Annotated in this window: 181 protein-coding genes, 1 tRNA gene, 1 other RNA gene and 5 pseudogenes (2 of these 188 cut by a window edge); 99 read left to right on the forward strand and 89 right to left on the reverse strand. The window is 48.8% G+C overall.

Going from position 1 to position 219,550, the window contains the following annotated elements; translation table 11 throughout:
* The 3 genes in view from FIU95_RS04890 to FIU95_RS04900 are tightly spaced (at most 47 nt apart) and all read left to right on the forward strand, a layout consistent with a single transcriptional unit that may run on beyond the window.
* Positions 1 to 9,094, forward strand: the 3' portion of a protein-coding gene (locus FIU95_RS04890; RefSeq protein WP_152452051.1) for a non-ribosomal peptide synthase/polyketide synthase. It extends 17,513 nt beyond the left edge of the window; the window shows 9,094 of its 26,607 coding nt (coding positions 17,514–26,607); the start codon falls outside the window, past its left edge; the stop codon is at positions 9,092 to 9,094.
* Positions 9,094 to 21,270, forward strand: a complete 12,177-nt coding sequence (locus tag FIU95_RS04895) for a non-ribosomal peptide synthetase (protein WP_152452053.1) — start codon at positions 9,094 to 9,096, stop codon at positions 21,268 to 21,270. Before FIU95_RS04890 ends, FIU95_RS04895 begins: the two co-directional genes overlap by 1 nt.
* Positions 21,271 to 21,317: 47 nt before the next feature.
* Positions 21,318 to 22,907: an MBL fold metallo-hydrolase gene (locus FIU95_RS04900; RefSeq protein ID WP_152452055.1), complete on the forward strand. Its 1,590-nt coding sequence runs from the start codon at positions 21,318 to 21,320 to the stop codon at positions 22,905 to 22,907.
* A gap of 539 nt (positions 22,908 to 23,446) precedes the next feature.
* Here the strand turns inward: FIU95_RS04900 and FIU95_RS04905 are convergent.
* From FIU95_RS04905 to FIU95_RS04940, 7 genes and pseudogenes are all read right to left on the reverse strand, one after another.
* Positions 23,447 to 23,557: pseudogene (locus FIU95_RS04905) on the reverse strand (UV protection and mutation protein); the annotation flags it as partial.
* Positions 23,558 to 23,902: 345 nt separating this feature from the next.
* Positions 23,903 to 24,283, reverse strand: a pseudogene (locus FIU95_RS21665) (transposase); the annotation flags it as partial.
* Positions 24,211 to 24,660: a transposase gene (locus tag FIU95_RS04920; protein WP_371416953.1), complete on the reverse strand. Its 450-nt coding sequence runs from the start codon at positions 24,658 to 24,660 to the stop codon at positions 24,211 to 24,213. The gene FIU95_RS04920 and the pseudogene FIU95_RS21665, both read right to left, overlap by 73 nt.
* Before the next feature lie 170 nt (positions 24,661 to 24,830).
* Positions 24,831 to 27,605, reverse strand: a complete 2,775-nt coding sequence (locus FIU95_RS04925; protein ID WP_152452061.1) for a valine--tRNA ligase — start codon at positions 27,603 to 27,605, stop codon at positions 24,831 to 24,833.
* Positions 27,606 to 27,752: 147 nt separating this feature from the next.
* Positions 27,753 to 28,634, reverse strand: coding sequence for a hypothetical protein (locus FIU95_RS04930; RefSeq protein ID WP_152452063.1), 882 nt, complete (start codon positions 28,632 to 28,634; stop codon positions 27,753 to 27,755).
* 15 nt (positions 28,635 to 28,649) lie between these two features.
* Positions 28,650 to 29,234: a DNA polymerase III subunit chi gene (locus tag FIU95_RS04935; protein ID WP_253868855.1), complete on the reverse strand. Its 585-nt coding sequence runs from the start codon at positions 29,232 to 29,234 to the stop codon at positions 28,650 to 28,652.
* Complete coding sequence (locus tag FIU95_RS04940; RefSeq protein WP_152452065.1) at positions 29,170 to 30,636, reverse strand: leucyl aminopeptidase; 1,467 nt, start codon at positions 30,634 to 30,636, stop codon at positions 29,170 to 29,172. Before FIU95_RS04940 ends, FIU95_RS04935 begins: the two co-directional genes overlap by 65 nt.
* Before the next feature lie 188 nt (positions 30,637 to 30,824).
* On the opposite strand from FIU95_RS04940, the gene lptF reads away from it, so the two are divergent.
* Together lptF and lptG are read left to right on the forward strand one after the other, a co-directional pair.
* Positions 30,825 to 31,955 carry an LPS export ABC transporter permease LptF gene (gene lptF, locus FIU95_RS04945; RefSeq protein ID WP_152452067.1) on the forward strand — a complete coding sequence of 377 codons (1,131 nt, stop codon included), beginning with the start codon at positions 30,825 to 30,827 and terminating at the stop codon, positions 31,953 to 31,955.
* Positions 31,948 to 33,009 (forward strand): LPS export ABC transporter permease LptG, encoded by a 1,062-nt coding sequence (lptG, locus tag FIU95_RS04950; RefSeq protein WP_152452069.1) that lies wholly within the window; start codon positions 31,948 to 31,950, stop codon positions 33,007 to 33,009. The genes lptF and lptG overlap by 8 nt, the downstream gene beginning before the upstream one ends.
* A gap of 5 nt (positions 33,010 to 33,014) precedes the next feature.
* Here lptG and FIU95_RS04955 read toward each other — a convergent pair whose 3' ends face one another.
* The 3 genes from FIU95_RS04955 to FIU95_RS04965 form a co-directional block, all read right to left on the reverse strand.
* Positions 33,015 to 33,512, reverse strand: coding sequence for an RDD family protein (locus FIU95_RS04955; RefSeq protein ID WP_152452071.1), 498 nt, complete (start codon positions 33,510 to 33,512; stop codon positions 33,015 to 33,017).
* A gap of 76 nt (positions 33,513 to 33,588) precedes the next feature.
* Positions 33,589 to 34,011 (reverse strand): hypothetical protein, encoded by a 423-nt coding sequence (locus FIU95_RS04960; RefSeq protein WP_253868858.1) that lies wholly within the window; start codon positions 34,009 to 34,011, stop codon positions 33,589 to 33,591.
* A 508-nt stretch (positions 34,012 to 34,519) separates the two neighbouring features.
* Positions 34,520 to 35,215: a bifunctional 2-polyprenyl-6-hydroxyphenol methylase/3-demethylubiquinol 3-O-methyltransferase UbiG gene (locus FIU95_RS04965; protein WP_152452075.1), complete on the reverse strand. Its 696-nt coding sequence runs from the start codon at positions 35,213 to 35,215 to the stop codon at positions 34,520 to 34,522.
* 83 nt (positions 35,216 to 35,298) lie between these two features.
* Here FIU95_RS04965 and FIU95_RS04970 point away from each other — a divergent pair, with 83 nt between their 5' ends.
* The 4 genes from FIU95_RS04970 (at position 35,299) to FIU95_RS04985 (ending at position 38,686) form a co-directional block, all read left to right on the forward strand.
* On the forward strand, positions 35,299 to 36,933 hold the full coding sequence (locus FIU95_RS04970; protein ID WP_152452077.1) for a GMC family oxidoreductase: 1,635 nt from the start codon (positions 35,299 to 35,301) through the stop codon (positions 36,931 to 36,933).
* Positions 36,930 to 37,733, forward strand: a complete 804-nt coding sequence (locus FIU95_RS04975) for a putative RNA methyltransferase (protein ID WP_152452079.1) — start codon at positions 36,930 to 36,932, stop codon at positions 37,731 to 37,733. Before FIU95_RS04970 ends, FIU95_RS04975 begins: the two co-directional genes overlap by 4 nt.
* A gap of 73 nt (positions 37,734 to 37,806) precedes the next feature.
* Positions 37,807 to 38,262: a tRNA adenosine(34) deaminase TadA gene (gene tadA / locus FIU95_RS04980; RefSeq protein ID WP_152452081.1), complete on the forward strand. Its 456-nt coding sequence runs from the start codon at positions 37,807 to 37,809 to the stop codon at positions 38,260 to 38,262.
* A complete protein-coding gene (locus FIU95_RS04985; protein WP_152452083.1) occupies positions 38,249 to 38,686 on the forward strand; it encodes a potassium channel family protein in 438 nt (145 codons plus the stop codon). Before tadA ends, FIU95_RS04985 begins: the two co-directional genes overlap by 14 nt.
* Positions 38,687 to 38,698: 12 nt before the next feature.
* Here the strand turns inward: FIU95_RS04985 and FIU95_RS04990 are convergent, their stop codons facing one another.
* On the reverse strand, positions 38,699 to 39,475 hold the full coding sequence (locus FIU95_RS04990; RefSeq protein WP_152452085.1) for a glycosyltransferase family 25 protein: 777 nt from the start codon (positions 39,473 to 39,475) through the stop codon (positions 38,699 to 38,701).
* Positions 39,476 to 40,151: 676 nt separating this feature from the next.
* Between FIU95_RS04990 and FIU95_RS04995 the strand changes: the two genes are divergently transcribed.
* A complete protein-coding gene (locus FIU95_RS04995; protein WP_152452087.1) occupies positions 40,152 to 41,351 on the forward strand; it encodes a multidrug effflux MFS transporter in 1,200 nt (399 codons plus the stop codon).
* A gap of 113 nt (positions 41,352 to 41,464) precedes the next feature.
* Positions 41,465 to 42,115 (forward strand): SGNH/GDSL hydrolase family protein, encoded by a 651-nt coding sequence (locus FIU95_RS05000; protein WP_152452089.1) that lies wholly within the window; start codon positions 41,465 to 41,467, stop codon positions 42,113 to 42,115.
* A gap of 77 nt (positions 42,116 to 42,192) precedes the next feature.
* Here the strand turns inward: FIU95_RS05000 and FIU95_RS05005 are convergent, their stop codons facing one another.
* The gene (locus FIU95_RS05005; protein ID WP_152452091.1) at positions 42,193 to 42,696 is read right to left on the reverse strand and encodes a lactoylglutathione lyase family protein; all 504 of its coding nucleotides are present in this window, start codon (positions 42,694 to 42,696) and stop codon (positions 42,193 to 42,195) included.
* 94 nt (positions 42,697 to 42,790) lie between these two features.
* Between FIU95_RS05005 and FIU95_RS05010 the strand changes: the two genes are divergently transcribed.
* The 4 genes from FIU95_RS05010 to FIU95_RS05025 all read left to right on the forward strand — a co-directional run bounded on the left by FIU95_RS05010 (position 42,791) and on the right by FIU95_RS05025 (position 46,552).
* The gene (locus FIU95_RS05010) at positions 42,791 to 43,660 is read left to right on the forward strand and encodes a LysR family transcriptional regulator (RefSeq protein WP_152452093.1); all 870 of its coding nucleotides are present in this window, start codon (positions 42,791 to 42,793) and stop codon (positions 43,658 to 43,660) included.
* A gap of 25 nt (positions 43,661 to 43,685) precedes the next feature.
* Positions 43,686 to 44,525, forward strand: a complete 840-nt coding sequence (locus FIU95_RS05015) for a nucleoside deaminase (RefSeq protein ID WP_152452095.1) — start codon at positions 43,686 to 43,688, stop codon at positions 44,523 to 44,525.
* A gap of 303 nt (positions 44,526 to 44,828) precedes the next feature.
* Positions 44,829 to 45,635 (forward strand): hypothetical protein, encoded by an 807-nt coding sequence (locus FIU95_RS05020; protein ID WP_152452097.1) that lies wholly within the window; start codon positions 44,829 to 44,831, stop codon positions 45,633 to 45,635.
* Between the two features lie 20 nt (positions 45,636 to 45,655).
* Complete coding sequence (locus FIU95_RS05025) at positions 45,656 to 46,552, forward strand: fatty acid desaturase family protein (RefSeq protein ID WP_152452099.1); 897 nt, start codon at positions 45,656 to 45,658, stop codon at positions 46,550 to 46,552.
* 40 nt (positions 46,553 to 46,592) lie between these two features.
* Here FIU95_RS05025 and FIU95_RS05030 read toward each other — a convergent pair whose 3' ends face one another.
* A complete protein-coding gene (locus FIU95_RS05030) occupies positions 46,593 to 47,495 on the reverse strand; it encodes a LysR family transcriptional regulator ArgP (RefSeq protein ID WP_152452101.1) in 903 nt (300 codons plus the stop codon).
* Between the two features lie 102 nt (positions 47,496 to 47,597).
* Between FIU95_RS05030 and FIU95_RS05035 the strand changes: the two genes are divergently transcribed.
* The gene (locus tag FIU95_RS05035) at positions 47,598 to 48,236 is read left to right on the forward strand and encodes a LysE/ArgO family amino acid transporter (protein WP_253868862.1); all 639 of its coding nucleotides are present in this window, start codon (positions 47,598 to 47,600) and stop codon (positions 48,234 to 48,236) included.
* Positions 48,237 to 48,363: 127 nt separating this feature from the next.
* Here the strand turns inward: FIU95_RS05035 and FIU95_RS05040 are convergent, their stop codons facing one another.
* Both FIU95_RS05040 and FIU95_RS05045 read right to left on the reverse strand, forming a co-directional pair.
* Positions 48,364 to 49,455, reverse strand: a complete 1,092-nt coding sequence (locus FIU95_RS05040; RefSeq protein ID WP_152452103.1) for an acyltransferase — start codon at positions 49,453 to 49,455, stop codon at positions 48,364 to 48,366.
* Positions 49,456 to 49,772: 317 nt separating this feature from the next.
* Entirely contained in the window at positions 49,773 to 50,657 is an 885-nt protein-coding gene (locus tag FIU95_RS05045; RefSeq protein ID WP_152452105.1) for a DUF4396 domain-containing protein, read from the reverse strand.
* A gap of 647 nt (positions 50,658 to 51,304) precedes the next feature.
* Between FIU95_RS05045 and FIU95_RS05050 the strand changes: the two genes are divergently transcribed.
* Positions 51,305 to 51,955 (forward strand): class I SAM-dependent methyltransferase, encoded by a 651-nt coding sequence (locus FIU95_RS05050; RefSeq protein ID WP_152452107.1) that lies wholly within the window; start codon positions 51,305 to 51,307, stop codon positions 51,953 to 51,955.
* A gap of 224 nt (positions 51,956 to 52,179) precedes the next feature.
* On the opposite strand, the gene FIU95_RS05055 is transcribed toward FIU95_RS05050, so the two are convergent.
* Complete coding sequence (locus FIU95_RS05055) at positions 52,180 to 53,202, reverse strand: patatin-like phospholipase family protein (protein WP_152452109.1); 1,023 nt, start codon at positions 53,200 to 53,202, stop codon at positions 52,180 to 52,182.
* Positions 53,203 to 53,829: 627 nt separating this feature from the next.
* On the opposite strand from FIU95_RS05055, the gene FIU95_RS05060 reads away from it, so the two are divergent.
* On the forward strand, positions 53,830 to 55,776 hold the full coding sequence (locus FIU95_RS05060; RefSeq protein WP_152452111.1) for an aconitate hydratase: 1,947 nt from the start codon (positions 53,830 to 53,832) through the stop codon (positions 55,774 to 55,776).
* 71 nt (positions 55,777 to 55,847) lie between these two features.
* Here the strand turns inward: FIU95_RS05060 and FIU95_RS05065 are convergent, their stop codons facing one another.
* Positions 55,848 to 56,792 (reverse strand): alpha/beta fold hydrolase, encoded by a 945-nt coding sequence (locus FIU95_RS05065; RefSeq protein WP_152452113.1) that lies wholly within the window; start codon positions 56,790 to 56,792, stop codon positions 55,848 to 55,850.
* Positions 56,793 to 56,969: 177 nt separating this feature from the next.
* On the opposite strand from FIU95_RS05065, the gene FIU95_RS05070 reads away from it, so the two are divergent.
* Positions 56,970 to 57,689, forward strand: coding sequence for a YafY family protein (locus FIU95_RS05070; RefSeq protein WP_152452115.1), 720 nt, complete (start codon positions 56,970 to 56,972; stop codon positions 57,687 to 57,689).
* 303 nt (positions 57,690 to 57,992) lie between these two features.
* Here FIU95_RS05070 and FIU95_RS05075 read toward each other — a convergent pair whose 3' ends face one another.
* Entirely contained in the window at positions 57,993 to 58,352 is a 360-nt protein-coding gene (locus FIU95_RS05075; protein ID WP_152452117.1) for a hypothetical protein, read from the reverse strand.
* Between the two features lie 207 nt (positions 58,353 to 58,559).
* Complete coding sequence (locus FIU95_RS05080; RefSeq protein ID WP_152452119.1) at positions 58,560 to 59,033, reverse strand: NYN domain-containing protein; 474 nt, start codon at positions 59,031 to 59,033, stop codon at positions 58,560 to 58,562.
* A 627-nt stretch (positions 59,034 to 59,660) separates the two neighbouring features.
* Here FIU95_RS05080 and FIU95_RS05085 point away from each other — a divergent pair.
* Positions 59,661 to 59,888, forward strand: a complete 228-nt coding sequence (locus tag FIU95_RS05085; RefSeq protein WP_152452121.1) for a hypothetical protein — start codon at positions 59,661 to 59,663, stop codon at positions 59,886 to 59,888.
* Positions 59,889 to 59,931: 43 nt separating this feature from the next.
* On the forward strand, positions 59,932 to 60,189 hold the full coding sequence (locus FIU95_RS05090) for a hypothetical protein (RefSeq protein ID WP_152452123.1): 258 nt from the start codon (positions 59,932 to 59,934) through the stop codon (positions 60,187 to 60,189).
* A 346-nt stretch (positions 60,190 to 60,535) separates the two neighbouring features.
* On the opposite strand, the gene FIU95_RS05095 is transcribed toward FIU95_RS05090, so the two are convergent.
* Complete coding sequence (locus FIU95_RS05095) at positions 60,536 to 60,967, reverse strand: GFA family protein (protein WP_152452125.1); 432 nt, start codon at positions 60,965 to 60,967, stop codon at positions 60,536 to 60,538.
* Between the two features lie 413 nt (positions 60,968 to 61,380).
* Between FIU95_RS05095 and FIU95_RS21410 the strand changes: the two genes are divergently transcribed.
* Complete coding sequence (locus FIU95_RS21410) at positions 61,381 to 62,172, forward strand: hypothetical protein (protein WP_152452127.1); 792 nt, start codon at positions 61,381 to 61,383, stop codon at positions 62,170 to 62,172.
* Between the two features lie 198 nt (positions 62,173 to 62,370).
* On the opposite strand, the gene FIU95_RS21085 is transcribed toward FIU95_RS21410, so the two are convergent.
* From FIU95_RS21085 to FIU95_RS05115, 4 genes are all read right to left on the reverse strand, one after another.
* Positions 62,371 to 62,547 carry a hypothetical protein gene (locus FIU95_RS21085; RefSeq protein WP_172975319.1) on the reverse strand — a complete coding sequence of 59 codons (177 nt, stop codon included), beginning with the start codon at positions 62,545 to 62,547 and terminating at the stop codon, positions 62,371 to 62,373.
* Entirely contained in the window at positions 62,544 to 63,119 is a 576-nt protein-coding gene (locus FIU95_RS05105; RefSeq protein ID WP_152452129.1) for a hypothetical protein, read from the reverse strand. Before FIU95_RS05105 ends, FIU95_RS21085 begins: the two co-directional genes overlap by 4 nt.
* 83 nt (positions 63,120 to 63,202) lie before the next feature.
* Positions 63,203 to 64,060, reverse strand: coding sequence for an HNH endonuclease (locus FIU95_RS05110; RefSeq protein WP_152452131.1), 858 nt, complete (start codon positions 64,058 to 64,060; stop codon positions 63,203 to 63,205).
* Positions 64,057 to 65,613 carry an AAA family ATPase gene (locus FIU95_RS05115; RefSeq protein ID WP_253868865.1) on the reverse strand — a complete coding sequence of 519 codons (1,557 nt, stop codon included), beginning with the start codon at positions 65,611 to 65,613 and terminating at the stop codon, positions 64,057 to 64,059. Before FIU95_RS05115 ends, FIU95_RS05110 begins: the two co-directional genes overlap by 4 nt.
* 358 nt (positions 65,614 to 65,971) lie before the next feature.
* On the opposite strand from FIU95_RS05115, the gene FIU95_RS21090 reads away from it, so the two are divergent.
* Positions 65,972 to 66,127, forward strand: coding sequence for a hypothetical protein (locus FIU95_RS21090; RefSeq protein WP_172975320.1), 156 nt, complete (start codon positions 65,972 to 65,974; stop codon positions 66,125 to 66,127).
* Positions 66,128 to 67,695: 1,568 nt separating this feature from the next.
* Here FIU95_RS21090 and FIU95_RS05120 read toward each other — a convergent pair.
* Both FIU95_RS05120 and FIU95_RS05125 read right to left on the reverse strand, forming a co-directional pair.
* On the reverse strand, positions 67,696 to 68,268 hold the full coding sequence (locus FIU95_RS05120; protein WP_152452133.1) for a hypothetical protein: 573 nt from the start codon (positions 68,266 to 68,268) through the stop codon (positions 67,696 to 67,698).
* The gene (locus FIU95_RS05125) at positions 68,240 to 68,854 is read right to left on the reverse strand and encodes an AHH domain-containing protein (protein ID WP_172975321.1); all 615 of its coding nucleotides are present in this window, start codon (positions 68,852 to 68,854) and stop codon (positions 68,240 to 68,242) included. The genes FIU95_RS05120 and FIU95_RS05125 overlap by 29 nt, the downstream gene beginning before the upstream one ends.
* A gap of 595 nt (positions 68,855 to 69,449) precedes the next feature.
* Here FIU95_RS05125 and FIU95_RS05130 point away from each other — a divergent pair.
* The gene (locus tag FIU95_RS05130; RefSeq protein ID WP_152452137.1) at positions 69,450 to 69,908 is read left to right on the forward strand and encodes a hypothetical protein; all 459 of its coding nucleotides are present in this window, start codon (positions 69,450 to 69,452) and stop codon (positions 69,906 to 69,908) included.
* A gap of 120 nt (positions 69,909 to 70,028) precedes the next feature.
* Here the strand turns inward: FIU95_RS05130 and FIU95_RS05135 are convergent, their stop codons facing one another.
* The 6 genes from FIU95_RS05135 to FIU95_RS05160 form a co-directional block, all read right to left on the reverse strand.
* Positions 70,029 to 70,280 carry a hypothetical protein gene (locus FIU95_RS05135; protein WP_152452139.1) on the reverse strand — a complete coding sequence of 84 codons (252 nt, stop codon included), beginning with the start codon at positions 70,278 to 70,280 and terminating at the stop codon, positions 70,029 to 70,031.
* A gap of 485 nt (positions 70,281 to 70,765) precedes the next feature.
* Positions 70,766 to 71,575, reverse strand: a complete 810-nt coding sequence (locus FIU95_RS05140; RefSeq protein WP_152452141.1) for a hypothetical protein — start codon at positions 71,573 to 71,575, stop codon at positions 70,766 to 70,768.
* A gap of 45 nt (positions 71,576 to 71,620) precedes the next feature.
* Positions 71,621 to 71,926 (reverse strand): hypothetical protein, encoded by a 306-nt coding sequence (locus tag FIU95_RS05145; protein WP_152452143.1) that lies wholly within the window; start codon positions 71,924 to 71,926, stop codon positions 71,621 to 71,623.
* A 2-nt stretch (positions 71,927 to 71,928) separates the two neighbouring features.
* A complete protein-coding gene (locus tag FIU95_RS05150; protein ID WP_152452155.1) occupies positions 71,929 to 72,516 on the reverse strand; it encodes a hypothetical protein in 588 nt (195 codons plus the stop codon).
* Positions 72,517 to 72,915: 399 nt separating this feature from the next.
* On the reverse strand, positions 72,916 to 74,214 hold the full coding sequence (locus FIU95_RS05155) for a site-specific integrase (RefSeq protein ID WP_172975322.1): 1,299 nt from the start codon (positions 74,212 to 74,214) through the stop codon (positions 72,916 to 72,918).
* Between the two features lie 149 nt (positions 74,215 to 74,363).
* A tRNA-Leu gene (locus FIU95_RS05160) sits at positions 74,364 to 74,450 on the reverse strand.
* Between the two features lie 178 nt (positions 74,451 to 74,628).
* On the opposite strand from FIU95_RS05160, the gene queA reads away from it, so the two are divergent.
* The 4 genes from queA to secF all read left to right on the forward strand — a co-directional run bounded on the left by queA (position 74,629) and on the right by secF (position 79,925).
* Positions 74,629 to 75,702, forward strand: a complete 1,074-nt coding sequence (gene queA / locus FIU95_RS05165; RefSeq protein WP_152452159.1) for a tRNA preQ1(34) S-adenosylmethionine ribosyltransferase-isomerase QueA — start codon at positions 74,629 to 74,631, stop codon at positions 75,700 to 75,702.
* Complete coding sequence (tgt, locus tag FIU95_RS05170; protein ID WP_216646303.1) at positions 75,699 to 76,835, forward strand: tRNA guanosine(34) transglycosylase Tgt; 1,137 nt, start codon at positions 75,699 to 75,701, stop codon at positions 76,833 to 76,835. The genes queA and tgt overlap by 4 nt, the downstream gene beginning before the upstream one ends.
* Positions 76,836 to 77,040: 205 nt before the next feature.
* Positions 77,041 to 78,909 carry a protein translocase subunit SecD gene (secD, locus tag FIU95_RS05175; protein ID WP_152452161.1) on the forward strand — a complete coding sequence of 623 codons (1,869 nt, stop codon included), beginning with the start codon at positions 77,041 to 77,043 and terminating at the stop codon, positions 78,907 to 78,909.
* Between the two features lie 11 nt (positions 78,910 to 78,920).
* A complete protein-coding gene (secF, locus tag FIU95_RS05180; RefSeq protein ID WP_152452163.1) occupies positions 78,921 to 79,925 on the forward strand; it encodes a protein translocase subunit SecF in 1,005 nt (334 codons plus the stop codon).
* Between the two features lie 137 nt (positions 79,926 to 80,062).
* On the opposite strand, the gene FIU95_RS05185 is transcribed toward secF, so the two are convergent.
* The 3 genes from FIU95_RS05185 to pyrC all read right to left on the reverse strand — a co-directional run bounded on the left by FIU95_RS05185 (position 80,063) and on the right by pyrC (position 82,247).
* Positions 80,063 to 80,260, reverse strand: a complete 198-nt coding sequence (locus tag FIU95_RS05185; RefSeq protein WP_152452165.1) for a hypothetical protein — start codon at positions 80,258 to 80,260, stop codon at positions 80,063 to 80,065.
* 185 nt (positions 80,261 to 80,445) lie between these two features.
* Entirely contained in the window at positions 80,446 to 81,120 is a 675-nt protein-coding gene (gene rnt / locus FIU95_RS05190) for a ribonuclease T (RefSeq protein ID WP_152452167.1), read from the reverse strand.
* 95 nt (positions 81,121 to 81,215) lie between these two features.
* Positions 81,216 to 82,247 carry a dihydroorotase gene (pyrC, locus tag FIU95_RS05195; RefSeq protein ID WP_152456131.1) on the reverse strand — a complete coding sequence of 344 codons (1,032 nt, stop codon included), beginning with the start codon at positions 82,245 to 82,247 and terminating at the stop codon, positions 81,216 to 81,218.
* Positions 82,248 to 82,566: 319 nt separating this feature from the next.
* Between pyrC and FIU95_RS05200 the strand changes: the two genes are divergently transcribed.
* The 10 genes from FIU95_RS05200 to FIU95_RS05245 all read left to right on the forward strand — a co-directional run bounded on the left by FIU95_RS05200 (position 82,567) and on the right by FIU95_RS05245 (position 92,766).
* Positions 82,567 to 83,787 carry an argininosuccinate synthase gene (locus tag FIU95_RS05200; protein ID WP_152452169.1) on the forward strand — a complete coding sequence of 407 codons (1,221 nt, stop codon included), beginning with the start codon at positions 82,567 to 82,569 and terminating at the stop codon, positions 83,785 to 83,787.
* Positions 83,788 to 83,974: 187 nt separating this feature from the next.
* A complete protein-coding gene (ccoN, locus tag FIU95_RS05205; protein WP_152452171.1) occupies positions 83,975 to 85,429 on the forward strand; it encodes a cytochrome-c oxidase, cbb3-type subunit I in 1,455 nt (484 codons plus the stop codon).
* A gap of 11 nt (positions 85,430 to 85,440) precedes the next feature.
* Positions 85,441 to 86,058: a cytochrome-c oxidase, cbb3-type subunit II gene (gene ccoO, locus FIU95_RS05210; RefSeq protein ID WP_152452172.1), complete on the forward strand. Its 618-nt coding sequence runs from the start codon at positions 85,441 to 85,443 to the stop codon at positions 86,056 to 86,058.
* A gap of 18 nt (positions 86,059 to 86,076) precedes the next feature.
* Positions 86,077 to 86,310: a cbb3-type cytochrome c oxidase subunit 3 gene (locus tag FIU95_RS05215; RefSeq protein ID WP_152452173.1), complete on the forward strand. Its 234-nt coding sequence runs from the start codon at positions 86,077 to 86,079 to the stop codon at positions 86,308 to 86,310.
* Positions 86,310 to 87,218 (forward strand): cytochrome-c oxidase, cbb3-type subunit III, encoded by a 909-nt coding sequence (gene ccoP, locus FIU95_RS05220; protein WP_172975323.1) that lies wholly within the window; start codon positions 86,310 to 86,312, stop codon positions 87,216 to 87,218. The genes FIU95_RS05215 and ccoP overlap by 1 nt, the downstream gene beginning before the upstream one ends.
* A gap of 139 nt (positions 87,219 to 87,357) precedes the next feature.
* Positions 87,358 to 88,776: a cytochrome c oxidase accessory protein CcoG gene (ccoG, locus tag FIU95_RS05225; RefSeq protein ID WP_172975324.1), complete on the forward strand. Its 1,419-nt coding sequence runs from the start codon at positions 87,358 to 87,360 to the stop codon at positions 88,774 to 88,776.
* 83 nt (positions 88,777 to 88,859) lie between these two features.
* Positions 88,860 to 89,384 (forward strand): FixH family protein, encoded by a 525-nt coding sequence (locus FIU95_RS05230; protein WP_152452174.1) that lies wholly within the window; start codon positions 88,860 to 88,862, stop codon positions 89,382 to 89,384.
* Positions 89,381 to 91,822 carry a heavy metal translocating P-type ATPase gene (locus FIU95_RS05235; protein WP_152452175.1) on the forward strand — a complete coding sequence of 814 codons (2,442 nt, stop codon included), beginning with the start codon at positions 89,381 to 89,383 and terminating at the stop codon, positions 91,820 to 91,822. Before FIU95_RS05230 ends, FIU95_RS05235 begins: the two co-directional genes overlap by 4 nt.
* Before the next feature lie 14 nt (positions 91,823 to 91,836).
* The gene (ccoS, locus tag FIU95_RS05240) at positions 91,837 to 92,016 is read left to right on the forward strand and encodes a cbb3-type cytochrome oxidase assembly protein CcoS (protein ID WP_152452176.1); all 180 of its coding nucleotides are present in this window, start codon (positions 91,837 to 91,839) and stop codon (positions 92,014 to 92,016) included.
* Positions 92,017 to 92,019: 3 nt separating this feature from the next.
* Positions 92,020 to 92,766 carry a sulfite exporter TauE/SafE family protein gene (locus FIU95_RS05245; protein ID WP_152452177.1) on the forward strand — a complete coding sequence of 249 codons (747 nt, stop codon included), beginning with the start codon at positions 92,020 to 92,022 and terminating at the stop codon, positions 92,764 to 92,766.
* Positions 92,767 to 92,842: 76 nt separating this feature from the next.
* Here FIU95_RS05245 and nadC read toward each other — a convergent pair whose 3' ends face one another.
* Positions 92,843 to 93,697, reverse strand: coding sequence for a carboxylating nicotinate-nucleotide diphosphorylase (gene nadC / locus FIU95_RS05250; RefSeq protein WP_253868869.1), 855 nt, complete (start codon positions 93,695 to 93,697; stop codon positions 92,843 to 92,845).
* A 481-nt stretch (positions 93,698 to 94,178) separates the two neighbouring features.
* Between nadC and FIU95_RS05255 the strand changes: the two genes are divergently transcribed.
* The 8 genes from FIU95_RS05255 (at position 94,179) to FIU95_RS05290 (ending at position 104,534) form a co-directional block, all read left to right on the forward strand.
* Positions 94,179 to 96,536, forward strand: coding sequence for a DUF1631 domain-containing protein (locus tag FIU95_RS05255; RefSeq protein WP_152452178.1), 2,358 nt, complete (start codon positions 94,179 to 94,181; stop codon positions 96,534 to 96,536).
* Positions 96,537 to 96,704: 168 nt separating this feature from the next.
* The gene (gene ampD / locus FIU95_RS05260; RefSeq protein WP_152452180.1) at positions 96,705 to 97,265 is read left to right on the forward strand and encodes a 1,6-anhydro-N-acetylmuramyl-L-alanine amidase AmpD; all 561 of its coding nucleotides are present in this window, start codon (positions 96,705 to 96,707) and stop codon (positions 97,263 to 97,265) included.
* A gap of 90 nt (positions 97,266 to 97,355) precedes the next feature.
* Complete coding sequence (gene ampE, locus FIU95_RS05265) at positions 97,356 to 98,231, forward strand: regulatory signaling modulator protein AmpE (RefSeq protein WP_152452182.1); 876 nt, start codon at positions 97,356 to 97,358, stop codon at positions 98,229 to 98,231.
* Between the two features lie 172 nt (positions 98,232 to 98,403).
* A complete protein-coding gene (locus tag FIU95_RS05270; RefSeq protein ID WP_216646304.1) occupies positions 98,404 to 99,831 on the forward strand; it encodes an aldehyde dehydrogenase family protein in 1,428 nt (475 codons plus the stop codon).
* A gap of 95 nt (positions 99,832 to 99,926) precedes the next feature.
* A complete protein-coding gene (locus tag FIU95_RS05275) occupies positions 99,927 to 100,913 on the forward strand; it encodes a threonine/serine dehydratase (protein ID WP_152452184.1) in 987 nt (328 codons plus the stop codon).
* A 33-nt stretch (positions 100,914 to 100,946) separates the two neighbouring features.
* On the forward strand, positions 100,947 to 101,522 hold the full coding sequence (locus FIU95_RS05280) for a YbhB/YbcL family Raf kinase inhibitor-like protein (protein WP_305848665.1): 576 nt from the start codon (positions 100,947 to 100,949) through the stop codon (positions 101,520 to 101,522).
* Between the two features lie 77 nt (positions 101,523 to 101,599).
* Complete coding sequence (locus FIU95_RS05285) at positions 101,600 to 102,952, forward strand: AmpG family muropeptide MFS transporter (protein WP_152452188.1); 1,353 nt, start codon at positions 101,600 to 101,602, stop codon at positions 102,950 to 102,952.
* Positions 102,953 to 103,259: 307 nt separating this feature from the next.
* A complete protein-coding gene (locus FIU95_RS05290; RefSeq protein WP_152452190.1) occupies positions 103,260 to 104,534 on the forward strand; it encodes an AmpG family muropeptide MFS transporter in 1,275 nt (424 codons plus the stop codon).
* A gap of 47 nt (positions 104,535 to 104,581) precedes the next feature.
* On the opposite strand, the gene FIU95_RS05295 is transcribed toward FIU95_RS05290, so the two are convergent.
* Positions 104,582 to 104,896: an MGMT family protein gene (locus FIU95_RS05295; protein WP_152452192.1), complete on the reverse strand. Its 315-nt coding sequence runs from the start codon at positions 104,894 to 104,896 to the stop codon at positions 104,582 to 104,584.
* Positions 104,897 to 105,143: 247 nt separating this feature from the next.
* On the opposite strand from FIU95_RS05295, the gene FIU95_RS05300 reads away from it, so the two are divergent.
* Positions 105,144 to 106,157 (forward strand): DUF481 domain-containing protein, encoded by a 1,014-nt coding sequence (locus tag FIU95_RS05300; protein WP_253868871.1) that lies wholly within the window; start codon positions 105,144 to 105,146, stop codon positions 106,155 to 106,157.
* A gap of 77 nt (positions 106,158 to 106,234) precedes the next feature.
* Complete coding sequence (locus tag FIU95_RS05305) at positions 106,235 to 106,996, forward strand: SDR family oxidoreductase (RefSeq protein ID WP_152452196.1); 762 nt, start codon at positions 106,235 to 106,237, stop codon at positions 106,994 to 106,996.
* A gap of 123 nt (positions 106,997 to 107,119) precedes the next feature.
* On the opposite strand, the gene FIU95_RS05310 is transcribed toward FIU95_RS05305, so the two are convergent.
* Both FIU95_RS05310 and cfa read right to left on the reverse strand, forming a co-directional pair.
* A complete protein-coding gene (locus FIU95_RS05310) occupies positions 107,120 to 107,911 on the reverse strand; it encodes a hypothetical protein (RefSeq protein WP_152452198.1) in 792 nt (263 codons plus the stop codon).
* A gap of 149 nt (positions 107,912 to 108,060) precedes the next feature.
* Positions 108,061 to 109,206: a cyclopropane fatty acyl phospholipid synthase gene (cfa, locus tag FIU95_RS05315; protein WP_152452200.1), complete on the reverse strand. Its 1,146-nt coding sequence runs from the start codon at positions 109,204 to 109,206 to the stop codon at positions 108,061 to 108,063.
* A gap of 154 nt (positions 109,207 to 109,360) precedes the next feature.
* On the opposite strand from cfa, the gene FIU95_RS05320 reads away from it, so the two are divergent.
* From FIU95_RS05320 to FIU95_RS05335, 4 genes are all read left to right on the forward strand, one after another.
* A complete protein-coding gene (locus tag FIU95_RS05320) occupies positions 109,361 to 109,837 on the forward strand; it encodes an FxsA family protein (RefSeq protein ID WP_152452202.1) in 477 nt (158 codons plus the stop codon).
* A gap of 218 nt (positions 109,838 to 110,055) precedes the next feature.
* On the forward strand, positions 110,056 to 110,349 hold the full coding sequence (groES, locus tag FIU95_RS05325) for a co-chaperone GroES (RefSeq protein ID WP_152452204.1): 294 nt from the start codon (positions 110,056 to 110,058) through the stop codon (positions 110,347 to 110,349).
* A 48-nt stretch (positions 110,350 to 110,397) separates the two neighbouring features.
* Positions 110,398 to 112,038, forward strand: coding sequence for a chaperonin GroEL (gene groL, locus FIU95_RS05330; RefSeq protein WP_152452206.1), 1,641 nt, complete (start codon positions 110,398 to 110,400; stop codon positions 112,036 to 112,038).
* Positions 112,039 to 112,747: 709 nt separating this feature from the next.
* Positions 112,748 to 115,459, forward strand: a complete 2,712-nt coding sequence (locus FIU95_RS05335) for a LamG domain-containing protein (RefSeq protein WP_152452208.1) — start codon at positions 112,748 to 112,750, stop codon at positions 115,457 to 115,459.
* A 141-nt stretch (positions 115,460 to 115,600) separates the two neighbouring features.
* Here the strand turns inward: FIU95_RS05335 and FIU95_RS05340 are convergent, their stop codons facing one another.
* The 7 genes from FIU95_RS05340 to FIU95_RS05370 form a co-directional block, all read right to left on the reverse strand.
* Entirely contained in the window at positions 115,601 to 117,388 is a 1,788-nt protein-coding gene (locus FIU95_RS05340; protein ID WP_152452210.1) for a HAMP domain-containing sensor histidine kinase, read from the reverse strand.
* Positions 117,366 to 118,043 carry a response regulator transcription factor gene (locus FIU95_RS05345; protein WP_152452212.1) on the reverse strand — a complete coding sequence of 226 codons (678 nt, stop codon included), beginning with the start codon at positions 118,041 to 118,043 and terminating at the stop codon, positions 117,366 to 117,368. The genes FIU95_RS05340 and FIU95_RS05345 overlap by 23 nt, the downstream gene beginning before the upstream one ends.
* Before the next feature lie 824 nt (positions 118,044 to 118,867).
* Positions 118,868 to 119,773, reverse strand: coding sequence for a ketopantoate reductase family protein (locus FIU95_RS05350; protein ID WP_152452214.1), 906 nt, complete (start codon positions 119,771 to 119,773; stop codon positions 118,868 to 118,870).
* 5 nt (positions 119,774 to 119,778) lie between these two features.
* A complete protein-coding gene (locus FIU95_RS05355; protein ID WP_152452216.1) occupies positions 119,779 to 120,084 on the reverse strand; it encodes a hypothetical protein in 306 nt (101 codons plus the stop codon).
* 177 nt (positions 120,085 to 120,261) lie between these two features.
* Positions 120,262 to 121,707 carry a coniferyl aldehyde dehydrogenase gene (locus FIU95_RS05360; RefSeq protein WP_152452218.1) on the reverse strand — a complete coding sequence of 482 codons (1,446 nt, stop codon included), beginning with the start codon at positions 121,705 to 121,707 and terminating at the stop codon, positions 120,262 to 120,264.
* Positions 121,708 to 121,914: 207 nt separating this feature from the next.
* Positions 121,915 to 122,181, reverse strand: a complete 267-nt coding sequence (locus FIU95_RS05365; RefSeq protein WP_152452220.1) for a PepSY domain-containing protein — start codon at positions 122,179 to 122,181, stop codon at positions 121,915 to 121,917.
* A gap of 101 nt (positions 122,182 to 122,282) precedes the next feature.
* Positions 122,283 to 122,726, reverse strand: a complete 444-nt coding sequence (locus FIU95_RS05370) for a hypothetical protein (RefSeq protein WP_152452222.1) — start codon at positions 122,724 to 122,726, stop codon at positions 122,283 to 122,285.
* A gap of 141 nt (positions 122,727 to 122,867) precedes the next feature.
* On the opposite strand from FIU95_RS05370, the gene FIU95_RS05375 reads away from it, so the two are divergent.
* Both FIU95_RS05375 and FIU95_RS05380 read left to right on the forward strand, forming a co-directional pair.
* Positions 122,868 to 123,899 carry a Fe(3+) ABC transporter substrate-binding protein gene (locus tag FIU95_RS05375; RefSeq protein WP_152452224.1) on the forward strand — a complete coding sequence of 344 codons (1,032 nt, stop codon included), beginning with the start codon at positions 122,868 to 122,870 and terminating at the stop codon, positions 123,897 to 123,899.
* A 200-nt stretch (positions 123,900 to 124,099) separates the two neighbouring features.
* Positions 124,100 to 125,707, forward strand: a complete 1,608-nt coding sequence (locus FIU95_RS05380; RefSeq protein ID WP_253868875.1) for an iron ABC transporter permease — start codon at positions 124,100 to 124,102, stop codon at positions 125,705 to 125,707.
* Between the two features lie 6 nt (positions 125,708 to 125,713).
* Here FIU95_RS05380 and FIU95_RS05385 read toward each other — a convergent pair whose 3' ends face one another.
* The 3 genes from FIU95_RS05385 to FIU95_RS05395 all read right to left on the reverse strand — a co-directional run bounded on the left by FIU95_RS05385 (position 125,714) and on the right by FIU95_RS05395 (position 128,320).
* Positions 125,714 to 126,820: an ABC transporter ATP-binding protein gene (locus tag FIU95_RS05385; protein WP_152452228.1), complete on the reverse strand. Its 1,107-nt coding sequence runs from the start codon at positions 126,818 to 126,820 to the stop codon at positions 125,714 to 125,716.
* Positions 126,821 to 127,141: 321 nt separating this feature from the next.
* Positions 127,142 to 127,348, reverse strand: a complete 207-nt coding sequence (locus FIU95_RS05390; protein WP_152452230.1) for a hypothetical protein — start codon at positions 127,346 to 127,348, stop codon at positions 127,142 to 127,144.
* A 291-nt stretch (positions 127,349 to 127,639) separates the two neighbouring features.
* Positions 127,640 to 128,320, reverse strand: coding sequence for a DUF6629 family protein (locus FIU95_RS05395; protein WP_152452232.1), 681 nt, complete (start codon positions 128,318 to 128,320; stop codon positions 127,640 to 127,642).
* A gap of 519 nt (positions 128,321 to 128,839) precedes the next feature.
* Here FIU95_RS05395 and FIU95_RS05400 point away from each other — a divergent pair.
* Complete coding sequence (locus FIU95_RS05400) at positions 128,840 to 129,037, forward strand: hypothetical protein (protein ID WP_152452234.1); 198 nt, start codon at positions 128,840 to 128,842, stop codon at positions 129,035 to 129,037.
* Positions 129,038 to 129,636: 599 nt separating this feature from the next.
* Positions 129,637 to 130,575: a transcription termination factor Rho gene (rho, locus tag FIU95_RS05405; RefSeq protein ID WP_152452236.1), complete on the forward strand. Its 939-nt coding sequence runs from the start codon at positions 129,637 to 129,639 to the stop codon at positions 130,573 to 130,575.
* A gap of 755 nt (positions 130,576 to 131,330) precedes the next feature.
* Here rho and FIU95_RS05410 read toward each other — a convergent pair.
* Positions 131,331 to 132,188, reverse strand: a complete 858-nt coding sequence (locus tag FIU95_RS05410; RefSeq protein ID WP_152452238.1) for a PA4780 family RIO1-like protein kinase — start codon at positions 132,186 to 132,188, stop codon at positions 131,331 to 131,333.
* A gap of 1,577 nt (positions 132,189 to 133,765) precedes the next feature.
* On the opposite strand from FIU95_RS05410, the gene ltrA reads away from it, so the two are divergent.
* Positions 133,766 to 135,037, forward strand: coding sequence for a group II intron reverse transcriptase/maturase (gene ltrA, locus FIU95_RS05415; protein WP_152452240.1), 1,272 nt, complete (start codon positions 133,766 to 133,768; stop codon positions 135,035 to 135,037).
* A 56-nt stretch (positions 135,038 to 135,093) separates the two neighbouring features.
* Here ltrA and FIU95_RS05420 read toward each other — a convergent pair whose 3' ends face one another.
* A complete protein-coding gene (locus tag FIU95_RS05420) occupies positions 135,094 to 135,795 on the reverse strand; it encodes a hypothetical protein (protein WP_152452242.1) in 702 nt (233 codons plus the stop codon).
* A 1,307-nt stretch (positions 135,796 to 137,102) separates the two neighbouring features.
* Here FIU95_RS05420 and csrA (FIU95_RS05425) point away from each other — a divergent pair.
* Positions 137,103 to 137,291, forward strand: a complete 189-nt coding sequence (gene csrA, locus FIU95_RS05425; RefSeq protein ID WP_152452244.1) for a carbon storage regulator CsrA — start codon at positions 137,103 to 137,105, stop codon at positions 137,289 to 137,291.
* Between the two features lie 152 nt (positions 137,292 to 137,443).
* Here csrA (FIU95_RS05425) and FIU95_RS05430 read toward each other — a convergent pair whose 3' ends face one another.
* The 4 genes from FIU95_RS05430 to FIU95_RS05445 form a co-directional block, all read right to left on the reverse strand.
* Positions 137,444 to 137,854 (reverse strand): DUF6746 family protein, encoded by a 411-nt coding sequence (locus FIU95_RS05430; protein ID WP_152452246.1) that lies wholly within the window; start codon positions 137,852 to 137,854, stop codon positions 137,444 to 137,446.
* A 406-nt stretch (positions 137,855 to 138,260) separates the two neighbouring features.
* Positions 138,261 to 139,532 carry an adenosylmethionine--8-amino-7-oxononanoate transaminase gene (gene bioA / locus FIU95_RS05435; protein WP_152452249.1) on the reverse strand — a complete coding sequence of 424 codons (1,272 nt, stop codon included), beginning with the start codon at positions 139,530 to 139,532 and terminating at the stop codon, positions 138,261 to 138,263.
* Positions 139,533 to 139,587: 55 nt separating this feature from the next.
* Positions 139,588 to 142,038 carry an ABC transporter permease gene (locus FIU95_RS05440; RefSeq protein ID WP_152452251.1) on the reverse strand — a complete coding sequence of 817 codons (2,451 nt, stop codon included), beginning with the start codon at positions 142,036 to 142,038 and terminating at the stop codon, positions 139,588 to 139,590.
* Positions 142,038 to 142,760: an ABC transporter ATP-binding protein gene (locus FIU95_RS05445; RefSeq protein ID WP_152452253.1), complete on the reverse strand. Its 723-nt coding sequence runs from the start codon at positions 142,758 to 142,760 to the stop codon at positions 142,038 to 142,040. The genes FIU95_RS05440 and FIU95_RS05445 overlap by 1 nt, the downstream gene beginning before the upstream one ends.
* 44 nt (positions 142,761 to 142,804) lie before the next feature.
* Here FIU95_RS05445 and FIU95_RS05450 point away from each other — a divergent pair, with 44 nt between their 5' ends.
* Positions 142,805 to 143,473 carry an arylesterase gene (locus tag FIU95_RS05450; protein ID WP_172975325.1) on the forward strand — a complete coding sequence of 223 codons (669 nt, stop codon included), beginning with the start codon at positions 142,805 to 142,807 and terminating at the stop codon, positions 143,471 to 143,473.
* 115 nt (positions 143,474 to 143,588) lie between these two features.
* Positions 143,589 to 144,506: a tRNA 2-thiocytidine(32) synthetase TtcA gene (gene ttcA, locus FIU95_RS05455; RefSeq protein WP_152452255.1), complete on the forward strand. Its 918-nt coding sequence runs from the start codon at positions 143,589 to 143,591 to the stop codon at positions 144,504 to 144,506.
* On the opposite strand, the gene FIU95_RS05460 is transcribed toward ttcA, so the two are convergent.
* A complete protein-coding gene (locus tag FIU95_RS05460) occupies positions 144,391 to 144,996 on the reverse strand; it encodes a hypothetical protein (protein ID WP_216646306.1) in 606 nt (201 codons plus the stop codon). The genes ttcA and FIU95_RS05460 overlap by 116 nt on opposite strands.
* Before the next feature lie 205 nt (positions 144,997 to 145,201).
* On the opposite strand from FIU95_RS05460, the gene putP reads away from it, so the two are divergent.
* The 3 genes from putP (at position 145,202) to FIU95_RS05475 (ending at position 147,895) form a co-directional block, all read left to right on the forward strand.
* On the forward strand, positions 145,202 to 146,668 hold the full coding sequence (gene putP, locus FIU95_RS05465; protein WP_152452257.1) for a sodium/proline symporter PutP: 1,467 nt from the start codon (positions 145,202 to 145,204) through the stop codon (positions 146,666 to 146,668).
* Between the two features lie 145 nt (positions 146,669 to 146,813).
* Positions 146,814 to 147,326 carry an O-acetyl-ADP-ribose deacetylase gene (locus FIU95_RS05470; protein ID WP_152452259.1) on the forward strand — a complete coding sequence of 171 codons (513 nt, stop codon included), beginning with the start codon at positions 146,814 to 146,816 and terminating at the stop codon, positions 147,324 to 147,326.
* 104 nt (positions 147,327 to 147,430) lie between these two features.
* Entirely contained in the window at positions 147,431 to 147,895 is a 465-nt protein-coding gene (locus FIU95_RS05475; protein ID WP_152452261.1) for a DUF962 domain-containing protein, read from the forward strand.
* Positions 147,896 to 147,967: 72 nt separating this feature from the next.
* On the opposite strand, the gene FIU95_RS05480 is transcribed toward FIU95_RS05475, so the two are convergent.
* On the reverse strand, positions 147,968 to 148,453 hold the full coding sequence (locus FIU95_RS05480) for an Lrp/AsnC ligand binding domain-containing protein (RefSeq protein WP_152452263.1): 486 nt from the start codon (positions 148,451 to 148,453) through the stop codon (positions 147,968 to 147,970).
* 197 nt (positions 148,454 to 148,650) lie between these two features.
* On the opposite strand from FIU95_RS05480, the gene ald reads away from it, so the two are divergent.
* The gene (gene ald / locus FIU95_RS05485; RefSeq protein ID WP_152452266.1) at positions 148,651 to 149,796 is read left to right on the forward strand and encodes an alanine dehydrogenase; all 1,146 of its coding nucleotides are present in this window, start codon (positions 148,651 to 148,653) and stop codon (positions 149,794 to 149,796) included.
* A 357-nt stretch (positions 149,797 to 150,153) separates the two neighbouring features.
* On the opposite strand, the gene FIU95_RS05490 is transcribed toward ald, so the two are convergent.
* From FIU95_RS05490 to FIU95_RS05500, 3 genes are all read right to left on the reverse strand, one after another.
* Positions 150,154 to 151,506, reverse strand: coding sequence for a substrate-binding domain-containing protein (locus FIU95_RS05490; RefSeq protein WP_152452268.1), 1,353 nt, complete (start codon positions 151,504 to 151,506; stop codon positions 150,154 to 150,156).
* A 306-nt stretch (positions 151,507 to 151,812) separates the two neighbouring features.
* Complete coding sequence (locus FIU95_RS05495) at positions 151,813 to 152,529, reverse strand: 16S rRNA (uracil(1498)-N(3))-methyltransferase (protein ID WP_152452270.1); 717 nt, start codon at positions 152,527 to 152,529, stop codon at positions 151,813 to 151,815.
* Between the two features lie 89 nt (positions 152,530 to 152,618).
* On the reverse strand, positions 152,619 to 153,473 hold the full coding sequence (locus FIU95_RS05500) for a 6-carboxytetrahydropterin synthase (protein ID WP_152452272.1): 855 nt from the start codon (positions 153,471 to 153,473) through the stop codon (positions 152,619 to 152,621).
* Between the two features lie 129 nt (positions 153,474 to 153,602).
* On the opposite strand from FIU95_RS05500, the gene ffs reads away from it, so the two are divergent.
* An RNA gene (ffs, locus tag FIU95_RS05505) (signal recognition particle sRNA small type) lies at positions 153,603 to 153,700 on the forward strand.
* Positions 153,701 to 153,953: 253 nt separating this feature from the next.
* Positions 153,954 to 155,816, forward strand: coding sequence for a M2 family metallopeptidase (locus FIU95_RS05510; RefSeq protein ID WP_152452274.1), 1,863 nt, complete (start codon positions 153,954 to 153,956; stop codon positions 155,814 to 155,816).
* 74 nt (positions 155,817 to 155,890) lie between these two features.
* Here FIU95_RS05510 and FIU95_RS05515 read toward each other — a convergent pair whose 3' ends face one another.
* The 5 genes from FIU95_RS05515 to purM form a co-directional block, all read right to left on the reverse strand.
* Positions 155,891 to 156,724 carry a type IV pili methyl-accepting chemotaxis transducer N-terminal domain-containing protein gene (locus FIU95_RS05515; RefSeq protein WP_253868877.1) on the reverse strand — a complete coding sequence of 278 codons (834 nt, stop codon included), beginning with the start codon at positions 156,722 to 156,724 and terminating at the stop codon, positions 155,891 to 155,893.
* 415 nt (positions 156,725 to 157,139) lie between these two features.
* Entirely contained in the window at positions 157,140 to 158,534 is a 1,395-nt protein-coding gene (locus tag FIU95_RS05520) for an OmpP1/FadL family transporter (RefSeq protein WP_152452276.1), read from the reverse strand.
* 247 nt (positions 158,535 to 158,781) lie between these two features.
* Positions 158,782 to 159,501: a DUF3108 domain-containing protein gene (locus FIU95_RS05525; protein WP_253868880.1), complete on the reverse strand. Its 720-nt coding sequence runs from the start codon at positions 159,499 to 159,501 to the stop codon at positions 158,782 to 158,784.
* 78 nt (positions 159,502 to 159,579) lie between these two features.
* Entirely contained in the window at positions 159,580 to 160,233 is a 654-nt protein-coding gene (purN, locus tag FIU95_RS05530) for a phosphoribosylglycinamide formyltransferase (protein WP_152452278.1), read from the reverse strand.
* A complete protein-coding gene (gene purM, locus FIU95_RS05535; protein WP_152452280.1) occupies positions 160,233 to 161,294 on the reverse strand; it encodes a phosphoribosylformylglycinamidine cyclo-ligase in 1,062 nt (353 codons plus the stop codon). The genes purN and purM overlap by 1 nt, the downstream gene beginning before the upstream one ends.
* Positions 161,295 to 161,570: 276 nt before the next feature.
* Here purM and FIU95_RS05540 point away from each other — a divergent pair, with 276 nt between their 5' ends.
* The 4 genes from FIU95_RS05540 (at position 161,571) to FIU95_RS05555 (ending at position 166,533) form a co-directional block, all read left to right on the forward strand.
* Positions 161,571 to 162,668 carry a DUF2066 domain-containing protein gene (locus FIU95_RS05540; RefSeq protein ID WP_152452282.1) on the forward strand — a complete coding sequence of 366 codons (1,098 nt, stop codon included), beginning with the start codon at positions 161,571 to 161,573 and terminating at the stop codon, positions 162,666 to 162,668.
* Position 162,669: 1 nt separating this feature from the next.
* On the forward strand, positions 162,670 to 163,383 hold the full coding sequence (hda, locus tag FIU95_RS05545) for a DnaA regulatory inactivator Hda (protein ID WP_152452284.1): 714 nt from the start codon (positions 162,670 to 162,672) through the stop codon (positions 163,381 to 163,383).
* A 270-nt stretch (positions 163,384 to 163,653) separates the two neighbouring features.
* The gene (locus FIU95_RS05550) at positions 163,654 to 164,589 is read left to right on the forward strand and encodes a universal stress protein (protein WP_172975326.1); all 936 of its coding nucleotides are present in this window, start codon (positions 163,654 to 163,656) and stop codon (positions 164,587 to 164,589) included.
* A gap of 126 nt (positions 164,590 to 164,715) precedes the next feature.
* The gene (locus FIU95_RS05555) at positions 164,716 to 166,533 is read left to right on the forward strand and encodes a DUF885 family protein (RefSeq protein ID WP_152452288.1); all 1,818 of its coding nucleotides are present in this window, start codon (positions 164,716 to 164,718) and stop codon (positions 166,531 to 166,533) included.
* Between the two features lie 85 nt (positions 166,534 to 166,618).
* Here the strand turns inward: FIU95_RS05555 and FIU95_RS05560 are convergent, their stop codons facing one another.
* Together FIU95_RS05560 and FIU95_RS05565 are read right to left on the reverse strand one after the other, a co-directional pair.
* A complete protein-coding gene (locus FIU95_RS05560) occupies positions 166,619 to 168,496 on the reverse strand; it encodes a DUF885 family protein (protein ID WP_152452290.1) in 1,878 nt (625 codons plus the stop codon).
* Positions 168,497 to 168,739: 243 nt separating this feature from the next.
* The gene (locus FIU95_RS05565) at positions 168,740 to 169,321 is read right to left on the reverse strand and encodes a superoxide dismutase (RefSeq protein WP_152452292.1); all 582 of its coding nucleotides are present in this window, start codon (positions 169,319 to 169,321) and stop codon (positions 168,740 to 168,742) included.
* Between the two features lie 329 nt (positions 169,322 to 169,650).
* Here FIU95_RS05565 and FIU95_RS05570 point away from each other — a divergent pair, with 329 nt between their 5' ends.
* Both FIU95_RS05570 and FIU95_RS05575 read left to right on the forward strand, forming a co-directional pair.
* Positions 169,651 to 170,406 (forward strand): hypothetical protein, encoded by a 756-nt coding sequence (locus tag FIU95_RS05570; protein WP_152452294.1) that lies wholly within the window; start codon positions 169,651 to 169,653, stop codon positions 170,404 to 170,406.
* A gap of 165 nt (positions 170,407 to 170,571) precedes the next feature.
* Entirely contained in the window at positions 170,572 to 172,080 is a 1,509-nt protein-coding gene (locus FIU95_RS05575; RefSeq protein WP_152452296.1) for a fumarate hydratase, read from the forward strand.
* 130 nt (positions 172,081 to 172,210) lie between these two features.
* Here FIU95_RS05575 and FIU95_RS05580 read toward each other — a convergent pair whose 3' ends face one another.
* Positions 172,211 to 174,034 carry a DUF885 domain-containing protein gene (locus tag FIU95_RS05580; protein ID WP_152452298.1) on the reverse strand — a complete coding sequence of 608 codons (1,824 nt, stop codon included), beginning with the start codon at positions 174,032 to 174,034 and terminating at the stop codon, positions 172,211 to 172,213.
* 263 nt (positions 174,035 to 174,297) lie between these two features.
* Here FIU95_RS05580 and FIU95_RS05585 point away from each other — a divergent pair, with 263 nt between their 5' ends.
* From FIU95_RS05585 to FIU95_RS05595, 3 genes are all read left to right on the forward strand, one after another.
* Positions 174,298 to 174,642, forward strand: coding sequence for a 4a-hydroxytetrahydrobiopterin dehydratase (locus tag FIU95_RS05585; RefSeq protein ID WP_152452300.1), 345 nt, complete (start codon positions 174,298 to 174,300; stop codon positions 174,640 to 174,642).
* 192 nt (positions 174,643 to 174,834) lie between these two features.
* On the forward strand, positions 174,835 to 175,302 hold the full coding sequence (locus FIU95_RS05590; RefSeq protein ID WP_152452302.1) for an OsmC family protein: 468 nt from the start codon (positions 174,835 to 174,837) through the stop codon (positions 175,300 to 175,302).
* Positions 175,303 to 175,351: 49 nt separating this feature from the next.
* On the forward strand, positions 175,352 to 175,624 hold the full coding sequence (locus tag FIU95_RS05595; protein ID WP_216646307.1) for a GNAT family N-acetyltransferase: 273 nt from the start codon (positions 175,352 to 175,354) through the stop codon (positions 175,622 to 175,624).
* Here the strand turns inward: FIU95_RS05595 and FIU95_RS05600 are convergent.
* The 3 genes and pseudogenes from FIU95_RS05600 to FIU95_RS05610 all read right to left on the reverse strand — a co-directional run bounded on the left by FIU95_RS05600 (position 175,621) and on the right by FIU95_RS05610 (position 178,041).
* Positions 175,621 to 176,331 (reverse strand): IS630 family transposase, encoded by a 711-nt coding sequence (locus FIU95_RS05600; protein WP_152452304.1) that lies wholly within the window; start codon positions 176,329 to 176,331, stop codon positions 175,621 to 175,623. The genes FIU95_RS05595 and FIU95_RS05600 overlap by 4 nt on opposite strands.
* Positions 176,332 to 176,352: 21 nt before the next feature.
* Complete coding sequence (locus FIU95_RS05605) at positions 176,353 to 176,676, reverse strand: helix-turn-helix domain-containing protein (RefSeq protein WP_152452306.1); 324 nt, start codon at positions 176,674 to 176,676, stop codon at positions 176,353 to 176,355.
* A 226-nt stretch (positions 176,677 to 176,902) separates the two neighbouring features.
* A pseudogene (locus FIU95_RS05610) lies at positions 176,903 to 178,041 on the reverse strand (IS3 family transposase).
* Between the two features lie 601 nt (positions 178,042 to 178,642).
* Between FIU95_RS05610 and FIU95_RS05615 the strand changes: the two are divergent.
* The gene (locus FIU95_RS05615) at positions 178,643 to 180,334 is read left to right on the forward strand and encodes a DUF885 family protein (RefSeq protein WP_172975327.1); all 1,692 of its coding nucleotides are present in this window, start codon (positions 178,643 to 178,645) and stop codon (positions 180,332 to 180,334) included.
* A 519-nt stretch (positions 180,335 to 180,853) separates the two neighbouring features.
* Here FIU95_RS05615 and FIU95_RS05620 read toward each other — a convergent pair.
* Positions 180,854 to 181,216 carry a transposase gene (locus tag FIU95_RS05620; RefSeq protein ID WP_256366418.1) on the reverse strand — a complete coding sequence of 121 codons (363 nt, stop codon included), beginning with the start codon at positions 181,214 to 181,216 and terminating at the stop codon, positions 180,854 to 180,856.
* A gap of 178 nt (positions 181,217 to 181,394) precedes the next feature.
* The gene (locus tag FIU95_RS21670; protein WP_172975328.1) at positions 181,395 to 181,550 is read right to left on the reverse strand and encodes a transposase; all 156 of its coding nucleotides are present in this window, start codon (positions 181,548 to 181,550) and stop codon (positions 181,395 to 181,397) included.
* A 382-nt stretch (positions 181,551 to 181,932) separates the two neighbouring features.
* Between FIU95_RS21670 and FIU95_RS05630 the strand changes: the two are divergent.
* The 3 genes and pseudogenes from FIU95_RS05630 to FIU95_RS05640 all read left to right on the forward strand — a co-directional run.
* Positions 181,933 to 182,301, forward strand: a pseudogene (locus FIU95_RS05630) (DoxX family protein); the annotation flags it as partial.
* Positions 182,302 to 182,399: 98 nt separating this feature from the next.
* Positions 182,400 to 183,275: an SMP-30/gluconolactonase/LRE family protein gene (locus tag FIU95_RS05635; protein WP_152452312.1), complete on the forward strand. Its 876-nt coding sequence runs from the start codon at positions 182,400 to 182,402 to the stop codon at positions 183,273 to 183,275.
* Between the two features lie 8 nt (positions 183,276 to 183,283).
* Positions 183,284 to 183,736, forward strand: coding sequence for a hypothetical protein (locus FIU95_RS05640; RefSeq protein ID WP_152452314.1), 453 nt, complete (start codon positions 183,284 to 183,286; stop codon positions 183,734 to 183,736).
* Between the two features lie 97 nt (positions 183,737 to 183,833).
* Here FIU95_RS05640 and rimK read toward each other — a convergent pair whose 3' ends face one another.
* On the reverse strand, positions 183,834 to 184,751 hold the full coding sequence (gene rimK, locus FIU95_RS05645) for a 30S ribosomal protein S6--L-glutamate ligase (RefSeq protein WP_152456149.1): 918 nt from the start codon (positions 184,749 to 184,751) through the stop codon (positions 183,834 to 183,836).
* Between the two features lie 733 nt (positions 184,752 to 185,484).
* Here rimK and FIU95_RS05650 point away from each other — a divergent pair.
* On the forward strand, positions 185,485 to 185,988 hold the full coding sequence (locus FIU95_RS05650; RefSeq protein ID WP_152452316.1) for a nuclear transport factor 2 family protein: 504 nt from the start codon (positions 185,485 to 185,487) through the stop codon (positions 185,986 to 185,988).
* Between the two features lie 14 nt (positions 185,989 to 186,002).
* Here the strand turns inward: FIU95_RS05650 and FIU95_RS05655 are convergent, their stop codons facing one another.
* The gene (locus FIU95_RS05655) at positions 186,003 to 187,043 is read right to left on the reverse strand and encodes an AraC family transcriptional regulator (protein ID WP_152452318.1); all 1,041 of its coding nucleotides are present in this window, start codon (positions 187,041 to 187,043) and stop codon (positions 186,003 to 186,005) included.
* A 554-nt stretch (positions 187,044 to 187,597) separates the two neighbouring features.
* On the opposite strand from FIU95_RS05655, the gene FIU95_RS05660 reads away from it, so the two are divergent.
* Entirely contained in the window at positions 187,598 to 188,101 is a 504-nt protein-coding gene (locus FIU95_RS05660; RefSeq protein WP_152452320.1) for a nuclear transport factor 2 family protein, read from the forward strand.
* Between the two features lie 61 nt (positions 188,102 to 188,162).
* Here FIU95_RS05660 and FIU95_RS05665 read toward each other — a convergent pair whose 3' ends face one another.
* From FIU95_RS05665 to FIU95_RS05675, 3 genes are all read right to left on the reverse strand, one after another.
* Positions 188,163 to 188,774 carry a CoA pyrophosphatase gene (locus FIU95_RS05665; RefSeq protein WP_152452322.1) on the reverse strand — a complete coding sequence of 204 codons (612 nt, stop codon included), beginning with the start codon at positions 188,772 to 188,774 and terminating at the stop codon, positions 188,163 to 188,165.
* Positions 188,775 to 188,885: 111 nt separating this feature from the next.
* A complete protein-coding gene (locus FIU95_RS05670; RefSeq protein ID WP_152452324.1) occupies positions 188,886 to 192,050 on the reverse strand; it encodes an efflux RND transporter permease subunit in 3,165 nt (1,054 codons plus the stop codon).
* A 32-nt stretch (positions 192,051 to 192,082) separates the two neighbouring features.
* The gene (locus FIU95_RS05675; RefSeq protein ID WP_253868882.1) at positions 192,083 to 193,375 is read right to left on the reverse strand and encodes an efflux RND transporter periplasmic adaptor subunit; all 1,293 of its coding nucleotides are present in this window, start codon (positions 193,373 to 193,375) and stop codon (positions 192,083 to 192,085) included.
* A 141-nt stretch (positions 193,376 to 193,516) separates the two neighbouring features.
* Between FIU95_RS05675 and FIU95_RS05680 the strand changes: the two genes are divergently transcribed.
* Positions 193,517 to 194,056 carry an NUDIX hydrolase gene (locus FIU95_RS05680; protein WP_152452328.1) on the forward strand — a complete coding sequence of 180 codons (540 nt, stop codon included), beginning with the start codon at positions 193,517 to 193,519 and terminating at the stop codon, positions 194,054 to 194,056.
* A 95-nt stretch (positions 194,057 to 194,151) separates the two neighbouring features.
* Positions 194,152 to 194,682: a hypothetical protein gene (locus FIU95_RS05685; protein ID WP_152452330.1), complete on the forward strand. Its 531-nt coding sequence runs from the start codon at positions 194,152 to 194,154 to the stop codon at positions 194,680 to 194,682.
* 43 nt (positions 194,683 to 194,725) lie between these two features.
* Here the strand turns inward: FIU95_RS05685 and FIU95_RS05690 are convergent, their stop codons facing one another.
* The 5 genes from FIU95_RS05690 to nhaA all read right to left on the reverse strand — a co-directional run bounded on the left by FIU95_RS05690 (position 194,726) and on the right by nhaA (position 199,397).
* Positions 194,726 to 195,055, reverse strand: a complete 330-nt coding sequence (locus tag FIU95_RS05690; RefSeq protein WP_152452332.1) for a YqfO family protein — start codon at positions 195,053 to 195,055, stop codon at positions 194,726 to 194,728.
* A gap of 80 nt (positions 195,056 to 195,135) precedes the next feature.
* Entirely contained in the window at positions 195,136 to 195,990 is an 855-nt protein-coding gene (trxA, locus tag FIU95_RS05695) for a thioredoxin (protein WP_152452334.1), read from the reverse strand.
* A gap of 39 nt (positions 195,991 to 196,029) precedes the next feature.
* Positions 196,030 to 196,410: an MmcQ/YjbR family DNA-binding protein gene (locus FIU95_RS05700; RefSeq protein ID WP_172975482.1), complete on the reverse strand. Its 381-nt coding sequence runs from the start codon at positions 196,408 to 196,410 to the stop codon at positions 196,030 to 196,032.
* Between the two features lie 9 nt (positions 196,411 to 196,419).
* Entirely contained in the window at positions 196,420 to 197,799 is a 1,380-nt protein-coding gene (locus FIU95_RS05705) for a hypothetical protein (RefSeq protein WP_152452336.1), read from the reverse strand.
* A gap of 104 nt (positions 197,800 to 197,903) precedes the next feature.
* The gene (gene nhaA / locus FIU95_RS05710; RefSeq protein ID WP_253868884.1) at positions 197,904 to 199,397 is read right to left on the reverse strand and encodes a Na+/H+ antiporter NhaA; all 1,494 of its coding nucleotides are present in this window, start codon (positions 199,395 to 199,397) and stop codon (positions 197,904 to 197,906) included.
* Between the two features lie 126 nt (positions 199,398 to 199,523).
* On the opposite strand from nhaA, the gene FIU95_RS05715 reads away from it, so the two are divergent.
* The 3 genes from FIU95_RS05715 (at position 199,524) to FIU95_RS05725 (ending at position 202,014) form a co-directional block, all read left to right on the forward strand.
* Positions 199,524 to 200,288 carry a TlyA family RNA methyltransferase gene (locus tag FIU95_RS05715; protein WP_152452338.1) on the forward strand — a complete coding sequence of 255 codons (765 nt, stop codon included), beginning with the start codon at positions 199,524 to 199,526 and terminating at the stop codon, positions 200,286 to 200,288.
* A 297-nt stretch (positions 200,289 to 200,585) separates the two neighbouring features.
* The gene (locus tag FIU95_RS05720; protein WP_152452340.1) at positions 200,586 to 201,089 is read left to right on the forward strand and encodes a thermonuclease family protein; all 504 of its coding nucleotides are present in this window, start codon (positions 200,586 to 200,588) and stop codon (positions 201,087 to 201,089) included.
* Between the two features lie 307 nt (positions 201,090 to 201,396).
* Positions 201,397 to 202,014, forward strand: a complete 618-nt coding sequence (locus tag FIU95_RS05725) for a LysE family translocator (RefSeq protein WP_152452342.1) — start codon at positions 201,397 to 201,399, stop codon at positions 202,012 to 202,014.
* Between the two features lie 330 nt (positions 202,015 to 202,344).
* Here FIU95_RS05725 and FIU95_RS05730 read toward each other — a convergent pair whose 3' ends face one another.
* Complete coding sequence (locus FIU95_RS05730) at positions 202,345 to 202,539, reverse strand: GNAT family N-acetyltransferase (protein WP_256366408.1); 195 nt, start codon at positions 202,537 to 202,539, stop codon at positions 202,345 to 202,347.
* Positions 202,536 to 202,966 (reverse strand): annotated as a pseudogene (locus FIU95_RS21415) (integrase core domain-containing protein); the annotation flags it as partial. The pseudogene FIU95_RS21415 and the gene FIU95_RS05730, both read right to left, overlap by 4 nt.
* A 474-nt stretch (positions 202,967 to 203,440) precedes the next feature.
* Here FIU95_RS21415 and FIU95_RS05735 point away from each other — a divergent pair.
* On the forward strand, positions 203,441 to 203,776 hold the full coding sequence (locus FIU95_RS05735; protein ID WP_152452344.1) for a multidrug efflux SMR transporter: 336 nt from the start codon (positions 203,441 to 203,443) through the stop codon (positions 203,774 to 203,776).
* Positions 203,777 to 203,911: 135 nt separating this feature from the next.
* On the opposite strand, the gene FIU95_RS05740 is transcribed toward FIU95_RS05735, so the two are convergent.
* Positions 203,912 to 204,520 (reverse strand): tRNA-uridine aminocarboxypropyltransferase, encoded by a 609-nt coding sequence (locus tag FIU95_RS05740; RefSeq protein WP_152452346.1) that lies wholly within the window; start codon positions 204,518 to 204,520, stop codon positions 203,912 to 203,914.
* A 27-nt stretch (positions 204,521 to 204,547) separates the two neighbouring features.
* On the opposite strand from FIU95_RS05740, the gene FIU95_RS05745 reads away from it, so the two are divergent.
* On the forward strand, positions 204,548 to 204,982 hold the full coding sequence (locus FIU95_RS05745) for a GNAT family N-acetyltransferase (protein ID WP_152452348.1): 435 nt from the start codon (positions 204,548 to 204,550) through the stop codon (positions 204,980 to 204,982).
* 319 nt (positions 204,983 to 205,301) lie between these two features.
* Here FIU95_RS05745 and FIU95_RS21675 read toward each other — a convergent pair whose 3' ends face one another.
* The 3 genes from FIU95_RS21675 to FIU95_RS05750 all read right to left on the reverse strand — a co-directional run bounded on the left by FIU95_RS21675 (position 205,302) and on the right by FIU95_RS05750 (position 208,219).
* A complete protein-coding gene (locus FIU95_RS21675; RefSeq protein WP_371416963.1) occupies positions 205,302 to 205,478 on the reverse strand; it encodes a hypothetical protein in 177 nt (58 codons plus the stop codon).
* 11 nt (positions 205,479 to 205,489) lie between these two features.
* Positions 205,490 to 205,654, reverse strand: coding sequence for a hypothetical protein (locus FIU95_RS21095; protein WP_172975329.1), 165 nt, complete (start codon positions 205,652 to 205,654; stop codon positions 205,490 to 205,492).
* 549 nt (positions 205,655 to 206,203) lie between these two features.
* Positions 206,204 to 208,219 (reverse strand): family 16 glycosylhydrolase, encoded by a 2,016-nt coding sequence (locus FIU95_RS05750; protein WP_152452350.1) that lies wholly within the window; start codon positions 208,217 to 208,219, stop codon positions 206,204 to 206,206.
* Positions 208,220 to 208,832: 613 nt separating this feature from the next.
* Between FIU95_RS05750 and FIU95_RS05755 the strand changes: the two genes are divergently transcribed.
* The 11 genes from FIU95_RS05755 to csrA (FIU95_RS05805) form a co-directional block, all read left to right on the forward strand.
* Positions 208,833 to 209,348: a CinA family protein gene (locus FIU95_RS05755; RefSeq protein ID WP_152452352.1), complete on the forward strand. Its 516-nt coding sequence runs from the start codon at positions 208,833 to 208,835 to the stop codon at positions 209,346 to 209,348.
* Between the two features lie 199 nt (positions 209,349 to 209,547).
* Positions 209,548 to 210,582 carry a recombinase RecA gene (gene recA / locus FIU95_RS05760; protein ID WP_152452354.1) on the forward strand — a complete coding sequence of 345 codons (1,035 nt, stop codon included), beginning with the start codon at positions 209,548 to 209,550 and terminating at the stop codon, positions 210,580 to 210,582.
* The gene (locus tag FIU95_RS05765; RefSeq protein ID WP_152452356.1) at positions 210,583 to 211,071 is read left to right on the forward strand and encodes a regulatory protein RecX; all 489 of its coding nucleotides are present in this window, start codon (positions 210,583 to 210,585) and stop codon (positions 211,069 to 211,071) included.
* A 99-nt stretch (positions 211,072 to 211,170) separates the two neighbouring features.
* Positions 211,171 to 212,649, forward strand: a complete 1,479-nt coding sequence (glpK, locus tag FIU95_RS05770; protein WP_152452358.1) for a glycerol kinase GlpK — start codon at positions 211,171 to 211,173, stop codon at positions 212,647 to 212,649.
* A gap of 46 nt (positions 212,650 to 212,695) precedes the next feature.
* A complete protein-coding gene (locus FIU95_RS05775) occupies positions 212,696 to 213,715 on the forward strand; it encodes a class I fructose-bisphosphate aldolase (protein ID WP_152452360.1) in 1,020 nt (339 codons plus the stop codon).
* Positions 213,716 to 213,759: 44 nt separating this feature from the next.
* The gene (locus tag FIU95_RS05780) at positions 213,760 to 214,599 is read left to right on the forward strand and encodes an alpha/beta hydrolase (protein WP_152452362.1); all 840 of its coding nucleotides are present in this window, start codon (positions 213,760 to 213,762) and stop codon (positions 214,597 to 214,599) included.
* A gap of 132 nt (positions 214,600 to 214,731) precedes the next feature.
* A complete protein-coding gene (locus tag FIU95_RS05785; RefSeq protein ID WP_152452364.1) occupies positions 214,732 to 214,917 on the forward strand; it encodes a Trm112 family protein in 186 nt (61 codons plus the stop codon).
* 4 nt (positions 214,918 to 214,921) lie between these two features.
* Positions 214,922 to 215,269 (forward strand): histidine triad nucleotide-binding protein, encoded by a 348-nt coding sequence (locus tag FIU95_RS05790; RefSeq protein WP_152452366.1) that lies wholly within the window; start codon positions 214,922 to 214,924, stop codon positions 215,267 to 215,269.
* A 71-nt stretch (positions 215,270 to 215,340) separates the two neighbouring features.
* Positions 215,341 to 217,953 carry an alanine--tRNA ligase gene (gene alaS, locus FIU95_RS05795; protein WP_152452368.1) on the forward strand — a complete coding sequence of 871 codons (2,613 nt, stop codon included), beginning with the start codon at positions 215,341 to 215,343 and terminating at the stop codon, positions 217,951 to 217,953.
* Positions 217,954 to 218,082: 129 nt separating this feature from the next.
* Complete coding sequence (locus FIU95_RS05800) at positions 218,083 to 219,306, forward strand: aspartate kinase (protein ID WP_152452370.1); 1,224 nt, start codon at positions 218,083 to 218,085, stop codon at positions 219,304 to 219,306.
* Between the two features lie 239 nt (positions 219,307 to 219,545).
* Positions 219,546 to 219,550 carry the 5' end (the start) of a carbon storage regulator CsrA gene (gene csrA / locus FIU95_RS05805; RefSeq protein WP_091391203.1) on the forward strand. It continues 190 nt past the right edge of the window, so the window shows 5 of its 195 coding nt (coding positions 1–5); it begins with the start codon at positions 219,546 to 219,548; the stop codon falls past the right edge of the window.

The following is a 219,550-nucleotide window of genomic DNA, read 5'->3' on the forward strand; positions in this document are numbered from 1 at the left end:
CTCTGTCAGCATGGAACATGTGGTCGCTAACAATGAAGAGCAATTTTTACAGGCATTGGCTGAAAAAGGTGAAGGCATACAAGCAAGTTTGTCGATAGAAGACGGGCCGTTAATGCGAGCAATGCTGTTTTCATCAGAACATTTTGGCTCACGTTTGTTATTAGTACTACATCATTTAGTGGTCGATGGTATTTCATGGCGGAGTCTATTAACTGACTTAAACCAAGGCTACTCGCAATTAATTAGCGGGGAGCATGTCTCTTTGTCTGAAAAAACCTCTTCGTTACAACAATGGGGTGAGTTCCTATCACAATATGCTCAAACAGAAGAAATCAAACAAGAATGTGAATACTGGCTCGAGCAATTATCGATTCCGGTTGCACCACTAGCACCAGGCAATCAAGAGGTAATTGACAACACAGTTGCAACAACCTCTCATGTTTCTTTTACACTTGATACAGACCAGACAACGGCGCTACTAACAGACAGCAATAAGGCATACCGCACGGAAATTAATGATTTGTTACTTGCAGCATTATTGTTTGGGATAGGTCAGTGGACCGGCGAATCGGCGATAAGAATCGATATGGAGGGGCATGGTCGTGAAGCAATGGACGCGACTATTGATCACAGTGATACCTTAGGCTGGTTCACGAGTATTTATCCATTAACACTACATTGTGAAAGTACAGCTGATATTGCTCAACTGATTATTGCAGTAAAGGAGCAGATTCGTCAGGTGCCGAAAAAAGGCATTGGTTATGGACTACTGAAGTATTTGGCTCGCGATGAGGCAATTATTAAGCAGTTTCGAGGAAATGAGTCTGCTGTCATTTTTAACTATCTCGGACAAGTTGATCAGTCTGCCGGAAGCGACAATTTATTTAGTATTGCTGACGAAGAAGCCGGGAACATTATCAGCCCAAGACGTCAACGTGAACATCAATTGAGCATTATTGGCAGTGTGTTAAATGGCCAACTAACTTTTACTGTCGCGTACAACGGTAAGCAATACAGCAGTAGCGACGTTATGGCATTCATTGACGGCGTTAAATCAGGCTTAGTCAATATCATTGGGCATTGTTCAAGCAGTGACGGTTGTTATACGCCTAGTGATTTCCCAATGGCTAATGTTGAGGTGTCAGCACTGCAATCATTGCAACTGGATTATCCCAACTTACAGGATCTTTACCAGTCAACGCCAATGCAACAAGGTTTGCTGTTTCACAGTTTGATGGATAAATCAGCCTATGTCACCCAGTTGTACTTGAACGTTTCAGGAACACTTGACGTAGAAGCCTTTAAACAAGCATGGCATCAAGTTGTTCAACACTATGATGTATTTCGTACTGTTTTTGTTGGTGAAGAAATGCACCAGTTAGTGCTTGCGGATGGCCTGCTGGACTTTACCGTTGAAGATCTACGAGGTTTGGATACTGACACGCAAATCGAAAGGTTCGAAAAATACCGTTTAGCGGATAAGCAAAGAAGTTTTGATATTCAAGCTTTACCATTATTGAGGTTATCGTTATTTAAGTTAGACGATGAGACCTCGAGAATGTTGCTTTCATACCATCACGCGGTGATGGATGCGTGGTCACAAGCGATTGTACTCAAGCACGTCATGCAATGTTATGAAGCAAATATTTCAGGTGGTAAAGCGACGTTACCTGCATTAATCCCTTATCGTAATTATATTCAATGGTTAGAGGAGCAAGATAAACCTGCGGCGCAACAATACTGGCATCAGGTTTTGGGTGACTTCGAATCTCCTAATGAAATTGGCATTAATCAACTCATTGTCAACAATAATGAGGAAGGACCTGGCTATAAAGAGGTATTCCTTTCGGAAGAAAAAACGGCAGCACTTCAAGCATTAGCTCAATCTACACATACAACCTTGAACACGGTTATTCAAGCAGCGTGGGGCTATCTAATCCATCGATATAGCGGCGATGATAAAGTCGTTTTTGGCGAGACCACTGCCGGCAGACCTGCAACATTATTGGATGTAGGTCAGATTGCCGGTTTGTTTATTAACACATTACCTGTAAGGCTCGATTTTGATCGAAATATCGAGGTAGCAGAGTGGTTGCAATTGGTTCATAAACAAGGCGTAGAGCGAGAGTCTTATAGCTATTTACCATTACTTGAAATTCAAGATTTAAGCGGGATAGAGAAAAATACTTCATTGTTTAATACATTGTTTGCGTTTAACCATTTCCCAATTGAAGAAGCCGTTGAAGACGACGATAGTGCCCACGGTTTGCGTTTTACGGACTTTGGCGACGATGAACAAACAAACTATCAATTGTCATTCAGCGTGGCGGTGAGTGAGCGATTAGAATTCTCTATCGATTACAAAAAAGAGGATTTTTCTGAAGCAACAATAGACAAGCTGTTTGAGCATATGGAAACCATATTGGATGGCATGTTGTTTGGCGGGCATCAAAAGGTCGCGAACTTACCAATGCTGACAAACGGCGAAATACAGCAGTTTGAAGCGTGGAATAATACCGTCAGAGGATATGATAGTAGTACTTGTATTCATCAACTATTTGAACAATTAGTTGAGCAAAATCCGGAAGATATCGCAGCCGAATATTGTAATGAAAAAATAAGTTATAAAGCACTAAATTCTCAGGCAAATCAGGTCGCGCACTTCTTAATGGAGAACGGAGTAGTAACCGATTCTTTAGTGGCTATTTGCTTAGATAGATCACTCGATATGCTTGTTGGTATGTTAGGTATCCTCAAAGCTGGTGGCGCTTATTTGCCAATGGATCCGAACCTTCCAGAAGAACGCATTGACTATATGCTCGATGATGCAGGAGTTGAACTTGTCTTAACAAACAGTGATTTAATGAGTCAGTTGGACTTTAGCGACTACAGAATTCTACCGCTAGATAGAGGTATTAGATCTAAGTTGCTTGCGAAGTATGAATCGATAAATCCAACCATTACATATTCTTCGTCACAGCTTGCATATGTTATTTATACCTCGGGTTCAACCGGCCAACCTAAAGGTGTTATGGCGACACATAAAAATGTTGTCCGCCTTACACATGGTAGTCAAGATTATATTGATACTAGCGTTAAACCACGTGTTCTGGTTGCCGCGCCAATATCCTTTGACGCTGCAACATTTGAAATTTGGGTGCCATTGCTACTGGGTGGTACAGCGGTTTGTTATTCACATGAAAAAATTGATATCGTCCTGATCAATCAAACGATCGTTGAGCACAATGTTAATACAGCGTGGTTAACATCTCGATTATTTGATTTGTGGGTAGATAGCCCACAATGTGCAAACACACCACTAACAACGATTATTACCGGTGGTGATGTAGTTTTAAGTAAGTCAGTCAAGCAACTTTACGACGTCAACTCAAATATTCAGGTGGTGAACGGCTATGGACCTACTGAGTGTGTGACGTTTGCATGTTGCCTTCCTATCGCACGAGACTTTGATGCAAACCAATCACTGCCAATAGGTCGAGCTATTGGAGATACCCTAGTATATGTCTTGTCAGAAGATCTGAAGAGACTGCCGGTTGGGGCTGTTGGTCAATTGTATATTGGTGGTGATGCGGTAGCACGTGGCTATTTGAATCAGCAACAACTTACAAATGATAAGTTTATTGATGATCCTTTCTCATCAAGAACTGATACACGAATGTACAAAACGGGTGATTTGGTTCGCTGGTTACCACAAGGGCACATTGAGTATATCGGTCGTGTTGATCACCAAGTGAAATTAAGAGGCTTCCGTATAGAGCTGGGTGAAATCGAGCATCAGTTGTCAACGTGTCCTGGTGTCAAAGACACAGTTGTTCAATTGCTTCAAGGTAAAGGTGATGATACTAAGCGTTTAGTAGCATATGTGAATCCCGAACCAACGATTGATGCCAGTGATGAACGTAAACTAATAGATACCTATCGTGATTATCTAAAAGATAGGTTACCGGACTATATGATGCCTGCAGTGTTTGTTGTTATGTCGGTAATGCCGCTAACAGTGAATGGCAAGATCGATCGTAAAGCGCTTCCGGCACCGTCAGAAGAAGCTATTCAAAAAGTCGCATATGTGGCGCCAACGAACGAATTAGAGTCGGCTATTTGTGAGGCGTTTGAACAAATTCTTGGTGTGAATCAAATCGGCATCGAAGATAATTTCTTTACGCTAGGTGGTGATTCCATCATGTCAATTCGTGTGGTGGCTAAAGTTAATCAATCACTTGCACACACTGAATACGCTGAACTGGGGGTAAAAGAAATATTTGCTCTACAAACAGCAAAAGCGTTAGCGGAGTTTATGACCGAAAACGCGTGTAATTCTAAGACGAGATTAGAATTAGAGCCATTTTCTTTGCTAACTGACGAAGAACGTGCAGCAATTAGCGACGATGACTTAGTTTTATATGATGACATTTATCCGATGTCCGAGTTGCAGCAGGGCATGGTATTCCATACTCAACTGCAGGATAAAGGAGAAGTTTATCACGATATCTTTAGTTACCACATCAAGATGCCTTGGGATCAGGCGCTATTCGAATCTGCTGTTGATTTAATGTTGCAGCAACATCCTGTTCTGCGCACAGGATATTATTTGGACGGTAAACGACCATTACAAAAGGTATACAAGTTAACTGAATTGCCATTAAGTTGTGGTGACATTCGACATCTTTCTGAAGAGGAACAAGATAAATTTGTTTCTGATTGGATGCTGCAAGAAAGAGTCTCTGAGTTTGATTGGCATGGCTCACTATTTAAGTTGTTTGTCTACCGTAGAACCGATGATAGTTTCGAATTTTGCATAAGCTTCCATCACGCTGTTTACGATGGGTGGAGTAATGCTAAGTTTATCAGCCAACTGTTTGTGCATTATCAAAATGCATTAGCAGGTAAGCAACTACCTTCTCCCGAAATTGAATATGTTTTCCGTGATTTTGTTGCCCTAGAGCTTGCTGCACTGGCAAATAGTGATTCAAAAAATTATTGGCTAACAAACTTAGAAGAAGCACCAACCAAACAAATTCCCACCTTAAGCAAAGGAAGCTTGCACCAAGATAGAGTTGATAAATTCTACAATGTAGATGGGTTTACAGAATATTCTCAGCGACTTTATCAATTGGCAAAAGACTTGGGTGTACCGTTGCAGTCAGTGTTATTGAGCGCTCATTTCAAAGTGCTGAGTAGTGTGAGTGGTCATTCTAAAGCGTTATCGTCGGTTGTTGTCAATGGACGTCCTGAATATGAGGGTGGAGACAGTGGCCTAGGTTTATTCTTGAATTCAATGCCTGTTTGTTTTGACTTGGTTTCTGATTGTAGTTGGGAAAAACTCATTGGAGATATTGCGACACATATGAGTGATTGCATGGCCCATCGTCACTATCCATCATCCGCCATACAGCGGGATACCGGACGCACATTTTCTGAGGTTATTTTTAACTATACGCATTTTCATGCCTTTAATGATATTCAAGGAAATACTAATGAGCAGGTGCTAGATTCACAGGGTTTTGAGCAAACCAACTATGACTTTGTTGTGAATTTCTCCCGGTCATCGATGGACTCTGATCGTTTGTCTTTGTATATCAATTTTGATATGAACCGTTACGATGAAGCCTTAATAGAGCGGTTGGGTAAATATTATGTTCAAGTCTTTAAGGATTTACTCGAAAATGTCGCTCGCGAACATCATTTGTGCTGTGTAGTTGACACAGAAGAACGCCATCAACTCGTTAACGAGTGGAACAATACTGCAATTGATTATCCCCATTTAAACAGTGTACAAAGCCTGTTTGAAAAGTGGGCGATTAAAGAACCTGAAGCTATCGCATTGTCTTTTAATGGTGAAATTACTCGTTATGGACAATTAAATACCAAAGCTAATCAACTCGCTTACTATTTACAACAGCTAGGCGTTGAAGAGGGTACATTGGTTGGCGTGAGTCTGGAGCGCTCTACTGATGCCGTAATTACGATGCTCGCGGTCCTGAAAGCCGGAGGCGCTTACGTGCCAATTGATCCGCAATTACCAACTGAACGAGTTGCGTATATTATCGAAGATGCGTCGATTGGTTTGATGTTGGCAGATTGTACTGCTGTAAAAAAGGCGTCGGATTATTGTGCTTCGGTGATAAGCATCGATGAAGCATTATGGGAATCTGTAAATCAGTTACCTGTTAACAATCTGACAAATAGCTGGTTCAGTGCACAACAATTGGCTTATGTAATGTACACATCTGGGTCAACCGGGCAGCCTAAAGGTGTCATGGTTAATCACCAGAATATTGTTGGCCTTGTAAGCGACCAAAATTACGTGAGTATTGGGTTGGGTGATGTCGTCGCACAGGCTGCCAGTACAGCCTTTGATGCTGCAACATTTGAAATATGGGGTGCACTGTGTAACGGTGCCAAAGTAGCCTATATAGATAAGGAATCATTACTACACCTGGATACGTTAGCATCAGTTTTACAGCGAGAAGCGGTCACGATCATGTTTGTGACAACGGCTCTGGTAAACCAAGTTGCTTTCCAACGACCTTCCTTGTTTGGCCAATTGCGTTGTTTATTGTTTGGTGGAGAGCAAGTTAATTATGCTGCCGTTGAAAAGATCATAGAACATGGTAAACCAAGCAAGTTGTTACATGTTTATGGCCCTACTGAAGCGACTACTTTTTCTACGTTTGCTGAACTAAGTGGTTATTATAATGAGCAAACTCGACCAATAACAATTGGACGACCATTAGCTAACGTTCAAACATATGTGATGAGTCAATTTGGCACGCTTTTACCTACCGGTGCTGTTGGCGAGTTATATATTGGTGGTAGAGGTATTGCTCGTGGCTACTTAAACCGCAGCGCCCTTACAGATGAGAAGTTTGTAAACAATCCATTCGAGAGTGATTCGTCATCAACCTTGTATCGAACCGGGGACTTGGTTCGTTTACTTTCTGACGGTTCGATTCATTTTGTTGGTCGTACGGATCACCAAGTGAAAATACGTGGCTTCCGTATCGAACTTGGCGAGATAGAGCACCAACTTACGACACTTGAATCTGTGAAGGAAGCCCTAGTGGTTGCTATGACAGACCCTGAAGATGTCGAATCTCTGAACAAAAGACTAATCGCGTACGTTGTTCCGGAAACGAAGGTACCGGATCAAGAACGATCAGCGTTGTCCGTTGAATATCGCACATGTTTGCAATCTTGTTTACCGGAACACATGGTTCCTTCAGCTTTTGTCGTGCTTGATGAAATGCCGTTGACACCGAATGGTAAAGTTGATCGCAAAACACTTCCAATACCAGCGTTAGTAGATTTCATGTCTACAGACTATGTGGCACCAATCACAGAAACTGAACAAAGGCTCTGTGAGATATTGGCTGACCTGCTGTCGCTAGAAAAAGTGAGCACAGACATTTCTTTCTTTGAACTTGGTGCTCACTCTCTGATGATGGGCAAGCTCAATGCAATCATAGAAGAGCATTTTTTTGCGAACTTGGAATTGCGAGTGCTTTTTGAAAATCAAACTGTTAGCTCATTAGCCAAATTGATAGATCAATCACAAAAAGTAGAACAAGTGAATATTGAACGTGTGTCTAGAGAGCTCACCTTGCCGCTATCGTATGCTCAGCAGCGTATGTGGTTTGTTGACCAAATGGAAGGAAGTACACATTACAACTTACAAAATGTGATGGTGCTGGGTGGGCATTTTGATCATGTTTGTTTTGAAAAAGCGTTAACAGCCTTGATAGAGCGTCACGAAGTATTGCGTACTCGTTATGAAGAACATCATGGTCAAGCGTGCCAAGTGATTCATCCTGCATCAGCATTCAAACTCGAAGTTCAAATGATAGAGGGCGAAAGTATTCACCAATGTCGTGAACAAGTAACAGCTCTTTCAGCCATTGAAGCCAGAAGAGCTTTTGATTTGAGCACTGATTTAATACTTAGAGCACGTGTACTTACGCTTGTCGATACTGACAGCAAAGAAACGTTTGAACGAATTTTGCTACTGACAACCCATCATATTGCTTTTGATGGTGTCTCGACAGCAATCTTCACACAAGAACTTGGGGCATTATACGCAGCTTATTTGACTGGCCAGGAAAGCCCGCTGTCACCGCTACCCATTCAATATGCTGATTACGCCCAATGGCAAAGAGAGTGGCTGTCGGGTGACAGGTTGACGCAACACTTAGATTATTGGCGTGAGCAGTTGAGCAACATTCCGTCTGTTCATAGGTTGCCTCTGGATAAACCCAGACCTCAAAAACAACAATTTGAAGGGGTTGAGCTACGTTGTTTATTGGACAAGGACGTTAACAACGAAATCAAAGACTTCTGCCAACAACATGATGTCACTTTGTTCATGTTTTTGCAGACAGCATTTTCGGTGCTCTTATGTCGCTACTCAAATGAAACGGATATTGTAATGGGGACGCCAATTGCAGGTCGAACACAGAGGGAAACAACTCAGCTAATTGGCTTCTTTGTTAATACTCTCGTTTTGCGCACTGATTTATCAGGTAACCCCGCGTTTGACCAACTGTTGGGGGCCAACAAACAGAACTTGCTGGATGCGTTTACTCATCAACATATTCCTTTTGATATGTTGGTTGATGAGCTTAAACCTCAACGTAGTGCTAGTCACAATGAGTTGTATCAAGTTGTTCTTGCAGTGCAAAGCTTTGAACAAGCACCGCTTGAATTATCAGGGTTATCCATCAAACCGTTTCAGCATGAGGATAACCAATTAACACCAGACTATGAATTGGGTCTGCATGTTACTGAATTTGAAGACGCTTTGGAGCTAGTTTGGTCTTGCAGCACCGCGGTATTTGAGCTGCAAACCTTAGAGCGTTTTTCAGAGAGTCTACAAGTGCTGATCAAAGCGATCTTAACTAATCCTGACACCAGTATACGAGCCTTGCCACTTACTCTAGATGAAGAGCAAGCAGGCAAAGATAATCAAGAGCATGGTTTTGAAAATGAAGAGCAGCTGGCCATGGAAGAACTACTTGCACAACTAGAGGGGATGCTTGAATCAGATATCGACTCTGTTCTAGCAAATGAGGAAGATTAATGATGAGTAACAACATCAACAAAAATAGCAATAAAAAAGCGCAACTAAAACAACAACTAGCAAACCTTAGCTCAGAGCAAAGGTTGTTATTGCAAAAAAAACTCGCTGCTCGTAATGCTGAGAAAAACAAACTTTCGTGTTTGCATCAACGATTCGAAATCACTGTTCAACAATATGCCGATAAGCAGGCATTGGTGTTTAATGATGAAGCGCTTACGTACAGTGAAGTAAACGCGCAGGCTAATGAAGTTGCACATTATCTTATCGACCAGGGTGTCAAACAAAATAGTGTGGTAGGTATTTGTTTAGAAGACAACGAACAGGCATTTCTACAATTTGTTATCGCTATGCTTGGTATATCCAAGGCCGGAGGGTCTTGGCTGGTAATGGATCCTGAATGGGACGAAGACCGCATTGACAGAATAATAGCTGACAGTGGTTTGTCTTTGTTGCTGACGCAAAGTGAATTGCTCTCGGAAGAAGCATTTGAAACGCTCAAATTGATTCCGATGGATACGGACATTAGACGACGAATTTTAAATCGTTACTCTCAAGAAAACGTCGATAGTGTCTCGTTGAAACATCATATAGAGCAACAGCTATATCTAGATTACAGTGACGTTAATAAAGAAGGCGTAATGATTAGCCATGGCAATTTGCTATCTATTATTGACGATAAGCAACTGTTTGATATTAATCATCAAAGCGTAGTTGCTCAACTTAACCACCCATGCTTAGCAGCGAATGTCGTTGAAACATTCGCTGCCTTAATCAATGGCGCAAAATTAATCAAGTGTAATTCAAATATCGGTCAAATACCGGCGCAGATAAAAGAGTTCGGAATAGACTGTTTGCTAATTAAAGCATGGGTGTTTGAGCAATTGATAAATGTCGAACCTGATGCTTTTTCTGACGTTCGCAGTGTAATCGTCAGTGGCCACCTTAGTACATTAACAACAGAGAAACTCAGTGAAAAAAATAAACCAACATCTCTAATCGTGGTCAATGGTCCAATTGAATCTTGTGGTATTTCAATGCTGGCAACATTGGCTGATAACAATATACCCACAATGGGTGTTGGAATTCAGAGTATTCAAACTTTCATATTAGATGAATATGGTTATGCAACACCTAAAGGTGCTGTAGGTGAGCTTCACATTAGTGGATCTAGTGTTTCAAGCGGCTACTGGCAAAATCAGGTTAAAACAACAGCTCATTTTATTAAAAATACGATTGTAGCTCATGACAATCAAACATTATTTAAAACGGGCACGTTAGTGCGTCAATCAGTTGATGGAACTCTAGAGTTTATCGGCAATTGCGCTGATCAAGTAACGATAGGTGGTTTGACTTTTAACTTAAATGAGGTTGATGAAGTATTACGACAGCACGCCGATATCGCTGTCGCTAAAGCTGTTATGTGGCAAGGGGAAAAACTAGCGGCATTTCTGGTCACCAAGCAAGATATTGATAATGAGCAGGCATTTACTAATGACCTTAATCGTTGGCTCAAAGGAAGGCTAGAAAAAGCGATGATGCCGGTTGGCTACAACCTTATGGCTGATTTACCGCTAGATATAAACAACGAAGTATCGCTAGATAAGTTGCCTGAGCCTAACTGGTTTAATGAATTTGAATATGTAGCACCAGAAACAGAGCTGGAAATTAAAGTTGCCTCGATGTGGGAAAGGCTGCTTGACGTAGAACAAGTAGGTTTGAAAGATAACTTTTTTAATCTAGGTGGTAACTCACTTACTGCGGTTAGATTAGAAGTAGAAATCATGGAGCAGTTCAACGTTAAGGTTACCATACTCGAACTGTTTGAAGCGGCGGATGTTGCATCACAAGTGAAGCTGATAGAAGCAGGCCAAAAGCAAAACATTGTGCCCAAAATTTTACCTGTTTCAAGAGAAGGTGCGCAATTGCCCTTGTCGTTTGCACAGCAAAGACTTTGGTTTATCAATGAACTTGAGGGAGCCGGTGACCAATACAATATGCCGTTAGGGTTGAAGCTGTCAGGACAACTAAATATAACGGCTTTGAAGAAATCACTCAGCGATATCGTGATGCGTCATGAGGTGCTTCGCACTGTTTATTTAACAAACGAATCGGGTATAGCTTACCAACAGTTGTTAGATAATGTGACAGGACTGGAGCTCGTTGAAGTTGATTTTAGTGCATATGCTGAAGATCAAATTCCTTTATTGGTAAAAGACTATTGTGCAGTTGAAGCAAGTAAACCATTCGATTTACAAAATGATCTAATGATCAGAGCGTGTTTATTAAAAGTAGGGCACAACGAACACACACTGTTAATTACCATGCATCATATAGCCACAGATGGCTGGTCGCTTGGTGTCTTTATTCATGAGCTAGGCGCCATGTACAATGCAAATGTAGATGGTCGCCCAAACCTACTGAACCCACTAGCTATTCAATACGCTGACTTTGCAAGTTGGCAGCGTGAATGGGAAGGCTCAGAAATGCTATCCCGGCAAATGTCGTTTTGGAATAAACGACTAGAAAACCTGCCTCAATTACACAGTTTGCCTTTAGATAAAGTACGACCGGAGGTGCAAACTTTTGAAGGCGCTGTGCATTGTCGGCAAATAAATAAAAGACTCAATGAGCAATTAAACCAGTTGAGTCTTGCAAATGATTGTACGTTGTTCATGACATTACAAACCGCATTTGCGTTGTTGGTTTCAAGGTATTCGAATGAACAAGATGTTGTGATGGGCACGCCTGTGGCCAATAGAACGCAGGCAGAGTTGTCTTCTTTAATAGGCTTTTTTGTTAATACGCTTGTTTTACGAACAGATTTCTCAGATGACTTGTCGTTTGTCGACGTTCTAAAGCAGTCCAAACAATCAATCCTCGAGGCATTTGACAACCAGCATGTACCATTTGAGATGCTGGTGGAACAGCATCAACCAGTTCGTAATTTTAGTCATAGCCCATTGTTTCAAATAGCTTTCATCTTACAAAACAATGAGATGGAAGAATTACAACTACCTGGCCTCAATATTACGCCAATTGATCAAGAGCACAGTGTCGCTAAATACGATCTCAGCCTGAGCATGCAAGAAACCGAGCTAGGATTAACCGCTAGTTGGGAATACAACACAGATTTATTTGAGAAAAGCACGATAGAAAGGATGGCAGAAAGTTTTGAAATTTTGATTAGTGCAATAGTAACTTCTCCAGGTGCGCAAACAAAAAACCTTCCTCTGCTGTCAGCGATTGATCTTGAGAGTGCAGCATTACAACGACGAGGTAAAGAATTAGATTACGATAAGTCGTTATGTTTACATCAAGTATTTGAAAATCAGGTAAAGAAATCACCAGAACACATTGCCGTTGTTTTTGATGAGCAGTCTCTGACATATGGCGAACTAAACGAGAAAGCTAACCAATTAGCTCGATATTTATTAGATCAAGGTATTACAGCTGAGAAACCGGTGGGCATTTGCTTGGAAAGGTCAGTGGGTACTATGGTTGCCATTTTAGCCACGTTAAAAGCGGGTGGGGCATATTTACCTCTAGACCCTAACTATCCTGATTCACGTATTCAACACATGCTCAATGACAGTAATACGGCTTTTGTCATTACAACCACAGAACAAGCTAAACGTGCTGTATTTGAGTCACAGAAAATAGTGAATGTAGATGAAGTAGCCTTGTATCATGATTACTGTGTTACGGATTTAGCTAACGTAAAAGTAACGCCTTCAAATTTAGCATACATTATTTATACGTCAGGCTCGACCGGCGTGCCAAAAGGCGTCATGTTAGAGCACGAAGGTGCTGTTAACCTTTCAAAAGACCAACAGGTTAGATTCGGTGTCGGCAATGAAAGCCGAGTACTTCAATTTGCTTCATTGAGTTTTGATGCAGCAACTTGGGAGTGGGTAATGGCTTTGCTTAATGGTGCGCAATTGCATATTTGTAGCGACCTGCAAAAACAGACTCCTGTGTTATTACAAGACTTTATGGTTGAGTCTAAAATTACTCATGCGACTTTGCCACCTGCGCTTTTGCCACATATGCAAGCCCATGCACCATTTAGCCTAAAAAGCTTAATTGTTGCTGGTGAAGCTTGTGATGAGCAACTCGCTTATTTATGGGCGTTACAGTACTCGATGTTCAACGCCTACGGACCAACAGAGTCAACTGTTTGTGCAAGTGTGGCACCAATTACACTTGATAAGCCAATAAATATTGGCTGTGCAATTAGTAATACCAATCTTTATATTCTAGACAGCGAACAGCGACCGGTACCACAAGGGGTTATCGGCGAGCTCTACGTTGCTGGCGTGAATGTGGCTAGAGGCTATATCAATCGACCGGAGCTCAGTGACGTTAAATTTATAGCTGATCCTTTCGAACATGATAAACGCTGTTACCGAACAGGGGATTTAGTACGTGTAAATTCACATGGCGATATTGTGTTTATTGGACGTGCAGATGATCAGATAAAACTTAGAGGCTTTAGAATTGAGCCAAGTGAAATCATGAGTGTTATCAATACTCATTCATTCATATGTGAATCTTTTGTAACGGTTAAAGACATTGGTAATGAAAGCCAGCTAGTCGCATATTTGGTCGCTGGTAACCATACTGAAAGCGAGCAGTCTATTGTTCAGGCGGTTCGTAAATGGTTATCAGAACGAATGCCGGAACACATGCATCCAAGTAACTTTATTGTCCTGGATACAATGCCGTTAACCATTAACGGAAAGGTAAATTTAAAAGCGTTACCAAGCCCGGAGCACAAGTCTTTTGATGACTATGTCGCACCAGCTAATGATATCGAGCATAAGCTGTCAAGCATATGGTCAGCATTGCTTTCTATCGACAACGTTTCAACCAATAAATCATTTTTTGAATTAGGTGGTCATTCTCTCTTAGTGACTCGTTTAGTCAGTGCAATTAGAGAGGCATTTTCTGTCAATATTGAAGTGAGGCAAATATTTGATAATCAAACAATCTCAATGCAAGCAGCGCTCATATCTAGCTCTGATGATGTTTGTCACAATGCTATAACCGCAGTGACACGCGATCAGCAGCTTAGTTTGTCATTTGCACAGCAGCGATTGTGGTTTGTAGATAAGTTAGCTTCTAGTACGCATTACAATATGCCGATTGTGCTCGCGTTTGAAGGAGACTTAGATCAGGCTAGTTTTGAAAAAGCATTGTCAACGATCATTGCACGACATGAAGTGCTGCGAACTAATTTTGTTGAAAAAGCAGGTGTTGCATACCAAGTCATAAGAGATGCGAAAGATTTTACTCTCGAGCAAGAATCGCTGACAGAATTATCGAGCAGTGAGCAACAACGATTCGTAACTAATTTAGTTGCAGAAGAATACGAACACGCTTTTGATTTAACACAAGATCTGATGTTGCGCGCAAGGCTGTTAACCTTGTCGGAACAGGAATATTTATTATTGGTAACTACTCATCACATTGCTTTTGACGGATGGTCGATGGGTATCTTTACTCATGAACTCAATACTTTGTATAAAGCATATGCTGAAGGTGAAAATAACCCATTAACGATACCTGATATCCAGTATGCTGATTTTTCACAGTGGCAAAGAAATTATTTACAAGGTGACACCTTAGAAAGGCAACTATCCTATTGGAAGCAGCAACTTGATGGCATCAATCCAGTTCACAGCTTTCCTTTAGATAAAGCGAGACCTGAAGCTCAGTCTTTTGAGGGTGCTACCTACGTAAACCACTTTAACGCAGATTTGACTAATAAAATCAGGTCATTGTGTCACGACAATGATGTCACTCTGTTTATGTTCTTACAAACAGCGTTTTCAGTATTAATCGCCCGCTACAGCGGAGATTACGATGTTGTGATGGGAACACCAATATCCGGGCGCGCTCATCATGAAGTCGAGTCGTTAATCGGTATTTTTCTCAATAATCTAGTTTTACGAACTCACTTTGAGAGAAACGCTAGTTTCGAAGAGGCTCTCACACTTAATAAACTTAACATTTTGGATGCATTCAGCCATCAGGATGTGCCATTTGAGTTGCTAGTTGACGAACTTAAGCCTGGACGGGCTTTTAATCACAATGCTTTATATCAAATCGTATTTGCACTGCAAAATTTTGAGCAAGGTGAATTAGAGTTAACAGGGTTAACCTTTAAGCCTTATCAATTAAAAGAAAGTGTAGTGAATGTTGATTATGAATTGGGTCTTCATGTAACAGAGCTTGAAGATCAATTGATGTTGGAGTGGACTTGTAATACATCGGTATTCTTGCCTCAAACGATGTCACTTTTAGCCAGCAGTTTGCATCACCTCGTAGATGCTATTGTTGAGGATCCACAGCAAAATATTCACGCATTACCTGTGCTAACCCCTAATCAGCTCAAAACATTGTTAGTAGATTGGAATGATGTACAGCGTGAGTACCCGGTTCAAAAAGGAATTCATCAGCTATTCGAGCAACAAGCTGAACAGAATTGTCACAAAACAGCATTGCATTTTGATGGGCAATCATTGACCTATCAATCCTTGAATCAGCAAGCTAATCAAATCGCCAACTATTTGGTAGAACAGGGTGTAGAAAAGGGAGATTTAGTTGGGCTTTGCTTAGAACCGTCAATTGATTTAGTCGTTGGTATGTTGGCTATATTGAAAGCCGGCGCCGCCTATGTTCCGCTGGATCCAAGCTTGCCGGAAGATCGTGTTGCGTACATCTTGGCTGATAGCCAGCTCAAATGGATCATCAGTCAACAAGAACAAATAGAGGACATGCCATTTGAAGAGCTAAGTGTCTTACCGATAGATGCACCCATTTGGCAAAGGCTCAGATCTAGATATAGCGACCAAAATCCAACAGTATTTCTTAGTGATTCGTGTAAAAATGCATTGGCTTATGTCATTTATACCTCAGGATCTACCGGACAGCCAAAAGGTGTAATGGTTGAACATCACAATGTTGTAGGTTTAGCGCGAGACCAACATTATGTAGAGATTGTTAAAGAAGATGTTATTGCTCACGCAGCGCCTCCTGCTTTTGATGCTGCAACTTTTGAAATTTGGGCAGCATTATGTAATGGCGCCAGTGTCGCTTACATAGACAAACACACCTTGCTGAATCCCGATGCGCTTGAACAAAAAATTATCAATGAATCGGTATCCGTTATGTTCCTGACGACCGCGGTCGTTAATCAGGTGGCATACGAACGTCCAAGTTTGTTTGGTAACTTAAGATGCTTACTCTTTGGTGGTGAACAGGTTAATTACGAAGCGGTACAACAAATCATAGATAACGGAAAACCTGACCATCTATTGCACGTATACGGCCCAACAGAAACGACGACTTTTGCAACGTATGCAGAATTAACCGGTAACTATAAAGAAGATGAACTTCTGATTTCGATCGGTGGCCCTCTTTCAAATGTAGAAATTCATGTCTTTGATGAACATGGACAATTGGCAGCAATGGGCGCTGTTGGTGAGTTATACATAGGTGGTCGCGGCGTTGCTCGAGGTTACTTGAACCAAAAAGCATTAACTGAAGAGCGATTTGTATCGATGCCTTTGCCGGGCCGTGCTAAACAGCGTTTATACCGAACAGGTGATTTAGTGCGTTGGCTTCCTTCAGGAGAGTTGGAATTTATTGGGCGAGTTGATCATCAAGTTAAGATTCGTGGGTTTCGTATTGAACTTGGCGAAATCGAACATCAATTGACGTGTTTCCCTAACGTAAAGGAATCTGTTGTAGTTGTTCGACACAATAATATTGAAGGTACTTCTGATACTAAACAGCTCGTGGCTTATGTTGCAGGTCAGGGGCTAACTGACTCTGATGAAAAGCAAACCCAAGTGGTTGCCGATTTGCGTCAATTTTTACAAGGAAAATTGCCTGAACATATGGTACCGGCTATTTACGTTATTCTTGATGCGATGCCATTAACGAATAATGGCAAGATTGATCGAAACGCACTGCCAGAGCCGACACTGACAACAATCGATAAAGCCAACTATATTGCACCAACTTCTGAAACAGAAAAAAACATGTGCGCTATTTGGCAGGAGTCTTTGGGCATTGACAAAATTGGTGTTAAAGACAACTTCTTTAATTTAGGTGGCGACTCTATTTTATCAATCAGAGTTGTTTCTAAAATGAACGAATTACTCGGTCAAGACAACGCCATCAGTATCAAAGATATCTTTAAGTATCAGACGGTAGAAGAGTTATCAATGAGGATTGATGACGGAGGCAATGAACAGTCGTTTAGCTTGCAAGTAGCGCCATTTTCACAACTGACAGACAGTGAAACCAGTTTGTTGGCAGAAGATATTGCGCTCTATGATGACGTCTACCCTATGTCTGAATTGCAAATAGGAATGGTATTTCATTCTCTATTGCAAAGTAGTGGTGAAGATTATCACAATATCTTTAGCATCCAAGTAACAACGCAATGGGATGAATCATGCTTCTTTGCCGCGATGTCTTACATGTTCGCTTGTCATCCTGTATTGCGTACCGGGTTTGAATTAGAAGGTGAAAGACCACTACAAAAAATCTACAAATCTGTCGTGTTACCTTTTACATTCAAAGATATTAGTCATTTAGATGAGAGTGCACAAAACAAGTGTATTGTTGACTGGATTGAAGAAGAGAAAAACAATCCATTCAACTGGTCTGGTCCACTGTTTAAAGTCTTTGTTCACAAACGTTCTAATCAAAGTATAGAGTTCGGTCTTAAATTTCATCATGCCGTTATTGATGGTTGGAGTGACTCAATGTTTGTTAGTCAATTGTTCATTCACTATCAAACATTATTGGCAGGAGGCTCGTTACCGGAAGCCAAACAGGAATTTGTATTCAGAGATTTTGTCGCGCAAGAGACGGCTATTTTAAAGGACGCTAACGCTCAACAGTATTGGCAACTCATGCTTGATGACGCGCCTATGCAACAAATTTCTTGTAGGCCAAAAAACAAGCACAATCAGGAATCTAGAAGCAAAGTTGAATACTCCGTAGACGCTGTTTTTGATTTGTCAGGCAATCTGTTGCAGCTTGCCAAAGATCAAGGTGTACCAACACAATCGGTGTTATTGGCTGCGCATAGTAAAGTATTATCGTTGTTAAGTGGACAGTCAAAAGCGCTTACTTCTATGGTCATCAATGGGCGACCAGAATATGAAGGTGGTGATAAAGGTATTGGGTTGTTCTTAAACTCGATACCAATGAGTTTTGAGCTAAACGAATGTAGTTGGGCTGATTTAATTCACTCCGTTACCAAGCGTATTACCGATAGTATGAATTATCGTCATTACCCGTCATCTGCAATACAGCGTGAAACGGGACGATCTTTCTCTGAAGTAGTATTTAATTATACGCATTTCCACGCTTACGAACACCTTGCCGAACAATCTGAACTTGCTTTTAGTAATGCACAAGGGTTTGGTCAAACCAATTTTGATTTTACAGTGAATTTTTCGCGGGCTATTGGCGAGGATAAGATAAAACTCACGATTACATATGATCAAGATATGTATGATGCCAAGTTAATTGAGCAAATTGGTGCATACTTTGTAAACGTGTTTAATGCGATGTTAGTTGATATTGAGCAATCTCACTTTACGGCTGATTTATTGACTCACCGTCAGCAAGAAATATTATTGACACAATATAATGCGACTACTGAATCGTATATAAATGATTGTGGTATTCATCAGTTATTTGAAGAAAAGGTATTGTCTCAGCCAGAAGCCATTGCGCTTGTTTTTGAACAACAACAATTAACATATGAAGAGTTAAATCACAAAGCCAACCAATTTGCCCACTACTTGTTTTCACAGGGAGTAAAAGAGAACTCGCTGGTTGCATTATGCATGACACGTTCAGTTGAAATGTTTGTTAGCATTTTGGCGATTCTTAAAGCGGGCTCTGCATATTTACCAATCAATATGGACTCACCTCAAGAGCACATCAATTATGTGCTCGAGGACAGTAATGCTCATTGGATTATTACTGAGTCTGCGCTTACAAGCGGGTTTAATACTCAAGCTAATTTATTATCGATTGACGATGAGGATATTAAACAGGCGATAAATGCATGCCCTAAAACGAATGTGGACACTGCTGACATAGCGAATCATCTGGCCTATGTAGTTTACACCTCCGGTTCAACGGGGTTACCAAAAGGCGTCATGATTGAACATCACAGTTTGTGCAATTTAGCGAGTTATTTGGTTAAAGAACTGGACATTAATGCACAAAGTAGAGTGTTACAGTTTGCTTCAATCGCTTTTGACGCATCAATTTTTGAATGGTCTATGGCGCTTTGTGGTGGTGCAGCACTTCACGTTGCTCAAAGTGCTACAACAAAGTCATTGTTGCAATTTGAACAAATGGTTTCGGATCGTGAGTTGACACATATGATTCTGACACCTGCGCTCCTGCCGCAGTTAAATGTTGAGCGATTTAATTCTGTCAGCCACATGATTGTTGGTGGAGAGGCATGTTCTCGCGAAACTGCTCAGATTTGGTCTAGAAATCGTAAATTCTATAACGCTTACGGTCCAACCGAGAGCACGGTGATGGCAAGTATAGGTAGTTTCGAATTTGACCAAACTAAGCTACACATAGGTAAGCCAATTGACAATACTCAACTTTATGTAGTGAACCAGGGTATGCAGTTGCTTCCTCCCGGGACTGTAGGTGAATTGGTTATTGGAGGAGTTGGCTTAGCAAGGGGCTACTTGAACCGTGAGTCACTTACTAACGATAAGTTTGTCACTCGTTCATTTTTGGATGATACACATACAAGGCTATATAAAACGGGCGATATGGTGAAGTGGTTACCTGATGGCAACCTTGAATATATAGGCCGCTCTGACAATCAAATTAAATTGCGAGGGTTTAGGGTTGAGTTAGGTGAAATTGAGCACGTATTGAGGGAGTGCCATGAGCTAAAAGACGCCGTGGTTGTTGCATCGGGAGAGAGCATTGATAAACAACTCATTGCATATCTCGTCCATAATGAAGATTGTAGCGTCGAACACAAACAACAATTAGTCACACAGTATCGTCAATACCTGCAAAGTAAGCTACCGGCATTTATGGTCCCTGCGGCATTTGTTTGGTTAGACGCTTTGCCGTTAACAATCAGTGGTAAAACTGATTTTAATGCGCTACCGGATGCAGATATGTCTTCGTTGACCATTGGTCGTTATGTGGCACCAGAAAATGATATTGAACGGCAATTAGCTGAAATATGGCAGTCGTTGCTTGGACAAGAACAAATAAGTGTCGACGCCAGGTTCTTCTTAATTGGTGGTCATTCTTTATTGGCCATGAAACTTGCCTCTAAAATAAAGGCAAATTTTGGTGTCGAGTTACCTCTATTTCAATTAATGCAAGCACAAACCATCCGTGCACAAGCACACCTTATTTCACTAGGTGATGAAGGCGAAGCGTCTGACACATTAGTAGAAATTCAACGAGGTGATGACAATAGTGCTAAACCTGTCATGTATATGGTGCCTGGTTTTGCAGGATACAGCCATATATTTACTGAGCTTGCTGCTCAATTAGGCGAAGAACAACGGGTCTTTGCATTCAATCCTTCTGGTTTAGATGGAAAAAGCGTTATACACGAAAGTGTTGAAAGTGCGGCACAAAGCAATGTTCAGCGCCTTTTGGCAAATCAACAAGAAGGACCTTATGTTCTTTTGGGCTATTCAATGGGAGCAGCAGTTGCTTTCGAAATGGTTAAACAACTACAAACTATCCATAAACTATCAGCCCATTTGATTGTTTTAGACGGTTATGCGCAGTATGACGGTGTTGAACAACACATTTTTTCAAAACTAGATAAATCAATAGAACAAAATGTAGAAGATACTGGCTGGACAGCAGGTATGGCGGCAGTAGTTAAAGCACAGGCAAAATGGTCTTATAAGAGTTCGCCATACACGCTAGAAAACCTGTTGGTTATTCAATCAGAAGATTGTGATATTAACTTAAGTGAGCAATGGCAACCGTTTGTCAATCAGTGTGTTGATTATCACGTCGTAGGCGGTGGTCATCAGACTATATTGCAAATGCCTTTTGTCGAGGACATTTCAAGAAAAATCATATCACATCAGGAACGAGCTATGTTGGTTGAAAAATCAGCAGAGCTCGTATAATTTTAAATACCTAAACAAATAACTTAATCAAAAAAGGTAAGGGAGTTATGTATTACTTAAAAGAGCAGGCCTATTTCGAACCGCTATTTAACAATTGGTATGCGTGGCCATATTTATTACCACCAGTACAAGGTGCTAGACACACTGTTCATACGCATACAAGGATAATGAAGTCGTTTGTAAATAATGCGCATCTACACATTATGGCAAGCCAAGAACCCGGAATGTCAGGCTCAGACTTTTTAGCTTGTAGTGAAGACCAAATTGAAGACATTAAATCTCTGATAGAATTCACGGAGAAAGAATGTCCGGATTTGATTGCTTTGTCAGCGGCAGTCGCTGAATTAGATGAATTAATTCGTACTCACACGAATGGTGAGTCAATAGAATATATCTACGAAAAAATTCCGGCACCTCTAAAAGGCTATGTAGAACTTTTCTTTGATATGGAACACAACCCCTCTTATCGCCTGATTGAAGGGTTGTTATACAAGAGTGATTATTACAAACCACAATTACAAACGGTTGCGTTTGGCCTAGTCTCTGAAACGAATCAGCGCCCATTTGTATTTAGCACGCCTCGTTTAGTTGATGATGCCCATATGCACATTGATTTGGATTTTAATTCACCTATCCTTGACCGTATCTTAAAAGCGAGACAACATCCTTTAACTGCGGAAGAATTGGAAGCCTTATTTGCGCAATGTAATTGTCGTGGTGGCCTCACCAAAGAAGATTTATTTACGACTGAACCACCAAAAAATCCTCACACACCGGTTACCCAGGGCATTAGGTTGGAATACACCGGGCATGCAGGATTTTTAATAGAAACTAAAGATATCAGTATACTCATTGATCCTGTTATCGCGTCAGTACATGAATCCCACATCGGTGATGTTTTCAGCTTTAATCAGCTACCTGAAAAGCTTGATTATATTTGTTTAACTCACTCACACCAGGATCATGTAAATATAGAAACACTACTACAGCTACGTCATAAAACGGATACCTTAGTGGTGCCCAAAAACAACGGTGGTTCGATTGCCGATCCGTCTTTAAAGTTGATGCTGCAGCAGTTGAATTTTAAGGTTCTAGAAGTGGAAGACATGGAAGAAATTCCATTGCCGGGTGGTAAGATAATTGCCTTACCATTCTTGGGTGAACACGGTGATCTAAATATTCGCTCCAAATCAGCATGGCTTATCGAAATGTACGGTAAGAAGCTATTTATGGGAGCCGATTCGTCAAACTTAGATCCTAATATGTATCACCATATTCATAAACAAGTCGGCGATCTTGATTTACTTGCTATTGGGATGGAATGCGTAGGTGCTCCTTACACATGGATGTACGGTGCATTGCACACTAAGAAAGTGAGTAAACAAATTAAAAACTCTCGTCGCTTAAATGGTTGTGACTCAAAAATTGGTTACGGTATGGTTGAGATATTTAAGCCAAAAGAAGTATATATCTATGCTCTCGGACTTGAGCCTTGGTTTAATTACTTTATGGGGCTTGATTATAGTGATGACTCTGAGCAAATCATCGAATCAAATAAAATGCTTCAGTTGTGTTACGATAGCAATATAAAATGTGAAAAAATGTTTGGTAGTAAGACTCTGGTATTTAATCAATAAACGATGCAGTAAAATAGAATTAGCAATCTATGGATTAAAGTTCAGGTTGCTTTAACACTCATTTTACTTAATGTTTTTCGGCCAACTGTTGTTGGTCGAAAGCCCTATAAGAAAGGATTGTCGAATCCTAGAAGGGGTAGAAAAAAGTGGGGATAAATAAAAGATAGATTTTTGGCACAATATTAAAAGTAAAAAAGGAAAAAAGTAAAGATTTTGCTCGTATCTTTTTTCTTTGCACTATTTGAGGTTGAAATATTATTAACTGTTTTAACATTCGATTTTTTACATAACTATTCAGTTATACATAAATTTAAAGTATCTATTTTCTTTATTGGGTTATATTTATCATTCTTAATGATCATGTCGGTATATATAAACTTTAATAGAGTTGTCAGTAGTTAGATTCGGCACCAACTTATTTATCCAATGAATTTCTGTTGGAAATATTGCCAATACCGACTTTTTTTAATTTGTTATATATTGAACCATAGGAAACTAGCTGTTGGGTGCTCTAAGTGCCAGCGTATTTATTCTCTCGCAGCTGGTGAGAGGGAGCCAGCAGAAACACCTTTCGTGAACAATGGAATACGAAGGCGCTTTGCTTTGATGAAGGCAAGTGCGCCGCTACGGCCTATCAGCGAGACACTTATGACGAACTTCGAAAAATCACAATTAATATTGTTTGTCTGTACAGTACCTAATGCTGTGCTGATTTCTATAAATTACACTGTAGTTGTTCGAGCAAGAAGTTGTGTTGTTAGCGTTTTCTTTTTTGTGGTGAAGAGGTTGATGTGGGGCTTGCTCGCCACAGTCGAAGCCTTCAAGGCTTGGACAATACTCCCTCTGCCTCTGCCTCTGCCTCTGCCTACTACTCTTGTTTCTGTTACTGATCCTGGTTAACGCATGGATCAAGTAACCGTCAGATAAGGCTTGTTGAACCCTTCGCAAAGGGTTTCGAAAGTGTTAGAAGCTATTTCATAACTTCTTTAACGTAATTAACATGCATGCAATATAGAAAAAACACGATAAGGGGATAAATATCGCTCCCATCTAACAACCAAGCGGCGGTAATTTCCCAACCACGCAAAAGTCCGCTCAACTTTCCAGCTGCGAGTATACCTTCTGAGCTTTCTACCATCCTGCCTTGAGGCTCTTTTCCTATTTCTCCTGTGTGGACGGATAAGGTCGATTCCACGACTCAACAGACTATCTCGAAGAGGATCAGAGTCCGCTGCTTTATCATAAACTAAGCGATGAATCTTTGTATTTTTATAGGCAACATCAAGTAATGGATGTAATAACTTTACTTCTGCTGGTGAGGCCGAAGTAATGGTGCCTCCCAGTGGAATACCTTCGCCATCGACCACCACCATCCACTTTGAACCCTTGCCCCGCTTGGTTTTCCCGACTTCGAAGCCCCCTTTTTTGCTGGTGCAAAGCTGCCATCAGAAAAGATCTCTTCCCGGTTAAGCAAAGACTGTTGATCCAACAGCTCCAGAAACCTTCTCCATACCTGTAACAAAGCTCCTTGCTCTTCCCAAAACTGAAGCCTTCTCCAGCATGTACTCGGTGATGGATAGTGTGAAAGAAGATTTTTCCATTGCGCTCCAGAACGCAAAACCCACAGGATGTCTTCAAAACAAGCTCGATTATCAATAGGTTTTGGGCCTCCCTTTCCTCGTTTTAACTCAGCTAGACAAGGTTCGATCAATTTCCATTGATCATTGGTCAACTCTGACTTGAATCGGCTCACTATTGCTGGACTTTTTTCTATGTAATTGTGTGAGAATAACCGATTTCAAGTTATGAGGCAGCCTCCAGTTCAAGAAAGGGTAGTTTGATTTATATCAAAAAAAGAAAAGGGGGCAGAGCCCCCTTTTTTAAATCAGAACCACTCTTTAATGGAGCGGATTATCAGAACCATTAAAGGTTGCTGATTTCCTCAAGCTGCTGTTGCAGACGCTCGTGAGCACCTTTCATTTCTGCGAGCTTGTCCTTTTCCTTGGCAACAACGGCTTCGGGGGCTTTGTCTACAAACTTGGGATTGTTGAGCTTGCCTTCAACTCGTGCGAGTTCTTTGGAAAGTTTATCAATCTCTTTTTGTAGACGGGCGCTTTCGGCTTTAACGTCGATCAGGCCGGCCATGGGTACCAGCAATTCCATATCGCCTACCAGGGCAGTGGCGGAGGCTGGGGCAGCTTCTCCACTTTCCAGCCAGGTGATTTCTTCGAGGCTCGCCAGTTTGGTCAGTAGGCTGCGGGCTTGCTCCAGCAGTTCTTGGTCACGGCTGGAACCGCCGCGCAGGATCAGTGGGATTTTTTTCGCCGGGGAAATATTCATTTCACCGCGAATATTGCGCACGCCTTCAATAACCTGCTTCAACCAGGCAACGGCCGCTTCCGCTTCTTCGTCGATCTTGCTGCTGTCGGCTTCCGGGTATTGCTGAAGCATAATGGTGTCACCGTTGGAGCCGGCGAGGGTTTTTACACGCTGCCAGATTTCTTCGGTGATAAATGGCATCAGTGGGTGAGCCAGACGCAAGATGGTTTCCAGTACGCGGATCAGGGTGCGGCGGGTGCCTTTCTTTACTGCGTCGGAGGCGTTGTCGTCCCACAGTACCGGCTTGGACAGTTCCAGGTACCAGCTGCAGTAATCGCTCCAGATAAAGTCATACAGGGCCTGGGAGGCGAGGTCGAAGCGGTAAGTGTCCATGGCTTCGCGCACGGTGATTTCGGTGCGCTGTAGCTGGGAAATAATCCAGCGGTCGGCGACAGTCAGCTCGAAATCGCTACTGTTGTCCTGGCCACAGTCCTGTCCTTCACAGTTTTGCAGCACGTAGCGGGAGGCATTCCAGATCTTGTTACAGAAATTGCGGAAGCCTTCGATACGGCCGACATCAAACTTGATGTCGCGGCCGGTGGATGCCAGTGAGTAGTAGGTGTAGCGCAGGGCATCGGTACCAAAAGCAGAGAAACCTTCGGGGAAGTCCTTGCGCGTTTGCTTTTCAATCTTCTCGCGCAGGTGCGGCACCATCATGCCAGAGGTGCGCTTGGCTACCAGGCTCTCCAGGTCGATACCGTCGATCAAATCGATGGGATCGATCACGTTGCCCTTGGACTTGGACATCTTCTGGCCGTGGTTATCGCGCACCAGGCCGTGCACGTACACGGTGTTAAACGGTACTTCCTTCTTGAAGTAGAGGGTCAGCATCATCATGCGTGCGACCCAGAAGAAAATAATATCGAAGCCGGTGACCAGTACGGAGCTGGGGTGGAAGGCTTTCAGTTCTTCGGTATCTTCTGGCCAGCCCAGGGTGCCGAAGGTCCACAGACCGGAGGAGAACCAGGTGTCGAGTACGTCGTCGTCCTGGCGCAGGCTGATGTCGGCGCCCAGGTTGTGCTTCTCGCGCACTTCCTCTTCGCTGCGGCCAACGTAGACTTTGCCTTCGTTGTCGTACCAGGCGGGGATGCGGTGGCCCCACCACAGCTGGCGGGAGATACACCAGTCCTGGATATCGCGCATCCAGGAGAAGTACATGTTTTCGTAGTTTTTCGGTACGAACTCAACGCGACCATCTTCAACGGCGGCGATGGCTTCATCGGCCAGGGGCTGGGTTTTTACGTACCATTGATCGGTGAGCCAGGGCTCGATGACGGCGCCGGAGCGGTCGCCGTGGGGCACCTTGAGGGTGTGGGGCTCCACTTTTTCCAGTAGGCCGAGGGCGTCCAGGTCATCGACAATCTGGGTGCGCGCGGCAAAGCGCTCCATGCCCCGGTATTTTTCCGGCACTGCGTCGTTCAGGTGGGCGTCGGCATCGAGGATGTTGATCATCTCGAGGTTGTGGCGCTGGCCCATTTCGTAGTCGTTGAAGTCGTGGGCTGGGGTGATTTTTACACAGCCGGTGCCGAATTCACGATCGACGTATTCGTCGGCAATAATCGGGATTTCGCGATCCGCGAGGGGCAACTTGATGGTCTTGCCGATCAGGTGCTGGTAGCGCTCGTCTTCCGGGTGTACGGCTACGGCGGTATCGCCGAGCATGGTTTCCGGGCGGGTAGTGGCAACTACCAAGTGGCCGGAGCCGTCGGAGAGCGGGTAGCGGAAGTGCCACAGGTGGCCCTGCTTCTCTTCGTTTAATACTTCCAGGTCGGAGATCGCGGTGTGGAATTTCGGGTCCCAGTTCACCAGGCGCTTGCCGCGATAAATCAGGCCGTCTTCATACAGTTTGATAAAGACTTCCTGCACCGCTTTGTAGAAGCCGTCGTCCATGGTGAAGCGTTCGCGGGACCAGTCGGGGCTGGCGCCGAGGCGGCGCAGCTGGCGGGTAATGGTGCCGCCGGACTCTTCCTTCCACTCCCAGACTTTCTCAATAAACTTGTCGCGGCCCAGGTCGTGGCGGGATACGCCTTCGGCGGCTAACAGACGCTCTACCACCATCTGGGTGGCGATACCGGCATGGTCGGTGCCCACTTGCCACAGGGTGTTGTCTCCCTGCATGCGGTGGTAGCGAATCAGGGCATCCATGATGGACTCCTGGAAACCGTGGCCCATATGCAGGCTGCCGGTGACGTTCGGCGGCGGGATCATAATGCTGTAGGGCTTGGCCTCAGTATCCCCGGAAGGCTTGAAGTAGCCGTTCTCCTCCCAGGTTTTGTACCACTGCTGTTCGATGGCGTTGGGCTGGTATGTTTTGTCCATGCGGGCGGGAAACCTTGTGTTAACTGACTGCGGGCGCAGCATTTTGGCTCAGGATAGTCTGGCGATTGCTCTGTCTGCGCGGAAAAGGCGGCAATTATACCGCCGGGGGTAGGGTGGGCAAAAGGCAGCTTTGGGGCTAAATCGCACTCAGTCCCAGATCTCTAGCTCGTCGACCACCTTTTCTATCTGGGCACGCAGCTGTTTTTCCAGTTGAGGAAGCTGCTGGGCTACCAGTTCTTCAATGAGGTCGCTGCGCTGGCGCTCTTTCTCTGAGGGCTCCAATTTTTCTGAGGGGCCTTCCCGCTCAGCGATCGCCTGGGCCATCACCAGTGCCTGGGTGCGGGTACCCGCACTGGCGGTTTCGATGGCTTTGGGCTTGGGTTGGGCCGGCTCCGCAATTGCGGGGATGCGTCCACCGGTCAACCGCGAGCGGATATGGGCGGGCAGGAAGGGGTTCTCGGGTGCTGGGGCAAGGCGCTCCTCTGAGGTTTCAGTTGCAGCAGTGGTATCTGGCTCAGTGTGTCCACTGTCCAGCTGGGTGTCATTGCCTGGCTGATCATCGCTCTCATCTAGGTGCTCTTCCATTAGGTGCTCTGCCATCGGGGCTTTTGCCTCGGGCTCGGCGGTCTTACCTGGCAGGTTCTGTAGGGGGCGCAACAGGGCAAGATCTGATTCCGCCAGTTGCACTTTATGCTCTTCGGTAAGAGTTTCATCGACCGGGGAAAATAATATCGGCAGGTCTTCCTGCTCTAGGAGTTCCTCTTGCTCCAGAAGCTCCTCCTCTTTGGCGTCCACCACACTGGGGGGAGCCGGGAATTCCGGTTCGGCGGATAACAATGGAATATCTGCGGGGGGAGTGGCTTTTTGTATTTGCGGCTTGGCCGAGCCCGCTACCTGATTGAGCAGGGGAATTTCATCGAGATCGTCACTGTTAAGGAGGTCGTGCAGTGAGTTCAGCTCGTCGAGCAGCTCGCTGGACTGTTTGCGTGGTTGTCCGCGCTGCTTGTGCTTGTTCTTTCGACCGGACATGGTGGTTGCCAGTGATTACATGCTCTGGTTGATCTTGTGGGATTGTAACGGATATCCGCGGTCGCGGAAGTGACCAAATCGCGATCGTGAGCGCTGCAGGGCTGTAGTTTCCTGAACAACGATTTCGGCGAGTCGTTCGAAGCGACTGAACCAGTTGGGGACTTTACTGCACAGGTTGATCAGTAAGCCGTGGTGCGCCTGTGGATCTTCGCCGCAGTTGATTTCAATAGCCGCCTGCTCGCCATTCGCCTGGTTGGCATGGGGCAGGAAACTGTCCTCACGAAAGGTCCACAGCAATTGATCGAGATGTTCGGCACGCGCTTGGTTGTCGACCGCAAGCAGAACCCGCAGGCCGTTGCGATAGGCCTTTTCCGCCAGGCGACAGGCGAAAATATCCGCTTGCTGGGGCTGGTCGGAGGAGAGGATGTAAAAGTCGATTCGGGTCATGCTGGCTTTTATTTGTACAGAGACGACAACGGCCCGCGAGGGGCCGTTTCGACAGCCGCTCGGGGCGGCTATTGTGCGCTTTTGGCAGTTATTTTCCCAGCAGGTATTCCACCAGGAGCGGTACTGGGCGGCCGGTGGCACCTTTGCACGCACCGGATTTCCATGCGCTACCGGCGATATCCATGTGCGCCCAGGTGTACTCCTCGGCAAAGCGGGACAGGAAGCATGCGGCGGTAACAGAACCGGCATCGCGGCCGCCGATGTTCTGCATATCGGCAAAGTTGGAGTCCAGGGCGGGCTGGTACTCATCCCAGAGCGGCATCTGCCAGGCGCGGTCGCCACTGGTTTCGCCGGCCTTGAGCAAGTCCTGGGCGAGTTCTTCGTTATTGGCGTAGAGGCCGCTGGCGTGATGACCGAGGGCGATAACGCAGGCACCGGTGAGGGTGGCGATATCGATTACTGCGCGGGGCTTGTACTTGCCGGCATAGGTCAGTGCGTCGCACAGTACCAGTCGGCCCTCGGCATCGGTGTTTAGAATTTCGATAGTCTTGCCAGACATAGAGGTGACGATATCACCGGGCTTGCTGGCGCGGCCGCTGGGCATATTTTCTGCGGCGGCAACCAGGCCGATCACGTTGATGGATGGCTGCAGTTCGACCAGGGCATTCATCACACCGAATACGCTAGCGGCGCCGCCCATGTCGTACTTCATCTCATCCATGGCCTGGCCGGGCTTGATGCTGATACCGCCGCTGTCGAAGGTGATACCTTTGCCCACCAGTACAATGGGCTTCTCGCTGGTTTTACCGCCCTTATAGTTCATGGCGATCAGGGCCGGGGGCTGGTCACTGCCCTTAGCTACGCTGAGTAGGGCGCCCATGCCAAGCGCCTGCATTTTTTTCTCGTCGAGTACAGTCGTGGTGAGTTTTGCATGTTTTTTGGCCAGTGCGCGAGCCTCTGACGCCAGATAGCTGGGGGTACAGATATTGCCGGGCAGGTCGCCCAATTTCCGCGCTACATTGCTACCCAGTGCTTGGCCGGCACCAATGTCCATCCCTTTTTGGATGGCTTTCAGCTGTTTGCGATCAATGGCATGCAGGGTGAATTTGGCCAGGGGATAGGGTTTGGCGTCGGTGAGGAACTCGGTGAAACGGTAGCAGGCCAGTCCAGTGGCTAAGGCAATTTGCTGGGCCTGCCAGGTTTTGTCCGCACCTTTTACCTCTATTTCGCATAGGTAGCTGGTGGCGTCCTTGAACTTTTTCGCTACCGCGGCACTGGCGCTGGCCAGTTTGCGGAATTCCGCCTGGCTGATATCTCCCTTGCCGGTGCGCACCACCAGCACTCGCTCACTGGGGCCGTCCAGCAGATCGATTAACTGAGTGCTGCCAAGCTTTGCGCCCAGGTCACCGCGCTTGAGAATTTTGCCAATGACTCCCCCTGTGAGTTGATCGAGGGTTTTTCCACTGGGGCTTAAGCCATTTTTGGCATCTACCGAAATAATGGAACAGGCTGCGCGCTGCTTGGAGATATCCGAGACCTTTGCGGAGAACTGCATTTTTCGCTTTCCTTAAAATCTGACAATAGATTGCATGGCTCTGAACCGAGACATAGCAAGAATTTTTAGTGATAATGCGTCGCACAAGTGTAACCTGCCCGTCTATGGATTGCTGTACCCGGTAGGAAACTTGTTCGATTGGAGTCCAATTTCATCACACCGCAGTCACCAAGGAATTCGTTCGCCCTGTGATTATTTTCCGCTATCTCTGCCGCGAGCTGCTGTTTGCCACGCTGGCAGTCAGCGCTGTTTTGCTATTAATGGTGATGAGTGGCCGATTTGTGAAATACCTTGCGGAAGCCGCCGCAGGGGACCTTTCGGCTAATATTCTTTTTTCCCTGATGGCCTACCGCCTGCCGGGATTCCTTGAATTGATATTGCCGTTGGGGTTGTTTGTCGGGATTCTTTTGGCCTATGGGCGTCTCTATGTAGAGAGTGAAATGACAGTGCTGCACGCCTGTGGTTTCAGCGAATGGCGCCTGCTGTTTTACACCCTGGCACCGGCTATGGCAGTGGCCCTGTTTGTGGCTTCAATGAGTTTGTACCTGACTCCCGCCGGTGCAGAGCGTTCCAACCTGATGCTCAATGCGGAAAAGTCCCGCAATGAATTTGATCACCTGATTCCGAAGAAATTTATTTCCACCAGCGGTGGCCAGGCGGTGTATTACGCCGAGGCCCTGAGCGAGGATAAGTCGACCATGCTGGGGGTGTTCCTCGCCGAATTGAGGGCCACAGAAGAAGAAACAGAAGCGAACCATCAGGTGGTTATTCGTGCCAAAGAGGGGGTCCAACAAATCGATCCCGAAACGGGGCTGCGCTACCTGGTACTGCGCGATGGCTATCGTTACGAGGGCGTGCCGGGACAGCGGGAATACCGGCAGATGTCGTTTTCCAGCTACGAGGTACTGATGGAACCACCACGGTTGCGCAGCCGTTGGCGCGACCAAATTGAGTCGGCCCCCACTACGCAGCTGATTGGCAGTGACAACCCCAGGGAGACGGCCTACCTCTACTGGCGCTTGAGTTTGCCGGTGTTGGTGTTGGTGGTTGCGGTGCTGGCGGTACCGCTATCGCGTACTAATCCGCGCCAGGGACGCTTTATCAAGATGTTCCCTGCGATACTCCTATACCTCATTTACCTGGTGGTTCTGCAGGGGGTTCGCGGGGCTGTAGAGGATGGCAAGTTTGCCAACCCCGCGGTGATCTGGTTGGTACACCCCCCCTTCCTACTGATTGGGTTATTGCTTCTGGCGGCGAGGAATTGGCGCCCTAAACCCAAACCATTGCCGGAAGGTGTCAAGGAGTCGGCCGATGTATAAGTTGGATATGTATATTGGCCGCACCATTGCCCTAGCGGTTTTCGTGGTGCTGCTGATCATTCTCGGCCTGGATATTATTTCCGCCATCATCGACCAGCTGGGAGACCTCAAGCACGATTACGGCTTTAGCCAGGCAATACAATATGTCCTGTGGAGATTGCCAGGGCGCATTTATGAGCAGTTGGGTTTCTCCGCGCTCGTTGGCTGTATGGTGGGGCTGGGGACTCTGGCAGGCACCAGTGAACTGACCGTTATGCGCGCAGCCGGCGTCTCTATAGGTCGTATCGCTTGGGCAGTGATGAAACCGATCATTCTGCTGATTTTTATCGGCTTAGCGCTGGCGGAATTTGTGATTCCCAAGACCAATGTGATCGCAGAGAACAACAAGGCACGCGCTCTGGGTGAGCTTGAAGCGAGCGGTCTTGAAAGCGGTTTGTGGCTAAAAGATAGCGGCGAGTTTGTGCATTTTAATGCTGCCCTGTCGGATGGCGAACTCTATGGGGTAACCCGCTACCAGTTTGCGGATAACCGGGAATTGAAGTGGGTGGAGTTCTCTGAGCGAGGGCAGTTCCAGGATGAGCAGTGGCTGCTTAAGAACAGCCGCAGCACACAGTTCCTGCAAGAGGACACGCAGAGTAAGGACCTGCCAACCAGTGTATGGAAAGCGGAAGTCTCGCCGGAGTTGTTTGCCCTCATAGTGCCGCTGCCCTCGGATCTTTCCCCACGCAATCTCTGGGATTACGGCACTTACTTGGATCGCAAAGGCGAAGATTCCGGCCGCTACTGGTTGGAGTTCTGGAAGAAAATTCTGCAACCGCTGACCATCGCCAGCTTGGTAATGGTGGCAATTTCCTTCATCTTTGGCCCCCTGCGCGAGGTGACCACCGGGTTGAGAGTTTTTACCGGGATTATGGTGGGGATTATCTTCCAAACCGTGCAGGGAATTCTCGGCCCCTCTTCATTGGTATTTGGCTTCCCGCCGCTGTTAGCCGTACTGGTGCCCGTCCTTCTGTGCTTTGGTGCGGGCTGGCTATTACTCAAGCGGGCCCGCTAGGTAGATTACTTTTTCTTTTCCCGCTTGGGCAGCAGGCGCACCTGAGACTCTGAAATCAGGTCATGCCAGCTGGCCTTGTCAGAGCGGGCCCAGGCGGAAAAGAAACCGAGACCCAGGCAGGCGATAGAGAGGGGTGCCACAATGGCGCGCAGGATACATTGGCGCCAGGTGAGCTGCACTCCGTCCGGGTTGGCTACGATCAGACGCCACGCACGCATGCCCACAGTTTGACCGGCGACCCGCCAGGACCAGAAAAAGTATCCGGCAATAACCGCTAGGGCGCCCAACTGATAAATCGGGCCGCCGACACAGGGGCTGTAGTCCATAGCCTGAGGTTGGCAGTTCAACCCACCGAATACTGAAGCTACTGGAAGCGCAATAAAGCCGTACACCATCATCAATCCCATCAGGATCAGCAAGTCGTACATCAGGGCTGCCAGGCGTCGGCCGACGCTGGCGATTGGAAGTTCGGGAAATGAGGAAGGGGTACTTGAGCTGCTCACGGCTATCTCCGCCAAAATCGATTGGCGGAGATTCTAACAAAACGAGAGGAGGGGAAGGGCAAGTCGTCTGCCAGGTTTAAAATTCGTACTCGAAAGAGATCTTGAATTTGTCGTCAGAAAGGTTGATGCCATAATCTACCGAGTTGCCTATCTTTCCCCGGTTGGTGGTGTAACGCAGAATACTTTTCTGCACCGTGCGCTTGTTGCGCTGCTTGTAGGTATCCAGTCCGATTTTAAAAATTTTGAATAGTGCCTTACCGCCAGTGGTTGGTCGGAATTCACTGGGATTGGTATGCATTTGCAGCCATTGGTAGTTGAGGCGTCGCTGCGTGCTATTCATGGTGTTGTTGCGGAGATAATCCGCAGCCTGGAGTAGCGCGGCATTGTCCATGGCGAAGGCGCTGTCAGAGAAAAACAAATTTTCCGATTGAATATTTAGGGTTTGTTGAGAATCGGGGATAAAAAGTTCGTCGGCAGAGCAGATACAACAGGTGGGCAATAGAAATATTCCAACTGCCTTGGGTAAGGATTTGCCCGGTCTGATTCTGAAACTGCAGAGTGCCATTTTTTCTACCCCAGAGTGTTGCATCTCATTTCGGAAGGCCGCAAACGGTCGTTGAATTTATTATGGGATATTCACCTCAAAGCGTTTTCCCATGGAAATTAGGCGGCTTCTGCTACTTCACTTACTGGACAGTCTCAAATTGACGGAAACTTCCCTGAAAGCCGCATGGATTGGACTCTTTTCCATTTTTGTCCAAGCAGTCGTGGGTGTGAGTAGGAGAGCGCCAATGTTTTTTTATTATTGTTTTGATATTGATACGCCACAGCTGATGAAAAATTGATCTTGCCTGGAGGGCTGTATTTTACCGGACTAAATAAGGGGCTTGATGACACGCGTGAAATGTTGTCGCTGAAAGCGTCTATGCTGATAATCTGGCACTGAAAAGCGGGTGCCCCTATCCCTCTCTGCGGATGCCTCTACCCCTCTCTTAGGGATGACGAAACTAGGGTTGGAGGCGAAACTGCCCAGCTAGGATTAGCGAGGCCGGCTTGCCGCTGGTGGGATTAATCGGTTCACGCAGGGTGGTGAGCTCTAACCCATGTTCAATGAACAGGTGAACCCAGCTGGACACCGTGCGGAAATACCAGGGGGCCGCCTCCTGAAAATCACCCTCTATGCCCTCCCAGGAGCCCGGGCGCCAGCCATCCTGGTAATTTTCATCCCCACAAGAGAGTAGGGGATGCAGAGTTTGCACCAGCAGATATCCCTGTGGATTGAGTAGGGAGCAAGCGTTTCTGAAAACGGCGTTGGTTGATCCTTCTCCAATCAGCGAAAAGTTGCACACTATTAAATCGAATTTACTCTCGAACGCCTGCGGCTCCAGCTCTTCATAGCTGAGAGTGCAGAAGTGTTGCCGTTCTTGCCCCCGACGCTGGGCCTCACAAATTAAGTCGGCTGTGCCGTCGATACCCCAGACATCTATGCCCTCTGCTGACAGGCGGCGGGCGAGCCATCCCTCTCCACAGCCAATATCCAGTACGCTGGTGGGATTATGCGCCAGGATAGCCTCAACAATTGCCCGGTCGGTAATCAGCTTGCGACTGGGTATTGCTGCTCGATCTATCGCCCTGATCCACTCATCGGCATTGTTGTGCCAGCTGCGTAGGACTTTATTGTCGCTGAATTCGCAATCCCTCATCTTTGCACTCCCTCATCCCTGTAATTTTGTTGGGGTTGAGTGTACCGTCGAGGGAAATCCAGCTGCAAAGGTGCTGAGGTCCCATGTCCACTCATATGGTGTTTGATTATGTGATCGTAGGTGCCGGCTCTGCCGGCTGTGTATTGGCCAACCGGCTGAGTGCTGATGAGCAGCATCGGGTTTGCCTGCTCGAGGCAGGGCCCCCGGATCGCAGTCCGTTGATATCCATGCCCCTGGGTATCGGGATGTTGCTGTCAGGCACTGACTATAACCTCCACCATTACACTGAACCACAGCAAGGCCTGAACAAGCGCCGACTGTTTTGGCCGAGAGGTCGTACCCTTGGTGGCAGCAGCGCGATTAATGCGATGGTTTATATCCGTGGTCAAGGTGAAGATTATGATGCCTGGGAAAACGCGGGTAATGCAGGCTGGGGATGGCGGGATATTTTGCCTTACTTTCTTCTTTCGGAGGGCAATGAGCGTGGCAGTGATGCCCAGCATAGTGGTTATGGTCCTCTCACTGTAAGTGATCTGAAGTGGAAAACTGAGTCTGGGCACGCTTTCCTGCGCGCAGCTCAGTCTGCTGGGCACAGGGCAAATAATGATTTTAATGGCAGCCAACAGAGTGGAGTGGGCTTTTACCAAGTAACACAGCGCAGAGGTCGGCGCTGCTCTGCTGCTGCAGCCTATTTGCACCCGATAAAAAAGCGCCCCAATTTACGTGTGCTCACGCGTAGCCCAGTCGCTCGGTTGATATTGAGAGGTGACAGGGCTGTGGGGGTGGAACTGCTCAGTGGGAAAAAAATATTGGCCAATAAGGAGGTATTACTCTGCGCAGGCGCAATACAGACCCCGCACTTACTATTGCTCTCAGGCATTGGCCCACATGAGGAACTGCGTAAGTTTGATATTCTTACGCAGAACCACCTGCCTGGGGTGGGTAAAAACCTTCAGGACCACCTCGATATCTCTCAGGTGGTGGAGACCTCAGACCCAGTCACTTTTTCGAATGACCTGTGGGCGAGAGTGAAGCATGCCGTGCGTACGCCAGAATGGTTCTTCCTGAATCGGGGCCCACTGACCAGTAATGTCGCCGAAGCGGGTGGATTTGCGAGTTCAACCTTGGCCAACGGCCGCCCAGACATACAATTCCACTTCACGGCAGTGCCATCCTTTGATCACGGTTTCAATAAACAGCCGGGGTATGGTTACACCTTGCATGCCTGTGCATTGCGCCCCAAAAGCCGTGGTGAAATAACCCTCAATACAGAGGATCCCAAAGCTTTGCCGAGTATCCAGCCCAATTATCTCAGTGAGCCTGAAGATATGCAGGTGATGCTGGAGTCATTCGAAATGGCTCAGGACATCATCCACCAGGAAGATTTGCAACGCTACCAGAAGCGCCTCTGGCTGCCGGAACAGAAGCTCAGTAGCAAGGCTTCTATCAAACACTATATTCGACAGCATGCTGAGACAATCTATCACCCGGTGGGCACTTGTAAGATGGGCAATGATGATCTTGCTGTAGTCGATGCGGAGTTAAAAGTACATGGAGTGGATGGACTGAGGGTTGTGGACGCCTCCATAATGCCGGCCCTGATCAGCGGCAATACCAATGCGCCGGTGATTGCTATTGCGGAGAAGGCGGCGGATCTGATTTTGCAGCGCACTTCTCCATCGATGATGAAGAATACTCAAGCTCAGGAAGTTGAATGATCTGGCAATGTCCTCTCTGCGCAAAGCCATTGACGTTAGGTAAAGATACCTGGCGCTGCAGTAACCGGCACACATTTGATCGCGCGCGGGAGGGTTACGTTAATTTGTTACCCGTCTATCGCAAGCGGCGCAAAGATCCGGGCGATTCCACAGAGATGCTGCATGCGCGGCGTCGTTTTCTCAAGGCGGGCTATTACCGCCCATTGGTGGATGCGATTACCGCGTTGTTACCCTACCAATCTGGGCGCCGGCTTTTGGATATTGGCTGCGGGGAGGGCTACTATTTACGCCAATTGGAGTCTGCCGGGTGGCACGGCCATGCGTTGGCTGGGGTGGATATCTCAAAGTCCGGTGTGCGCATGGCGGCAAAAGCGGATAGTGGTGCTCAGTTTGTTGTATCCAGTAATGCCAACCTGCCGGTAGCCTCGAATAGCGTGGATCACCTTTTACGCATTTTCGCGCCGGCACCAGATGCTGAGATGCTGCGGGTAATAAAAGAGGGGGGGCACTTGCTGGATGTCTCACCCGGCCCGGATCACCTCTGGACTTTAAAAGGACACCTCTACCGGGAGCCGCGTAAACATCCAGCGCCAAAACTGGTTGAGGGTTTGTACCCCGAGGTCGATATGCGCTGCTGCTTTCCTTTTGAGTTGCGTGGGCATGAAGCGATTGCGGATTTCCTTGCGATGACGCCCTTTGCTTGGAAGGGGAATAGAGAGGCACGTGCGGAGTTAGAGCGGCAGGAGAGCCTGGTGCTTGAAGCGGATTTCATCCTGCGCCGCTTTATCAAGAGAAAGTAATCCGGTAAAGATGATAAAACTGTATTTTGTGTGTGAGCTGGCACTCGGTGTAGTAGAGGTCTAAGAAAGAATTATGGCGACACCCAAAGACTATGCATTTATGCGTAGAGCCCTGGAATTAGCAGAACTCGCCGCAGAACGTGGAGAAGTGCCGGTTGGGGCCGTACTGGTGCGGGAAGGCAAGATCATTGGCGAAGGGAGTAACCGCCCTATTGGCAACTGCGATCCCAGTGCTCACGCAGAAATTGTCGCATTGCGTCGCGCGGCGGAGGCAGAGCAAAACTACCGCCTGCCCAATACGACGCTCTACGTCACAATCGAGCCCTGCACCATGTGTTTTGGAACCTTGATGCATGCCCGTATCAGTCGTCTGGTTTTTGGTGCCCAAGAGCCTCGTGCGGGTGTGGTTGAAAGTCAGCTGAAGTTGGCAGAGGCCGGCTTTTTTAATCATAAAATTTCTGTGGAGTCTGGGGTGATGGCTGAAGAGGCGGGGAGACTGGTTCGCGAGTTTTTCCATGATCGACGCTGAAATGGCTTTCGCATTTGCGGTGAACTCCATAATCGTTGCGATTGTGGTGTTGATTCATCACGAAGTGCTCAATGCTCTGGTGCACCTCGGGCGCTGGCTACCGGTGCGGCACAACTTTGCCATAGTGCTGGGGGTGTTTGGTGCCCTTTTGGCTCACGTAGCGGAAATCTGGCTCTTCGCCTATGGCTATTACTTTATGGTGAACTCGCCTTATTTCGGCACCCTGGAAGGGAATTTCAATGGTAGTTTGCTCGACTGCGCCTACTTCTCATTTACCACCTACACCTCACTGGGCTTTGGTGATATTGAGCCCTTGGGGCATTTACGCTTCACCGCCGGCCTTGAGGCCCTGACGGGGCTGGTAATGATTACCTGGACTGCCTCGTTTATGTTCCTGAAAATGCAGCGCTATTGGGATATTTAGCGACTAGTATATTTAAAGCTTTATTCGGGCTGTGCGCCCAAGGCGCTGCTTTGGTTTCTCTGCGGGATAAAACTGTTTTTTATAGCGGTATAAGTAGATATGGCGCTCAATACTGCGCCACAGTTTGCCAAAGGGGTGCAGCCAGTAAAGCCATTGGGAAACTCTGGCTTTGTGAACGTTGGATTTTTCGATGCTGGAAGTGTGCTCGGTTTCCCACAGTAGATGGGGTTCGACACCATAAAGTTTCAGGTCAAATTGCCAGAAATGGTCAAAGACTTTATCGATAGGCTCGAAAATCCGATTGGCATAACCGAGCAATTTTTCCATCCCTCTGCGATTGATCAGATAACCCTGGGCTCCGCACCAGCCCCGCTCCGGTCGAACCAGCTTGTGCACACCGTCATTTAGGCACCGGATGATCTTGCGCTTTCTCACTTTTAAGCCCATTAAACGGACCATCTCTACTTCTGGGGGCAAGCGCTCCAGCTCGGCCAATACTCTGCCAAAGTCGTCTTCCAACAGCACGTCGTCTTCCAGTATGCAAACCCGCTGTAAGCCGGCCTGATAGGCCTGGCGAACAGCACGGAGGTGGGCCAGGTAGCAGCCGATTTCAGAATTCTTTAATTCACACAAATGGCGCCAGCGCGTGATGCTATTACAAATGACTTCATCGGCTTCAAGCTTGGGTACACCGCTGCGACCATCGACACCAGCGATTTGACTGGCACGCAGACGTTGGGACTTGAGTGCGCTTAATAGTTGATTTACAGGCTCCCCCTCTGGATACATTGTGATCACCCAGCAGGGGGTGTGGGCAATAAAAAGGGGGATCTTTTGTGGCCGGCGGTTGAGCGTAGGTCGGCTGCGTAGCGGGAGTCGGGGGGCTAATCGGCGGCGGGAGCGAAGCGGCAAGCGTTCTACGTTTGCTGCGGCCAATGTCCAGCTAGGTCCCAAATAACTCCTTCGGCGTTTTTCTAGTGCCACTGCTTGTAGTTGGCCTGTAACTGGTTTGAGCTCTTGTTGCGAGCTAGTGGTTTGGAAGCTGAGATACAGTGCCTACACATGTTTCTATCTCATTAAGCCAATCATGGTTGAACGCAAATAGGCTGATCGAGTGGGCCTATCAATAGAACGCCCCAAGGTATTGGTCACAGAGCTGCCATCGAAATATGCCCGGTTTTCCACTAATTAAGCACTATCTTCCTCTAGCATTGCCACAGGAAGCGTTACACCACTGAATCTTAATGTCCGACGTCATGGTCAACACGGCCAATGGGTACCTGAGTGGTTTTTGAGTGTATAAAGCTGTGTTCGCATCTAACACGTAGAGAGAGGTATTCTTTACGCTTAGTGGATCAGTTTTGAAAGGGTCAGCGGAAATTATTCCTGTCAAAGTAAAAATATTTACTCATCGCTCTTTCCCCGATGTTCCTAAATTTCCTGAGCCTGATATTTGGAAGCTTTTATGAAGTTGGATTTTATTAAGATGGCGCTCATTCTGGGTTTATTGAGCTGTGTGGGGCCCATTGCCATCGATATGTATCTACCGGCGCTGCCGGACATTGCTCAGGATTTGGGCGCCCCTGTGGAGGCTGCACAGTACACGCTGATGTCCTATTTTATCGCTTTCGGGGTGTGTCAGCTATTTTATGGCCCAGCGTCGGATATGTTTGGCCGAAAGCCCCCGCTGTATTTTGGTTTGGCTCTTTTCACTCTGGCTTCTGTTGGCTGTGCCTTGGCCCCCACAATAGAGGCACTGATTGTCCTGCGGTTCTTACAAGGGGTAGGCGCCGCTTCTGTGATGTCGATTCCCAGGGCAGTGATTCGGGATTATTACACTGGTACTCAGGCCACGCGACTAATGACCACAGTGATGTTGGTGATCTCCATATCGCCGATGCTCGCCCCGTTGATCGGAAGCACTTTGATAGTCCCCTTTGGTTGGCGCAGTGTGTTTTTACTGATTGCCTTGCTGACCCTTGCCAGCTTATTGCTGGCGGTAACCAGCTTGCCGGAGACACTGCATAGTCAGCACCGTGTGCCATTTCGATTTAATGCCATGCTCGGGGCTTTTTCCACGCTGTTGCGCGATCCAGTGTATGTAGGCCTGACTTGTATTGGCGGTTTGGGCATCGCCAGCTTTTTCTCTTTCCTGGCCACGGCCTCTTTTCTATACACTGATTTTTACGGATTGACGCCAACAGAATTCAGCCTGGCCTTCGCCTTAAATGCGCTGGGTTTCTTTACCTCTAGCCAGTTCGCAGCAAACCTCGGCGCGCGTTTTGGTTCTGTAGCTGTGGTGAAGTGGGCTACCGCAGGTTTTGCTATCGGCTCCTTGACGATGTGCATGGTGGTTTTTTCAGGTTTCGATCAATTTTGGTTGCTGGTAGCTATGTTGTTGACCTGCAATATATTTCTGGGGTTGGTAATTCCCACCTCTATGGTTTTATCTCTGGAAGAGCATGGGCCCATTGCTGGTACGGCTGCTGCTCTGGGAGGTGCCATGCAAATGTTACTTGGGGCATTGGCTATTGTTGTAACCAGCCTGGTTTTCGATGGTACCCCTCTGCCGCTGACGGCAGCTATTGCCGCTTGTGGTGTCGGCGCCTTGATCATCTCCCGCTTGACCTTAAGGGGAATAGCCCACTTGGCGGTGCCATACTAAAGCTTGGATTTGGTGAGGACTGGAATTTAGCCTGGGGTTAATGCGTTCGCCCATAATGTCCAGGGCTCACTGTGGAGGCTGGTTCCCGTAAAATAAAGAAGGAAGTCGGCAAGATGGATAATATTCTGGTTTATTCCGATAGTGTCTCTTGGGGCATCATTCCAGATACTCGCCAGCGGATGACTTTTGCCCAGCGTTGGCCTGGTGTTTTGGAGTTTCACCTGAATGAAAACCACCATAATGTGCGGGTGATAGAAAATTGTTTGAATGGGCGCAAAACGGTTTGGGATGACCCATTTAGAGAGGGCAGGCGGGGTGTCGATGGATTGGCTCAGGTCATTGAAATGCACTCTCCATTACAGTGTGTCATCTTGATGTTGGGTACTAATGATTTTCAGGAGACTCACGATAATAAGGCCTCTATGTCTGCCCAGGGCGTGGCCAAACTGGTCTCAGTAATCCGGAATGCGCCAATTGAGGCTGATATGCCAGTGCCTAAGATTCTTATCATTGCCCCTGTAACGATTATTAATCCCTGCGGGATTATTGGTTATAAATTTACGGGCGCTGAAAAACGTTGCGCCGGTTACGCCAAGGAATTAGAAAAAGTTTCCCATGATTTGGAAACTCTATTCTTAGATGCAAATAAATGGGTGAAAGTCAGTGAGCGGGATGGTATTCACCTGGATGAGGATCAGCATTTGTTACTGGGCAAGGTAGTTGCCGATTTTCTATCGGAAAACAAAGTCTTGCATTCGCCTTAATAACTGTTTGGGTAAGTAACTGATCCAATAGCTGATACTAGTGGCACCGGAAGTACCGGTGCCTGCCCTCGTCAGGATCAGCTGTAGGCGCCGCTGCTGTAAACCAGCTCGTAGCTGTGGCTGTAAAGTTCCAGGATATTACCAAACGGATCTTCCATATAGATCATGCGATAGGGCTTTTCCCCAGGGTAGTAATAGCGGGGTTTGGGCATACGCTTCCTACCGCCCGCGGCAACAATACGCTCGGCCAGCTCCTCCAGATTGGGGTCCTGTACACAGAAATGGAATACTCCGGTTTTCCAGTATTCAAAATTATTCTCTGGGTTTTCCTGCTTGGGAAATTGGAATAATTCAATGCCTATACGATCGCCGGTAGATATATGGGCGATACGGAAGCTGCCCCATCCCTCGCCAAAAACGTCAGTACACATATCACCAATGGCGCTGTGATCTTCACTTATTTCCGTTGGTGGCATAATCAGGTACCAGCCCATAACCTCTGTGTAGAACTTAACAGCAGCTTCCAGGTCTGGCACTGAAATACCGATATGAGAAAAGTTTCTCGGGTAAACATTCTTCATTAGTCGCTCTCCAAAAATTACTTTCGGTATAAGTTACTGTGCCAGGATCATTACGTATAATTATGAATTGTGATTTTTTTGAGTAATTTTTGTAATGATTAATCCTATGTGGCTGCGTAGTTTCTGCACTTTGGTGGAGCTGGGTAGCTTTACCAAAACGGCGCAGCACCTGCATATGACCCAATCTGGCGTTAGTCAACACTTACGCCGCCTAGAAGACTTTCTTGGCTTGGCGCTGATCCACCGGCAGGGGAAACAATTCACCCTGACCGAGGCAGGCGAAAAGCTATACCTAGAGGCTCAAGATATCGTCGAATCCCTCACCACGCTTGGCCAACGACTTGGCGAAGATCCAGCTTATGAGGGACAAGTGAGTGTTCAATCCCCAGGTAGTGTGGGCCTAAAGCTCTATCCAAAATTACTGGACCTACAAAGAGAACACCCGAAACTGACCATAGATTATCGTTTTGCTCCTAATCATGCAGTGGAAGAATCCATACTTGGTTATAAGGCAGACATTGGGTTTGTGACTAGTCCATCAACAATGTCGGAAATAGCGAGTCACCCACTAGGTAGTGAAGAATTACTGCTTGTGACCCCAGCGTCAGTCAAGAAGTTGAGTTGGAGGGTATTGCTAGAGTTGGGATATATCGGTCACCCAGATGGTGCTCATCAAGCGGGCTTGTTACTGGGGGCAAATTTCTCAGAATTCCAGCATGTAGATATGTTTAAACTCAAGGGGTTTTGCAACCAAATTGGCCTGATCTTGGAACCGGTCAGTATGGGCTTGGGTTTTACGGTATTACCCGCTCATGCAGTCAATGCCTTTCATAATTTTACGCAAATTAAGCCCCATCGCTTGGCGAACTCTATCACTGAGACTTTATTTCTAATTACACGTCGCCACAAGGCGTTACCGGCGCGGGTAAAAACTGTGGTTGCTCTAGCTAGGGAGTGGCTATAAACCGTTAGAATACTTCGGACATTTTATGTTGCGTTTTATTTGCTGGTTATATTTCGGGATTATTGCCATGGGTGCTCAGGCTGAGTTGCAGCCCAGTTCATCTGTTCAGCAGGAAAAAGACGAGATACTCATGCTGCTTGCTTACTCGGTTGCTTACCTTGATTGGGTGGACCCAAAAGAAAAGAAGAAACGCGGTTACAATATTGCGGCAGTCCTGTATGACAATGCGCAGGAAAAAATTATAGGTGTACAGCGCAATGCGGTTGGTTTATGTCGAGATAAAACCCAACATGCTGAAGTGCGATTAATGCAGCAATGTATTGGCAGTAAGTGTAGAGGGAAAGAGACTAATTCCCTGGATGATACAACGATTTACAGTACTCTGGAGCCCTGTATGATGTGTGGAGGCATGATGATCTTTCTCGAGGTCTCTAGGGTTGTTTATGGTCAGTCAGACCCGGATTTTGGAAAGAATATAGAGAGATTGAAGCAGAATTTTAAGTCTGATTGCAGATATGAATTTGAGTCGAAGCGGCATGTAGAAAATATCTGCAAAATAGATGCTCCTGCAAATTATCGAGCCAGAAATATTTATTCAGGGCCATCTGATTTGCTTCATAGGGCCCAGCTTGAAGGGGCATTTTACAATCATCGCTTATTGTTTAGCAGCACGATTACAGATTTTTTGATGAGTGCTGAAGCGAAGGGCATTTATCAGGCTGCCTACCAGCAATTAATGGATTTTAAACCTAAATACCAGGCGAATAATATTCTGCTATTGGAAAGCCAAAAGCAATTGAAGCAATTGGAAGGTGCTCAGGGAGATATAGATCGGTGTTTAGTGGGGGAGCTGCACCACCACTAATGTTGTAAAAAGTAAGTGACCTCCATGAATCAATAAGTTCTATAAAGGAGGCCATATGCGAAATTGGCAGTGCCAAGCTCTCGTGAATCACTATCGCAGGTACCACGTGGCATGGTGATTCGCAATGCTATTGGATGGCAATAAGTGGGAATAAGAGCTGAGCGCCTGTAATCATCTCTAGATAATGCTTATGTTGATTTAAGTGACTTTTTCTAAGGTTGAAATTACAAAGTGTTGCGCGTTAGGTCTGGCTCTGTAATATTACATAAATGGTATCTCTAGACTAATGATGTAATATTCACTATGTATCAGTTTACCTATGAGCCTACCCCAAAAAATATTCTGTTGGATTTGATGGGAGTTAATAAACGACATGAGCTGGCAACCAGTCAGCTGGGTTTTATATCTGATGCATTTGATGTTTCCACAAATAATTTGCGAGTGACACTAAATAGATTGGTGGGCACCGGCCTGATCACTCAAAATCGGCGAGGCATCTACAGTTTGACAGAAAAAGCACTGTCCAAACGCGCTTTTATAAACCGTTGGAAAAACAATACCTTTCAATACGATAACTGGGATTTCAGGTGGATAGCCTGCCACCTACCTAAAAGAACATCACGTGCAGTTCGTAAAAAATCATTAATGGTACTTGAATGGTATGGATTTACCGAAGGTTTGGATCACCTGCTGATACGACCCAATAATCTCACACTGAGTCATGCGGAATTAACCGATGTGCTGATTACACTAGGTCTTGAAGCCAATGCGCACTGCTTTGTCTTGCAGGAGGTATCGGACACACTGGTTGATCAATGGGGACACCATTTGTGGGATATTGAGCGTTTAGATCGTGAGTATGATGCCTTGGTAGATACTCTTGAGAGCAGTCTTGCAAACCTGGCATCAAAGCCTGTCAAAGTCTCTTTATCTGAAACATGCCGCTTGGGAGGCGAGGCTATCCATCGTTTAGCGACCGATCCTTTACTACCAAAAGTAATCAGGCCACAAAATAAATACCAGGAACTTAAAAATATTGTACGCAAGTATGACCGTACAGGTCGCAATATTTGGTTGGAACAATTGCAGAAGTTAGGCGTTGACACATAATCACAAAATGGTGACTTGCAATGAATATCCCCCTCAGTAAAGAAGAGGTTAAGCCGTTCCTACAGCGTAGTGATGCCAAGGCCTGGTGGATAGTGGTCAGCACTTGGCTCGGTATAATGGGAATTTTTACCATAGCCGCGTTATTGCCACACTGGGCAACTTATATTGTTGCAGTATTTTTACTTGCTGGGCGGCAGCAGGCCCTGGCAGCCATTATGCACGAAACTGGTCATAAAACACTTTTCGCTACTCGAGCCTATAACAATTTTGTTTGTAAGTGGTTGTCTTCACCGTTTTTGTTAATGGATGGAGAAACCTATATAAAAAGTCATATGATGCATCACCGCAAAGCGGGTACAGATCAAGATCCAGATCTGCAAAACTATAAGGATTATCCTGTCAGCATAAAGAGTTTGGTTAGGAAGTTCTCTAGAGATTTTTTAGGGTTAACTGGTTTAAAAGCGAATTTATATTTATTTTTGAGTGGGCGAGATTTATTAAGCCGTAAAAAGCGAGTGAATTTTCAGTTAACTCGAGGTTTATTCGTTAATAGTATCATGTTTGCCATACTGTGGGCTTTTGGTGTCCCGCAGTTATATCTATTATGGATTGTGGCTTATCTTACCGTGTATATGGCTATTATTCGGATGCGGCAGATCGCCGAACACGCTGGAGTCAAAGATCTTTACCACTTGGAACCAAAATACAATACGCGTTCGGTTCCCAGAGGTATTTTAGGGCTCCTGTTTGTCAGTCCCACTGAAGGTCTGAGTTACCACTGTGAACATCATGCCTTTATGGCGGTGCCCACATATAACCTCAGGGCGTTGCATAAGTTGCTAAAAGATCGTGGTTATTATGATGATGTTGAGCTGACCAGTAACTACTTCGGTGTTTTGAAACAGGTAGTGAAATGAGGCGTAGCTAAGGTCAAGTATTTATTTGCACCAGTGCCGCTTACTGGTGCAATGCTTTATGGGCATACTCAGCCAAAGTATGTGTGATTTCTTTAATTAATTTGGATTTCAAATTCCAAACATGCCAGTACAAGGGGATTTTCAGATGCTGATCTGGAGTCAGCTTGATCAGTTTCTCTTGTCTTAACAAATCCTCCACTTGTATATCTGGTGCCATTCCCCAGCCTAAGCCCAATGTCAGAAAATTGAGGAATCCCTTAGAGGAGGGGATTTCATGAGACGGGTATTGGCCGGCCTCTATGCCCCAAAACTGCTTTAAGTAGCGGCTTTGCAGCTGGTCCTTATAGTTGAATTCAACTGCGGGAGCATAGCGAAATTCATCCACATCGACTGGGTCCGAGAAGTAGTGTGCTTTAAAAGCCGGAGTGCATACGGGGTAGTAGGCCATGTGTCCCAATGGAATGGACTGACAGCCCTGCAGGTTACTGGTTACCGAACTAATACAGCCAATGACTTCTCCGTTCTTGAGCAGCTCCAAGGTGGCTTCCTGGTCATCGACCTTCAAGTCAACAAGCAGGTGGTGGGAACGAATGATGGGGGTTACGGCTTTAAGGAACCAAGTATCCAGGCTGTCCGAGTTAAGGGCGATACGCACCTTATTTTGGTTGCTATAGCGGGTTTTGCTGCCCTCCGGGTCTATGTCTGCTAGCAGCTCGTGTTGCAGGAGGTGCATCTGTTGGAAATAACCCAGCACCTTGAGACCGGCCTCGGTGGGTCGCAGTGGTGTTGAACGTATCAGCAGGGCCTGACCGACTTGTCCCTCAAGCGCTTTGATTCGCTGGGATACTGCAGATTGACTGACGTGAAGCAAAGCGGCGGCCTTATCAAAACTCTGCTCCTCTACCACGAAAGCAAAGGCCTGAAGCTGTTTAAGATCTAACATAAGATATTCTTATGAGGTATCAATATAATTAAATTTACTTATTCTAGCTCGCCTCTTAATCTCCCGCCACTTTTCCGACCCGCACACCGCGGGCAGACCCCAATGACCACAGGAGGCAACGTGATTTCGGGTTTGCTACTAGCCCCTCTGACAAAGGGCTTTATCACTACTATCAGCTTGATCATGGCAATTGGCGCGCAGAATGCTTATCTATTGACGCAGAGTATTCGCCGCCAGTATCACTACAGTATCGCTGCGCTGTGTGTTCTAATGGATATTGTCCTGATCACCAGTGGTGTCTACCTGGTATCACACTTGGCCCAGGCAGAAGGGAACTGGATGCTCTGGTTGACCTGGTTGGGCGTGGCTTTCCTGGTCGGCTACGGTGCTATGGCGTTTCGCTCCGCCTTTACCAATAAGGGGCTGGAGGACAAGAAGGAGTGGGTTAAATCCAGGCGTTCTGCCCTAATCACCGCCGTGGCACTTACCTTGCTAAACCCCCATGCCTATGTAGATACCGTTGTTTTGATCGGCTCGGTCGGTGCTCAGTACGCAGGGGAAGGTACTTTATTCTTTGTAATTGGCGCCTGCAGTGCTTCGGTGCTTTGGTTTGCGCTGTTATCCGTTGGTGGCAGTATGATGCAGCCGCTGTTTAAGAACCCAAAAACCTGGCGAGTACTGGATGTATTGGTGGGTATTATGATGTGGTCGATTGCAGCAAGCTTGCTGTGGGCACAGTAACCAATCAGATTAACTGAGCGGTCATTGGGGGTTTTTTAAGTTATCCGCTCCGATTCATGCATGCCCGGATAAATCAGGCATGCATGAATAATTATTAGCTTCCCATTGTGGATAAGTGGAAAACCCTTTAGGCAATCGCCATCTCTTTATGTTCAGTCTTTCTGCTTAAGTGGCGACCCATATTGATAGCGGGTTTCTCAATCAGCTTGTACACCAGACTTCCCAGGGCAATACTCACTAGGGTCGTGGCCAACATATAGACCTCTACAGAATAAGCAGAAAATGACTGTGCCCACGACTGCTGTATGCTCCAATTCAGCCCACGCATCACAATGGGGTGGAACAGATAAACCGAATAACTGATGGTTCCCAACGCTACCAGACTGCGCCATGGCCTAAAGGGTACTAGCAGAACCACAAAGAAAATAGCCAAAGCAATTAAGTGAGGCAGAGCAAAGCGCAAGGGGTCTTCGGTTACGGGTTTACCTACAAAGTAAAGAAATAAAACCATTAGAGGGATTGAGAAGGTGCCTGCCACTGCGAGAATGGCATACCAGTAGTTAGTCTTACGCACATAACAATGCCGAATTAAGGTTCCGCAGAACATAACAGCGATACAGAAAGGAATATAAGTAACGCTTGGGGCCATCTCTGGCAGTTTTATGGGTAACTTTTCCAATAATTGCCAACCTACAAATAGAGATAACCCACCCCAACAGAAGAGTAGTAGGACCAGAGGGTTAGCCAGTTGCCGTTTGGCAAAAATCAACGCACATAAGCAGTAGAAAATTAATTCAACTGTCAAGGTCCAGTAAAGCCCTTGTACATTATCAAACCCCATTAACCCCTGTAGCATGGTTGTATTTGCGGCAATAGTGGCTGCAGGATACATCCAGTCGCTGATAAGCCAAGTTAGCCCTAGTGCCATAAATAGCGATGTCCAGTAGGCTGGATAAAGACGGAAGAAACGGCGAATGGCAAAGTTCTTTAAAGAGCTTTGAGTACTAGAGAGGCTGAAAGGAATAACAAAACCTGAGATTAAAAAGAAACAGATTACACCTATTCGGCCAAAATCTAGCTGGTTCACAAACTCAGCCAGCACGGTGCCATGTTGGGCGATACTGGAATTACGGATAAAAACTTCACTGCTGTGTTGCCAAACAACGAGAATTGCTGCAAGCCCCCGCAGTGCATCAAGATTCAGTAAACGGCTATTCATAGATTTGCTGTATTCCTTTCATCAGCAGTGTGAAACCCGTGGGTTCATATTTTTCTATATCACTATGGATCAGAGTGAAAAATCATGGCTGTCACTAATGGTGAAGCACAATTTTTTGTAAATAAAAGGTACGCTTTTGCAAGGCGAGTCGCGCTTGAAATCAGGTCGAAAAAAAGTGCTTCACAAGCATAAATGTAAGACTTTCAGAAGCTTCAACCAACACTGATCCATTAGCGGATTTTACCATAAATCTACGAATTAAAGGATGACCTGGTTACTGTTTGCCGATTCAATCGACCCGTTTATGTGCCTTACCATCAAAACTTCAAGGGTACAAAGTGATTCGTCACCAGTATCGCAAGTAAAAGAAACAAGAAGGTTCCCACTATCCAAATACAAGAGAGAACGATCGGCAGCGAGCGCATGATCATCCCATGTCCCTCATGGCCCGGCTGAGTAGAAGGAGTGGACATGGGCACGGTTGGCTTTATGTTGGCATCATGATTCGCTTCCGCTGAACAGAAGCCCAGGCAGGGCGCAGGCCCATCCTTCCCGGGTAAAGTCATACATCCATGCTTCAGATGGTTTTTAACAAGCCAATAGTTGATTGGATAAGCAATCACACCACCAACGATGCTTGCAAGGCTCATTCGAAACCAAAATGTGGCATTGGTGGGATCTTCCGATTCTGGCCACACTGAAGCCAGAATCACCATGGTTGGAATCATTCCTCCCATCACCATATTCATAGAAACGGTTTCGGCGAAGAATGTTTTGCGCACTGCCCTTAGATACTTTCCCTGGTACATACCCAGCATCATCAGTGCCTGAAAGATGAATAATCCACAAATAAAGCCGGCAATATACTCAATGGTGGCATCCCAGCCATTGGTGAGACCAAAGAAAGGGACGATGGACGCAGCAATAACAATGCCAGTAGCATCCCCAGCTAGGCAGTGCATCTCACTGTTAACGCTTTGTTTCCAGGTGGCACGTGTAAAGGCATCGTGACCACCGGGAAAGGGGCGTCGGCAAGTCAGTAGATACAGAATCAACCCAACAACACCTGTATATACAACAACCAATATCCACGCCATACGCTGTACCCAGCTGGTCGGCGCGTTGGTGATGGAATCCCAAACAACAAAGACCACGCTTATAGCCGCGAAAATAAACCAGACAAGCATTGCGCCATTTAGCATGTCAGATGCTCTTTAAGGAATAGGTCGGTATCTAGCAGTTTAATTGATAGGTACCAGTTTTGGAGAGTCTGAATGGGTATTAGCCCTATCTATTCGCAGCTACATGCAGGTACATATTGATATATCTTACTGACTTTTTCTGGGCTATGGTGCAGGATTAAAATCTTAGAAGGTATTAGGGCAATCCCTGAAGTACTCAATTTGAGACTGAGTTATATTTATCCGATTGATCCACCAAATGGCTTGGCTTAAGCTTGATTTGTTGAAGATATCTTAGATTAGCTTTTTTTTCATATTGATTTGACCTAGGCTCATATATTATTCATTTGATCCTGCTTGGTAAAATTTGATGGTGAGTTTTAGTAACTGCAACGATAGTGCCTAAATTTTTTTAGGCACTAAACGATGATGTAAAAATCAACCGAAAAAACGCTGCTAATTTCTACATTAATTGCAGCTTGTAAGTACATAAGGACTATTTATGTACTCAAAAATAGGTCTTACTACTGGGTCAGAAGGAAAGAATACACTGCGCTCAAGACGCGCTGTGAATACATCCCTGTAAGCTCGTAATCGGCATCCATGCCTCATACGGTCCCGAGCGCAGTGTATTCTTTCCTTCCCCCTTTTTAGTAAATGGAGAAGAAATGTCTAAAGATCCTCAACTAGTGGCCGAACAGCTAAGGAAGCCCTCCGGTGCTCTAGCCTCCGATACTGCATTGCAGATGAATAAAGCCAATAAAGCAACGAACATGGCCGCACTAGAATTGCTTAATGTGGTGGATCATGATCGTATTCTCGAGATTGGGCCCGGTAATGGTAAGTTTGCAGTCGATGTACTTCGTCAAGGTTCCAGCATTCGCTATACGGGGGTCGATTGGTCTAGTGATATGGTCGCGAGTGCGAAATCTCTTAATTCTAAATATATTGAGTCGGGACGGATGGACTTTAAGGTGGGGACCTCAGAGAAGTTACCGTTTGCCGACAGTCAATTCGAGAAGGCGATTACTGTCCACACCATCTACTTTTGGGAGTCTCTCAAAACGCACTTGTCTGAAATACGCAGAGTACTGGTACCTGGAGGAAAATTTTGTATAGCTTTTGGTGATAAGTCTTTTATGCAGAATTTATCATTTACACCGTTTGGATTTCAGCTTTTTGATGAAAGCGATATTAGAACTCAATTAGTTGAAGCTGGCTTTAGGGTTCTATGTTGTGAAAGACATGTTGAGTATGGAGAGAGTAATACCGGTGATCTGGTGGAGAAGTTAATAAATATTGTTTTATGTGAAGCTTAAACACAGACTTAAATATGGCTACAACAAACTTGCCCTTGCTGCTGAGTATATCTGGTAGGATTTGAATAAAAACTTGCTTTTTAAGGCTCAAGTACAGAATTGGCATTTTTTAGTATGGAAAATCAAAGAGAAGATTCTCAAGGTGTGGCCTCTGTTTGCTAGGGTGTTTGAATGATTAGTTGGATTAGTTATTGGTTTCGTTAATTTTGTATTGATAGGTATTATTATCTTTGCTTATATTGATGGCTACCTTGTGTATTTACCAATGTTCGAGCAATTTCATCTAATAATTGATCATGGTGCTTTGCATTTTTTTCACCAGATTTCTTTAGTTTTTTCAAGTTTTTAGGGGACGCATCATCTAATGTAGGGTTGGCATCATACAGATTTGGCTGAATCCGGTAGTACTTGGTGTTTTCTACAGTAGTTGAAATTTGTTTCAGATAATAATGAGTCATTTGAGCACCGCCACTCAGAGCGATATCGATAGAAGGTCTCGCCCAATTAAAAATTCCCCAGTCTTTCACTTCTTTGTACTTATAACTTCTTAGTTGTTTGCCTGTACCTAGAGATACAATAATCATATCCTTGATTCCCCCCACACCGCTGAACTTAATGGCCTCTGAATAGGCGCATAGGGCTGGATCGCTGGCTACCATTCCGCCATCTACCAGGATATATTTTTTATTAAGCGGTGGTAAAGAATAAATACGTGCGGGCTCAAAGTAAGTTGGCGCAGCGGTGCTGCCTCGTAATAAATCTCTTACCAAGAAGTCTTCATTCCTTACTGTGGCACAATGTTGTCTAAAAATGATTTGCTCTCGCTTTCTGATGTCGTAGGAGATGAAGCAAGAAGGTTTTAATAGTTTGCTTAACTTTGTATTTCCAAAATACTTTTTTAGCACCTTTTCTAATTCATATGTGGAGTATTTTTCCCCCCTGAGATATCTCCACTTATCCAGGTAGGGCCAGATTCCAGTATCAAATACCTTACCTCCTTCTTGTAGGTAAATATCGACAGCTTCCTGTGCAGTGAATTTTGGCCTTCCCTCTTTGTTGGGGCAAATATAGGCTGCACCTAATATTGCGCCGGTGCTTGTTCCTGCAATCAGATCAAAGAAGTCTCCTATTCTGGCGTCGGAGTTGCCCGATTCCACCTTTAGTTTATTCTCAAGAGCGACCAAGATTTCACCGGGTAATATTCCCCTTATCCCCCCTCCATCAATAGATAGGATTCTGATCGTCACTTTTATTTCTCCTTAGATCTATTGATTATATGTGATTCTAGAAAGATAGCACCAGCATGAACAATTAATACTTTAAATATTTCGTTTGATCAATATACCTCAGGAGAGATTGCTACTTTCAATAAATTACCTACTTAGAAGTATTGTTGATGATAATTTCCATAAAAGACTTAGAGAGAGTTTGCGTTAGTGACGGAAGTTATGCGTGCATAGATAAGGATAAATGAGGCTGCCGAACATTGAAAATACGATCATTCTCAATCCCCTCAAGAAAATGATATCTAAAAATAAAAAACACTGAGGAAATACTAATTTACAGATATACGCGTGTAATTTAGTGGTTTATATATAAATTTTTTTCGGTTCATGTGATCACTCGGAAAGCTTGGTCTACTTTCTTGCCTACAAAACTTGATGATATTGAATGAGGTTAGCCCTAGACTACCGTATTTCCCTATTACTATAAGGCTCAATGGTCTCGGCCAGACGCTCAATTTATCCTGCCAATATATAAGATCAGTTAGGCGCACATAGTAACTATCTTGACCCGGACTACAATGAATCAGGTTCAAGAGGCGCCGAAAGTGGAGCTTCTCAGATTAAGAAACTTGCTCAAGGGTACCCATTATGGCTATGAACCTCGCACAGAAACTGATCAAGAGTCATCTCGTGAGTGGTTCATTGGAACCCGGTAGCCCAATAGAGATCAAGATTGACCAGACGCTGGCACAGGATGGTACCGGCACTCTGGTGATGTTAGAGCTAGAGGCGCTTGGTTTATCACAAATCAAAACTGAGCTTTCCGCCCAGTATGTAGATCACAACCTTCTACAGACGGACTTCAAAAATGCGGATGATCACCTGTTCCTGCAAAGCGCTTGTCGCAAGTTTGGACTTTGGTTTTCACGTCCCGGTAATGGTGTAAGTCACCCGGTACATATGGCTTGCTTTGATATACCCGGAAAGACGTTACTTGGCGCCGATAGCCATACCTGTGCAGCCGGCTCTATGGGCATGCTGGCCATAGGTGCTGGTGGCCTACAGGTGGCCATGGCCATAGCTGGCGTACCCTTCGCGCTGAAAATGCCGAAAGTGCTCGGCGTAAAGCTTGAGGGTGAATTGCCGCCCTGGGTCAGTGCCAAAGATATCATCCTGGAAATGTTGCGCCGGCAAACGGTCAAGGGCTGTGTGAATAAGATTGTCGAGTATCACGGCCCAGGCCTCGCCAATCTGACCGCGATGGATCGCCATGTAATCGCCAATATGGGGCAGGAGATGGGTACTACGGCCAGTGTCTTTCCTGCCGATGAAGCTGTGAAAGCCTTTCTCAAACAGCAGCATCGGGAAAGCGATTATGTAGAAATGAAAGCCGATGAGGGTGCGAGCTATGACGAAGAGGACACCATTAATTTATCTGATCTTGAGCCGCTGATCGCCTGCCCATCCAGTCCAGACAAAGTGGTAACCGTACGTGAAGTGGCGGGTCGCCCTATTTACCAGAGCTATATTGGCTCTTCTGCTAACCCTGGGCTGAGGGATTTCGCCATACCAGCGCGTATCGTCGCAGGTCGTCGATTAGCCGACGATGTCTCTTTTGATATCAACCCAACCTCGCGCCAATTGCTTGAGGAGCTTAGCCGGAGTGGCGATCTCACAAAACTACTTGAAGTGGGCGCGCGCTTGCACCAAACAGGTTGTGGCGGTTGTATTGGTATGGGGCAGGCTCCGGCTACTGGCCGTATCAGTCTACGTACTGTGCCACGTAATTTTCCTGGCCGATCCGGCACAGCAGATGACCAAGTCTATTTATGCAGCCCTGAAACCGCCACTGCCAGTGCTTTGAAAGGTGTGATCACCGATCCTCGTGAACTGGACATGGACTATCCCAGCTTTAGTGAGCCGGAATATCTACCAGATATAAGACCTTTACTCCAGCCACCCCAAGAAATCCCTGTAGCCGTTGAGCTGATTAAAGGTCCGAATATCAAACCGTTGCCAAACTTTGAAAAGCTTCCAAACAGTTTAACGGGCCCGCTATTACTGAAAGCGGGTGACAACGTTTCGACAGATGAAATACTGCCTGCCGGAGCTGAAATTTTACCTTTGCGCTCAAACATCCCCGCCATTAGTCGCTATACATTTTTCCGTATTGATGAAAAATTTTACCAGCGGGCGATAAAATTGAATGGTGACTGTTTTGTTGTTGGTGGTGAAAATTATGGGCAAGGCTCCAGCCGTGAACATGCAGCGGTATCATCACGATTTCTTGGGGTAAGGTGCATAATTGCAAAAAGCATGGCTCGTATCCACCGCCGTAATCTCATTAACTTTGGTGTTCTGCCACTACTTTTTGAGAGCTTTGATGATTACGATCGACTTGAGCAGGATTCAATTCTTGAGATTGAAAAGCCAATAGCGCAACTGAAATCAAACAAATCTATAAAGCTTTTGATTAAGTCATCCGGCGAGAGTATTAATCTGCGCAGTGACTTGTCAGCAGATGAAATCGAAGTGCTAGAGGCTGGCGGTATGATTAATCAAGTGCGAGAAAAGTATCTGAGTAACGAGAAATAGTGGGTTTTACTACATCTGTAAATTACTCAGATGCTTTCATAGATACTTTTAATATCGAATAGCCTTTTACGCTAAGTGGCATCTTGTTTTTCTAACCACTTTAGAATGATCTGATTTGTTTCTTCCGGTTTTTCCTGTTGAATCCAGTGGCCGCAGTTGAGACTGGCTATATCAACATTGGGAACGAACTCTTTTAAGTTTGGAGCCTTAGGGATCAAGTCTCGATCGACGTAAATCATAAGTGCTGGCTTTTGGATGGTTGGCTCTACATCTGCCAAGATCTGCCAATTTCGGTCAAGGTTTCTATACCAATTAATACTGCTCATGAAACCTGTTTTCTCAAATGCGGAAACAAAAACAGCCAGTTCGCTATCACTCATTAAGGGCTCGCCAAGTGGCACTTTTGCTTTGGCGAGATCGATCATCATCATTCCAGGCTCAGGTGGTGCTGGAGGTATGTTCTTGCGGAATATATTGCGAAGGAATTGTGAAGTATTTGCATCTAACACAGTGTCCGCGATGCCTGGCTGTCGGTTAAAGTGAACGATGTAATAGTCGCTCCCTAGGAATTCTTCCATAAATTCGACCCACGGCTTTTCTGTGCGAGCCTGGTAGGGTAGGGCCATATTTATAATTTTATTGACCCGGTTTGGATGTAATAGCGCAAGCCCCCAAACCACCATTGCACCCCAATCATGGCCGACAAACGTGGCATCTTTGTATCCGTAGTGATCAAGAAGCGCGACGAGATCACCCGACAAGTTTTCAATGTCATAGTCAGTTACATCGGCAGGACGGGATGAATTGCCATAACCACGCTGGTTTGGAACGATAACGTGGTAGCCGGCTGCGGCAAGTACAGACAGCTGGTGGCGCCAAGAATAGGCATGTTCTGGCCAGCCGTGACAAAGTACAATAGGTTTTCCCGTATTCTGTTGGCCTGCTTCAAAGACTTCTAACTCAACACCGTTGACTGGAATAAGAGTGGGGTTGGGGAATTCGGTTAGATTAAACAATGTATCTCTCCTTTTTTTGAGGCTCAACAATGCCTTATGTGCCGGACAGCCCCTTTTCTTCGACTTGGGGCTACGGATGTGCGTTGCAATTTCAGAACTCCTTTGCTGAAAAGAACAAACATAGGCTAAAATCAAATGGTGCCAAATAATGTCACCATTTAATAATATCCTTACGAAATGAGTGTTCGCCTTCGACAAGACGCCATCGTGCGCAGCCTTCGCCGAAATGGTACTTCTACGATTGCTGACTTAGCTGAAGAGGTCGGTGTATCCAGGCGTACGGTGTTGCGTGATATTAGCGCACTGCGCGATGAGGGCTTTGTTATTCACTCTGACCCTGGTCCTGGGGGCGGCCTGCAATTAGACCCGCAATCGGTCCAAACCACAGCGCGCCTCTCGGTTGCCGAGGTCTTTGCACTCCTTATCAGCGTTGCATCAATGCGTGCGGCCGGGAATTTACCTTTTTCGGGGCTTGCAGATACTGGGCTTGCCAAAATAGAGAAGGCTTTACCACCGGACAAAGTACGTGATTTACGCCGGTTTTTAGACTGCTTATATATCGGTAAGCTTTCACCGCAGGTAGACGTATCAAATATTCAGGAAATGGAGCCCGCGCTGCTCCCCACTTTCGAGACAGCTTTTCTCCAGCGGTTACAACTAAGCTTCCAATACCGTGATGCAAAGGGATCTGTAACCAGTAGGGTTGTTGAGCCACAGGCGATGCTGATTTTACCACCTCTATGGTATCTGGTAGCTTGGGATCCCGCACGCAAAGATTTCCGTCATTTTCGAATGGACAGGATCAGCAAACCGGAGTATCTCAAGGGCAAAAAATTTCGGCGGCGACATGTCTTGTTCGAAGATAGTGTCTCTCCAATTCGGGATTTATCTCGTTAATCTTTACGAGCTTACAAAAGCTAATCTTTCGGTTTTTTTCGTTCTTAGAGTAAAATACTGTATTTATTCAGGCTTTTTTATAAGAGTTATGAGGGAGTCATTACGAAATAAGTCAACAATCCATACTAAGATTTTAAATATTTCTGACTGTTTTCACTTAAGCTTAAATCTTTCTTATTGATATAGTCTGAATATATCTTTACCAAGGTTCGTGACATCATAATTCTATTGATAGTTCAAGTAATCGTATAGATATGATTATGTCAGTACGGAGATATATTCCTGTTCTATTTCTGTAACTCGTTATTGACGGCACACTCCTTTAGTCTCTATTACATATTTGGCAACTTTTAAGCTGTTTTTAAAAGTTATACTTGCGACACAAACAGTATCACCTATGCTTAGGTTCAAATCACTAACTACCTGAATCACTCTCCTATTATTCAACTCTACACTATATGAATACTCTAGCGTCCCCCTGCTACCTGCACCTGAAAAACCATGGTGATATTTTGATGTAATTCTGCCAGTCTGTTCTATTACCTTTTCAGTATTACTCGCTAGGTTGATTACGTGGAGCAGAGTTAATAAAAAAAAGAGAGCTATTAAAGCAAATCCTTTCCATTCATCATAATAAAACTTCAAAATTTTGATTCTTCGCATTAGCTAGCCGTATAATATTCGAAGCTTTTATTTGTTTAATTAAACTGTAGTCACAGAGAGTCATGTGTATAGAGAATCATACTTCCTTTGTAAAACATTCAAGTTAGAATCAGGCTCTTTTTTTGATGTTTGGTTTTGGAATTTATGCTGGGGTCTTGTAGATGCATTTTAGCCTATAAAAGAGCCGTATACTTAGATAGATAGTTGTTAAAGTAAAAGCTTGTTATCAATTGGAATAAATTCACTCGCCGCGTTGAATAATGTGGCAGCTGTCAACTCTGGTACGCCATATACTTCAACCTTTTTATCTCTATCTAATCTGAGCTTATGCACAAGAATATCAAAGTCACCATCGCCTGAAACTAAAACTATAGTGTCTACTAAGCTTGAATATTCCATCGCATCTATCGTTATCCCCACATCCCAATCACCTTTGGCGGAACCATCGGACCGTTGAGTGAAGGGTTTTAGTTTCACCTCAAAACCGATAGATCTTAAGATATTTTGAAATTGATACTGTTTTCTATCGCCACGGTCGATGGCGTAGGCCACGGCTTTTACGACTTTCCTTCCATGAGTTACTTCAGACCAAAACTTATTATAATCAAAGTTTTGTTTATGGATTTGCCTGCATGTGTAATAAACATTCTGCACGTCAACAAGAATGGCAACCTTTTCCATTTGATAATCCAATAATGTTAAAAGCCTAATACCAAAAATAGCGATATTGACTGTTATTTATAATGTTGACACTTTATGTTGCTCGCCTTTCAATTTCAAGCGACAATTGCTAGTCAATACTAAATTTTGAATATTCTGGATTATAAAAACAGGATATTAAAAATGACAGCATGTATTGGCAAAGTGATGGTATATAAATTCAATGCTGTGCAAACTGAACGCTTGGAATCCCATCTACCATTAGCGAATAATTGTGCTGACCGACCAAGTTAGTGCTTAAATCGGTTATTCAGGCCATATTTCAGAAAATTTGTTTGTCTTAATAAGTAGAGTAGCGTTGAATGGAGTTCAGTCTCCCTTGACCACTTGTAATTGGTGCAGGGCTACCTTTCTGAACCACCCATCTTTAGTGATGTTCTTTAGCGGTTTTTCGTCGTTTTGACAGATCCCAGTATATTCCGCGACTCATTCAGACCTCAAAAATCTTCAAGACACCACTTTGTGATAACAGATTGATTTTTAGCCTATTCAGGGATCATTAAGGGTGTTGGGTCCATTGTGGGTTGACAAAGCAGGATCACCATATCTTATACTGTATGCATGTACAGTAGTTTGGTAAGGGTAGTCATGGGAACCAGAAGCATCATTTTCGACGGAGAGCCTGTCCGGATTTGCCGGTATCGTTCGGATTATGACAACCGAGCAATGTATGCTATCTGTATGCTGAATTATACGAAGTATGTGCGCAGCTTTTCAGTTTCTGTAGGTGTAAATCTGCGCAAGGAGTTGGACCTGACATTGACACAGATGCGGGAGGTTGAGCGCAGTATGGATTGGCTGGCAGCCCCTGCATAAGGATGTAAGGGCTTAAGCAGTTTTATCGATAAGGAGATAGATCATGGGAAGAAAGATCAATCGATTCGTAATTTTTGCAGAACGAATTCATTTGATGAATGGCGGTGCAAAAAGTTTTAGGGATTCTGCACCCACCGAGAAAGCCGCCATGGAGCTGGCAGAAGAAATTGCTAAGTCTGAGAAAGCGGTGTTTTACTCTTGGCTGCAAATTCTCGATATTATGACTGGCAACTATACCGAGTATTCAATCAAGACCGGTGGGGTGTTGGAAGAAAGGGAGTGTCCGGACAGTAAAAACTGAATAGCTAGTTAATGGTGCCCTCTGGTTTTAGTCAGGTTCGATAAAAGTGAAGAAGGCATCATAGAAGAAGGCACCATAGAAGGGAGCCTTAACCGTTGCGAGAGTGGCCAGGAAAATCCCTTTTCCGAGAGGTTGTTTTACTGCGAAAAGGCTATTAGCTATGTTGTTTTGCACTGTTTTAATTTGAGCTGTCACTAAGGTCGATATTGTCACTTAAGTGTCAGCTCACTTACTATTGCTATCTAAATTGATTGTTTTTGATCAGGTAGAGATTGAGCCTACGATCAAGGGGTTAATTGCCTTTCGTCTTTTAGATCTGGGATTATCTCTCGGTCAAAAAAATGATTTATTTGTAGTCATTGACAAGCTGCCCATTTGATGACCCCTTGAATTGTGGGTGTTCATCATCAATTTCGTAAAAATCAGATTTTTCGCTGGTGAAAATATGCCCCATTGTTTTCAACCCGGTTGGGCCATCTAGTGATCCTGCAATAATTCCAGTGGCATCGAGATTAAATGGCTCCCAGAAGAGGCTTGAGCCACATTGCTGGCAGAAGCCTCTGCGGGCTACTTCTGACGTTTTATACCACGCTAGCCCGTCATCTTTTGTTATCTTAATATTTATTTTGCGAGCCTTTGTGTGAGGGCCGAAACTTCCATGCAACTTTTGACACATACTACAATGACAGTTAACTACGTCGCGCAGTGGCCCTTTAACCTCGTACCGTACAGCTCCACACAAGCAACCACCGGAAGTAATTGTATTCTTGCTATTCATACAATGAGCCCGTAGTTGTAATAGTTGATTTAAAATAAGAAACTAAATTAAGCATTCTTTTTTATCATCGATAAGATGATTTGTTTGAATTGTAAATTCTGATCACACCAAGTGATGTAAACATAAATGTTGGTAGCTTGGCTAGTTATTTATCTGTCCTATGTCGATATAAATTACGAAATGGTAGAGGTTTTTTCATTTGATTGCTTGCCTGTTTTTTGTACCGCTATCGCTGCACTATGCAGGCAATGGCTGATGAGCCATTTGTTCGTACGGTGTTATCGCATGGGGTAGGGCACCTAGCACTCGACCGTGAGGATTTACTTTAGCAGCAAAGCGACTCAGTGCGGCAAAAGGTGGATACCAGAGCAGACTGGAGCCGGGAAACCCATGGGGATATTCGCGAGAATTCATTGCGCCGTATTATTGAAGCTGCCGAAATACAGACATGCTGTGACAGCGAACACCGCCAAGCCAGTGAGCATTCTGTGGAAGAAGTAGCCGGCGTAAAAATATTTGAAGCCCTTGGAGCTTTACGTTTCTTATCAGGTGGCGGCTTGAACTTGTCAGCCCTAGATAATCTAAATATTAAAACCGCCAGCGATATTAATATTTCAGTGGGCCGTGATGTAAAAGAACAGATCGGTAACATTCGCGAATCAGTAGCCAAGGTCCGCCAAACCATCAAAGTAAAGGACGGCGGCAAGGTTTGGTTGGGCAGTGAATCTTTAAACGTGCTGAAGGTATTAGAGGATTTGATCGGCGTAGTGTCGGCCCTTGCCGGCACACTCGCCACACATACCCACCCCGGTAATGGACAAAAGCGATTCAAGATACGGCAATCAATGGCCATAAGAGCAGTGCGGATAGTTTGCAGTCTCAACTTAAACCAATTACGGCCTAAGTTTTTATATAAAAGGAAAATGATTATGGAGCATAATATAAATAGATACGCAGTTTTTGCTGAGAGAATCCATCTGATGAATGGTGGAGCAAAGAGTTATAGAGGTTCCGCACCTACTGAAGAAGCGGCAATGGAGCTGGCAGAAGAGATTGCGAAATCTAAGAAAGCCGAGTTTTATTCCTGGCTGCAAATTCTGGATATTGTGACCGGGACCTATACCGAGTATTCGATAAAATGGGGAGGGGTATTGGAGGAAAGGGGGTGCCCTGACTTAAAGGGGCAGTGTTATCTACTGCCTTGATCCTTACACCCAATGGGCAGGAGGTGAGGCAGTAGAGTGTGGATATTTTGAAATGATAATAGAAGCTACAATTAGTCTCTTACTTTATGTGTTGGTTGAGATCCTTTGTGAATCCCTTTTCGTAATGGAGTAGCATTTGATTTGACCTTGTTTATTGCAAGTGCCCTTTTAGCTCTCTCCTTTGCTTCTTTTTCTGTACTATTCATCACGATCTAAATCCTGTTTTAAGTTGTCACTATTGGTTGATCCAGCACTTATTCCACCCTCATCATCGGAGCTGTATGGGGGCGTTTTATTTTTTTTAAGCAGTTGCCGAGCTTTTTCCCGAAGAAGTTTTTCCTCTTCACTCAGTGGCTTTTTATTGTCATCACTCATACTGGTTGCCTCAAGACTTTGTATAGATAATCAGGAAAATGCTCAGCACCTGTAGATGGAACATATTCAAAGTCTAGACTTTCGTAATATGAAATAAGGGGCTTTGCAGGCCGCATAATTCTAAGTTCTTTTGCACCAAGAATACCAGCGTAAGCAGTGGCGTTCATTATTGTTATAGGTACAACCCTTCTCGGGCCGAGTGGGTTTCCGGATCTTGGTGCTCCCTCAATTAGCTCTATTCGCATTCTGGTTTTACCTGCGGAGGGACGTCCATAAGAAAGGCCGCAAAGAGTTCCGCCATACCAAATTGACAGTTCAAAGCGCTTAGGAAAACTTTTTCGATACACCTTTGCGACTTCTTGCCAACTCCACTCTGCTTTAGGTCGTGAGCACTCCATATCATGCCATACAGCTGATGCTTTTAGTGCCTCATTGTCAATACCCAGTAGCTTTATGTGGGCATGATCTTGATAGGACCCTGACAGGCTTTCAGCGGTAACATCTCTGGCTATTGATCGTAGTTGTTCATACTTTTGATGTGCTTTATGTAATCCATATAGTGGAAGTTTCATCCATGTTTCTCGGAGTTTATTTATTGACACCATAGAAATATGCAAAAATTATCTGACGGTAGCACATTTCTAATGTGAATTTTTCAGTTGGAAAAATCTTTCATCAGTGCTAAACACATGATTCTTTCCCAATGGTTGATAAACGGGGCGTTCTGAATTGCAGGCCGGAAAATAATATCTTTTGCTTCCTCTAGAGGGATGAATGATAAAGCATTAATTTGATCTAAATATATAATCAGCCTTGAGCTTGCCTCCTTTGAGAATCTTAAATCCAAGTTGAAGTCTGTGAAGTGCTTATTCACCCGCTGTTTTTGAGTTTCCGGCCAGTGTTCTGGTGGCTTAACGAAGTACTCTATAACCCCAGGTTCATCATTAATATCTGCTTTGTAGTTTGCAAAAATCCACTGCTCATTAAAATAGCAATCTTCATCCAAGTATGGTTGGAGAACCTGCTCTGATTCATTGGTGGCAAACTCCTGCCCTTTGCCATCCATATTACAATCTCTACATGAGGGGACCAAGTTAAACGGCAGGACAGAAAATTGAGGAAAATGCGTTTTTGGTAGGTAATGGTCTAAATTTCTTGGGCGACCTATACCACCACAAAATGGACATTTTTCATTGGCCGCATTCATTAATGTGTTGTAAATATCACGTCCAGGTTTTTCCCCTTTAACTAAATAATTTTTATATAGATTTAAAAGGTCTGACTTCCTTAGCTGCCCTGTTACAAAAGGGTCATACCCGTTTTGGTTAGGGATCGAAGGTATAGTGTACAGTTCGCCAGTCGATGCTGAAGCGCTATATATCAAAGCGTTATCTTGAAAAAGGTGTGTCGCATTAATTACTTTTTGTCGTAATTCGTTATTGCCGGTGATTCCTTCGAGGCACTTTGCAAGTGCTTGATCTGCAGTGAGTGCAGGTTGTTCGAGCTTTATCACTGATGAGCACTCCGATCACGATGAGTTACAAGTGCCTTTAGTAACGCTCGCGCTTCCATGCCAAGTTGGTCTCCATAATCATGTATTATTTTTTTATATGAGTCGCCACTTTCAACGGATTTTACCAATAAATCATGAAAACCTGACTTCACCACTTCAAGACCAAAAACCTCTCTGGTTAAAACGCCAACATTCTCGCCAAATGTCTCGATATCAGGTCTGCGTGAATCAGTACATAAGCCAGTGCGATTGATTTTCCATACGCTAGATTTTGGTATTTCTTGGAGTACAACAGGAGAATGAGTAGCTATGATTGATACACCGTTTCGATCATGAAGTAGTTCTGATAAGGCGCGGATGAAAGCTGATAATAACGGTGGGTGAAGGTGGCTTTCTGGTTCATCAATAAGAACCAAGGTTTTTTCCTCAACCGTGGCAACTAACCTAGTTATTGTAAGTAATACCACAGCATGACCGGAACTCATCTTCTTGATTTTTTTTTGAGCTTCATCTTCAAGCTCCCCACTAGGAATTTCAGCTAGCTCCCTTAGGCTCATATGTGCAAAATTTTCATCTGATTCTAAGGTATTTATAGCTCTCAACCATCTATCCCGCTTTAATGTCTGACTAAAGCAAGATTTAAGAGCTTGAATGAAATCTTTGTGTATATCTGTGAGCTCTTTGAGTACATTTCCTGTTTTTTTGAGCCCTATATAAAAATAGCATGTGCCAAGAGATGGGTTAGGTTGTTCAGTGGGGGGGATAAAAGGATCAAAAGCACTGAATGAAACAGAGACTAAACTACTAAAATAATCGCTAGCAATAGGTTTTTTTCCCATGCTCTCAATATTATAAAACTTAGCCTCTGAGTACTGATTATTAGTGATTGTATTGATCATTCCATTTAGGAGAGTTGTCTTGCCTACACCGTTGCGCCCGATGATTGCATGAATATTTGTGCTTGGCTTGTAACCTGCCTCCACCATGAAATCCATTTCGATGCCTGAAACTTTAGCTGTTTTGGGTCTAATAAATTTAAAATGAAAATCCGTTAATTGTGGGTTGCCAGATAACACCCTAGCAAATTGCCCTTTAATGACTGATAAGCTAACATCCCTAAGCAATGAGGTTCGAAAAACATCTTCTTCTTTGGCTAGTTCAATTAACTGCGGCTTATAAACGATGTCTTTTAAGGCTAGAAGCAATAGGCTTTTTTCTATCTCTGGCAGGTTATAAATACTTTTGTAATAGTCTACATCTTGCCCGACAGAGAAATATCCATCAGGCAATTGTTGAAACCCACTGCCAATGAGATTATAGGTTGGGTCGCGTGCGCTTTGCCCTTGCCTGCCAATTTTTACATTGCCCAGCTCATGAAGAACCCCGTTCATGTCATGAATTTTCAAATAAAACATAGTTACAAAATGGAAGTCGTCCCAGTGGTCGATATGCAGATACGCTGTATTAACTCCTGTTTGCGGAGTTTGGGTTCCTTTTGGTAATACAATAAAATTCATTTGTTTATACTGATAAATATCGGTGTAGTCAGACATTAGTTAACTTGCTAGAAACTCCTTTATATCACCCTGCCTTATAGCCGGTAAACACTCACCTCTCTATTGTGGCAAAATCTCGAATTAATCAAGCAGTTACCTTCGATTAAAACAAAGATGCATCAGCGGATATAAAGCTATTTCTCTTATCTCAGTATTTCGCTGTTTTATTTCATTTTGAAAAGTCCTGAGGGTCAATGGCTTGATGGTTATCACAGGTGGACAGATGTAATCGCTTGTGAACTCTTATGTTCAGAGTAAGCGAAGTACTTGGGTAATGTTGTAGTGGTCCGCAACATTTTCATTTCTGTTCAATGATTAACTCATTGTGCACTTACGTACCAATTAAATATATGCAGTGGAAAAGCTTTTAAATATTGCTGTTATTTTTTCAGAAAATACCTCTTTGATTGTTATTTGCACGGTGAAAGGGGTTGTCGGTCACTCCACCCCACGCCTGCCGATTTTGGGCGCTCTTTTAGTTGGTGAAATGAGATCGTCGGCCCAGGCCTGAGTTAGTGCGGGGTTTGGGAATACTTTGGATTTCACACTTTGAAGAGATGGGAAGAGAAATGAAGAGGAGTTTCATTGGGGGAGAGCAATAGATTGATGGTGTCCACATGTGGGCGGGGGAGAGACAAAAAAATCCTGTGTGGACACAATGTGGACACTACGGAGCTTTTAAGCGCCATTCTTCAAAATTGAGGGAAGGTAAGCCAGAAATAAAAAACCCGCGAAAGCTAGGGCTGACGCGGGTTTGAGAGATGGTACCAGAGGCCGGACTCGAATATATTCCAACCTATTGATATTTATAAGAATTTTTGTAGGGTTTTTAACCGCAGGAAAAACATACAGACAAACATACAGCCCCTGTTATTTTTGATTGCTCTGCCAAAGGGCGGGAACACTTAATTGTTCTTTAAAACCTAAAAATAATACGATTTTTTTACACCCTGTTTAAAACACAATTTATTCACCCAGGCAGAATTTACAAACGTGTTGGCTTTACTAGGCTTTCCAGGTTGGTGCTCACTAACAAACAAATATAATCAACAGTCTGCTCACAAAATATTCCCAAGTTATACAGATTGAATTGGTTTGATAACTGGAATACCTTGCTGATTCGAAGACAGGAACCCACTAGATGTAGTGGGTTGGAATGGTTTGTAAGACTAGTGCTTTACAGGCTTTGGGGACAGTCTTCGTTTAGAAAGCAAATAGCCTAGTGCTCCAACACTAGGCCTTGCTTTCAATCTTAAACCGGTTTGCATTCACTTCTATAGGCAATGCATCTAGGTCCAAGGTTGTAATACCTGATAGTAACCAGGTAATACTCGACAATACAGTTGTAGTTGTCAACCTCAAGTCGAATCTAGCTCATTGTCCTATTTAGAGGTATGGGGTGGGTGTGCGCCGCCTTTTCACCTACGTATGGATGAGTGTGTATGAAAAAACGCTGTTGGTCTCGCCACTTCGCAGTCATGTTAAGTGTTTGTCTTTCTACTGCCGTCTTTGCCCCTGTTGGGGGTGATAAAGATGTTCTTAGTGATTCAGAGCTGCACGCTAAAAAGATGAGCTTTACACTTGAGGTTGACCTGAAGTTGTCTAAGGAAAAAAGTCGGGATAACTGATTCTTGTAAACTGCATGGAGGGCACCGCCCTCTGTGCCTTTTAGGCGCTTCAATCGTACCTTTCTCTTAATTTGTGTTTAACAAGATATCGCTTCCTTTGTCAGGTTTTATTGCTAGCAAATCTGCTTCACTGGGTGTATTGATGCGAAAAAAACCTTTATCGGTGTCAACATTTCTCAACAGGTGAGGGGCTCCCTTGATTGTGGAAAAGCCTTCCTTTTGAGGGTACCTAGCAGGCGAGTGTCAGCAAGTGTCAATCCGGCATGGAGCTGTTGAGGGCTGCCCTTGAGTGTGGGGTGCCTCTGTGGGGGCTAATTATTTTAGTCCATAAAAAGGGCTGAGATTTCTGGCTCGGTCAGTGGTGGGCCTCAGGTATTCTCAGGCTAAGGCCCATATCTGGTAGCTGTTGCAGCCTTCACCGATTGGGCCCGCTTCGAGGTTGTCAGGCTGATTAGTAGTGAGTCAGGTTGGTGCTGAATAGTAGGCCGTCGAGCTTCTCAGCCTCAACCACGTCTTTGAATGCGTCGGTGCAGTAGATGGTTATATAGGATTCCTTACTCCTAAATACCGGAACACCCTTCATCTTGTCTTTATCGAACTCAATACCCGAAAGCAGATTCCCATTCTTGCTGACTGAGCCGGGCACTACTGCGCTAAGGTCTTCAGCAATTGTCAGGGGGTTGAATAGGTAGAACTTGGTCCCTTGGTGAGTGCAGGGGAGAAACTCCCCAAAGGGGCCTAGAACGCGCTCTAAGGCCTGATAAGCCGATTCATGCAATACAAGGTAATTCCGCCACTTTGACAGTGTAGGAATAGCAGGAACAGCGTCATCAATGCTGAATTGAATCTCCAGGGGCACCCAGTCGTCAGCGTACTTGATAGGTCTAGTATCGATTACAAAATCATCATCCCCACGTTTATCTTCGACTTCATCGATATCGAAGTTCGGACTCATGTAATCGCTGTAGTCAGGGGATAGCTGGTAAAATTCCACATTAAACTCCGGCTTGTTTGCGGACTTCATCGGCTGGCAACATAACATAGTGAGGGAAGCTGGAGAATTTCAGGTCGTACTCAATGGCTTTGAGAACCTTCTCGACCTCGGCCTCGTTCAAGTTTTCAATATCTATTGCAGCGAATTCCAGCTCCAACCACTTGTAATAGCCAACTCTATGGATACGAGAGTGGGGAACAGCGGCAGGCATTTTGGGATGCGGGGTGTCAGCAGTTCTTCTGGGAAGCCATGTGCCATTTCTTATGTCATCTATCCTGATTTTCACACGAGCCAAGATAGCCCTGAGCGGTGTGGCCATTGAGTGGCCCCCTGAAACAATGGCGTGTGCATCGCAGTTACCGCCAGGGTGCGGTTTACCGTTCTTCTCCATGAACTGGCCAAGCCGGGTGGAATCATGCTCCTCATTTCTTATCTCTTTTCTCGACATTGTGACAGATTCTTGCCGGTACTTATCGAGAGTTGCCTCAACTTGGTCAACAACCTTTAACGCCATGTAATCGGCTTTGGTGAGATTCTCCTTAGAAACAAACCTGTCAATAGCCACTTCACGGCGGTCTTTCAGGTAAAACGGCTTCGGCTGCTCGTAGTGTCCCACTGCTTCTTCCCTCTTTGTTAGTACGTAAGAGGGGAGAATACAAAACCTTATAGAGGTTATATACATACACGGGATTACGTTTTTAAGGCCCACTTCTGGCCAAATTTTTTCGGCTTAAGTTGGTGGTTTGTCTAGCCTCTTGATGCACATGGTTTCACGTCGTGATTTGGTAGAGATATCAATGAGATGCCAAACATGACCCCAAACCAGGAAGAATCATTTAGGCGGCCAAATCCGGCCATCGACCTACAGAAAATCTTCATTTTCGCCAAAGCGTAGGCATTTTGGCCTACGTATCTCGAGATGTCTTGATTGTCCATTTCCAGTAGCTCACGCGCGCGTACTGGTCGCAAAACTCTGAGAAGGTGGCAATGGGGCGCACTCTCTGCTGCAAGGGCCTCTGTGGCTCTCTGAGCCCTGGGGGTTAGATGTTTTGGTCCGCCTCAGCGACGCTTAGGGAGCGCCTCAATGTTTCTCAGTAATTCTGTGGGCTAGCTAGGCTCTTATCTTTTTTCAACAATTCTGTATCCTCCCTGCATTATTCAGTTACGTAAAAGACCGCACTTTACTAAGCCGTAAAATACAAGGAAGTAAAATGAACTCAAAAAGTCTAACCAATAAACCAAGAGCGCCTCTCCAACCTGTAATGAGAATGATGCATTCAATTAGCCCATTGAGCATCCTCTTTCTCTTTGTAGTTCTTTTAGATGTGCATCTACTCAGATACTTGTACACAGGAGATTTAAACTGGGTAATAGCATTTGGTGCGAACTCTATAGTTCTTGGAATACTGCTTGTTTTTTCCTATTCATACCCTCTGGAGGAGACAGAGAAACTGCTGAGCAAATGGGATAAAGATTCTATAGATGTAACTATTGGCTTTCATGCGGAGGTGATACAAGGTAGAAATCAAGTCCGCTCAACCATTCAAAGCCGAATTACGGAAATCAGTGTAAAGTACGAGCGTATTCTGGCTTCCATGCTTCTTACAGTCTTTGGAACCTTGCTTGCCGGCTATGCTGCTATTTTCCTGGGTAACTTTTTTGCTCATTAGCCCACCACAAACACTATGATATTGCTAGGGAACCTCAACTGTTCTAGCCCTGTTGAGTCTGCATGTTCCCGATACCACTTTGATATTTCTTAATGCTTTGGACTTAAGCATTCCTCGCGCTTATTGCTTGCCCTCCAGGCGCTCCAGGTCCTCACGCTCACAGTCGATTAGGTTTGCCCATTCATCGGCAAGGTGGGCGCCGATAACTGCTAGCTCTCGGCTTGTCGTGTTGCTCTCGGATATTTGGCTGATGCTTTGGAAGAGGGTGCGCAGCTTGTTTAGTGATTCCAGGCTGAGGTTTGCGAGGTCGAGTGAGCGAACAATGAGGCTATTGGCTTGGGAGATAGATACAGCTGGGGCTTGGTTTGCCATGGTCTGGGCTCCTTGTATAAGTGAGCCGCTGCCCATGAGGTTCCAATCTCAATTGGGCGGCGGGCTAGTTTGGGTTGGAACTACCGCTACAAGGGAACGGCGGGCACAAGGCCCCCCAAACAGCCCACCATAAAAGGGTGAGAATAGGTGAGGTCTCGGGGCACAAAAAAACCGCATACGGGGGTAGGCGGCTTCGGGTCGCCTTGTAGTTTCGGGGTTCCAATCCCGGTTACGGATTTTGCCGCAACGCCTCCAGTATGCTCGCCCAGTGTAAAGCCTTTCAATGCTGGGCGTCGAATGTGCTGCCAATATTTTTGGGGGGTGCTTGGCTGCCCAAAACGCTCACGTGTGAATCAGGCTTGATGGCGTCACGAAACGTTACCCCACTTCGGGCACTGTTTCGAATAACTCCGCTTGGCTAAATCGCAGCTGTTTGCTAGCTGACGCTCCCGATTAAATCAGCTGACAAAGAGGTGGGCTCAGATTTAAGCCGACCTACTCTCATAACAGGCTAACCATTCCTCATTGGTCTGTTCTTGGGGGGGGATAGGTGTTCCCTTATACCCGCGTTCCCTTATTACCGTATTACCGCAGTTTGCATCACCCGTGGTTTGATTTGGCGGTAGGCCCCGTGGTTGTTGGGGTTGCGCCAATTCCTTACCCGGAACATTTACCCGGACCTTACCCGGAATTAACCCGGAAGTTACCCGAACTTTACCCGGAATATTTTGGTGGATGCGAGCCGCCAGTTCCCCCTGTTCAATGCGGAGCAGCGCAAGTGTCGCGGCCTCCAAGCGCTCACCGTTTGCTGGGTGCCCGGTAAATATTTGCCCCCGTAATTTGCCCATGCAATCGCTGAAGGCATCGAGGCTCTTTGGCATCTTCAACCCGGTGCGATTCCAGAACTTTAAGAAATTAGAGCGCTTGCCCATGCGGAAGCGCCCTTTGGGTAGGGGGCTCCCGGCCTTGCCATGCTTGGTGGTGCGCGCTCGTGTTGTGTAAGTGTTGAATATTGCATACCAGTCGCGTCCATCGATAAGGCTACGAAATTGGAGGGTGACACCCCCATTTTTTCTGGGTCCATAATTGCCTACTGAGTGGCCAATATATTCCAGGGCCTGTAAACCTGTGAGGCGGGCAGCTTCAGAAATAAGGGCGTGTTCGTTTTCAGAAAGCCATTTGGCGGGCACAGGCTGGCAACTGGCGGGTGAAAGAAATAGGCGGCCACTATGGACCGCCACACCGTCACCACGCGCTAGAAGCCGCTCTAGGAGCCCTCTAGCATCCTCTGTCATTAGCCCTCCGGTGTTTTGGGGAGCTCCTGTAGTTGGTAGCGACAGTTAGGTTTCATTGCTCTTTGCCTCCCCGTGGACTGCATCATTAGCTGCTTCCCTCAAGGAATAGAAGGCATCCAGAGCTTCAGGCATTGCTTCATAGTCGCCATGAACACCTTTTTTTCCATAGGCATCGATATGAGGGACGGGGTAAGTTTTGATTGGGTAGCCTTTTTTCCTGAGCTGGAAAATAATGTCTGGGCTATTACTGCTTCGAGTGGCGCGGTCCAGCTGTTCGCGGCTAACTCTCCCATATTTTTCGAAGCTCTCCATAGCCTTCATTTCACGCGGTGACAGTTTCTTGAGTCCCATAATTAAAACTCCCCCGCAATCATTTTGGTTTTAAGTTCGCGGATATAACCCACCTCATAAACGGCCTTAGTGGCTGATAAGTAAATGGGCGATTTTATCCGCCCCTGACGTCGCCAGCGCTGGAGGGTTTGCTTTGATACATCAAGTTCTGCTGCTGAGCGCCCAATACTTATGAAAGCTTTGTTGTCTGCCGGGAGCGGGGGAAGTTGATAATAGGGGTCGTTTGCTGCAGAAGAGGTGCGAAACTTTTTTTCCTTTGCGCCTTTGAGATTCTCAACAAGTACAGCATTAAGCGAGTTGATTAACTCTTTCACTTGAGGGTTAGTTACTTCAGGGCTTCTTAAATACTTGAGGAGAGACAAAGCTAACGACTTGGATTTCTCTGTACCAGTACTACCTTGAGATGCATCAAAAGTGCTTTTATTTGCATTTTGGAGGCCATGGGAAACGCTGGGGGCTGTTGACTGATTGTGAGAGTTTATGAGAGAGTCTTTATCCATTGAAAAAGACAACTTCAAAGACTCCCTATTTTCCATATCATCCGGAGTCAGTAGTCGTCCACTAATTTTATCTGGATATCTACGGTTCATTTATTTAGTACCTTCCTGAAAGATTGAGGTTCTGAATATTGAAGAAGGCCGTTAAACGGCCGAAAAGATGATTGCCCGCCTCGCTCCGCCAAGATTGATGGTGGGTTGGTCATCTTTTATTAGATTACTGTTTATTCAAACAGCTGTAAACCTATACACTTTCCCTCGGTTTGTCGTCCTTTCATTTCTGATTGCAGATTTTCAAAGACTCTCTAGAGACTCCCTTTTTTATTCAAACACTTAGAAGTCTTTGGGTGCTCACACTCGCCTGAGTTGTAGCCTGAATCTCCCTTTTGAAATTTTTTTGGGAGTTCTATTTTGGCGCATTTATCAACGTTATTTTTTGCGCCTATCCGACTTTTTAATCCGCCATAAGTTGAGCTGACAAACTGTTTTCGCTCACGAATGAATAAATGTTACGCCTGCCGGCTGCTTAAGACTGTCCAAATAATGAGACCATGCCAGCATGAATTCAGTGCGCTCCTTAAGATATTCGAAGCGGTCATAGGCTTTTCCATATTTGTCTCCGTTTGAGTGGTGAAGTTGTAGGTCAACAATACGCTCAAGCTCCACTGCGTCACGATTCAAACCAAGCTGAGTTCTTAGAGTTTTTGCGGATGCTCTGAATGATGCCGGGCTAGCCCCTTCAATGCCGCTTCTTCGCATCGCCATACGGACCGTGTTGTTTGTCATGTGGCGGCTTGTATCTCGGCCATTGGGAAACACCCAATCACTTTGGAATCGAAATGGTTCGAGTGTACGAATTAATTTAATGACGGTTTTTGAAAGAGGGACTATGTGATTGCCATTTTTCTTTACCTTCATAAAATCACTGGGTATCTCCCATAATCCTTTGGCAAGGTCGAGGTCCTGCCAGCGCATTTTACAAATCTCACTGGTTCGAAGGAAAAGATAAGGGGTTATCCGCATAGCCACAGAAACTGTGGGACTGCAGCGCGCTGACTCCATGGCCAATAAGGTTGCTTGAAGTTCTGAGGTGTTCTCAGGGGCTGGACGGTGACATTGGGTTTCTGTGGCGGGAGCAACCACGCCAAGCCTGAGTGCCGGGTTGTCCTCTCTAAATTCGTTATCAACCGAGTATTCGAATATTTGGCTTAAATAGTTGGCTATTTTGCGGCCATTCTCAAAGCCGCCGCCCGCATTGAAGTAGGTTAAGTAATCCTTGAGTTCCTTGCGTCGGATTTCTGCAATAGGCCGGTCGCCAATAAGGGGGTATAGGTGCTTTCGAATAATGAGGCGCGCTTTGTTTGCCGTGCTAGGGTTCCAGCGCTTAAGGCTTCTATCTGCGGACTTTCCCTCTTTAGCAGCCAGCCATAGTTCGCAGATATTTCTAAGAGTATTTCGCTCACGCTCTTTTAGCCTATTCCTTTCTGCCTTCTCTTTTTGCTTGGCCTGCCTTGCTTCTGCCTTTAACGCTCTGCGGCGTTCGGCTGGGTTGATGCCTTGTACTAGGGCGGCCTTGGCCTTAATGACTTCTTGGCGTGCCATCGTGACAGTTGTTTGGGGGAAGGTCCCCAGGTAGAGACGTTCGGATTTTCCGGCATATTTGAAGGGGTACTCAAAGCTTTTAGTGCCGTTGGGTTTCACGCGGACTAAAAGGCTATCACCTAGTCCTTTTGTGTAGGCGTTTTCTCTTGCAGGTAGTGCACGCACATCCTTGTCGTTCTTGACGCTCATTTTCCTTTTCTCAAAAGCATACAAAGAAACATACAGACCCCGGTGAATCATCCTGAAGGGGTATGAACGCAGGCTAGCAGTGAAAACCTAGTTTTTACAAGGGGTTAAGGCGATTTGGAATGGGGGTGTAGGAGTCTGAAAGAAAGATATGGTACCAGAGGCCGGACTCGAACCGGCACGCTTTTAAGGGCGGGGGATTTTGAATCCCCTGTGTCTACCAATTTCACCACTCTGGCACTTTCGCTGCTCGACCTTGGGGTCGGTGCGAAGAGGGCGTGATTATAGCAATGCTTTGGTCTGGGTCAACCAGTGATTTCAATAACTTAGCGCATTTTCTGTCGTCCCAGTTAACAGCTCCTAAAATTTCCTATAACCTTCGCGACCTCTCCATAGTTTCTAGATTTCCAGGATTCCATGCAGCGTCAGGACTTTGACTTTCATCTGCCCGATGAGCTGATCGCCCGCGCGCCTACTGAAGAGCGCCGCGGCAGCCGTCTTTTGTGTCTGGATGGGCCCAGTGGGGCCATTGCACATCGGCAGTTCCCAGATATTCTCGATCAGGTCCAAGCAGGTGACCTGATAGTCTTTAACGATACCCGGGTGATCCCGGCGCGTTTGTTCGCGCACAAGGAGACCGGCGGTAAGTTGGAAATCCTGGTGGAGCGGGTGCTTAACGAGACGGATATCTGGGCCCATGTGCGCTCCAGTAAGTCGCCCAAGCCCGGTTCTACCATTGTCCTTGAAGACGGTACCCGTATAGAGGTGACCGGCCGCAAGGATGCGCTGTTTGAATTGTCCTTCCCCAAAGAAGAGGGTGTGCTGGCGATTCTGGATCGCCTCGGCCATATGCCGCTGCCTCCTTATATTGATCGCGAAGACGATGCCAGCGATCGGGAGCGCTACCAAACCGTATACGGCCGCAACGCCGGTGCTGTGGCGGCGCCGACGGCGGGGCTGCACTTTGATGATGAAATGATCGGTGCGCTGCGGGCTAAAGGTGTCGAGGTTGTCTTCGTGACCCTGCATGTGGGTGCGGGTACCTTCCAGCCGGTGCGCGTGGACAATATTTACGAGCACCAGATGCACAGCGAAGTGCTGGACGTCTCCCAGGATGTGGTGGATGCGGTAGCCGCTTGCCGCGCGCGCAATGGCAGCGTGATTGCAGTGGGTACCACCAGTGTGCGCGCGCTGGAGAGTGCGGCACGCAGTGGCCAGTTACAGGCCACGGTGGGGGAGACAGATATCTTTATTTATCCCGGTTATGAATTCCAGGTTGTGGATAAGTTGGTCACCAACTTCCATCTGCCGGAGTCCACCTTATTGATGCTGGTGAGTGCCTTCGCGGGGTACCAGCATACGATGGCCGCTTATAAGGCCGCAGTTGAGGAGCGCTATCGCTTCTTTAGTTACGGCGATGCCATGTTTATTACCCGCGATCCCAATGCCAAAAAAGAAGAAGTCGCACCAGCGAAAGGAGATACCCAGTGAGCCGCGAATGTTTTATGCAGTTTGAAGTGGATAACACTGATGGCAAGGCCCGTCGCGGCCGCTTGCGTTTCCCTCGCGGTGTGGTGGAAACCCCAGCGTTTATGCCGGTGGGCACTTACGGTACTGTGAAAGGCATGTTGCCGAGGGATATCGAAGGGATCGGTGCACAAATTATTCTGGGCAATACTTTCCACCTGATGCTGCGCCCGGGTACCGAAGTGGTTAAAGCCCACGGCGACCTGCACGATTTTACCCAATGGTCCGGACCGATCCTTACCGACTCCGGCGGTTTCCAGGTATTTAGCCTGGGCGAGCTGCGCAAGATTACCGAAGAGGGGGTTTCCTTCCGCTCGCCGATCGATGGCAGCCCGGTATTCCTGGACCCGGAAGAATCCATGCGCGTTCAGCGGGACCTGGGTTCCGATATCGTGATGATCTTCGATGAGTGCACGCCTTATCCGGCCACCACTGACGAAGCGCGCAAATCTATGGAGCTGTCCCTGCGTTGGGCGGAGCGCTCTAAGAAGGCCCACGGCGATAGTCTGTCGGCGCTGTTCGGTATTGTGCAGGGCGGTATGTACCCGGAACTGCGCGATGTGTCCCTGCGCGGCCTGACCGAAATCGGCTTTGATGGCTATGCCATTGGCGGCCTGTCTGTGGGTGAGCCGAAAGAGGAGATGATCAAGGTCTTGGATCACCTGGCACACAAGATGCCAGAAGATAAGCCGCGCTACCTGATGGGCGTGGGCAAGCCGGAGGATATTGTCGAGGCGGTGCGCCGTGGTGTGGATATGTTCGACTGTGTCATGCCCACACGTAATGCGCGCAACGGCCACCTGTTTACCTTCGAGGGTGTGGTGAAAATCCGCAATGCCAAACACCGTCACGATACGGGCCCCTTGGAGAAAGAGTGCGATTGCTACACCTGCGAGAATTTCTCCCGCGCTTACCTGCATCACCTGGATCGCTGCGGTGAAATTCTCGGTGCGCAGCTGAATACCATTCACAATCTGCGTCACTACCAGCGCCTGATGCAAAAGCTGCGCGATGCTATTGCCGCCAACGAGCTGGAGGCCTATGTCGCGGAGTTCTACCGCGGCCTGGGTCGTGAGGTTCCACCACTTCAGGCCTAATCCTGTCGCACATTTATCCTATCTGGGGCACAGTCGATCGCACGATTGTGCCCCTGTCATTTGTCCGTTCATTCGATCCCCGTATAATCGCTTCCACTTTTGTCGGCGGCTGTGCACCTTGCAATCTGTGTACTGCGCCCACATATCGTGGCAGATTGCCAAGATTTACCGGCCCTAGGGGTCACACTAGAACAATGAGAACAGCATGAATCGCTACCCGATCTGGAAGTACTTTCTGATTCTCGCGGTTGTGGCCTTCGGCCTGATCTACGCCGCGCCCAACCTCTACAAGCCGGACCCTGCGGTGCAGATTTCCGGGCAGTCCAGTGCCATGGAGATGGATGAAAATGTCCTCACCAAGGCGCGCAAAGCCCTGGATGACGCGGGTATCGCCCACTTTGGTGGCGAGGTGGGTGATAAGGCGATTTTGATCCGCCTCGAATCCATCGATCAGCAGCTACCTGCCAAGCGCGCGATTCAAGAGGCACTGGGGCACAGCGATTACGTGGTTGCTCTAAACCTGGCGTCTACTACCCCCCAGTGGCTCAGTGATATCGGCGCCAGCCCCATGAAGCTGGGTCTCGACCTGGCCGGTGGTGTGCACTTCCTGATGGAGGTGGATACCAACACCATCGTAAAAACCAATATGGAAGGCTATGTGCAGGATGTGAAAACCAAACTGCGCGCGGCCAAGGCCCGTTACCGTAGCGTTAACCTGATCGACGATCGCGAGATTGTGGCGCGTTTCCGCAACGAGGAGCTGCGTAGTCTGGCCCTTTCCACCATGCGCAAGGAATTCCCGCAGTTGCAACTGCGCGAGACCGGCAGTGGCGAGAACCTGGAAATCCGGGCCACCTTGTCCGAGCAGGAGATCAAACAGCTTGAGGACTACGCGGTTTCCCAGAACCTCACCACCCTGCGTAACCGGGTGAACGAGCTGGGTGTGGCTGAGCCGATCGTACAGCGCCAGGGGCGCAACCGTATTGTGGTGGAGCTGCCCGGTGTTCAAGACACCGCCGAAGCCAAGCGGATTATCGGTAAGACCGCCAACCTGGAATACCGTATGGAGGCCCGCCCCGATGAGCTGGTCACCAACAAGGAGTACTTCGAGTACCGCAGCGAGCGCCAACAGCAGATGTACGGCGGCGCCTGGCTGGAGCGCAAGATCATCATCAAGGGTGACAGCGTGACCAATGCGCGTGTCGGCTACGATGAGAGCGGCCTTCCTCAGGTGAATATCACCCTGGATTCCCGTGGTGGTGAGCTGATGCACCGCGCCACCTGGAAGAACGTCGGCCGCCGTATGGGCACCCTGTTTATCGAGACGCGCTTTACCCCGCAGACCAAAATGGATGCCGAGGGTAATCAGATTGTCGAGCAGGTTAGAACCGAAGATAAAAAGATTATCAGCCTGGCCACCGTGCAGAGCGCTCTGGGCAAACAGTTCCGTGTAACCGGACTGGACAGCCCGGCAGAAGCCCAGGAACTGGCCCTGCTGCTGCGCGCCGGTGCGCTGGCCGCTCCCATGTACTTTGTGGAAGAGCGTGTGATCGGCCCGTCCTTGGGTGCGGATAACATCAAGGTGGGTGTGCAATCGGTACAGATCGGCCTGCTCGCGGTGATTATCTGTATGCTGATTTCTTACCGGGTATTCGGTCTCGCCGCCAATATTGCTCTGGCGGTCAATATGATTCTGCTGGTGGCGGTGATGTCGATTCTCGGCGCCACCCTGACGCTACCGGGTATCGCCGGTATCGTATTGACCGTGGGTATGGCGGTGGATGCCAACGTGCTGATCTTCTCGCGAATACGGGAGGAGCTCAGGAATGGGATGCCGCCCCAGTCGGCGATTAGTGCGGGCTTCGACAACGCCTACAGCACCATTGTGGATGCGAATATCACTACCCTGATCGTGGCGGTGATCCTCTACGCGATTGGCTCTGGTCCGGTGCAGGGCTTCGCGGTGACCCTGTCTATCGGTATTCTCACCTCCATGTTTAGTGCCATCATGGGTACGCGCGCAATCATTAACTTGTTCTACGGCGGTCGCCGTGTACAGAAACTCTGGATTTAAGGAGGCTGGCCATGAGTGAGACCAAAGTGGAAAGCGGAAAGATTACCGAGTACATGGGCAAGCGCGTGTACGACTTTATGCGCTGGCGCAAGTTTGCCACCGTACTATCTGTTGTGCTGGTGCTGGCTTCGATCGGGATACTGGCGGCCAAGGGCCTGAAATTCGGTCTGGATTTTACCGGTGGTACCCAGGTAGAAGTGGGTTACGAAGTTACTCCGTTTATTAATGACGTTCGCACTCAGCTGCAAGATGCTGGCTTTGAGGGCGCGACGGTTGTTAATTATGGTTCCGATAACGAGCTGATGATCAAGCTGCCCCCAGAGGTCGCCGAAGCAGAGACCCGTATCAGTGCCACCGATCAGGAGACCACCACGCCTATTGGTGACAAGGTGGTTGAGGTTCTGCGTGCTGGCAGTGAGGGCACCGTTACCCTGCGCCGTGTCGAACTGGTCGGCCCGCAAGTGGGTGCCGAGCTGCGCGACGACGGTGGCCTGGGTATGCTGGTAGCACTGGCTCTGGTGATGATGTACGTTGCTTTGCGCTTCCAGTACAAGTTCTCGATTGGCGCTGTAGCAGCACTAGGGCACGACGTCATTATTGTGCTGGGCTTCTTTGCTCTGATGGGGTTGGACTTCGATCTGACCGTGTTGGCGGCGGTGCTGGCGGTGATCGGTTACTCGTTGAACGATACCATCGTGGTATCCGACCGTATCCGCGAGAATTTCCGTAAAGTGCGAAAGGCTGAACCGGAGGAGATTATCAATATCTCCATCAGCCAGACGCTTGGCCGTACCTTTATGACCTCGTTCACTACTTTGTTAGTGTTGTGGGCGCTGCAGTTCTTTGGTGGCGAGCTGATTCATAACTTCTCCCTGGCTCTTATTGTCGGCGTGGTTGTGGGTACTTACTCCTCTGTATATGTTGCCGCGAACGTTCTGATGGCATTGAAGATCAGCAAAGAGGATCTGATGCCGCCAGTGAAAGAGGGTGCGGAGCTGGAAGAAGAGGTGCCCTAATTTGGGATAGTCTCTAAATTGAAAAGGCCGCTGATTAGCGGCCTTTTTTATGCCCCCGGTTTTTTCAGTCGCTGACAAGCAAATACTGAAATCGGGGCTTGTGACTGTGAGGTAATTACCGGGCTGGTTGCGAACAGTTAGCTGCGAGGCTTTTTGCCCAAGGTAATATGTTTGGGGCCGGAGGTGTTGGTCTGGCCGCTGACACCCTTGGGGACCTGCTCGATCTCGCCACCCTTCGCCAAAAAGGCCTGCACTTGCGCCTCAATACTCTCACTGGTCTCTAGAGGTGTGTTCTGCTTGCGACTGCTGGAAGAGGAGGATGCTTTTTTGGCCACGTTGACTGTCCGGTATTTTGGGTTAGCGAGTCATCATACAGCAAACTGCATAAAAAAGCACCCAATTGTCTAAGCGGCATCCATAGTGCGCAGTTTGCCGCCACGAGTGTGGCTAAAGGGAAAGGGCGCAGAGGGGTGGCGGAACAGGCTGTTCCGGCCACTGACAGGGGAGTGCTCGCAGGAGGCTAGTTGGCCTCCTGTTCCTCGAATTCCGTGCTGGCCACCGGCCAGCCGCCCAGTTCCCGCCACTTATTGACGATTCCGCAAAACAGGGTTGCCGTTTTCTCGGCATCGTATTCGGCGGAGTGGGCGCAGCTGTTGTCGAACTCGATACCGGCGACCTGGCAGGCTTTAGCCAACACGGTTTGACCGTAGGCGAGCCCGGCGAGGGTAGCGGTATCAAAGCAGGAGAACGGGTGGAAGGGATTGCGCTTGATCCCGGTCCGCTCCACCGCTGCATTGACAAAGCCCAGATCGAAGTGGGCATTGTGGGCGACCATAATGGCGCGGGTGCAGCTGTGTTTCTTCACAGCACTGCGGATCTTGCGGAACATTTCCGGTAGGGCGATTTCCTCGGGCCAGGCTTCGCGCTCGGGAGACTCCAGGTCGATGCCGATAAAGTCCAGGGCCGATTGCTCTACATTGGCGCCCTCGAACGGTTCCAGGTGAAAGCTGTGGGTCTCCAGCGGGAACAGTTTCCCCTCTTCATCCATATCCAGGATTACCGCCGAAATTTCCAGCAGGGCATCGGTACGCGCGTTAAAGCCGCCGGTTTCCAGGTCGATCACAACTGGCAGGAAGCCGCGAAATCTCTGGGCGAGGGAGCTCTTGGGTCCTGTGGGTTCTTCCGCGGGGGTCACTTTGAGTCCTTGTAAATCTCAGTTGTGCCGGGATGTTTTTACCCGGCGGGGTAGGGCATTCGCGGACCCGGGGCCCGCGAAGTTTTGGGCTGGAATTATACGAGTTTCCAGTTCAGAGTTTCACCGGCGGCCAGGGGGATCAGCTTTTCGCCGCCCATATCCAATTCTTCCGGCAGTGCCCAGGACTGCTTCGCCAGAGTAATGGTGCCCTGGTTGCGCGGCAGGCCGTAAAAATCCGGGCCGAAATTACTGGCGAAGCCCTCAAGCTTATCCAGCTTGCCGGCGCGCTCAAAGGCTTCGGCGTACAGCTCGATGGCGGAGTAGGCGGTATAGCAACCGGCACAGCCGCACTCTTGTTCTTTCTTGTGGTGCGCGTGGGGGGCCGAGTCGGTGCCGAGGAAAAACTTCGGGCTGCCGCTGGTAGCCGCTTCAATCAGTGCGGATTGGTGGTCGCCACGTTTCAGAATTGGCAGGCAATAGAAGTGCGGGCGAATGCCGCCCACCAGCATATGGTTGCGGTTGTACAGCAGGTGGTGCGCGGTAATGGTTGCGGCAACCCCTTCGCGGGCGCCCTGCACAAACTCGACGGCCTGGGCAGTGGTGATGTGTTCGAATACCACTTTCAACGTGGGAAAATCATCAACCAGGCGAGACAGGGTCTTCTCGATAAAAGCGTGTTCGCGATCGAAGATATCGATATCGCTGGTGGTGACCTCACCGTGTACCAGCAGCTTCATGCCGCAGGACTGCATCTCTTCCAAAGCCGGGTAAATATTGGCGATGTCAGTTACGCCGGAGTCGGAGTTGGTGGTGGCACCGGCGGGGTAGAGCTTCGCCGCGATCACGCCGGCGGTATGGGCCTGGCGGATGACTTCGGCATCGGTCTTATCGGTCAGATAGATGACCATCAGCGGCTCAAATGTAAGGCCGGCCGGAACATGCGCGAGTATGCGTTCGCGGTATGCGGCCGCGCCCTCACCGGTGGTGACGGGCGGCACCAGGTTTGGCATCACAATTGCGCGGCGAAATTGTCGGGCGGCATCGCCAACGGTGCGTTCCAGGGCGGTGCCATCACGCAGGTGAATATGCCAGTCGTCGGGGGCGCGAAGAGTGATTTGCTCCGTCATGGTACTCCAGGATATCAATTGCTGTTGAAGAGTCTCTGTGCGGCGCGCATGCTACCCGATGCGGGGTAAAAATGCGATGTGCGAGCCGGTTAAAAGTTAATCAATTGCGTAGACTCACACCTTGGCGCTAGTCGATTGCGAGCAGAGGCGCTACAATCGCGCCCCGATAAAGTATGTGGGTATTTATTGTGCCCATAAATACCGATGCTGGGCATACCTCCAAAAATAACCTCCCCCAGAACAACACAAATTTCACAGAAGGTGATCCAGGTCGCCGCACTTTAGTCGTGGTGGCGAAATCCGGCAGCAGAGGACAGCAATGAGCAAAATCGAGAAGGTGGTACTGGCATATTCCGGCGGACTGGATACTTCAGTGATCGTGCGCTGGTTGCAGGATACCTACGACTGTGAAGTGGTGACCTTCACCGCGGATATTGGCCAGGGCGAAGAAGTTGAGCCGGCGCGAGCCAAGGCTGAGGCCCTCGGGGTTAAAGAGATTTATATCGATGACCTGCGTGAGGAATATGTGCGGGACTTCGTTTTCCCGATGTTCCGTGCCAACGCCATCTACGAGGGCGAGTACCTGCTGGGCACTTCTATCGCGCGCCCGCTGATCGCCAAGCGTCTGATTGAGATCGCCAACGAGACCGGTGCCGATGCCATCTCCCATGGCGCCACCGGTAAAGGCAACGACCAGGTACGCTTCGAGCTGGGTGCCTATGCACTGAAGCCTGGGATTCAGGTTATTGCGCCCTGGCGTGAGTGGGATCTAAATTCCCGCGAAAAGCTGATGCAGTACTGCGAGCAGCACAAAATTCCCGTGGACTTCTCTTCCAAGAAGAAAAAGTCCCCTTACTCGATGGATGCCAACCTGCTGCATATCTCTTACGAGGGCGGCATTCTCGAAGATCCCTGGGCGGAAGCCGAGGAAGATATGTGGCGCTGGAGTGTGAGCCCTGAGGCTGCGCCGGAAGAGCCAACTTATATCACTATCGGTTTTGAGAATGGTGATCCGGTCTCTATCGACGGCGAGCGTCTGAGCCCGGCTACCCTGCTGGAAAAACTGAATAAGCTGGGCGGAGCCAACGGCATTGGTCGCCTCGATATCGTGGAAAACCGCTATGTGGGAATGAAGTCCCGCGGTTGTTACGAAACTCCCGGCGGCACCATTTTAATGAAAGCGCACCGCGCTATTGAGTCCATCACCCTGGACCGCGAAGTGGCGCATATGAAAGATTCCTTGATGCCGCGCTATGCCGATTTGATTTACAACGGCTACTGGTGGTCTCCGGAGCGCCGTATGTTGCAGGCCGCAATCGATGAATCTCAGGCAGTGGTCAATGGTGAAGTACGTCTGAAACTCTACAAGGGTAGTGTGAGCGCTGTTGGGCGCCGCTCTGCGGACAGTCTCTTCGATGAGCGCATCGCCACCTTCGAGGACGATGCCGGGGCTTACAACCAGAAAGATGCGGAGGGCTTTATCAAGCTCAACGCCCTGCGCCTGCGCATTGCCGCCGGTAAAGGAAGAAAGTTGATTTAGTCGACTTAGTTGATTTAGATCAGCCAAGGCCGGTGACGGATGCGCTTAAATCCTTATCCGGCCAACAGTGACAGTTATGTGTATGCCTTCGACGTTATAAGCGGGTTCATACATAACTGCCGCAGACCCAGTGGTGGGCCAGGCCCGCTCAGTGGATCCGAATTTTAAAAGCAACGGAAGTAAAAACATGACGACAACGGTGGCAAAGACCGGCCATGTGCCGGACTATGACTACAAAATCGTGCGCCAGTTCACCATCATGTCCGTGGTCTGGGGCATCTTTGGTATGGGCATGGGCGTATTGATCGCGGCTCAGCTGGCCTGGCCCGAGCTCAATGATTTCTGGCAGCCCTTCTCCCACTTCGGGCGATTGCGGCCACTGCACACCAATGCGGTTATCTTCGCATTCGGTGGTAGTGTTCTGTTTGCCACCTCCTACTATGTGGTGCAGCGCACCTGTCAGGTACGTCTTTGGGGTGGCTGGCTAATTCCATTCACCTTCTGGGGATGGCAGGTGGTGATCGTGGCCGCGGCAATTACCCTGCCGATGGGCTTCACCTCTACCAAGGAATACGCTGAGCTGGAGTGGCCGATCGATATCCTGATCGCCATCGTTTGGGTTGCTTACGCGCTGGTGTTCTTCGGCACCATCATGAAGCGTAAGACCTCCCATATCTACGTTGCCAACTGGTTCTTCGGTGCTTACATCATCACCATTGCCGTACTCCATATTATTAATAATTTGGAAATTCCGGTTGCTCCGTTCAAGTCTTACTCCATTTACTCCGGTACCAAGGATGCGATGATCCAGTGGTGGTACGGCCACAACGCGGTAGGCTTCTTCCTGACTGCGGCCTTCCTCGGCATCATGTACTACTTCGTACCCAAGCAGGCTGGTCGTCCGGTTTACTCCTACCAGCTGTCTATCGTGCACTTCTGGGCCCTGATCTCCCTGTACGTATGGGCCGGTGGTCACCACCTGCACTACTCAGCGCTGCCCGACTGGGCGCAGAGCCTGGCGATGGTAATGTCCCTGATTCTGCTGGCACCTTCCTGGGGCGGTATGATCAACGGCATCATGACCCTTTCTGGCGCCTGGCATAAGCTGCGCACCGATCCGACCCTGCGCTTCCTGGTGGTATCCCTGTCCTTCTACGGCATGTCCACCTTCGAAGGTCCGATGATGTCCATCAAAACTGTGAACGCTCTGTCTCACAACACCGACTGGACTGTGGGCCACGTACACTCCGGCGCATTGGGCTGGGTTGCAATGATCTCTATCGGCGCCCTGTATCACCTGGTTCCGGTTCTGTGGAAGCGTCGCGAAATGTACAGCACCAAGCTGATCAACGCGCACTTCTGGCTGGCTACTGTAGGCACCGTTCTGTACATCGCTGCCATGTGGGTTAACGGTATTACCCAGGGTCTGATGTGGCGCGCTTTCAACGCCGACGGCACCCTGACTTACAGCTTCGTAGAAAGTGTTGTTGCGAGCCACCCTGGCTATGTGGTGCGCTGGTTGGGCGGTGCCATGTTCCTGGTCGGTATGCTGCTGATGGCTTACAACGTCTACCGCACGATTACTGAGAAAGTAAACGATGCCGAAGCCGATAACACCGTTCGTGCAGTGCCAGCGGCATAGGAGTTTAGATCGTGAAGAATCATGACATCGTAGAAAAAAATATCGGCTGGATGATCTTTTTCACCATTATCGCCATCAGCTTTGGTGCCCTGGTGGAGATCGTTCCGCAGTTCTTTACCAAGGCGAACTACACTCCGCTGCCGGGTCAGAAGCCACTGACCGCACTGCAGCTGGAAGGCCGCGATATCTATATTCGCGAAGGCTGCCACGTTTGCCACACCCAGATGGTGCGCCCGCTGCGCGCCGAGGTGGAGCGTTACGGCCATTACTCCATGGCGCAGGAATCCGTGTACGAGCATCCCTTCCTGTGGGGCTCCAAGCGTACCGGTCCCGACCTGGCCCGCGTGGGCGGCCGCTACTCCGATGAGTGGCAGCGCGCTCACCTGTACAACCCGCGCAGCGTAGTACCTGAATCCATCATGCCGGCCTACCCCTGGTTGTTCGACAACGTGGTTACCGGTAACTACACCGCGCGCAAGATGGAGGCACTGCGTCTGGTGGGCGTCCCTTACACCGATGAAGATATCGCCAATGCGGCTGAGCCTTTCAAAGGTGGCAAGGTGAAAGAAATTGACGCTCTGGTCGCTTACTTGCAACAGCTGGGTACTCTGGTCACCCAAAAACGCTAATAGCGAGGAAGGAAACTCGTGACTATCGAAACATTGCGGGAAATCGGACTGGTTCTGGGATCACTGGCCTTCCTGGCTATTTGCTGGTGGGCTTTCTCTCCGAAGCGCAAGAAGCGCTTCGAAGAAGATGCCAATTTGCCATTTGCCGATGATGAGCAACAAGCCGACAAGGATGCGTCAGCCGCTCAGAAGGACGAATCCAAATCCGGGGAAAAGCCCGGGACTGAACGAAAACAGGGGCAGGATAAGTAATGAGTACATTCTGGAGTGTGTGGGTTATTGTACTCACCCTCGCCAATCTGGCGTTGATTACCTGGGTGCTGTTCGCCAACCGAAAAGTGGCAGTGGACGACCAGGCTGAACCGGAAAACAAAACCACCGGCCACGTTTACGATGGCATCGAGGAGTATGACAACCCGCTGCCCAAGTGGTGGTTCATGCTGTTTATCGCCACGCTGGTGTTCTCCGTTGGATACTTGGTGATTTACCCGGGTATGGGTAACTTCAAGGGCCTGAGTGGCTGGTCTTCTGTCGGCGCACTGGAGGCTTCCCAGGCCAAGGCCCAGGAGAAGTTCGATGAGCAGTTTGGTATTTATCTCGATATGCCTATTGAGGAAATTGCCCAGAGCCCAGAAGCCCTGAAAATGGGTGGACGGATCTTCGCCAACAACTGCGCTGTGTGTCACGGTGCGGATGCCGGTGGTAACTTTGGCTTCCCCAATCTGACAGATAACGCCTGGCTCTACGGTGGTACCCCGGAGAAAATCCTGGAGACCCTGAACAACGGTCGTCAGGGCATGATGCCTCCGCAGGGGCCGGTTATCGGTGAAGAAGGTGTGCGCAACACCGCCGAGTACGTGCTCTCTCTCAATGGCTTGGAGCACGACAAGGCGATGGCCGCCGAGGGTCAGAAGGTGTTCAACACCGTATGTATGGCCTGTCACGGAATGGATGCCAAGGGTAATCAAGCCCTGGGAGCTCCCAACCTGACCGATGATCTGTGGCTTTACGGCAGCAGCCGCGAGCAGATTCAGCACACCATTCGTGGTGGGCGCTCCAATATGATGCCCGCGCAGAAGGACAAACTGCGTGAAGACAAGATCCGCCTGGTGGCGGCCTATGTCTACAGCCTGTCCAAGCAGGACGAAGAACAGCAGTAATCGAATAAGGCCCGCCTAATTAGTCGGGCCTTTTTTATACAAGGAACTCCGGGTGCTGCAGGGACGGAGATAAAAGCCTCAACATAAGTGGCTACCTGTGCCCGCGTGCAGATTTTGCCCGTGTGAGAGTGAGGTTTTTGTGAGTGACTTGATCCCCACCCGCGAAGAGCAGGAAGGTAATGGCGAAGTTCGCTACCGCATGCTCTATGAGTCGGACGACAAGATTTATATTCGCCATATTCGCGGTATCTATACCCGAATTCGCAAGTACACAGGCCTGCCGCTGTTACTGGCTTTCTTTTTTATCCCCTGGATCAATATCGACGGGCGCCAGTCGGTCTTTTTTGATCTCCCCACCCGCCAATTCCATATCTTTTGGACGACCTTTGGCCCCCAAGACGGCTTCCTGCTCGCTTGGTTGCTGATTATTGCCGCCTTCGCCCTGTTTGCCGTCACCACTTGGATGGGACGGGTCTGGTGTGGCTTTACCTGCCCCCAGACCGTGTGGACCATGATGTTTATGTGGGCTGAGCGGGTTTGCGAGGGCGACCGCAATAAGCGTATGAAGCTGGACAAAGCGCCCTGGGGCGTAGAAAAGGTTCTGCGTAAGGGCGGTACCCATGCTATCTGGCTGCTGATCTCACTGGCCACGGCCCTGGCCTTTGTCGGTTATTTCTACGGTATTCGCGATCTGGTAGTGGACCTGGCCACCTTCCAAGCGCATCCACAGGGTGTCTTCTGGGTTGCCTTCTTTACTTTCGCCACTTACATGAACGCAGGCTTCCTGCGCGAGCAAGTGTGCAAGTACATGTGCCCCTACGCGCGCTTCCAGTCGGTGATGTACGACGAGGATACTCTCGCGGTTTACTACGACGCCAAGCGTGGTGAGACTCGCGGGCCGCGCAAAAAGAATGTGGATTACAAAGCCGAGGGTATGGGTGACTGTATCGACTGCTACTGGTGTGTACAGGTCTGTCCGGTAGATATCGATATTCGCGATGGTCTGCAGTTTGAATGTATCAACTGTGGCCTCTGTGTCGATGCCTGCAACAGCGTGATGGACAAGATGGGTTATGAGCGCGGTCTGATTCGCTTTACCTCTGAGGACGAGCTGCAGACTGGCAAGACCAACTTTTTGCGTCCGCGGTTGTTTGGCTACGCAGTCGTTTTGCTAGCCATGGTAGGATTGTTTTCGCATCAGGTGGCAACTCGCAGCCCCATCGAGGCGGAGATCACCCGTGACCGTGGTGCCCGCATGTTCCGGGTATCCCGCGGGGTGGTGCAGAATGTCTACACCGTGAAGATCAACAATATGGATCAGGCGGCCCATGAGTTCACGATTCGTGTTGAGGGCAACCCGAATTATGATTATTCGGTGCGCAAGCCGCGCAGCATTTACCTGAAGGCCGGTGAAATCTATCCGGTACCGATTCGGGTGAGTGTGCCCAAAACTCAGCTGAAGGATACCAAGCACGATATCGATATCGTGGTTCAGGCTGTCGACGACCAGGAGTTGGTCACTAAGCATCGAACGGTATTTATTGGTCCTAAGCAGTAGACGGGACACCGTTCCCGTTGCAAAGTACGGGCCCGTCCTGGCGGGCTCTACTTTTCTGCACAAAACGGTAATTTGGTAACGCGATGAATGAACCAACGTCGAAACCCTGGTATCGGGAATTCTGGGCCTGGATGGTCCTGGCACCGCTGATTGCGGTGGTTGTAGTCTCCTCTATTACGGTCTCCATAGCCGTGCGCTTCGCCGACGATCAGGTCAGCGATACCTATTACAAAGACAGTCGCATGTATCACTTCTCTGCCGAGCAGGACCAGCGTGCCAAAGCGTTGGGCCTGGCTGCTCTGGTGCAATTCCAGCCTGCTGAAGGCGGTGTTACCGTCGAGTTGAATGGCAATACCGACTACCCGGAAAAATTGCTGCTCACCCTGAGCCATCCAGTGGAGGAGGATCTGGATCAGCATGTCGTATTGTCGCAGCTCTCTGTGGGGCGCTATTCCGGTGAAGTGCCGGGCGCCTTAAAAAGTCGCTGGTACCTGCGCTTGATGCCGGAACTCGACCCGAGTGCGCACCAGGATGCGGAATGGCGCCTCAAAGGCGAGATCAACTTTGAGCTGGGCAATGCCGCCCCCATGAATCCCGGCAGTCAATGACCTCTTCTTGTTATCACTGCGGGCTACCGGTGCCCGCGGGCAGTAATCACTCGGTTGTGATCGAAGGTGCCCCGCGCAGTATGTGTTGCCCGGGCTGTGAGGCTGTGGCGAGTGCGATTGTTTCCGGGGGCTTGGACGGTTTTTACCGCTTCCGGGAAAAACAGAGCGATCGCCCGGAGCAGAACCAGCCGCAAGAGCGCTGGAAAGCCTACGACCTTCCCGAGGTGCAGCAGCAGTTTGTGCACGATTGGGATGACGGCCGCCAAATGGCGGCCCTGCTGATCGGCGGCATTACCTGCGCCGCCTGCGTGTGGTTGATCGAGAAGCATCTGGGGCAACTGGCGGGTATCGAGAAGGTCTCGGTCAACGCCAGTACCCAGCGCGCGCAAATTGTCTTTAACCCCGATCAGATTCAACCCAGCGCCCTGTTCGAGGCCCTGGAGCGCATCGGCTACCGCCCGGCACCGGCCACTGCCGCCAATCGGGAAAGTGTGATTCAGAGCGAGCATCGCGCCGCCCTGCGTCGTCTCGGGGTTGCCGGTCTCGGCACCATGCAGGTGATGATGTTCGCCATCGCCCTCTATTTTGGGGCCGGCAGCGGTGATGTGGGCGAGTTCGAACGCTACTTCCGCTGGGTCTCCCTGTTGGTGGCCACCCCTGTGGTGTTCTATGCCGCGCGACCATTCTTCAGCGCCGCCCTGCGCAGTCTGCGCGCACGCCATCTGAGTATGGATGTACCGGTTTCCCTGGCCATTGGCCTGGCCTACGGTGCCAGTTTTTATGCCACCGTATTCGGCACCGGTGAGGTGTATTTTGAATCCATCTCCATGTTCACCTTCTTTTTGCTGCTGGGGCGCACGGTGGAAATGCGTGCGCGCCATCGCGCCGGACTCGCTAGCGGTGGACTCGCGCAGCTGTTGCCGATGACCGCAGCCCGCTATGACGGTAATGAGTTAGTACATGTACCGGTAGCGGCCCTGGCGGCCGGTGACAGAATCTTACTGCGGCCCGGCGATACGATTCCCGCCGATGGTGAGGTACTCGAAGGTGAGAGCGGTGTTGATGAATCGCTGCTCAGTGGTGAATCCGCGCTACAGCAAAAGACCCTGGGCAGCCAGGTGTATGCGGGTAGCGTCAACGGCGATTCCAGTCTTACCGTGCGTGTCACTGCCGCGGGGAAATCTACACGATTGTCGGCGATCGAGCGCCTTGTGGAGCGGGCCCAGCTGGATAAACCCGCGCAGGTAGCGCTGGCGGATCGGGTTGCCGGTATTTTTGTCGGGGTGGTTTTGATTGCGGCTGTGAGCGCTTTCGCGGTCTGGTGGCAGTTGGACCCAAGCCGCGCTTTTTGGGTGGCTCTGTCGGTATTGGTGGTGACCTGTCCCTGCGCTTTATCTTTGGCGACACCTGCAGCACTGGCCTCGGCGACTCTGCGTCTGCAGGAGTTGGGGTTATTGGTGGCCGGTGGCAGTCTTTTAGAGACTCTTCCCCGTATCAGCCGGGTGGTGTTTGATAAAACCGGCACTTTAACGCGCGGCGAACCACGCATTCTGCGTATTGAATCGCTCCGTGATGGCTGGAGTGAGCAGCGGGTTAAGGATGTGGCGGCGGCCCTCGAGTCGCAAACCCATCACCCTTTAGCGCGCGCATTTCGTGCTTGGCGCGGCAATCTAAGTGCCAGTCAGCTCAAAGTACATACTGGCCGTGGCCTGGAAGGGCAGGTCGAAGGAAATGGCTATCGCCTGGGGCGTGCGGATTTTGCCAACACGCAATTTGTCGAGGCTCCACAGGGGGAGGGGCAGTGGCTGTTGCTGGCGGATGATCGCGGCGCCATCGCCTGGATTGCGCTTGGCGATAAATTGCGGGACTCCGCCGAAGAGGCGGTCGGACAGCTAGGCCGCATGGGGCTATCGGTTGAATTGTTGAGCGGCGACCAGTCTGCTGAAGTCAAGCGGCTGGCTGCCCAGGCTGGGATTGATCGTTTCCAAGCGGGGGCCTCGCCGGAGGACAAACTCTCCCATATGAAGCAGTTGCAGGAAGCGGGCGAGAAAGTCCTGATGGTGGGCGATGGCCTCAATGATGTGCCGGTACTGTCAGGTGCGGACGCCTCGGTAGCGATGATGTCTGCCGCCGATCTGGCCCAATCCCGTGCCGATGCGATCCTGCTGAATGGCGACCTGAGGGTGTTGGCGCAGTCTGTCGCCCTGGCGCGTAAATGTCGCCGGGTGGTGCGCCAAAACCTGGCCTGGGCGCTGGGTTATAACGTCATAGCGCTGCCCTTGGCGGTATGCGGTCTGGTGCCCCCCTGGGCGGCCGCGATCGGTATGTCGTTGAGTTCGCTGGTGGTGGTAATTAACGCACTGCGTTTATCGCGAGCCAAGCCCGCTGGGGTCGTTTCCGAACGGGAAATGGCCCAACAGCCCGGTTTAGCTCATTAACAGAGGAGTGAAGTGTGGAAAGCCTCTACTTTCTGATTCCCATTGCGGTGGTGTTTGTCGCTCTCGCTATCAAAGTGTTCTTCTGGGCGGTCAACAACGGTCAGTACGACGACCTTGAAACAGAGGGGCGACGTATTTTGTTTGAGGATGATCTGCAGGAATCATCCTCAGAAAACGGGGAAAAGGAGCGGTAACTCGTGGGGGATTGGGGGTTCTTGGCGGCGGCGCTCGCCATCGGTTTTCTCGGCAGTAGTCACTGTATCGGTATGTGTGGAGGTATCTCGGGCGCGCTAGGCATGGCCGTACCCGGCAGGCAGACCGCCTGGGTGCAGTTGGGTTCCTATCAGTTGGGGCGCATTGCCAGTTACACATTGATGGGGGGCCTGGCCGGTGCCTTGGGGGCGGCTGTCATTCCGGCACTGACACCCCTGCGCTTTGCCGCGGGGATTATGTTAATCGTGATGGCACTCTATGTAGCCGGTATCTGGCGCGGCCTGGTTTGGTTGGAGAAAGGAGGCAGTTACCTCTGGCGTTATGTCCAGCCGCTTTCAGCTAAATTGCTACCGGTGCGCTCCGCCGGTCAGGCGGTTGCCTTGGGATCTCTGTGGGGCTGGTTGCCCTGCGGTTTAGTCTACAGCGCCCTGACTTTCGCATTGGCCCAAGGCAGTGCGGAGCGCTCGGCGCTGGCAATGCTCGCCTTTGGTCTGGGCACCTTGCCGGCCATGTTGGCCACTGGCGCCGCCGCCGTGCAGGTGCGCAATATCGTGCAGAAGCCAGGGGTTCGCCTGGGGTTTGCCGCGGCAATTATGCTGTTTGGCTTTTGGACACTGTGGGGCGCTCTCGGCCATGGTGGTCACGGAGATCACAGCAACCACGGCGCTATGAATACTGTGGAGTCTGTCGAAGAGAAATCCGAGGAAGAAAGTCACCACCATCATCACTGATGGCCCTGGCAATTTGCGGGGTACCGCGCAATATAGCGCCGTCCCCCGTTTTAAACGTGCCCCTTTCAGAGCATGCTTAAAAGTCGATACGCAGGGATAGGTCGATAGCACGCAGGTGCTTGGTCAAGCTGCCAGAGGAGATGTAATCGACTTCCAGCTCTGCCAGTTGCGCGATTCGCTCCCGATCGACACTGCCGGAAATTTCAATTTTCGCGCGCCCTTTGGCCAATACCAGAGCGCTGCGGGTATCTGCATCGTTGAATTCGTCGAGCATAATCACGTCGGCACCGCTATCGAGCGCCTGCTGCAGTTCCTCGAGGGTTTCCACCTCAACCTCTACCAGCGCATCCGGTTTGATGGTTCTCGCTTGGGCTACAGCCTTGTCGATACCGCCGGCCGCGGCGATGTGGTTTTCCTTGATAAGAAAAGCGTCGTAGAGGCCGATGCGGTGATTGTGGCAGCCACCACATAAAACGGCATATTTTTGCGCGCTGCGCAGGCCGGGAATGGTTTTGCGGGTGTCGAGGATTTTTACCTCGGTACCGGCAGCGCGGGCGGCAAATTCCGCGGCGGTAGTGGCGGTGCCCGATAGGGTTTGCAGAAAGTTAAGTGCGGTGCGCTCGCCGGTGAGGATTGTGCGGGCATTGCCCTCGAGTTCAAAAATCACACTATTGGCGGCGACTTTGTCGCCATCGGCAAAATGCCAGGTGAGTTGTAGCTCGGGATCTAGCTGGCGAAAGATCTCCTCAACCCAGGCACATCCGCTCAGAGTGCAGTCTTCGCGGGTGATCACGCGGGCGCGGGCACTGCGATCGGCTGGGATCAGCTGGGCTGTGATATCACCACTGCCAATATCCTCCTCCAGTGCCGTTCGCACAGCCCTTTGCAGGTCGGTCATGATGTTCGGGATGGTGGAGTCTTTAGGGTGCATTGGCAAACCTCGAAATAAACGCGCGGGCAGTTTACCAAAACCCACAGGATTTGGATTGCCTGGAGCCGAATGCCGCCGCACTTCACACAATTGTCTCGTTAGCAGCTGCCCCAACATTTCGCTGTGACAAGTGTCTCAAATGTGTCGCCAAACTGTGTCAATAGGGCGGTTATCATGGGTAAAATTCTCGCTGAATCGGTGTCGATGCAAGCGCGTGCTAACCTCCTCCTCACTATTCAACTCGCTTGCATTAAAAAGCTCGAAATCTGAGCAAAATCAAGAAGTTATTGGTTTTATTCGAGCAGAATGCCGACAAAATTTAATTAGAGTGGCAAGGTGTTGCTCTGCCCGTAGTCATCCTTTGATAGAAGTGGTGCGGGTAAAAAGTAAGGCTTGGTTATTTACCGCGACTCCCACGGCCAACAAGATTTAAGCCAGCGAATATTGAAAAGCCGGATGGTATTTGAAGGACCTCTTGGAAATGAGTGAATCCAGCAAGGTAGTTTCTCTCTCAGAAAAAAGTGCAGAGCGCTCGGCAGGGCTTACAGGCAAGCCCGCAGTACTGCCGTCGGCTGTTTCAATGTTGAAAGAGAAGGCTTGCGCTGAGCTGTTTGAGCGGGTTAAGTCACTATTTGGCAAAGTAGATGACTCACTTTTCGCTATGGCTGAGCGGGCCCATGGCCAAGAAGAGCAGGATGGCTTGTTCCAGGCTTTGCGCCTGTTGCGGGTTGAGCGGCGCAATATCGCCGAGCGCTTTATCGGTAGTGTGCAACAGGCTTTTCAGATTCGCCAGGAAGCTCAGGCCGAGGCCAGCTTCGCTTCGGATAACCTATCGCTGGTCCACAACGATGACCTCGAGCAATTGGTGGCCGCAGATACCATGGTGGCCAATGCGAAACGCGACTTCGCGGAATCTCTCACCGAGTTGTGCCTGCGCCTGGACACTCTCTATGCGGTAAAGGTCTACGACAAGAACAACCCGCTGGGTCCAGATGTGATCTGCGATGCCTTTGTGGAGGCTATCCAGCCCCTCGACCTGCATATCCGCGCCCGCCTTACCCTGTTAAAGAAGTTTGAGCAGCTTGTGATGCAACAGCTGCGGGGTTTTTACGAATTTTGCAACCAGTTGCTGGTGGAGCAGGGGGTATTGCCCTCCCTGAGGGAGCAGCAGCGCGCTGCGCGCCAGCGTTCTGTTTACAGTGCGCCCGGTCCAAGTGGCACCCAGGCTCGAGCGGATGCCAGCTCGGTTGCGGGTGAAGGTCAGGGCCAGATTGCCCAAGGGGTTCCGGTCAGTGGCCACTTTGCGCCGGGCCTTATACCAGCTACCGCGGGTATGGCGCCTATGCCGGCAGGGGATCTGCTCAGTCACCTGGGGGCCCTGCAAAACGGTGTTCATTATCAAGGCGGCGGTGCAGCTCAGCTTCTCAACGTGGGGGAGCTATTGCAGCAGCGTTTGGTGGAGGCCAACCAGGCAGCATCGTTGGCAAAAGTGGATAGCGATGTCATCAAACTGGTGGAGATGCTGTTCTCCTTCATTTTGGAAGACCGTAGCCTCGCCACTCCAATAAAAACTCTGTTGGGTCGGCTGCAATTGCCTTTGCTGAAGGTGGCTATCGCCGACAAATCCTTCTTCAGCAAAGGAGGCCATCCCGCGCGCAAGCTGCTCAACGAGCTCGCCGATGCGGCGACAGGTTGGCAGGCTCCTGAAAATTATGAATCCGACCCGCTCTACCGGGAGATTTCACAGATTGTTGAGCGCGCCCTGAATGAATTTGATCAGGACATCCATATCTTTTCGGCGTTGTTGGAATCCCTGCGTGAATTTATTGCCCGCGAGCGCAAGCGCGCGGAGATGCTCGAACGCCGAGTGGTGGACGAGGCCGATGGTCGCGCAAAAACCCAGGCTGCACGAGCACGGGTTGCCGCTGTGATGGATGCGTTGGTGGCGGAGCGGGATTTGCCACCGGTCGTGCAGGACTGGCTCAACAAGGTGTGGAATAACGTATTGTTCCTCACCTGCGTTAAAGAGGGTACCGACAGCGAGGCCTGGAGTCACGATGTGCGCACTGCTCGGGATCTGGTCTGGAGTGTGCAGGCACCGATGCCGGAGGCACGCAAACAACTTTTGAGCCTGCTGCCTTCTCTACAGGAGCGCCTGCGCGAAGGCATTGAGGCACTTTCCTATAACGCATTTGAGGCGCGCAGCCTGTTTGCCGGCCTTAAGGAAATTTACCGCGAACGCTTTGCCCTGGCGCAACGTTTAACGGAAGAGCGCGACCGCCAGGTTAAGGAACAGGTAGCACGGGAAGTCCAGGCGGCCACTGCTGTGGAGGCGGCTGTAGAAGACTCCACTGAAACCTCCGATGTAATCGCTGCTGTAGAGTCACAAACAGCCGAAGTCTTGCGGATTGATGATCCGGTGGAAGTCGAGAGCATCGAAGCCCAGGCGGAAGTTGCGGTGCCGCCAATGGAAGAGATAGAGCAGGCCGTTGCCCAGGCAGAGGTTGCTCCTGCCACTGAGGAGCAAGGGCTGGCACAACTCGCTGAGGACGATCCCCATTGGCAGATGACTTTCCGCTTGGCCCAGGGAAGCTGGTTCGAGTTGAAACGCTCCGAAGACGAGCAGTTCCGCTGCCGTTTGGCGGCGGTGATCCGCGATATCGACCAGTTTATTTTTGTAAACCGCAATGGCGCCAAGGTGGCGGAATTTGCGCGCTTGGAATTGGCCCATGCCTTGCGCTCGGCACAGTTGTTGCCCTTAGACGATGGTATGTTGTTCGAGCGCGCTCTGCAGTCGGTAATCGGCAATGTGCGCAAGAAGCGCAGTGAACAGCGTTAAGGAATAAAGAGCCAATTTATTATGCCCGGTGGTCTGCTGCCGGTTTTCTACTTCTGTCGCGTGACAGCTCCAAACAGGTTGGCATATCGATCAACGCTTCCATAAAATGGTTACTGCTGAAATCCCGAGCTATTCGGGGTGGTAGTTTTTTGGAGCGGAGATCGCAGATTGAAATATCAAGTGGATTCCGGCTGGTTATCCGGAGCGCGTCGGGTTCCCAGTCCTCACTGCAACAGCCGGCCAGAAGACTGCCCTGTGGACCTGCTGGTGATTCACAGTATCAGCCTGCCCCCTGGCCAGTACGGCGGCCCCTATATCGATACGTTTTTTCTGGGGCAGCTGGATATCGATGCCCACCCTTATTTTGCGGAAATTGCCGCTTTGCAGGTTTCTGCACATCTACTTATCGATCGCGATGGCATCGTTACCCAGTATGTGCCGCTGGATCGACGCGCCTGGCATGCGGGTAAATCGGAATTTAGGGGGCGCAGTAACTGCAATGACTTCTCTATTGGCATCGAGCTGGAGGGGTTGGATACGGATAGTTATACCGATGCCCAGTATTTGGCGCTGGCAGAGGTGACACGCGCCATTATGCAGGCCTACCCAGATATAGGGGTCGATAAAATTACCGGGCACTCCGATATCGCTCCTGGGCGCAAGTTAGATCCGGGACCGGGTTTTGACTGGACACGTTACCTGGAGGAAGTGCAGAAAATCACTGGGTAATCATGAGTGGTGTTTAGGCAGCATTACAATCGAGTTCCGGCACTATTGTGTCGGTAATTTAATTTCTCTACAGATTATTGCGGCAACGTTATGACCTTGCTGATTATTTTATTTACATTGGCCCTGGTACAAATTTGGGGATCGGGTGCGCCTTTGCACCGCGATCGTTGGTTCGATCGCTGGAGTGCCTATGTTGGGAGGCTTGCCCAGCTGCGTGAAAAAGAGGGTTTGCAGCTCGGGTTCAGCATCCTGCTACCGGTTCTGGCAGTGGCGCTGATAATGGTTCTAATAGAGTCTTCCTTCGGCGCTCTGGGGGTGCTGTTGCTGGGAGTTCCCCTGTTGCTCTACTGTCTGGGACGTGGAAATTTTAATGATATTTTGAGCGCTTATCTGCGCAGTTGGTATCGGGGTGATTTTAAAGGTGCCGCTGAAGCAGCGCGCCCCTTGTTACAGGACATTCATGAAGATGCTGCCGAGGGTGGACGCCTGCATGAACAGGTTTTTCGCGGTGCGGCATACTGTGCTTTTGAGCGGCTTTTTGCCGTATTGTTTTGGTTTATTTTACTGGGGATTCCCGGGGCGCTGTTGTTTCGTCTAAGTGCCCTGTATGCAGAACGGGCTCGGGGAACCGAAAGAGAGGCGACAGCTGCCCGCTGGCTGTGGCTGTTGGAGTGGGTACCTGTGCGGGTAATGGGACTCAGCTTTGCGATTGTCGGAAATTTTGCCGGTTGTTATCGGGCCTGGAGACAGTGCCTGATGTGTCGGGAGCGGGATACTGCCCAAGTGCTTGAAGCTTATCTCGAGGGCGCGTTGGGCGGCATTGACGCCAATGAGTGCAGTGCCACTGCAGACCTCTCCCATATCCAGCGTCAAAGTGGTGCGGAAATTGAGGGCTTACAGGCGTTGCTATCCAGATCCCTGTTGCTTTGGATTACCGTGCTGGCGTTGGTAGTCTTGTTTTTCTGAGTGTGAACATACACACCTTTCTGGATCAAAATCCTTTCAACTCTCCATTAAAAGGGAAAATTTTCTACCAGTTGCTTGACTTATAACCTGCCTCCAAGAAGATTGCGCCCGCTGCAGAGTCCCGGTCCTAGGCCTGGCTGCGGGCGACATATACTCATTGGAGGATATAGGGTTGAAGGTTTCATTACTGGAAGCGCAAATGCTGTCAGATCTCAGTGTGGGAAGTGGTGGCAATGCCGCAGCCTTGGTTGCCGGCCTGAGGGCTTATTTTCGCAGTGGAGTCACTGCAGAACTGGGCTGGAGGCGTCGGCAGTTGAGTCAGTTGCGCAAAATGCTCAGCGAAAACGAAGCCCGCTTTATTCATGCCCTGGGGGAAGACTTACACAAGGCTCCGCAGGAAGCCTATCTGACTGAGATCGCTTTCCTCTACAGTGATATCGATCATACCCTCAAGCGCTTAAAGCGCTGGGTTCGCCCGCGGAAAGTGTCCTCACCACTACTGACCCAGCCCGCAACTAGCTATATCCGTCCGGAACCTCTCGGAGTGGCTCTGATAATAGGCGCCTGGAACTATCCTTTGCAGTTGCTGCTATCGCCATTGGTTCCCGCAATCGCTGCGGGAAATTGCGCCGTGGTTAAGCCATCAGAGCTGGCACCCACTACCTCTCAATTGATCGCAGAGCTGTTGCCGAGCTATCTCGACCGCGATGCATTTGCCTGTGTTGAGGGCGCTGTAGCCGAGACCACTGAGCTGCTGGAGCAGCGCTGGGACCATATTATGTACACCGGCGGTGGCAGGGTCGGGAGAATTGTTATGGAGGCCGCAGCCAAACACCTGACGCCGGTCACTTTGGAACTCGGGGGAAAGAGCCCCTGTATCGTTGCGGACGATGCCGATATTGAGCTCGCCGCCCGTCGCATCGCTTGGGGTAAGTTCACCAATGCAGGGCAGACCTGTATCGCACCGGATTATGTACTGTGCACTCAGCATACCGCCGATTTATTGGTACCGGCTATTCAACAGGCGTTGATAGCAATGTTCGGCGAGAACTCACAGAAGAGTCCTGACTATGGGCGTATCGTCAATAGCCGGCATACGCTGCGCCTGGCGGATCTTCTCAGTGGTGGAGATGTTATCTATGGCGGTGATGTGGATGTTGAAGAGTGTTATATGGCACCGACTTTGATGCGCTGTGTCAATCTTGAGGCGCCAGTGATGCAGGAGGAGATATTCGGGCCAATTCTGCCGGTGGTCGAGCTGGATGAGTTCGGAAAAGTGGAGGCATTTGTTAATCAACGGGAAAAACCGCTGGCCTTGTATGTCTTTACCAAAAGCGATGACTTGGCCGATCGCATTGTCTCAAGCTGTAGCTCCGGTAACGCCTGTGTGAATGACTGCATGATGTTTATGTTGGCCCAGGATCTGCCGTTTGGCGGAGTGGGAGCCAGCGGAATGGGCTGTTATCACGGAGAGCATGGTTTTAAAACCTTCAGTCACTACAAGGCCGTAATGAAGCGCAAGAATATTTTGGATTTCAATCTGCGCTATGCCCCTTTCAATAAACGAAAATTCAGCTTGTTGAGAATGTTGCAGAAGTAGAGCCGCCGGGGCTTGTGGCTGGAAGAGGGAAATTTACTGGTTTTTTAGGGGAGTGAATTGGTACATTCAGCAAAAATTATTTAGACAAGAAAACCATGCTATCGGACCGTAACGACCTGCCCACCAGCGCGGATGTTTTTTGCGCTGCTCAAACTATTTCTGGCTCTGTTCATAGAACACCACTCATTCGCTCCCAATTACTCGACCAAGTAGGGGGCGCTAATCTCTGGTTCAAATGCGAGCACCTGCAGAAAGTGGGTGCTTTCAAGGCCCGCGGTGCCACCAACGCCCTTGCCAATCTGCCTGATGGGGTACAACTGGTGGCAACCCACTCCTCGGGAAATCACGGCGCAGCCCTGGCATGGGCGGCAGCTGAGCGCGGCCTGCCCTGTATAGTTGTGATGCCAGAGACGGCGCCCAAGGCCAAGCGAGTGGCTGTGCAGAGTTACGGTGCCAAAATTATCAGTTGTGGTCCCAGCCAAACCGAGCGTGAAGCCGCATTGCAAGCAGTAGTAGAGGAGACTGGTGCCCATGTGGTTCCGCCTTTTGATGACAGCCGCATTATCGCGGGGCAGGGCACCGTTGCGTTGGAAATGATGCAGCAGTGTCGCGATCGGGGTTTTACTCCTGATGTGATCCTGGCCCCGGTAGGGGGTGGGGGGTTGCTGGCAGGTATCGGCCTGGCCATGACGGCTCTTGCACCGGATGTGTTGGTGATTGGCGCTGAACCCGCAGGTGCTGATGATGCCCAAAGGTCTTTACGCGGTGGGGTGCATATCACCACCCAGCAGCCCAATACCATTGCCGATGGTCTGCGCACCACACTGGGACGCAGGAATTATCCCGTGATTCGTCGCACGGTGCGGGATATTGTGACAGTTTCTGAAAATGGTATCGTGCGGGCAATGGAACTGTTGTGGACGCGTACCAAGCAATTGGTGGAACCCTCTGCGGCGGTTGGCCTGGCCGCGGTGCTTGAGCACGGTGCGCGCTTTCGCAATAAGAATGTTGCGATAGTCCTCACGGGCGGCAATATGGACCTGGATAGGGCCTCGAACCTATTGGCTGGTGTAGAAGAATAACGGTATAGAAGAATAAACATGGGAGCATTGGAAATGAATATAGGATTTCGCCGTTTTAGTTACCGCAAACTCAGTAAAGGCCTACTGGCATCAGCACTTTTCCTGGCGACAATGGCTGCGCAAGCAGGGCAGCTGACCCTCTCTTCCAGCTCCCTGAAACCCGGTGGGAAGATGCCGCTGGCCCACGTGTATAGCGGATGTGGTGGGGAGAACCTCTCTCCCCAGTTGAGCTGGAGTGGCGCGCCGGAGGGAACTAAAAGCTATGCGGTGATGGTCTATGATCCCGATGCGCCTACTGGCAGCGGTTGGTGGCACTGGGTGATGTTTAATATCCCCGCTGATGTAACCAGCTTGCCGGAGGGCGCGGGTGACCTTAAAAACGGCTTGATACCTGAGGCGGTTCAGGGGCGCAATGATTATGGCAACCCCGGTTATGGGGGTGCCTGTCCTCCAAAAGGTCACGGCGATCACCGCTATCGATTCCGGGTTTATGCCCTGAAAGTGGATTCTTTGCCGCTGGATGAGAATTCCTCCCCCGCCAAGGTAGGCTTCAATGTAAACGCCAATAAATTGGCGGAGGCCGAACTTGAGGTTCTGTGGGGCCACTAAATTGCCCAAGCTTCGGTAAAGAAAAAATAATGAGCTGATTGAGTGGCCTGTGGGCTTTGGGAGTGAACTTGGAAAACATGCAGCAGAACTTAACCTGGGGGCAGACACTGCGGGTTTACCTGAAGCCCAAAGTCCTCACCATGTTTTTCCTTGGTTTCTCGGCCGGACTCCCCTTACTGCTGGTTTTTTCCACTCTGACCGCCTGGCTGCGCGATTACGGTGTGAGTCGCACAGCCATCGGTTTTTTTGCCTGGGTGGGTATCACCTTTTCCATCAAGGTGTTGTGGGCACCGATCATCGATCACCTGCGTCTGCCTTCTCCAATTGCGCGCCTGGGTAAACGCCGCAGTTGGATGCTGGTCTCCCAACTAGGTATAGCTCTTGGGCTTATGGGAATGTCCAGCGTAAACCCACAATTGGCCCTGACCGAAGTGGCCCTACTCGCCCTGTGGGTGGCATTTTGCTCGGCTTCGCAGGATGTCGCTATTGATGCCTATCGAATCGAAGCGATCGATGAAAATTATCAGGGCGCCATGGCGGCGAATTACGTCTTTGGCTATCGAGTAGCGATGCTGGTGGCAGGGGCTGGTGCGCTCTATATCGCGGATATTGCCAGCTGGTCGGTATCTTACCTGGCGATGGCGGGACTGATGGGCATTGGTGTGATCACCACATTGGCGATTGCCGAGCCCGATCATTCCCAGGTCAATCGCGAGGCGGAGGGCATGCAGAGTGCATGGGTCGAGCGCCTGCTTGGCAAAGGAGAGCACAGCCGTCTTAAAGAGTGGTTCATTCGAGCGGTGGCCTGCCCGTTTATTGAATTCTTCCAGCGTAATGGTCGTTTTGCCCTCGTTTTGTTGATTTTTATCGGCATATTCCGCCTCAGCGATATTGCCATGGGCATCATGGCGAATCCCTTTTACTTGGATTTGGGATTTACCAAGACCGAAATCGCCGAGATCAGTAAGGTTTTTGGGTTTTTCTGCACGGTCCTCGGTTCGTTTCTCGGTGGCCTATTCGTCGTGCGCTACGGCATTATGCGCCCCCTGATCCTCGGCGCGGTGATGGTCGCGTGTACCAACCTCCTGTTTGCCCAGCTCGCGCTTATCGGCCCGGACAAGGCCTGGCTGGCTTTGGTGATCAGTGCCGACAATATCAGCGGGGGCATCGCCAACGCGGTTTTGATTGCTTATCTCTCCAGCCTGGCGAACAAGGCTTATACAGCCACGCAGTACGCCTTGTTTAGCTCCCTGATGACGTTGCCCGGTAAATTTATCAGTGGCTTCTCTGGCATAGTGGTCGATGCTCAGGGCTATGCTCATTTCTTTATTTACGCCGCCCTGATGGGGTTGCCAGCTGTCCTACTTGCCATCTACCTCTGGCGTAGGGAAAAGCGTGACTGGCGTGGAGAGCAGCCTCAGCCTGGCTAGGGGCTGCTCAAGGTAGTTCAGGGCAGGCATTGACTCGTTTTTCCCATCCTTCTTCCCGTCGAATTCTTTTTGAATTTCTTGGTGGTCGCTGAAAGCGACCCCCAGCGTTTTTAGTGGTTTTCAGTTTGTGCACTAGATAGTTGCTGACTCCGGGCATTTTCGTTGGCTTGTGTCTATGTTGGTGGAGGGGAAACCCACTCCTTTTCCTGCGCATAGTCATTGCTGCCTCCCCCATGAGGACTACCGGATTTGTTTACGGTAATTGGCACATTTTCAATGCAGAGTTAACGAATAAACACGACAAACTATGTCCCACGAAACAGTCAGGGAAGCGATATTTAACCGGAGAATGCTGATCTGTATCGGCACCGGCTTTTCCTCGGGGATGCCGTTGTTTGTACTGATACAGTTGGTGCCCGCTTGGCTCAGAACCGAGGGAGTGGACCTGGCGACGATTGGTATTTTCTCCCTACTGGGATTGCCCTATACCTGGAAGTTTCTCTGGGCGCCGCTTATGGAGCGCTACGCTTTCCCGATATTAGGGAGGCGGCGGGGGTGGATGCTGGTGATGCAGCTCCTGCTGATCGTCTTTATTGGCGCACTGGGGATGTTCAACCCCCAATTTAATATTTGGACGATTGCAGCCCTGTGCTTCGGCGTCGCCTTTTTTAGCGCCAGCCAGGATATTGTTCTGGATGCCTTTCGCCGGGAAATCCTACCAGACTGGGAGTTGGGACTCGGCAACTCTTTTCACGCCAACGCTTACCGCATTTCCGGCTTAGTGCCGGGGTCTCTCAGCTTAATTCTCTCTGATCACCTGGCCTGGGGGCAGGTGTTTTGGGTGACGGCGGCCTTTATGCTGATTGCGGTATTTATGACCTTAATGGTTTCCGAACCGCAGCACCCTGCCGCGCGACCAAGATCACTACGTGAAGCCATCGTTTTGCCTTTTGTGGAGTTTTTTAGTCGCAATGGCGTCAGGCATGCCGTCTTGGTATTGGCCTTTATGTTTCTGTATAAGTTGGGCGATAGCATGGCTACTGCCCTGGCGACGCCTTACTACCTGGATATGGGCTATTCCAATACGGATATTGGTATTGTCGCTAAAAATGCCGGGCTTTGGCCGGCGGTAATTGGTGGCTTTCTCGGCGGGCTGTTAATCGTGCGCATCGGCATTAATAAATGCCTGTGGATTTTCGGGGTTATTCAGCTTGTTTCGATCTTTGGTTTTATGATTCTGGCCCAGGCCAATGAGGGCTTGGTGGGTACCCCCGGGTTCAAGCCCAGCCTCTGGTTACTGGCAGTGGTTATTGCTTTTGAATACTTGGGGGTGGGGCTTGGAACCGCAGTGTTTATTGCCTTTATTGCTCGAACCACGAGTAAATTGCATACCGCGACACAATTAGCGCTCTTTACGGCGCTGACCTCCCTGCCCAGAACTTTTGCCAATGCCTCTACGGGCTATTTGGTGGAGTCTATGGGTTGGATCAACTTCTTCTTGCTGTGCGCCGCTCTTGCGGTTCCAGGGATGTTGTTACTCTTTGCCGTGGCCCCGTGGAAGGGGGAGGGCGAAGAAGCCTGATATTGCGGGCCATATCGCTCTTTAGCTTGTTCGTCGGACAGGCTCCCCTAGGGCTTCCACCGGTATCTAGCCATATCCACTCGCCCTTTGAGAAAGCTAACCCCCTCCTTCTGTAGTCGCTCCCGCTGGCGCGAGGCCCCGGGCTCGGGCAGGGAGATACGTCCCTGGGCGTTGATGACTCTGTGCCAAGGGAGATTTGTGTCTTTGGGTAACTTCCTCAGTTGTTGGCCGGCGAGTCGAGCTGCTCTGGGAAAGCCGGCCATTTCTGCCAAATCCCCATAAGTGACTACATAGCCACTTGGGATTGAGGCCAAAACGCGACATATTCTGGCAAGTGCACTGCTAGTTTGTTCTTCGCTCACTAAATCTCTCCACTTAACCACTTATCGGAAGTTTGCCTCAGTTTGCAGCAATTGGTGCCGAATAGGCTATAAATGCGTATCTAAAGCTGCCGTGCCCGTTTTTTCCTTTTGCTTGTTGAGTAGTAACGGCGTGCCAGATTATTGACAGTTATGGCATTATTGCAGCTTGTTTCGTTTTTTTTAGAACGGTTTTCACTGTTGGTTCACCCAGAAACTTTAAGGTCCTCCTGTGGTTCTATCGACACGCTTGTCTAAGTTTTTCACGCAAACTCTTTTCTGCCTGGCCCCTTTGTCACTCCATGCCGGTGTGCTCACCCTTGAGAACGGTGATCGTATTCAGGGAGAGTTGGTGCTGGTTGATAGCGAGCAGGTAATTTGGAAGTCCGAAACTTTTGGCCAGGTCAAAGTTGATAAGTCCAAAGTTGTTTCTATGGATGTCGATACCGACTTGAAAATTGCCGGGCGCGATGAGCCTTGTACCCTGGCGGGGCATCACCAGGAACAATGGGAAGTCTATTGTGCCGAGGGGGATGGTTGGCTGATTGATTTTCCCGGTGTTGAGCGCGCCGAACCCTATCCCCACTTTGTCAGTAACCCGGTGGTATTCCATGGCAATGTCAGTGCGGGCGGGGTCTTCGAATCCGGCAACCGTGAGCGCGAAGATCTAGATGCAAATATTAATCTGGATGTGCGTCACGGAGATTTCCATCACTTGCTCAGTGCCCTATATCAGAATCAGGACAGTGAAGCCGACGGTGACCTGGAAAAATATCAGTTCACTTATGATCTCCGCTGGATCTTTGCGGAAAAATGGTTTGCCGCAGCGAACACAGCGCTCGAACATGAAGAAGCGCGAAACTTAGACTTGGGCACCACGATGGGTCTCGGTCTGGGTTACTTGTTTTACGATACCGATAAAACCGCTTTTTCCCTGGAAGGCGGTGTCAGTAGCCTGCAGGAAGACTTTATCGATGCAGAACTGAGCGAAGGCCAGGATGACCAGTATGTTGCGGGTCGCATAGCGATGAATTATCGCTATAAATTTTCCCTCGGCCCGGAAATTTACTTCGACCAGGAAACACTGCAATCCTTTGATCACGGTGATGACTATCAGGCGAATGCCAAAGTCGGGGTGCGCACCCCATTGGTGGAAGGTGTTTTAATGGAAATTGGCTATCAGTGGCAATACGACAATACCCCGTCACTGGAGAGTGAAAAAGAAGATACCAAGGTAACCGTGGGTGTCGGTTATGAATGGTAAGATTTTGCTGGCACATTCTGTTAGGGAAGGTGTCAGGGCACAACCGCAATAAAATATTAAAAAATAAGGAGTTCATCATGCAGATTGCCGGCAGCATAGTGGCGATTACTGGCGCGGGCCAAGGTTTGGGACGTGCAATGGCAGAATACTTGGCTGCGCGCGGAGCCCGGCTGGCATTGATCGATGTCAACGAGGACGGTCTCAAGCAGAGCGTTGCCGCTTGTGAGCAGCACGGCGCCGAGGCGCGTAGCTATGTGCTCAATGTCGCCAATGAAGAAGAGGTGGACAAGGGCTTTCTGCAAATTGCCGAGGACTTCGGTGGCCTGCAGGTGCTGATCAATAATGCCGGTATTATGCGCGATGGCCTGTTGCTGAAATGTAAAGAAGGCAAAGTGACCGACCGAATGTCTCTAGCTCAGTGGCAATCGGTCATTGATGTGAACCTGACCGGTGTTTTCCTCTGTGGTCGAGCGGCTGCGGGGATTATGGCGGAGAGTGGCAAAGGCGGGGTAATGATTAATATCTCCAGTCTTTCCCGTGCCGGCAATATGGGGCAAACCAATTACTCTGCCAGTAAGGCGGGGGTTGCCGCAATGACAGTAACCTGGGCCCGCGAACTGGCCCGCTACGGTGTACGGGTGGCCGCAATTGCCCCGGGTTTTATCGGCACCGATATGGTTGCGCAGATGCGCCCAGAGATCCTGGATAGCCTGGTAAAACAGGTGCCGCTGCGCCGTCTCGGGGATCAGGATGAGATTGCCTCCACCGTTACCTTCATCCTGGAAAATGACTTTATCACTGGTCGTGTTCTAGATGTTGATGGTGGTGCGCGTCTCTAGTAGCTAGTAGCCCAGAGATCTAGTTAAAAGGGTGAACACTGTTCACCCTTTTAACCTATTCCCTCCCCAATCCTGATATTTCCCCCTGACCTAAGTCTAATTCAGGCTATTTCAATAGCCGACTCATGGCTTATTTTTTGTGCTTCCCTGTTTACTCAGTTGGCTAAATCTCTTGCGAAAGATTAGATAGATTATTAAGCAGACAACGATCCATACAATAGTGGACATGACTTCGTGGAAAACAGTCTTGTTGAGCGATAAATGAAAGTCTCTGAATAAAAAACCTTTTATCATTGTGATCCAGGCGAGAAGCATCTTGCTCATATGTAAAGCCCACCAGGGCCTGCCGGAAATATGAGGACGAAAAGTAAAGGTATAAACGTCGAACGCGGCAAAAATCAACATGATTGCTGATGGGACAAGAAAGATATTGGCATAGCTGGGGTGATGGCCAATGTCATACAAGAACACCTGGAAATAAAAAATGGCTACCCAGGCAGCCACCAGGGTCAATAGCCAATCGAAAAGGCTGGAAGTAATACGGTCATCTTTTGAGTGTTTGGTTCTAGGCCAGATGCGATAAGCGGAAAATATTGCATAGCAGAATATAGAAATTAGCCCAAGCAATAAAAGATCCGGATGCGTGTTGTACACATAGGCGGTATCTATCTGATATCTGGGAATATCTGCTTTCAGGTGTGGGACAATGAATGGGTTAAAAAGCATTAATATTGCGCTACCAGAAAATATAACGGCTAGTAACAATGAGGTTATACCGCAGGCGCGGTGGTAGATGCTCCCTTTCTTCATCAATATGGTCAGCGGGATAGCAAGAACAGTGAGGACAATCGCTGTGAAGGTGTGAATTTGTATCAGCAGCTTTAGGCCATTAGTAGTTTCAAATAAGAAATGCATTGTAGGAAATCCTTAACCAGTGAGGCTGGCCTGTAGGATAGGTAGGGCGCTTGATGAAGAGGGCAAGAGCTGGGTGGCTGTCTTTTGGCCAGTCACCCGTGCTCAATTTTAAATGTGTTTATATTCGCATGGATAGGCGTTGTATTTGCTCAGCAAATACGTTCCACCCCACCGGTGCGATTATTGGAAAACATCCATTGCCACAATTGCAGCCTTCGCGATCTGAATGTTGCAGCGCTGGTTAATAAATAAAATCGCCACATGCGAGAAAACTTTCTTCCGTAACGATCTGCAAAGCGGGGCCAGTTGCGTTCAAAATTCTCATGCCAGGCCAAGAGTGTTTTGTCGTAATCCGGCCCGAAATTATGTAAATCTTCACTGGTGAAAATTCCCTGCGCAGCTTGGGATATTCGCACTGCTGTTGGTATTTCGCCATTTGGGAAAATATATTTTTCGAACCAGGGGTCGGTATTGGTGGGCTTGGATTTACCGATGGTGTGCAGGAGCAAAATACCGTCTTTCTTCAAGCAGCGCTTACCGACTTCCATAAAGGCTTTATGATTTTTGTGGCCCACATGCTCGAACATGCCAACACTGGCAATGCGGTCAAAACGCTCATTAAGAGCACGGTAATCCTGCAGGTGTACCTTAATAGGCAGATTGGCATAGCGTTCCGAAGCATAAGCCCGCTGTTCGCGGGATATGGTGATACCAACACACTCTACCTGGTATTTTTGCGCGGCATAGCCAATCAGGCTTCCCCAGCCACAGCCGATATCCAGCAGTTTCATACCGGGCTCTAATTGCAGTTTACGGCATATGAGGTCCAGCTTGGCCTCCTGGGCCTCATCCAGGGTTTGCGCATCTTTCCAGTAACCGCAACTGTAGGTGAGGCGGCTGTCGAGCATGGCTGCGTAAAATTCATTGCCGAGATCGTAGTGGTGTTCGCCCACTTCGAAGGCCCGATTGCGGCTTTGCAGATTGATGCAATAGCTGCGCAGATAGCGCCAGGTGTTGCGCCAGGTTTTCATATGACGATCTAGGTCCGCCTTGATCACACGGGTCATAAACTGATCTAAAGCTGGCACATCCCAGTCGCCACGCATATAGGTCTCGCCTAACCCCAAGCTTTGGCGTGCGACAATCTCGTCCAGCGCTTCTTCCCGGTGCAGCTGGATGTCCCAGGGTCTGTCACCATTAATTCGAACATCGGCCTCGGCCAAAATATCATCGACTAAATGTCGGCTGCGACCAATGGTTGGTGCCTCCAAGGCATCCTGCTGTTCGCTTGCCATCTAAGCCTCCCTCTCTCCCGGTTATTGTGGGGTTGAATATGGCGCCCTTGAATAATTTGCCTCGCCACTCCATTTACTTCAGCATATCGACAACACCTCTAGCTCCTTCTCGCCCTTATAGTTGGGATGGGCTTTTAGATCAGGAATTCTCTCTATGCGTCCCTTGCTGCTTCTATTTATAGTCCTACCTGTACTTGAAATGTGGGTGTTAATCACCGTAGGGAGAGAAATCGGCGCCTTGCCTACCATTGGGCTGGTATTTTTGACGGCCATCGTTGGTGTAACCCTCTTGCGTCGCCAGGGGTTGTCGACCCTGATGAGGGCTCAGGAGAAGATGCGCACCGGTGATATTCCCGCCAAAGAGATGGTCGAGGGGATTTTTCTCGCTGTGGGCGGCGCGCTGCTGCTGACCCCTGGATTTATCACCGATGCCATCGGGTTTGCCTGCCTGATACCGGGGTTGCGCCAACTGCTACTGGGAAGACTGTTGCGTCATGTCACCATAGTCCACCCCGGTGGTCCCCACAGATCCGACTCCAGTCAGCGGGGTCCAGATATCATCGAGGGAGAGTTTTCACGAGACAAGAGAAAGTCTAGAGAGCAGGTGGATCACAAGCACGATAAAGACTGATTTGGTTAAATAGTGCACATTTTTTCTCTTCATCCGGTACTTTTGCAGTTTTTTCACAGAAGAGTGTTGAAATCTATTCTCGCGCCCATAGATAGGGAGCAACTCTGAATTAAACCCCGCCCCTGATAACCAGGGAGGGGTGAGGTTACTGGTCCCTAGGGCTGGTACCGCCGATGTTGAAAAAACCTTAAAAAAACGACTCAATGGAGAACTTATCCATGAAAATTCGTCCTTTACACGACCGCGTCGTAGTACGCCGTAAGGAAGAAGAAGCGATGTCAGCTGGCGGTATCGTGCTGCCAGGCGCTGCCAAAGAAAAGCCGAACCAAGGTGAAGTGGTAGCCGTGGGTGAGGGCAAGCAGCTGGACAATGGCGACGTTCGCGCACTGTCTGTGAAGGTAGGTGACACTGTTGTTTTCGGTCGCTATGCCGACAGCAATACCCTCAAGGTGGACGGCGAAGAGCTGATCATCATGAGCGAAGGTGACATCTACGGCGTGTTGGAAGGCTAAGGCCAGCCTTTAACTTTACTCGCAAAAAGAATTTGAGGAATAAGAATCATGGCAGCTAAAGACGTAATTTTCGCTGACGACGCTCGTCAGAAAATGCTGAAAGGCGTAAACATCCTGGCAGACGCCGTTAAAACTACCCTGGGTCCTAAAGGCCGCAACGTAGTTCTGGACAAGTCCTTCGGTGCTCCTACCGTAACTAAAGACGGTGTTTCCGTAGCCAAAGAAATCGAACTGAAAGACAAGTTCGAAAACATGGGTGCGCAAATGGTGAAGGAAGTTGCTTCCAAAGCTTCCGACACTGCTGGTGACGGCACCACCACTGCTACTGTTCTGGCTCAGGCTATCGTAACCGAAGGCCTGAAGTCCGTAGCTGCTGGTTTCAACCCAATGGACCTGAAGCGCGGTATCGACAAAGCCGTGGTTGCTGCTGTTGAGCACATTGCGAGCCTGTCCACTCCTTGCGCCGACACCAAGTCTATTGCTCAGGTAGGTACTATCTCCGCTAACAGCGACGAGAGCGTTGGTACCATCATTGCTGAAGCCATGGAAAAAGTTGGCAAAGAAGGCGTTATCACCGTTGAAGAAGGTTCCGGCCTGGAAAACGAGCTGGACGTAGTAGAAGGTATGCAGTTCGACCGCGGCTACCTGTCTCCTTACTTCATCACCAACCAAGAGAACATGACTGCCGAGCTGGACAATCCGTTCATCTTGCTGGTAGACAAGAAAATCTCCAATATCCGTGACCTGCTGCCCCTGCTGGAGCAAGTAGCTAAAGCTTCCAAGCCGCTGCTGATCATCGCTGAAGACGTAGAAGGTGAAGCACTGGCTACTCTGGTTGTAAACAGCATGCGCGGTATCGTTAAAGTAGCTGCTGTTAAAGCGCCTGGTTTCGGCGACCGTCGTAAAGCCATGCTGCAGGACATCGCTATCCTGACTGGCGGCACTGTGATTTCTGAAGAAGTTGGCCTGGAACTGGAAGGTACTACTCTGGAGCACCTGGGTACTGCCAAGCGCGTAACCTTGTCCAAAGAAAACACTGTAATCGTTGACGGTGCTGGCGATGTTAAAGACATCGAAGCGCGCGTTGGCCAGATCCGTGCGCAGATCGAAGAGTCTTCTTCCGACTACGACAAAGAGAAGCTGCAAGAGCGCGTAGCCAAGCTGGCTGGCGGTGTTGCGGTAATCAAAGTAGGCGCCGCTACTGAAGTAGAAATGAAAGAGAAGAAAGCCCGCGTTGAAGACGCACTGCACGCTACCCGCGCTGCAGTAGAGGAAGGCGTAGTACCTGGCGGTGGTACCGCTCTGGTTCGCGCTACCCAGGTTATCTCTGTAACTGGCGACAACGAAGACCAGAACCACGGCATCGCTGCAGCCCTGCGCGCTATGGAAATGCCTCTGCGTCAGATCGTTGCCAACGCCGGTGACGAAGCTTCCGTAGTTGTTGACAAGATCAAGCAAGGCGAAGGCAACTTCGGTTACAACGCTGCTACTGGTGAGTACGGCGATATGCTGGAAATGGGTATCCTGGACCCGGCTAAAGTAACTCGCTCTGCACTGCAAGCGGCTGCTTCTATCGCTGGCCTGATGATCACCACTGAAGCCATGGTTGCAGAAATCCCGGAAGACAAGCCGGCTGCTCCTGACATGAGCGGCATGGGTGGTATGGGTGGTATGGGCGGCATGATGTAAGCCGGCCGTTTAGCCTACCTAAAAAGCCCCGCAAATGCGGGGTTTTTTTTTGAATAATAAAAATATGAGCAATAGATAAGAGCCAGTTTTTATTGTAGTGCGCAGTACAAAGCAGTATGAATTCAGTAACAGGCCAAGGGTTTCCACTTAAATTTTTTGGCTGTGCCTTAAACCCTATGACTTCAGCATGTTCAGTAAGAAGCTCAACCGTGCCCTTGAGTATGTCATCGTTAGGTGGAGTTTTAGCTGTAATTTATGTAATAGGCAGGAAACAAAGATCGCTGACTGAAGATATACACTGTAGAGATTGGAAGTGGCAACCATTGGGAGTGTATAGGTCGATAGCTTAATTTTAAAAGTTGACTGATTTGCTGGTAAGCCCTACAGGTACAACCCCTGATGAGAATACTAGGGTGCTTTTTAGGAATAAGAACACACTAAGGGGCCTCTGAATAACTCCGTTGAAGCAATCATTGCCATTTACTAAAAAGGGGGAAGGAAAGAATACACTGCGCTCGGGACCGTATGAGGCATGGATGCCGATTACGAGCTTACAGGGATGTATTCACAGTGCGTCTTGAGCGCAGTGTATTCTTTCCTTCTGACCCAGTAGTATATATGTATATTAAATATATTTAATGTTCAATCCAGCCTGACGTTAAGCTGCTCTTTTAAACTCTTTCTCATTAAATGAGAGGAAAGAGTAGATATGTTAACGCCAAAAGGTAACCTTGTGCTGGCTATATGTCTTGCCGTGCTAGGCTGTAAAGATTCGACTAACTCTAATCAGGGTGTGGCATCAGAATCAAAAGCGCCACAAGATGGCTTCACTCAAACAGAGAAAGGTTTTTTTGCGTATTATACTCGTGTTAATTCACCAGATATCCCAGAAAAAATCTCAGGCCCCTATGCCGATGTCATTGTCAACATCGATGGAAAAGGCAAATTTGTTTTTTCACGCGAACATAGTTATAGACCTGTTTGGCATTTTACGGGTGGTTCGACACCTGTTGGCCATTTGGCTGATATTCCTGCTGAAGTAGATGTACGGTTTGATAAGTCTAATGATTTTTCCTTTGTTCGTATTTTAGAGCAGACAGATAAAAAAGTTGTCATTCATTGGCGCTACTTTCCTGAAGCCGATGCATTGAAAGGAAGAGATCCCGAAGGGGTGGTTCACGAGATATTTACCATCACTCACGATGGCAGTGTCACGCGTTTATATCGCCCGGGCACTGATAGCATTACAGATTGGAAGGCGGGTAAAGGGTCTGTACTTCAAACCATGCGCCTCACGGAAAGCGGTATTGTTGATGTGCATGAAGAGCCTGGTTCCTTGGTGTTAGATGCTGCAGATATTAATAAGAGAGCGATTGTTAACCGTTCACTCCCAGATCAACCTATAGCGTACTGGAAGTTTGATGAAGGGGAGGGCGCTAGTACTACCGATAGTCTGAATTCAGCTACAGGTTATATTGACAGTCATGGTGGTGATTGGATTGGTGGGGTATCTGGTTCGGCGCTCTTTTTAGATGGTTACAGGTCTGCTGTGGTTGTAGCGCAGGATGAAATTCCTAAACTAAGTAATTCTGTTTCTATTGAAGCTTGGATCAATCTAGCGGCATATCCTTGGAACAATGCACCTATCATTCACCAGTCGAAGGAGGTAGGAAAAGAGGGCTTCTATTTTGGAGTAAACTCCAGTGGAAAGCTGTTGTTTACTGCGAATGGTAAAACACTAGTCTCCCAAAGTGTCATTCCAAGGAATCAATGGGTTCAGGTTGGCGTTTCAGCGGGAAATAATGTATCCCTGTTTATCAACGGGATAGCGGATAAAAGTCAGGCCTTAAATATAGATCTATCAACTCCTGATATGCCATTAATAATTGGCATGAATCAATCAGCGTTACCTGCTACCGATGGGGTACGGGAAGGTGAAGTTGATGAGTTCAATCATTTCTCGAGTCTATTTGGTATTGAAGGAGCAGTTGATGAAATCGCTCTTTATAATCGAGCACTAACCGCTAAGGAGTTTACCGATACCTATAATGGCTTTATATCTGTATTAAAAAGTGATCCTGACTCAAGCTACAAAAAGCGACAACTGCCTGATCTGGAAAAATACCCGCAAAAATTTGGTGGCATCTATACAAAATTAGAATTTAATGATGCTTGGGATAATATGTGGAGAGTGACAGAGAACGAGGATATTGTCGTCCGATTCGATGATAAGCCAATTAGCTATGTTTATTGGCGAGGAACTTCTCATGGTATGAACCTCGTAACAGATAATCGATGGATGTCTGACCAGAGTGTTGAACTGATAATACCAGACCCGGATGACCCTGAAACACCAGCTTCAGTTTTCAATCCAATCGTCTCTTTGGCCGAGCATATGTCTGATAAAGCGGCCTTACGCACTCATGTTCGCATGATTGAAAATACACCTGCGCGGGTTAAAGTTCACTGGCGTTATGCTGCGGCAGATGTATTTGATCTACCTGTAATGAATACTGCTTATATTGATGAGGTGCATACAATTTACCCCGATGGTGTAGCAATCCGGGATGTGTTTTATCACCCCGCGGCTGATGAAGGGGGGATTGAATTTTATCAGGACTTTCAATGGCTGCTAGGTCCGGGTCAAAAAGCTGAAGACTTTTTGAATTACAATGCGGTTTCAATTTCAGGTCTTACAGGTGAAAGTTTTGATGTCCTATATCCTAGGCCGGATAATGATCAGACGCCTTTGCCTGGTAATATTGCTGTTCTGAATAGCCAAACTAACTGGAAGGTCTTCGGAGTAAGTCAGGGCGGAGGTTTCTTCCCCTCCTCTAATGAGGAAAGCTCAGAGTATATTGACTTCTTGGGTAGTGTTTTCCCCTTTGCGGGGCCGTGGAATCATTGGCCGGTGGCACAAATCCCTTCAGATGGTCGATTTTCTGTTAGCAACGATCGAGTATCTCACTTTGCAGTCGGGAATCTTGAAGCTTTTGAGTATGGTACGGGATCTATGATGTACGGTTTTACCCAGGGTACCCCAACAGATCTACAAGGTTTGGCAAAATCATGGATCTCTCCGCCTAAAATGAATGCTATCAAGGGCGCTGACAGTAATACGGTCACTTATATTACTGACGAGCGAGCTTATAGACTGACAGCTTCAAAAGCAGCAAATGAAATATCCCTGATGGTAAAGGCCAGTGATACAAATCCTTTACAGAACCCGACATTAGTTGTTCGCCAATGGGGATCAAATGAACTCCCACAGGTAAAATATAATGGTCAAATTTTAACTGAAGCAAAAACAGGTATTATCAGGGATACAGATGGCACTCAAAGTTTAATCATATGGCTACCTGTGGCAGCAACTTCAGACGTAACTATTGATATTAAACCAAATCTTGATGTAAACGGTTAATCCTAGTGATTCTTAGTTTAAATTGAGTGAGTAATTAGAAAGGCAGCTATCCTGAAGGATAGCTGCCTTTGGAACAGCTAACTTTTCTTCAACGTTAAGGTATAAACGTGTCCTATTACATCTATATTACTTGAAAGATCATTATAGTTGAGCCGTTTCAACGTTCTTGGAGCTAGATGAGTCTTGGGAGTGTGATTTCTTCCTTATTGGAATATCTATCTGAACAAGTAACCCTTTGCAATTGTTGAGTTTGATTTTGGCATTATGTAAATTACAAACAGCCATTACAAGACTCAGCCCTAGCCCATTACCTCTCGTATGCCTGTGTGATTCCAGTCTATAAAACCTTTCAAAGACCTTTTGAAGGTCGTCCTCTGGAATTCCAGGTCCTCTATCATGCAATTCTAAATGAAGGTAGTTCCCATCTTTATGGAAAGAAGTAGTTAGGCTTATATCTAGATTTCCACTGTGGGGGGCATACTTAATTACATTGTCCAATAGGTTGGCAATAGCTTGTGACCATTGCTCTTTATCCCCATAGATAAAATGCTGTTCATTATTTAAATTAAGGGTTAATTGTATTCCCAGATCTTGGAATGTTGGTTCATAGACATCGACGAGTGTGTCAATCACATGATGTAAAGAAAAGCTCTTAAAGGCTGATCTACGTGCGCCTTGCTCAATTTGTGAAATTCTTAGTAAGGCATTAAAGCAATCAATGATCCTGTCGTTTTCGTCTATGATAGCCTCAATAGTCCCTCTCTCCAGTTTTTCCATAGAAAGTAATAATTCTAATTGGCCTCGGAGACGCGTAAGAGGAGATTTTAGATCATGGGCAATATTGTCGGAAACTTGCTTCACTCCAAACATTAGCTGCTGGATTTTGTCTAACATTGAGTTGATATGAAGAGCGAGTTGATCATAGTCGCTGCCAGTGTTGTTAACTGGTACGCGTTTGCTAAGATCTCCTATCATAATTTGACGGCATACTTGGTTGATTTCACTGATTCTTTTTACGGCATGCCGGGATACAAGATATCCACATAACAGGCTTATGAGTACGGTAATTAAAAATCCTATAAAAATAATAGTTTTAAGCAATTCCAGTAATTCGTATTCCCTAGTGAATTCCCTTCCCAGTAATAATGAACTTCCATCGGATAGAGGATAAGCTTTTATAAGGCAAACCTTTTGGTTTTTTTCTTGGTCAAATGTGAAGTCTGAGTTAGAAATAACTGTGTACGCAGACTTATATTTTAGATTTCCAGGCGTAGGTCTTTCGATATTGCTAAGGATAGAATTATGATCGCCGTCTAAAATTTGTACGCAAAGCTCTTCGGTGTCTAAAAAATATTCGGCTTCGATATAGTGCTTTGCAAGTAGAGTTTGATCACTTTGTACCTTTTTATGGTATTCAGGCCAATCGTTAAATCGCTCGTCCGTTATGTTATCTATGTAGTCGTGGAAGTCTTCAGGGAACTCGCTATTCAACAAGTGCCAAATCAGAATAGAGGGTATATATTTTAGTGGTGGGTTTATATCTTCACCGAGTGCAAATAGTCGCCCCTGAGCGGCAAGCTTTTCTTGTTGATCTAAATTTTCTTGGGAAATAAGGTTAGAAAAAAACTCTATATAGCTCTTTGTGAATTTTGACGGTGATGCTTCATTGTTGATAAAGTTTTTAGGTTTTATTTCTTGGAATTTAGGGTATATTTTAGGGTGAAAAAAGCCAAGCTCGTTGATCTCTGTGATGGACTCTTTGGCAGTTTCCTCAATTAGAGAAAGTGCAGGTTCAACTAATGATTTTTTTGTTAAAAAATAAGTTGCTACTAAAGATATAGTAGAGCTAAGGCAGACAAGGCTGAATGTAATAGTCGCTAATTTAAAGTTTGAACTCTTCAGAAGTTTAATCTTTTTTGTGAAGGACATATCCAGCCCCCCTAATCGTATGAATAAGCGGGGTTTCGAGTGGGTGGTCAATTTTTTTTCTGAGTCTGCTAATATGTACTTCAACTACGTTGGTTTTTGGATCGAAGTGAAGATCCCAGACTTGCTCCAGTAGCATAGTTTTTGTGACGACCTGCCCCTCATGTAGCATTAAGTACTCTAGAAGCTTGAACTCTCTAGTTAACAAATCGATTCTTCGGTCTTTGCGCTGGGCTTGTCTGCTTAACAGGTTTAACTCAAGGTCTGAAACAATGAGGGACTTTTGAGCGCTGGACAGAGGGCGACGCTTACCAATTACTTCTATTCTGGCTAGAAGCTCAGCGAATGAAAACGGCTTGGCTAGGTAATCATCACACCCATTACGTAATCCTTCAACGCGATGATCTACTTCCCCCAGATTGCTTAGCATCAAAACTGGGGTATATATTTTCATTTCTCGCAAAGCTTTTAGTAAATTCAACCCGTTTAATCCGGGAAGCATCCGGTCAAGTACAATGGCATCAAACGATTCAGTGCTGGCTTGAATCAACCCTGTTTTTCCATCATGGCAAAGCTCAACACTATGTCCTTCTTGGGTGAGGCTTTTCAAAAGGTAATGGCTTAACTTTATATCGTCTTCTATGATACAGATACGCATAAATCAATAAGAGTTAAATTGCCTAACTTGAGGGGGTGGACTGCTTCTCGTAAGCTTATTCAGCTAAAAAACAAAATAATGTTGTTGACAAGGGTCTGGGTTTCAATGTCTATCGCCTATGATAGACAGCTGACATTGAATATTGTTTGAGTCTATTCACAAAATTTAGATACATTGGATGCTGGGTATAATGTTAGGTCACCATAATTAGGTAAAAATTTCCACACATTATCTATTTTGTTGGACCTATTTTCTTCTTTAATGATTTTGATGTCGGTATTTTCCCATTATGAACTGCTGCCTGCAAATGAATTTTATCAGTTAGCGTCATTGAACTCTTTAGCTGATTTAAGGCTGTCAGGGGGGCTAAACTTTGAATACTCTTAGCAGTATTCAATGAAGATTTGGGTTGACTCTTGTAGTATGGGTGCTGTAGTCAATATATATTTTGGGCGAGCGTGATTTACCCGCTCACGGCAAAGGATTCCGAGAAGAATTCAGGCGTTTTGATAAATATGGTGTGATTCTTAGATCTTTTCTAGTACATGCTATAAATCGTCAAGGTGATATGGGGCGGCCGAGGTTATCACCTTATTTAAGCTACTCTTTGCATAAATTACAGTGCCCGATCCACCATTAATTGGCCACCTGTTGACTTTCATAACTGCCTGATTGAGCTATATCCATAGCCAAATGGGTATCTGGATGCTGGGTAACTTTAAAGTCAGCTGTTAGACAGTTGGAAAAATAGCAGGGAAGGTCTGTGATCTTTTTTTATAGTATGTGGCTTAGCTTTGTCCGACTCTTCATGATGCCATGAAAAGTCAATATAGATTGGGATATTTTCTCTTAAATTTATCCACGGCCTCAATATTTAGGGGGGTAGCTATACCTACTTTGCGCCCCAAATCAATAATAAAGCCATTTAAAAAGGCAAGCTCTGTAACTTTGTTTTCTCTGACATCCTGGTAGGTTGATGCATAGTGGTCCAGATTACTGGCGAATCGACTTAGGTTGTCCCACATTATTTCTTTATCTTGTGCAATCTCCATTTCTTGTGATAGAACTTCATGAGACTCATAGAGTATATTTTGCATGTGTTCAGTTATTTCTGCGTCGGCAAATAGTTCCCTGATAGTTTTTGAGTGGGTGGCAGAGAATATATTTATCACACAGTTATAAATGGCTTTTTCAATTCGATGCTGCTGGATATTTTCATTTTTTTTAATTTCTATGTGTGAGTCTTTAAATAGGCGAAGTAAGCTTTCTGTGTGTTTGTCGCTCCCAATGAGAAATCCAGAACCTTGAGTATGCTTTAATCTGTTCTCGATTAAATTGAAGCCGTCATACACCAGAAGGCTAGTTAAGTCCTGATTATAGGTGCGTTCAAGTTCGGAAATATCAAAGAGGCAGTTTTGCAGTAATATTATAATTTTTGATTTTGGACTTCTTTCCTTTAATTTATGCAGGTTTTTTTTAAGATCAAAGACCTTGCACGTTAAGAAAATAAAGTCATAGGTCAGCTGTACATTGATCTCACTTGAGGTAAGAGGAAAGTCAAATGCCTGGTTATTGATATAAAGTCGATCCCCAATCCTGTCAGCCTTTCTTCCTATAACATCTACATGATAATTTGCATGAAAAAATTTCGCGGCTAAGTATGATCCAATTGATCCTGCTCCGAGTATTAGTATCTTCCCTTTTTTCACTGGCTCCTTTGGCGTGCTCATATTGCCTATTTGGCTGGGCGATCCGCAATAATAATTCCATTATCTGGATTCACCTCCAGGGCTCTAAGTTCTCCCAGGTAAACCGCTTGAATTTTCCAGCGTCCACCAACAAAGTGCATACTGGTAATTGGTTTAAATCCCAAATTGTAGAGTTTTGAGCGAATAGTGGAGGGATCGAGTGCGATCACCGAAGGGGTGGCCTCATAGAGGTCTGGGCTATCGTAGATGGGGGCTGGCTTGTTGGGGTCCAGTCCTGGGGGAATAGGATTTGTCAAATTACTAACGAGCATGATCGTTACGATAAAACTCACACAAGGCTCCAACACTACAACCAAGCCATGTTTTTAGTGTGGACAGAGGATGATCATTACGCCAGTGATTTTAACGGAATTTCAGGAAAAACTAAAAATTAACCCGGCAACAGACTCGCCGGGTTATTGTTTTTCAGGAAAGGGTTTTGACTACTTGCACTCAGTTAGTGCCCAGTTTTATTGAGTCATCTTGAGCATAAGGTTTAATAGTCTATTGGAAAACTTTCCATAGGGTGGACGCATTAACCTCAGTAGATCGATAGGTCCCTGTTGATAAATTGGCCTCAGTTTGGAGAAGGTGAGAAATCCTTCGTAGCCGTGGTAGTGTCCCATACCACTCTCCCCAACGCCGCCAAATGGAATATCGTGCTGGCCAACATGTAACACGCAGTTATTTATCGACACACCGCCAGACATAATCTGCTCAATATAGCGATTTTGCAGATCCTTATCGTTGGTATAGGGATAAATTGCCAGCGGTCGTGGCTGGGCATTGATATAGTCTATAACCTCTTCGGGCCTGGAATAGGTCATAATCGGTAGGAGAGGCCCAAAAATTTCCCGCTGCATCACCAGCATATCTTGGTTTACATTGACTAACAGGTGAGGGGGGAATTTTCGTAGGCTATCGTTCCGCTTGAGCTCCCCCTCGCTTAGATCGTAAACCTTGGCTCCTTTGTCGACGGCATCATCCAGAGTTTTCCACAGGCGCTGGTAGGCGGCACTGTCGATAATGGAGGTATAGTCAGGGCTCTGCCAGTTTGGGAAGTGTTTTTTAATCAGCCGGCCTGCATGTTCGATAAAATTGTCCAGCTGGTTCTCTGGTACGAAGAGGTAATCCACATTGACACATATCTGGCCCGCATTGACCATTTTCCAGTGGATAAGACGCTCCGCCGCTTTTTCTATGGGAAAATCTGGAGCGATGATAGCCGGTGACTTTCCACCCAACTCCAATGTGACTGGAGTGAGATTTTCTGCACAGGAGCGCATCACGGCTCGACCTGTGGTGCTGGAGCCGGTGAAAATCAGGTGGTCAAATTTCAGGCTAGAGAACAGTGGGCCTATTTCGCCGTAGTCAGGAATAAAAGAAAGCTTTTCTTCAGGAAAATACTTGGGGCTGATCTCTTTTAATAACTCGGCCAGCCGGCTGGAGTTGGTCGACATTTTGACCATCGCGTGATTGCCGGCGGCAAAGATATTGGTCAGCGGGGAAATACTCAGGTTAATTGGGAAGTTCCACGGCACTATTACTCCGACTACCCCCAGGGGTTGGGGGACCACCGTATTTTTAGACAGGGGATAGGCCTTGAAGTCGATATGGCGCCGGCGGGGTTTCATCCACTTTTTGACGTTCTTGATCGCATCCTTAATACCGGCAAGGGCAGGGTATATCTCCAGTAGCAGAGTTTCCTCCCGTGAGCGACTGCCGTAGTCGCAGCATATGGCTTCTACAATGGCCTCCTGCTGTTCACGTAGCATTCTCCCCAGGGTTTTGAGGTCTTGTACTCGCTGCTGGTAGCTGGGAACGGGGTTGGCGTGATGGGCTCGGCGCTGGCTGTCTAGCTGATTCTGGAGAAGCGCCTTGTCTGCATCCTGCCGGGTGAGGGTCTGGATGGTCATATTATTATCCTTGGGCGTTTGTCTTACCCCAGACTAACTCATTCATCTCAGCGGTGATTGACCAATTACGTCAGTAGATAGACATAATCACTGCGGTTACGTGAGTTGCAACCACACTTGTTAAAACTGTGAAGTATTCTGGCCCACCCCGGCGTGTCCCTACTCCGGGGCAAAAAGGCTAGAGGGAGTAGCCCTGGGTTACACACATTAGCTGTTATCGGGTTTTTCGGATTGAACCTCTGCCGAATTGGGATCCACAATCAGGTCGTATTTTTGATCGCCCTTGTAAGCCTCCACTTTCCATTGTCCTCTTTCCAGGTCTACCTCAACAATTGGGGTATAACCCTGTTGCTCTAACTTTGTGAGCACCATAGAGAGTGCCATTGCCCCGGGTGGGGGTTTTTCGTCGGCGATGGCGGTTTGTAGCGTGGTTGCGGCGATTAGTGCCAGCAACATTCTGCTGAAGAACTTCATTTTTCACTACCTCGCTTTCGGGCCCGGTTGAAAAATTGACCGGGTAATAGAAGGTTTACATCTCGCTTTTGCTTAGCAAGATGCTTGGCCTATTGCTTGCCTTACAGGCCTTGGTCACCGGGGTGACTAAGGCGTTTCTGAATTGCCAGGCACCACTCCGGGCTGCCGGGCTTCACATTGGCCAGGTTACCGCCCGTCAGCTTGGTGATTGCATCAAACCACTCCGCGCTGCCAACGGGGGGAAGGCCTGATGGGTACATCTCTTTCAGGTCTCCATCTTGTTGGGCCATTACTTGTCGCTGTACCCAGGTAAACCAACCCGGTGTACAAATGGTTTCACTGCCTGAAGCGGTACCCTGTAGCTGGCCGGAGGGGACCTCTGCCGTGCTGTTTGCGTTTTGCTGTATCGGCTGCTTCATTGCCTCGCTGGCTGTTTGGCCAGCGGTTACTTCACTATCCGATGACTGGGCCTTATGTGGCTCACCCTTGCGGTCGCAGCCGGTTAGGGCAACAACCAGAGCGAGTGGCAGAATAAGGTAATGCATAGAGCCTCTGCAGGTGACTAGCTTGAATCTAAGCATAGGAGGAATTTTGCGACTTTGCTGAGTACAGAGGTTTCAGGTTGACATTATCTTCCACTCAAATGAGAATGCTTCTCAAATCAACCCGGGGGTGATAAGAATCTCATGTTTACCAGGTCTCTATTTCAAAAAGCGATTGCAACTGTTGGTTTGCTTGGTGCCATTGGGGCCAATGCCGCGGAGCAAGTGAATATTTACTCCTACCGCCAGCCCTTCCTAATTGAGCCGATACTGGAGGAATTCACTGAGAAAACCGGTATTGAGACAAAGGTGGTGTATGCCAGCAAGGGGCTCAACGAGCGCCTGCAGCGCGAGGGGCGTAACAGTCCGGCAGATTTGGTACTCACTTCCAACACCAGCAGCCTGATGGACCTGCTGAACAAGCAGTTGACCCAGCCGGTGAAGAGCGAGGTGTTGGAGCAAAATATCCCGGCACAATTCCGCGATGAGGCCGGCAACTGGTTCGGCCTGACAACCCGAGCGCGTTTAATCTACGCCTCCAAAGACCGCGTTAAGCCCGGTGAAATCACTCGCTACGAAGAACTGGTTGATCCCAAGTGGAAGGGCCGAATCTGTACCCGCAGCGGCAAGCACCCTTACACCCTATCTTTGATCGCTTCCATGATCGCCCACCACGGTGAAGCAGAAACCAAAGAGTGGCTGCAGGGTGTGAAAGCGAATCTGGCGCGTAAGCCACAGGGCAATGACCGCGCCCAGGTAAAAGCCATTAGCGAAGGTGTCTGTGATCTTTCCCTGGGTAACAGCTACTACTTCGGTAAAATGATCACCAATAAGGAGCAGCCGGAGCAGGTGGATTGGGCCAAATCAGTCAATCTGATCTTCCCTAACCAGAAGGATCGCGGTACCCATATGTTTATTTCCGGCGCGGCGCTGACCAAGCATGCTCCCAACCGTGAAAATGCTGTTAAGCTGCTGGAATTCCTTAGTGGCGCCGATGCTCAATACTCTTACGCTGAGAAAAATTTTGAGTTCCCGGTGCGCCCCGGCACGGCCCGCTCTGAGTTGATTAAGGAGTATATGGGTGAATTTAAGGAAGACGATCTGAGTCTCACGGAAATCGGTTCCTACGTTCCGGCGGCTTCCCGTATGGTTGATGAAGTACGCTTTGACTTTTAGAATGGTTAACTGAGTGAGAATTGCTGCCCGGCATACTGGCAGCACTATCTCAGCCTTATTCGAACGGCCCTGTCGAGAGACCAGGGCCGTTCTTTTATAATGAGCTTTTGATTTCTTAATTCATGCTAAACCGAGCGAATTTATCAGCTTCCCGCTGGCTGCTTCTGGTAGCTACTATTTCCCTTCTAGTAGCTTTGCCAGTGCTATCTATCTTTTGGTTGGCATTTTTTCCTGAAGAGAATATCTGGCCGCATTTGTTAGACACGGTGCTGTTCCACTATGTGTCCTCCACATTGCTTCTGGCTGGTGGTGTCGGTTTAGTAACGCTGATAGCAGGTGTGGGCAGTGCCTGGCTAGTGAGCATGTGCCAGTTCCCGGGGCGCCGTTTGTTTGAGTGGGCATTGCTACTGCCGTTTGCCGTTCCCGCCTATGTGATTGCTTACGTCTACACAGATTTGCTGGAGTATGCGGGCCCCGTGCAAAAGTCCTTGCGGGCCTGGTTTGGTTGGCAGACGGCCAGGGATTATTGGTTCCCGGAGATCCGCAGTATGGGTGGGGCTATTGCCATGCTGTCACTGGTGCTCTTTCCCTATGTGTATATGCTCGCGCGCGCGGCGTTTATTGAACAGTGCGGCAGTATACGGGCCGCGAGTCGGTCATTGGGCTGCACGCCCTGGCAGAGCTTCTTGCGTGTATCCCTACCAATGGCACGCCCGGCGGTCGCGGTGGGCTTGTCACTGGTATTGATGGAAACCCTGAACGATTTCGGCACTGTCGACTTTTTTGCAGTGCGCACCTTGAGTGTCGGGATTTACGATACCTGGCTGAGCCACGGTAATTTAGGAGGGGCGGCACAAATTGCCTGTAGTACCCTGATTTTTGTTGTTCTGCTAATTACGTTGGAGCGAATGGGGCGGGCGAGACAGAAGCACTTTGTACAATCGCCAAATTCCCAGCGTGAACGCTATGTGTTGCGTGGCTGGCGATCCGCTGTAGCTTTTTTGTTTTGCGGGTTACTGTTGGTGTCTGGTTTTATTATCCCCCTGCTGGTTCTGTGTAGATACGCACTGAGTAACTTTTCCAGCTATTGGAGTGAAGATTTTATACAGATCGCCAGCAATAGCTTGTTGCTGTCTATCGCAGCGGCACTGGTCTCTGTATTACTGGGCTTGCTGCTGGCTTACGGTAAGCGGCTGCAACCCAAGAGGTCCGTGAAGCTTCTAGTCGGCTTTTCCAAGTTGGGTTATGCAATGCCTGGGGCGGTATTGGCGATTGGAGTCCTGATTCCACTGGCCGCTTTTGATAATGCCGTCGATGCTTTTTTACGTGAACACTTCGATATCTCTATAGGACTACTGTTAAGCGGCAGTATTTTTGCCATTATTTTTGCCTACACGGTGCGCTTCCTGGCGGTATCCACGGGGGCCATAGAATCCAGTCTGGAGAAAGTAACCCCATCAATGGATAGGGCTGCTCGCTCTCTAGGACGTAATAGCTGGCAAACCCTATGGGCTGTGCACCTACCCTTAGTGCGTACCGGCCTGCTCACAGGTGGCTTGGTGGTTTTTGTAGACTGTATGAAAGAACTGCCGGCTACTTTGTTACTGCGCCCCTTCGGCTTTGATACCTTAGCGACTTATGTTTACCAGTTTGCTTCTGATGAGATGTTGGAACGCTCGGCCCTGGGGGCTTTATTGATTGTCCTGGTGGGATTGATTCCGGTGATATTACTGAGCCGTTCCATTGGGTGGCGCAGAGGTGAGGAGCGCACAGCCCTGGCGAGCTCTGAAGCGCCCGCCCTGTCTTGATAGCTGCTATCGGGCCTGGTCAAACACCAGCGCAGAGCAGAGACGTAGGGGAAGTTTATCACCGGGAGCGGCTTGAAGATTTGCATTCAAAGCGGCCTCGACAGTTTCCCCTGCGGCTAACTGAAAGCGATAGCTCACTTGATTGCCGAGAAAATTCTTTTCCACAACCTGAGCCATAACCGCACCGGGATGTTCGCCTGCGGCAATATCCTCACTGCGCACAAATAGTTTGAGCCTATCGCCATTTTCGTATGCAGCTGTCGGCATATTAACTTCCCCTAATGGGGTGCTGATCAGGTCATTGCCCAGGACAGTGCCGGAGATAATGTTCCCTTCACTAACGATTCTCGCAACCGCCAAATTTTTTGGCTTCTGATAAGTATCCTGTGGGCTGTCCCACTGCTGTAATTGACCTTGGCTGAGTACTCCCAGCTTATCTCCGGCAATAAAGGCCTCGTGGCGGTCGTGGGTAACAATAATCGCAGGGATCTTCTCTTCGCGCAGTATATGGCGGACTTCGGCGGCGAGACTGCGGCGCAGCTCGGTATCCAGGTTAGAGAAGGGTTCATCCAGCAGCAACAACTTGGGGCGCGGTGCCAGTGCCCGAGCCAGAGCGACACGCTGCTGCTGACCACCAGATAGCTGGTGCGGGTACTGCTGCCCGAAGCCTTCCAGCCGTACTAGCTGTAGCAACGACCGGGTGCGGGACTGCCGCTCGCTTTTCGGCATTGACTGGATACCGAAGGCAATATTCTGCTCAACGGTGAGGTGTGGGAAGAGGGCATAATCCTGAAATACCACCCCAATTTTCCGCTGCTCCGCAGGAACCTTAACCTTGGGAGAAGAGATTACTTCTCCAGACAGCTGGATATTCCCTGCAGTGACTGGCTGAAATCCAGCGATGGCGTGCAGCAACGTTGTTTTGCCGCAGCCGCTGGGGCCCAACAAGCAGGCAATTTCCCCGGCCTGTAAAGCAAAGGAAACTGATTCTATAACCACCTGCTCGCCGTAGCGGCACTGCAGGTTTTCTATGGAGAGTATGGGGTGCACGGGCTTTCCGGTAGTTTGGCTTTTAAACACTTCGGGCAGCGTTCGGGTGTAGTTGCTAATCATAGTTATCACTAAGCTAACCGGCAACTAGTCCCGTGTGAAGCATACTATTTAGCAGCCCTGCGAAGGCTTCTTTTAGTTGGAGCAAAGCTGGGTGTTTTTTAAGCAGGGTGAGTGTTTAAACACTCACCCTAAACCTCATATGCCAATGTATCCTTTCTCATAGAGAATAAGTTCTTGCCTATCCCAGAATCACAGTGGTCAGCGGAATAGTATTGATATCTGATTGTAAAAAAAGCTGGTCCAAATCAGATTGTACCATCAGCCTCGGCATAGAGATCTTGAACTGCCTAATGCTTGTTGGTACAGGTTAGTTTTATCGCTTTACTGCCAACCATGTTGATCATTTTTAGAGCTTCCTCCGAACAACCGCTTAAAAAGCTCGGAAAAAATACCTGCAAGGATATCCTCTTTGTTGATAGAGTCTTTTTCTCTTAGCTTCTCTGCCTTCCTGTCCAGCTGTTTGGCCATGGAATAATTATTGCTTACTCTGGCGTCTTCAGCCTGTGCTTCTAGTTCATTGGCTTTCACATTTCTCTCATATATGTTAGCGGTAGAAACACAACCAGAAATAAATATAACTGACAGAGTGAAAAACAATCTTTTCATACTCGGCGAAACAAATTTGAGATCCATAATATTTTAATGGGCGGCGTTGGCTTGTATAGTGTTGTCAGCACTATACCATATTCGGATGCAGTAACACGTTAGGTGTTGTTGAAAGTAAGCATCAGCTCAAAAGCATCGCTTCCTTAGCGCCTTAGAAAGCTCCTTGCAGGTCTTTCCCTTTATGCTGTGGCCAACTTGGCTCTATCAGTTCTATCATAAAGTTTGTTTTTTCATCTTTGCTTTATAGTCATTTTTTAATAGAAAATAAATCCATAAGGTCGATATTGCAGCAAAGAAACACCAGGTTGATACCCATGTTTCACGCTGAGTAAAGTAGACGATAACACCGAGCAGCATGACAAGTGCCCAAAATTTTCTAAAAATCTGATTGCTGGATAATAAAAATAAAAAGCCAAGTAAAGAATAAAGAATATGACCTGCTGTAATGGCGAATAAGCTGTAATCGGAAGTGATATAGCATAGGCTGTGCCCGCATACACTCGTTTTCATCAAATGTCTTGATCCTGTTTCTAATAGGACTGGTATCCAAAGGTATAAGCCAAAAACAAAGCCTATGATTATCAATGTAATAAAGAAAACTCTTTTCCATTTTTTTGTTTCAAGGCTAAAGGCGACGATTGGTATCCAGACAAGCCAAAAAAGCAGAGCAAAGAATAAAAAGAAAATGGAAGATGCTGTTGTTAGTGATGTTAAGTTTTCGTTATGTCCAATCCATACCAAGCCTTCGCTCGCTTGTTGTAATGCGAAAAGGATAGGGGTAATTGCGAGCAATAAATAGGTTTTATCATTTTTTATAACGTGTCTTGTACACAAAGCACCGCCAACAAGAAGGACAGCTGCTGATCCGAATGATGCTGTGGCTGAAAAACACATAATGGTTTTCTCTGTACCTAAAATATAGTCATTTGAGCCAGAGCCTTAAGCTTGATGTACAATATAACAATAGCCTTAACCTAAAAGATTGGTTGAAATTATCTACTTTGTACTAAGATTTTGAATCTATCAAGAGGGTCTATGCCAATTTCAACTCCTAATTCCACCTGTAGATGAAATAGAAAATACCATCAAAGAGCATTGAGCCTCCCTATTAAATTCGATGTTTATGCAGGTAAAGTCCATGTCGACTGAGGGCAACAAGCCAGTTTGACGCCGCTGAGTCAGTTGCAGTATTTTATTCACCTATCAACATTGGCCACTGTTTTGACCCTTGCGTCGGGGGATACTCATTACATGCTAAAGTAATAATGCTCCCACAAACATTAAATGTATTTGGGGTATTATTCTTATCGGTACTATATGGTCATTTTGGCTTGCTGCTGTGAACCTGTCAGCTCGGGCGCTGACTCATAATTAGGCCCAGCCGGCTATTTACCGATTCTGGATACCCAATATATGGCCTATGTAGACCTCAACCTGATCCGTGTCAATATCATCAAGATGCCTGAAGAATCTGATTACACGTTAATTCAGCAGCGTGTTCGTGCGGCAGACTCAGGTGAGAAGCCCAAAAATCTACCTCCGTTTGTTGACGCTGAGCGTTTGAATAAGCCAAAGGGCAATCCTGTCAGTTGGATCACTATTTGGCACTAGTAGATTGGAGTGGCCGGCATTTAGCCAGCCAAAAAGCGCGGTTTCATTTCTCAACGAATGTCCCCTAGCCTTGAAAGGCAGTTCGGCAAACCTCTATCCAACTCAATAGTCGCTGGATACATGGCATAGGCGACTGCCAGCGTTTTCTTTCGGTAACACCTCACCACTTTCCTCCCGGGCTTTCGATGCTATTTCTTCTGATTTGGCCAAAATCATCCAATTTTCAAACCTAAAGCATGATTTTTAAGCATTTCACTTTGTCCGAACCAGACCAGAAGAAATGGCTGTTAAGGTGGAAAGCCTGTACTATTTCCGGTTTCACCCTTCAATCTGTGGGTGTCCTAGTATGCACCTTCGGTCAGTAGCGATTATTCATTTTTTTTCAACCTTCTGGTTGGTGATTCGTTGGTTGCGGCTGACAGTAATTGGTGTTTTCGGATTTCAATAGGATTATTTGTCTGCCTTGGGTTCGGAAAAATAATCGCATAGCCGCAAGTTCTGGCTATAGTGTTCAGTTTTGGGGAGTACTAATCGTATGTCCAGTCATTGACAAATAATAGTAATATTCCCGGTCTCGAATGATTTGTAAAGAGCATATTATGTCCAGAAAAATATTATCCTTAAAGGTAAAAAGAAATACGGAGCCTAAGAAGGCTGATAAAAAGCAAGAGGATACTTCTGATCCAAAGAAACGGTTCTTAAATGGAGTAGCTATTAATCCCTCTGAGCCTATTCGCCTTGAGTCAGGTTCTCAGCAACTTACGGTGAGGGCGATGGATTTGATTACGCCAATTGGTAAGGGGCAACGAGGCTTGATTGTGGCTCCACCGGGCTGTGGCAAAACCACTATCCTGAAACATATCTGCCAAGCAGTGGGGGAGGCTTACCCCGAAATAAAGCTGTACGCTTTGCTTATTGATGAAAGGCCGGAGGAGGTTACTGACTTTAAGCGAAGTGTACCGGCGGAAGTTTATGCGTCCTCTTCTGATCAAAGCTATGAAGAGCATGTGAGGATAGCTAATGAACTCCATGCTAGGGCCTGTAAGGAAGCCGGTGAAGGCCAGGATGTAATGATCGTGGTTGACTCGTTGACAAGGCTTTCACGGGTACATAATGCCCAGCAGAGTGGTAGGGGACGTACAATGTCTGGTGGGATAGGTGCCAGGGCTATGGAGATCCCCAGAAAGCTGTTTGGCGCTGCGAGGAAGATTGAAGGTGGTGGTTCACTTACAATTCTGGCAACGATACTCGTGGATACCGGAAGCCGAATGGACCAAGTGATATTTGAGGAGTTTAAGGGTACGGGAAATATGGAGGTAGTATTGTCAAAGGAAGTTGCAAGACAGCGAATTTTCCCTGCCCTGGATATTGCTAAAAGCAGTACTCGCCGAGAGGAAATCCTGTTTAACTCGAAAGATATTGCAACGATAAGAGCTTTACGAAGAACGCTTACTAGCCTAAAGCCTGTAGATGGGACTAAAAAACTAATTGAACTCCTTGAAAAATACCCGACTAATTCGGAGTTACTTGACCATTAATTTTTAGTTAAGTTTAAGGGTAGTATTTAGCCGCTTAGCATTTTAGGAGTTAGTTACTTAACGCCCGAGTCCTTATTAGGACAGCTGTTATTCAGTTGAGGGCTATCCACTTCAATTCTATGGTGTGATTTTACAGGATATTGCTCAAAGAGGGGCTTAGTGGAAAAGTGGCCTTAATATGCCGAAAGCGGTGCCCTTTCAGCTGGATCACTATTTGGCGTTAGTAGACTGGGGTGGCCGGCATTTAGCCCCCATAATCCCGGTGCCATTTTTCAAAAGACACCCCCTATCCTTGAGCGGCTGGCCATCTCAGCAAAACACTGGCTCTATCTCAGTTGGAACTTTGAAAGCTGCTTTAAAGGTTTGTTCTGAACTAATACAGATCAGTGGAAACGGTAAAGAAAGCTTGCACCCAACTCGATAAACTCTGGGTACAAGGAATAGGGATTGCCGGTGTTTCCTCTCAGCCACACACTGCTAATCTACTCCTACCCCAAATACTCTATAAGACAATTACCAGTCTTTTATCCAAAATAGCATTTCCTAAAATCTGCATATCAATTCCCAGAACTTAATCTCTCTTACCTATAAATCAAAGGATAAGAGCCCCCAGAAAGAGAGCTTGCTCTACAGTTCACGGCATCCTTCAGTCTTTGGATGTCTTAATGTGTGTGTACACTAATTTGTGCAATAGGATAATAAACAACACCCGCAGCAACCAATAAGATTACTAAACCGGGTGCTTTCATCCAAATTTATGCATCTTCTGAAGATTCACGTATACGCTCTTTTCGTTCCAGTTCCTCTTGCATCACCGCTTTGATTTCTTCCAGCACGGCGTCGACATCAGCGCTGTCATCGTCATCATCAAACTTGCCGCTGAGCGTTGTGTTAGTCGTTAAATTACCCTCTTCAAACAGTGCCCACATTTCCTTAGCGTATTGAGTCTGTAATAAAGAGGGGGCAAATCTGCCATAATAACGACGCATATTGTCGACGTCGCGAGTGAACATTTCTTGTGCACTGTTATTGGCAGCGGCATTAACAGCTTGGGGTAAATCGATAATCACAGGGCCGGAATCATCCACTAGGACGTTAAATTCGGATAAATCACCATGTACAATTCCCTCGTAAAGCATGAGCATGATGTAATGAATCATTAATGCATGATCTTGAACTGCTTGCTCTTCTGACATTGTCACATCGCCAAGCCGTGGTGCGACATTGCCTGCTTCGTCAGTGATTAACTCCATCAATAATACACCGTCAACACAACCAAAAGTCTTGGGAACTCGTACATGAGCGCGTGCTAAACGGGATAAAGCATCAACTTCGGCATTTTGCCAAATCTCTTCCTGCTGTTGGCGGCCATAATTCGACCGTTTTTGCATGGCACGCGCTTGACGACCACTGCGAACTTTACGCCCTTCTTGGTATTGTGCGGCCTTTTTAAAACTACGCTTAGTTGCGTCTTTATAGACTTTGGCGCAACGAATTTCGTCGCGACAACGGACAATAAATATATCGGCTTCTTTGCCGCTCATTAGGCGGCTGATAACTTCATCGATTAAGCCATCATCGATGAGAGGCTGTAGACGTTTGGGAGTTTTCACTAGATACCAGCTTCGAGTGTTCGGCAATTAATCATATATGCTATTGACATATTTCCATGTGTATTTGAGGCAAGAAATCTAATCCTGCTTATGGATAAAGAGCGATTATGGGGCTCTATAAAGCCCGCGTAAAGGATGGAGGCAATGAGAATCGTACTTGACATGTTATGAACAATGCGGTGAAAGCCCCCAGTAGGAAGATCACCGTTTAATGACCTCTAACTACTAGCGAATGGAAATTGCAATACTATAAGGTTTTGTGGGGAGGAAGCCGCGAGCAAAACTATGAGTTGGCGAACAAAAACATCCTATATGGCTTAGTCAGGAGGCCAAGGGTGCCGAAGTCACGTGATCTAATGGATAGGGTTAATGATGTAGCTGATTTGTGAAATTTTATACCCTTATCTTGGGAAATCTGTGTAATTTTTTTCAGTGATTCTGTCAGCGTGGCTACTGGCTGTTAAGTAGGTCCAACCGGTTAGCATTCATGACCCGCATGATGGGTGGTGTGGGGCCGGTAGCTAGAAACTACCGGTTACCCGATTTATAGCCCATTGGTCCGTTTAGCTCTCCAATACTTAAAAATTTCATACACTAGGATAGCTACGAAACCTACTAAGAGCGTTTGCCCTGCCTGTATGAGTTCAGGTCTACCGCAAGAACCTCCAGGACCTGCGATACCTTCCATGAAAAGAAAGTACATACACGTAGGAATGTAGCCTACAACTAGCGCGCCAATTATTGGTGCCCATAGACGCTTCTTGTTTGTTAAGTAGCGTATGACAAGCGCAAGAACTAGAATCGTTGCAGAAATCCCTAAGAGAAGGAAAAATTCTGACACGTGCTGTTCGACTAATCCTTTAGGTTGAATAAAACACGCATAGGTATTAGCTGGAAAGGTAACGATAAAAAATAGATGGACTGCTCTCAAATTTATCTCTTATGTCTGATTTGGTTATAACGCCCAAATCAGGTGTGCCGTAGGCGTCACCTGGATTTTTTTGGTACGCCCAGCATGGGCGTGAACTAATGGGGTGAAAGTCCCCTGTAGGAGGATCACCATTTAATGGTTTCCATTAAATGCTAACTACTAGCGAATGGCAACTGCAATACCGCGAGGTCTTGTGGGGAGGAAGCCGCTAGCAAAACTACGAGCTGACGGACAGAAACATCATATAAGGCTTAGCCTGGAGGCGAGGTAGCCAAGGATACCAAAGCCATGTGGTCTAACGGGTAGAGTAAATGATGCAGTTGTGTAGTGAAAGTTCACGTTCTTATCTGGGGAGATCTGTTCAACCTGCTGCTGTAAAGCTGTCAGCGTGGCCGCTGACTCATAAGTAGGCCCAGCCCGTTAGCCACCATCGCGGGGGTAAACAAAATTGGTGGAACACAGCGGCGCCTCGGCCAGTAATGGCCAAGGTGATTGAACAGAAGTCAGCCGACGGCATAGTAGCCTAATACCAAGATTAATACCTTGGATACGGTGAAGGCCTGAACCCAAAATCCACGAGTTAAAAGACAGGGCTAGCCTGCCGATATGTTGCCAGCCGGATATAAAATTGACGTAGCGCACTGCCATGACACTCAACTCAAATGAAAATCTGCTTGAAACCATCCTCAGCAAAGAAAATCTTAATGCTGCATGGAAACACGTGCGAAGCAACAAAGGTGCCGCAGGCATTGACGAGATTACTGTCGATAATTTTATGCAGCACTTCAAGGCAGTTGGCGACGACCTCATCGAGACTATTCGACAGGGTCATTACCAGCCGCTTCCCGTCAGGCGCGTCTACATTCGCAAGCCAGATGGCGGCCAGCGTGGTCTCGGGATACCTACGATCTTTGATCGTGTTATACAGCAGGCTATCGCCCAAATCATCGGTCCCAGTTTCGATAAAACCTTTTCGGAGTTCAGCTATGGGTTCCGCCCAAAGCGATCACAGCATCATGCGGTGAAAAAGCTACAGAAGTATATCGAAGGCGGGAAGCGGATAGCCGTAGATGTCGATTTATCTAAGTTCTTCGACCGGGTCAACCATGACTTCCTCATGAGTTTACTTGGCCAAAGAATCAGCGATAAGCGTTTACTCAAGTTGATCGCAAGTTACTTGCGTGTAGGAAGTGTAGAAGATGGATGCTGGAAAGCCTGTCATGAGGGGGTGCCACAAGGGGGCCCTTTATCGCCGCTGCTCTCCAATATTGTACTCGACCTGCTCGACAAAGAGCTGGAAAAACGCCAGCACGATTTTGTCCGCTATGCGGATGATTTTGTGATTGTCGTTTCCTCTAAACGTGCCGGCGAACGGCTTATGGCGAGCATTAAACGCTTTGTTGAGCGCAAGCTTAAACTCAAAGTTAACGATGCTAAAAGCCAAGTAGCCCCCGTTAGTCGTTGTAAGTTTCTGGGTTTTTCTTTTCGTGGAGCAAAGCTTGTCTGGCATGATAAGTCACTGCGCCAATTTAAATACCACGTCCGTCAGATTACAGGACGGTCCCGTGGCATTTCGATGGAAAAGAAACTGAAGGAACTTACCGTATACCTCCGTGGCTGGATCAACTATTTTGGAATAGCGCAAGGCTATCAAAAATGTATTGATCTAGACTGCTGGATACGGCGGCGATTAAGAATGAGCTATTGGAAGAATTGGCGCAGAGTGAGAACGAAAGTTCGAAATTTACTGCGTATGGGTGTGAGTGAATCGCTGGCAGTTACCTGCGGCTCGACCGGTAAAAGTTACTGGCGAAGCGCAAAAACTGAGGGTATTCATATTGCGCTCAATAATGAGTTCTTCGAAGAGATGGGGTTGATTTCATTGCGAGATCGTTGGGTAGAGATTCATTACGGATAGGGAACCGCCCATTGCGGACCCGCACGATGGGTGGTGTGGGGGCCGGTAGCTAGAAACTACCGGCTACCCGATTTAGGTGCATTCTGGCTTACGACCACATGATCGAATTTGTCAGTGTTCAAAATATGGACTTCACCTTTTTTCCCTTCCCAAGCGAACAGGTTATCTCCCGCTTTCCCAATATACCTTAGATCAAAACCGCTCAGAAGCTTTGGGATAGTGACGCTCTTGTAGTCTTTACCACTAATAATATTCAGAGCTTTTAACTTTCCATGTGCGTAAGCCTGAATAGGAAAATATATTGCAACAAATATAACAAGGTAGTTTAAATGGCTGTAGTTTCTAATGAGTGGATTTAACAAGCCTGCTTGCCTAGCGAGAGATAATATTAACAATGTCAGTACTACAGGAATCACCCTCCATTTATCATCTCCGCCATAAGCTAGGGTGCCAACTATAAGCAGCCCAGCAAATATATCAAAAAGTACAGATGCGGATCTGTAAACTTTACCTTTTACCGTGCTAGCGCTGTGCTCATCTTTTTTATCTGAGAGTATCACTCCAAGAAACAACCCCACTCCACTTGCCAGCCCTAAAGTTACAAGGGGAATAGCTGCCGCCATTATTAGATCGGGCGCACTAATATATGAAAAAATATCAACACCAAAAGTCCAGTAATAACCACTCAAATAGCAGACAGCTATAACCATCGAAAATGGTAAAGATATTGAAAGGAAAAACTTTCCATGTTCACTCATACATCACCTAACAGCTATATAGTAATCATTCAGACCACTATTATCCTGATTGTTATCTCAGAATCAATTTCTACGCTAAAGCCTAAATCTTTATTTAAAACGATAGACTTAAAGCATCCTGATACGTTCGTGCAAACTGGAAAAATGATCACTTTGACTACTATCCCAATTTTAACGCTAGCCCGTAACTCATTGATCTCATGATTGTTTCTGGGTTTATCTTCTTGTTCTCCAATATTACGGTCAATATGATCGTAAATCCCTAAGCTAGCACTCGCCAACTTTTACAGGCTGGTATTAGTTGAGGAGTGGTTAAGGTATCCAGGGTTCCTCTGAATCACTCTGTAATATCTCTGCGGATCTTGAAGGCTAAAGATGTTAGGCGCAGTTCGCCGCGAATGGACATAGCCCCTTGCAAGCGTTGCAACGCAGCAGATGTAGCCTTCAAGGATTGGCCTGAGGGGCTTCCATAGCGGTTCATGTACCGTGTTTAGACTTCTTCTAAGGTCTAGTCACTTTGTGAAGCTGCGCTCTTGTTGAAACTACTCTGTAAGTAGAGGCATCACCGGGTTGCTCAGAGGTTCCTAAATCTCGCAGTAATATCCTAAAACTCTGCAAGTTACTTTGGTCTATGGAGAGATCTTTTCTGTAGATATGTGGAGTGCGTATTAAGTCGAAGCATTGATGATCTATTGTTGTCTGAACTCCAGCGTGGGAGCGGTGGGTATATTAATCTAAACGGCGATTTTTATATGCAACCGAAATTTTCAATACGTGAGCAACAAAAAATATAGGCACAAAAATAATCTTATTAGATTTTATTAGGATTGTTTTAGTGTCAAAGCCACGTAAAATCGATAGATATTTATTGGTATTTTGGCCGCGATTAAGAAGCTATCTAAAGGCAACAATCAAAGCAGCTCGGTTCAAGAGTATCTAGAGAATCAAGAGCCCAAGAATTTTCTAAAGACCACCCCTCAATAGGAGAACGGTAGCGTGAAGTGAGAATAAGTAAAAGGCGCTGACCCAAGGTGCTGGAACACCTGGGGCCAGCTAACCAAATTGATAAATCACCTATCAAGATGGCTATATGCATAGTACGCTAGAAACCCGCTCGTCTTCAATAAAGTGGAGCACAATCAGTGGCTTGGATAGATTCTCTAAGCCCTGGGGGCGTTGCGTCTGCCTTTTCTTTTTCTATGCCTACCGTTCTCGCGCACCACCCCGTATTTCCTCAAAACGTTACTATCCAAGCTTCCTCAGCGGGGAAGGTCTATCTATGGCTTGAGTATCAGTAGGAAATAAATATGTTGATCTTAAAGCGCCGTACAGGCGAAAACTTACGGATTGGAGCGAACGTTTCAATCACTGTATTGGAAGTTAAGGGTAGTCAGGTAAGGATAGGAATACTTGCCCCTAAATCCTTGCCCGTACACCGCGAGGAGATTTATAGGCGAATCAAAAAGGCAGGAAATCTGGGCAATGGTAATCGTTAAGGATTTGGTCGAGATTGTGGCGTCTAGCCATGAACCCGTGGTGTTATCATTAAAGCGCTAACTCATGATAGTTAGCGCTTTAATTTTCAATCGATCCAGACGAGCCTCTCGCTGCAACTAGAGCCGCTGGTTAAGCTCGGGAATGATCTTTATTAGTGATGTTTAAATCCAGCGACAAATTTGTCTGCTAATTTAAAGTATTCCTTCAGATCTTTCTCAGTCTTCTCGGTGCGGTTGTTTTCGGAGTTAAGATGAATATTCTCCACCACAACGGCAATCTCTTTTGCAAGCTCTTGCCTCTCACCCTTCAGGTTCTCAGCGAAAAACTCAACACTTTTCTCTAGCGTGTAGGTGATGACATGTATCTGGTGAAGCTCTGCAGCATCCAGCTTTTGCTTGCTTTTAATTTCTGCGGTTTTCTCAATGAAAATCTTCTTGGCATCCTTCATCGAAGTAACATCCGCTACTTTGAGGTGCTGAATGGGCTTTTCTCCAGAAGTATCGCTAGCTTGAGCAGTGGTGGCAAAAGTAACCGCAAAAAGTAATGCAATTAAAGTTCTCATTTTTCCTCTCTGACGCCCAAACTTTAAGGGTTGGTGAGGCATTAATCGGGCGAGGTGAATGCCTAACATTTAACAGTGATCATTTTGGTCACTTTGATCGCTATCGTAAATGAGGATAACTATCATTAACATTTATGATACAGGAATTTTTGGGGGCTCAAAACATTTCTGGCTGAAATTGTGATCTGGCTGATCGAAGCTTGTACAGGTTAAGAAAATGGCATCTGAGAGAGGCGAGTATGGGAGGGGGCGACGGAAGTCTTTAGCCAAGAATTGGCGACCCCCGTGTTATAGAGTTCGATCTGTTAACCCTCTATTCGTGGTAGCAAAGAGAAGGTTATTTACAGGAGGAGCCGCTTAACCCGGTATTATTGAGACCGGCTTCACAAATTAATTGGTACGGAGGCTAGGAAATCTCCCCCAGTACATCAACCATCGCCGACGTTAATTGGCTGAGGTCTTCTTTAGAAATCACATAGGGTGGCATGGCGTAGACCAGCTTGCCGAAGGGGCGCAGCCAAACGCCGCGTTCGATTAAAGCTTCCTGTACCTTGGCCATATTTACCGGCTCGCGCATTTCCACCACTCCAATCGCTCCAAGGGCTCGAACATCGGCGACACCCGGTGCGGATTTTAATGGGGCGAGCTGTTCGGTCAGCTGTTGCTCGATTGCTGTTACTCGTTCCTGCCAGGGTCCGCTGAGTAGCAGTTGAATACTGGCATCGGCGACGGCACAAGCCAACGGATTCCCCATAAAAGTGGGGCCGTGCATAAAGACTCCGGCCTCGCCATTGCAAATGCCTTCGGCAATCCGGTCGCTACACAGCGTGGCCGCTAAAGTCATGGTGCCGCCGGTGAGGGCCTTGCCGAGGGTGAGAATGTCCGGGGTGATCGCGGCGTGGTCGCAGGCGAACATTTTGCCACTGCGGCCAAAGCCGGTGGCGATTTCATCGGCAATCAGCAGCAGGTCGTATTCGTCACAGAGTGCTCGTACCCGGCGCAGGTAATCTGCGGAGTAAAAGCGCATACCGCCGGCACCCTGCACTATGGGTTCGAGAATTACCGCAGCCAATTGCTCGCTGTTTTGCGCAATCAGTTGTTCCAGTTCACGGATATCTTCATCGGGGCAGGTTTCGCCGAAAGGGGTTTGCGGGGCGGGGGCAAACAGGTGTTGGCTCAATTGCCCGGTAAACAGGTGGTGCATGCCGGTAACGGGATCACAGGTGGCCATGGCCCCAAAGGTATCACCATGGTAGCCATTGCGAAGGGCCAGCAATTTACTTTTACCCGGTTTGCCCTGGGAGTGCCAAAATTGCAGGGCCATTTTGATGGCGACCTCTACAGACACTGAGCCGGAATCGGCCAGGAAAACCCGATTCAGCCCCGGTGGGGTGATCTCCACCAGCTTTTTGCACAGTTCAATGGCTGGTTCATGGGTGAGGCCGCCAAACATCACATGGGACATCTTCTCCATTTGATCGCGCATGGCTTGATTCAGCTCGGGTACATTGTAGCCATGCAGGGCACTCCACCAGGAGGACATGCCGTCGATCAGGCCGCGGCCATCTTCCAGGAAAATTCGAACTCCTTCAGCCCTGGCCACCGGATAAACCGGTGGCGGGTTGATCAGAGAGGAGTAGGGGTGCCAGATATGTTTGCGGTCGAATTCCAGGTCCATAAAACAGCTACATCTCTTTTTATGTGCGGCCAATATTCAAGCCAATGTATCGCAATCAGGCCAGCTCCCGCAGCACCTTCAGTGGAGGCTGGCTCACGGAGCTGTAGCAGGCCAAGGTACCGGCAACGCCAACCAAAAAGGCGCCAACCAATGGGCCCAGTAGCCACAGGGTGGGGTGCAGTACCAGGGGCAGCTCGAACACCCGCTGCGAAAGCACGATTAGAGTTGCTTCGGCGCCGATGGCGGCGAGTAATCCAGCGGCACAGCCGAGTAATCCAAATTCCAGCATCAGGCTTTTGAGCAGTAGGCGTCTGCGTCCGCCCAGTGTGCGGATAATCGCGGCCTCCTGCAAACGCTCGGCGATGCTGGCTCGCACCCCAGCAATCAATACCAGTACTCCGGCGACGAGCATCAGCGCCATGACGGATTCGATCGCGAAAGACACTTGGTCGATGGTGTCGCGAATACGCAGGATGATTTTATCCAGCTCTATCACGCTGACACTGGGGTAGTTGCGTACCAGGTCGTTAACTAACAGCTTGTCTTCTGGAGGAAGATAAAAGCTGGTGATATAGGTGGCGGGAAAGTCCTCCAGGGTGCCTGGGGCAAACAGCATATAAAAATTCGGGCGCATGCTGTTCCAATCCAGAGAGCGGAAACTGGCCACAGGGGCCTCCACTTCCAGTCCGCCGATGGAAAAGCGCAGGTTGTCACCAAGAGCCAAGTTGAGTTGGGCGGCCAGTTCCACCTCAACCGAAACTCCTTTACTGGTTTTGTCCCACCACTCGCCTTCGAGGATACGGTTATCCGGTGCCAGGTTTTCGGTCCAGCTCAGGTTGAGTTCCCGGCGCACGCCGTTGGGGCGGTCCTTGAGATCCTTGGTAAGGGTGTCATTGATGGCGATCAGGCGGCCGCGCACCATGGGATAGAACTCGGTGCTGCTGACTGCCTCTTTTTCCAGCATCTGCTGCATTCCATCCACATCTCTGGGGGCAATATTCAGCAGGAAGTGGTTGGGTGCTTTTTCAGGCAGCTGCATACGCCACTCGTCGATGAGTGCGGTGCGTGCAAAGACTAGGGACAACATTGCCAGAAGGCCGGTGCCGAAAGCGGCGATCAACAGCGTATTGAAGGCGGCGCGGCGCTGCAGACTACCCAGAGCGATACGCCAGGCGCCACCTAAAGAGGCCAGCTTTCCGCGCACCAGCAATTGATTGACCAGGGCGCTGCCTCCCACCAACAGTCCCATACCGGCGAGTAGGGCCAGGGTCATAGCCAAACTGCCTGACAGCCACCAGATCAACAGTAGCATGGCGCTGGGGCCGAGGATGAGTCCCAACCATTCGCGCCTGTCGGGGTTGCTCCAATCTTTGCGCAGCGTTTGCATGGGATCGGTACGAGCTAGGCGAAACAGGGGGGGCAGGGCAAAACCCAATGCGCAGGCTAAACCGGTGGCGAGGCCCACAAGCAGAGGGCCCCAGTGGCTGGCGGGTGGTGCTACCGGGAAGAAACCAGCCATCAGATTGACCGCCTGGGCCTGAATAAAACTGCCCAGGGCTAAACCAAGGCCGGTGGCGATCAGTGTGAGAGCGGCCAGCTGGCCCAGGTAAATGGCGAGCACCTTGTTGCGCCCGGCGCCAAGGCTTTTCATTACCGCTACATAGGCGGTATGTCTCAGCCCATAGCGCCGTGCGGCAAGCCCTACGGCAACACTGGCGAGTAGCACGGCGAGGCTGGCGGCGAGAAATAGGAAGCGCTCAGCGCGATTTAATGCGGAGGCCACCCGCGGCTGGCCCTCGCGCAGGTCCAACACCCGCTGGTGTTCAGTCAGCTGCGGTTTTAGCCAGGCAAAATACTCTTTTAGTGCCTGGTCGTCCCCGGCAAAGAGATAGCGGTAGCGCACCCGGCTGCCGGGCTGGATAACGCCGGAGGCCGGTAGGTCCTCGATATTTGCCAGTACCCGAGCGCCCATATCGAATAGGCTGGTGCCCCGGTCAGGCTCCCGCTCCAACAGGCCAGTCACTTTGAGTTGTGTATCGCCCAGGTCGATGGAATCGCCAAATTCAATTTCCAGCAACGGCAGGAGGCGGGATTCCACCCAGGCTTCTCCAGGAGGAGGCCCCTGTTGCGTGATTTCACTTGAGGCATCCGGCGAGCGCCGGATCTCCAGGTGACCAACCAGTGGGTAGCCACCATCTACGGCCTTCACCGAGACGAACTGAAACTGGTCATTGGCGGAGATCATTGAGGCAAACTGAATGATTTGCCCCTGCTCCAGCCCCTGTTCCTTGGCTTTATCGAGCCAAGCCGCGTTGACTGGCTGGCTGCTGCGCAGGACTCTTTCTGCAGCCAGGAAGGTAAGCGACTGCTGCTCCATCGCGCGGGTGAGGCGATCGGTGAAATGGGCAATCGCGGTTACACAGGTCACGGCCAGTACCAGGGCACTGGCGATGAGAGCCAGCTCGCCACCGCGCCAGTCCCTGAAAAGCAGTCGCAGAGGCAGCATCAGGCGGACACCTCCGAGAAGCTGTCGTCCCCGGCGAGGGGCTCGTAGGACTCCACGGCACCTGCCGACATACGCAGGTGAGTGACGCAGCGTTCAGCCAGGCGCTGCTCGTGGGTTACCAGCACCAGAGTGGTGCTGGACTCGGCATTGAGCTTAAAGAGTAAATCGATGATTTTGGCGCCGTTGCCGGCGTCCAGGCTACCGGTGGGTTCGTCGGCGAATAGGATAGCGTCCTCGCCACTGAAGCTGGCGAATGCCCTGGCAATGGCGACCCTTTGCTGTTCCCCGCCGGAGAGTTGACGCGGGTAATGGCCCAGGCGATGCTCGAGCCCCACCTTGGCCAGGAACTCCTCCGCGCGTTTGGCGGCGCCGCGTTCACCGCGCAGCTCACTGGGCAGCATGACATTCTCGCGAGCGGTGAGGCCGGGTAGTAGCTGGAAGGTTTGGAAGACAAACCCCACACAGCGGGCGCGTACCGCAGCACGTTGTTCTTCATCCATGGCGGTAATTTCTTCGCCGGCCAGCCAGATTTTTCCCTCACTGGGCTTGTCCAATCCAGCTAATAGACCGAGCAAGGTGGACTTGCCGGAACCTGAGGCACCGGTCACAGCGAGGCTCTCTCCGCGCGCCAGTTGCAGGGAGATATTGTTTAATAGGGTCAATGGCCCTTCGCTGGTGGAGACTCTGTGATACAGGTTTTCTGCCGTAAGAATGGCGGACATACTGTGTTCCCTATACGGATGCGCGACTTTTTGGAGAGTATGACATGACGACAGCCTTTTTTCGGCAGTTGGCGGCTCAATTCAGCTTGGTACTGTTGCTGTTTATCCCCATTGGGGCTGCCCAGGCGAGTGCGGCGGATACCTTGTTGGTCTTGGGAGATAGTATCAGCGCTGCCTACGGCATCAATGAAGAGCAGGGCTGGGTGCAATTACTGCAAGAGCGCTTGCAGGAAAAGGGCAAAAAGGTTCGGGTGGTCAATGCCAGTATCAGTGGCGAAACCACGTCCGGTGGCCTGACACGTTTGCCGCGCCTGATGGAGGAGCACAGTCCCCGTTGGCTAATCGTTGAACTTGGTGGCAACGATGGTCTACGGGGCTACCCACCTCAGTCCTTACAGCGCAACCTGATGGAGATGGTGAAGCTGGCGAAGAATTCTGGTGTAGAGGTTTTACTGCTCGGCATGCGTATTCCGCCCAATTACGGCCGCGCTTATACCAATGCCTTTGCCGCCGTTTACCCCAAGGTGGCCAAGTCCGAACAGGTTGGATTGGTGCCCTTCTTCCTGGAAACCGTCGCGCTTGAAGACGGCGCCATGCAATCCGATGGTATACACCCAACGGCCAAGGCACAGCCGGCATTACTGGAGCATGTTTGGCCCTGTGTTGAGTTCCTGTTAGCGGAAAAGTCGGATGGGGAGTCGTGTACTCCGTGATCGAAATGCGTACAATCGCGCCCCCTAGCAATATGAAAGCCTCGCTCCACACTGATAGGCGATGGCTGTGACCCCCAGCCCCGGTCACCGGTACCGAAATAGTTAGAGAGACACCATGTCCGAAGTGGAAAATCGCCGCGAGCGACTCGAATTCAACAAACTGCAGAAACGCCTGCGCCGCCATGTGGGTCGCGCTATTGCCGACTTCAACATGATTGAAGAGGGCGACAAAATCATGGTTTGCTTATCCGGCGGTAAGGATTCTTACGCCATGCTGGATATTCTGCTGAATCTACAAAAAACCGCCCCGGTGAACTTTGAGTTGGTGGCGGTGAATATGGACCAGAAGCAGCCTGGTTTCCCTGAGCATATCCTGCCGGAATATCTTCGCTCCCTCGGCGTGCCACACCATATCGTAGAGAAAGATACCTATTCGGTGGTGCAGGAAGTGGTGCCTGAAGGCAAGACCACCTGTAGCCTTTGTTCACGACTGCGTCGCGGTACCCTCTATGGTTTTGCCGAGGAGATTGGTGCCACCAAGGTGGCTCTTGGCCATCATAAAGACGATATCGTCGAGACCCTGTTCCTGAATATGTTCTACGGCGGCCGCCTGAAGGCGATGCCGCCCAAGCTGCGTGCAGATGACGGGCGCAATATTGTGATTCGCCCGCTGGCTTACTGCCGAGAAGAGGATATTGCCCGTTATGCGGAATTCAAGGAATTTCCCATTATTCCCTGTAACTTGTGCGGTAGTCAGGAAAATCTGCAGCGCCAGGCGATCAAGCAGATGTTGCGGGAGTGGGACAATAAATTCCCAGGGCGCAGTGAAAATATCTTTGCCGCATTAACGCGTATATCCCCGTCGCAACTGGCGGACAGGGATCTCTACGATTTCGAAAGTCTGGAGTTGGATCGCTCTACGCCGTCGGCTGCCGAGCGCCCTGACCATTTAATTCAGCGCCAGGTGAACTCTTGGGAGCCGGATGATGCGCAGGAGGCTGAGCCCCAGTATATCTCGGCGCTGAATTTGTAGGGTCGGCGCCGCTTACCAGTTGGGCGTAACTGCATTCAAAATCCTGCGTAGTGGCACTGGGTCCGTGATGGAAGTGTTGGTGCCACAACCGCGCCATTTTGGTCACATTGCAGGTATCTGATTCGGGGATTTTATGCACATCGGCTGAGCGATACACCAGCCAGGCTATGGCCGTGGCGTAGCGTAGGTTGGTGGTCAGTTCACTGTGGGGGTGATCGAGAAAGTCCCGCTGGCTGGCGAGGCCCCGAATTTTTGAGGCCAATGCGGGGTGATTAATCAGGTAGTCGTCCCAGATTTCCCGGTGAGTGTGGGGCTGAATTTGATAAATCCCAAGCCCGTGGCGCCGCCCTTGTTTAAGGTGGAAGCCCAGCTGAGATTCCTGCGCGGCAGTGCCCAGCAAAAGGTTTTCCATGCCCTGGCTCCAGGCTCTCAAGTGCTTGAGGGTTGGGCGGATAACCTGGAGGCGCAGTTCGTCCAGACAGATTCCCATAGTATTTTCTTTTTTCTGTGGTTGTTCTGAATATTTAGTTTGTGGATTGAGTTGACGCCAGCCGTTAAGTAGATTTACGCGCAATAAACATAATTATTTTTGAAGTGGCTCCGGTTCTGTAGCGCATTTCGCTCAAAAAGCGAGCAGGGCGTCACAGCTATTGCCTTCTTTCGGTGCCACTCCTTTTTGAGCAGAAGGAATTCCTATGTCCGCAGAGTGGCTCGTTGCCCTGACTTTTATTGCCTACCTGGCCCTTATCCTGGTGATTGGCGTTTACGCTTATTTGCGTACTAAAAATGCCAGTGATTATTTTCTCGGTGGGCGCTCATTGCCTCCTGCGGTTGCCGCGCTATCGGCCGGCGCTTCGGATATGAGTGGTTGGTTGTTACTTGGATTGCCCGGGGCCGCCTATGCTGCGGGTCTCTCTGCCGGTTGGATCGCTATCGGGCTTTTTTCCGGTATCCTGCTGAGCTGGGTAAGCATGGCGCGTCGCCTGCGCATTTATACCTATGAGCTGGATGACTCCCTCACAGTGCCCGCTTACCTGGACCGCCGTTTCAAAATGGGCCACCCCTATCTGCGGACGGTGTGCGCGATCTTTATTCTGTTGTTCTTTCTCTTCTATGTGGCTTCGGGCCTGATTGCCGGCGGCAAGTTATTCGAAACCGTATTCGGTTGGGACTACCACTGGGCGGTGATTGTCGGTGCCATTGCAGTAATTTCTTACACCCTGTTCGGTGGTTTCCTGGCGGTATCCTGGACCGATGTGTTCCAGGGCTTATTAATGAGTGCTGCTCTGATTGCCGTACCACTGGTTGTGATTTCGGACCAGGGCGGTTTCTCTGCCAGTTGGGCCCAATTGCAGGCGCAGCAACCGCAACTAACGCATTGGCTCACGGATGGCAGTGGTCAGACGTTGGGCTTAGTGGCCATTCTCAGCTCCCTGGCCTGGGGACTGGGTTACTTTGGGCAGCCCCACATCCTGGCTCGTTTTATGGCGGTGCGCAGCCCAGATGATGTGCCTGCAGCGGCGACAGTTGCGGCAGTCTGGTCCTTGATCGGTTTTCTCGGCGCTATGGCGGTGGGTCTGTTTGCCCATCTGCAGATGCAGCAGGGATTGCCCGATGGTGAGACTGTCTTTATGGAGCTGGTTCAAGTGCTGTTCCACCCGGTTGTTGCGGGCGTACTGCTGGCGGCGATCCTCTCTGCCATTATGAGCACCGCAGATTCTCAGTTATTAGTGTCTTCCGCTGCACTGGCAGAAGATATCTATCATGTCTGGTTTGGTCGCAAGACCAGCCCGGAAGCCATGGTGAAAGTTGGGCGCTGGGCTGTGGTGGGCCTTTCTCTGATTGCTGTATGGATTGCTATGGACCCGAATTCCAAGGTTCTGGATGTGGTGAGCTATGCCTGGGCAGGTCTGGGTGCCGCGTTCGGCCCCGCTCTGCTGATCAGCCTTTATTGGTCACGTATGACAGGCAGCGGAGCCATTGCCGGGGTAATCGTGGGTGGTACCACCGTAGTGGTTTGGGAGCAGCTTTCTGGGGGAATCTTTGATATCTATGAGTTGTTGCCTGGTTTCATTTTCTCAGCAGCTGCTATCGTCATAGTTAGCGCGTTGACGAAATGTCCGGAAACCGTGGCTTCTCAACATAAAAAGCTGTTGGGATAAGCCTGGGGGCTGCAGGGTTCTGTGTCGATGAGCCCAGCGACTTGTCTGCAGCGCGAAGGGCGCGCCCCATTGTGGGCGCGACTGTTGTGAAGCGAAAAGGATTTCCATCCGCAGCGATTATTCAAATAGCGGTTGGAGATACTGAGTGATCAAAGTTCATCTCGGTGATATCACACGATTGAACGTCGATGTCATCGTCAACGCCGCCAATACCCGCCTGCTTGGCGGCAGTGGTGTGGACGGAGCCATTCACCGCGCTGCGGGCCCTGAGTTACTGGAGGCATGTCGAAGTATCGGCGGATGCCCGGTTGGTGAGGTCCGCGCTACCAGTGCTTTCTCGATTCCCGTCAAACGTATTTATCACACTGTCGGCCCGGTCTGGCGTGGCGGCCGCCTGGGTGAGCCGGAGTTGCTGTCGAGCTGCTATCGTCAGTGTCTGACTTTGGCACGGCGGGAGAGTATGCGCTCTATTGCCTTCCCGGCAATTAGCTGTGGTGTTTACGATTACCCTCCCAGGTTAGCAGCGGAAATTGCGGTGGAGCAGGTGCAGCACCACTTGGAGAAAGAGGGGGCGCCGCTGAGCATCGTCTTTTGTTGTTTTGACGAGGAAATGGCTGAGCTCTATCACACCCAGCTGGATGCCTATGTGCGGCGTTAACTGGTGACTTTGCGCATTGGCCTGATTCATTCGGCCATTGATTGCGCTGCGAGTGTTAAGCAAGATAAGTAACTGGCAATAAAAAATAAGAAAAGGAGATTGTCATGCGCAGTGCCCAGCAGTGGTTTGCCGAATACGGTGAAAGCCATCAGAACCCCATCAACAAGTCCATTCACTGGATTGCGGTGCCGGTGATTTATGCCACCGTTGCCGGTCTCCTATGGGATATCCCACAACCGCAGTTCATGGCCGCAATTCCCTGGTTGAATTGGGCTGTGGTGATTACGGTACCCGTGATGTTGTTCTATTTTGCCCTGTCTTTCTCCATTGGCCTGGGGATGACGGCGTTGACCGTGGTGTGTTTATGGGCCTGGTCTGTGGTTGAGCGGCTGGGGGTTCCCGTGTGGCAGACGGCGCTAGGGCTGTTTGTGGTGATGTGGGTTTTTCAGTTTATCGGTCATCACATCGAAGGGAAAAAACCTTCATTCTTTAAAGACGTTCAATTCTTATTGATAGGCCCCGCTTGGGTGATTGGCTTTATCTATCGCAAGCTGGGTATTCAGTACTGACTCCATTTCTTGCTAACAAGAGAGAGGCGATGGACCAGTCGCCTCTCTAGTGATCTCACTCCTTAAATTGGGCTAGCGGTTGTAATGGACCGGCACCTCTAAAGTCTCTTTCACTTCCTCCATCACTACGTAGCTGGTGCACTCCTGTACCTCCGGTAGAGTCAAAAGCGTTTCGCCATAAAACTTACGGTAGGCACTCATATCGGCAACTCGGGCTTTGATCAGGTAATCGAAATTACCTGAAACCAGATAGCACTCCTGTACTTCCGGTAGTGCCGCCACGGCATTACGAAACTCCTCGAAGGCATCCTGGGCGGAACGGTTTAGGCGAATCTGCACAAATACCACCAGGGCAGCGTCGAGGAACTCTGGATTGATTAATGCGGTATAGCCCTGGATAACCCCATCGTTTTCCAGTCGTTTCACTCGCTCGACACAGGGGGTTGCAGTCAATCCCACCTGACGGGCCAGTTCTGCATAGCTGGTGCGGCCATTTTTCTGCAGGACCCGCAAGATATTGCGGTCCACGGTATTTAGCTCTCCCGCGCGCTTGCGCATACCTTGTCTCCTTTGTGAGCGATCAGCTCAAAAAATGGTCTTGATACGAGTGCGGCTAGTTGATTCCACTAGTTTGATAAAAACTCTTGTAGAAATCCACTTTTAAAATGGCCCTATACTGGGGAAAACGCAGAAATTAGGTGTGGCTCTAATCCGTTGAAGAGACTACGCCAAACGCAGAGATTAAGGAGCAGAAAATGTTGATTGGCGTCCCGAAAGAGATCAAAAACCACGAGTACCGTATTGGCCTGACGCCGTCGAGTGTTCGCGAACTGATCGGCCATGGCCATCAGGTAATCGTACAGAAAGATGGCGGTACCGCTATCGGCTTTACTGACGAAATGTACGAGCAAGCCGGAGCCAAGATCATCGATACTCCGGAAGAAATTTTTGCCACCGCTGACATGATCGTCAAGGTAAAAGAGCCCCAGCCTCACGAGTGCGAAATGCTGCGACCCGGACAGGTTCTTTACACTTACCTGCACCTGGCTCCAGATCCCAAGCAGACCGAGCTTCTGGTGAAATCCGGTGCGACCTGCATTGCTTATGAAACCGTGACCGACCGTTTCGGCGGCCTGCCACTATTGGCGCCGATGTCTGAAGTTGCCGGTCGTATGTCCGTACAGTGCGGTGCGCACCACCTGGAGAAAGCTCAGGGTGGCCTGGGTGTATTGCTTGGCGGCGTTCCCGGTGTAGCTCCTGCCAAGGTGCTGATTATCGGTGGCGGTGTGGTTGGTACCAATGCGGCCAAGATGGCGCTGGGTATGGGTGCCGATGTCACCATCCTGGATCGCTCTCTGCCGCGCCTGCGTCAATTGGACGATATCTTCGGCGGCGCTGTGCGTACCGAATACTCCACTAATGACGCGATTGAAAAGCACGCGTTGGATGCGGATTTGGTCGTAGGTGCAGTTCTGATTCCTGGCGCTGCAGCTCCGAAGCTGTTGACCCGCGATATCATCAGCCGCATGAAGAAAGGTGCTGTGGTTGTGGATGTGGCTATTGACCAAGGTGGTTGTTTCGAAACCTCCAAAGCGACCACTCACCAGGAGCCCACTTACGTTGTCGATGGTGTGGTGCACTACTGTGTTGCCAATATGCCCGGTGGTGTAGCGCGCACCTCTACCATGGCTCTGAACAACGCTACGCTGCCTTACGCTGTAGCTTTGGCAAACAAAGGCGCTAAACAGGCGCTGCTGGATGATGCCAATTTGCTGGAAGGCCTGAATGTCCACGCCGGTATGGTGACTTACAAGGCAGTTGCCGATGTATTGGGTTATGAGTTTGTTGATCCCAAGCTGGCTTTGCAAAAAGTTGCCGAGGCTGAAGGCGCTGTAGCTTAATAATTTGCGGCTGCTATGCAGCCGCTTTTTGAACAAGAAAGCGGTAACGCGCTTGTTTTGAAGAGAATTTTCCCCGGAGCGCTCTTTGGCGTTCCTCTCTGTGAGACCTGGTGGCCTCTGTCACCATTGTAGCCGCGTTTGTACGCGGCTTTTTTATTAATGCTGTATTGCTGTCCTTAATCGAGGCTGGTGTTCCAGCAAGATAAATAGTCGTCTTCCCAGCTGTATTTCTCCCTTCAATCAATACAATTATTTGTATCGAAATAAAAAGGGGAGGTCTTGTTGGTCTCCCCATGGATATTTATACACCCAGTTTCTATCGTCTCTTCTTCCCTGAGTCTGGCCGGGCTTTAAGGGCTAGAACAGCCAGACTTCAACTCGGCGGTTCTTGATTTTGGCTCTGGAATTATTAGAGGCAATAGGGAGGTAGGCTCCAAAGCCCTGAACAGGAGCAGTATTGATTTTATGATCGCGCAGAGCTGAGCGGACGGTCACTGCGCGAAGTTTGGATAGGATCACTGAACGCTCTGGGCTGACTTTTTCATCGCCAAACCCGATAAGTAATAGTTCTCTCTCCTGGTTTTGTGGTTTTTCCATAAACTTTGCCAGTCTCTCAATATCCTGTTGAGCTTTGTTGTCCAGTGAGGCGCTGCCCTCTGAGAATCGGAAATTGATACTGAGGCGCTCAGCATTTTGGGTCAGTTCCAAATATTCACTTGGTCCTTCCCGAGACTCCTCTGGTTTAAAGCCGATGGGGGTTTGCGCGACGAATCCGGAAGATTTCACCTGCTCCTGCCCCGACTCACTTTGTACGAAATGCAGAAACTCTTGAGCTGTTGAGCTGGAAGAGTAAACCGGAGCGTATAAGAAAAGACGGCGTGACAGGGGGTAGTCTTCCGTAGCAATGGTCAGGTGCTCAGGAGCCTGCGGGAGTGTATTTTGGTCAGAAACGGCTACGGCTTTTGCCTGACGAATGGATGCTAGTCCAACAAAGCCGATTCCGCGCGGGTCTGAGGTAACAAGGTCGGAAAGTTGATCGTTGGACTCATAGCGCTTGGCCCTGCTGGAGAGAGAGTAGCGCTTGCCTAGCACCAGGCTTTTAAAGGTATCCCAGGTCCCGGACTGATCATCTCGTGCATAAATATTAATGCGGCCCCTGCCTTTGCCGAGTTCTGACCAGTCTTTTATTTGGCCGGAAAAAATAGCACTGATTTCCTGTAAGGTCAGTTGGTTAATAGGGTTGCGCGGATGCACGATAATCGCCAGTCCATCAATAGCAATGACATGTTCTGCCTTGCGGCTGCGCATATCACCCATTTGGCTTAGGGCGTTGAGCTCGCTCTCTTTGATAGGGCGCGAAGCCATGGCGATATCTGCTTGAGCCAGTTTGAGTCCTTTAAAACCAGTGCTGGAACCGTGTGCAGCTATATCGACAAATATAGTGTTATTGCCAACTTTTGCCTGCACACGCACTTCGTTGGGGGTTCCGAGTGGCTTGATACTGATATCAGTGGCTCCTTTCGCGGTGAAATAATCGCGAACCAAGCTGGGTGCCAACTGAGCACCAATGGTATTAGAGCCGTGCAGGCTGAATAATTTTCCGTTGCTGTCTGAAGAAAAAGGCGAGACTGCGGCTGAGGCAATAGGGCTTAGAAGACAAATAAGAAGAAGTATTATTGAGCGGCATAATCGCTGAAAAAATAGGTTCATGTGATCCTGGACCCTAGGGAAGTAAAACGAGGCCGCAAAATATGTCTTATTTATGACAAAATGATGAAATCTTGATGAATAAAGCGTGCACAAGTCTCAAACTTAAGTTCAGTGCAGGTCATGGCGCTGGAGCAATAAACTGGAGCAATAAAGAGGTCATGTTGCTGAGACTTATTGAATGCAAAAGGTTAGCGATATTAACAGTTTGTGAAAAAAATTTGAGAAATGCGGGGCACAAGCACCATCAAGCGCCTTGAAGCCGGCTTGTGACTACTCCGCGAGATTTTTCCTTTGGGTTTGTTATTACTAACTGGAGGGAAAAAGTCGGCTTACCAGAACTGGCAGAGCCGTCTCTACCCGGAGAATCCGTGGGCCTAAGTGTACAGAATGGAATCCGGCTTCTTTGAGCTTTTCAACTTCGTAGGCAATAAATCCCCCTTCGGGGCCAATCGCCAAGGTGCAGTTCTCACTGAGGTCCATTGGACAGGACGTGCCACCGATAGGGTGGGCCACCAATTTGTGTGAACCTTGAGAGAGTTCGGGTAGCTCATCCTCTACGAAGGGTTTAAAGCGTTTGCGCAAGAGGATTTCCGGCATTTGAGTATCGACAGCCTGTTCAAGTCCGAGCAGGCATTGTTCGAACAGTTTCTTCTCGTCCAGCCAGGGGGTTTGCCAATAGGATTTTTCCACCCGGTAGCTATTGATCAAGACCAGCTTCTTAACTCCCAGTGCAGTGACATGCTGAATAATGCGCTTCAGCATTTTGGGGCGTGGCAGTGCCAGGATCAGGGTGATTGGTGGAGGTGGAGGCGGATTCCTTGTTAGTTCCACCCGCAGCTCAACCTGTTGATCGTCGAGGCTGGTAATTTGCCCAGAGCCGATATTTCCATTCAGCAGGCCCACGCGCAGTTGCTGGCCGGGCTCGGCCCGGTGGACTTTGATGATATGTTCCAGCCTGTGGCCAGAGAGGCGGACGATATCGGAGCTGATAAAGTCAGCTTCATGTAAAAGAATCAGGTTCAAAACCGGGTCTCTTGAGACTATAGAAAATTACTGTTGCGAATGAGTCTTCACCGCTCACCGCTCACCGCTCACCGCTCACCGCTCACCGCTCACCGCTTAGCACTGGCAATGGCGCCCTTACCGAGGCCCTCATAGGCGCGAACCTTGATTTCAATACCCGGGTGCTTTTCCGCGAGAGTCGTGGCGATATATTGAGCCAATTGCTCAACGGTGGTATCGCAATCCAAAATTTCACAAGCACTAGCGGGTAATTCCAGAGTGAAATCTCCCTGCTGGGCCCGGTAGGCGAAGGTTAGGTTGTGTGTATTTTCGTTATCGTCTTGGCAAAGATCTTCCCGGGTGCCCAAATAAATATCTTTCCAGCGTTGCGCCCACTCTTGCTCTAATTGCTCGTCTCGATCTCCCTCGACAAATATTTGGATCCGGGAGCGGTGGCCGTGGGCAATGCGCTGGCAGTTACCCTGGTGTTTTTTCAGGCCGTGGCTGTAGTGATAAAAAGCATCCTGGATTTGTTCATCTTCAAACGACAGCTTGAGCTGTTCGACACTGGCTGGGAAGGAGCTGGCCAGTTGTTGCACACTCCAGCGGGCAACATTTTCTGCATTGATAATGTCACTTTCCACCAGGGCGAATGCCTGCTCCGGTCCCGATACAGAGATTTGCTCTCCACTCGCGAGCAGCCACTCGAGAGAGATATTGCCATCTTGTTGATGGGTCAGCGTCAGACCGGGGGCAAGGGTGGGAACCAAGAGACGATGGTCGAGCTGATCATCTAACCAATGGCGCAATGTCTTTTTAACGATACCAAAATCGCAAACCATACCCTGGTTATCGAGTGCGCCATCCAGGGCGGCATTCGCCAGCCAGGTTTCGCCTACGAGCCCGCGCTGATGGTCCAGGTAGCTGAAATCAACATTGGTCAAATTATCGACAAAAAGGTGCATGGGTAACTCTTCAGAAGGGGGTAAAGTAGTAGTCGCCTATTATAACCTGTTAATAGGGCTGGAACTCGCGCCTTTAACCCTCTATAATCGCGCCCTCTTCGGATGCACCGAAGATCGTTGTGGTGGCCCTTCCGGTCCCCTCGCAATGAACAGCTGTGAACCCCGCCAGGCCCGGAAGGGAGCAACGGTAGCAGTGGTATCATGTGCCGAGGGTGTTGCTGGTTGGGCCGCCTCCTTAAATGCCTACTGATCCCCCATTTCCTTTTATTCCTGTATCTCATCGTCGTTCGCTCTGACTGCTCCCGTCGGCCTGTAGTTGTTTCCGATAGCACCGTATTTTTCCCCAGAAAATGGCAAATATGGGAGATTTTGTGCCGATCTGCATTTAACTTGTGGGCTTACCATCGCTGGTAACGGCAGGCTTATGCTATAAACGGCGACAGTTATAACTAGGCCCAATAATGATTATCTGAGGGGAAGATGAAGAAAGTTGCTCTTGCCATTGCAGCTGCAGTCGCGCTGTCTGCCTGTGACAGCGGCCAGCAGTCACAAAAATCCATGGGGGTGGCGCAGGCCACTGCAGAAAGCCCTGCGGCCAAAAAGGGTCCACTGACAGCTGAGGATGCCAAAGCATTCCTTGATGATGCACAGGCCCGTCTGGAGAAAATGGCCCAGGAAATGAGCCACGCCGCTTGGTTGGCATCTACCTATATCAATCTTGACTCGCAGTATGTGGAGGCTCTCGCTTCTGAGCGCTATACGACCATGGCTGTGGAGCTCGCTTCAGAAGCGGCTAAATTCAATGATCTGAAGCTCGATCCAGATACCCGCCGCAAGCTGACCATGCTGAAGCAGGGGCTGGTATTCCCGGCGCCGAAGGATCCCGCCCTGACTGCAGAGCTGGCCCAGATCGGCTCGAAAATGCAGGGTATGTATGGCGCCGGTAAGTACTGTCGGGAAGAAGAGGGGGCTGATAAGTGTTACACCCTGACCGAGATGGGCCAGGTAATGGCGACCAATCGCGACCCAGAGCTGCTCAAGGATTTGTGGGTTGGCTGGCGTAAAGTTTCCCCGCCTATGAAGCCGCTATATGAGCGCCAAGTGGAGATCGGTAATGCCGGTACTGAAGAGTTGGGCTACGACAACCTGAGTGTTTTCTGGCGCTCCAAATACGACATGGAGCCCGATGCCTTCGCTGCCGATATGGATGCTCAGTGGGGCAAGGTGAAACCCTTGTATGAGGCATTGCACTGCCATGTGCGCGCCAAACTGAATGAGCACTACGGCGATGAGGTAGTACCTGCTCAGGGTAAGATCCCCGCACACCTACTTGGCAATATGTGGGCTCAAGAGTGGGGCAATGTCTATGACCTGGTCAAAGACGATGACATGCAGGCACCCTACGACCTGACCCAGCTCGTAGTTGATTCAGGTATGAGCGAGCAGGATATGGTTAAGGCAGGTGAGAAGTTCTTTACTTCTCTCGGCTTCAAACCATTGCCGCAGACTTTCTGGGAGCGCTCTCAGTTCACCCAGCCTCGCGATCGAGATGTTGTTTGTCACGCTAGTGCCTGGAATATGGATGGTCAGGATGATATCCGTATCAAGATGTGCATCAACAAGACTGGCGAAGACCTGGTCACTATCCATCATGAACTGGGGCACAACTTCTACCAGCGCATTTATAAGGAGCAGCCCTTCCTCTATAAAGAGGGTGCTAACGATGGTTTTCACGAGGCTGTTGGCGATACCATCGCTCTGTCTATCACGCCTAAGTACCTGAAGGAAATTGGCTTGATGGATGAGGTGCCGGATGAGAGTAAAGACATCGGTTACCTGATGCAGCAGGCGCTGGATAAAATTGCATTTCTGCCATTTGGTTTGTTGGTAGATAAGTGGCGCTGGCAGGTTTTCAATGGTGAGGTTCAACCGGCTGATTACAATAAGGCTTGGTGGAAGCTGCGCGAGGACTATCAGGGTATTCAGGCTCCGGTAGAGCGCACTGAAGCGAACTTCGACCCGGGTGCCAAGTACCATATCCCCGGTAACACGCCTTACGCTCGCTATTTCCTGGCCCGCATCCAGCAGTTCCAATTCCATCGCGCGCTGTGTGAAGCCGCTGGTGAGACTGGCCCCCTGCATCGCTGCTCCATTTACCAAAATGATGAAGCGGGTAAGAAATTGCGTACCATGTTGGCGATGGGTGCTAGCAAGCCCTGGCCGGATGCGATGGAAGCTTTGACCGGCCAGCGCGATCTGGATGCTTCTGCCATTATCGATTACTTCCAGCCTTTGATGGCGTATTTGGAAGAGCAAAACAAGGGCCGTCAGTGCGGTTGGTAAGTTAGCGCTTTATAGGTTTGTCTGACGGGAAAGGGGAGTGTAGCTCCCCTTTTTTATGGGTGTTATTCTGCTGGTTACTGTATAAGAGTTTCACTGGAATCTAGCAGTTCTGCGTACTGAGCGGTAATAACGTTCATATTGCGAAGCATCAAATCTGTAGTGCCTGTGATCACCTGAATCTGGCGCTTTTCAGAGATCTTCATTTCCCCCTCAAATCCGCGGCTGGCATAGTTAAGATGATCTTTGGCTTTCTGTAAGTTACGGTTGATGTCTGGGGTATTGAATGGGCTCTCAAGAAGCTGGGTTAGGCGGTTAGAGTACTCGACAAGGTCTTGATGCAATCCACTTTCTGCATCCTCTGGAGAAATCCCCCAAATTTTAGCAGCGTAGTTTTTGCCAATTCGTTGAGAAAGCATGCGCTGTCGACCAGCAATATTGATCAGTTCAGCCGAATTATGGTTGGCCAGTTGTTGTAGTTTCACAACGTAAATATGGGCTTCTGATAAAAGTCTATTGCTGCGTTGGAATAACTCAGCTGCTCCTTCTTTGCTGACTGGCTGCAGGCTGATTTTTTTAAACGCTTGCCATTCTTTTCTTACTTTTTCTAACTGGTTTCTGATTTTTTCTGCTGCGGGGAATTTGCCGAGTTTCTGGTTGTTTCGCTCGAATTCCTGTACTGATCGCGTTAAGACCTTTTGGTGGCGCTGCGCATCGGACTGTATACCGGAGAGAATATAGGCTTGAGTGATTCGTTGGGACAGCATTCGCTGGCGCCCCGCTATATTAATTGCTTCACCCATGGTTAATGCTGCAACATCCAGGCTTATCACTAATAGGAGAAATACTGCGGAGAACTTCATGGTTTCACTCTTGAGTTTTGGTTTGCTTCTGTTTTGGTGATTTTTCAAGTGTTTTCTGTTGAGGCTGTGTATTCCGGGTTCTTGGTTCTTTAAGGTGAAGGCTTAGGGTTTTATTTTAGAAGTGCTGCCGTTGCGCACCATGATGGATCGCAAAAAATAATTCGGTATTTTTTCGCTTGCGGCCAGGTGGGCTTATTCTTTTTTTGAGGGTGTGCATTTGGTTTATTTGTTTTTAATAATAAATTGATTTCAAGGATTGTTTTGTTTGTGCAGGAAGGTATAACAAATTTTTGTCGGTAGATATCTAACCACTTTTCTTTGGGCTAATTCTTTAGTGGTAGAGATATTTAGGGCGGGGAGAAGGGAGAAGGCGAGAAGAGAGTGAGAATGGAAGATAGTTGAGAGGGAAATTAAAAAAGGCCCTACCGAAGTAGAGCCTTTCTTATACCGAGAGAGAGGGCGATTAGAAGCTGTAGTTTACAGCTGCGCTGAATAGCCAGGCCTCGGTTTTGGTGGTAAAGCCATCATAGTAAGTAACGAGGGTGTCTTCGATGAGGCTAGCCTCTTGAATAAGCTCATCATCTCCCCAAAGGTAGGCAAGACCAGCATCAAAACTCAGCCGATCATTGTGCTTATAAGTGCCGCCTATGGTTAACCACTGGCGGTCGGTGTCGGGGATTGAGAGCGTGCGCCAAGTAATCGGCAGGTCAAGACCGGTTTCTTCCATAATGGCCTCTTCTTCGTGGCGGTTAAAGCCGTCACGAGCTGCACCTTCATCATGGGCATAGCCAAAGCGTACAGTCACTTTATCATTAAAGAAGTACTCGGCGGCAAGGCTGTAGCGGGAGCCGCTTACAAAGTTCTCTTCTTTAATCAGGAGAGGATTGAACTCTTCGCCGCCCGATGGGATAAAGGCCTCTAGACGCTCAAAACGGCTCCAATTGGTGTACATATAGCCAAAGGCAATCGCCCAATTATTCTCGAAGCGGTGGTACAGGCCTAGCTCCAGAGTGTCCGGGAGATTCAGGGTGAGGTTGCCGCTGGCATCGTCGAATGGAGTTACTGGATTCGGGGCAAGGTCAGAGTTTACATCGCCTTTAAGCTTGGGGTCGTACTTTGCATGGTAGGAAATGCCTGCACGGGTATTGTCATCAATATTCCAGAGGGCACCAACACTCCAACTTACATCCCAGCCATCCCCTTTCACGTCGAGCAAAGTTGCTCCGGCAAAAGCTGGGTTCAGGGTGAAGTCAGATGGGAAACTGGATTTTAGTGTTGCATCGGCATACAGGAAGTTAATGGATGCACCAATACTAAAGGCGTCATTAATTTTGTAAGCGATGGAGGGTTGAATATTTAAGGTCAGAAGGTTCGTCTTGTTGGCGATGGTGGTGCCGGCGAAATTGTCTGGAAAATCGGTTTCCAGACCAAAATCTGTATACATGGCCAGGCCCCAAGACCACTCGTCGTTGATAGGGGCGGCCAAGTAACCATTAGGAATAAAGGCGCTGGTGGCATAGTCGCTCGCGTCAGCTTCTTTTGTTCCAGCATCAACGTAAACGAAGCTTCCATCTGGAAGTTCAACTGCGGCGAAATAGGTTACATCACCGGTTACGTCGATTTCGGGGTCGACGTAAGTGATGCCGCCAGTCAAAGTATAAGTATCAAACAATGCAGAACCCGCTGGGTTGCGGGCGAGGATGGCGGCGTTATCACCGATTGTGTTCTCGGCAGCAAATGCGCGGCCAAGGCCGGATGCGCTGGTTTCCTGTAGATAGAAGCCCGCGGCCATAGCGCCTTGGGAAACGGAGCCGATTGCTGCGGCTAGAACTGCATGTCGCAGGTATTTCTTATTCATGAGAGCCCATCTCTTAGTCTGCTGATTACTGAAAACCAAAATTAGCATTGGAAATGCCAAGATATGGAAGGAAGGCCATTAGATTTATATAGATACCTTCCTTTTTCGTAGCAAATCCCTCGCTTTAAAACAGGGTAGGCAATAAGGAATTGCCCGCGCAAGGGAAAGGAGTCACTTTATAAAGAGAACAGAGGCAAAAATCCATTAAATGTGAATATTTTTTTTGCCTCTGTAAAAAAATGGTAATTTATTGGCCTGCACCGACAGTTTTGCCGTTGATGGATAGATTTTTCAAGGTGATTTGGTATTTTTTGCCATTTTCTTCCAGTTGCACCAGTTTCACCAGAGCGTAATTCCACTGGGGGGCAATCCAGACGGTCGTCTCTCTTTCTGAGTCGGCATCTCTAACTCGGCGCACCTTTATGGCTTCTATTTTCCCCATAGGTGTTTTCACCACTTCGGTTCCTTCCTGGGCGAAAGTATATTTGCGAATCTTTTTGCCATCGGCGACTTCGTACTGGAGATTTTCTTTGCCTGCGGCGACATCTAGCGCCAGTTGCATTTGATAGCTCAATTTATCCAGGATGTTTGGCGACACATTTTCCATGTCTCGCTCGGGGTTGGAGACATTGAGGACCATATTTTTGTCGGGCTCAAAACTGAGAACGGTGCCGCGATCGCGGCCAAGACCCTTTCTGCGATATTCGTAGTGGTAGGGAGTGATACTCCCGTCCTGATTAGTGAAGCGAGAGTACTCTTTAATGCTGGCAAAGAGCGCTGAGGTCTTAAAGTCCAGTCGCCAGTTGCCTTCTTGGCCTGTGAGTTCGCGGGTGGCAGTGACGCTGATGCCGTTGTACCTTGCGGTATAGGTCGCCTTAAAAGGCTCCAGTTGGCTGGCAATTGATTGACTGGAGAGAAGAAGAAAAAACAGAGAGGAGATAAAAATGCGCACGACAGAGCCTCGCAAAATCTGAATCTCCTTGAATACTAGCTGGCGGGAACCGCAAAGTACATTGCAGGGCTAATCCCGCCAGCTTGGCTTGGGCTAGCTGTCTATCCGGGCCCCGCTTGGCGGCAGAAGCTCACCGTCCAGTTGCGAGCGGTCCCCCAGCATCTTTAAGCGCCCTTGAGCAAACCAGGATACAGCCATGGGGTAGATGACATGCTCCTGTACCTGGACCCGCTTTGCCAGGGAGTCGGGAGTATCCCCCTCATTTATAGGCACAGCGGCCTGCACAATGGGGGGGCCGCCATCGAGTTCTTCGGTGACAAAGTGGACAGTAACGCCGTGCTCACTATCTCCAGCTTCCAGGGCACGCTGATGTGTGTTTAGCCCTTGGTATTTCGGCAGAAGGGAGGGGTGAATATTGAGGAGGCGGCCGCTGTAGTGGCGAACAAACTCGGGCGTGAGGATGCGCATAAATCCGGCCAGGACAACCAAGTCTGGTTGATGGCTGTCGATTTCTGCGATCAGTGCCTGGTCGAAAATTTCTCTGCCGGAGAAGTTGCGATGATCAACCACCGCTGTGGGAACCCCGGCTTCGGCAGCGCGCTTGAGGCCGAAGGCCTCGGGCTTGTTGCTGATTACTGTGCAGACGGAGAAGTCTGCCCCGGCATTCGCCGAGGCATCCAGGAGCGCCTGCAAGTTGCTGCCGCTACCGGAGATCAGTACGGCAACTTTGCATACTCCTTGTGACATTACAGGCCCGCTAGCTCTACGGCTTCTGCGCCTGCAGCGGCATCTTCGATTGTGCCCACTACGAAGGCATCTTCACCGGCTTCTTTCAGCGCTTGCAGCGCTTTATCGGCTTGTTCTGCTGGAATGCAGATCACCATGCCGACACCACAGTTAAAGGTGCGGTACATTTCGCGTGCGTCAATATTGCCCGCCTGCTGGAGCCAGCGGAATACCTCGGGCATCTCCCAACTGGTGACGTCTACGCGAGCGAGGCAACCTTCTGGGAGGACGCGGGGCAGGTTTTCCAGCAAGCCGCCGCCGGTGATATGGCTGAGGGCATTTACCTGGACGCTCTTCATCAGTTGCAGCAGATTTTTAACATAGATGCGCGTGGGGGCCATCAATGCCTTGGCAAGCGTTTCGCCGCCCAGTTCCTGTTGTAAATCGGCGCCACTAACTTCGAGGACTTTTCGGATCAAGGAGTAGCCATTGGAGTGGGGGCCGCTGGAAGCGAGTCCAATGAGCACGTCTCCACTTTTCACCTTTTTGCCATCGATGATCTCTGACTTCTCCACAACACCGGTGCAGAAGCCGGCTAGATCGTAGTCGTCGCCCTCGTACATTCCCGGCATCTCGGCGGTTTCGCCACCGACCAGGGCGCAGCCCGAGAGCTCGCAGCCTTTGCCGATACCGGTGACAACCTCAGCGGCAATATCCACATTCAGTTTGCCGGTGGCGTAGTAGTCGAGGAAGAACAGCGGTTCGGCGCCGGCTACGACCAAGTCGTTGACACACATGGCAACCAGGTCGATACCAATGGTGTCGTGAATGCCCAAGTCCATGGCCAGGCGCAATTTGGTGCCCACGCCGTCGGTACCGGAAACCAGGACTGGCTCTTTGTAGCCGCTGGGAAGTTGGCACAGAGCGCCAAATCCGCCCAGGCCGCCCATGACTTCCGGGCGGGAAGTGCGCTTGGCGACATGCTTGATACGCTCTACCAGGGCGTTGCCCGCGTCGATATCGACACCGGCGTCTTTATAAGAGAGGGATGTTTCAGTGGATTGCGGCTTGGAATCGCTCATGATTCTTCCTGCGGTGGGTATTCGAAGGGCGCGTATTCTAGCCGGGTCTTGGTCCGGTAGCCACGCCCAGTGGGCATCTCAATGTAGGAATCTGGTATTTATCCCCAAGTAAACGGCGATAAACCCTCCAATAGTGAGAACTCGGGGCTGAGAGAAGTCGTTGACGCTGATACAATAGCCCCAATTTTTATCCCGACCGTGGATCTTTGCGTCTTGCGCAACAACAACGATTTCGTGCAAGCTCACGGGCTGGAATGAGGTTTGGAGAGAAATCCTATGCACAAGCTGCTCCGGCAGGGATTGGTGTTGCAGTTTTTGGTCCTGTTGTTCGGCGCCCTAATTCTGCCAGTCCAGGCCCGAGTTATCTCGGACCTGTATGAAGTAGTCGAGGCTGTACCGAGCCGTGGGGCTACAGACCGCGCGAGTGCCGGCAGCCGAGGGCTGGAGCGGGTGTTTGTGCGTGTCACCGGGGATGCTGCCATCGGCAACAACCCAAACCTGAAGCCTATTTTGCAGAAAGCTCAGCATTTTATACAAGGCTATCGCTACACTAGCGAAGACAACCAGCTCTATCTTCATCTCTCTTTCGACCCTCAAGCTATCTCCAGGCAAATACATAAGTTGGGGCTACCCATGTGGCCCAATAACCGCCCTGGCACTCTCGTGTGGATGGCGGTGGATACCCTAAAAGAGGGGCGCAGTATCCTCCGTGAAGAAGATGCTCCTGAACTCTTTTCGGTATTGGATGCCATGGCCGTGGAGCGCGGCGTGCCCCTGGATTTCCCGGTGATGGACCTCAATGATCAACACAATATGCCTTTGGGTGACCTCTGGGCGCAGAGTGAGCAGACCGCTGAGCGTGCCGGTTTGCGTTACAGGCCGGATGCCACTTTGATGGGGCGTCTACTCCAGGCTTCGGGACGCCGCTGGCAAGCCGATTGGTTGTTACTACATGGTGGCCGCAGTTACGCTTTTGACAGTAATGGCGGCTCCTTGGAAGAGGTTGCGCTGCGAGGCGTCAACCAGATGGCTAATCTTCTCGCCCAGCGCTATGCGGTGCGCCCCGGTGTTGAAGATGCCCAACAGGGTTCAATTTTTGTGGAGCTATCCGGAGTCGATAGCTTTGCCGATTACGCAGAGGCCTCGGCCTATTTACAGGGGCTGGCGCAGGTGAGCAGTGCAGATCTCCTATCAGTGGAGGGGGATCGGATGCGCTTGGCGCTTGCCACTACTGTGGGACTCCACAGCTTACGCGATGCTCTGGCGTTAAATCATAAGCTGCGGGCACATGGGGACGGGGATGCCATTGAATTGAATGGATACCGTGCACCCCTGGGCAGCGCTGATAATCCGTTGCGCTATCGCTGGGACTGAAATGAGTATTCCGCAACAGCTGCCGCTGGGGGTATCCCTGCGAGACGATGCCACTTTCGATAACTTTTACTTGTCTGAGTCGGACCCCAACCGCCAGGTTGTAGCCCTACTGCAGTCGTTCGCCAGTGGACAAAATCCCGAAGCGGTGATTTATATTTGGGGGGATGCGGGTAGTGGCGTCAGCCATCTGCTACAGTCCGCCTGTCAGTGTGCCGAGGCCAATGGCCGCAGTTTCCAATACATCCCCATGGCCGAATTAATGACCATGGACCCAGTTGTACTTCTCGATGGCCTTGAGCAGCTCGACCTGGTGTGTATTGATGACCTGCACCTGTTAGAAGGGCAACCCGAGTGGCAGACGGCGATGTTCCATTTGTATAACCGGGTTAGGGATAGTGGCAGGCAGCTGCTATTGGGGGCGCGTAAATCCCCTCGAGGGATGGATATTTCCCTTGCAGACCTGCTTTCGCGCCTGCAGTGGTCGCTGGTTTTCCAGCTCCAGCCAATGAATGATCGCGACAAGGTCGCCGCGCTGCGCAGGCGAAGCCGTCTACGCGGTTTCGACCTGCCGGAAGATGTTGCCCAATACATTTTGCACCGTGCACCTAGAGATACCCGCGCTCTGTTCCTATTGCTGGAGCAGCTGGATAGAGCCTCCCTGATGGCGCAGCGCAAAATCACCATTCCCTTTGTCAAGCAGGTGCTGGATATCTAAGGCATATCCAAGTAACCCTGCAATCCAAATAGTTGACCCGTGAGGCCTTAAAGGCCTCCTCCCCCCTGTAACTACCTAGCTCCACTTCCTTTGGTTGCCCATTCTTGGCGCCTTTGCTTATCTCCCTTCTGTCGGCGACTAATCTGGCTTGTAAAGTCTTCCTCTGTGAATTGGACTGCTGCCACAGTATTAAATGGTGGTGGCCACAGGGGGCGCATGGAGGTTTCCGCCTACTTTTACCTCCAATGCCCACAGTTTGAGGAAAGTGTTATGCCAAATATTCATAAAGTCCTCTATGTGAGCCATGCCGCTGAAGATGAATCCAGTGGGCTGTTGCAGGCATTTGCTATTGCCCGTAACAACCAGGCGGAAATTAAGGTGTTGTTGGTTTGCCCAGCGGTGCCGGAGGGGTTCGAGGATTTCAGTAACTTTTGTGTGAAGGCAATGCTGGAGCGGGTAAATGGAGGGATTGCAGCGGCTCGGGAGCGGATGAACCTGTCAAAGGACCAGGTGCAGATGGAAATTGAATCGGACTGTGGTCCCCGCCCCGCGGAGAGGGTTATTCGCCGTGTGCTCACTGAGGGCTACGACCTGGTGATCAAGAATGTGGAGGGGCTGAGTCAGCTCAAAGGCTTCAAAGCTATCGATATGGAGTTGCTGCGCAAGTGCCCCTGTCCGGTTTGGCTGTGTCGCCCCATAGAGCGTACGCACACAGAGATACGGGTGGCAGTGGCGATTGATCCCGAGTGTGATGAGGGTAGTACCTACGATCTGGCAATTCGCTTATTACGCTGGGCACGGGTGTTGGCAGACAGTTGTAACGGCACTCTGCATGTTGTTTCCTGCTGGGATTACGATGTGGACGAGTATTTGCGCCGTCACTTCCCCATCAGTGCATCCGAAGAGGAGTTGGACCAGGCCACCGAGGCAGCTCGTGCCCAACACCGTTCAAAATTGGATGTACTGATTCGGGCCTCAGGTATCGGTGGTGATATTCAGGTCCACCATGTGATTGCCCACCCGGATAACTATATCCCTCTATTGATCGATGAGGAGGGGTTGGATCTCCTTATCATGGGTACTGTGGGGCGTGCCGGTATCCCCGGCTTTATTATGGGAAATACTGCGGAAAATATCCTGCAAAAGGTGACCTGCTCTCTGCTTGCGTTAAAGCCCAGTGATTTTGTTTCTCCCATCAAGATATAGTGCTTAACATGGGAATGCGGTGTGTCGACAGGATGGTTTTATGGCCGACCAGAGCGCTCTCAGGGTGGGGCCGACATGGGACGGAGAGGCGTTAGCATCGCAATATCTAAATTAGGAGAATAAAAAATGATTAAAACCTTAGCCAAATGGCTTGGTGGTATTTTGTTATTGGGGGTTGCGGCGGTTTCCGTTTTTGCGGTCAATGCGATCTATTTTAAACCCTGGTCGATAGATGTGTATTTTGAACGGGCTTTTTTCAAGCTCGGCAGTACCAGCCCGGAAATCCTCTCTCAATTGCGGTTGCTCGAACAATTTGGTATTGATGGACACAATGCGCATCTTGATGATGCCTCTGAAGCTGAGCAGCAGCGCCAAATGCAGATGATTAAGGATGAGCTTGCCGTGCTGCAGGAGTATGATCGTGCAGGTATGGATGGCCAGCAAGCCATCTCTTACGATGTTTTTGCCTATTTCCTTGGCAATATGGTGGAAGGCGAGCGCTGGAAACACCACAATTATCCGCTCAACCAGATGTTTGGTGTGCAAAACAGCCTGCCGGAATTTCTCGCAGAAGTGCACCAGATTAATAATATTAAAGAAGCCGACTATTATCTTTCTCGCCTGAGTGAGGTCGATCGTAAATTTTCCCAGGTGCTTGATAGCCTAAAAATTCGCGAAGGAAAAAACATTTTGCCTCCCCGCTTTGTCATCGACAGTGTGCTGGAAGAGATGCAGGATTTTATTGCCGTACCGGCCCATGAGAATATTCTTTATACCTCCCTGGAAGAGCGTCTCAATAAGATCGAAGACTTGGAGGATGAGGAGCGTGTACGTATCCTCGGTCAGGGAGAGGCCCTGATCGATGCAGGGGTATATCCTGCCTATAAGAGTCTGATTGCTAACTACCGTGAGTTACAGCCCAAGGTTACCGAAAATAATGGTGTTTGGGCGCTTCCTGATGGCGATGAGTTCTACGCTTATCAGGTGCGCAGTCATACTACAACAAATTTGTCCCCTGAGGAGCTGCACCAGATTGGTGTTGAGGAAGTAGCAAGAATAGAAGGGGAGATGAATCGTATTTTCTCATCGATTGGGCAGGATAGCGGCAGTATCAGCGCCCGCTTCTCGGCAATTAACAATGATCCCCAGTTTTTATACGAAGATTCGGACGAGGGCCGCGAACAAATAGTTGCCGACTACCAAGCGATGATCGATGAGATTAATGCTGGACTAGGAGACTACTTCGATGTGAAACCGGCTATGGGGGTTGAAGTACGACGTGTACCAGATTTCAAAGAGCAGGGTGCGCCGGGGGCTTACTACAACCCTCCGGCTATGGATGGTTCCCGTCCGGGGGTTTTCTATGCAAACCTGCGCGATGTACATGAAACCAAGAAATTTGGTATGCGTACACTGGCCTATCACGAGGCGGTTCCAGGCCACCACTTCCAGTTGGCGATTGCCCAGGAGCTAAAAGGTGTACCCACTTTCCGCAAGCTGGGTCTGTTTACGGCTTATGCCGAGGGGTGGGCGCTTTATGCTGAGCAGGTTGCCAAGGAAGCGGGATTCCAGGAAAACCCCTACGATGATCTTGGCCGCTTGCAGGCTGAGATGTTCCGAGCAGTGCGCTTGGTGGTGGATACCGGCATGCATTACAAGCGTTGGAGCCGTGAAGAGGCCATCGAGTATATGGTAGAAAAAACCGGTATGACAGAAACCGAAGTGACCACTGAAATTGAACGTTACCTGGTTATGCCTGGACAGGCGCTGGCCTATAAGGCTGGAATGTTAAAAATTCTGCAATTGCGCGATCGAGCTCAGGCAGAATTGGGCGAGGCCTTTGATGTTCGTCAATTCCACAATGTGGTGCTGACCAACGGCGCCCTGCCATTGGCAGTTTTGGAGCGTCAAGTAGATGGCTGGATTGCCACAAAAAAAGGATAAAGTAATTTTTTGTAACTTTTTATAGCCGTAAAAAAGGCCACTCTGAGAGTGGCCTTTTTCATTGGGCACTATTTACCCGGTGAAGTTAGCTTTTCGCTTTAACACCTGCAACCCAGTTATCCACCAACTCTTCGAGAACGTTCAGCGGAACTGCACCGTTAGCCAAGATAGTGTCGTGGAAACCGCGCACATCAAATTTATCACCCAGTTGGGTTTTGGCTTTCTCTCGCAGCTCAATAATTTTCAGCATACCGATTTTGTAAGCTGTCGCCTGACCGGGCATTACGATGTAACGCTCGATGGCTTTAACCACATCGCCTTTCGGGTTCGGTGTATTTTCTACCAGGTAATCGATGGCCTGTTCGCGAGTCCACTTCTTGGCGTGAAGGCCGGTGTCTACAACCAGGCGGCCGGCACGCCACAGTTCCATAGCCAGGCGGCCAAAGTCGGAATAGGGGTCTTCATAGAAGCCCAATTCCTTCGGAACCAGCTCAGAATAGAGGCCCCAGCCTTCGGTGTAGGCGGTGTAACCACCGTATTTACGGAATTTGGGGATATCCTGCAGCTCTTGGGCGATAGAGAGTTGCATGTGGTGGCCGGGGATGCCCTCGTGGTAAGCCAGTGCTTCCATTTGGTAGGTGGGCATATCCTCCATGTTATACAGGTTGGCGTAGTAGATACCTGGGCGTGAGCCATCCGGCGCCGGACGCTGATAGAAAGCTTTACCTGCGGATTTTTCGCGGAAAGGTTCCACAGCTCTCACATCCAGGTCGGCTTTGGGCTTGGTGATAAACAGCTCGTCCAGACGGCCCTTCATCGTATCGATAATAGCGGTAGCCTTCTCCAGGTATTCCGCTTTACCCTCCTCAGAAGTTGGGTAGTAGAACTGCTTGTCGGTACGCATGAACTCGAAGAATTCCTGCAGGTTACCCTCGAACTTCACTTTGCGCATAATCTCGCGCATTTCATCGTGAATTCGCGCCACTTCCTTGAGACCAGTCTGGTGGATCTCGTCGGCAGTCATATCGGTGGTGGTGTATACGCCCAGGCGGAACTTGTAAAAGTCATCACCGTTGGCCAGCTTCCAGGCGCCGTCATCGGTAGTGGCTTTCTTTTCCAGCTCTTGTAAGTAGCTGATTAGTTTTTTGTAAGCCGGGCCAGCGCTCTCTTGCAAAGCCGTGCTGGCTTTATCGATCAGCGCTTTTTTCTGTTCGGCGCTAATCTCGAGTTTCTCTACCTTGCCTTTGAAATCAGCAAAAAGCGGGCTGTCTTTTTCACCTTCAAAAGGTGCGCCGGTGATCAGGTTTTGTGAATCGCTAATCACATAGGGGAAGACAAACTTCGGCACAATGGTGCCGGCCTTGGCATTGGCTTTCAGGTTTTCTTCCAGTTGGGCAAAGTATTGGGGCATGCCGTTTAGGCGGGCGATATAGGCCTCGGCATCACTCTCGTCATCGATGCGGTGCTGGCTGATCAGCAGGGAAGCCGCACTGGTGTGGGTGGCATACATCTGGTTGACAGGGTAGTAGTGGTTACGCCACTTGTAGCCTTCAATGTCTTGCTCCAGATTGCGCTTGGCTAGACGCAGGCTCAGGCGAGTCGCTTCATCCAGAGTATTGGGGTCAACCTTATTCAGTTCGGCGAGCTGGCGCTTGTTGATTTCCAGCGTCTCTTTGGCGAATTCCGGGGAGAGGTTATCCCACTTATCGTAATCTTCTTTTTTGCCTAGGAAGGTCTTGAATTCAGGACTGCGTGACAGGTGCTCCTGGAAGAAGTCCTCGAACATCTGGTTAATTTGCTTGATGGCCTCTTGGCTCACCTTGGCAGTGCTGTCTTGAGTGGACTTGCTTTCCGCAGTGACGGAGGTCGCATTCTGTTGCGCAGCTTCGGGGGCACCGCGGTCACAGCCGCTGATAACCAGCGCGCTTATGGCGGCTGCGATCAGGGTTGGTTTCAACTTCATAAGCATATTCCCAGTGTTCGGATAATCATTGCTACTTTGTACCACTTAGGTGGCATTCTTTAGATTTTCTTGGCTGTCCTAAACTGCGTACAACGCATCATTAACAGCGCAACTCAGCGGGTATTGTGCGCACTCGCGTGGTCTTTGACCAGGGGTAGTATTTTGACGCCACATCAGCAGTGATTTTCACCCACTGAAAAGAAAAAAAAGCGGGCTTAGCCCGCTTTTTAGGTGATCCCGCGATTAGGCGAAGTTCTGGTTTACAAATTCCCAGTTCACCAGCGCCCAGAAAGCTTCCATATACTTAGGACGCAGGTTGCGGTAATCGATGTAGTAAGCGTGTTCCCATACGTCACAGGTCATCAGCGGGGTAACGCCTTCTTCGGTCAGCGGAGTCGCCGCATTGGAGGTGTTTACGATCGCTACTGAGCCATCGGCTTTTTTCACCAGCCAGGTCCAGCCAGAGCCGAAATTGTTTACCGCGCTGGTGGTGAACTCTTCTTTGAACTTGTCAAAGCTGCCGAATGCCGCAGTGATAGCCTCTGCGATAGCACCGGTAGCTTCGCCACCGCCGTTGGGGCTCAGGCAGTTCCAGTAGAAGGTGTGGTTCCATACCTGGGCGGCATTGTTGAATACGCCACCGGAGGAGGATTTGATCACTTCTTCCAGGGATTTGTCGGCGTCCGCAGTGCCTTCCAGCAGGCCGTTCAGCTTGTCAACGTAGGTCTTGTGGTGTTTACCGTAATGGTACTCCAGAGTCTCTTCAGAGATATGGGGGGCCAGGGCATTCATCGCGTAGGGGAGTTCGGGCAATTCGAAAGCCATGGGGTCTTCCTTCCTTTGTTTAGGGTTATTGGTGAGAGCATTCTACACGCGCCGTATGCCAGAATTAAGCCGGCGCAGTTGAATAGGGGATTTTGGGACGTTTTCCTCGAACTCAAGGGGTGGTGTTTGATGTCACCATTGTTTTGCTGTCGTCTATTCTTACTTGTGGCCGCTTACTTTTTCGTCAATTTTTGGTATAACTGCCGCAGAATTCGACGAATCTGTCCCGGCTTGATTGTCCCTAAGTTGTGAATTTAGAGGTGCCGGGCGGGACAATCCGAACTGACCAGTACCGAACCCACCAGATTAGTTACCGGGTGTATTGATACATGCAACGCAGAGAGCCCACATTGGACGGCAGCGCCGCCATTGAACCCACACTGGAGCCCAGCGCCCCTGAGCGCGCCGAGTCCACCCAGGAGCCACAAGTCATCGTTGAGGAGCGCCGTGGCGGCTTCTCTTTCTTGGGCCTCTGTGCCCTGATCCTGGCTATGGGCGGTCTAGCTGCTTCTGGCTTCCTATACCAGCAGTGGCAGGAAAGCCGTACCCAGCTGGTTAATGCGGAGAACCGCATCGCCGATGCCGAGAATCGAATTGCCGAGTTGGAGAAGCGCTTCAGTCTCTCCGATGAGGAGTCCACCGCTTCGGTTGAGGTGTTGAACGCCAAGGCCAAGGAAAATGCCTCTGAGATCCGCAAGCTCTGGGGTGTGGCTTACGATACCAACCGCAAGAATATTGCCGCCAACAAGGCCGCAAGCGATGCAAATAAGAAGCAGGTGGCTTCTCTTAGCAGCAAGCTCGGCAGCCTCGATGCCAGCGTGAAAAAAATCGCTTCGGTGGAATCTGCCCTGGCGGAATTGCGCAAAGGCAGCATTGCGAGCAAGCGTGAAATGACCGACAAAATCTCCAGCTTGGAGCGTCAGCTGGCTTCTGTGCGCAGTGACTTGACTATGCGTGTCGGCGCCAACGAAGAGGCCGTGGAGTCAATCGATGCCTACCGCCGCTCGGTGAATAAGGATCTGGTACAGCTGCGCGATGCGATTCGCTCCTTACAGTCCAGCGAGCCAACGGCTTCCTCGATGTAATCCTTTTAAAAGGCTAAAAAGGGCGAACCTGGGTTCGCCCTTTTTTATTGCTTTGGGAAAATCTATCTAGGCCCTGAGTAAAATCAGTAGCCATATCAATAACGGGCCAATAACCCTACATTTCGTGTAGAATCGCCGGCCTTGAGACGTTAATCGGAGTTGGCCATGACCACTATCCGCCAGGATGATCTGATCGACAGCGTTGCTGACGCGCTGCAATTTATCTCTTACTACCACCCACAGGACTTTATTCAGGCCCTGAACAAGGCTTATGAGAAAGAGGTCAACCCGGCGGCCAAGGACGCCATGGCCCAGATCCTGATCAATTCACGTATGTGTGCCGAGGGCCATCGCCCCATCTGTCAGGATACCGGCATTGTCACCGTGAAGCTGAAAGTGGGCATGAATGTCCGCTGGGAAGCGGACATGAGCGTTACCGACATGGTGAATGAAGGTGTGCGCCGTGCCTACCAAAATGCCAGCAATGTGCTGCGCGCTTCTATTCTTGCCGATCCGGATGGTGCCCGTAAGAACACCGGTGATAACACCCCGGCAGTGATTCACTATGAAATTGTTCCCGGTGATACGGTGGAAGTTTATGTAGCAGCCAAAGGTGGTGGCAGTGAAGCCAAAACCAAGTTTGCCATGCTCAACCCTTCCGACTCCGTAGTGGATTGGGTTCTGAAGATGGTGCCGCAGATGGGCGCCGGCTGGTGCCCGCCGGGCATGTTGGGTATAGGCATCGGCGGTACCGCCGAGAAAGCCATGTTGTTGGCCAAGGAATCCCTGCTCGATCCTATCGATATCCAGGAACTGCAGGAGCGCAGTGCCTCCAACCGCGCAGAAGAGTTGCGCTTGGAGCTATACGATTCCGTCAACAAGTTGGGCATCGGTGCCCAGGGCCTCGGCGGCTTGACCACAGTGCTAGACGTCAAAGTGAAGGATTATCCCACTCATGCCGCTAATAAGGCCGTGGCGATTATCCCTAACTGTGCCGCCACCCGTCACACCCACTTTACCCTGGATGGCAGCGGCCCAGCACAGCAGACTCCACCAAAGCTGGAAGATTGGCCGGAAATCACCCGCGAAGCCGGCAGTAACACCCGCCGTGTGAACCTGGATACCGTGACTGCTGAAGACGTGCGCAGCTGGCAGCCCGGCGAGACTCTGCTGCTCAATGGCAAAATGCTTACCGGCCGTGATGCCGCGCACAAAAAGATGGTGGATATCCTCGCCAAGGGTGAGAAGCTGCCGGTCGACCTCACTGGCCGCTTTATCTACTACGTGGGCCCGGTAGATCCGGTGCGCGACGAAGTGGTTGGCCCGGCTGGCCCTACCACCGCCACCCGCATGGATAAATTCACCCGCACTATGCTCGAGGAGACCGGCCTGCTTGGCATGATCGGAAAAGCTGAGCGCGGTCCTATGGCGATTGAAGCGATCCGCGATAATAAGGCGGTTTACCTCATGGCAGTAGGGGGCGCAGCCTACTTGGTCGCCCAGGCGATCAAGGCTTCCAAGGTCATCGCATTCCCGGAACTGGGTATGGAAGCTATCTACGAATTCGACGTAGAAGATATGCCCGTAACGGTTGCAGTGGATAGTGAAGGTGAGTCTGTACACACGACTGGGCCGCTGATCTGGAAAGCCAAGATTGAAGAAGGTGTGGTTTAAGGGGTAGGTGAACCCGCCGCCCCTCAATAATTGTCCACTGAAAAAGCCGATCGCCCTGGTGATCGGCTTTTTTTATAACCGCACTTTTTATCATTGCACTTTTATTTACTGGGGCTGCTTAGGTGTTGGGTTAAAGCTCACCCTTTTCTTCTATTTTGGCCAGCATAAGTTCACGGATAATAGGCACTGGTGCGTTGCCGAAGCTTAAAAAGCTCTCGTGGAATTCTTTTAAGTCAAATTTATCCCCGAGCCTTTTTTTTACCTCCTTGCGCAGGGCGAGGATATCGGTAAAACCAGCAAAATAGCTGGTGAGTTGTACCTGGCTGAGGGTGGCTCTGCGCCACTTTCCCTCGGCTTCCGCCTGTTGTTGGAAAGCCCCACCAATCATTAAATTCATTGCCTCAGTTTCCGTCATCCCCTTAACCTGTACACCGTAATCCAAAATGGTGTTGGTGATCACTCGTAAAATCCACTTGTAGTACATCAGCCAAAGTTCAGGCGAGAAATCACCATATCCGGCATCCAGCATCATGCGCTCGGCATAGACAGCCCAGCCCTCAATCATGGCACTGTTACCGAGGATGGTTTTAATAATGCTGGGGGACTGGTTGGCGTAGACCAATTGTGTGTAGTGGCCGGGGATGGCTTCGTGGATATTCAGTATTTGCAATGTGTAATGGTTATATTCCCGCAGCAGGCTATTCGCCTGCTCATCGCTGTATTCCTCAATGGGTAATACATTGTAATAGGTGTTTGCATTTTTATCGTAGGGGCCGGGCGCATTTATGGATGCAACGGCAAAACCGCGTAGGTAGGGCGGGGTAGTGCGTACTATTAGTGGCTTCTCTTTGTCCAGATAGAGCAGATTGTGTTGCGTAACGAAGTTTGCCAGTTGTGGTATCTGCTTTTCTATCACATCTTTGAAGGTGTCTTTGCTGGCATGGTTAAGTGAGAGTTTATCGATTAGTTTGCGGATTTTTTCCATCGGGTCGGTAGGTGCCACGATATCGGGAAAATGCTTAGGCCAAAGCTTCCCAGCGAGTTCTGCCATTTTATTGTGAATCTGGTTTTTTTCTTCCAGGGCGCGCAGATACAACGCACTGGCACTGGCATCAATCTGAATGTCAAAACGGAATTTTTCCTCGTAAAGCTTTTCCCCAATACGGAAATCGCGAAATCCAGAAGATTTCCCCAGCCTGGTTTGTAAGTCTTTTAGAAAGTTGATGTAGTCATTTATCGCTTCGCGGGAGGCTTGCAGGCGTAATCTGAATACTTCTTTTTCATCATCAAACATTTGACTGTCTTTCACCAGCTTCTCAACCTTGTCCCCGAAAACCTCCAGGGCCCCGGTATTTTGCTGAATGGCTAGCGCTAATTGTGGCGCGGCGGGCCTGCGTATTGCCTGTTTGGCGGCCTCATAGTAATCGGGTACTAGGCGCATACGGGTGTTGAAAGCGCGTAGTCGATTTTTTAGTGGCGCATATTGAGTATTAAGGATCAGAGAAAAGGGATGGGATACGTTATAAATAGAAGGGTCCCACTGATAGGATTTAAAAGAAGTGTATTCCCACTGCAGGCGTTGCAAGAAGTTTTTAATGAGCGCCATATCCGTGAGGGAATTGATGCTGAGTAAGCTACTATCCAGGGCGGCAAATTTACGCTCATAAGTTTGCGCAAAATCCAGTAGGTAGGCGCGATAGGTTTTATCGGGCACTTGTATATGGATGGCGGCTTCATAATAACCCTCCCGAACTGCCCAGGAAGGAAAGAGTTTCCATAGGCCATTGATGAACTGTTGGCTCAGTTGCTGAAAAGCCAGTTCCGTCTCGGCGCGCATTTCATTCATGGTTTCAGTTTGTGGGGGGACTATGCGCTCTCTGTCTGTACTCTGGGGGCCGCAGGCACAAACAAGAGTGAATGACATTAAAGTCAACATCGTAAATAGGATTTTCATGGCGATCCTTACCCTGGGGGTCCGTAATCACTTATGCGGCTCTTAAGAAGCTATCACATCTGCCAACATTCCTTGTTCAGCCTGACACTGGATGTTTCCACAGCGTAGCGAGCCCTAAGCATTTAGCACACTGTTTCATATTGGCAGGGAAAAACCGTATAAAATGCGGTTTTGCCGCCTGCGCTTGTGTCGTTGAGAGGGCCCGGTTAGAGTGGCCATCACGCGAAATAACCGATAATAAACAAGGTTTTGAGGACTTATTCATGACTGAGCTAGCCCAACAACAGTGTGAAGCCTGCCGCGCAGATGCCCCTCTCGTCAGTGACGATGAGCTCCCTGGCCTGTTGCGCCAAATCCCCGATTGGACGCCAATGACTCGCGACGGCATTATGCAGCTGGAACGAGTGTTTAAGTTCCGCAACTTCAAGCAAGCGCTAGCGTTCACTAACCGCGTTGGCGCCATTGCCGAAGAAGTAGGGCACCACCCGGCACTGCTCACAGAATGGGGGAAGGTAACCGTTACCTGGTGGAGCCATGAGGCTAAGGGACTACATAAGAACGACTTCATTATGGCAGCGCGTACCGACCAACAAGTGGATGTCGAATAGGCAGATACCCCGGGGCGCATCGAGCGCCCCAATTTTTTGCCTGCCAGGTTGGCTCCTAATGGTTGAGAGAGGGTCCCTACCGCTCTACTCATAGCCAATACTTTACCCCCATAGGCCTGAGCGGGAAGTTATTCTGGAGCCGTTAAATATCGAAAGTTGAAATTGTGTACCCTGGATAAAAGGAGATGGATATTGTCTGAGTACACCTCCACGGTAGTCTGGCAACGCGACGACCAGATTTTCACCGATAATCAATATAGTCGCGCTCATACTTGGCAATTTGATGGCGGTTTATCTGTCCCTGCCTCTTCCTCCCCCCACATTGTCCCAATCCCTTACTCACACCCGGAAAATCTCGACCCAGAAGAAGCCTTCGTGGCGTCGCTTTCTAGCTGTCATATGCTGTTCTTCCTCGCAATTGCAGCCAAACGCGGCTACGTGATTGACGAATACCGCGATGAAGCGATCGGGGTGATGGCCACGACTGAAAAGGGCAAACTGGCGATGACGAAAGTCACTCTGAGACCTTTGATTCGCTTCTCCGGCGATAAAAAACCCAACCGGGAGCAGTTAGAAAAAATCCATCATCTTTCTCATAAGCAGTGCTTTATTGCTAACTCGGTAAAAACGGAAGTGGTTACTGAGATTCGGGAGGTATAGCTACTCATTGAGGTGAGTAGGTTCCATAATTACTCATATAGCCAGCAGTATGTTTAAAGTTATTGAAGCGGTGGCTTCAGTTGAGGATTTTCTTCGCCTCAGGCAGATTAGTGGGCTCTCCCCAAGAAGTAGGGAGGCAGCAGAGAAGGGGTTACCAAACAGTCTCTATGGGATTCACATTCAAACCCACTCAACCACTATTGCCATGGGGCGGGTAGTTGGCGATGGAGCCCTAAACTTTGAAATTGTGGATGTCTCTGTCGACCCAATTTATCAAGGTCAGGGGTTGGGAAGAATTGTGATGGAACACATTACTACCTAAGCAGCAGCAAAGGATACTGTCGGTTCTTGAAAAAATGATTTCACAAGTTTTCTATTTTTCTTGATGCTCTTTAAATCCGCATTTGCACGGCTCATCAACGTTTCACCTTTTTTCAGCGGTTTCTTTGAGGTCCCTATATTTCTCATGTGATTCCAGACCAATTCATCCGGGTTTAAGCCTGGTGCATATGGTGGCAAGATGACCATTTCAAGATTTCCATTCTGTGAACTGACATACTCCAATACCTTCTTCGATTTGTGTACCGGATGTCCATCAACTATAAGGATTACAGGCCGATTTTGACTTCTCTGAAAATTTTTAAAGCATTCCACGCACTTCTCTGCCGTGAACTTTCCATTGTAAATGTGATACCAGAAACCACCTCTGTTCGATAAAGCTGATATCGCGTTAATTGACTGTCTTTGACCACTAGTTTTTACTACTGGAGTTTTTCCTTTCTCTCCCCATGTCCTTTGGAGTGGATCGTCTGATCTGATGCTAGCCTCATCCAGCCAAAATATTTCTGCACCGGTTTTTTTCGCATAAGTCTTAATCTTTGGGTAGACTTCCTTTACCCATTTCTTCACTGCCTTATCATCTCTTTCATAAGCTTTTCTTAGCGGCTTTTGTGGCGTCAGGCCCAACCGATGTAAAAGTGTACCGACACTAGATACACTGAGCTCGACTTTGAATCTCTCACTAATCAAATCAAATCAAATCAAATCAAATCAAATCAAATCCGATACGATCTGGCGCGTCCACAACCCGAAGTCAAAACCATGCTGCCTTGGATCACCACCAATAACCCAACGCTTGACTTCCTCCTCTTCTATAGCTGACAACTTTCTACCGCGCCCAGGTCTAGCTTTAGGAGATAATGCACCAATGCCTTTTTCCCGAGCGATCTTTAACCATGGGAAAATAGTTTTACTCCCCAATCCTAAGCTACGACTAACCTCCGCTGCAGATTCCCCATCAAATACCCGCTGAACAGCAATTTTACGTATGAGGTGCTGCTCCTCAGTACTAAGTTTTCTGGCATCGTATTTCATGCTGATTATATTACCAGAGTGTATTGATTATTTCTGCCCTGCTAGTATGTAAGCTTTGTTATTAATTTTACGCATGCTCACTAAGGGCCAGTTTTAATCCAAGAGCAAAAAAACTACCAGCAAAAATTTCCTGTGATTTGTCGCTTTCACTTTTGGAGCTTGTTATAAGGTTACTAAGAATTTCTCACGTAAAGACTGTTGTGGTCAAGTCTAACCGGACACCTCTTTAAGCACATTTTTCAAATTCGATAGGGGTTATATACTCCAGTGATGAATGTATCCTGCGTGAGTTGTAATAAGCAATATAGGCCTTCACATCGGCTATCGCATCTTCCCTTGCCGGATAGATATTTCCCGTCAACCATTCTCGTTTTAGGCTGCTAAAAAAGCGTTCAGTCGGTGCGTTATCCCAACAATTTCCCTTGCGGCTCATTGAGCACACCATACCATGCTGTTTCAACAGCGCTTGGTAGGTATGGCTGGCATACTGACTGCCTCGATCAGAGTGGTGTAGAAGACCCTTTGGCGGTGTACGCAAATTAACAGCCATCATCAATGCACGACTTACCAGGGCCGTTTCCATCTGGCGATCTAGATGCCAACCAACAATCCTACGTGAATAGAGATCAATCACTACCGCCAAATACAGCCAGCCCTGTGCAGTCCAGATGTACGTGATATCAGTAGTCCAAACTTGATTTTTAACACTTGGTGAGAACTCCCTATTCAAAAGGTTTTCCGCGGTAGGTAGTTGGTGTTTGCTGTCTGTCGTCAGTGTAAATCGCTTCTTGCGTTTTACTCTCAAACCTAGCTTTTTCATTAGCTTGCGGACACGATAGCGACCAATTTTAAAGCCTTCTTTGCGTAACAGTTTCATTAACCGACGGCTTCCGAGACTCTGTCGAGATTCAGAAAATAAGGCCTTCAAACGATGGCATAGATTCCATGTCTGGCTATCTATTGAGCTATTACTACGCTGATACCACTCGTAATAGCTACTCTTATTTACCTGCATCACTCGGCAGAGTGTCCTAACTGGAAAGCTGCCTTGCTGCTCTTTAATAAAGTTGTACTTTACTTCATTTCTTTCGCAAAGAAGGCGCTGGCCTTTTTTAGGATTTCTTTCTCCATCCGCAACTGCTTGTTTTCGCGTCGTAACCGGTCCAATTCTGCGCGCTCGCCGACATCCAGCCTTTCTCCGCTCTCTTCCTGCTTCAGCTCTTATATCCAGCGTCGCAGATTGTTGGCAGTGGTTCCTACAGCCTCTGCGGCCTTAGAGATCGAATACCCTTGCTCAGAGACCAGGGCTACGGCGTCTTTCTTGAACTCCGGCTTGAATTGCCGGCGTGTACCTTTCGTTGTCATACTTCACCTCGCTTGGTGGTTTTACCATCTTAGCGAAGTGTCCGGAAGTATTAGACCACTACAATTATTTGATTCACTTTTATATGTGTTGAACAGTATAAGCTAAATGTAAGATGTGATGTTTTGAGGGCTGAATGGATATGTGGATTACGCAATAGCCTATTTTTGCAGTTAAAATATATGTTTAAGTGGCGATTGCTAGCTTAGCTCATCATTCGTGAACTTGAAGTGTTCAGAATATTTCTATGAGATAACAAATGTAGGTTTGTGGTACTTCCGTTCCTGTACCGTAATGCTAGTAATAAATTTGAGCATTTATCAAGAAATAAAATATATGGTGATGCTGTGCTTCATTGGTAGAAATATAAATTTTCATAGAATTATTTTTGGGTGGAAACTTATTATTGGCAAATAATGCTGCAATTTTGGCGTAATTAGTACTTTGTTAGTTCGTAAAATTGTTTAAAGTTGATTGGTGTGCTTATTTAATAGCACGCTATAAAGTGTGAACTTAATCTGATGTGCTACAAATTAATTCACTTTTTATCTGTTTGTAGGAATTATTATTTTGACTGTGTAGTGAATGACTAAAGGTGGCTCTATGAAAGCTATAAGATGTACATGGATTTTTTTATGCCTTACTGTTAGCTTGCCAGTTAGTGCAAGTGATTCAAGTTTCGACTCATTTGTGGAGAGTTCTTTTGTTGAGCTCCTTAGGCGGGATCCCGAGTGGGTTGTAATTCGTCAGGTGCAGGAAGAAGTGGGCCTTTCTTACCCTGGGATTACTCCAATCTCGTTGCCCTATAAACTTAAAACACTCTCTATGTATGCAAGAACTCTAAAGAAACTTAACGCATACGATCGGGGTGTATTAAGTGATAAGCAAAAAACAGATTACGATTATTATCACTGGTTATTAAGTAATTATATATCAGTTGAAAGTCATTTACAGTTTGGCGTAAATGCATATAGTGCTTTTCGTGTTACGAATATATTTTATAGCTTACCTCTTAATAATCATTCTGATATTGAGGGTTATTTGAATCAAGTAGAATATTTGTCTACTTATTATGCTTCGATTTCAAATTGGATTGATTTTAGAGCGCAATTGGGGATAGTGGATCACCGAGAGCTTATCCTGGGGTTGGCAGAGCTATTTCAATATTGGAGTGAAAATCCTAATCAAGATGTAGCATATGTAATCTTGGATGCTGCAATAAAAAGAATGAATATTTCAGAAGAGCAGCGTAACGAGTGGCTACTGCGGTGCAAATCTATTTTAGAAAATCAAGTCGCATCAGCTAGGTCAGTAGTCTCTAGTAAACTCTTAGCACTGTTGGATCGAGCTCCTGAAAATCCCGGTTATGCCCAATATCCAGGAGGTATTGAGTACTACAATAACTTACTAAGTCGTTATGTTAGTTTACGACAAGATGCCCTTGTGGCGCATCAAGTTGGTTTGAATGCTTTGGAGGCGATTCATGAAGAAATGTATTCTGAGTTTGAGTTGCTTGGTTACGACACTTCTAATGATTTGTCTACTCTGTATGCGATGGCTCGTAATGATGCTCCTGTCGTTCAGAAAGAAAATATTATCGATGTATTTAAGGCCCTCTTAGATGAAGCACTTGTAAAGAGCGTAAATTTATTTCCTGCCATTGAGTATTCCTCAGTAGAGTTTGTGGAGGGTTACGGTTGGTCATATTTTCCGGCGAATAAAAACAAAATTGCCCACTTTACAGTAGATACATCTGAGGATACTAATTTGTTAGAGCTGCCAGGAATTGTTTATCACGAAGGAGCTCCAGGGCATCATACTCAATTTACAGTAACTGGCAATTTAGACCTCCCCCTTTTTCGTAGTGTTACTAGTATCGATGGATATCAGGAGGGATGGGGGTTGTATGCAGAGCGCTTAGCTTTTGAGCAGGGTTGGCATGATGATAATTCGTATGGAAACCTAGGCAGATTGCAGTTAGAAGCACTTAGGGCGGCTAGGGTTGTAGTTGATACTGGAATAAATTTAAAGGATTGGACTATTACACAAGCTGAAGAGTACTTATCTAATGCTACGGGAATATCAGACCGAGACATTGATATAGAAATTGGACGTTCTGTTTATACACCGGCACAATCAAGTTCATACTATCTAGGTTATGAACTTCTTCTTCAACTTCGTGAGGCAGAAAAAGACAAAGGAAACTTTGATATCAAGGAATTTCATGAGAAAGTTTTACAATATGGTGTGGTGCCTTTTAGTCTGCTCGCTGAGCAGTTTAGTAACCCACAGTAACTGTTGTAAGCCTACATTAATTTGAGAGATCCTTGTAAAGGGTCTTTCATTTGTTTTCTTAAATTATTTGACTGCTAGTTGAGCTTATTCAGAGTTGAAATAGAAGTTAATGTTAAAAGCCTACAAAGTAAAATTGAAAGCCAATTTGGCTTATCAAGTTACGAGATGATGTCAGGTGCATTTCTTGTGAGTGCTATGCAAAATTGGTGATTTTTGTGAGTTTTCATCTGTTTTGAGCTGGTTACCTTATCCCCCGTAAATTTGGCTACCCAGATTTTCACTTTGTCTGCGAATTTGTATCCTTAAAATAGAATTTTTTTGGTTTTGATTTATGCGCCTTCATCAAAACGAATATAGTTCGCATTCTAACTAACGGTAGAAAGGCTATTCTCAGTAAGTCTTCTAGTTATGAATGGTATTTTTGTAGTTAGGGATCTAGAAGCTGTTTCATAACTTCTTTAACGTAATTAACATGCATGCAATATAGAAAAAAGCACGCTAAGTGGACAAATATCGCTCTCATCTAACAACTAAACGGCGGTAATTTCCCAACCATACAAAAGTCCGCTCAACTTTCCAAGGGCGAGTATACCTTCTGAGCTTTCTACCATCCTGCCTTGAGGCTTTTTTCCTATTTCTCCTGTGTGGACAGATAAGGTCGATTCCACGACTCAACAGGCTATCTCTAAGAGGATCCGATTCCGCCGCTTTATCATAAACTAAGCGATGAATCTTTGTATTTGTATACATAACATCAAATAATGGGTGTAATAACTTCACTTCTGCTGGTGAGGCCGAAGTAATGGTGCCTACCTGTGGAATACCTTTGCCATCGACCACCACCATCCACTTTGAACCCTTGCATCGCTTGGTTTTCCTGATTTCGAAGCCCCTTTTTTTGCTGGTGCAAAGCTGTCATCAGAAAAGACCTCCTCCCAGTTAAGCAAAGACTGCTGATCCAACAGCTCCAGAAATCTTCTCCATGCCTGTAACCAAGCCTCTTGCTCTTTCGCCTTCTCCAGCATGTATTCGATGATGGATAGTGTGAAGGAAGATCTTTCTATCGCGCTCTAGAACGAAAAATCCACAGGATGCCTTCAAAACAAGCTCGATTATCAATAGGTTTTGGGCCTCCCTTTCCTCGTTTTAACTCAGGAAGACAAGGTTCGATCAATTTCCATTGATCATTGGTTAACTCTGATTTGCATCGGCTCACTATTGCTGTACTTTTTTCTATGTAATTGCGTGAGAATAGCCGATTTCAAGTTACAAAGCAGCCTCTAGCTTTTTTGTACGGAAAGCTAAACAACAGAGTTACCGAATGAATAATTTCATGTCGCCCATAAAGATTCAGTGGAAGGAAGCAAATGAACGACAACCATAGAAATAAATACCACTAGAAGAACGAAATCAGTAAAACCTATCAAAAAATACCTAAGTCACTCGCAAGCGAGGATTTAATACAAGAAATACAGGGAAAGCCTCGCAACAACCCTGTAGATTTACAGCTGGCGCTGATACGTATTTACATTGGACTTAATTTTATTCACCATTTTGCCGAATAATTCGAGCTTCTAGGCGTCAAGACCTATAAAGAGGTCGTTCATTATTTCTCAGCCATAGGTTTTTCCAGTGCGATGGTGGTTATATCCGGGCTCTGTGCATTTACCGCTTTTATTGGTTTCACCTTTGGGCTATTTACACGTTTCGCAGCAATAGGAACGTCACTATACTTGCTCATTGCTTTATTTTCAGGGCGCCATTACCTTGCCGGTTTTTCCTGGGCTGATCATGCCAGCGGCATTACCATTAATGGCGTAGAGCAAACCGTTTATGGAGGATGGAAATATCCTTCATTTTGGTCATTCATCTGCCTGACGCTTGTGCTAACCGGTGGCAGGAAGTGGTCCTTAGATACGCATTTAAGAAAAGCCAATTCTGCTATTATAAGATTTTTAAGCCAATAAGTTATCAGTCTGTAAAAAACAGCTTAAAAAATAGACGATTGACTGGCAATAAGCCTGTATAGCACTGATCAACAGATGGTGAGTTAAAGGATTATTCTGTGAAATATCGCCTTCATCTGTTAGTTGAAACCGATGCACATGAAGGCCTCGTATGGGTCGACTGGCAACAGAGATTATATTTTACCTCCAAGCCTTCAAATGATTACACCACACCATCGGCAATTCGTTATTTCGACTTCAAAGATAAGTCTGTTCATACCATTATTGAGCGAAGCAATATGGCAAATGGCATGTGCCTAGCTGCTGATAAGAACCATCTGCTGGTAGCTGAACAGGGCTTCAATAATAATCCTGGTTGTATTAGCCGCATCAACTTAAATACTTTTTATCGTGAGATAATTGTTGACAGTTTTAAGGGGCTACCATTCAACTCACCTAACAAGGTGGCTCAGGCGAATTCCCACTTCTTTTTTACTGACCCCGATTATGGCTATTACCAGGGATTTAGACCCCAAAGCGATTTGCCCACTGGGCTCTATTCCTATGACGAGCAATCTTCGCAACTTTATTGCCTGGGGGACGAGTTTATCGTTCCTCACGGGGTAGCACTCTCCAAAAATCAAGAAACTTTATTTCTTGTTGATAACTGTAGCATTACAAAAGAAAAACCCTTTTATGACCCCAACCATGAACAAATAATATTCACACTTCAGCTCAGCTGTGAGTCCAGTACAGCCCAACCAGAAACAATTATTGAAATCCCCCCAACAGGCTTTATCGATGGAATACTGATGGGAGAAAATTCACAGCTTATCTTCACCAGTTTGAATAAATTGATGACCTGCTCCACGCAAGGACAAAACCTACAGTGCCTCTTTGAGGGCTCAGAGGACTTAAACTTTGTGAATATAGCAATGGCAGAGGAAAGACTTTACGCCACCACCGATAACGCTATTCATTATCTTGAAATTTAATACAAAGTATGAAAACAAACAAAAGCATTCGGCAAAAGTACTACCACCTTTGGACGGATGAAAATTATATCTCCCGGACAACAGAGCAGTATTTTACTGACTTCGCACTAATCCAATATTCCAACCCCACCCCAGAATATCACTACCAAGATTTGCCAGTGGTAAAAGGTAGTGAATTTGCCATCTTACCCCCCGGCTGGGAAAGTGACTTTCATCCAACTCCCAGCCCACAATGGGTAATAACCTTATCGGGCCAATGGAGCACAACAACAAAAGATGGCGTTTCCATAACATACCAACCCGGTGATGTACACTTTGGGGGAGACTTACCGATAGAGGAATTACCATTAAACCAGCAGGGTCATCGAGCGCTCAACCCATCCTCCAAAGAACCTGCAAAGGTATTGATAATTCCTGTCAACAGCCCACTTACTCCACCTCAAAATCGGGGTACACCCTGAACACCAAGTGCTACATCTTAGAAGTTGTCTCGCAATTTGAAATCAACTATTTTCTTACAGATCTATAGGAAAATGACCAGCAGCAGTTTCCAGCAAACTAACCCTTACCTTTGGGCTTATTTGGACCTCGCTTCGCATCGATTTCTATGTACTCGATAATTTTACCAGCAACATCAATATCTGATGCATTTTCAATGCCCTCCAGCCCAGGAGATGAGTTAACTTCGATGACTAGTGGGCCGTGTGCGGAGCGCAGAATATCTACTCCGGCCATATCAAGTCCCATCACCCTTGATGCACTAACTGCTAATCTACGTTCCGTCGCGCTGAGCTTGACCATTTCGGCACTACCACCGCGGTGAAGGTTTGACCTATATTCACCTTTGGCAGCTTTCCGCTGCATTGCAGCCACAACCTTTTCACCAACGACAAAGCACCGAATATCTGAACCACCGGCTTCCTTGATAAATTCCTGTACAAGGAAATCAGAGCCGATACCGCGAAATGCGTTGATAAGCGCTTCCGCTGCTTTTTGAGTTTCTGCCAGCAACACGCCATTGCCCTGTGTACTTTGAGTTAACTTAACAATTAGGGGTGCACCACCGACAGATTCAATCAATGGTCCAGTTGCCTTTGCGGAGTGAGCATAGCTTGTGACGGGTTGACCGATGCCTTTTCGAGCAAGTAATTGATGCGCTCGCAGTTTATCTCTAGAGCGTGTAATTGCGATTGACTCATTTATCGAGTAGGTATTGGCTACCTCAAACTGCCTTAGAACCGCGCAACCATAACTTGTAATACTTGCTCCAATTCTAGGAATTATTGCATCGAATGAAAGCTCTTCAACATGGCCTTCCTTGCTTTGATAGTAAACATTTGGATCATTTGCGGTGATGTTCATGAAGCACTTAAGGGCATCAATCACGCGTACTTCGTGACCGCGCGATGTCGCCGCCTCCACAAGCCGGCGGGTGGAGTAGAGTTTTCGGTTTCTAGATAGTATGCCAATCTTCATATTTATTCCTTGTTTATTTGATACCAACTCTCCGTGATGCAAAGCGAGTCTATATAAAAATAGTCTTACAAAAATCATCATCGACCAAGCATATCCAACTTCAAACTTGAGAGAAACCTTACCAAACAGCTAAAGTTAATTTATTGCATTAACTTTCCATTTGTCGAGTCTGCCGTCGTCAGTCAACGGATATCGTCATATCTCATCAATTTTCAATTATACGCACCAGGCAATTAATCTATCACAGCCTTATGACCTTGCTTTTGCAAGACTTAGAAGAAGCGATTCGACCTCTTATTGGTAACAATGTTCTCAGAGATAGGCTCAACAACCAACTCTCTATGTATATAAATACTCATAGCCTTAAATATTACCTACCCTATTTATATCCAGTCGTAGTAGTCCGGCCATTTCTCATAGTAAGCGACGCAATGGTACCGCTAATGGAATACCTTCGCTATCGATCACCATCATTCATCTAGGCCCCCTAGGTCTCTTACTCTGCTTTCTTTTCTTCCAATCTCAGTCCCTTTCTATCAATGAAAAGCTGGCATCAAAAAAAACCCACAATTAGACAAAAACTGTCGATCAAGCCACTCAGGAAATACCCTCCCTCCGTATTTGCAACCAAGTTCTTTGCTCTGACCAAAGTTGAAGCCTGCTCCAGCAAGCATCTGGTAATTGCTCTTCTTCCGGCCTACCTTCCAAGTAAAGTTACCAACTTGGAAACACTATGAATGCTTTGCAAGAATGCGTTAAGAGGCTAGCCATACAGGATTTATTGGCAAGATACACCCTTTGCGTTGACAACCATGATGCCAATGGTTGGGCCTCTCTCTTTACCGAGAACGGGCGCTTTGAAAACGGCACACTTATGATCAAAGGACGGGAGAAGCTGCATCAGTACCTAATTGTTCACAGCCAGCTGGGCACACGACATATCACCTCCTCACCCCTCTATGAAGTTTCTTCCGATGGGATGAGCGCCGTAGGCAAAGCGACAACGGTAGTTATAGGTGCCACCCGAGCAGGCTACCGTGTTGTGATGGCTGGGCAATATGACGATGAACTTGTCAAAATCGGTAGTAACTGGCTATTCCTGCGCAGGAGTGCAGAGGCATTTGGTTTACCTGAAGATCCTGATTTTTCGTTGTTGAATGCAGACCCAGAGTCTGCAAATTTAATAAAGTGTTTACTCGACGCATGGCAAAGGTTGGGTGAGCCGATCAATCATTGACTCAGGAGATAAGGTTACTTTTCAACTTCCAGCACTTTCCCCTTCTCTTCAAAAGAACGTTTTAAAAATTCAGAGGCACTAACCCCCAGCTCCTCTCTGAAGGCCCGTGAGAACTGACTGGTACCGTTAAATCCGCAGTTGAATGCCACCTGCAAAATACTGGCATCGCGCCCGGCAGCCAACAACTGGGCCGACGCTGCCTCCACTCTGGCACGCCGTAGCACATTGATATATGAGGTATTGTGATAACGCATTGCTCGATGTAGATAAGAGGGAGAGATGTCCAATGAAGTGGCCAACTGGTGAGCGGACAAGTCTGCGTCACAGCAGTATTTTTGAATGAGCCGGCAGGCTTGATGAAAAATAGCATTTAAGCGACTCGGAGTTTCCGCCTCCGCCTGTAAATTACCACGACTCTCCTGGATACAGGCAATGATCAGCTCTGCGATCGGATTAAATAGTATCTCAGGAGAGGCAAAAGTGCTTTGCTGTTTGGCCTGGGGAAACAATAAAAGGTAGTTTCGCAACAAAAGCCCCGGCCCACTACTGCCATCGATTTCCAGAGGACGATTATCTTCGGGACCCAAACGAAATTTTTCAAGCTTATAACGTGGAATACGGCATAACATCGAACGACTCTCATGCACCAAATCATGAGTAATCGTCTGTGCCAAATCTACCAGATAGAGGCCGCCCGGATTCATCGGAGTAAAAGACTTACCACGCTGTATGGCGCCACGCCCCGACAGTAAATAAATCAATGTGTAATTCGCATAACCATCACTTAGATGATTAATTGATCGTCGAAACGAGTTTCCAGAGAAACAGGCACGGGCAAAAGAATCGCCGGTATCAGGATTGGCAGAAACTGCAAACTCTCCAAAGTAATCGCGACTGTGATGGGACTTAAGCAGCAATTCACAGCGGTAGGGCAGACTGACTTCCATCAGCTCTTTCCAGCGACGCCAACGTTCTTTGGACGGAAAATTCTCAGTCTTTGCCACCCAATCAAAAAGCGGCTTCTTGGGGCTGTCCTGTATAAACTCATTCTGCATGGCACGCTTATCCTTAAGCTGTCCATTTATGGCATTAAGCAAGAATAATATATTTTTTGGATTTACTCTAAGACTGCAAAGTGGCTCTTAGCGGACCTTCTTTTGTCTACACCTCCATTATCTAGATATCTTTCACTTAAACAGAACTCACCCAAACCTATTCCACCTAAACCTCTTTAACTATAAATTAAATTTTAGAGGAATTTCACAAGCCCAAGCAGACCAATTAAATAATCTTACCGAGGTGTCACTTTCATCCCCGCAATTGATGAGACCAATATTCCAATTTGGAATTCCAATAATATTCCTGCTTCAAAAACCAGATTACGCAATCCCTAAACCATTTAACCTTTATAAAAAAGGGACGATCATCAATATTAGACCGACGCCTATGAGAAGGAAGTATGGTGATAAAAAATGACAACAAAGACTAAAGATGTATCAAATACACTTATATTTAGGTTGAGGAGAGCTCTTGCGGTAGCCCCCCCTGAACCCCGCAGTGAAAGCAATTTTCATTAACACCCCCTCACATCAAGCTCCAGGTTAGAACGATGAATGATATTCAATTATGCAAGGACCGATTTGCAATTAGTGACCTACTCGCTCGTTACACCTTAACCATTGATAACCGTGATGCCCATGGCTGGGCGTCACTATTTACACCTGACGGCCGCTTCGAGTATGACAACCGTGTGATTAAAGGAAGGGAAAAACTAGAGCGCTATGCAGTAATCCACAGTAAGCTGGGAGGCCGACATATCACTTGCTCGCCACTACATCATATTTCGGAAGATGGACAATCTGCCTCAGGCAATGCAACCACCGTGTTTATCTTGGCGACTCGATCTGGTTATCGTGTTGCTGTAGCCGCAGAGTACCGGGATGAGCTGGTCAAGATGGATGGCAATTGGTTATTCCAACGCCGACGTGGTGATGTGGCTAACCTACCGGGAGATCCTGACTTTCCAATGGTCACTGCGGATCCCGACACTCGCGATTATCTAAGTCTATTGGAGGATGCTTGGAAGGATCTGGGTGAACTGATGTCAGATTAAAACAGCCAAGATGGCAGGAACCAAAACATCCCAAATTGTAAAGTACTCACCCGAGGCAGGATTAATTCAATGTCCTCAATGGCACATCATCCCTGCGTCCAATAGGGGCCCCCAGTATTTTTACCAGAAACTCGGTTAACACTCCGGCGGTAAAACCCCAGATTTCGTAGTCACCAAACTGATAGGCAGGCAAATAAATAGGCTGATCATCAATAGTGACTCGATCTGTACGGATGCGAGGATCGGCGAGAAAAAACGACAAGGGCACACGAAAAATTGCGTCCAGCTCACCAGGGTTTGGACTGAGATGAGTATCCGGTGGGATGACCCCCACCCAAGGCGTAACATGTACCTGCCAACGTGTGGTGCGGGGCCACAGGGGGCCAAGCATCCGCACTTGGCTCATGGGAAGAGCCACTTCCTCTTCTGCCTCGCGCAAGGCAGTGTACTGCAATGAGGGGTCGGTGGCGTCCCAGCGCCCACCTGGCAGGGAGACCTCACCGGAGTGGGTCGAGAGCGTATCGGCGCGCTTGGTCAGTACTACATGGGGGTCCGGCTCTTCGGTGAGTGCAATCAACACGGCGGCATGGCCATACAATTCCGACCCTGTTGGGACACCAGCCTCCAATTCCTCAATCTGCTGGGAAATCTTTTTCTCAATAATCGATAACATATACACTTGCCTTGCCTCCTTACAGCGAAGGCTCCCTAACTTTCATCATACTAATTCCCGGCGATAACACCGAGTTGTATGCCGCAATTTCCATTTGCGACTCCCTGCCAGTTACTGCCGCTCAACCCTAGCTGTGTCCTGCTGGGCCTGAGGGGTATAACCCCCTTTGAGCTTCTCTCTAATCGCCTGCACCAGCGCGTAATACACCGGCACCAATAGGGTGGCAAACAGACTGGCTGCCAGCATACCGCCAAATACCACCAAACCCAGTGAGATACGGCTCACAGCACCTGCGCCTGTGGCCACCAATAACGGTATCACCCCAAGAATAAAAGACATTGCCGTCATCAATACTGCCCTGAAACGCAAGCGGGTGGCGGAGATAGCGGATTCGGCAATGGATTTGCCTTTATCGCGCTCTACACAAGCAAATTCCACAATCAGAATGGCGCTCTTCGCCGCCATACCAATTAACAATACCAGACCGATCTGGGTATAGAGATTATTAATGGAGCCCGCCAGCCACACCACCAACATGGCACCGCAAATAGCAATAGGCACACACAAAAGCACGGCGAAGGGGATGCTCCAACTCTCATACTGGGCTACAAGAAACAGGTACACAAAGACAATGGCCAGACTGAACAGGATAGGAGCCAGATTGCCCGAGGTAACCTCCTGCAAACTGATCCCGGTCCATTCATAGCCGTAACCCTCGGGCAGCCTGGAAGCCAGTTCCTCCATAGTATCCATGGCCTGACCGCTGGAATAACCGGGCGCTGGGGCACCGTTGATTGTCACGCTGTTATAGAGGTTGTATCGGGTGATGGTTTGCGGAGCCACAACAGGTTCAATAGTGGAAACTGAAGTGATCGGTACCAAGCCACCACTATTGGCACGCACATAAAAGCCCGCCAGGTTTTGTTCATCATCGCGAAACTGCGCATCCGCCTGGGCGATAACACGAAACACTTTGCCATATAAATTAAAATCATTAATGTAATAGCCACCCAGAAATGTCTGCAAAGTGGAGTAAACCTCCGGCAGGGGCACACCAAGCACATGGGCCTTTTCCTTGTCGATCTTTAATTCCAGTTGCGGTGTAGATGCCTGAAAACTGGTAAAAGCCTGGGAGATTTCCGTACGCTGATTAGCAGCGCCCAGCAAATCAAACAAAACCTGGGATAACTCCGTAATACTGCGGCCCTGCAAGTCCTCCAATACAAACTCAAAACCTCCCACAGTGCCGATACCCGGCAGGGGGGGAATAGCAAATGGCATAATTTGCGCATTGGGGATCTGCGCCAATTTATTCTGCACCCGCTGCATAATAGCGAACTGGTGGTCCTCTTTATTGGGGCGATCATCCCAGGGTTTTAATACGGCAAACATCATAGCGGTATTGGAGGAGACACTGCTGGTCAGCAGGTTGTAACCGGGCACCCCCACCACATGAGCCATGGCTGGCTCTTCTAACAATATATCCGTTACCTGGTTAACAACCGGTCCGGTGCGCTCGAGGGAGGAGCCATCCGGCAGCTGCACATGCAGCATAAAAGTGCCCTGGTCCTCATCGGGAATAAACCCTGTGGGAATACTGCTAAACAGCCAAAAGGCCAGTAGGAAAATACCAATAATGGAGATAATTCCCATCAAAGGGATTTTTACGCAGGCTTTTACCATGCCTACATAGAAATTGGTGGAGCGATGTAGCCCGCGGTTGAAAAAACCAAAAACGCCGGTCTCTGTAACCCCGGCTATTTCACCTTCCTTTCCCGCTTTGAGAATACTGGCGCATAGTGCCGGGCTCAGGGTTAGCGCATTGAGGGAGGAGATCGCTACCGACATGGAAATGGTAACGGCAAATTGCTGGTACATTTTCCCGGTGATACCCGGCATCAGCATGACCGGTACGAAGACCGCAAATAGCACTAAAGTAGTGGCAATTACCGGGCCGGTGACTTCGCGCATGGACTGCAGTGCAGCCTCTTTTGGCGTCAGCCCCTCGCCCATTAACCGCTGGGTGTTTTCCACCACAATAATTGCATCGTCCACCACAATGCCAATTGCCAGGATCAGGGCAAATAGGGTGATGGTATTAATGGTCATGCCAAAGGCCAGCATCAGGGCAAAAGTGCCTACCAGAGAGACTGGAATAGCAATGGCGGGGATCAGGGTGGAACGCCAATCCTGTAAAAATAGAAAGACCACCGCGATGACCAGGATCAGGGCGATAAATAGTGTTTGCACAACCTCCTTGATAGAGGCCTGCACAAACAGGGTAGTGTCGTAGAGAATCTCCGCCTTCAAGCCATCAGGAAAACGTTGGGATAACTCCTTGACCTTGGCTTTTATACGATCGGCCACATCGATCGCATTGGCTTCTGGCAGCTGGTAAACACCAATTACCGCCGACGCCTGGTTATCTAATTGTCCATAGGAGGAATAGGACTCACTGCCCAATTCCACTCGCGCCACATCTTTCACCTTAACCATGGCGCCATCGGGCTTGGCACGGATGGTAATATCCTCAAACTCCTTGGGATCAACCAAGCGACCCTGCACCAGGATGTTGTATTGAAATTGCTGATCCTTGCGGATGGGAGGGGAGCCGATTTGCCCCGCGGCCACCTGCACATTTTGCGCCTGTACCGCGCTGATGACGTCCTGGGTGGTGACATCCAGTGAGGCCATCCGGTTCGGGTCCAACCACAGGCGCATGGCGTAATTGCGCGAACCAAAAATCACTACGCTGCTCACCCCCAATACGCGTGCCAACTCATCTTTTAAATAAATTTCCGCGTAATTAGCCAGGAACAGCTCGTCGAATTTTTGATCCGGGGAGAACAAGTTCACAACCAGAAGCAAAGTGGTGCTCTGCTTGGACACCACCACGCCATCGCGCTTCACATCCTCTGGCAACTGCGGCGTGGCCTGTTCTACACGGTTCTGTACATTGACCTGGGCGATGTCATCGTCATAGCCGGACTTAAACGTTACCGTAAGACTGTAAGAACCGTCGTTGCCACTAGTGGAAGACATATATTCCATGCCCTCCACCCCATTTACCTGGGATTCGATGGGCACAGCAACACTATCGCGCACGACTTCGGCGCTGGCTCCAGCGTAATTGGCAGCAACATTAATGGTGGCCGGAGTAATTTCCGGAAATTGGGCCACCGGTAATAATGGCAGCGAGAGGATACCCGCGAGGGAGATCAGTATAGAGATGACAAAGGCGAAGCGGGGCCGCCGTATACAAAAGGCACTGATCATAAAAGCGCTAAGTGCCCCCCGCCCCGAGCGGGCTACTTGTAATCATCCACTTCTCCCTCGTATCGGTGACGTTCACTCTCCTTTCCAGCATCAGGTGCACTTTCAGGAAGTTCCAGGTCGTCGGGCAATAGCGTCCCCTGCCCACTGCCAATTGGCTGTTTAGAAGTCGGCTTCTTCACAGGCGAGCCGCCGCCAAGTGCGGGCTCCGCGGGCTTTTCTGTCACATCGTAGGGATCCCGCGGGGTGTTCTGGGGAGTGACCGGTTTGCCCGCAACAACCCGCTGCAGGCCATTGACGATCACCGACTCACCGGCAACCAGTCCGTGATTTACCGCCCATAACTCGCCCTCCCGCTGCCCCAAGGTGACATAACGTTTTTCCGCGATATTTTTCTTGCCCAGCACGAAGAGATAGCGCCCCTGCATGTCCTCCATCACTGCCGATTGCGGCACCAACGGCTTCAGTGCCTCGCTGCCGGCATACAGACGGATGGAAACCCGCGCAAACTGCCCCTGTACCAACAGGCTGCCCGGGTTGGGAAAAAGCGCGCGCACCGCGACAGAGCCGGTATTTGGGTCTATCTGGTTGTCGATAAATACAATCCGCCCCTCGTAGGGGTAATAGTTGCCATCCGGCAGTTCTATGCGCACATCCAGCTTCGTAGGGGGCAGCCCCTCCCTGCGGCGGCGCTCGGCATCCACCTGCACGGCGTAGAGCTGATTCTCGGGAACCTCAAACAGTACATAGATCGGGTCCATCTTGACGATGGTGGTGAGTGGGTCCGAGTTGGGCCCCACCAGGGAGCCCTCGGTATATTGTGTGCGGCCAATACGGCCGGTAAGTGGCGCATAAATCTTTGTGTAGGAGAGATCCAGCCGAGCACTTTCCACTTTGGCACGATCGGCATCTACCTGGGACTTGGCCTCTTCGAAAGTGCCCAGCAGTTCATCCATCTGTACTTGGCTGATGGCCCCCGTAGCCACCAGTTTACGACCACGACGATAATTGCGTTCTGCAATGCGTAGAGAGGCCTCGGCGCGCTCCAGGTTAGCGCTCTGGTTATCCAGCTCGGCGATAAACGGGCGTGGGTCTATTTCAAATAACAGGCGCCCCTCTTTGACGGTTTCCCCTTCCCTGAAATCACGACTCTGGATATAACCTTCCACACGGGGACGCACCTTAAACTCATCGGTGGCCTCCACACGGCCGACAAATTCAAAGCGCGGAATGACAGGCTGCTCACGCACCACCAACACCTCTACAGGTGGCGGTGGTGGTGCCTTTTCTTCATCGTCTTTGCCGCCACAGGCCGACAAAACGATCACTATAAGTCCAAAAAATAAAATACGCGCCATAGTGAAGCTGGCACCGCCTTATGAACTTCAACATCTTTAACACCTTTAACAACTATAGGCGTCAAAAAGCTGGAAGCTGGCGCTGGAATCTTGCATAGGTATACTGACGTCATGAAATTCTGTAGCCAATGCGGCAGCAATGCCGTCACATTTTCCATTCCCAAAGGGGATGACCGCCCACGCCACCTATGTGGCAATTGCGGCACCATTCACTACATCAACCCCCGTGTGATCGTCGGTGTTTTGCCCTATTTGGAAGACCGGGTCCTACTGTGTAAACGTGCCATTGAGCCACGCCTTGGGCTGTGGACCCTGCCGGCCGGTTTCATGGAAAACGGGGAAACCAGTGAAGAAGGAGCTCTGCGGGAATCTTGGGAGGAAGCTCGCGCCAGTATTCGTGTGGATGAACTCTATTCTATTTACGACATTCCCCATATCAATCAGGTCTACCTGATGTATCGCGGAGAACTCACCGATACCAATTTTGGTCCAGGGCCTGAGTCATTAGAAGTGTCGCTATTTCGGCAGGAGGAAATTCCCTGGGATGAAATCGCCTTCCCGATTATGCACAAGACCCTAAAGCACTATTTCGCCGACACCCAACAGGGGCAATACCAGCTGCACCGCGGTGTTATTTCGCGAAAACTTTAGTCGCACAAGCCGCATTGCAAGTAGCGCACTGAGCAGGGGCGCAGGTTGAGAGAAGAATCCCCCTGCCCGCCAATAAATATTAAAAGGATGTTCCGATGAAATACGCCTACATGCTTGCTGTCCTGCTATTGGTGGGGGTGGGCTTGCCCATGATTATTCCTGGCCCCGACGGCAAGCCGATAATGTCTCCCCAAGACTGGCTTCCAGATCAACAAACCCTGGACTCAGTCCGCCAGCAAGGCCAGCGCGCCTTTCAAGCGGTGAGCGACAGCACACAGAAATCGGCCGAGCAATTGGAAACCCTGGTGGAATCCAGTGGCCTTTTGCCGGAAGAGCAAAACAAACCGACCAGAGAAGTCTTTAGCTGGCAAGACAGTGAAGGTAATTGGCACTTCTCCGATTCGATACCCGAAGGAATGGATGCCGATGTGCGTATCCACCAGGTAAAACCCATCAATACCCTGCCCGCCAGCCAGACCGTTAGCGATATGCAGCCGCAAGAGCCCCAAGCGCAACCTCTGCAGGAAAATAGCGGAAGCGAAAACCGAATCACTCAGATCCTGAAAGAGGTTCAGGCACTAAAAGAAAAGAGCCAGCAGCGCCAACAGGCACTGGATAACCTCTAAAACCCTCTCATGCGAATAGCAGGATATCGCTCATATCCTGCTTTTAGAGATTTTTACCGCCACAACGGCTATCCAGGTGCCAGAGATCGAAAGCCGGCTCTTCATAGGGATGCGCCTGGTAAAGGGCCTCAAGGGCCGCATCTACAGACTCATCGGCACACACCATCTCAACCCGATATTCCTCTACTTGCTCTACCTGACCGGATTCGCCAATAAATGGCTGGCTACCCTCTAATGGACGAAACTGGCCAACACCCAAAACCTGCCAGCAACAACTGTCGTAATCTCCAATTCTGCCGGCTCCGGCGTCAAACAGGGCTTGTTTCACAACTTCCAGATGCGTTGCGGGTATATAGATGCAGAGCTTATGCATTCCGATTATTCACTTTTTAAAGGTGGGTAAAGCAAAGGGGCCGTCAGGGCCCCTTTGCAGTGCAATACGATTGAAACGCTTTAGAACAACAACGTCATCAGTTTGCGCTGATATTGGGTGGCGATAGGGTCGCCGGCACCCAAGCTTTTCACGATATCGAGAAATGCCTGCTTGGCCGCACCATCGGCAAAATTCATATCCTTGCGCAGGATATCCAGCAACAGCTCCAAGGCTTCCTGATGACGGTTAGCCTGGCTGTACTGCACCGCCAGCTTATAGGCAGAATCGTAATCTTGTGGGTTTTGCTCCAAGGCTTTTTGCAGCGCCTGTATTTCCGGTGTATCCGCCGCCTTTTGCTTCAATTCCAACTGAGCCATTAAGCGCTGGTATTCCGCATCCTGATCCGCCAGAAGGATTTTACCGAGCACCGTTTCCGCTTCTTGTGCGCGGTTTTGATCGAGTAATAACGCCGCCAACTGCTTGGCGATATCCACCCGCTCGGAGGACTCGGTATACGCCTGGCGCAACAACGGCAGGGCTTCATCCACTTTACCCTCGCCGATCAGGGCTTGGGCCTGCTGCAGTTTGATATCCCAGGGTTTTGGCAGATATTTATCGAGCATTTCGCGGATCTGGCTTTCCGGCTGCGCCCCGGCAAAGCCATCCACCGGCTGCCCCTCTTTAAGCAGCATGACTGTGGGTAGGCTGCGCACCCCCAGCTGGCCGGCGATCATCTGCTCGGTGTCGGCATTCACTTTGGCCAGGAGAAACTGACCCGCGTATTCATTCGCGAGCTTTTCCAAAACCGGCATTAACTGTTTGCACGGTTCGCACCAATCGGCCCAAAAATCCACCAGGACCGGGCGATTCATGGATTCTTCGATGAGTACCTGCTGGGCGTTTTCTGCCGTTACATCGACAATAAAATCGTTCACAAACTCTCCTGAGTAATGTCTTGCTATTCTGCTGTTGTTCTAGCGATAGAGGGAATCCGTGCCGTAAGCCAGCTCAAGGGATTCCCGCTCAACTTTGCGCAGCCCCTTTACCACCAGGCCATAGGAGCGATCCGCCATCCGCTCAATTTCATAATCCGGCACTGTGCCATCGAGCAATACAGTATTCCAGTGCTTCTTGTTCATATGGTAACCCGGTAACACACCGGGAAATATATCCCGCAGGGCCTGGGCCTCATCGGGATCGCACTTCAAATTGGTGGCATCTACTTCGCGATAGCGGCTGAGAGTGGCGAACATACGCCCCTTGATCTTGTACACCGCAACCTCTGGACCAAAAGGGAAATCTTCGATCACTTCGGGCCGGGCGAGTAGATAGCTTCTCAGTTCCGCTCTTTGCATCATTGGGTCCTACCAATCCAGCGAGGAGGGTAAGCGCGGCGAAGACAACAGCTTAGCGAAGCGCTGCCAGCGCTCTTCTGCGCTGTTGGTATCCCGCTCCACATAATCCGCCACCAACTTCTTGCCCCAGTTGTAATTGATCACATAGGCACCGTAGGCGTCGACAAAATCTTTGCGCTGTTTTGCCTTAGCCGGGCTCATCAGAGTGTATTTTTCAAATAGTGCCGCCACTTGATCAGCGGCAATTTCACCATCGATATACTGGCGCGCAATTTCATTGCCGGCAAAACTGAGCTTATCCACCAGAGCCATCACCCGGTCATATTTCTGCGCACTTTGCGGGTCCAGTCCAGCGAGGGGATAGAGTACTTCCATCTCGAAGCGAGTTTTCTCCTCTCCGGGGAAGGCCAAATCGATACCGTAGTTGGCACTGCCCTCGGCAATCAGAGATTGGGGGCTGAACAGCGGGTATACGCTGTATTCCACCCAGCCGCGCTCTTTGACCAGAGTCTGCTCCAACAGAGCGTTATAAGTGTGATGGCCCGGGTAGCCCTCATGGCAGCCCAGGTCGATAGCGCGATCAATGGTGATCGGCAAACCGCGATTCACCTGTATCAGGCTATGCGCACCCCCTTGATACCAGTTGTAACCGCTCCAGGGTTTGTCACTGACATACTCCAGGGCAAAATTTTCATCCTGCGGCAACGGGATATACTGCTTGGTACGCAGGCGACACTCTGCAATCGCCGCATCAAAAACCCCCTGGAGCTTATCCGCAGGAATTTCATACTGCTGGCGAAACGCCTGCACTCGCGCACTCAGAGGCTCCTCTCCGGGCAACAGTTCATTCAACTCCTGCAAAAGCAGGTCGAAACTGGAGAAATCCTGCCTGGGGGGCTCGGTGTCATAGAGTTCGCGGGCTTCTTTGGCAAAGTTGCGCTCGCTTTCGCCAGCAAGGCTGCGGGCGTGTGCCACTAGTGCAGCCAACTGAGTTCGCAGGTAGTGCAGGCGCAGACCGTCAGGGGAACCATCCGCCGCGCCCTCCCCGGGTAGCTGAGCGATCAGGGCGCTACCGCGTTTGGCAATATCCGCCGGGCTGGCCTGGCTCTGCTCCGCCTGCGCTCGCCACTGCACCGGGCCATAATAGGCATCGACATAACTCTTGTCGTGATTACCCAATTCCAGCACCAGGGCAACATAGTCCCTGGCCACAGTGTCCATCGCCATACCCCCTTTCCCTTTATCTGCGGCATTTGCGGCCGATACCGCCTCGACACCTGTCCCTTTCTGCAACTTTGGCTCCTGGGATGATTTACCCTCACAGGCTGCAAGGAATAATGGTGCGGCCAGTATAGGCAGCAGGCGCGCCGCCTTTACCACTCGTTTCATTATTGTTTCTCTTAGAGTTGATTTCTTATTTCTTAATTTACCGGGCTGGCAACTTAGGGAGACCAGGCCCCCCAAAAAATGGTGGGGCCTGCCGGGTAAGAGCCTCAGCTCTGGCGACCGGGGTTCTCCTGGGTGGCGTTACCTCCCTTCTCGGTGCTCTCCGGCTGGTCCCCGCTATCCTCCCCTTGCTCGACGTCCTCATCATCTGCCTGGGCATCAAACTCCTCAGAAACCGGCGCAGCGCGCAGTACCAGGAAGCCAGCGATACCGGCAATTACGGACGCAATCAAAATGCCCGCCTTGGCCTGAATCAGCAGGTCACCCTCGCCGCTAAAGGCCAGCTCGGAGATAAAGATCGACATGGTAAAACCGATACCGCCGAGCAGTGCCACACCGACAATGTGCTGGAAACTGGCCAGCTTGGGCAACTTGCCCAAGCCCAATTTCCAACCGATCCAGGTGGCGCCCACAATCCCAATGAGTTTACCGAACACCAGGCCAGCGATAACCCCGAGGGTCACAGGATTGAACACTGCAGCGGAGCTGGTAAAGCTGTCGAAAGGAATTCCCGCATTGGCCAGGGCAAAGATCGGGATTACCAGGAAGCCCACGGGAATGTGCAGGCGGGTTTCCATACGCTGCAAGGGAGATTGCGCCAGGTTTACACCATTGCCTAACGCCATAACCCGCGCGCGCAGGGCATCGTTGGCAATAATTTTGTCACCGGGGCGAAAACAGCGGTCGAAACTGCGGATGATATCTTTTACAAAAGTACTAAAGGCCACCGGATCGTATTTAGGTTTGGCCGGCAGCGCCATGGCGGTAATGACACCCGCGATGGTGGCATGTACCCCAGCCAGATAAAACTCATACCACAACAGAATTCCCACGAACACATAAGCGGGGGAGTTGCGCACACCTGCGGCCTTAAGCAACCACATAATCACGATCAGACAACCCGCAGCGATAAGCGCCGCCACATTGACCTGTTCGGTGTACCAGATGGCTATTACCAGGATGGCACCCAGGTCGTCCACAATCGCCAGCGCAACCAGAAAAGTTACCACGGCACGGGGAACCCGGTTGCCCAGTAGCGCAATACAACCCACAGCAAAAGCGATATCCGTCGCCATGGGAATGCCCCAGCCACGCTCCGCCTCGCCACCGGCATTAAAAGCCGCATATATCAATGCCGGCACCACCATGCCGCCGATAGCCGCCATCACCGGGAGAACCGCCTGACGTAAATCGGACAACTCCCCCACCATAAATTCGCGTTTTAATTCCAATCCCACCAGGAAAAAGAAGATCGCCATCAAGCCATCATTAATCCAATGGTGCAGAGATAAAGAAAACTCCCAATCCCCTGCATTTAAGCTAATGGGCATATGTAGTAGGTGCTTATAGGCATCTTCCAGAGGGGAATTTGCGATAATCAACGCCGCCAGTGCGGAGAGCATGAGTAAAATGCCACTGCTGCTTTGTCGATGGATAAACTCTTCGAAAGGTGTCACCAGGCGCCCAAATGCCTCTTCTAAAGGCGCCTCAAAAACCTTTCCTTTGCGAATCTTGAACTTGTTCAGAACGCTTTTTGCCATCGACAAACATCCTCTTTCCTAAAGATTAGCCCTACTAGATGCGGGGCCACACTTCTACCTATGGGAGCCAGAGGTTAGCATGGCCACTGTATTCTTAACCATATTGACAGGACCCAGTAGCAAAACATGACCCGATTGGACCAACTGCTTGTACAGAGAAAACTCGTCAATTCCCGCACCCACGCCAAGAAGCTGGTCGATGCCGGCCGGGTCATGCTATCGGAAGGCGGCCCCATGGAACCGGCGCGCAAAGCCAGCCAGTCTGTCAGAGAGGACTGCAGCCTGGAGGTCACAACACTGCCCGAAGACCAATATGTTTCCCGCGCCGGCCTAAAACTCGCCGCAATTCTCGACCAAACGGGTTTAAACCCTCATGGCTGGCATGCCCTGGATGTGGGTTGCTCTACCGGTGGCTTTAGTGACTGCCTGTTACAGAGAGGTGCTACTTCCGTAGTGGGGGTGGATGTTGGGCGGGACCAACTTGCTAAGAAGTTACTGGACGATCCACGCATGCACCTGTTTGAGGGAGTTAATGCACGCCATTTAGAAGCATCACACCTTTCTCCCTACGCAGATAACGGCTTTGATGCCATCGTTATGGATGTATCCTTTATTTCTCAAACACTGATACTCCCGCAACTACCATCCCTACTGAAACCCAAAGGCCAATTGTTAACCCTGGTAAAGCCACAGTTTGAAGTGGGACCTGAGGGCATTGGTAAAGGAGGGTTGGTGCGTGACGAAAAGCTCTATCCCCAGGTACGAGAAAAGATTACAGCTTTATGTGATGAACTAGGCCTTGAGGTGAAAAAATATATTGATAGCCCGATTAAAGGTGGGGACGGCAACCGGGAGTTTTTACTCTGGGCTGTTCAGAAAAACAATCATTGAGAATACAGAGAAATCAAGAGAGCAAAACATATAGTCCAGGTTTTCATAACCGAGCTCTACACCTAGCTCTACTTTCTCTAAATTTACACACACCGCTGGGCTCTTAAATAGAAGGGGCCCAGATAATCAAAGAAAACAAACAGAGACATAAACATTTTACATAGTAAGAAATTATCTATTCAAAGCTATCATCCTTTCCTTAATAAAAAGTAATTTTTTCTATCACAAACACTCAATAAGCACGTCATAACCGGCCCTTATCCTGCGCACAGCCAATGACAATCAGGATAAGACCTAATGAAAAAACTACTTTTGTTGTGTGTATTCTCTACCACATTACAAGCCGCGCCACTCACCAATTTTCAGATCATAGATGGTGATACAGTTCACGGTTATATTGGAAGTGAGTACACAGAGATACGCCTACAATGTATTGATGCACCGGAAACCTATCCTAGCACTCAATCCCATGGGCCAGAATCAACGCAAACATTGATCGACTTATTGTCATATGGCCCAGTAGATTTTCAATCAACAGGGAGGGACCAATATGGCAGGGAAACAGGCTATCTTTTCGTCAACGGCTATAACATCAACCAGGAAATGGTTGCACGGGGAGCCGCCTGGAATTACGCCTACTACTGCGGAAACAAGTTTGAACTTGAGCAGGATATTGCCTACTACTCTAATCTAGGGCTTTGGGAGGATTCTGCCCCAAAGGACCCCTATTGCTTCCGCAAAAATCTGGATCGAGATTTCTGCTACTACAACCCAGAAAACAATTTTGTTCTTGATGACTAATTATCAATCCAACTCTCATACTGAACAATCCCCAAGTAATCAATAAGCTATATAAATAAAACAACACACTTGGAATCGTAAAAGGCACGGATGCCGATTAAAAGTCTAAAGTGAGATAATTATATCCAAAGCCATTATCAAGCCTACTAAACTTCAAAACTGGAATGGCTTTTACGGGGCTGACCAATTCAGCTTTACTTATTTGAAACTTAAACAGATCACCATGCAATATTCTCGTGCAAAACCTATGCAAAATTGATAGTTTATCATTTAACAATTAGCCCTCCCCAAGGAATGGGAACATAGAATGGTTTCTGTTGAGTTTTTAATAACTTCTCTGATTGTAGTTTTGATTCCAGGTACAGGCGTTTTATATACCGTTGCTACTGGGCTCTTTGTGGGTAAGCGGGCCAGCCTTTATGCCGCACTTGGTTGCACCCTTGGCATTATTCCAGCGCTACTGGCCAGTGCATTTGGTCTCGCCGCCATCTTTCATACCAGCGCACTTGCTTTTCAGATCATAAAGTATGCTGGCTCTGCCTATTTACTCTATCTCGCCTGGCAAATGTGGAAATCATCCACCTTTCTATCTGCAAATGAGCAAAAGACCAAGAAAAAAATTACTGACATTGTCTTAAAAGGGTTCCTGCTAAACATTTTAAACCCTAAACTCTCAATCTTCTTTCTTGCATTCTTGCCGCAATTCATTCCGGCTACAGCCAATAGTGCTCTAACTTACATGCTGGTCCTAGGCACCATGTTTATGCTAATGACTTTCGTAGTATTTATAGTATACGGTTTAATGTCAGGTCTTTTCAGCAAGTTTATAACAAGCTCTAAAAGAGCAAGCATCAACATGCAGAAATTTTTTGCCAGCAGCTTTGCCGCGCTCGGCTTAAAACTGGCGTTTAGTGAGCGGTTATAAATTTACTCATGTCACTAACTGTGACAGAGGTGGAGAGCATGCGACTTAATTTGAAATTTGAACACCAGCCTGACAGCAGAATCCCAGGAGCCATGAAACTTAAAAACATATTCCAAGTAAACAGGTATAAACCGAGTTAGTATATTTTTGAGAGTTAGCCATATTAGAACTTCTACAGTGAGCTCTGGAAACCTCAATAATAGCTACCACACATCTATTTAACAAAGGTCACCATCAGCCATTATCAAAGCAGTTTACTGCTAGCTATAGCAGTACTCTCCAGAGTAATTAGAAAGCCAATTTGGTAACTACCGGCAACTTTTATACAAGCTACTTAATCAGGTGCATACCCTCTGTATTTGGGCTACTCAATTCAAAACCAAATTTTTTATATAATTCAGGGACATCGGCCATGATGGTAATATAAGCAGAGGGAAGCGCCTCACGATCCAAGTAAGACATAATGTGTTCCATCACAATTCTTCCCAACCCCTGACCTTGATAAGTTGGGTATGTAGTGGTCAACTATTTCCGGACAGTAAGTTAAGTTTTTCTTTCGCTTTTGCAGGCGGTAATCCGTCATTGTGTTGGTGGGGACGCTCCCAGTTGTAGTAAGTCATCAAGTAATGACTGATATTCGGCTTGCTTCTGTGATAGAGGTGTAACCGAGAGAAGGTATCCATTCACTTTTCAGACTCCGAAACAGTCTTTCCATTGGCGCATTATCTCAGTAATTTCCACGCCGACTCATGCTCTGGGCCATTCGGTAAGACTAAAGCCTTTGGTGAAACTGATGAGTGGTATACTGTCTGCTTTAACCCAAGTGGAAAATAGCTCTAGTAGGCTTTCCTCGCTGCTCCCAGGACATTTCCAGCGCTTTTTTAGTTGATATTGTATCTGGTTGCCCTAAAAGGGCTCGCCTAACGATACGGCGAGCATGTAAATCTATAAGCGGTATAGGTTTCCTACCTTACCCCTGGGATCTAAAATTGTTGGGGTGGAGTTAGTCCAATAAGATCATTAAAGGTGGTTGAGAATTTAGGATGGTTTTTTTTATATCCACTTAAATATAGTGTTTTTGTTAGAGAAGTCTTGATTGAAGGCGGATTCGAAGGGGCACTTTTTCCAGGCTCCGAAAGTAGGTGCAGGAAAGCTGCTATATTTGTACCCTCTGTGATTGCCGAGAAGATTTAACGTAATCTCTTTCCGATTTATGTCATGAATGGGCAAGTGAAAGGTATCCAAATGTAATGCTCCTCAGTAGTGGTTAAATATTTGTTCTTATTATTGCAAGTAGAGTTTCAATAGAATCATGGTTGAGTATTCGGCCTGCGTGTATTGATGTGGTCACATTCGTATGTGGGCCAGCATAGAAAGAATGATCTGTTTTCCAGAATCTGGTTAGCTATTTAAATAGGAAGATTGAATGTCACATTGGGTTTATCTCTCCATGGCGATTGTTGCTGAAGTCGTGGGTACGTCATTTCTAAAAAACTCAGATGGGTTCTCTAAGGTTATTCCATCGATAATAGTGGTCATATCTTATGGTATTGCATTTTATTTGCTCTCTATTTCATTGAAGACCATTCCAGTTGGTGTCGCGTATGCAGTGTGGTCTGGGGTAGGTGTTGCGCTAATTACTCTGGTCGGCTTTGTTTTCTTTGGGCAAAGGCTTGATTGGGGAGCGGCTTTAGGTATAGCTCTTATCGTCTTGGGGGTTATAGTAATAAATCTATTTTCCCGGAGTGTGAGTGGTGGTTAAATACAAAATGGGGTTGGCAATTTTGGCCGTCGTGGGGTATGGGTTAGACAAGCCCTTCTATGAGAAAAATTGAGAACACATGTGAGTGATTCAAGAAACTATTGGATAGCTATGGTTTATCAGCTGAGCTAATTTTCAGGCTGGCTCGACAGTGTAACTTCTCTGTTGCAAAGCAATCATTTTTTCGAATGGCTCCAGTAATCTTAAATAAATATCACTTTGCTCGAGCAGTTGCATTGCAGTGGCGATACTCTCAATGGTTGATAGGCCATCAGCAATAGAGGTCTTGCGGATTTTGTAATTTGATTCCAGACCACCAGTAAGGTTGATTCGTGGAAGTTTTTGCAACAAAGGGTTTAGGTGGAGAATTCTTTTTGATTTCTTCCAGGTAGCATCGATCACGATTAGCTGTTTGATGGTTGCTTGCCTGTTGCTGGATTTTTCCCTTAAATGACGATTCTCATCGAGTTCGGTACTGTCAGGTAGCCATTCCAGTGAAGGGTAAAGTAGTGCTGAAGAGTCACTGAGCAGGGTATCTAACTGGTACTTAGATAACGTTTCAGCAACCATCAGCTCGCTGTTACTCAGGCATAGGTGTGTCATGCGTCCGGTATTGAATGGGTGCTTCTTCTCTTGCGGGTGCTGTATGATCACCACTCTTATGGTACTGGCAAGGCTCACCAGGGCGCTGCAATAGCAAACTTTGGGTGGACGCAAACAGGTATTACAGGTTTCTCTGGGCATTTTTGACTACTGGGTACAGGCAGATTTATGGGGATCACACAGCCTTCTTATAGGGTTCAGTGGCTGGCAGATATTGAGATTCCACTGGCAAACAAATTCTATCGCATGCATGGATTTCGTGGCAAAGCCAAACGTCACGAGGATTGTGCCGTAGTGCGTAGCGAGCGTGGTGAGGTAGTTGGCTGTGGATACTTGCGCAGATATAAAACCTTTAAACTGCTGGCGGGAGTTGCGGTGGCCCCGGAGCATCAAGGGCAGGGTGTTGCTCGACTGTTGTTAACACTGCTAGGTGAGCGCTTTGGTGGTGATACCTATACATTTCCCTATGCCCACTTAGAGTCTTTTTATTTGTCATTGGGCTTTGAGCGGGTTGATTTAGAAGCGCTGGCTACACCCGTTGCCGAACTGTACCAAAGTTACTTGGATCAGGGGCGTTCAATTTTGGCAATGGTCTATCGATAATTGGATCAATAGATATTTGTTTTTATCCTATTGGGTATCCCTAGGATTATTGAGTTGCAGTATGCCGTCTGAATGAAACTAAAATTTTTTACGGCCAGGTAATAAACGGGGCACCAGCCCAAAGCGATACTCCATTCATTTAGTTAACATTGATCTCCCAGATGGAATATCAGTACATTGTGCTGCGCTGCGTACAGTCAATTTTTAAGTAGCGGTAGTTGCCGTCTACACTGATTGAGTCTCGGCGTTCGCCAGCACTTAATCCAGAAAAGGGTTGGATTGTGCTCCAGTTATTGCCATTGGTACTGCCAAGTAAGGTTTAGGCGGTGGCATTTGGGGTTTCCCAGTCGATAGTTACTGAGCTGATAGCCTGCTGTGTGCCAAGATCATAGGCTAAGCTGACTCTATCCGGGCCGTGAGCACTCTCCCAGCGGGTATTTGTATTGTGGTCATTGGCATTGGTGATGGGCTGAATTTCATTGATAGCGGTGATGATAGCTTAGGCATTCAGGTCTTTATTGCCGGGTTCATCATCGTTACTGGAGCCATCTTCACTGTTATCTTATCCACTTGAATTATCGTTGTTATGGGTATTGCCACCAGGATCGCCTTCGCTGTCGCTGCCTCCAGATAATTAGATATTGCCGATTTTGATATCACTGACTTCTCCATCTAGCTCCAAGAGCCGAAATAGTTGGATTACGTTAGACATATCTACTTCATCACTGAAATCACTTAGAGGGATAGATATTTGATGCCACTGGCCATCTCGTTATAGACCAAAAGTATCACCGTTGATTTGAATGTTTATTGTTTTTTATCTGATAGCTTAATTAGTTACCGGCTGGGAAACCTAGCAAAACAGAAATTCCAAATAAAAGCCCCTAGAGCCTTTCTGTCGTAATTGGGATTCGCCCTGTCCCAGAGAAAAGAAAAAGGTTTGTATTTGCGAAATTTTGTAGAAATAACGGTTTTTCTGTTGGTTCTTCTTGATTGGGGTTGGGGTTGGGGTTGGGGTTGGGGTTGGAGAAGATAGGTCTAGAAAATATATACTTATTGTTTTAGGCGGTTCTAGCTTGTTACAGTGCTAGGGCTTAACAAGTTCTCGTTAACGATGGGCGACAATGAAATAGATGAATATTCATCTATTTCATTGTTAAGTGAGTCACTACTTGGACGCTATATGCTCAGAAACAGAGCTTGGCTTTTCTTATCCTTTAATTACCGTGTGCCTGGGGCCCTTTTCGGTGGGCGGGGGCCGCAGGGTTTGCATTTTCCTTTAGGATGCTTATGTCGCCCATGATGTGGGCGGCATTTTCGGGGTGGGCGCTGGCAGTTGACCTCTGTAGTTCCACTGGAAAAATAGATGTCATCGATTTCAATAGCGTCGATATTTCCTTCAACTCCTAGTAGTTCGAAGAGTTGAATCACGTTAGTCATATCAACTTCATCGCTGAAATCGTTGATGGGGATGGATACCTGATGCCATTGACCATCACGGATGAAGTCGTAGGGATCAGAGCTGCTGTTAAATTCGATCCATTTTTGTTCAACATCATTGATGCTGCCACTTTTCATACCAATCTTGAAGGGGGTATCGCTATTGGTTTTGAGGGCAAAATTTAGTGTGGCGGTATCGTTGTCGAAAGCGGACAGGTCGTAGTAGCTATCGGCGGTAAATGCCATGCCAAACCAACCAGCTCCAGAGGACTGGTAGGAAAGGGACTTTTCTCCCTCGAATGGGGATTGAGGAGCTTCCACCAGTGTGCTTTCCCACACATATAGATTGCCGTCGGTACCCAGTTCAAAAGTGGAATCGCTCTCGGCAGTTTCGCTGTATAGGGAAAAGATGCCAGCGGGGATGGTCTTTGTTTCTCCCTCACTGAAGTAAATGTCATCAATGGCCAGGGTGAAGTCCTCTGCAGGTGCGCCACCACGAATCATTAGGGCCTGACTAATGGTGTGAAAATCCACCGCATATTTGCTGAGCGGAATACTAACCTGGTGCCATTCACCATCGCGCTTTAACCCATAAGCTTCACCGTCATCGACCAAATCAACCCAGGTATCGCTACCGCTGCCAGTACTGGCAATGCCAATACCGATGGTTTCGGTGCTGGTGGTCTTGATACGTAGGTTTAGGTGGCCATTTTGGTAGCGCATCATGTTCAGGTCGTAGTGCATCCAAAAGCCCATGCCAAACCAGTCGCCGGCACCAATATTGAATTCCAGTGCTTCACTGTCCTCAAGGCTTGCAATGGACTCCATATTGTTCCAAACATAGAGCTCGGTATCGGTCCCGAGTTCTAGAGATTCGGTGATATTCTCATTGTCACCGTATATACCGAGGTTGCCGGTTTTTGCGCTGTCTTTGGCCAGGGTGATTTCAGTGCTGTAATTGCTGTCGTCATTATCATAAATACGGACATAGTCCACATACATTTTGGCGGGCATCGGCGCAGTGATTTCTTCATTGGTGAAAATCTGAGGAAAAATGCCTCCCACAGCGAGATTGAGGATCAGGAAGTGTTCTTGGCGAAATTCGTCGAACGCGGGATCCTCACTCCCAATACTGATTATCTCATTGGCTTCATCGTCTACCCACATCGTAATACTGTCGGGAGTCCAGGTCATGCCGAAGATATGATAGTCCTCGGTTAAGTCGCTGCTGGAACCAAAATCTTCAATAAGGTTTTTGCTTTGGCCGTAGTCCGCCTGCCCGGTGTAGTCATCGGATTCGTGATGCCAATGGAAAGCGCCAGAGATAGCTGAATTTACACTGCCGCTATTAAGTGCCTCCGCCATACCGGCTTCGAGGATGTCCAGCTCACCACAGGCGGGCCAACCGGCCTGCCCATAGTTATTACCGAGCTGCCAAAAAGCTGGCCAGAGGCCGGCATTGAGGTCGGGTAGTTTGATTCGGGCTTCTATTGAGCCGTATTTATAAGAGAGTCGGCCTAATGTTTTTAGGCGAGCAGATGTAAAACTGCCGTCACTGTTACGCAGGGCTTGAATCACCAGATTGCCATCTTCTATAAAGGCGTTATCACTATTATCAGTGTAATTTTGCAGTTCATTATTGCCCCAACCCCAGCTACCTACATCGCAGGTCCAGATAGACTTATCAATACTGTCATTATCGAAATTATCCTCCCAGATTAAGGTTTTTGCGTTGGTTAATGGAGATGCACAGATCCCAAGAATGGCCAGTGCCATCGCTGACTGTTTAACTAGCATAATTTGTTTTCTTTGTTGGTTTTTATAAGGAATGCCGTTTTAATAATATTGTTGTTTGGCGTTTTGTTATCGCAGTGAGTGCCGTTGATTTAATGAAGAAATATTTTTTGGTTGTGTTTTATTGGCACCGATCAAAGCCTAACAAATAACCGATTGTGCTGGGGTGACAGCTCTACCCCTTTATCGTGAGGTCGGTCCTACTTGCCGCATACGAGTGATGGGAAAATTTTTAGTCAGCTGCGGGGTTGTTTCTATTGAAGTTTTCAGGAAGAGTCTTAGAGATAGACTTTAATGCCATAAAAGCCAAATTGCTGTGAGAATTAAATATCTATATAGGAGGCTTTTTCCTTTGGTTTGATTGAGTGGCCTGTACTTTAAACTAGTTTTTTAAATCCATTTCTATTCTGACTGTAATTGTTGTAACTACACTGTCGCTTCTGGGATCTTATTATCTTTATTCCGTCCATGAAAAAGTTGATATTCTATGTGCCATGGCCTGGCGCTGGAAAATTATAAGCTGGATAGTAGGGCCGCCTTCTACCGCATATCATCCGGTGATATTTACGTCGCCCTGGCGGATGGTTACCGAGAGAGATAAATAACGGGAAGAAAAATGGTTGATCATGGCGAGATAACGATGTTGGCTCAGAAGCTTGGCGAGGAGCTGGGAAAGCGCCACTGGTTTGCGACTTCTGCGGAGTCTTGCACCGGTGGCGCGATTGCAGCGGCGATAACCACCATTTCCGGCGCGTCCAATTGGTTTGACGGCTCTATCGTCAGCTATGCCGATCGTATCAAGCACAGTGTGTTGGGGGTGGACGTTAAGGACTTGAAGCAGTTTGGTGCGGTCAGTGAGCCAGTTGCCCGGCAGATGGCCTGTGGGGTGCTGGCTATGATGGATGCCAACCTTTCTGTGGCAGTAAGCGGTATTGCGGGGCCCAATGGAGGCACTGAAGAAAAGCCGGTGGGGACTGTGTGGATTGCCTGGGCCCATGCGGAAGGGCAGGAGCCAGTTCAGATTGATGCCCGCTGTTTCCACTTTCAAGGGGATCGCGCCACCGTGCAGGCTCAAGCGGTGGTGGAGGCTATCAAGGGTATGCTGGCAATTCTGGATGACCACCCCGTTTAGGGCGTGCTATCTAGGAGGGCATTCTTGGAGGGCATCGGGTCTGTTTCTCTTTGCGGCAGCGGGATTGCGTCGGCTTGAGGGCTGCGACTCTATGCTGGGAAGAATGGTACTGGTTGTCCCGGAATTACTGGTTGCCTATACAGTAATCCTTCGATAAGCTTGCCTCCACTCAACACAGCTCAGAAATACGGGAATGGTCATGGATTCCAATAAAGACAAGGCATTGAAGGCGGCGCTGTCGCAGATCGAACGCCAGTTTGGCAAGGGCACAGTGATGCGCATGGGGGATAAAGAGCGCGAGCGCATCCCCGCAATCTCTACTGGCTCCCTCGGCCTGGATGTGGCGCTCGGTATAGGCGGCCTGCCACGCGGTCGTATCGTCGAGATCTATGGCCCGGAGTCCTCTGGTAAAACCACCCTGACCCTACAAGTGATTGCCGAGGCTCAGCGCAAAGGCGGCACCTGTGCTTTCGTTGATGCGGAGCATGCCCTGGATCCGATTTATGCCGAGAAGCTGGGCGTAAATGTGGATGAGCTAATCGTCTCCCAGCCCGATACCGGTGAGCAGGCCCTGGAAGTGGCGGATATGCTGGTGCGCTCCGGTGCTGTAGATGTATTGGTTGTGGACTCTGTAGCGGCCTTGACCCCGCGCGCTGAGATTGAGGGTGAGATGGGTGATTCCCATGTTGGCCTGCAGGCCCGCCTGATGTCCCAGGCGCTGCGCAAGCTGACGGGCAATATTAAGAACACCAACACCCTGGCGATCTTTATTAACCAGATTCGTATGAAGATCGGTGTGATGTTTGGTTCTCCGGAGACCACCACTGGCGGTAATGCCCTCAAGTTTTACTCTTCTGTGCGCCTGGACATCCGTCGTATCGGCTCGGTGAAGGATGGCGATGAAGTGGTGGGTAACGAGACCCGTGTGAAGGTGGTGAAGAACAAGGTGGCTCCACCCTTCAAGCAGACCGAATTCCAGATTATGTACGGCGAAGGCATCAATATGATTGGTGAAATCGTCGATTATGGTGTGAAGTTGGGCTTGGTTGACAAGGCTGGCGCCTGGTATAGCTACAAGGGCGACAAGATTGGTCAGGGCAAGGCTAATGCCACCAAGTTCCTGCGTGAAAACCCTGATATCCGCAACGAGATTGAAGGCCAGCTGCGCGCTCAACTGTTAGGTGACCTAGTGCCGGCCAGCCCCGCAGAAGCTGTGGAACTGCCGGAAGAGTAAGTGTCTTTTTCCTCAAAAGCGGCTTTCACCGCTGACCCGGCTCAAGCGCTTTTCGGCGCGGCGCTTGAGCTGCTCACCCGCCGCGAGCACTCCCGTCTCGAGCTGAGGCAGAAGCTGGTGGGCAAGTTCCCCGATGCCGATTTCGATGCGCTATTCGAGCGCCTGCAAGAACTCAACTATCAGTCTGATCAGCGATTCGCCGAAGTTTTTGCCCGCTCTCGTGTTCAGCGTGGCCAGGGGCCCCTGCGTATCCGCCAGGAATTGCAGCAGCGCGGTATTTCCGCTGGGCTGTTATCCCAGGCGCTGGAGCAGTTGGAGGTGGATTGGTTTGCCTTGGCGCTTGAGCAGCTGCAGCGTAAATACCGATCGCCGATTGATTTGGCGTTGCCGCGTGAGCAGCAGATGAAAGAGCGCGCACGCCGCCAGCGCTACCTGGCTTACCGCGGTTTCCCTTCCGATGCCATCGGTTGGGCGCTGGACGAAGAGTAACCACGCTTATACTCTCATGCTTGCTTGGAGTGCGGAAGCTATGCTTCCCAGCCGGGCTACAGGGTAGTGAGAGAAAAAATAATAAGCGTGAGAGACTTTATGATCCTGTCCATTGATCAGGGCACTACGGGCACCACGGCCTTTATTTTTGATAGTGGTGGAGCCCTGGTGGGCCGCAGCTATTCAGAGATTCCCAATTACTATCCAGAGCCTGGATGGGTCGAACAGGATGCCGAGGAAATCTGGCCGGTCACCCAGCGTGTTTGTGCCGCGGCCCTGCAACGTGCCGGGATTCGCGCGTCCGATATAAAGGCGGTGGGTATCACCAACCAGAGGGAGACTACGATCCTGTGGGACCGGCGCACGGGTGAGCCGGTACATAAGGCGATTGTCTGGCAGTGTCGGCGCTCGGCGGACATTTGTGCGCAGTTTGCCGCCGAAGGGAAATCCGAATGGCTGCGCCAGCGCAGCGGACTGCTGCTGGACGCTTACTTTTCTGCCAGCAAACTATTGTGGCTGTTTCGCGAGCAGCCGGAATTGCAGACGCGTGCCCGCAGGGGGGATCTGTGTTTTGGCACGGTAGACAGTTGGTTAATCTGGCAAATGAGCGGTGCCCGCGCGCACTTGACCGATCACACGAACGCAAGTCGCACCTTGCTATACAACTTGGAGCAAAAGCGCTGGGACCCGGAATTGCTGGCGCTGTTCGAATGCCCCGAATCCATTCTGCCTGAGATCAGGCCATCCGCAGGGCACTTTGCCGATACAGACCCCGCGGCCTTTGCCGGAATTAGTGCGCCCATTTGTGGGGTGGCCGGTGACCAGCAGGCGGCCCTGTTTGGCCAGGGGTGCACCAATCCTGGAGATATCAAAAATACCTATGGCACAGGCTGTTTTATGCTGGCCTATGCCGGTGATAAGCGGCCCGACCCGCCCCGTGGCCTGCTTGCCACCATCGCCTGTGATATCCATGGCTCACCGGCCTATGCGGTCGAGGGGTCGGTTTTCACCGCGGGCTCTGCAATACAGTGGCTGCGGGATGAAATGGGGCTGATTCAACAAGCTGTCGATACCGAAATTATCGCGCAGAGCATTCCCAATACCCGCGGTGTGTATTTAGTGCCGGCGTTTAGTGGTTTGGGTGCCCCGCACTGGGACTCATCGGCGCGGGGTACCCTATGTGGGTTGAGCCGGGGCGCGGGACGCGCAGAAGTGGTCCGTGCCACCCTCGAATCTATTGCCTACCAGAGTGATGAGCTGGCGCGGCTTATGGAGGAGGCCCTGGGGGTCGATATCACTCATATGCGTGTCGATGGCGGGGCCAGTGCAAACAATTTCCTGATGCAGTTTCAGTCCGATATTTCCGACCTGCGTGTAGAGCGCCCCAAACAGATAGAGTCCACGGCGATTGGGGCGGCGTTATTGGCGGGAATTGGCAGTGATCTCTGGCACTTTCACCGGTTACCCGAGTGTTTGCAGGAGATTGAACGGGATTTTCTGCCGGGGATGCCCGCAACAAAAAGGGCGTCTTTGCTGGCGGGTTGGCAGCGAGCGGTTGCGGCTTGTAAAGCTTTTTGATCGAAGCGGCTATCCTTGACTGGGTTTAGGCACATGGAGGTGCTCTATGACGATTCGAGATGAGTTGCAGGCAACAATAGATTCCCTGGTCGATGGCCGGCGCGGGATTCTGGCCGCAGATGAGAGCAGCGGAACTATCGCCAAGCGCTTCTCTGCGGTAGGGGTGGAGTCGACTGAAACAAACCGCCGAGATTACCGTGCGGCCTTGTTGGCGAGTGAGGGGCTGGGAGACTTTGTTTGTGGAGTGATTCTGTTTGAAGAAACACTCGGCCAAAGTGATCGTGGTGGTACCCCTCTGCCGAAGGTGGCGGCCGTACAGGGTATTTTGCCGGGAATCAAAGTCGATAAAGGCAAGGGGCCGTTACCGGGCGCAGCGGGAGATATGATCACCTATGGGCTCGATGGGCTTATTGAGCGTTTGCGTGAATACAAGGCGCAAGGGGCACGATTTGCCAAGTGGCGGGAAGTCTATCCGGTGACACCCCATAACCCCACAGAATTGGGGCTCACAGCCAATGCGGAAATGCTGGCTCGCTACGCGGCTGCCTGTCAGTCCGAGGGCCTGGTACCGATTGTTGAGCCGGAAGTACTTATGGATGGTAATCACAATCTCGAACGCTCCGCTGCTGTCAATGAGCAGGTTTGGCACAGCGTTTTCCATGCCCTGTATCGTCATGGTGTCATCTTGGAGTTGATGCTGCTAAAGCCGAGCATGGTTACTCCCGGATCGGAATTGCCTAAAGTTGAGCCGCAGGAAGTCGCTGAGCATACCTTGCGCAGCCTGCGGCGCTGTGTGCCCGCCGCAGTGCCCAGTATCAATTTTCTCTCAGGTGGTCAGGGGCCAGAAGAGGCTACAGAAAACCTTAACGCACTCAATCAGCTTAACAATGCCCCTTGGCAGTTGAGCTTCTCCTATGGGCGGGCGCTCCAGCAGCCAGCGCTAACGGTCTGGAGTGGTCAGGTGGAGAACATCGAAGCGGCACAAAGGGCGCTGGTCAAGCGGGCGTGTATGAATCACCTGGCTATGTTGGGCAAGTACCGCGATAGCCTTGAAGGTGAGGGCTAGGGGCAAGTTAATCGAGATAAAACAATAAAGAGTTGGGAGTGACCATGGAATTTGTAACAAGGAATGTCATTCTGCATTACCGTCGTTGGTGGGTTGAGGGTGCACAGGGGGTTGTAGTGATTTCCCATGGGTTGGGAGAGCACAGTGGTCGCTACAGTGCCTTGGCGGCGCATCTCAATCGGGCCGGCTTCAGCGTTTATGTGCCGGATCATTACGGTCACGGTATGTCGGAAGGGAAGCGGGGCCACATAGAGGATTTTTCCCTCTATTGTGAGGATCTCTATGAATTCATCTGCCTGGTCAAAAGTGGTAATCCCAGTACAAGGTTGCATCTGCTAGGGCATAGTATGGGGGCTGTGGTCGCCTGTGGTAGCGCCATTCGCTATGGTGCAGTAGACAGTATCATCCTGTCTGCGCCGGGATTCCGGGGAGCTAAAGAGCCATCGGGTTTGGAATTGAAGCTGGTGTTAATGCTGGCAAAACTGTTCCCGGGGTTGGTACTTTCCAGCAGGCTTGATAGCCAGTGGTTGAGTCGGGATACGTCGGTGGTTGAAGCCTACCGCGAGGATGAGTTGGTGCATCGCGGAGTTTCCCTGCGCTGGTTTGAGACCTTTTTGCGTGAGCGGGAATTTATTTCCGCCAATCTGGAGCGATTGTTGGTGCCCTGTCTAATGCTGCTGCCAGAATCCGATCGGCTCGTGGATGTGGCGGTCAGCCGTGAGTGGTTTGAGCGGATGGGGTCGATTCGTAAAATGTTGCACTGCTTTCCAGAGGCCTATCACGAGCTTTTTAACGAGGTGGAAGAGGGGCGCCTGGCGCGGGACTTGCTGTGTGGGCACTTGAAATCCTACGCCCCACAAGTGGGCCCTGTCACCTCTGGATAAAAATAAGCGGGTGCCAACCCCGGAGACTCGAAGCCGTGGCGAATGCCGTGAAAAACCCTATGAAGCATTGTATGATACGCGGTCATTTTTGCCCCCTGCTTGTCATGTCAGGGGGAAATCGTGGGGTGGAACATGGATAAGAAGTTACTGAGCCTGTTAGTGTGTCCGGTGAGCAAGGCGCCGCTTGAGTACCGTGAGGAGACCCAGGAGCTGGTGTGTAAAGCCAGTGGTCTGGCCTATCCAATAAAGGATGGCATTCCGGTAATGCTGGAATCTGAGGCGCGTCAGCTGACTGCTGAGGAAAAGCTGGAAAAATAAACCAATGGGTGAACCCAGCGTTTTCAGTCGAATAATCTCGGGCGAAATAGCAAACGAGAAAATCTACGAGGACGATCTTTGTGTCGTTATTGAGGACCGGGCGCCACAAGCCCCGACCCATCTCCTCATTATTCCGCGTAAACCCCTGGTTAACTTGTCCGACGCCAAAAGCGATGACAAGGCCCTGCTCGGCCACCTGATGTGGGTAGCCGCTGAACTCGGGCGAAAGCTGGCGCTAGAGGGATTTCGACTTGTGGTCAACAATGGTCGAAGCGCGGGACAGACCGTATTTCACCTGCATGTTCATCTGCTGGCTCAACAATTAATGCCCGAACAGGGGCTCGCACAGTAGCGGAACAGACGAGACACCGCGTCATCGGTGTCATTCAATAACTCTCAACTAACGAAGTGGAATTACGCCGGATGAAAAGCGCACAGATTCGCGACGCCTTTCTGAATTACTTTGCCGAACAGGGCCATACCCTGGTGCCGTCTAGCTCTCTGGTGCCGGGCAATGATCCAACCCTGTTGTTCACCAACGCCGGCATGGTGCAATTCAAGGATACCTTTCTCGGTCAGGAGTCGCGCCCCTATAAGCGCGCGGCGAGTTCTCAGCGCTGTGTGCGCGCGGGTGGTAAACATAATGACCTGGAAAACGTAGGTTATACCGCGCGTCACCACACTTTCTTCGAGATGTTGGGTAATTTCAGCTTTGGCGATTATTTCAAACGCGACGCCATCCGTTTTGCCTGGGACTTCCTCACCAAAGTGCTGAATCTGCCCGAAGAGCGCCTATGGGTAACCGTGCATATTAGCGATGATGAGGCCGCCGATATCTGGCAAAAGGAAGTGGGAGTCAGCCCGGAGCGTTTCTCCCGCCTCGACGAGGATAATTTCTGGCAAATGGGGGATACCGGCCCCTGTGGTCCAAGCTCAGAAATTTTCTATGACCACGGTGAAGATGTCCCCGGTGGTCCTCCCGGCTCCGACAACGATGATCTCGATCGCTATATCGAGATTTGGAACCTGGTATTTATGCAGTACGAGCGCACTGCGGACGGCGAGCTGCATCCACTGCCCAAGCCCTCCGTCGATACCGGCATGGGTCTGGAGCGTATCGCCGCTGTTATGCAGGGTGTGCATTCAAATTATGAAATCGATCTATTCCAGGCGCTGTTGCGAGCGGCCAGTGAAATTGTTGGCTGCGACAATCTGGAAGAAAAATCCCTGCGGGTAATTGCCGACCATATCCGCTCTTGTTCCTTCTTGATCGCCGATGGCGTTATGCCTTCCAATGAAGGCCGTGGCTTTGTGTTGCGCCGTATTATTCGCCGGGCAGTACGTCACGGGCACAAGTTGGGCCACCAGGAAGTATTCTTCTACAAACTGGTAAGTGCCCTAGTAGATCAGATGGGGGAGGCCTATCCAGAACTGCGCGAGAAGCAGTCGTTAATAGAGCAGGCCCTTCGTAAAGAGGAAGAGCAATTCGCCAAGACCTTAGACAAGGGCATGGCCTTGCTGGAAAGCGCATTGAGCTCTCTCGAAGGCAGTGAAGTGCCCGGCGAGCTGGTATTTACTTTGCACGATACCTACGGCTTTCCTACAGACCTGACCCAGGATATCGCCCGCGAGCGCGGTCTGTCCCTGGATATGGCGGGTTATGAAGCTGCTATGGAAGCCCAGCGTGAGCGGGCACGTGCCGCCGGTAAATTTAAGCAGGATTACACCGAAGCTCTGGATCTGCAGGGCAGTACGGAATTTCTCGGTTACGAAACGACTGAAGCCGAAGGCAGCGTGGTTGCCATCGTTAAAGGTGGTGAGCAGGTTCAGCATCTGGAAGAAGGTGAAGACGGTGTGGTAATTCTTGATCGCACACCGTTTTATGCCGAATCAGGCGGTCAGGTTGGCGATAGTGGCTATCTAAAGGCCACATCGGGCCGTTTTGAGGTGCGCGACTGCAACAAGCAGGGCGGCCATCATTTGCATACCGGTAAATTGCTGCAGGGAACTATTGCTGTTGGGGAGCAGCTCACTGCGGAGGTGTCTGCAGATGTGCGTCAGGCAACGGCTTTAAATCACTCCGCGACTCACCTGCTACACGCCGCTCTTCGCAGAGTGCTCGGCGAACATGTAACTCAGAAAGGTTCACTGGTTGACTCAGAGCGCTTGCGTTTTGACTTCTCCCACCCGGAAGCGGTCACCGCCAAGCAGTTGCACGCGATTGAATCCCTGGTAAATGCACAGATTCGCGCCAATACACCGGTCGATACTTGTGAGACAGATATTGAATCGGCCAAAGAAATGGGCGCCATGGCACTGTTTGGTGAAAAGTATGGCGATACAGTGCGCGTCCTTTCCATGGGGGCTGCAGAAGGTGTTGCTTTCTCCGTAGAGCTGTGTGGCGGTACCCACGTGAAACGCACCGGCGATATTGGTCTTTTGCGTATTGTCAGTGAGAGCGGGATCGCTTCTGGGCAGCGCCGTATCGAGGCCGTTACTGGTGCTCATGCATTGGCTCAGTTTGATCGTGCCGAGCAGCGGATCGAACATGTCGCGGCACTTCTCAAGGCGCGTCCAGACACACTTGCGGATAAGGTGGAGCAGTTACTGCTCAATAATCGCAAATTGGAAAAGGAAATTGCGCAGCTAAAAACCAAGCTGGCCAGTGGTGCCGGAGGTGATCTCAGTGCCCAGGCGATCGAAATTGCGGGCTTTAAACTGTTAGCTGCTTCTATCGATGGAGCCGATTCCAAATCTTTGCGTGATCTGGCCGACCAGATGAAAAATAAACTGGGTAGTGGCGTCGTATTGTTGGCGGCACCGGGCGAAGAGAAGGTTGCCCTTGTTGCAGCGGTTACTAAAGACCTCACCGACCGCCTGTCAGCGGGTGATTTGATGCGCTTTGCCGCGGGCAAGATTGGTGGTAAAGGCGGCGGCCGCAGCGATATGGCGCAGGGAGGAGGGACCGACGCATCGGCTCTGCCAGGCATGTTGCAGGAAGTGCCTGAATGGGTGGAGAACTCCCTCAAAAGCTGATTTTGGTCAAATTGGCGCCATAAATAGCGTGTGAAGTTGATTTCGCCGAAGTTTGGTGATTAAGTGCGCGCCTGCACGATTTCGAGCGGTGCGCGGACTTGGCCTGGAGCTAAGGAAACACAGAAAGTTATGAGTTTGTTCGTGCAGAAATATGGCGGCACTTCCGTGGGCTCTATTGAGCGTATCGAAGCTGTCGCCGACAAGGTAGCCGCCTTTCGTGCAAAGGGGCACGGTATGGTTGTCGTGCTTTCCGCAATGAGCGGAGAGACCAACCGCCTGATTGATCTAGCCTACCAGATTCAGGAAAAACCCGACCCTCGCGAACTCGATGTACTGGTATCCACTGGTGAGCAGGTCACTATTGCGCTGTTGAGCATGGCCCTGAAAAAGCGCGGCTACGATGCCTGCTCCTATACTGGCGGGCAAGTCAAAATCCTCACGGATAATGCCCATACCAAGGCTCGTATTCAGCGTATTGATGTCGAGCGTATGCGCACGGACCTGGATAGCGGCAAAGTGGTTGTGGTCGCCGGTTTCCAGGGGGTGGATGACAACGGAAATATCACCACTCTCGGGCGCGGCGGTTCAGATACCACGGGTGTAGCGCTTGCTGCTGCGCTTGATGCCACGGAATGCCAAATTTATACGGATGTTGATGGGGTCTATACCACCGACCCGCGTGTGGTGGATAGTGCGCGCCGTATGGATCGGATTACTTTTGAGGAAATGCTGGAAATGGCCAGTCTTGGCTCTAAGGTCCTGCAAATCCGTGCCGTGGAGTTCGCTGGCAAATACAAGGTTCCTTTGCGCGTGCTCTCGACTTTTGAAGAGGGTGAAGGAACCCTGATAAGCCTGGATGAGGAAGATAACGAGATGGAGCAACCTGTCGTATCCGGCATCGCATTCAACCGTGATGAGGCCAAGTTAACGATCCGTGGTGTCCCGGACACTCCCGGTGTTGCCTGCCGTATTTTGGCACCTGTTGGCAAAGAAAACATCGAAGTAGATGTCATCGTACAGAACATCAGTGCGGTTGATGGAACCACCGATTTTACTTTCACAGTGCATCGCAACGATTTAGGTAAGGCTCGCGAAGTATTAGAGCGTGTCTCAGCGGAACTTGGTGCGCGTGAGGTGATCACAGACGACAAGATTGCCAAGGTTTCTATTGTCGGCGTGGGAATGCGCTCCCATGCAAATGTGGCCAGTCGTATGTTTAGTGCGCTGGGTGAAGACAATATCAACATTCAGATGATCACCACTTCCGAAATCAAGATTTCGGTGATTATTGATGAGCGCTATCTCGAGCTGGCAGTGCGCGCTTTGCACAGTGAGTTTGAACTCTCCAAGTGAGAGAGATGAAAGAACGCTATAACCGGAGTTAAGGCAAAGAGAGCCTTCCCATTTCGATTCAGTTGTTTGGCATTGCATCCAACCTGTTGAGATTTCGTTCGACTGGTCAATACTGAAGAGTGTGATGGGTAGTTTTTGACCTTGCGTGTACCGCCACCCGGTTATGATGACCAAATAAGAGCAGCTTTGGGAAAGTGCAGGCTGCTCTTTATCACAGGATGATCAAGGAGAAGTAGGTAATGTT

The organism is Microbulbifer sp. THAF38 (assembly GCF_009363535.1).
Classification (GTDB): Bacteria; Pseudomonadota; Gammaproteobacteria; order Pseudomonadales; family Cellvibrionaceae; genus Microbulbifer.

What these genes read in the sequence shown, in the direction of transcription:
- FIU95_RS05780 (WP_152452362.1), top strand. Translation starts at nt 213,760, where the DNA reads ATGGAATTTGTAACAAGGAATGTCATTCTGCATTACCGTCGTTGGTGG.
- FIU95_RS05555 (WP_152452288.1), top strand. Translation starts at nt 164,716, where the DNA reads ATGATTAAAACCTTAGCCAAATGGCTTGGTGGTATTTTGTTATTGGGG.
- FIU95_RS05120 (WP_152452133.1), bottom strand. Translation starts at nt 68,268, where the DNA reads ATGAAGTCCGCAAACAAGCCGGAGTTTAATGTGGAATTTTACCAGCTA.
- FIU95_RS05560 (WP_152452290.1), bottom strand. Translation starts at nt 168,496, where the DNA reads ATGAAGTTGAAACCAACCCTGATCGCAGCCGCCATAAGCGCGCTGGTT.
- FIU95_RS05460 (WP_216646306.1), bottom strand. Translation starts at nt 144,996, where the DNA reads ATGGGAATCTGTCTGGACGAACTGCGCCTCCAGGTTATCCGCCCAACC.
- FIU95_RS05445 (WP_152452253.1), bottom strand. Translation starts at nt 142,760, where the DNA reads ATGTCCGCCATTCTTACGGCAGAAAACCTGTATCACAGAGTCTCCACC.
- FIU95_RS05365 (WP_152452220.1), bottom strand. Translation starts at nt 122,181, where the DNA reads ATGAAGTTCTTCAGCAGAATGTTGCTGGCACTAATCGCCGCAACCACG.
- FIU95_RS05700 (WP_172975482.1), bottom strand. Translation starts at nt 196,410, where the DNA reads ATGCAAAGAGCGGAACTGAGAAGCTATCTACTCGCCCGGCCCGAAGTG.
- glpK (WP_152452358.1), top strand. Translation starts at nt 211,171, where the DNA reads ATGATCCTGTCCATTGATCAGGGCACTACGGGCACCACGGCCTTTATT.
- FIU95_RS05450 (WP_172975325.1), top strand. Translation starts at nt 142,805, where the DNA reads ATGACGACAGCCTTTTTTCGGCAGTTGGCGGCTCAATTCAGCTTGGTA.
- FIU95_RS04895 (WP_152452053.1), top strand. Translation starts at nt 9,094, where the DNA reads ATGATGAGTAACAACATCAACAAAAATAGCAATAAAAAAGCGCAACTA.
- FIU95_RS05430 (WP_152452246.1), bottom strand. Translation starts at nt 137,854, where the DNA reads ATGAGAACTTTAATTGCATTACTTTTTGCGGTTACTTTTGCCACCACT.
- FIU95_RS04900 (WP_152452055.1), top strand. Translation starts at nt 21,318, where the DNA reads ATGTATTACTTAAAAGAGCAGGCCTATTTCGAACCGCTATTTAACAAT.
- ampE (WP_152452182.1), top strand. Translation starts at nt 97,356, where the DNA reads ATGACCTTGCTGATTATTTTATTTACATTGGCCCTGGTACAAATTTGG.
- FIU95_RS05150 (WP_152452155.1), bottom strand. Translation starts at nt 72,516, where the DNA reads ATGAACCGTAGATATCCAGATAAAATTAGTGGACGACTACTGACTCCG.
- tadA (WP_152452081.1), top strand. Translation starts at nt 37,807, where the DNA reads ATGGCGACACCCAAAGACTATGCATTTATGCGTAGAGCCCTGGAATTA.
- FIU95_RS05670 (WP_152452324.1), bottom strand. Translation starts at nt 192,050, where the DNA reads ATGATCAGTGCCTTTTGTATACGGCGGCCCCGCTTCGCCTTTGTCATC.
- FIU95_RS05340 (WP_152452210.1), bottom strand. Translation starts at nt 117,388, where the DNA reads ATGTCCTTCACAAAAAAGATTAAACTTCTGAAGAGTTCAAACTTTAAA.
- FIU95_RS05510 (WP_152452274.1), top strand. Translation starts at nt 153,954, where the DNA reads ATGAAGAAAGTTGCTCTTGCCATTGCAGCTGCAGTCGCGCTGTCTGCC.
- FIU95_RS05790 (WP_152452366.1), top strand. Translation starts at nt 214,922, where the DNA reads ATGGGTGAACCCAGCGTTTTCAGTCGAATAATCTCGGGCGAAATAGCA.
- ltrA (WP_152452240.1), top strand. Translation starts at nt 133,766, where the DNA reads ATGACACTCAACTCAAATGAAAATCTGCTTGAAACCATCCTCAGCAAA.
- FIU95_RS05375 (WP_152452224.1), top strand. Translation starts at nt 122,868, where the DNA reads ATGTTTACCAGGTCTCTATTTCAAAAAGCGATTGCAACTGTTGGTTTG.
- FIU95_RS05740 (WP_152452346.1), bottom strand. Translation starts at nt 204,520, where the DNA reads ATGCCCAGAGAAACCTGTAATACCTGTTTGCGTCCACCCAAAGTTTGC.
- FIU95_RS04995 (WP_152452087.1), top strand. Translation starts at nt 40,152, where the DNA reads ATGAAGTTGGATTTTATTAAGATGGCGCTCATTCTGGGTTTATTGAGC.
- FIU95_RS05585 (WP_152452300.1), top strand. Translation starts at nt 174,298, where the DNA reads ATGACTGAGCTAGCCCAACAACAGTGTGAAGCCTGCCGCGCAGATGCC.
- nhaA (WP_253868884.1), bottom strand. Translation starts at nt 199,397, where the DNA reads ATGGCAAAAAGCGTTCTGAACAAGTTCAAGATTCGCAAAGGAAAGGTT.
- FIU95_RS05040 (WP_152452103.1), bottom strand. Translation starts at nt 49,455, where the DNA reads ATGAATAGCCGTTTACTGAATCTTGATGCACTGCGGGGGCTTGCAGCA.
- FIU95_RS05200 (WP_152452169.1), top strand. Translation starts at nt 82,567, where the DNA reads ATGAGCAAAATCGAGAAGGTGGTACTGGCATATTCCGGCGGACTGGAT.
- FIU95_RS04930 (WP_152452063.1), bottom strand. Translation starts at nt 28,634, where the DNA reads ATGTCCGGTCGAAAGAACAAGCACAAGCAGCGCGGACAACCACGCAAA.
- FIU95_RS05665 (WP_152452322.1), bottom strand. Translation starts at nt 188,774, where the DNA reads ATGTTATCGATTATTGAGAAAAAGATTTCCCAGCAGATTGAGGAATTG.
- FIU95_RS05320 (WP_152452202.1), top strand. Translation starts at nt 109,361, where the DNA reads ATGCGTCCCTTGCTGCTTCTATTTATAGTCCTACCTGTACTTGAAATG.
- cfa (WP_152452200.1), bottom strand. Translation starts at nt 109,206, where the DNA reads ATGGCAAGCGAACAGCAGGATGCCTTGGAGGCACCAACCATTGGTCGC.
- rho (WP_152452236.1), top strand. Translation starts at nt 129,637, where the DNA reads ATGTCCAGAAAAATATTATCCTTAAAGGTAAAAAGAAATACGGAGCCT.
- FIU95_RS05310 (WP_152452198.1), bottom strand. Translation starts at nt 107,911, where the DNA reads ATGCATTTCTTATTTGAAACTACTAATGGCCTAAAGCTGCTGATACAA.
- FIU95_RS05370 (WP_152452222.1), bottom strand. Translation starts at nt 122,726, where the DNA reads ATGCATTACCTTATTCTGCCACTCGCTCTGGTTGTTGCCCTAACCGGC.
- groL (WP_152452206.1), top strand. Translation starts at nt 110,398, where the DNA reads ATGGCAGCTAAAGACGTAATTTTCGCTGACGACGCTCGTCAGAAAATG.
- FIU95_RS05420 (WP_152452242.1), bottom strand. Translation starts at nt 135,795, where the DNA reads ATGAGTGAACATGGAAAGTTTTTCCTTTCAATATCTTTACCATTTTCG.
- FIU95_RS05750 (WP_152452350.1), bottom strand. Translation starts at nt 208,219, where the DNA reads ATGCTAGTTAAACAGTCAGCGATGGCACTGGCCATTCTTGGGATCTGT.
- FIU95_RS05640 (WP_152452314.1), top strand. Translation starts at nt 183,284, where the DNA reads ATGAAAACAAACAAAAGCATTCGGCAAAAGTACTACCACCTTTGGACG.
- FIU95_RS05540 (WP_152452282.1), top strand. Translation starts at nt 161,571, where the DNA reads ATGCACAAGCTGCTCCGGCAGGGATTGGTGTTGCAGTTTTTGGTCCTG.
- FIU95_RS05745 (WP_152452348.1), top strand. Translation starts at nt 204,548, where the DNA reads ATGGGGATCACACAGCCTTCTTATAGGGTTCAGTGGCTGGCAGATATT.
- FIU95_RS04985 (WP_152452083.1), top strand. Translation starts at nt 38,249, where the DNA reads ATGATCGACGCTGAAATGGCTTTCGCATTTGCGGTGAACTCCATAATC.
- FIU95_RS05335 (WP_152452208.1), top strand. Translation starts at nt 112,748, where the DNA reads ATGTTAACGCCAAAAGGTAACCTTGTGCTGGCTATATGTCTTGCCGTG.
- FIU95_RS05550 (WP_172975326.1), top strand. Translation starts at nt 163,654, where the DNA reads ATGCCAAATATTCATAAAGTCCTCTATGTGAGCCATGCCGCTGAAGAT.
- FIU95_RS05090 (WP_152452123.1), top strand. Translation starts at nt 59,932, where the DNA reads ATGGGAAGAAAGATCAATCGATTCGTAATTTTTGCAGAACGAATTCAT.
- FIU95_RS05755 (WP_152452352.1), top strand. Translation starts at nt 208,833, where the DNA reads ATGGTTGATCATGGCGAGATAACGATGTTGGCTCAGAAGCTTGGCGAG.
- FIU95_RS05480 (WP_152452263.1), bottom strand. Translation starts at nt 148,453, where the DNA reads ATGCGCAAGCGCGCGGGAGAGCTAAATACCGTGGACCGCAATATCTTG.
- FIU95_RS05115 (WP_253868865.1), bottom strand. Translation starts at nt 65,613, where the DNA reads ATGTCTGACTACACCGATATTTATCAGTATAAACAAATGAATTTTATT.
- lptG (WP_152452069.1), top strand. Translation starts at nt 31,948, where the DNA reads ATGTATAAGTTGGATATGTATATTGGCCGCACCATTGCCCTAGCGGTT.
- FIU95_RS05660 (WP_152452320.1), top strand. Translation starts at nt 187,598, where the DNA reads ATGAATGATATTCAATTATGCAAGGACCGATTTGCAATTAGTGACCTA.
- FIU95_RS21085 (WP_172975319.1), bottom strand. Translation starts at nt 62,547, where the DNA reads ATGAGTGATGACAATAAAAAGCCACTGAGTGAAGAGGAAAAACTTCTT.
- FIU95_RS05235 (WP_152452175.1), top strand. Translation starts at nt 89,381, where the DNA reads ATGACCTCTTCTTGTTATCACTGCGGGCTACCGGTGCCCGCGGGCAGT.
- FIU95_RS05280 (WP_305848665.1), top strand. Translation starts at nt 100,947, where the DNA reads ATGAATATAGGATTTCGCCGTTTTAGTTACCGCAAACTCAGTAAAGGC.
- FIU95_RS05800 (WP_152452370.1), top strand. Translation starts at nt 218,083, where the DNA reads ATGAGTTTGTTCGTGCAGAAATATGGCGGCACTTCCGTGGGCTCTATT.
- FIU95_RS05690 (WP_152452332.1), bottom strand. Translation starts at nt 195,055, where the DNA reads ATGCATAAGCTCTGCATCTATATACCCGCAACGCATCTGGAAGTTGTG.
- FIU95_RS05685 (WP_152452330.1), top strand. Translation starts at nt 194,152, where the DNA reads ATGAAATACGCCTACATGCTTGCTGTCCTGCTATTGGTGGGGGTGGGC.
- FIU95_RS05615 (WP_172975327.1), top strand. Translation starts at nt 178,643, where the DNA reads ATGAAAGCTATAAGATGTACATGGATTTTTTTATGCCTTACTGTTAGC.
- FIU95_RS05005 (WP_152452091.1), bottom strand. Translation starts at nt 42,696, where the DNA reads ATGAAGAATGTTTACCCGAGAAACTTTTCTCATATCGGTATTTCAGTG.
- FIU95_RS05045 (WP_152452105.1), bottom strand. Translation starts at nt 50,657, where the DNA reads ATGCTAAATGGCGCAATGCTTGTCTGGTTTATTTTCGCGGCTATAAGC.
- FIU95_RS05095 (WP_152452125.1), bottom strand. Translation starts at nt 60,967, where the DNA reads ATGAATAGCAAGAATACAATTACTTCCGGTGGTTGCTTGTGTGGAGCT.
- FIU95_RS05725 (WP_152452342.1), top strand. Translation starts at nt 201,397, where the DNA reads ATGGTTTCTGTTGAGTTTTTAATAACTTCTCTGATTGTAGTTTTGATT.
- FIU95_RS05135 (WP_152452139.1), bottom strand. Translation starts at nt 70,280, where the DNA reads ATGGCAAACCAAGCCCCAGCTGTATCTATCTCCCAAGCCAATAGCCTC.
- FIU95_RS05230 (WP_152452174.1), top strand. Translation starts at nt 88,860, where the DNA reads ATGAATGAACCAACGTCGAAACCCTGGTATCGGGAATTCTGGGCCTGG.
- putP (WP_152452257.1), top strand. Translation starts at nt 145,202, where the DNA reads ATGTCCGCAGAGTGGCTCGTTGCCCTGACTTTTATTGCCTACCTGGCC.
- FIU95_RS05060 (WP_152452111.1), top strand. Translation starts at nt 53,830, where the DNA reads ATGGCTATGAACCTCGCACAGAAACTGATCAAGAGTCATCTCGTGAGT.
- FIU95_RS05580 (WP_152452298.1), bottom strand. Translation starts at nt 174,034, where the DNA reads ATGAAAATCCTATTTACGATGTTGACTTTAATGTCATTCACTCTTGTT.
- FIU95_RS04990 (WP_152452085.1), bottom strand. Translation starts at nt 39,475, where the DNA reads ATGTATCCAGAGGGGGAGCCTGTAAATCAACTATTAAGCGCACTCAAG.
- FIU95_RS05030 (WP_152452101.1), bottom strand. Translation starts at nt 47,495, where the DNA reads ATGTTAGATCTTAAACAGCTTCAGGCCTTTGCTTTCGTGGTAGAGGAG.
- FIU95_RS05015 (WP_152452095.1), top strand. Translation starts at nt 43,686, where the DNA reads ATGTTGCGTTTTATTTGCTGGTTATATTTCGGGATTATTGCCATGGGT.
- FIU95_RS05350 (WP_152452214.1), bottom strand. Translation starts at nt 119,773, where the DNA reads ATGAGCACGCCAAAGGAGCCAGTGAAAAAAGGGAAGATACTAATACTC.
- FIU95_RS05255 (WP_152452178.1), top strand. Translation starts at nt 94,179, where the DNA reads ATGAGTGAATCCAGCAAGGTAGTTTCTCTCTCAGAAAAAAGTGCAGAG.
- secD (WP_152452161.1), top strand. Translation starts at nt 77,041, where the DNA reads ATGAATCGCTACCCGATCTGGAAGTACTTTCTGATTCTCGCGGTTGTG.
- FIU95_RS05025 (WP_152452099.1), top strand. Translation starts at nt 45,656, where the DNA reads ATGAATATCCCCCTCAGTAAAGAAGAGGTTAAGCCGTTCCTACAGCGT.
- FIU95_RS05520 (WP_152452276.1), bottom strand. Translation starts at nt 158,534, where the DNA reads ATGAATAAGAAATACCTGCGACATGCAGTTCTAGCCGCAGCAATCGGC.
- csrA (WP_152452244.1), top strand. Translation starts at nt 137,103, where the DNA reads ATGTTGATCTTAAAGCGCCGTACAGGCGAAAACTTACGGATTGGAGCG.
- FIU95_RS05035 (WP_253868862.1), top strand. Translation starts at nt 47,598, where the DNA reads ATGACCACAGGAGGCAACGTGATTTCGGGTTTGCTACTAGCCCCTCTG.
- FIU95_RS05050 (WP_152452107.1), top strand. Translation starts at nt 51,305, where the DNA reads ATGTCTAAAGATCCTCAACTAGTGGCCGAACAGCTAAGGAAGCCCTCC.
- FIU95_RS05000 (WP_152452089.1), top strand. Translation starts at nt 41,465, where the DNA reads ATGGATAATATTCTGGTTTATTCCGATAGTGTCTCTTGGGGCATCATT.
- ald (WP_152452266.1), top strand. Translation starts at nt 148,651, where the DNA reads ATGTTGATTGGCGTCCCGAAAGAGATCAAAAACCACGAGTACCGTATT.
- bioA (WP_152452249.1), bottom strand. Translation starts at nt 139,532, where the DNA reads ATGGACCTGGAATTCGACCGCAAACATATCTGGCACCCCTACTCCTCT.
- hda (WP_152452284.1), top strand. Translation starts at nt 162,670, where the DNA reads ATGAGTATTCCGCAACAGCTGCCGCTGGGGGTATCCCTGCGAGACGAT.
- FIU95_RS05085 (WP_152452121.1), top strand. Translation starts at nt 59,661, where the DNA reads ATGGGAACCAGAAGCATCATTTTCGACGGAGAGCCTGTCCGGATTTGC.
- FIU95_RS05785 (WP_152452364.1), top strand. Translation starts at nt 214,732, where the DNA reads ATGGATAAGAAGTTACTGAGCCTGTTAGTGTGTCCGGTGAGCAAGGCG.
- FIU95_RS05080 (WP_152452119.1), bottom strand. Translation starts at nt 59,033, where the DNA reads ATGGAAAAGGTTGCCATTCTTGTTGACGTGCAGAATGTTTATTACACA.
- FIU95_RS05490 (WP_152452268.1), bottom strand. Translation starts at nt 151,506, where the DNA reads ATGAACCTATTTTTTCAGCGATTATGCCGCTCAATAATACTTCTTCTT.
- ccoN (WP_152452171.1), top strand. Translation starts at nt 83,975, where the DNA reads ATGACGACAACGGTGGCAAAGACCGGCCATGTGCCGGACTATGACTAC.
- queA (WP_152452159.1), top strand. Translation starts at nt 74,629, where the DNA reads ATGCAGCGTCAGGACTTTGACTTTCATCTGCCCGATGAGCTGATCGCC.
- FIU95_RS05400 (WP_152452234.1), top strand. Translation starts at nt 128,840, where the DNA reads ATGGCCTATGTAGACCTCAACCTGATCCGTGTCAATATCATCAAGATG.
- FIU95_RS05575 (WP_152452296.1), top strand. Translation starts at nt 170,572, where the DNA reads ATGACCACTATCCGCCAGGATGATCTGATCGACAGCGTTGCTGACGCG.
- FIU95_RS05650 (WP_152452316.1), top strand. Translation starts at nt 185,485, where the DNA reads ATGAATGCTTTGCAAGAATGCGTTAAGAGGCTAGCCATACAGGATTTA.
- nadC (WP_253868869.1), bottom strand. Translation starts at nt 93,697, where the DNA reads ATGCACCCTAAAGACTCCACCATCCCGAACATCATGACCGACCTGCAA.
- FIU95_RS21095 (WP_172975329.1), bottom strand. Translation starts at nt 205,654, where the DNA reads ATGGAGAAGTCAGTGATATCAAAATCGGCAATATCTAATTATCTGGAG.
- FIU95_RS05075 (WP_152452117.1), bottom strand. Translation starts at nt 58,352, where the DNA reads ATGCGAAGAATCAAAATTTTGAAGTTTTATTATGATGAATGGAAAGGA.
- rimK (WP_152456149.1), bottom strand. Translation starts at nt 184,751, where the DNA reads ATGAAGATTGGCATACTATCTAGAAACCGAAAACTCTACTCCACCCGC.
- FIU95_RS05705 (WP_152452336.1), bottom strand. Translation starts at nt 197,799, where the DNA reads ATGAAACGAGTGGTAAAGGCGGCGCGCCTGCTGCCTATACTGGCCGCA.
- FIU95_RS04975 (WP_152452079.1), top strand. Translation starts at nt 36,930, where the DNA reads ATGATCTGGCAATGTCCTCTCTGCGCAAAGCCATTGACGTTAGGTAAA.
- FIU95_RS05020 (WP_152452097.1), top strand. Translation starts at nt 44,829, where the DNA reads ATGTATCAGTTTACCTATGAGCCTACCCCAAAAAATATTCTGTTGGAT.
- FIU95_RS04965 (WP_152452075.1), bottom strand. Translation starts at nt 35,215, where the DNA reads ATGAGGGATTGCGAATTCAGCGACAATAAAGTCCTACGCAGCTGGCAC.
- recA (WP_152452354.1), top strand. Translation starts at nt 209,548, where the DNA reads ATGGATTCCAATAAAGACAAGGCATTGAAGGCGGCGCTGTCGCAGATC.
- FIU95_RS05395 (WP_152452232.1), bottom strand. Translation starts at nt 128,320, where the DNA reads ATGTGTTTTTCAGCCACAGCATCATTCGGATCAGCAGCTGTCCTTCTT.
- alaS (WP_152452368.1), top strand. Translation starts at nt 215,341, where the DNA reads ATGAAAAGCGCACAGATTCGCGACGCCTTTCTGAATTACTTTGCCGAA.
- ttcA (WP_152452255.1), top strand. Translation starts at nt 143,589, where the DNA reads ATGTCCGAAGTGGAAAATCGCCGCGAGCGACTCGAATTCAACAAACTG.
- FIU95_RS05385 (WP_152452228.1), bottom strand. Translation starts at nt 126,820, where the DNA reads ATGATTAGCAACTACACCCGAACGCTGCCCGAAGTGTTTAAAAGCCAA.
- groES (WP_152452204.1), top strand. Translation starts at nt 110,056, where the DNA reads ATGAAAATTCGTCCTTTACACGACCGCGTCGTAGTACGCCGTAAGGAA.
- pyrC (WP_152456131.1), bottom strand. Translation starts at nt 82,247, where the DNA reads ATGACGGAGCAAATCACTCTTCGCGCCCCCGACGACTGGCATATTCAC.
- FIU95_RS05605 (WP_152452306.1), bottom strand. Translation starts at nt 176,676, where the DNA reads ATGAAATACGATGCCAGAAAACTTAGTACTGAGGAGCAGCACCTCATA.
- FIU95_RS05475 (WP_152452261.1), top strand. Translation starts at nt 147,431, where the DNA reads ATGCGCAGTGCCCAGCAGTGGTTTGCCGAATACGGTGAAAGCCATCAG.
- FIU95_RS05010 (WP_152452093.1), top strand. Translation starts at nt 42,791, where the DNA reads ATGATTAATCCTATGTGGCTGCGTAGTTTCTGCACTTTGGTGGAGCTG.
- FIU95_RS05130 (WP_152452137.1), top strand. Translation starts at nt 69,450, where the DNA reads ATGAACTCAAAAAGTCTAACCAATAAACCAAGAGCGCCTCTCCAACCT.
- purN (WP_152452278.1), bottom strand. Translation starts at nt 160,233, where the DNA reads ATGTCACAAGGAGTATGCAAAGTTGCCGTACTGATCTCCGGTAGCGGC.
- FIU95_RS05440 (WP_152452251.1), bottom strand. Translation starts at nt 142,038, where the DNA reads ATGCTGCCTCTGCGACTGCTTTTCAGGGACTGGCGCGGTGGCGAGCTG.
- FIU95_RS05140 (WP_152452141.1), bottom strand. Translation starts at nt 71,575, where the DNA reads ATGACAGAGGATGCTAGAGGGCTCCTAGAGCGGCTTCTAGCGCGTGGT.
- purM (WP_152452280.1), bottom strand. Translation starts at nt 161,294, where the DNA reads ATGAGCGATTCCAAGCCGCAATCCACTGAAACATCCCTCTCTTATAAA.
- FIU95_RS05775 (WP_152452360.1), top strand. Translation starts at nt 212,696, where the DNA reads ATGACGATTCGAGATGAGTTGCAGGCAACAATAGATTCCCTGGTCGAT.
- FIU95_RS05105 (WP_152452129.1), bottom strand. Translation starts at nt 63,119, where the DNA reads ATGAAACTTCCACTATATGGATTACATAAAGCACATCAAAAGTATGAA.
- FIU95_RS05715 (WP_152452338.1), top strand. Translation starts at nt 199,524, where the DNA reads ATGACCCGATTGGACCAACTGCTTGTACAGAGAAAACTCGTCAATTCC.
- FIU95_RS05070 (WP_152452115.1), top strand. Translation starts at nt 56,970, where the DNA reads ATGAGTGTTCGCCTTCGACAAGACGCCATCGTGCGCAGCCTTCGCCGA.
- FIU95_RS04925 (WP_152452061.1), bottom strand. Translation starts at nt 27,605, where the DNA reads ATGGACAAAACATACCAGCCCAACGCCATCGAACAGCAGTGGTACAAA.
- secF (WP_152452163.1), top strand. Translation starts at nt 78,921, where the DNA reads ATGAGTGAGACCAAAGTGGAAAGCGGAAAGATTACCGAGTACATGGGC.
- FIU95_RS05735 (WP_152452344.1), top strand. Translation starts at nt 203,441, where the DNA reads ATGTCACATTGGGTTTATCTCTCCATGGCGATTGTTGCTGAAGTCGTG.
- FIU95_RS05145 (WP_152452143.1), bottom strand. Translation starts at nt 71,926, where the DNA reads ATGGGACTCAAGAAACTGTCACCGCGTGAAATGAAGGCTATGGAGAGC.
- FIU95_RS05285 (WP_152452188.1), top strand. Translation starts at nt 101,600, where the DNA reads ATGCAGCAGAACTTAACCTGGGGGCAGACACTGCGGGTTTACCTGAAG.
- FIU95_RS05565 (WP_152452292.1), bottom strand. Translation starts at nt 169,321, where the DNA reads ATGGCTTTCGAATTGCCCGAACTCCCCTACGCGATGAATGCCCTGGCC.
- FIU95_RS05720 (WP_152452340.1), top strand. Translation starts at nt 200,586, where the DNA reads ATGAAAAAACTACTTTTGTTGTGTGTATTCTCTACCACATTACAAGCC.
- FIU95_RS05570 (WP_152452294.1), top strand. Translation starts at nt 169,651, where the DNA reads ATGCAACGCAGAGAGCCCACATTGGACGGCAGCGCCGCCATTGAACCC.
- FIU95_RS05595 (WP_216646307.1), top strand. Translation starts at nt 175,352, where the DNA reads ATGTTTAAAGTTATTGAAGCGGTGGCTTCAGTTGAGGATTTTCTTCGC.
- FIU95_RS05305 (WP_152452196.1), top strand. Translation starts at nt 106,235, where the DNA reads ATGCAGATTGCCGGCAGCATAGTGGCGATTACTGGCGCGGGCCAAGGT.
- ccoP (WP_172975323.1), top strand. Translation starts at nt 86,310, where the DNA reads ATGAGTACATTCTGGAGTGTGTGGGTTATTGTACTCACCCTCGCCAAT.
- FIU95_RS05500 (WP_152452272.1), bottom strand. Translation starts at nt 153,473, where the DNA reads ATGCACCTTTTTGTCGATAATTTGACCAATGTTGATTTCAGCTACCTG.
- FIU95_RS05360 (WP_152452218.1), bottom strand. Translation starts at nt 121,707, where the DNA reads ATGACCATCCAGACCCTCACCCGGCAGGATGCAGACAAGGCGCTTCTC.
- FIU95_RS04970 (WP_152452077.1), top strand. Translation starts at nt 35,299, where the DNA reads ATGTCCACTCATATGGTGTTTGATTATGTGATCGTAGGTGCCGGCTCT.
- FIU95_RS04940 (WP_152452065.1), bottom strand. Translation starts at nt 30,636, where the DNA reads ATGCAGTTCTCCGCAAAGGTCTCGGATATCTCCAAGCAGCGCGCAGCC.
- FIU95_RS05345 (WP_152452212.1), bottom strand. Translation starts at nt 118,043, where the DNA reads ATGCGTATCTGTATCATAGAAGACGATATAAAGTTAAGCCATTACCTT.
- FIU95_RS05290 (WP_152452190.1), top strand. Translation starts at nt 103,260, where the DNA reads ATGTCCCACGAAACAGTCAGGGAAGCGATATTTAACCGGAGAATGCTG.
- FIU95_RS05680 (WP_152452328.1), top strand. Translation starts at nt 193,517, where the DNA reads ATGAAATTCTGTAGCCAATGCGGCAGCAATGCCGTCACATTTTCCATT.
- FIU95_RS05275 (WP_152452184.1), top strand. Translation starts at nt 99,927, where the DNA reads ATGCTATCGGACCGTAACGACCTGCCCACCAGCGCGGATGTTTTTTGC.
- FIU95_RS05155 (WP_172975322.1), bottom strand. Translation starts at nt 74,214, where the DNA reads ATGAGCGTCAAGAACGACAAGGATGTGCGTGCACTACCTGCAAGAGAA.
- FIU95_RS05655 (WP_152452318.1), bottom strand. Translation starts at nt 187,043, where the DNA reads ATGCAGAATGAGTTTATACAGGACAGCCCCAAGAAGCCGCTTTTTGAT.